124 protein-coding genes, 1 tRNA gene and 4 pseudogenes are annotated in these 179,692 nt (G+C 67.1%); 64 read left to right on the top strand and 65 right to left on the bottom strand.

The features are described 5' to 3' along the window. From KO481_RS29915 to KO481_RS29905, 3 genes are all read right to left on the bottom strand, one after another. Nucleotides 1–31,673: T3SS effector HopA1 family protein (locus tag KO481_RS29915; protein ID WP_215921721.1), on the bottom strand; the 31,673-nt coding region annotated here is incomplete at its 3' end. Then, nucleotides 31,670–33,250, bottom strand: coding sequence for a WXG100 family type VII secretion target (locus KO481_RS29910; RefSeq protein ID WP_215921719.1), 1,581 nt, complete (start codon nt 33,248–33,250; stop codon nt 31,670–31,672). The genes KO481_RS29910 and KO481_RS29915, both read right to left, overlap by 4 nt. Next, nucleotides 33,247–33,666, bottom strand: coding sequence for a YbaB/EbfC family nucleoid-associated protein (locus tag KO481_RS29905; protein WP_215921717.1), 420 nt, complete (start codon nt 33,664–33,666; stop codon nt 33,247–33,249). The genes KO481_RS29910 and KO481_RS29905 overlap by 4 nt, the downstream gene beginning before the upstream one ends. A 202-nt stretch (nt 33,667–33,868) precedes the next feature. Between KO481_RS29905 and KO481_RS29900 the strand changes: the two genes are divergently transcribed. Continuing rightward, nucleotides 33,869–34,408, top strand: a complete 540-nt coding sequence (locus tag KO481_RS29900; RefSeq protein WP_215921707.1) for a hypothetical protein — start codon at nt 33,869–33,871, stop codon at nt 34,406–34,408. A 112-nt stretch (nt 34,409–34,520) separates the two neighbouring features. Here the strand turns inward: KO481_RS29900 and eda are convergent, their stop codons facing one another. The 3 genes from eda to edd form a co-directional block, all read right to left on the bottom strand. Further along, on the bottom strand, nt 34,521–35,138 hold the full coding sequence (gene eda / locus KO481_RS29895; protein ID WP_215921706.1) for a bifunctional 4-hydroxy-2-oxoglutarate aldolase/2-dehydro-3-deoxy-phosphogluconate aldolase: 618 nt from the start codon (nt 35,136–35,138) through the stop codon (nt 34,521–34,523). 51 nt (nt 35,139–35,189) lie between these two features. Then, complete coding sequence (glk, locus tag KO481_RS29890) at nt 35,190–36,188, bottom strand: glucokinase (protein WP_215921704.1); 999 nt, start codon at nt 36,186–36,188, stop codon at nt 35,190–35,192. A gap of 121 nt (nt 36,189–36,309) precedes the next feature. After that, the gene (gene edd, locus KO481_RS29885) at nt 36,310–38,139 is read right to left on the bottom strand and encodes a phosphogluconate dehydratase (RefSeq protein ID WP_215921732.1); all 1,830 of its coding nucleotides are present in this window, start codon (nt 38,137–38,139) and stop codon (nt 36,310–36,312) included. A gap of 250 nt (nt 38,140–38,389) precedes the next feature. Between edd and KO481_RS29880 the strand changes: the two genes are divergently transcribed. Together KO481_RS29880 and KO481_RS29875 are read left to right on the top strand one after the other, a co-directional pair. Beyond that, complete coding sequence (locus KO481_RS29880) at nt 38,390–39,667, top strand: ROK family transcriptional regulator (RefSeq protein WP_308166812.1); 1,278 nt, start codon at nt 38,390–38,392, stop codon at nt 39,665–39,667. Between the two features lie 70 nt (nt 39,668–39,737). Beyond that, nucleotides 39,738–40,400, top strand: coding sequence for a hypothetical protein (locus KO481_RS29875; protein ID WP_215921702.1), 663 nt, complete (start codon nt 39,738–39,740; stop codon nt 40,398–40,400). Between the two features lie 6 nt (nt 40,401–40,406). Here the strand turns inward: KO481_RS29875 and KO481_RS29870 are convergent, their stop codons facing one another. The 4 genes from KO481_RS29870 to KO481_RS29855 all read right to left on the bottom strand — a co-directional run bounded on the left by KO481_RS29870 (nt 40,407) and on the right by KO481_RS29855 (nt 43,290). Next, entirely contained in the window at nt 40,407–40,616 is a 210-nt protein-coding gene (locus KO481_RS29870; RefSeq protein ID WP_215921700.1) for a hypothetical protein, read from the bottom strand. Then, nucleotides 40,580–40,801: a hypothetical protein gene (locus KO481_RS29865; protein ID WP_215921698.1), complete on the bottom strand. Its 222-nt coding sequence runs from the start codon at nt 40,799–40,801 to the stop codon at nt 40,580–40,582. Before KO481_RS29865 ends, KO481_RS29870 begins: the two co-directional genes overlap by 37 nt. A gap of 46 nt (nt 40,802–40,847) precedes the next feature. After that, nucleotides 40,848–42,371, bottom strand: a complete 1,524-nt coding sequence (gene arfA / locus KO481_RS29860) for an arabinosylfuranosidase ArfA (protein ID WP_215921697.1) — start codon at nt 42,369–42,371, stop codon at nt 40,848–40,850. Nucleotides 42,372–42,486: 115 nt separating this feature from the next. Continuing rightward, on the bottom strand, nt 42,487–43,290 hold the full coding sequence (locus KO481_RS29855) for a class III extradiol ring-cleavage dioxygenase family protein (RefSeq protein ID WP_215921696.1): 804 nt from the start codon (nt 43,288–43,290) through the stop codon (nt 42,487–42,489). A 222-nt stretch (nt 43,291–43,512) separates the two neighbouring features. On the opposite strand from KO481_RS29855, the gene KO481_RS29850 reads away from it, so the two are divergent. Next, entirely contained in the window at nt 43,513–44,214 is a 702-nt protein-coding gene (locus KO481_RS29850) for a GNAT family N-acetyltransferase (protein WP_215921728.1), read from the top strand. 126 nt (nt 44,215–44,340) lie between these two features. Next, a complete protein-coding gene (locus KO481_RS29845; RefSeq protein ID WP_215921692.1) occupies nt 44,341–44,685 on the top strand; it encodes a hypothetical protein in 345 nt (114 codons plus the stop codon). 75 nt (nt 44,686–44,760) lie between these two features. Here KO481_RS29845 and sthA read toward each other — a convergent pair whose 3' ends face one another. The 4 genes from sthA to sigJ all read right to left on the bottom strand — a co-directional run bounded on the left by sthA (nt 44,761) and on the right by sigJ (nt 48,334). After that, nucleotides 44,761–46,161: a Si-specific NAD(P)(+) transhydrogenase gene (sthA, locus tag KO481_RS29840; protein WP_215921690.1), complete on the bottom strand. Its 1,401-nt coding sequence runs from the start codon at nt 46,159–46,161 to the stop codon at nt 44,761–44,763. A 13-nt stretch (nt 46,162–46,174) separates the two neighbouring features. Beyond that, nucleotides 46,175–46,675 (bottom strand): hypothetical protein, encoded by a 501-nt coding sequence (locus tag KO481_RS29835; protein ID WP_215921688.1) that lies wholly within the window; start codon nt 46,673–46,675, stop codon nt 46,175–46,177. Between the two features lie 185 nt (nt 46,676–46,860). Next, nucleotides 46,861–47,286 (bottom strand): GlcG/HbpS family heme-binding protein, encoded by a 426-nt coding sequence (locus KO481_RS29830; RefSeq protein WP_215921686.1) that lies wholly within the window; start codon nt 47,284–47,286, stop codon nt 46,861–46,863. Between the two features lie 103 nt (nt 47,287–47,389). Further along, nucleotides 47,390–48,334, bottom strand: coding sequence for an RNA polymerase sigma factor SigJ (gene sigJ, locus KO481_RS29825; protein WP_215921684.1), 945 nt, complete (start codon nt 48,332–48,334; stop codon nt 47,390–47,392). A gap of 153 nt (nt 48,335–48,487) precedes the next feature. Here sigJ and KO481_RS29820 point away from each other — a divergent pair, with 153 nt between their 5' ends. From KO481_RS29820 to KO481_RS29810, 3 genes are read left to right on the top strand one after another with little or no spacing between them, the layout of a single operon-like run. Then, complete coding sequence (locus tag KO481_RS29820; RefSeq protein WP_215921683.1) at nt 48,488–49,117, top strand: LUD domain-containing protein; 630 nt, start codon at nt 48,488–48,490, stop codon at nt 49,115–49,117. Nucleotides 49,118–49,169: 52 nt separating this feature from the next. After that, nucleotides 49,170–51,419, top strand: a complete 2,250-nt coding sequence (locus KO481_RS29815) for a molybdopterin-dependent oxidoreductase (protein WP_215921681.1) — start codon at nt 49,170–49,172, stop codon at nt 51,417–51,419. After that, nucleotides 51,416–51,916: a winged helix-turn-helix transcriptional regulator gene (locus tag KO481_RS29810; RefSeq protein WP_215921679.1), complete on the top strand. Its 501-nt coding sequence runs from the start codon at nt 51,416–51,418 to the stop codon at nt 51,914–51,916. Before KO481_RS29815 ends, KO481_RS29810 begins: the two co-directional genes overlap by 4 nt. A 151-nt stretch (nt 51,917–52,067) precedes the next feature. Here KO481_RS29810 and KO481_RS29805 read toward each other — a convergent pair whose 3' ends face one another. Beyond that, nucleotides 52,068–52,691 carry an antibiotic biosynthesis monooxygenase gene (locus KO481_RS29805; protein ID WP_215921677.1) on the bottom strand — a complete coding sequence of 208 codons (624 nt, stop codon included), beginning with the start codon at nt 52,689–52,691 and terminating at the stop codon, nt 52,068–52,070. A gap of 203 nt (nt 52,692–52,894) precedes the next feature. Here KO481_RS29805 and KO481_RS29800 point away from each other — a divergent pair, with 203 nt between their 5' ends. Beyond that, nucleotides 52,895–53,290: a hypothetical protein gene (locus KO481_RS29800; protein WP_215921675.1), complete on the top strand. Its 396-nt coding sequence runs from the start codon at nt 52,895–52,897 to the stop codon at nt 53,288–53,290. A gap of 274 nt (nt 53,291–53,564) precedes the next feature. On the opposite strand, the gene KO481_RS29795 is transcribed toward KO481_RS29800, so the two are convergent. Beyond that, nucleotides 53,565–54,845: a hypothetical protein gene (locus KO481_RS29795; RefSeq protein WP_215921673.1), complete on the bottom strand. Its 1,281-nt coding sequence runs from the start codon at nt 54,843–54,845 to the stop codon at nt 53,565–53,567. A gap of 66 nt (nt 54,846–54,911) precedes the next feature. Here KO481_RS29795 and KO481_RS29790 point away from each other — a divergent pair, with 66 nt between their 5' ends. Beyond that, nucleotides 54,912–55,166, top strand: a complete 255-nt coding sequence (locus KO481_RS29790) for an acyl carrier protein (protein ID WP_215921671.1) — start codon at nt 54,912–54,914, stop codon at nt 55,164–55,166. On the opposite strand, the gene KO481_RS29785 is transcribed toward KO481_RS29790, so the two are convergent. Further along, complete coding sequence (locus KO481_RS29785; protein ID WP_215921669.1) at nt 55,163–56,629, bottom strand: class I adenylate-forming enzyme family protein; 1,467 nt, start codon at nt 56,627–56,629, stop codon at nt 55,163–55,165. The two genes, KO481_RS29790 and KO481_RS29785, sit on opposite strands and share 4 nt — an antisense overlap. A 1,036-nt stretch (nt 56,630–57,665) precedes the next feature. On the opposite strand from KO481_RS29785, the gene KO481_RS29780 reads away from it, so the two are divergent. The 6 genes from KO481_RS29780 to KO481_RS29755 all read left to right on the top strand — a co-directional run bounded on the left by KO481_RS29780 (nt 57,666) and on the right by KO481_RS29755 (nt 65,899). Continuing rightward, nucleotides 57,666–58,415 carry a hypothetical protein gene (locus KO481_RS29780; protein WP_215921667.1) on the top strand — a complete coding sequence of 250 codons (750 nt, stop codon included), beginning with the start codon at nt 57,666–57,668 and terminating at the stop codon, nt 58,413–58,415. Beyond that, entirely contained in the window at nt 58,412–59,086 is a 675-nt protein-coding gene (locus KO481_RS29775) for a DUF6875 domain-containing protein (RefSeq protein WP_215921665.1), read from the top strand. Before KO481_RS29780 ends, KO481_RS29775 begins: the two co-directional genes overlap by 4 nt. A gap of 489 nt (nt 59,087–59,575) precedes the next feature. Then, nucleotides 59,576–60,706: a class I SAM-dependent methyltransferase gene (locus tag KO481_RS44475; protein ID WP_308166811.1), complete on the top strand. Its 1,131-nt coding sequence runs from the start codon at nt 59,576–59,578 to the stop codon at nt 60,704–60,706. An 87-nt stretch (nt 60,707–60,793) separates the two neighbouring features. Beyond that, complete coding sequence (locus tag KO481_RS29765; RefSeq protein WP_245401675.1) at nt 60,794–61,714, top strand: SAM-dependent methyltransferase; 921 nt, start codon at nt 60,794–60,796, stop codon at nt 61,712–61,714. 216 nt (nt 61,715–61,930) lie between these two features. After that, a complete protein-coding gene (locus KO481_RS29760) occupies nt 61,931–62,545 on the top strand; it encodes a cytochrome P450 family protein (protein WP_215921663.1) in 615 nt (204 codons plus the stop codon). 63 nt (nt 62,546–62,608) lie between these two features. Next, complete coding sequence (locus KO481_RS29755; protein WP_215921662.1) at nt 62,609–65,899, top strand: protein kinase domain-containing protein; 3,291 nt, start codon at nt 62,609–62,611, stop codon at nt 65,897–65,899. 192 nt (nt 65,900–66,091) lie between these two features. Here KO481_RS29755 and KO481_RS29750 read toward each other — a convergent pair whose 3' ends face one another. Further along, the gene (locus KO481_RS29750; protein WP_215921661.1) at nt 66,092–67,375 is read right to left on the bottom strand and encodes a cytochrome P450; all 1,284 of its coding nucleotides are present in this window, start codon (nt 67,373–67,375) and stop codon (nt 66,092–66,094) included. A 314-nt stretch (nt 67,376–67,689) separates the two neighbouring features. Continuing rightward, entirely contained in the window at nt 67,690–84,870 is a 17,181-nt protein-coding gene (locus tag KO481_RS29745) for a non-ribosomal peptide synthetase (RefSeq protein ID WP_215921660.1), read from the bottom strand. Nucleotides 84,871–85,407: 537 nt separating this feature from the next. On the opposite strand from KO481_RS29745, the pseudogene KO481_RS29740 reads away from it, so the two are divergent. The 4 genes and pseudogenes from KO481_RS29740 to KO481_RS29725 all read left to right on the top strand — a co-directional run. After that, nucleotides 85,408–85,772: pseudogene (locus tag KO481_RS29740) on the top strand (IS3 family transposase); the annotation flags it as partial. A 51-nt stretch (nt 85,773–85,823) separates the two neighbouring features. Then, on the top strand, nt 85,824–86,531 hold the full coding sequence (locus tag KO481_RS29735; RefSeq protein ID WP_215917398.1) for a hypothetical protein: 708 nt from the start codon (nt 85,824–85,826) through the stop codon (nt 86,529–86,531). Nucleotides 86,532–86,711: 180 nt separating this feature from the next. After that, entirely contained in the window at nt 86,712–87,035 is a 324-nt protein-coding gene (locus KO481_RS29730) for a hypothetical protein (protein ID WP_215917399.1), read from the top strand. A gap of 12 nt (nt 87,036–87,047) precedes the next feature. Next, nucleotides 87,048–88,031, top strand: coding sequence for an alpha/beta fold hydrolase (locus KO481_RS29725; protein WP_215917400.1), 984 nt, complete (start codon nt 87,048–87,050; stop codon nt 88,029–88,031). A 255-nt stretch (nt 88,032–88,286) separates the two neighbouring features. On the opposite strand, the gene KO481_RS29720 is transcribed toward KO481_RS29725, so the two are convergent. Continuing rightward, nucleotides 88,287–89,753: an NAD-dependent succinate-semialdehyde dehydrogenase gene (locus KO481_RS29720; RefSeq protein ID WP_245400880.1), complete on the bottom strand. Its 1,467-nt coding sequence runs from the start codon at nt 89,751–89,753 to the stop codon at nt 88,287–88,289. A gap of 34 nt (nt 89,754–89,787) precedes the next feature. Next, nucleotides 89,788–90,066: a putative antibiotic biosynthesis monooxygenase gene (locus tag KO481_RS29715; RefSeq protein WP_215917401.1), complete on the bottom strand. Its 279-nt coding sequence runs from the start codon at nt 90,064–90,066 to the stop codon at nt 89,788–89,790. A 304-nt stretch (nt 90,067–90,370) separates the two neighbouring features. Between KO481_RS29715 and KO481_RS29710 the strand changes: the two genes are divergently transcribed. Beyond that, nucleotides 90,371–90,829 carry a UbiD family decarboxylase gene (locus KO481_RS29710; protein ID WP_215917402.1) on the top strand — a complete coding sequence of 153 codons (459 nt, stop codon included), beginning with the start codon at nt 90,371–90,373 and terminating at the stop codon, nt 90,827–90,829. Between the two features lie 190 nt (nt 90,830–91,019). Here KO481_RS29710 and KO481_RS29705 read toward each other — a convergent pair. Beyond that, nucleotides 91,020–91,103 (bottom strand) — tRNA-Leu (locus KO481_RS29705). Nucleotides 91,104–91,485: 382 nt separating this feature from the next. Between KO481_RS29705 and KO481_RS29700 the strand changes: the two genes are divergently transcribed. Both KO481_RS29700 and acpS read left to right on the top strand, forming a co-directional pair. Next, nucleotides 91,486–100,803 carry a type I polyketide synthase gene (locus KO481_RS29700; protein ID WP_215917403.1) on the top strand — a complete coding sequence of 3,106 codons (9,318 nt, stop codon included), beginning with the start codon at nt 91,486–91,488 and terminating at the stop codon, nt 100,801–100,803. Nucleotides 100,804–100,984: 181 nt separating this feature from the next. Then, nucleotides 100,985–101,404, top strand: coding sequence for a holo-ACP synthase AcpS (gene acpS, locus KO481_RS29695; RefSeq protein ID WP_215917404.1), 420 nt, complete (start codon nt 100,985–100,987; stop codon nt 101,402–101,404). Nucleotides 101,405–101,508: 104 nt separating this feature from the next. Here the strand turns inward: acpS and KO481_RS29690 are convergent, their stop codons facing one another. Together KO481_RS29690 and KO481_RS29685 are read right to left on the bottom strand one after the other, a co-directional pair. Continuing rightward, nucleotides 101,509–102,177, bottom strand: coding sequence for a Uma2 family endonuclease (locus tag KO481_RS29690; protein ID WP_215917405.1), 669 nt, complete (start codon nt 102,175–102,177; stop codon nt 101,509–101,511). Nucleotides 102,178–102,216: 39 nt separating this feature from the next. Further along, nucleotides 102,217–102,849 carry a TetR/AcrR family transcriptional regulator gene (locus KO481_RS29685; RefSeq protein WP_245400921.1) on the bottom strand — a complete coding sequence of 211 codons (633 nt, stop codon included), beginning with the start codon at nt 102,847–102,849 and terminating at the stop codon, nt 102,217–102,219. 246 nt (nt 102,850–103,095) lie between these two features. On the opposite strand from KO481_RS29685, the gene KO481_RS29680 reads away from it, so the two are divergent. After that, on the top strand, nt 103,096–104,352 hold the full coding sequence (locus tag KO481_RS29680; RefSeq protein WP_215917406.1) for a DUF7159 family protein: 1,257 nt from the start codon (nt 103,096–103,098) through the stop codon (nt 104,350–104,352). A gap of 74 nt (nt 104,353–104,426) precedes the next feature. Here the strand turns inward: KO481_RS29680 and bcp are convergent, their stop codons facing one another. Further along, nucleotides 104,427–104,900, bottom strand: coding sequence for a thioredoxin-dependent thiol peroxidase (bcp, locus tag KO481_RS29675; RefSeq protein ID WP_215917407.1), 474 nt, complete (start codon nt 104,898–104,900; stop codon nt 104,427–104,429). Between the two features lie 237 nt (nt 104,901–105,137). Here bcp and KO481_RS29670 point away from each other — a divergent pair, with 237 nt between their 5' ends. Then, the gene (locus KO481_RS29670) at nt 105,138–105,362 is read left to right on the top strand and encodes a DUF3618 domain-containing protein (RefSeq protein ID WP_215917408.1); all 225 of its coding nucleotides are present in this window, start codon (nt 105,138–105,140) and stop codon (nt 105,360–105,362) included. Nucleotides 105,363–105,476: 114 nt separating this feature from the next. On the opposite strand, the gene KO481_RS29665 is transcribed toward KO481_RS29670, so the two are convergent. Both KO481_RS29665 and KO481_RS29660 read right to left on the bottom strand, forming a co-directional pair. After that, nucleotides 105,477–105,788, bottom strand: a complete 312-nt coding sequence (locus KO481_RS29665; RefSeq protein WP_215917409.1) for an excalibur calcium-binding domain-containing protein — start codon at nt 105,786–105,788, stop codon at nt 105,477–105,479. 140 nt (nt 105,789–105,928) lie between these two features. After that, entirely contained in the window at nt 105,929–106,906 is a 978-nt protein-coding gene (locus tag KO481_RS29660) for a pirin family protein (RefSeq protein WP_215917410.1), read from the bottom strand. 60 nt (nt 106,907–106,966) lie between these two features. Here KO481_RS29660 and KO481_RS29655 point away from each other — a divergent pair, with 60 nt between their 5' ends. Then, nucleotides 106,967–107,434: a MarR family winged helix-turn-helix transcriptional regulator gene (locus tag KO481_RS29655; protein ID WP_215917411.1), complete on the top strand. Its 468-nt coding sequence runs from the start codon at nt 106,967–106,969 to the stop codon at nt 107,432–107,434. Nucleotides 107,435–107,540: 106 nt separating this feature from the next. Here KO481_RS29655 and KO481_RS29650 read toward each other — a convergent pair whose 3' ends face one another. The 3 genes from KO481_RS29650 to KO481_RS29640 are packed head-to-tail and all read right to left on the bottom strand — an operon-like array spanning nt 107,541 to nt 109,823. Further along, nucleotides 107,541–107,876: a hypothetical protein gene (locus KO481_RS29650; protein WP_215917412.1), complete on the bottom strand. Its 336-nt coding sequence runs from the start codon at nt 107,874–107,876 to the stop codon at nt 107,541–107,543. Nucleotides 107,877–107,889: 13 nt separating this feature from the next. Beyond that, a complete protein-coding gene (locus tag KO481_RS29645; protein ID WP_215917413.1) occupies nt 107,890–108,633 on the bottom strand; it encodes a response regulator transcription factor in 744 nt (247 codons plus the stop codon). Beyond that, on the bottom strand, nt 108,630–109,823 hold the full coding sequence (locus KO481_RS29640) for a sensor histidine kinase (protein ID WP_215917414.1): 1,194 nt from the start codon (nt 109,821–109,823) through the stop codon (nt 108,630–108,632). Before KO481_RS29640 ends, KO481_RS29645 begins: the two co-directional genes overlap by 4 nt. Nucleotides 109,824–110,162: 339 nt before the next feature. Here KO481_RS29640 and KO481_RS29635 point away from each other — a divergent pair, with 339 nt between their 5' ends. After that, on the top strand, nt 110,163–110,828 hold the full coding sequence (locus tag KO481_RS29635) for a VC0807 family protein (protein ID WP_215917415.1): 666 nt from the start codon (nt 110,163–110,165) through the stop codon (nt 110,826–110,828). 60 nt (nt 110,829–110,888) lie between these two features. Here KO481_RS29635 and KO481_RS29630 read toward each other — a convergent pair whose 3' ends face one another. After that, nucleotides 110,889–111,341 (bottom strand): MarR family winged helix-turn-helix transcriptional regulator, encoded by a 453-nt coding sequence (locus KO481_RS29630; RefSeq protein ID WP_215917416.1) that lies wholly within the window; start codon nt 111,339–111,341, stop codon nt 110,889–110,891. An 84-nt stretch (nt 111,342–111,425) separates the two neighbouring features. Between KO481_RS29630 and KO481_RS29625 the strand changes: the two genes are divergently transcribed. The 7 genes from KO481_RS29625 to KO481_RS29595 all read left to right on the top strand — a co-directional run bounded on the left by KO481_RS29625 (nt 111,426) and on the right by KO481_RS29595 (nt 116,710). Continuing rightward, entirely contained in the window at nt 111,426–111,800 is a 375-nt protein-coding gene (locus KO481_RS29625; RefSeq protein ID WP_215917417.1) for a cupin domain-containing protein, read from the top strand. Nucleotides 111,801–112,104: 304 nt separating this feature from the next. Then, a complete protein-coding gene (locus KO481_RS29620; RefSeq protein ID WP_215917418.1) occupies nt 112,105–112,950 on the top strand; it encodes a DUF8020 domain-containing protein in 846 nt (281 codons plus the stop codon). A gap of 200 nt (nt 112,951–113,150) precedes the next feature. Then, nucleotides 113,151–113,711: an RNA polymerase sigma factor gene (locus KO481_RS29615; protein ID WP_215917419.1), complete on the top strand. Its 561-nt coding sequence runs from the start codon at nt 113,151–113,153 to the stop codon at nt 113,709–113,711. After that, nucleotides 113,708–114,406: a Rieske (2Fe-2S) protein gene (locus KO481_RS29610; protein WP_215917420.1), complete on the top strand. Its 699-nt coding sequence runs from the start codon at nt 113,708–113,710 to the stop codon at nt 114,404–114,406. Before KO481_RS29615 ends, KO481_RS29610 begins: the two co-directional genes overlap by 4 nt. Nucleotides 114,407–114,528: 122 nt before the next feature. After that, nucleotides 114,529–115,026 (top strand): cupredoxin domain-containing protein, encoded by a 498-nt coding sequence (locus KO481_RS44470; RefSeq protein WP_215917421.1) that lies wholly within the window; start codon nt 114,529–114,531, stop codon nt 115,024–115,026. Between the two features lie 20 nt (nt 115,027–115,046). Continuing rightward, a complete protein-coding gene (locus KO481_RS29600) occupies nt 115,047–115,952 on the top strand; it encodes a metallophosphoesterase family protein (protein ID WP_215917422.1) in 906 nt (301 codons plus the stop codon). Nucleotides 115,953–116,221: 269 nt separating this feature from the next. After that, nucleotides 116,222–116,710 carry a MarR family winged helix-turn-helix transcriptional regulator gene (locus KO481_RS29595; RefSeq protein ID WP_215917423.1) on the top strand — a complete coding sequence of 163 codons (489 nt, stop codon included), beginning with the start codon at nt 116,222–116,224 and terminating at the stop codon, nt 116,708–116,710. 23 nt (nt 116,711–116,733) lie between these two features. Here the strand turns inward: KO481_RS29595 and KO481_RS29590 are convergent, their stop codons facing one another. From KO481_RS29590 to KO481_RS29580, 3 genes are all read right to left on the bottom strand, one after another. Then, nucleotides 116,734–116,931 (bottom strand): ferredoxin, encoded by a 198-nt coding sequence (locus KO481_RS29590; RefSeq protein WP_215917424.1) that lies wholly within the window; start codon nt 116,929–116,931, stop codon nt 116,734–116,736. An 11-nt stretch (nt 116,932–116,942) separates the two neighbouring features. Further along, nucleotides 116,943–118,142 (bottom strand): cytochrome P450, encoded by a 1,200-nt coding sequence (locus KO481_RS29585; protein ID WP_245400881.1) that lies wholly within the window; start codon nt 118,140–118,142, stop codon nt 116,943–116,945. A 115-nt stretch (nt 118,143–118,257) separates the two neighbouring features. Further along, nucleotides 118,258–118,860 carry a TetR/AcrR family transcriptional regulator gene (locus tag KO481_RS29580; RefSeq protein WP_215917425.1) on the bottom strand — a complete coding sequence of 201 codons (603 nt, stop codon included), beginning with the start codon at nt 118,858–118,860 and terminating at the stop codon, nt 118,258–118,260. Nucleotides 118,861–119,031: 171 nt separating this feature from the next. Here KO481_RS29580 and KO481_RS29575 point away from each other — a divergent pair, with 171 nt between their 5' ends. Both KO481_RS29575 and KO481_RS29570 read left to right on the top strand, forming a co-directional pair. After that, a complete protein-coding gene (locus KO481_RS29575; RefSeq protein ID WP_215917426.1) occupies nt 119,032–120,090 on the top strand; it encodes an alpha/beta hydrolase in 1,059 nt (352 codons plus the stop codon). 175 nt (nt 120,091–120,265) lie between these two features. Beyond that, nucleotides 120,266–120,967 (top strand): cyclase family protein, encoded by a 702-nt coding sequence (locus tag KO481_RS29570; protein WP_215917427.1) that lies wholly within the window; start codon nt 120,266–120,268, stop codon nt 120,965–120,967. 32 nt (nt 120,968–120,999) lie between these two features. Here KO481_RS29570 and KO481_RS29565 read toward each other — a convergent pair whose 3' ends face one another. Then, a complete protein-coding gene (locus KO481_RS29565) occupies nt 121,000–121,584 on the bottom strand; it encodes a TetR/AcrR family transcriptional regulator (protein WP_215917428.1) in 585 nt (194 codons plus the stop codon). 96 nt (nt 121,585–121,680) lie between these two features. Here KO481_RS29565 and KO481_RS29560 point away from each other — a divergent pair, with 96 nt between their 5' ends. Beyond that, complete coding sequence (locus KO481_RS29560; RefSeq protein WP_215917429.1) at nt 121,681–122,823, top strand: acyl-CoA dehydrogenase family protein; 1,143 nt, start codon at nt 121,681–121,683, stop codon at nt 122,821–122,823. Nucleotides 122,824–122,829: 6 nt separating this feature from the next. Here the strand turns inward: KO481_RS29560 and KO481_RS29555 are convergent, their stop codons facing one another. Then, nucleotides 122,830–122,994 carry a hypothetical protein gene (locus KO481_RS29555; protein WP_215917430.1) on the bottom strand — a complete coding sequence of 55 codons (165 nt, stop codon included), beginning with the start codon at nt 122,992–122,994 and terminating at the stop codon, nt 122,830–122,832. 481 nt (nt 122,995–123,475) lie between these two features. Between KO481_RS29555 and KO481_RS29550 the strand changes: the two genes are divergently transcribed. Then, a complete protein-coding gene (locus KO481_RS29550) occupies nt 123,476–124,423 on the top strand; it encodes an AraC family transcriptional regulator (RefSeq protein ID WP_215917431.1) in 948 nt (315 codons plus the stop codon). Between the two features lie 162 nt (nt 124,424–124,585). Here the strand turns inward: KO481_RS29550 and KO481_RS29545 are convergent, their stop codons facing one another. Beyond that, entirely contained in the window at nt 124,586–125,023 is a 438-nt protein-coding gene (locus KO481_RS29545; protein ID WP_215917432.1) for a MarR family winged helix-turn-helix transcriptional regulator, read from the bottom strand. 111 nt (nt 125,024–125,134) lie between these two features. On the opposite strand from KO481_RS29545, the gene KO481_RS29540 reads away from it, so the two are divergent. The 8 genes and pseudogenes from KO481_RS29540 (at nt 125,135) to KO481_RS29510 (ending at nt 133,505) form a co-directional block, all read left to right on the top strand. Then, nucleotides 125,135–126,532, top strand: a complete 1,398-nt coding sequence (locus tag KO481_RS29540) for an MFS transporter (RefSeq protein WP_215917433.1) — start codon at nt 125,135–125,137, stop codon at nt 126,530–126,532. A gap of 156 nt (nt 126,533–126,688) precedes the next feature. Then, nucleotides 126,689–127,249 carry an RNA polymerase sigma factor gene (locus KO481_RS29535; protein ID WP_308166583.1) on the top strand — a complete coding sequence of 187 codons (561 nt, stop codon included), beginning with the start codon at nt 126,689–126,691 and terminating at the stop codon, nt 127,247–127,249. A gap of 15 nt (nt 127,250–127,264) precedes the next feature. After that, nucleotides 127,265–127,759, top strand: a complete 495-nt coding sequence (locus KO481_RS29530; protein ID WP_215917434.1) for a redoxin domain-containing protein — start codon at nt 127,265–127,267, stop codon at nt 127,757–127,759. A gap of 89 nt (nt 127,760–127,848) precedes the next feature. Then, complete coding sequence (locus tag KO481_RS29525; protein WP_215917435.1) at nt 127,849–128,541, top strand: TetR/AcrR family transcriptional regulator; 693 nt, start codon at nt 127,849–127,851, stop codon at nt 128,539–128,541. 274 nt (nt 128,542–128,815) lie between these two features. Continuing rightward, nucleotides 128,816–129,682, top strand: a pseudogene (locus KO481_RS43430) (oxygenase MpaB family protein); the annotation flags it as partial. 21 nt (nt 129,683–129,703) lie between these two features. Next, the gene (locus KO481_RS29520; RefSeq protein WP_372452038.1) at nt 129,704–131,095 is read left to right on the top strand and encodes a cytochrome P450; all 1,392 of its coding nucleotides are present in this window, start codon (nt 129,704–129,706) and stop codon (nt 131,093–131,095) included. Between the two features lie 12 nt (nt 131,096–131,107). Then, entirely contained in the window at nt 131,108–132,664 is a 1,557-nt protein-coding gene (locus tag KO481_RS29515) for a succinic semialdehyde dehydrogenase (protein ID WP_308166584.1), read from the top strand. Between the two features lie 19 nt (nt 132,665–132,683). Then, nucleotides 132,684–133,505 carry an SDR family oxidoreductase gene (locus tag KO481_RS29510; RefSeq protein ID WP_245400883.1) on the top strand — a complete coding sequence of 274 codons (822 nt, stop codon included), beginning with the start codon at nt 132,684–132,686 and terminating at the stop codon, nt 133,503–133,505. Nucleotides 133,506–133,568: 63 nt separating this feature from the next. Here the strand turns inward: KO481_RS29510 and KO481_RS29505 are convergent, their stop codons facing one another. The 3 genes from KO481_RS29505 to KO481_RS29495 are packed head-to-tail and all read right to left on the bottom strand — an operon-like array spanning nt 133,569 to nt 136,740. Beyond that, a complete protein-coding gene (locus KO481_RS29505) occupies nt 133,569–134,378 on the bottom strand; it encodes an ABC transporter ATP-binding protein (protein WP_308166585.1) in 810 nt (269 codons plus the stop codon). Then, nucleotides 134,369–135,499: a FecCD family ABC transporter permease gene (locus KO481_RS29500; protein WP_245400884.1), complete on the bottom strand. Its 1,131-nt coding sequence runs from the start codon at nt 135,497–135,499 to the stop codon at nt 134,369–134,371. Before KO481_RS29500 ends, KO481_RS29505 begins: the two co-directional genes overlap by 10 nt. Then, complete coding sequence (locus tag KO481_RS29495) at nt 135,496–136,740, bottom strand: ABC transporter substrate-binding protein (protein ID WP_215917438.1); 1,245 nt, start codon at nt 136,738–136,740, stop codon at nt 135,496–135,498. Before KO481_RS29495 ends, KO481_RS29500 begins: the two co-directional genes overlap by 4 nt. Before the next feature lie 406 nt (nt 136,741–137,146). Here KO481_RS29495 and KO481_RS29490 point away from each other — a divergent pair, with 406 nt between their 5' ends. From KO481_RS29490 to KO481_RS29475, 4 genes are read left to right on the top strand one after another with little or no spacing between them, the layout of a single operon-like run. Next, nucleotides 137,147–138,112 (top strand): ornithine cyclodeaminase, encoded by a 966-nt coding sequence (locus KO481_RS29490; RefSeq protein WP_215917439.1) that lies wholly within the window; start codon nt 137,147–137,149, stop codon nt 138,110–138,112. After that, nucleotides 138,109–139,458, top strand: coding sequence for a type III PLP-dependent enzyme domain-containing protein (locus KO481_RS29485; protein ID WP_308166586.1), 1,350 nt, complete (start codon nt 138,109–138,111; stop codon nt 139,456–139,458). Before KO481_RS29490 ends, KO481_RS29485 begins: the two co-directional genes overlap by 4 nt. A 34-nt stretch (nt 139,459–139,492) precedes the next feature. Then, nucleotides 139,493–140,563: a PLP-dependent cysteine synthase family protein gene (locus KO481_RS29480; protein ID WP_215917440.1), complete on the top strand. Its 1,071-nt coding sequence runs from the start codon at nt 139,493–139,495 to the stop codon at nt 140,561–140,563. Beyond that, nucleotides 140,560–141,984, top strand: a complete 1,425-nt coding sequence (locus tag KO481_RS29475) for an MATE family efflux transporter (protein WP_215917441.1) — start codon at nt 140,560–140,562, stop codon at nt 141,982–141,984. Before KO481_RS29480 ends, KO481_RS29475 begins: the two co-directional genes overlap by 4 nt. A gap of 6 nt (nt 141,985–141,990) precedes the next feature. On the opposite strand, the gene KO481_RS29470 is transcribed toward KO481_RS29475, so the two are convergent. From KO481_RS29470 to KO481_RS29460, 3 genes are all read right to left on the bottom strand, one after another. Beyond that, nucleotides 141,991–142,710, bottom strand: coding sequence for a dienelactone hydrolase family protein (locus KO481_RS29470; RefSeq protein WP_215917442.1), 720 nt, complete (start codon nt 142,708–142,710; stop codon nt 141,991–141,993). Continuing rightward, nucleotides 142,707–143,573: an alpha/beta fold hydrolase gene (locus tag KO481_RS29465; RefSeq protein ID WP_215917443.1), complete on the bottom strand. Its 867-nt coding sequence runs from the start codon at nt 143,571–143,573 to the stop codon at nt 142,707–142,709. Before KO481_RS29465 ends, KO481_RS29470 begins: the two co-directional genes overlap by 4 nt. Before the next feature lie 139 nt (nt 143,574–143,712). Then, nucleotides 143,713–144,789, bottom strand: coding sequence for an alpha/beta hydrolase (locus KO481_RS29460; RefSeq protein WP_215917444.1), 1,077 nt, complete (start codon nt 144,787–144,789; stop codon nt 143,713–143,715). Nucleotides 144,790–145,035: 246 nt separating this feature from the next. Between KO481_RS29460 and KO481_RS29455 the strand changes: the two genes are divergently transcribed. Continuing rightward, entirely contained in the window at nt 145,036–146,454 is a 1,419-nt protein-coding gene (locus KO481_RS29455) for a serine/threonine-protein kinase (protein WP_215917445.1), read from the top strand. 1,179 nt (nt 146,455–147,633) lie between these two features. Here the strand turns inward: KO481_RS29455 and KO481_RS44095 are convergent. Further along, nucleotides 147,634–147,768, bottom strand: a complete 135-nt coding sequence (locus KO481_RS44095; RefSeq protein ID WP_281066083.1) for a hypothetical protein — start codon at nt 147,766–147,768, stop codon at nt 147,634–147,636. A gap of 115 nt (nt 147,769–147,883) precedes the next feature. On the opposite strand from KO481_RS44095, the gene KO481_RS29450 reads away from it, so the two are divergent. After that, a complete protein-coding gene (locus tag KO481_RS29450) occupies nt 147,884–148,759 on the top strand; it encodes an NAD-dependent epimerase/dehydratase family protein (RefSeq protein WP_215917446.1) in 876 nt (291 codons plus the stop codon). 194 nt (nt 148,760–148,953) lie between these two features. Here KO481_RS29450 and KO481_RS29445 read toward each other — a convergent pair whose 3' ends face one another. Together KO481_RS29445 and KO481_RS29440 are read right to left on the bottom strand one after the other, a co-directional pair. Then, a complete protein-coding gene (locus KO481_RS29445; protein WP_215917447.1) occupies nt 148,954–150,318 on the bottom strand; it encodes a carotenoid oxygenase family protein in 1,365 nt (454 codons plus the stop codon). 91 nt (nt 150,319–150,409) lie between these two features. Beyond that, nucleotides 150,410–150,967 (bottom strand): hypothetical protein, encoded by a 558-nt coding sequence (locus KO481_RS29440; RefSeq protein ID WP_215917448.1) that lies wholly within the window; start codon nt 150,965–150,967, stop codon nt 150,410–150,412. 284 nt (nt 150,968–151,251) lie between these two features. Between KO481_RS29440 and KO481_RS29435 the strand changes: the two genes are divergently transcribed. Continuing rightward, nucleotides 151,252–151,803: a PadR family transcriptional regulator gene (locus KO481_RS29435; protein WP_215917449.1), complete on the top strand. Its 552-nt coding sequence runs from the start codon at nt 151,252–151,254 to the stop codon at nt 151,801–151,803. 152 nt (nt 151,804–151,955) lie between these two features. Here the strand turns inward: KO481_RS29435 and KO481_RS29430 are convergent, their stop codons facing one another. Beyond that, nucleotides 151,956–152,216, bottom strand: coding sequence for a transglycosylase family protein (locus KO481_RS29430; protein ID WP_215917873.1), 261 nt, complete (start codon nt 152,214–152,216; stop codon nt 151,956–151,958). 327 nt (nt 152,217–152,543) lie between these two features. Here KO481_RS29430 and KO481_RS29425 point away from each other — a divergent pair, with 327 nt between their 5' ends. Then, nucleotides 152,544–152,900 (top strand): hypothetical protein, encoded by a 357-nt coding sequence (locus KO481_RS29425; RefSeq protein ID WP_215917450.1) that lies wholly within the window; start codon nt 152,544–152,546, stop codon nt 152,898–152,900. A gap of 42 nt (nt 152,901–152,942) precedes the next feature. Here the strand turns inward: KO481_RS29425 and KO481_RS29420 are convergent, their stop codons facing one another. The 12 genes from KO481_RS29420 to KO481_RS29365 all read right to left on the bottom strand — a co-directional run bounded on the left by KO481_RS29420 (nt 152,943) and on the right by KO481_RS29365 (nt 167,880). After that, nucleotides 152,943–154,505, bottom strand: a complete 1,563-nt coding sequence (locus KO481_RS29420; protein ID WP_215917451.1) for a sulfatase family protein — start codon at nt 154,503–154,505, stop codon at nt 152,943–152,945. Further along, nucleotides 154,502–156,718, bottom strand: coding sequence for a glycoside hydrolase family 3 N-terminal domain-containing protein (locus KO481_RS29415; protein WP_308166587.1), 2,217 nt, complete (start codon nt 156,716–156,718; stop codon nt 154,502–154,504). The genes KO481_RS29420 and KO481_RS29415 overlap by 4 nt, the downstream gene beginning before the upstream one ends. A 30-nt stretch (nt 156,719–156,748) precedes the next feature. Then, the gene (locus KO481_RS29410; protein WP_215917453.1) at nt 156,749–157,972 is read right to left on the bottom strand and encodes an MFS transporter; all 1,224 of its coding nucleotides are present in this window, start codon (nt 157,970–157,972) and stop codon (nt 156,749–156,751) included. Then, nucleotides 157,969–160,971, bottom strand: coding sequence for a glycoside hydrolase family 2 TIM barrel-domain containing protein (locus KO481_RS29405; RefSeq protein WP_215917454.1), 3,003 nt, complete (start codon nt 160,969–160,971; stop codon nt 157,969–157,971). The genes KO481_RS29410 and KO481_RS29405 overlap by 4 nt, the downstream gene beginning before the upstream one ends. Before the next feature lie 126 nt (nt 160,972–161,097). Then, complete coding sequence (locus KO481_RS29400; RefSeq protein ID WP_215917455.1) at nt 161,098–161,739, bottom strand: TetR/AcrR family transcriptional regulator; 642 nt, start codon at nt 161,737–161,739, stop codon at nt 161,098–161,100. A gap of 143 nt (nt 161,740–161,882) precedes the next feature. Further along, the gene (locus tag KO481_RS29395; protein WP_215917456.1) at nt 161,883–162,578 is read right to left on the bottom strand and encodes a DUF8020 domain-containing protein; all 696 of its coding nucleotides are present in this window, start codon (nt 162,576–162,578) and stop codon (nt 161,883–161,885) included. 196 nt (nt 162,579–162,774) lie between these two features. Next, a complete protein-coding gene (locus KO481_RS29390; RefSeq protein WP_215917457.1) occupies nt 162,775–162,954 on the bottom strand; it encodes a hypothetical protein in 180 nt (59 codons plus the stop codon). A gap of 88 nt (nt 162,955–163,042) precedes the next feature. Then, complete coding sequence (locus KO481_RS44465) at nt 163,043–163,504, bottom strand: family 20 glycosylhydrolase (protein WP_308166813.1); 462 nt, start codon at nt 163,502–163,504, stop codon at nt 163,043–163,045. A gap of 20 nt (nt 163,505–163,524) precedes the next feature. Further along, nucleotides 163,525–163,914 carry a hypothetical protein gene (locus tag KO481_RS44460; RefSeq protein WP_215917459.1) on the bottom strand — a complete coding sequence of 130 codons (390 nt, stop codon included), beginning with the start codon at nt 163,912–163,914 and terminating at the stop codon, nt 163,525–163,527. Nucleotides 163,915–163,971: 57 nt separating this feature from the next. Next, a complete protein-coding gene (locus KO481_RS29375; protein ID WP_215917460.1) occupies nt 163,972–165,606 on the bottom strand; it encodes a sulfatase family protein in 1,635 nt (544 codons plus the stop codon). A gap of 998 nt (nt 165,607–166,604) precedes the next feature. After that, nucleotides 166,605–167,624, bottom strand: a complete 1,020-nt coding sequence (locus KO481_RS29370; RefSeq protein ID WP_215917461.1) for an ArsR/SmtB family transcription factor — start codon at nt 167,622–167,624, stop codon at nt 166,605–166,607. 46 nt (nt 167,625–167,670) lie between these two features. Then, nucleotides 167,671–167,880 (bottom strand): hypothetical protein, encoded by a 210-nt coding sequence (locus tag KO481_RS29365; protein WP_215917462.1) that lies wholly within the window; start codon nt 167,878–167,880, stop codon nt 167,671–167,673. 410 nt (nt 167,881–168,290) lie between these two features. On the opposite strand from KO481_RS29365, the gene KO481_RS29360 reads away from it, so the two are divergent. Then, nucleotides 168,291–169,715 (top strand): cellulase family glycosylhydrolase, encoded by a 1,425-nt coding sequence (locus tag KO481_RS29360; RefSeq protein ID WP_215917463.1) that lies wholly within the window; start codon nt 168,291–168,293, stop codon nt 169,713–169,715. Nucleotides 169,716–169,728: 13 nt separating this feature from the next. Here KO481_RS29360 and KO481_RS29355 read toward each other — a convergent pair whose 3' ends face one another. Further along, nucleotides 169,729–169,923, bottom strand: coding sequence for an SDR family oxidoreductase (locus tag KO481_RS29355; protein WP_215917464.1), 195 nt, complete (start codon nt 169,921–169,923; stop codon nt 169,729–169,731). Between the two features lie 32 nt (nt 169,924–169,955). On the opposite strand from KO481_RS29355, the gene KO481_RS44885 reads away from it, so the two are divergent. Continuing rightward, nucleotides 169,956–170,048 carry a recombinase family protein gene (locus KO481_RS44885; RefSeq protein ID WP_372452148.1) on the top strand — a complete coding sequence of 31 codons (93 nt, stop codon included), beginning with the start codon at nt 169,956–169,958 and terminating at the stop codon, nt 170,046–170,048. 55 nt (nt 170,049–170,103) lie between these two features. Here the strand turns inward: KO481_RS44885 and KO481_RS29345 are convergent, their stop codons facing one another. Genes KO481_RS29345 through KO481_RS29335 form a run of 3 tightly spaced genes read right to left on the bottom strand, consistent with a single transcriptional unit; the run spans nt 170,104 to nt 171,933 of the window. After that, nucleotides 170,104–170,589 carry a hypothetical protein gene (locus KO481_RS29345; protein ID WP_308166588.1) on the bottom strand — a complete coding sequence of 162 codons (486 nt, stop codon included), beginning with the start codon at nt 170,587–170,589 and terminating at the stop codon, nt 170,104–170,106. Nucleotides 170,590–170,602: 13 nt separating this feature from the next. Further along, nucleotides 170,603–171,517 (bottom strand): hypothetical protein, encoded by a 915-nt coding sequence (locus tag KO481_RS29340; protein WP_215917465.1) that lies wholly within the window; start codon nt 171,515–171,517, stop codon nt 170,603–170,605. A gap of 14 nt (nt 171,518–171,531) precedes the next feature. Next, entirely contained in the window at nt 171,532–171,933 is a 402-nt protein-coding gene (locus KO481_RS29335; RefSeq protein ID WP_215917466.1) for a hypothetical protein, read from the bottom strand. Between the two features lie 317 nt (nt 171,934–172,250). Between KO481_RS29335 and KO481_RS29330 the strand changes: the two are divergent. From KO481_RS29330 to KO481_RS29310, 5 genes and pseudogenes are all read left to right on the top strand, one after another. After that, a pseudogene (locus KO481_RS29330) lies at nt 172,251–172,809 on the top strand (IS5 family transposase); the annotation flags it as partial. 1,081 nt (nt 172,810–173,890) lie between these two features. After that, entirely contained in the window at nt 173,891–174,385 is a 495-nt protein-coding gene (locus KO481_RS29325) for a hypothetical protein (RefSeq protein WP_245400887.1), read from the top strand. Nucleotides 174,386–174,995: 610 nt separating this feature from the next. After that, complete coding sequence (locus tag KO481_RS29320; RefSeq protein WP_215917468.1) at nt 174,996–175,397, top strand: hypothetical protein; 402 nt, start codon at nt 174,996–174,998, stop codon at nt 175,395–175,397. Nucleotides 175,398–175,493: 96 nt separating this feature from the next. Further along, nucleotides 175,494–175,733 (top strand): annotated as a pseudogene (locus KO481_RS29315) (IS982 family transposase); the annotation flags it as partial. 398 nt (nt 175,734–176,131) lie between these two features. Further along, nucleotides 176,132–176,302, top strand: a complete 171-nt coding sequence (locus KO481_RS29310) for a hypothetical protein (RefSeq protein WP_215917470.1) — start codon at nt 176,132–176,134, stop codon at nt 176,300–176,302. A 188-nt stretch (nt 176,303–176,490) separates the two neighbouring features. Here the strand turns inward: KO481_RS29310 and KO481_RS29305 are convergent, their stop codons facing one another. Both KO481_RS29305 and KO481_RS29300 read right to left on the bottom strand, forming a co-directional pair. Continuing rightward, a complete protein-coding gene (locus tag KO481_RS29305; RefSeq protein WP_215917471.1) occupies nt 176,491–177,267 on the bottom strand; it encodes an alpha/beta fold hydrolase in 777 nt (258 codons plus the stop codon). 14 nt (nt 177,268–177,281) lie between these two features. Next, nucleotides 177,282–177,530: a hypothetical protein gene (locus KO481_RS29300; protein WP_215917472.1), complete on the bottom strand. Its 249-nt coding sequence runs from the start codon at nt 177,528–177,530 to the stop codon at nt 177,282–177,284. Between the two features lie 72 nt (nt 177,531–177,602). On the opposite strand from KO481_RS29300, the gene KO481_RS29295 reads away from it, so the two are divergent. From KO481_RS29295 to KO481_RS44085, 3 genes are all read left to right on the top strand, one after another. Further along, on the top strand, nt 177,603–178,208 hold the full coding sequence (locus KO481_RS29295; protein ID WP_215917473.1) for a helix-turn-helix domain-containing protein: 606 nt from the start codon (nt 177,603–177,605) through the stop codon (nt 178,206–178,208). 304 nt (nt 178,209–178,512) lie between these two features. Beyond that, on the top strand, nt 178,513–178,851 hold the full coding sequence (locus KO481_RS29290; RefSeq protein WP_215917474.1) for a hypothetical protein: 339 nt from the start codon (nt 178,513–178,515) through the stop codon (nt 178,849–178,851). A gap of 191 nt (nt 178,852–179,042) precedes the next feature. Then, entirely contained in the window at nt 179,043–179,174 is a 132-nt protein-coding gene (locus KO481_RS44085) for a hypothetical protein (protein WP_281066085.1), read from the top strand. The last annotated feature ends 518 nt before the right edge of the window (nt 179,175–179,692 follow it).

The following is a 179,692-nucleotide window of genomic DNA, read 5'->3' as shown; positions in this document are numbered from 1 at the left end:
GAGGCTGCCGGTTCGGTCTCAGGGTCCTGTTCCGGGTCGAAGGCGTCGACGACACGGTTGATCAGAGCGACCCGATCCTGTTCCCCCTCGGCCGCAACGGTGCCGAGCTGCGCCTTCAGATAATCGGCGAACTTGGATTTCGCGTCGTCCGTGCCCAGCTGGTCGAAACGTACCCACACCGGGCGCTGCCAGTCCGGGACCTCTACGGCATCAATGGGCGCGCCGTGGGCGGCGAACAGCTTGTGAATCCGGTCGATGGACTTGCGATCCGTGTGCTGCGCAAACGAATTCAGCACCGTGAGCTGCGCCGGAGAGCATTTCTCGTACTCTCGGTTCACCCAGGCGAGATTCATCATGGTTGCCGCATGGGCCTGCTCGTCGAGTCGCCGGAGCGCCTCCGCGTCGAGCTGCCCATCCGTCCCCCGCTGCAGCGCCAACGCGCGGGCTCGGTCGTATGCGGCGCGGTACATGGCGACCTTTGTGGCGCTACCGACCTTCGGATCCCGATAGGCGGGGTCGCCGAGAATCGGGTTGACGCCATCGAGCTGCGGCGTTTGGAAAGTCTGATCGGTGCTGATGTTGCCCCACAGGTCGATCGTGATGCCCCGGGCGCTGGAGAGGATGCCGTTGAAGAGGTCTTCGATCGGGTGCATCGATTCGCGCGTTGCGAACGGCGTTTCCGGCGTGTCTCGGACAACGTCACCCGCCTCGACGACGACGTGGGTGGCGTAGCCCTTCTTGTCGGCGGCAAGAGGGTCGACGGGGGTCCCGTCAGGGAGGGTGCCGCCGTAGATGTTCGCGGAGAAGAAGAGGCTCTTGAATGTGGTGTTGGGGCGCATCGCCGCGAACATGTTGTGCAGGCTGCCGTGCTGTCCGATATCGACCAGTGCGACTGTCCTGCCCAAGCTGTCCGGCGGGAAGCCACAGCTATCCAGCTTCGCGTTCAGCATGGCCCAGGCCCCGTGCACCTCGGGACCTGGGGTCTTGGGGCGTTTGTAGGCAAAGGCGGACGGATCCACGAAGCGGTCGACCTTACCCTTGGCGTCGGTGACCCCGTCCGCGGCAAGCCGTCGGGAGACCGGAACCACGATGACGTGCTTTTTGCAGAACTCCGGATCCAACGCGTACCAGAGCGTGGCGTACATATAGCCGTCGCGGGCCAGGCACGCGATGACGGTACCCGGCTCCTCCTCGACAAGCTTTTTGCAGTCCTCGAGCATCTCGATCGCCACCTTGAGCAGAATCGCCGAGAAGTCTTCGGCCACGTCGTATCCCAGGCCGATCTTTGCCTGCTCGATCGGGTGGCTGATGCCGAACTGGTCGTACACGTCCTCGAGGGTCTGCTGTCGCAAAGCCGGTCGGGCGGACTTCGTCCACGGTGTCCTCCCGGTTGGTACGGGGCGTGGCGAGGCCATGACGTCCGGTTCGGCGCCGGGCGGGGTCGGGGGGCCGTGGGCGGAGTGGTCGTCGCCTGGGTCGTGGCCGTCGGGGTGGTGGTCGGCGCCGAAGCGGATGGTGTTCGGGGGTGTGTGGGGCGTGGCGCCGGTGAGGTGGAAGGGCTGGCCGACGGGCATGTCGGGCGTGCGGTGATAGGTGAGTGTCCAGAGGCGTCCGGTTTCGTTGTGGGTGCTGCCGGTGAGTTGGGGGAGGGTTTGGAGGTTCTTGCTGGTTTCGGTGGTGAATTGTTCTTGGCCATGGGTGTTGGTGCCGTGGTAGGTGATGGTGTGGCCGTTGAGGTCGAACTGGTGCCGACCGTGGTCGTCGGTGCCGAGGTGGGTGAGGGTGTAGGCGTGTCCGCCGATGTTGTGCGGGTCCGGGGTGGTGGTGTGCCGTTCCTCGAGCAGTAGGGCGGTGATGGTGGCATCGGGGTGTTGTTCGACGTGGGCGATGAGCCCCTGGATGAGTACGGCATGGGCGGTGAGCGAGGTGTGGTCGTCGGGATGTGTTCCGGGGTGGATCAGATCTGGTTGGGCGTGCGGGAAGCTCGGGGCCATCTCGTTCCAGGACCAGCCGCCGAGCCGGTGGGTGTCGGTTGTGATCGGAGTAGCCACGGTGCCCTGGTGGGCGTTGAGGTGGCCGACGGCGATGGGCACACAGTGATTGATCGGTTGTGCCGTTGCGGTGGAGGAGCTTTCGGGAGATTCCTGTGACTTCAGCGCATTGTCGATCAGCGCGCGTGCGGACTGCTGCCGTTCGAATTCCTGACGCGCCATATGGCGGAGCCACCCGGCGGGGTTCAGGCCTTGCGGGACTGCCCAACCGCTCGATTCGGCGCGCAGGAACACCGCGTTGTTGAGGGCCTGTGCCCGCTGCAGCACGCGTTCGGGGATCGGGGTGCGGGGCTGCACGCCCAGCATGGTGAGGATGTGGCCGAGCATCTCCCGGCCGTATTGCTTGCGCCGTTCCTGGAAGTCCGCGGGGATGTCTCGCTGCTTGCGGGCGTGGGCGGGCGAGCGATGTGAGAGTTGTTCTCGGCGAGCCGGTTCGGCTGTGGGAGTCGGTGGTGTGCGGTCGGAGCCGGTGCGCGGGCGCGGGCTCTCCGTGTGGGTGCGTTGCTGTTCATCGGGTTCCGATTTCGTTGGCGCGGGTGTGTGATCTGTTGCACCGGTGGTCCGATCCGGTTGATCGACGGCTTGGGGCGGGGCGTGGGTATCGTCTCTCGGCTGCGGCTGCGGCTGCGGCTGCGGCTGCGGCTGCGGCTGCGGCTGCGGCTGCGGCTGCGGCTCGGGTTCGGGATGTGGGTGCGGCGCCGGTTCGGGCTCCGGCTGTGGTTGTGGTTCTGGCTCTGGTTGTGGTTCCGGTCGCGGCGGCAATTCTGGCTGGGGCCGCGGCTGTGATTGTGGGGCGGGAGCATCGTGTGTGGTGGTGCCGGGCGCGGCGTTGTCCTGCGGGATGATCATCGCGGTGACGACCAGAGCGTCCTCGATCGTGAACCGTCCTCGCACGATCGTTGGCAGTCCGTCGAGGGCGGTCGGGTCGTCGGTCCGCACGTGGGCTTCGAAGGAGCCGGACTCGGGCAGGAAAGCAATGTCGATCTCGGCAGGGTGCAACCGTCGGCCGATCAGGGGCTCGTACGCGTTGATGGTGCTTTCGATGGCGGAGAACAGTGGGGCGGTCGCGGAGTTGTTCTTGACGTCGATACCAACCGATCGTGCCTGGCCGGCATCGACAACGATTGCCGCAGAGTAGGTTCCGGTTTCGACGGTGCTGCCGACCACCCCATCCGGCCAGCGCGGCCGGCCATCGGGCTCGATGTCGATCGACTGGTCGCTCAATCCGGCCGCGTGTAGTGCGCGGTCGACGCACAGCGCCGTGTTGTGACGTGGAAGACGCCCCGCGCCGCGTACCTCCGCGGTGTGGACGGTGGCCGGCACCACGGTGGCGATCGTGCCACCGTTCACGGTGGGTTCGGCTGCGGGGGCGGAAGCGGATGTCGTCGTCGGTCTCGCCGTGCGCGGGTCGATGGGACCTCGGACGCTCCACGGTTGTGCCGAGGACCCGTCCGATGCGGGTGTTCGAGCGGCGCCATGCCCCGGGGGGCGGCCCCGTAGTTGTTCCGGATGTCTGCGGTGCAGGAATTCGGGTAGTTGCAAGCGGGCGGGTTCGACGACGCCGCCGCGGTTGGTGAAGTAGGCGACGAAGGCCTTCTTGTAGTCGGTGTAGGAAGGGGTCCAAGCGTTCTTCCCCGCTTCGTCTCCCGCGTAGTTGCGTACGTGGATGGTGGGGGCGTCGCTGTCGGTGCCCTGGGCAAGGGCGTCGTTGTCGGTGTCTTCGATGAGGGTGTCGAAGACGAAGATCTCGTCCCCGACACCGACGACGTAGTGGATGTGCCCGTCGACGACGACGGCGGCTCGGTCGATGTCGTTGGTCTTGTCGAGGATGGTCTTGACGGCTTTGGCTACCGGGTCGGTGCCCTTGGTTCTCATGGGGCGGAGTTGGGCGCGCAGGGTTTCCTCGGTGATTTCCCAGTTGTCCTCGGCGTTCCAGCGTGGGTCGGCGGTATCGGGTTGGGGTGTGTGGTCGTCGCCGAGTGCCCAGTGCATGCGTGTGATGAAGCGGGCGCAGTTCTCGACGACCTCGCGGGTGGGCACTTCGGGCGCAGGTTCGTCGGATTCCGGCTGGTCGAGAATGGCCAGATTCTCCGGATCGGGCGAGGGCAGCGACTTGGTGAGGCGCCAGCGCAGTGCCAGCAGAGCACGGCCGAGTTTCGCGGTCAGGCCGCGTCCCAGTCTCAGCAGCGGTGGAAGCACACTCGCTGCGACGACCGCGCCGGCGCCGGCCAGCCCGGCCTGGGTGATTCCGTGTGCCGACAGCTCGGCGCCGTCCAGCAGCGGACCTACGGCCGACCCGACCAGCCCCGCCAAGCCCATCGCGGCGCTCGTGTGGTTGAACATCATCTTGTCGGGAAGAACGCTCTGCAGATAATTACTGAGTTTGACGTTCATGGCGACGCCCGCGAATCCGATGGCGGCGGCCGCGAATCCGGCGACGCCCGGATCGGTGGTGCCGCCTTGGAGCCCGGCAGCCACCGCGAAAGCGGCGAGGGTGTACGGGAACATGGTGGGCGCGTCGATACCGGCGCCCCATTTACGCACCGTGAGTCCGCCGGCAACGGCACCGGCAGCACTCACGCTGAGTATCGCGCCGGAAATCCACGGCGACCCGATGTGTTCGACCAGGGAGATATTGCGATGGTTGAGCATTGCGAAGCCGGTGTTGGCGAGCGCGATGATCCCGGTATAGCCGCGCAGGAACGGGTCCCGCCACACCACTTGCGTGCCCTTGCGGATATCGCTGATGAATGTCCGGATGCCGGGTTGCTCGTTCGAGTCGGGAGTCGGTACGTAGTTGCTGAACAGCGGCATTAGTACCAGCGCGCCACCGAATGTGGCGGCGTCCACGAAAAACGGCGAGGCGGCCGCCAGCAGGGCCAGGCTCACACCGGCGGCCTTGCCGCCGACACTCGCGGCATACCCGTCGACTGCATCCAGAGAGTTCATCGCCGTCCGTTGCTCGAGAGAGATCAGGCTCAAGGCGATATTCGTTTTGCTGGCTCGGTAATATTCGCCGGCGATGCCGCCGGCCAGGGTCGTCGAGGTCAGGACCTCGACCAGGTCGGGTCCCTTCAATAAGACCTCGATGCCGGCGGCGCTGGTTGCCGCCAGCCCGGCGATCAGCGAGTTACGCATCGTCTTCACGGGGTCGCGTTTGGCGGCGCCGGCCGCGAGAAATGGCACCACGCTTTTGGGCGCCATGAGGGCTGACGTCACCCACGCCGAATCCATCGGCGAACCGGTCAGGTATTGCACCGCCACCGGCCCGGCCGCGATCGCGGTGGCGCTGCCGAACGCGTTGAGAGCGCTGGGGACCATCAGGTACCGGAAGGGCCGGTTGACGCGGAGCAGTTGCGAGGGGGATACCTCCGGCTTCGATTCCTGCTGGCTCGGCTCGGCGGACTCCGGCGTCGATGTCTCGACCGATTCCTCGGGCGAGTCCGTGTTGTGTGTCTCGGGCTGTTCCGAATTCCGGTCGTCACCGGCCCGCGAGGGCGACGTCTCGGCTGGTTGGGCGGAAGGTTTTTGTTCGCCCGAGTCCGGGGTCCGAGGCTTTTTCGGCTTGCCACACGGCGCGGCCCCCAAACGCAATTCGTCCGGGGGCGGAGTGGTTTGGTCGCCGAGGCCGTGCACGATCTGGCCGCGGACGGCGCCGGGATCACGGCGGTAGAGGACCGCCCACACGGCGTCGGTCTCCCCTCGGGTGCTTCCCGCGAGCTGTGCCAGCGACTTCCGCTCGCCGGAGGACGTACGGAATTGTGCCTCGCCATCCTGAATCCCGACGTAGGTGACGGTCTGGTCGCCGAAGCGGAACTCGTGTTCTCCCACCTCGGTTTCGCGCAGATAGGTGAGGGTGTAGGCGTGTCCGCCGACGTTGTGCTCGTCGGGGGTCCGGCGTTGTTCGAGGACGAGCGCGCTGAACGTAGCCTCGGGCGCCCGGCGGGCCTGATCGATGAGGGTCAGGACGAGTTCGGCATGGCCGGTGAGCCCCTCGCTGCCGTGGAATTGCCCGGGTATCACGGTGTCGTCGTGGAGGTTGTTTCTGAGTTCGGCCCATGACACGCCGTCGACGCGGTCGAGGGAGATGGGGTTGCCGGAGAGGTCGATGAGGACGCCGTTGACGACGCTGCCCTGCGCCGCGGCGAGATCGCGGGCGGCGACGAACGCGCAATGGTTGATCGGACGCCCAGTGCTGCTGGGGTGCAGCACGTTCCGTGGCCCGTTGTCACGGCTGCCGTCGTCTGCGGCCGGGTCGACGGCGCGCGGAGTAGTGCCTGCGTGTCGTGGATCCTGCGATGCGGGAACTGCTTCGGAGGCAGGGCCGAAATTCTTCACCGCGGCCCGGGCGTCGACCAGCCGTTGCTGGGCCGCGGCCAGGTCGGCGAGGTGTTTCAGGATTCCGCCGCGGGGGATCAGCGGGCGGGACAAGACCTTGAGGTAATTGATTTCGGCTTGGCGAAGGGCCTGGTGGGCACTGTCATTCGGGCGGCCGTGCGCGGCGGCATCCGATTCGAGTAGCTTGCGTGCCCGGTCGGCCTGCTGCCAGATCGTCTCGAAGAGTCCAGGCAGTGTTGCGGAGAGGAATGCCAGGAGATGGCGGTCGTCAAGGCCCAGCTCCAGGCGCAGGTCCTGGGAGTGTTCCTGGCTGAGTAGGTCCCGGGCCATCGCGAAGTTCGGTCCGAGCCACGGCATTCCGGTGACGCCCATGATCTGTGAGTCCAGTAGGGGCGCCGCGGCGAGGAAGAGGGCCAGCTCGTCGAGCGTCGAGCCCGTGGGCTTGTGCTCAGGTGCTGTGTCGGTCGCCGGGAAGGTGATCGCGGCGTTGGGGTCCGGGCCGTCGCTCCACTTGGGTGGTGGTGCGTGTCGCTGCGCGAGCCGAACCAGATCGGCAAACCGTTGCGCAGTCGCCTCGCCGTCTCCGAAGAGCCGTCGCAGGTTCTCGGCGTAGGGCTGCTTCAGTTCTGCGCGGATTGAATCTGTCCAATCCACGGTCGGCTCGGTGGGTTCGGCGGTGTTCTGCGGTGTCTCGGGAGTGGTTGATGCGGAATCGTGTTGTGGCGCGGAGGCTGCCGGTTCGGTCTCAGGGTCCTGTTCCGGGTCGAAGGCGTCGACGACACGGTTGATCAGAGCGACCCGATCCTGTTCCCCCTCGGCCGCAACGGTGCCGAGCTGCGCCTTCAGATAATCGGCGAACTTGGATTTCGCGTCGTCCGTGCCCAGCTGGTCGAAACGTACCCACACCGGGCGCTGCCAGTCCGGGACCTCTACGGCATCAATGGGCGCGCCGTGGGCGGCGAACAGCTTGTGAATCCGGTCGATGGACTTGCGATCCGTGTGCTGCGCAAACGAATTCAGCACCGTGAGCTGCGCCGGAGAGCATTTCTCGTACTCTCGGTTCACCCAGGCGAGATTCATCATGGTTGCCGCATGGGCCTGCTCGTCGAGTCGCCGGAGCGCCTCCGCGTCGAGCTGCCCATCCGTCCCCCGCTGCAGCGCCAACGCGCGGGCTCGGTCGTATGCGGCGCGGTACATGGCGACCTTTGTGGCGCTACCGACCTTCGGATCCCGATAGGCGGGGTCGCCGAGAATCGGGTTGACGCCATCGAGCTGCGGCGTTTGGAAAGTCTGATCGGTGCTGATGTTGCCCCACAGGTCGATCGTGATGCCCCGGGCGCTGGAGAGGATGCCGTTGAAGAGGTCTTCGATCGGGTGCATCGATTCGCGCGTTGCGAACGGCGTTTCCGGCGTGTCTCGGACAACGTCACCCGCCTCGACGACGACGTGGGTGGCGTAGCCCTTCTTGTCGGCGGCAAGAGGGTCGACGGGGGTCCCGTCAGGGAGGGTGCCGCCGTAGATGTTCGCGGAGAAGAAGAGGCTCTTGAATGTGGTGTTGGGGCGCATCGCCGCGAACATGTTGTGCAGGCTGCCGTGCTGTCCGATATCGACCAGTGCGACTGTCCTGCCCAAGCTGTCCGGCGGGAAGCCACAGCTATCCAGCTTCGCGTTCAGCATGGCCCAGGCCCCGTGCACCTCGGGACCTGGGGTCTTGGGGCGTTTGTAGGCAAAGGCGGACGGATCCACGAAGCGGTCGACCTTACCCTTGGCGTCGGTGACCCCGTCCGCGGCAAGCCGTCGGGAGACCGGAACCACGATGACGTGCTTTTTGCAGAACTCCGGATCCAACGCGTACCAGAGCGTGGCGTACATATAGCCGTCGCGGGCCAGGCACGCGATGACGGTACCCGGCTCCTCCTCGACAAGCTTTTTGCAGTCCTCGAGCATCTCGATCGCCACCTTGAGCAGAATCGCCGAGAAGTCTTCGGCCACGTCGTATCCCAGGCCGATCTTTGCCTGCTCGATCGGGTGGCTGATGCCGAACTGGTCGTACACGTCCTCGAGGGTCTGCTGTCGCAAGGCCGCCGCGACTGAATCACTCGGTACGGCGGCCGGCGGGCCGGTGAGCGGCATTGAAGGAAGCGCGTGCGGGTCCGTCGGCGCCCGGGATTCGCCGTCGTCCATCGTGAACGGTGTGGTATCCGCCTGAGGCACAGTGACGGTGGAGGTGGGCGGCGCGGAGGCGCTGTCGGCCCCTCCGGAGGAGCTGTCCGGTGCGTCGATGTGCGCTTCGATGAGTGGACCGTCTGCCTGCACCCCGGGCTCGCCCTCGCCGTGATCCACGGGTGCGAAGTCGGCAAGAAGTACCTCATGGGATACGACCCGTGCCGTCTGATAGCGCTGTGTGCCGGGATCGTGGAACATGATTCGCAGTTCGCGGCCGACGGCGCCGTCGTTCCCTTCGGCGTGGACGTTCTCGGTCCGGATTCGATACGTGACCGGATGCCTGCCTGCCTCGGACGTGAGGAACGCCCCCGGGTAGACGGCGGCGAAGCTCTGGCATGCCGATTCGACGATGTCCTCGGGCCAGCCATCGGCGTACATCTGCCGTTCGAGCGCGGCCCGTTCGGGGGCGATCCGTTCGAGACTGCTGCCGCTGAAGAAGTCCAGCAGGGCGGCCTCGGTGAACTGCTCCGGGTCATCCTCGGGCGCGCCGATGTCGCGCGGGATTTCGTCGAAGTAGTGGACGGTAGCGGATCTGCTTCTGCCCGTAACGGTGTCGGTGATCTGTACGCGAACAGTGCGGTCGCCGACCGCGTTCGTCACGATCCGAGCGACGAGGTCGACCATGCCCTCGCGTTGCTCGATTTCCTCCCCGATCACGGCGACGATCTCGCGGATCCTGTTGGCGTCGAGCCAATCCTCATGCGCGAGCAGGGTGCCGAGTTCGGCAGCGGGATCGTCGTCGATCGAGGCAGGGCCGTCGTCCGCGGCGGCCGAACCGGTGGCGAGGGTGATGTGAGACCACGCGATAATGCCGCCGTTCGGCTGAGATTGCACTCCGTAGCGGTCGCCGGATTCGGGATCTACAGCCTCCGGACCCGGTTGCGGGAAGGCGGCTGGGGAGTCGCTTGCGACGTTGATCTCTACGCGGGTCTGGTCGGGATCGAGAAGTATCCAGTAGGTAGGTGTGCGCGAAGCCTCCGCGGCGAGTGCCGCGGAGTACAGTTCGGCGAAAGCTGTTGTTGCGCGGTTGATCACGTCATCGGTCAGCCCGGCCCAGGGGCGTGCTTCGGCGGCCCGGTGCAGTCTTTCGGACACCCGTGCCGCCTCGGCGCCCACCTCGACGGCCGGGGTGCGTTGCTCGGCCATTGCCGGCGGCTGCTCGTCCGAGAAGCGGTACGGTCCCGGCGATACCCCGGCGTCGAAGTACCGGACCGAGGTCAGGGTGTTGTCCTGAGCGGCGATCCCCGCGTGACCGACGATCTCCAGGCGAATGGCCCTGGTGCCGACGATTTCGACAGCGATCTCGATGCCGGTTCTGGTGCCGGCAGGGGCAGTATCGACGACGCTGGAAACGATCGTGGCCACGTGGATTCTCTGCGTGGGATCGGGCCATTGGCGAAGGAACGCCTCGACCTGCCGACTTGCCTGCTCACCGGTGAGGTCGTCGTCGACGACGATGACCAGCCGCCTCGGCCGCTCCGGATCCGCACCCGCGTCGTCGCCGGGCGGGGTGCCCGGACCACCGGAGCCGTCGTCGCTGGAATCGGCCGACGCACCGCCCTGACCGTCCGGCGCTCCCGTGCCGGGTGTATTTCGGGCGGCCGTCGGCGCATCGGAACCATCGGTGGCCTGCTCGGCGGACGAGTGGTCCGGATCCGGTCCGCCCTCGTGTGCGTCCGCCGTCTTCGGTTGCGGCAAGGCGTCGTGCGACGACCAGGGCGTGTGTCCCGGTGTTTCCGGCTCCGATGAATCGAGCGCCGAGGCGGTTTCGGTTCCAGGAGTCGTCTTGGAAGGTGTAGACGGCGCGGGATCCGGCAGGGGCGTGGGCTGGTTCCACGGCGTACCCGAATCCCCGCCCGACGCCGGACGCGCTGCCTTCGAAATTTTCTTCGCGGCGAGTCTGTCGGCGGCGCCCTTCCACGGCACCTTGGACTGCGCACGCGCCGAGGTGGTCTGATCGCTGCTCCACGGAGAACCCGTTGTCGTATCGGCTGTTTCGGGGAGCACATCCGTGGCGGGGGCGTCGATCACCGACCCAGGTGGTCCGGTGATCCTACCGCGCGGCTTGTCGGTGAGATCGGCTCCTTCGGGCTGCGTCTGGGCCTCGAGTTGCTGGTTTTCGTTGTAGGCGTACGTGATTGCCCAGGTCTTTTCGATGAACTTGTAGGGCTGCTTCGCTTTCCATTCGCTGTAGGGGACCGGGCCGTGGACGAGAGGATCGAAGACGTAGACGCCGTCATACGGGTCGTCGGGGTTCTCCTCGCCCTTCCGGATGGGGAGTTTGCTGATCCCAAGGATGTGTTGTCTGCCGTGCTGGCGGACGACGACGAAGGCTGTGTCCGTGGGGTTCTCGTCGTCGGCGATCCGTGCGGCGAGTTCGTCGATGTCCGTGCGGGCGAATTCGCCGCGCAGCATGTGTTCGATCTGCTGGTAGGGCTGGAGGGCGGGGTTGTCGACCGGCGCGGCAACGGGGATGCCCACGGATCTGGCGGTCGCGATCGTGTGAGGGACGCAGGGGCCGGCATTCAGGTCCACCGTGCCGAAATAGTCTTCCGGATGATGCTTGTCGTAGGGGCTGACGGCGAACCCCGCGAGCAGCCGTTGGATGCCGGACAATCGCTCCCCGTGACCGTTGCCCTCGAACACTGGACGCGTGGCCTCCAGCGCGCGCAGATAGACGGCTATGTGCTGCCTGGTCAGTCCGTACCGCGCCAGCCGCGCCGCCGGGCCGTCGGCCGCCGGGGCGTCGAACGGGCGCGGCCACGGATACTCGCCGACACCCTCGGGGCCGAAGGATTCGGCGTAGCCGGAAACGATGAGATTGCCGAGGCGGTCCACCTCGAGGGTGCTGCCGAGCAGCCGGATCAGTTCGTGCCCCACCGCGAGGGGGAGCAGGCGATCCACGAGCAGGGGCAGGTCCTGGCCGTTGTACTGGCTGGTCGACAGCCATTCGTTGTAGACGTCGTTTGTGCCCGGCGGCCGGTATATCCGCCGCACCTGGGCGCCCAGCGCCCAGAAGACGGCGGTGGCCTCCTCGACGTTGTCCCCTTGGTCGCGCCCGGGATACACGGTGCGGCCCAGGGTGTCGCCGTTGTTGTAGGTGACCTTGTATGAGACGGCGAGAAACGGCTCATCGGGCACGGACGAGCGGAAGCGGGCCTTGCGGCGGCGCGCGGGAAGGCGGGAGATTTCAATGCTGTGCTTGACACCCGAGGCCGCGGCGGCCTCGACCCGCTCCGCGAAGGACCCCGTATGCCGCGGCCTGCGCAGAGTTTCCATCAGATCGAGCAGGAGGGCATCGGATTCGATTGTCGTCGAGGACAAATCGACGGGGGCCCCGGTGGTGTACCGGCCTTCTCGATCGACCTCGACCCGCAGGTAGGTGATACGGATTCCGGCCTCCCGCGCCTGCTCCACCATGAACCGCGTGTCCTGGTCGACGACGGGCCGACCCGGGGTGAACAGTCCGGGCAGGTCCGGGGTGGGCGCGGCGAGAACGAATGTGCCCCTGCGCAGATCGATGCCGAGGAATGAGGAGAGCGGGTAGGCGCCGTGTTCGGTCAGCGCGCCACGGGCTGCCAGGATCGCCGCGGCGGAACGGGCGAGCTCCCCGTCCTCGCAGCGCTGGCGCAGCCGAAGAGCCGTCGTGGCGATGCGGGTGAAGAGTGCTGTGCGCCCTCGATCTCGCTCGGTGGCGGGCGCTCCGTCGGTGCGCGCCTGTCCGCGTGCCCAGTCGTGAATTCGCTGGGCCATCTCGACCGTCGGATAGCTCTCGTCGCCCAGGACCACGTCCAGCCCGGTGAGATCTGCTGGACCGCAGGCACTCTCGGACTGGATGAGCTCTCGTGCCCAGTCCGCGAAATTCCAGAGGAACTCGCCGAGATTGCGCTGCATCTCGGCCAGCCGGTATCGCACCGTGCCGGGCAGCCTACCTGCCGTCGCGGGCTCGTGCGGAAGGAGCGAGGTGTCCGGTTGCGCCGTGGCCGCGGATGATTCGGCCATCTCCTCGATGACATCGTCCGGAAACTCCACCAGGTTTTCGGTGAGGTTGGACAGGGACAGAATCTTGTCGCGGCGCTTGGCATGTGCGGTGGCCGCCGGTATCGGCGGAAACTTCGCGGTGGCCAACTCGATGATATTGCAGCCCATTTCGTCTGCCAGCTGCGCCCAGAGGCGCTGCACATAGTGCCGCTGCCGCGTCAGGGTGAGGTGGTGTACCAGGCCGCTGGACATGGGCAACCAGATCTTCGGTGCAGCGGGAGTGGTCGCCGCGAGCGCGTCCCGGAGCCGTTTCAGCAGTTCGGGCAATTGGGTCAGCGCGAACTCGCGGCGGTCCAGATCGTCGGGCAGCCCGCGAAGTAATGGCGGGGACTCCGGCCGTATCGTCGCGGCTTTCGAGGCTGCGATCCATAGCCCCCGGTGATATGCGATCGTGCGGCGCGCCCGCGTGATCTCCTGCTGCCACTGTGTGCCGTCGATGACGTCGTCGGCCAGCTCGTCCGGATCGATGCCCGCAACCACCGCGTACAACTGCACCTCGGACCACGTCCGCGCCAGGACGGCACGCCAATCCTGGCTCGTATCAGGTTGCGCGGTAGGATCTTTCGAGGTTTCCAGGCCGTCGTTGTCCGCCTCGCGGTCCGACGGCGACGACGGTGAGCCCGGGGCGGGCGGACCGAGCGCGGGCATTGCGGCGCCGCCGGATTCGCTTGTTTCCCGCTCCTGTCCCTGCCAGAGGATTCTCCGGAGGTGATACCTGATCTCGTCGAACCGATCCTCGAGGCCCAGCCCGCGGAATCTGGTTCTCGCCTGCTCGGCGGCTTCGTACAGCTCCTCGATGGCCTCCTTGGCTACTCCGTGGGAGAGATATTCGAACTCGACGTTGCCGTGGTCGCTCAGGTGCGACAGCGGCCTCAGAAAAAGCTCATGCCCCTCACCCGCGGCGTAGCCGGGGCGCAGGGCCAGCGGGTAGTTGGTGCCGATGAGCTGACCGTCGTAGCTCATGCGCAGGTCGCTGCCGTGCGGCCGGGTCACCGCGTTCATGACCAGATGTGGCAGGGCCTCGCGCGACGGTGCCAGCGGGCCGGCAAGCGGCAGCAGCGCAGTAGGTTCGACGAAGTAGGACCACAGCTCTCCCAGCTCCTGCGGCAGTTGCGTCGGCGGCCGGAGCTCCATCAGGACACCGGCGCCCATCGCGGACGCGAGAGCTGCCACGGCCCTGGCCGCTTTCGCATATTCCCCGCGCGCGTACGTTTTCAGGGGCAGTGTGTCGCCATTCCCGAACTCGATCCACCGCACCCGGTAGATCGCCGTTCCGTCCTCCTCGGAATACTCCTGCGCGTCCGACCAGGCGACGACGCCCGAACGCATCGCGGCGTCGATCCGCTGATGGAACGTCCGGCCGTCGCCGCGTCCGTTCATCCACTCCGCGATCCGGCCGATCTCGGCCGCGCCCTCGACCGCGGGTAGCCGATCTTGCAGGGTAGGGGCGGATTCACTGCCGGTGATGGTGCTGTTGCCGTCGGCGCCGGTATCGACCGTCCGGAAGGTGATGCCCGTGCCCGCGGTGTGAGCCTGGGCGACTATCCGGCTCGCGGCGGCGGTCAGAATCGGGTGCTGCTGCCATTGCGGTGCGGCGACAACGATGCCGCCGGTTTCGGGGTCGAACGCGACGCCGTTGGCCAGCGTCCGCATGCCCTTCTCCCCGAACCACCGCAGGGCGGCCAGCATTCCGGCGGCCGCGCGAAGACGCGGGAGCAGCCCGGTGAGCTGTGCTAGGCGTCCGGCCTCGAGGACGATCCGGTTCGCACGCGCGGTCTCGACGCTGTCGAGACCGCGCGTGAGGATCAGATTCGTTGCCCAGTCGGCGAGTTGGGCTCCGCTCAGATTCGACGGCGGTGTCTCGCCGAATATTTCTGAACTCCATTGCCGGATATCGGTGCGGCTGGATTCGATTCGGCCCTGTAGGTCGGCCAGCACCCGGCTGGCACCGTTGGACGGGGTTGCCCACGGGCCGGGCTCGACGGGAAACAGCAGCGGCGATGTGGCGGCCTCGAGTAGCGGCCTCCCGATCCGGTGTCGCAGCTCGTCCAATTCCCGTGCCAGCAGGTCGTTTTCCGTGTCGAACCGCTCCTCTGGGAGATCCAGCCTGCCGGCGAGAAGCTGTGCTGTCCCGTCGTCCACGGGATACAGAGCGTTGAAGCTGCTCAGGATCGCCTGTCGCAGTTGCTCGAATCGCTCCAGTCCTGGCAGGCCGGTCTGGAGAATCGCCGCGTCGGCAAGGTCGACGACGGTGCACCCCAGGATGTCCGCCAGCGCGCGCCAGTTCTGCTGGATGGCCTGCCGCCGTTCGTACTGGCGGAATTCGCCGAGAAGTTCCATTCGCGCCGCCCGTGTGCGCCGCGGGGCGAATCGGCAGGCATCGACCAGTCCGGGAAGTTGCCTCAGTGCCGCCTCGCGGCGCAGCAGGTCGTCGCGGAGGAAGGTCAGCAGTTGCCGGTAGGGAGTATCGCGAATCTCGGTGTGCGCCAGTTCTCCCGATGCGACGCCGAGTGCCGCGGCCCAGCCGGCCAGTTCATCGGTAACCTGTCGGTGCGCCGCCTCGATCGCCGCATGCCATGCGGCCCGGGCAGATTCCACATCCTCGGTGCTCTCGGAGATCTCGGTCGGGTCGATGCCCGCGGATGCGGCGAGGTTGTCCCGTTGCCGGGCAAGCTCTTCGGGATCCTCGCCCGGCTGCGGCGTGCCAGGCCGCCACGGATTGCCCGGGCCGGAGCCGCCACTCGACGCCGGGGGCGTGCGCGCGGGGAGTTCGGGAGCGGGGGCGGACGAGACGCTCTCGGATGTTGGCCGGGCGCTGCCATCGGACGGTGTGCCGGAGCCGCCGGTCGTCTGTCCGAGCGTGCGGAGTGCTGCCGGACGCGGTGTTTCCGGCGCGCTGCCGCCCGGGGCCGTGCCGCGCGCCCGGGCCGGGGATCCGAGGGCCCAGGCCGCGGGGAAATTCGGGCTGACAGCGTAGACGATGCTCGGATTTTTCCCGTAGTTCGCAGGAGTAGCGCTGCGATTCGGGTCGGCGGTATCGAACGGCACCGCATCCTCGCCGAGCACCCGGTGGTGTATACCGGGAGCGCCCCGGCTCGTGCCCGAACGTCCGCCGCGCGGAGCAGATTCGGGCGACCAGGGTGAGGAGTTGTCACCCTGGACCGACGCGGGTGGCGCGCCGGGTGTGGCTGACCACGGCGAGCCGGTAGGGGGAGAGGGCGCCCACGGTGTGGCGGAGCCGGACCCGCCCGGCTGTGCCGGATCCCCGGCGGAACTACCGTCACCGGGCGTCGGGGGTTGCCTTCGGACGGGGATCGCGCCCACGACGGTGATGTTGTCGGTCCCGTCCTTCTGCCAGGCGTAGCCGGTGAGCCCGGTTATGGCGTTGAGGAGGTTGCCCGGATCCCGGGCCCACTCCCGCAGGAAGATCCGGGCGAGGTCTTCGGCCGAAATCCCGGTGAGTGCAAGGTCTTCGGCCGTCTCCGCATCCATGGCCTGGACATTGCGCGTGGCCTTGGCTTTGGCGTTGAACGGCGCGTTCCAGAGGCCGTCGGTGCACCCGAGCAGCACCCCCGCACCCGCCAGATCGAAGGTCTCGGCGCGGATGGGCTTCCTGTTGCCCTCCTCTTCCCCTAGCCAATAATGCAGACCATGGGGGTTCGTATGCTGTAAACCTGCTTCGCGCAGCTTCGCGGGGTTCAGGGCGTCGACCTCCGACATCCCCGCGGCCACAGCCTCTCCTGCCGGAGTGTCGTCGGTGGTCAGGCATATCGGCTCGCCGCCGTCCAGTGGGAACCAATAGAACCTTGTATCACCGACCGAAACGATGGTGACCGTGGTATGACCGTTCGCCTCCTTGCTCGGCCTCATGATGGCCGAGGCGAAGGTGCCGGTCGGTGGATCTTCCGATCGGGCGTATCTCGGGGTCTTGGCAAGATCGGCCACCGCGTCGTGCGCGTCCGCCGTGGCCTGTTCGATCGACATCGTCGCATCGAAGGGGTTCTCGGGCCGATGCGCCTGCGCCGCCTCCAGCATGGTGGCGATCGCCCGTTCGGTGGCTACCCGCGCGGCGTGATCGCCCCGGTCGCTGCTCGACATTCCGTCCGAAATGGCAATGAATTGGACTGTCTCACCGTCGATTTCGGCGGTGGCGATAGCGAACGCATCCTCGTTGGGATGGCCGTGCAGCTGCCGTCGGCCGATATTGCTGAGGCCCGCGATCGCCGGTGTGCCGCGGTGGTCCAGCTGCTCCGCACGGTGTGGGGCCGGTTCCGGCTCGTCGTCGAAGGTTCGCAGTACGGCCTCGGCCGCGAGATAATCGGCGACCGTCGCCACGACATCGACCCGGCCCCTGGTGTCGTAAGTGGTTGCGGGGCCGTACGGTTCGAGCCACTGGTCCGCGCTGTGCAGGAGTTCGACGAGCAACTCGAACCGGTGCTGAGCGACGACCGGTGTGGCGGGGTTCTCCAGCGCCTGCAGCAGCTCGGTCAGCAGCTCCCTGATGGACCGTGCCGTCCGCGCTTGTATGAGATCCGGGTGGTTGAGGTTGCGTGGATCGGCACGGAGGGACACTCGGGCCACAACCCTGCGAACCTGTTCCGTGCTCGGTGCCGCCGCGCCAGCCATCTGCTCGAGCGAGACTGGTGCGCCCGCGGTGAGGTCGGCGAGCGTGGCGGCAACCTCGGCGGCTTTCGAGTAGGCAGGTTGGGTGGCCGCCGGGCCGGTCTCGGATGGCTGAGCCCAAAGTTGCTCATAACGCTCCCTGAGCTGCTCGGCGCGGGCTGTGAACGCTTCGAGAGCCGGTCCGGCGCCGTTCTGGGCGCCGAGCACTGCCGCCACCGCCTGGTAATGGCCGACCAGGAACTCGAGCTCTGCCTGCTGAGTGAGCTCTACCGGATTACCGGCGGTCACGATGGCAGCCAGCTGCCCGAGGTACTTGTCCCGGCTGGCCAGCCGGTCAAGACGCTCCCGATCCCGTTGCGAGCGAGTGTCTTTCGTCTTGGACGCTGCCTCTTTCGCCCGCTGGGCGTCCTGGTATTCCGCCGCGATCGTGCCCTGGACCGCCCTGAACTGCTCGATGTCCACCCGGGCCAGCAATTCGGCAACCGACATGCCGCTGTCGGTCGCGCGGATGGCGGGGATGCGAGTCGGGTCCGGGTCGTTCGCCAGCAGCCAGGGGTGGTCGGGGTCCACACCGAGTTCGCGCAGCGCGCGGTGAGTTTCGGCACGGAACATGTCGAAGTCGCCGGCCGCGTCGAGCGTGCATCGCAGCGCGAGAAACACCGCCGCCGAGCGGATCCCGCTGAAGCTGTTCCGGCCACCGGGGTCCTCGGCCCCGATGCTCACGCCCGGTACCGCCAAGGGGTACGAACCGGCCGGTAGAGACTTGGCGAACGTCACCGAGCGACCGGTGCAATAGTCCTGCAACCAGGCGCCGACGCGCTCACCGTCCGCGAGATCCTCGACGTAGATCACGATGCGATCGGCGACGTTTTCGAATGCCCCGGCGACCTTCGCGGTTGGCACGCCGGGGAACCGTTCCGGCTCGTAGAGCACCTCGTGCAGCAGAGCGGCCATCAGCGCCGGTGCATCATCGGGCTGGACATTCACGATGACGCGAAACCGCGCCGGTGCGGTGCGGCTGCCGCGGTAGAACTGGAAGTTCTGGACGATATCGGCCAGCCTGCTGATCGAATCGACGGACGCGGGGCTGATGTCGTGTTGACCGAGCGCCTCCGCACGCACCTTCGCCGGCGGACGTTCCGGCGGGAGCTGCCGAACCTGCTGCAGGATTTCGTCCGTATAGGACTGCGGATCGGTAGCCGCATTGGCATCGGGCGCGGCGCGAATCATTCGGTAGACATCGGCTTCGGACTGTATGTCCGCGCGGGCGTCCCATACCGACCGCTGGAAGACCGTGAAGCTTTGTGCCGATGGGTCGAGTGGCTGGTGGTTCTCCGGTGTGCCCGCGCCGATGCGTAGGTCCGGGGCTGGTAAGGGCAGGGGGGTACCGTGGGTGTCGGTATGGTCGCCGAAGCCGGGCAGGTGTTCTCCGTTGTGCCAGGCGATGGCCCAGGTGGCAGCGGTGGTTTCGGGAGTGCCGCCGGTGAGGACGGCCAGCGTTCGGCGGCGGCCGTCGAGGGTTTCCAGAATGTCGGTGTGCGGTGCGTCGCCGGTGGGGGCGCGGTATAGGACGGTCTGGCCGTCGATGGCGAAAGTGTGTGTGCCGTCGTTGTTGTCGCGGACATAGGTGAGGGCGTAGGCGTGTGCGCCGATGACGATGCCGGGGTCGCCCGGCACTCGCTTATTGTGTGTGCGCTGATCGATGACCAGCACGGTGCTGCCCGGGCCGGCGGCCAACGCCTTGCCGATGAGGTTCGCATGGGCCGACAGGTCGTCGGTGGATGCGATGCCCTCCACCTGTTTATCGCCTTGACCGTCGTTGAGGATGGATGAGAGGTCGGCGGCCAGGGTTCCGCCGAGGTCGGCGGGATTGTAGGCCGGTGGCTTTGTGACCTGCCGACCCGCGGCGGCGTTGACCCAGCGGGTCGCGGTCTGCATGCAGACGTTGACGCCCGGGACGACCGGGTTCTTCTCGTCGTCTAGGAACAGCACCCGGGTTCCGGCGGGGTAATCGGTGTCGTCGGCCGGGACCAGCTCACCGTTCGACGTGAGCCTGCGCACCGCATGGCCGGATTCGTCGATGACGTGTTGGAGCAGGTGGGATGGGTGGCCGTCCGCCATGATCATCGCCGTCGACCCGACCGGAAGGTCGATCAGACGGGCGCCAAGATCGTTGTCACCGGCGAGTTCGAGTACGAATTCGGCATGCCCCAGGTTCGCCCCGAGACGAATCAGCTCGAAACTCAGGTTGGTCGCGGCCTGGTGGTACGTCGGACTGGGGTAATCCGTCGGTTCGCTGCCGGGACGGACGGTGGTCCGGGGCCGCTCGTGCGGGGCTGTCGCGGGCAACACCGGGTTCAGGTGGTCGTCGAGGAACATCAGGCGGGTGCCAGCAGGGTAGTTTAGGTCGGCGTCGAGATCGCTGTTCTCCCTGCCGAGTTCGACGATCCTGCGGCCGAACGCGCCGTCGACAGCGACCAGGACGTGGGTCGGCACGCCGTTCCCGATGACCACGACCGTCGACCGATTGGGCAGTTGTGCCAGGTCGGAACTTAGTTGGTCGGGCCCGTCATAGAGGTGTACGAACCGTCTTCTCCCGGCGAGGAATTCGTCCTCGGAGGAGGGCAGAATGTCGTCCTCTGGGTCGTCCGGGAAGCGGGATCGCTTGATATTCACGAGCATTCGGGCGATTGCAGCCCATGGATCGATGTGCGACGGTTCGGAGGGATCGATCGGGCGCCCCCTGAGACGCGCCACGTCAGCCTGCAACAGGTTCCGTGTCGTGGCAATCTGTTGCCGAATCTGGTGCAGGTTGCCCTCGATCATCCCGTGTACATCGGCGTCCCTGCGCGACGAATCACGGTCCGCGTCGAGTTCGGATGCCAGGCCGGCGGCATACCGATGGCGGAGCCAGAGCTCCATGAGATCCGTTGCGCTGTCGTCGATCCGCGATTTCAAGGCATCGGCCGCCGCGATGTGCTCGGGCAATGCACGCGTATTCGAGCGCAGTGCCTGCAGATGCGCGTCGGCGGCCTGCTGGATCTCGACCAGGTCCGGCACCCAGCCGAGCGAGTCGAACGGCGGCTCGATGCCATGTAGAGCCGCGGCACGACCCTGGAAATCCAAGCGCAGCAGGCGGGTGCCAGGGGGATAGTCGCCACGCAGCGGCCGGGGCCGGTCGCTGCCGGGCGCGAACTCCAGGAAGAGGGATCGTGAGTGGTCGCCTTGCCCGGTGCCGCGGTCGCGGCGAATCACGACGCGAGGCGAGTCGCCGGGGATCAGGACCAGCAGGGCGTCGTGGGGGCTCAGGCGTTCCAGGGCCGCCAGCAGTGCCGGCCGCCCGGTGAAGCGTTGCGCGAGTGCGCCGCGACCTGCCAGGGTCGCGGCCCTGGGATCGGCGCCGTAACCGAAGTTGTTGCGGGTGAAGGAATTCTGCAGGTGATCGGCCAGCATCAACCAGATCGCCGCCCAGCGGTCGATCGGCGTGGCCGGATCGATATCCAGGCCGGTCCGGGCCAGCATCGTCCACAGGTGTGCACGGTGCTCGGCGATGTTCGCCGCCGCTTGCTGGTCGTGTTCTGTGGTCGCCGACGGCAGGGCCGAACCGAGGGCGACGGGGCCCGTCTCGGCGACCGATCGCTCGTACCGCAGGACGTCGGCATGCAGCGCCTGTGCCGTTCGCCCGATCGAGCCGCGGACGGACCCGATCAGGAGGTGCTGTACGGCATGTCGAACCAGGGCCGGGTTCTCGTCCAGGGCGCGTAGCGCATCGAGCGAGGTCGTTCCGTGCGGCGGGAGTAGCGCCCCCAGGTGGTCGAACTGCGCGGCGAGAAGCGAGCGAGCGGCGAACAACTCGGTTCGCCAGCCGATCGGCGGCGCGGTCACGGAGGCGATCCTGGCCAGCATTGCCTTCGACGGGGCCGTACCGAGTTGCGGGACCGCCGCACCCGATGCCGCGGCGACGAGCGTGCCGCTCGCCGTACTGTTCCGCCAGAGCTCGTCGCGGGAAAGGATGAGGTAGGTGTATGCCGCGACGAGCGCCGCCAGTGGAATGCCCTGCAGCTCAGCATGTGTGCCGGCGCGACGCTGCACCTCCACCAGGACCTCGTCGTACCGGAGGCCGAGGCCTTCGAGTACCGCGGGCAGCGCCGCATAGGCACGCAGGGTTTCCAGCGGGGTGGATAGGGCGAGCAAGACCGGAAGGTGGTCGAGCAGCGAGGGCGCCACCTGGCCGCGCACAGGCTCCTCGATATGCCCGGGCGTCGCGGTCAGCTCGTCACCGCTGAGCCAGGCTGTTCCGGGGCTGGGAGCGAATTCCGTTGGCGCATCAGCCATCATCAAGGTGACCGGCGCGCCGTCCGGTCCCTCGGTGACGTATGAGCCTGCCAGCGTGAGACCGGCGAGGTCCTCCTCCGAGAGCGACAGCTCTCGGCCGGCGATACGGGCCAGGGCCTGGGCGGGTGTCTCGTGGGTGCGCCGGATTCCGCCGGTCGGCCGCCACCCGGTTTCCTGCTCGCCGTTCCCGGATTCGACCAGCAGGTACCGGGATTCGCCGTCAGGCCCGACGGAGCGGATGACGAGCTGGGCCGTGGCTGGGGCGTCGGCCGGGGCGAACCGGCCCAGTTCGCCGGATCGCCTGAACGGGTGTAATACGTTGTGGGACTGGATGATGTGGTCCAATCCCGCCGGGACGTAGGGATTGCCCGTGGTGTCGAGGAACACCCCGCGCATCGCCCGCGGGTATCGCCGGGGCCGCGCTCGCTGCGCCGAATCGGATTCGGGGCCCACGGACAGGATGCGGCCGCGCTCGTTGACAAGCAGGCCGGGATCACCGCCCTCATTCCAGAGCAGGAGCGCGGCGCCCGGTCCCTTCGCCATCAGCAGGGCCACGAGATGGTCGTGATCGGGCAGGGGCCGGCCGAATTCGGCGATGGTGGATGTCAGCTCCGCGCGCACATCCTCGCCGGATAACACATCGGTGGCGTAGAGATCCCGCAGCATGTGCACCGCCGCGAGTGCGGGATCGAAGGGGTGCGACACCGCGGCGGCGGGATCGGGGAGCAAGACCGGATCGGTGGACGCGACCCTCAGTCGAGCGATGAGCGTGGCGGCGGCGTTTGCGCTCGCATCGCCGTGCCGCCAGTCCGCATCGGCGTGGCCTTCTTCGGTCGGTGATCCGTCGCGCGCCCGGGCACGAGTGGCGGCCGCCAACTTCCCGGCCAGCGCATCGAGCGTGTCGAGCGCTGTGGTGGCACGACCGAGTGCGTCCAGCGCCTCGAGTAGTGCGGTGCGTTCGGTGCTGTCCGCCGAGTACGCGCGCGCCACGTCGTCGGGGGTCGGCACGCCGAGTCCGAGGCCGGCGGAATGTGCTGCGCGCCGTACGGTCTCGCGGAGATGGTCCACCCGCTCCTGCGCGAGCTGACGTTCGTTCGTCAGCAGCCTGCCACGATGCCGCGTCTCGATCAGCCGGCGATGCAGCTCGCCCAGTGCATCGGCGGTCGCGGCGGGGTCCGAGCCCGGATCGATGATGGTCACCCGGAAGGTCGTGACGCCGTCCGACGTGTCCAGCAGGATGCTGGCGAGGCCGGGGCGGGTGGTGTCGTCGGCTGTGGAGTGCAGCGTCACCTCGATCCGGTCGTGGCCGGCTGTCGACCCGATGTAGCCGACCTCGATGTCGAAACCGTCGCCGCGCCTGGTGAACTCGTTCCGGAGGGCGATCTCCCGCGCGTCGTCCGATGGTGTGGCGGCGTCCGGCGGCCCGCCGTGCTCCTCGTCGTCCTCGAAACGGATCCCGGTGACATCCAGCCCGCGACGGGTCAGGTAGTGCCGGACCTTCCCGGACTGCTCCGCGCGTCGCTGCGGATCACCGATGGCGCCACCGTTCACATTCAGCACTGTGATCGACCGCAGCGCACCGCTTCTCGCGAAGTCGCAGCGGATCGCTATCAGGGTGCCGTCGGTCAGGGCCGAGCGCCGGCGGTCGTCGTCGGCGAGCTCGAGGCCCTCGAGCGGGGCGAGTATGTCGCCGTTCGCGGTGTTCACCACCAGGGTCTCGCGGTTCCCGGCGGGAACATACGGGTCACCCTCGCGATAACCCGGCTCTCCCGGGTACCGCAGCGATCCATCGGTACCGACCTCGAGCCGGGAGGCCCAGGAATCGGTCCAGGAGGGGGCGCGGCGCTGCCTCCCGCCGGATACGGCGCCCCGGGACGAGCGGGATACCCACGGCCGCAGTACCTTCCGATCGAATTCGCCGATTACCGCGGCGGTTCGCAGCGGATCGGGGCCGAAATCGGCATCGGTCAGGCGGGCCTGGTCTCCACTCAGGATCAGGGTCGCCTCGCCCGGCTCGCCGCGAACGGGGTTGAACCGCAGGCGAATTGCCAGCTCGCCGGCATGATCCTCCTCGACGGCGAGCACATCGACCCAGTAGTGGTCGCCGTGGCGGGACAGCATTGCCTCGGCTCCCGCGCCTCGGTCGGCGATCACCTCGGCGATCGTGGGCGCATCGGCGGGGTTCCGCCCCACGCGGTCGTGCTGGTCGTCCACCACCCGACCCGGATCCATGCCCGCCCTGCTCAGGTCGTAGCATAACGTCGCCACGGCCCGAAGGTGCTGTGTCCGAGTCGATTCCGTGGTGCCGGTCGGCTGCGGCGCCGGGATTTCCCCATCGCCTCCGGCGGACATCGGCACCGGCGTCACCGAGACGAGGTTCCCCTCGTCATCGGTGACCATCCGTGCGAGCGCCGCCGGACCCCCGGCAGGGCCGGTAAAGCTTGCGGGCAGTTGTGCCTCGTCCCGGGGATTCAGTGCTGTGCGGTAGTCGCCCGGGTGTACGCCGAGGGCGACCAGGAACCCGGCCGCGGGCGTGGTGAAGGGGGTGCCGTCGGGCAGGGTGACGCCCGAGGATGTGATGCCGAGCCTGGTCGTCCGGATCGCCGGTGGACTTCCCGTGCTGCCGGGGGTGTGCGTCTCGTAGGTGGGTCGGCTCGGCGCGATCCACGGGGTGGGGTCGGTCATACCGATGGGGGTGTCGGCGTCGAGCAGTTCGAGGTCGGGGTCGCCGATGTCGCGGCGTTCCCCGTTACACCAGGCTGCCGCCTGAGTGGTGATGGTGGCTTCGGGTGCGCCGTCGGTGAGTGCGAGGAGGGTCGTGACAAGGCCGTCCGGGGTCGTCAGGTCGCCGGTACCGGGATTGAATGTGAACGGCTTCCCATCAACGGTCAATGCGTGTGTGCCGTCGTGGTTCTTGTGTAGGTAGTTGATCTCGCTGGCATGCGCGCCGATGCGGCGGTAAACGCGGATGTGCCCGGAAGGGACCTGGACATCATCGGGGTCGGTGACGAGGGTGGCGCCCGCGTGTCCGCCCGCTTCGAGGATCGGTCGCTCGGGGTTTTCCGGATCGCCGGCGCGGCGTCGGCGGTCGAACAGGGCGATGCGGTCGTCCACGACCACAGCGCTGACGCGCGGGGCGGCCTCGCTCGAGTCCGATGCAGCCTCGCGGGCCTGTCGGGCCGCGTCGACGATCGTCCGCAACACGTGGGTGTGGCGGGCCCGGGAATCGTGGCCGGGGATACCGGTCATGTTGCTGCCCAGCAGATGCGGAAGTGCACCGGCGAGGATTCCCTCGGGGTCGTACTCCGGGACGGCCATGACCTGCCTGCCCTGGTCGGCATTGAGCCGGTTGGCCGCGTTGATCAGGCAGGAGTTGACGGCGGTCCGAGGCGTGAATGCCCCGTCCGCCGCATTGCCCGAGGTGGGGGCGTGGGTGGATACCGGTTGTTGCCCAACGGAGTCCTGCTGAACCGAGTCGAGTTCGACCTGATTTAGCTCCGTTTGTGCGATCGCGGATTCGGGTGCGGTCGTGTGCTGTCCGGTACCGTCGCTGGGGTATTGATCGCCCGCAAGCTTGTCGGCGCTGTCCGGTGTGGTGGTCGGCAGTGGCAAGCGGGTCCCGTTGCCCGGCTGCAGTTTCGAGGTATTCCGAGCAGTAGTCGATGCCGCAGCGGAGGTACCTGGCTTCGCTGACCCGGTTTCGGGGGTGATGATTTTCAGAGCGAGGGGTGCGCTGGCGGTTCCGAATACCGGCGTGTTTTGCCCAGTGCCGTTGCCGCGATGCTGGTCGCCTGCATGCTCTTCGGTGCCCGCATCGGCTGGATAATTGTCCAGCGCAGCAGTATTCGCCGGTCCGGCGGCCGCCGACCGCCGCGGTTCCGGCCGGATTCCCCTGCGGCCGTGCGGGACCGCGCGACCGGGGGCGGGCGTCGGGCTCGTGGGTTGTTGCCGGAACGGGGAGACCGGTCGGCGGGTCGGCGAGGTTTGCTGGGGGGCCGGGGAGACCAGGCGGGTCGGCCAGGCCCCTCCGGGGTCCGGGGGGCCCCAGCCGGGATTGCCGGATCCGTCCCTCACCCGGCGGGCCGGTCGGCCGGTGATAACGCGCGCCCTCGGGCCGCCGGGTGTTTCCGGGGCCTCACGTGTCCGCGCCGAACCGTCGGAGGTGCCCGGTGGCCTGCGTTCCGGGCGTGTCGGCTGGGTGGAGCTGGGGCCGGGCGGTTCGGAGGTGTTGCCGGTGACGCCGTCGCTGGCGAACTCCAGGACGATCGGGTCCTTGTGGTCGTGAGTGCTGAGGTGGGCGGTGAGGGTGCGTCTGCCGGTGCGGTCGCGGCGCAGGTCGATGGTCACGCGGATCGGCCCGGAGCCGATGGTGCGGACGAAGGCGCCACCGAGCAGTGCGGCGGCGTTGGCTGCCCATCGTTGTTTCTCGGTGAGTTCGTCGACGAGCGCCGCTAGTGCGGTACCGCGGTCCGAGTGCCGGGCGTCGGCGATGGGGTCGGCATGTTCGCCGGGCGGGGCGTCGATCGTCGCGGAGATGTGGAGGTGGAGTTCGGGATCGGTGTCGTCGGTGGTGCGGACCTCGAATGTCGCAGACTCGCCGTCGGGGTCGCCGAGGGTTATCTGGAGGTTGTGGACCCCGTGGTCGGGGAGGTTGTGCACCGGCGGTCCGGCGGAGGCTTGGGTGGGGGAGTTGCGGGGGGTGGCCGGGATGTGCTGCGTGGCTGTGGGATCGGGTGAGGAGCTGGTCGGCGCGAAGAGGGGCTGGGTGGGATTTGCAGGTGAATGCGTTTGTCGGGCAAATGTTTGGGGTGAGTTCGATTGGTCGGCAGACGAAATCGCTGTCGGTCCGGTCGATGTCGCCGGGGCGGTGTTGACGACGGGGGTGTTGACGACGGGGGTGTGGGAGATGTTGCCGCCGTGCAGGAAGCGGGCGAGGTGGGTGGCGGTGTCGACGACCGTGGTGCGTGTGTCGGGATGCCAGGAGGAGGTGGCGGGCGCGGCGGCCGTGGTCATCGTGGCGTGCCAGCTGGGCAGAGTGGTGTTGGTGGAGGGTGTCCAGTGTTTCAGGGCAGGGCTGAGTTGGCTGACGTCGATCTGTGGTGGGGCGGCCTGTCCGGCGCCGGCTAGAGCGCCGACCGCGGCGTTGCGCAGGGCCATCTGCTGTTGGGCGCGTAGCAGGGCGGCTTGTTGCATGGGTAGGACGTGGGCGCGTAGCTCGTCCTCTGCCTGGGTGAGTGCGGTGCGGGTCTCCTCGGTGGGGGCGGCGCGATGGGCTGCGGCGGCGCTTTCGAAGCGGATGATCGAGGCCTTGACCTCTGGATGGTTGCTGGCGGCCGAGGCCAGGTCCTGTGGTGTCAGGTAGTACTGGACGCTGCCGCGTTTGCCGCCGCGCGCGGCGCGGTTTTCGAGCTGGATATCGATGGCCCGTGACAGGGTGGAGTGCCCGGTGGCCATGACGTGCAGGCCGCCGAGATTCTCTGCGGCATCGTTGATTTCCTGATCCCAGCCGCGGGAACCCTGCAGGTTCATGATGACGACCTTGGGACCGGTGCCCTCGCCGAGTTTGCCGGCATTGTCGGCGATTTCCTGGAGCGCCTCCTGCAGCCGTGGTCCCTGCTGCAGGCACCATTTGGCGTCGACCGTGATGTGTTCGGTCTCGGTGAGCGCGGACAGGGGGGCGACGAGGTCGTTGCGGTGGCACAGCACCAGGATCGGGCGGCCCGATTCGTTGGTGAGCAGGTCGATGTCCGAGGCGATCGCCTTCAGTTTTTCGATCTCGGACTCGTGGACGTCGTCCTGTCCGTGAATCAGCCGGGACGGGGCGAAGCGATCGATCTTGGCGACATTTTCGAAGTGACCCTCGGCGGTGCCCGAGGCGCCACACCAGGCGTCGTAGTGCTCCTGGCCCATCATCTCCCGGGCGGTGATACTTGTGCTGGTATCGGTGTCGTGGCGGATGTCCAGGTTGTGTTTCGCTTCGATCGCCTGCGCCAGCCCGTCGTTCCAGCGGGAGCCCCCGGCGGGCTTTTCCCCTGGACCGTCGGCGGTTTCGCCCTCCGGGTCGGTCATGGTCTCGTGGTTGGACTGGTCGATGATGACGACCTGGCCGTCGTGGATCTCGTACTGCGCCGACTCGTGATATTCCCAGCGGGCCAGCGCGGCGTTGCGGAGCCGGTGGAGCTGCTCGTCGGATACCGGCTCACCGGTCAGGCGCTGAATCTTCGCCCTCAGTGCGGCGGTGTCGGCCCCATCGTGCCCCCCGAAGCCGAAATCGGCCTGGGTGAGGTAATTCTCGTCCCGCGGGATGGCGGCGATCATTTCCGCCGCCGCGGCGCGTGCGTACTGCCAGGTCAGTTCGGCATCGCGACGGAGTTCGTGCCGCTGCCTGCCGGTCAGTTTCTCGGCGGCGGCCATGTCCTGGGTGTGCCGGATCCGGGCGGCCGTCAGCAACTGGTCGGCCCGTTTCTCCTTGGCACTCAGGTTTTCAGCGAGCGCGGTATGCCATTTCTCTACCTCGGCCTTGATCGCGGGATCGGCGAGGCGGCCGGCGCCATTGGAAATGATGAAGGTGGGATTGGCGTAGAACAGGACGTGATCGATCTCGTCGATCGCGGCGAACCGTCCGGGAACCGCGTTGCCCTTGAGATAGGCGAACGCCCGATCCTGCAGGGTGCCCACGAAGATCGTCGGTCTCCCCGAGGTGATCGTGTTCGGGTGGTCCGGGTCGATCCGCTTGATGTCGACGCCGAGCTTCTCGGTGATATCGACCAGTTGGACTGCCGCGCGGCCCGCGAGATACTTCTGCGACAGCAGCAAATGCGCTGCGCCGCGCTCGTGCACCGCCTTGATCATCAGGGCCGCGAATGTGAGCGATTTCCCCTCGGCAGCATCCATATTGATCTTGCCCTCGCGGGCAAAGGGGTCCAACTTCTCGAGCTCGAGGCGATCGAGCCTCTCGGCCTCCCGAGAGTCGTGCGCCGAGATTGCGTTGGTGCTGCCGGTATCGAGGGCCTCCTTCATCGCCAGATAGCCAGCCACCTGGGTCCAGCGCAGGGTCTTGTTCTCGGACCGGCGGATCAACTCGATCAGCGCGGCGGTGGAATCCTCCTCGGTGCCGTGCATGATCATGTGACGCAGCACGTCCTCACCGACGTTGCCGATCCGCAATTCCTCTGGGATCTGGTCGCTGTTCAACGCCTCGTGATGGGCCACCTGATCCTCGGCCCGCTTCCTCAATTCCGGCGACATCGTCGATTTCGGCTCGTCCGTCGTCGAATGCGCCTGGGGGCCTTCACCATCGGCAGGGTGGGCGCCATCCCCCGGCTCGCCGCCATGATCGGCGGCAGGCTGGGCGCCCTGCCCGGAGGCGTCCGCACCGTCTCCGGGATGCGTGTCGCCGGACTCGGGAGACTCGCCGGTGCTGTCAGCTGTTGCCGAGGGACGATCCGGGGGCTGCTCGCCATCGGCCGGGTGCTGGCTTACCGGTTCGGGTGGGTGGTCGGTCGCCTCGGGCGCGGTGACCCGGGGCCGGGAGCCGTTGCGGGATACGGGAAGTCCGCGGTCGACCTCGCTGGTGAAGGTGGTGGGATCGGCCGGATGGCCCGGTTCCCGGACGGGCGGCGGGGCTTGGGGGGCCTGATCACCCGAACCGCCGGTGCCGAGTTGTCGCGGGCCGACGCCCGGCTCTGCCTCTTCGGCGGTCATCCGTGTGGTGCTGGTATTCGATTTTGCTGCGGCACTGGTCGATTGGTCGCTCCCGGCGCCGGTCCTGTCGGCAGTGAGTTCCTCGGGGATGGTGCCCGCGCCGGAAGGGGCCGTCTCGAGTGTGGCGCCGTGCGGTGCTGGCGGCTCCTCGGATGCGGTATCGGCCGGTGGTTCCGACGCGACAACCGGGGGCGGACCGTCCGGGGCGGCGGTGGCGAGGTCGCCCGGGTGTGCGGTAGATGAGTCTTCCGGCGCGTCGACGTCGGGCGTACCGGGCTTGTTTGTGCCAGTGGGGCTTTCGTCGAGGGAGGTTCGAGGGGGGAGAGTGTCGGGTGCTGTGGGCGAACCAGCCGCCGGGTTTGCCGACGTCTCTGCTGTGTTGGGAGTGGTTGTGACGGTGGAGTTCTCGGCGGTGGGCTCCCCCTCTCCGGTCTCCGCGGCCGGAGTTGGCCGCCCTGTGCCGGTGTAAGTATTCGCTGGCGGGGTGGTATCTGGACCGCGGGTAGATCCGGTAGAGCGAGCATTGTCGGCCGCGGGTGCTGGTGTGTGTCGTCCGATGGCGCCCGCCGCAGGTTGGTCCGAGGGCCTGGGCGGGTTGAGGATCGTGCCCTGTTCATGAAATTCGGCCCACACATGGCCGGGTTCGATGGTCGATCCGGTCGCGTGGGCGAGCAACGGGGTGACATCACCGGGCCCAGCCGGGGTGCCTGCGGCGGGTTGTGGGTGTTCGGTATCGATCGACACCTGCAGCGTGCGGTCGGTCTGGGTTACCGACATACGCAGCGTCAGACGCACTCTCGGCGCTTGCTCGGCCGTTGTACCGGGCTTCTGGGGGTTGGATCCGGTCGAATCCGCGCTCGGTTGCCCGGATCCGGTGGCGGATTGGTCGGTCGCGGATTGCCCGGACGCCTTCGTGGGTTGGCTGCTGGTTGTGGGTTGGCTGCTGCTGGGTGTGGGTTGGTTGGCGCCCGTTGTGGGCTGGCTGCTGCCGGTTGTGGGTTGGTTGGCGCCCGTTGTGGGCTGGCCGCTGCCGGTTGTGGATTGCCCAGCGCCCGTTGTGGGCCCGGATCCGGCCGGCGGTTGCCCTGTGCCGGGTGTCGGTTGTGCGTTGCTGGTGGTGGATTGCCCGGTCCCGGTGGGCTCGGTGGCCGGAGCGGGGGTGTGGGTATGTGGTACGGCGTTGAGGCCGGCTTGGCGGATGAGTTCGGGTATGGCGGCGAGTTGTTCGGGGTTGGTCCAGCCGTTGCTCTGCAGCATCTGCTGCACGGCGTCGGCGGTGGAGTGAACGAAACCCGGGTCGTCGGGGGTGAAGTACACGACCACGCTGGGGTTGGCGGGCATCGCGGCGATCGCGGACAGCATCGTTTCCGCCGAGCCGGGCGGCACGACCACCTGTTCGGGGTCTGCGGTCGGATTCTCCGGGTTGCCCAGGCTGTCGAGGCTCGGCATTGGCGAAGGCTCGTTGCGAAGCGCGTGGGAGGCCGAGCCGAACAGCCCGCCGACGATGCCGCTGCCGATGGCGGATTCCATGTCGGACAGGGAGAACTTCCCATGCGAGAGCGGCAGATCTGCGGCGTACCCGGCGACAGCGCCCGCCGCGCCACCCAACCCGCCCACGACAAACTTGCCGATAACTCCTTTCGCGCGAGACGCACCGATAACGCCGACCGCCGCCCCGGCCGCGCCGCCCGCGGCGCCGGCGACCGCCGCTCCCCCGACGGTCGCCCAATCGATCGAGTTCTGGTCGTGCGCGGCCACCAGGGCGGCCTCGCCGAGCAGACTGCCGCCGCCGCCCTGGACCACGCCGATCACGGTGCCCTTCCCGATGATCTTGGGGATGGCCAACCGGATCGCGGAACGCTCGGTCTCGCTCTCGATGCCCTGTTCGACGACGTCGGTGACGAGTTTCTGCGCCGTCTCGTCGATGGCGGCCAGGGCGGCCTCCTCCTCGACGATGGACTCGGCCACCCCGACCGGTCCGGTCAGCGCCGAGTAGGTCTCCAAGGCGACAATGGTCGCGAGCGTGCTGAGGACGACGACCTTCGTGTACAGGGCGTTCTTCAGCATCGAACGCACCTGGCCGGAGAGGCTGGTGGCGTACTGCTGTTGTGCGCGTGCGTCTTTCGCGGATTGGGTGATGTTCTCGATCACTCCGGCCACGGCCGCCCCGGCGGCGGCGAGGGCCACCGCGGGCACGAGCGCGTCCAGCGCCGCGGCAAGTTCCCCCAGCTCGAGTGCGGAGGCGTCCAAACCGTCGGCAAGCAGCCCGAGCTTGTCCTCATCCGCCTCGGGGAAGTGCCCGGCGACAAAATCCAACAGCCGCGGTGGCACCCAGGACGGGAGCGTCAGACTCATGGCTCAGGGGGTGTGGTGGCCTCGGGCGCCGTCGCCACCAGCATCCGATGCAGGCAAGCCGCCTGCTCCCCGGCCTGCTCGCCGTGCAGTTCGGTCTCCAGGAACGCCTCGGCCACCGCGCTCCCGGCATCGAATTGCCCACCCGGGAAGCAACATCCGCATAGCTGCCCGCGCCAATCCCGGTATCCGGCCGTGATGCGCCCCAGCGAATATCGCTGATATTCGGGCGCGACGACCCGCAGATACTGGGTGACGAGCGTCTTCTGAGCGGCGCTGCGGGCACGCAGGCCGGTTGCCACATCGAGCACCCGTCCGAATTCCCGCACGATGGTCGAGTACACCGGCCGCTGTTCGGATCCGCGTACCAGAAAGCCGGATTCTGTGGCGGCGAAGATATTTCGGGCGTAGCCCTCCGGATCGAGCGCGGCCGCCAGCGCCAGCAGAATGAAGGCCCCCTCGTCCACTTCCGTTTGAGCCGCCGCCCCACCGAGATCGGCGATGCCCACGCCGCGCAGCCCGCTCGCGGGATACTTGGCCAGCATGTCGTCGACCGCCGCGGCGAATTCGCGGACCGTCTCCTCATCGACACCGGGCAGCGTGAATCCCTGGACCGCGATGCCGTGACGCTCGGCGAGCTCACGGGCGATGCGGGCATTCGGCGATTCGTCCGAGCGCACGGAGGCGCTGGACCTGCGCTTCTTCTCCGCTCCGGGGCGGCCCGGCGGCCGGCGCGGGGGGGATTCGTCATCCTCGGGTGGTGACACCCGCGGCGGTCTGGCGCTGGACCCACCGGGCCTCCCGGACCCACCGTCCGACCAGGGCGTTCCGGCGGAATTCTTCGATCCGTCGGATTTCGACCAGGGAGACGCGCCTGCGGCATCGCTACCGGGCGGCGCCGCGCGATTGGCCTCGGAAGGTGTTGCGGGGGTTCTCGTCCCCGGGGTGTTCGGCGGCCGGTCTGTTCCTCCTCGACTGGATGACGCCTGCTGTGGGGCCGAGGACGGCTGTTGTGAGGATGGCTGTTGTGACAATGGTTGCGGTGGCGAGACGGGCTGCTGCGGTGGTGTCGCCGACCGCACGGGCTCGGCCGGCTGCTGGACCGATGCGGGCCGTCCGGAGACAAGCGAGCCGGGCGAATTCTGCTGTGCAGCAGCCCTGTTCGCAGTAGATCCGATCGACGGCGCGGCGACTGCGGCGGGTGGTACGGCGGTCGTGCCGGGCGCGGTGGTCATCCGTGCGGCGAACTCCGGGACAGCACGGGCCATTTCGGTGGTGCTGACCGCATCCTGCTGTTCGTAGGTATCGACCAGATTCACCGTGCCCTCGCCCAGTTGATTCAGATTCGAGGCAAGGGTCCGCAGCCCCTCCACGTCCTGATGGGCGCTCGGCTCGAAGGTTTTCGCAAACTGCTCTCCGGCCTGGTCGGTGCCCCAGCAATTGCCCTGCTGCGCCATCACTTCGGTGAGTCGGTCGAGAATCTGCTTGGCCTGAGACCCCAGCCCTTCCAGATGCGTACCCACCGATCGCAGGGCCTCGGGATCGACCGACAGTGAGTTGCCCGATGACCCGGAAGTCATTGCGTCGTGGGGGGATCGAGCGGGGCTGCCCGGAGCCTCGGCGTCCCCGGAATCAGTTCGGACCGGTCGGCCAGGGCGTTCGTGGCCGAACTGAGCGGCTCGAGGATGTCGCTGCACCGCACCCTGGCGTGCTGCGCCGCCGCCTGTGCCACTGCTGTGAGGGTCGCCGACAGCGATGCCGCGGTGGTGCGCATCGCCCCGGGCTGCAGGGTGATCTCGACGACTGCGCCGGACGAGTCCACCGTGACCCGGACCTCGCGATCGGATGATTCGGCGTGGGTGCGAAGCTCGGCCAGCTGCTGACGGGCGGTGGTCAGCGCGCTGTGGTGATCGTCGAACGCGTCCAGGACGTCGTTGAACCGTGACCGCAGTTGTTCGCTGCTCGATCCGGATTCATCCCATTCCTGGCGAATCATGGCGGTGATTATCGAGATCTCGTCGCTAGCACGTCCATCGGTCGTATTCCCGCTGATGGCAAGCCGGATTCCCAGCTCGAAGAAGTCGCTCGTTGATGTGCCGCTAAATAACGGTACATTGAGCCAGAGTGAAATGACCTCCGGCGATGATGGCGGGTTGTCTCGCCGGAGCTTCGAGCCCTGGAAAGAGCGCAGTGCAGTGATGAGCAGCAGAGTCGATGGATCGGCCAAGAGATACCGGACGGCGATGGGGGCGGTGATCCCGATGCTGGCGGCCGTGCTCATGGTCGCGGGCATTGCCGTCGGGGCGCCCGCGGCCCGGGCGGACGCCCCCGGGGTGCCCTGCCTGTGGGCGGGCAGCACGTACCGGCAGGGCCTGCGGGTGTATGCCGGTGGGTGGGCCTTCACCTGCCACAAGGATCTCTTCGGTGTCGCCTACTGGACCAAGGACGGCGCCACCAACCACCACAGCACGGTGCCCAATCCGGGCGCCACCGGAAACCCGGAGGGCAACTTCAGCGCGGGCGCGTGGCAGCCCGGCACCCAGTACAACGACTACTGCGTCGGCGATCAGCTGATCCAGGGCAGTGGGGACATCTTCACCGCGGTCACCGACTCGACCGGCCTGTTCCTATACTGGCGTTCGGTGGGACCGATCTCCCTGTGGGACTTCGATTCCGGCGTCCGGCCGGGCCCGAGCTGGCGCTCGTCCGGCATGTGCATGGACGGCGTGCTGAGCTGATCCGCGGGCGAGGCCGGGGATGCGGGGCGGCGCGGACGGGCGCCGCCCTTCCGCGTGGCCCGCGTCGGCCTGATCTGGATCGGCGTGGCCTGTGTCCCCGTGGCCCTGCCGGTCAGTCGATCCGCAGAGCCGCGGCGGCTCGGGCGAGATCGCTGATTCGGCCCCAATCTCCGGTGCGCACGGCCTCCGCGGGCGTCAGCCACGATCCGCCCACGCAGCCGACATTCGGCAGGGCGAGGTAGCCGGGCGCGGTGGCGGGGGTGATGCCGCCGGTGGGGCAGAAGCGGACCTGGGGCAGCGGCCCCCCGAATGCCTTCAAGGCCGATGCGCCGCCGGATGATTCGGCGGGGAAAAACTTCATCTCGGTGACGCCGCGCTCGAGCACGGTCAGGATTTCCGAGACCGTGGCAACACCGGGGAGGTAGGGCAGGCCGGTGTCGGCGAGGGCGTCGAGCAGGGTGGGGGTGGCGCCGGGGCTGACCAGGAAGCGCGCACCGGCCGCCACGGCGGCCTCGATCTGCACCGGCGTGACGAGTGTGCCTGCCCCGACCAGCATCTCGGGCACCTCGGCCGCGATCGCCTCGATGGCGGGCAGCGCGGCATCGGAGCGCAGGGTGACCTCGATGATTCCGATGCCACCGTCCAGCAGTGCTTCGGCCAGCGGGACCGCGGTGCTGGGATCGTCGAGCACGACGACCGGGATGACCGGTGCGATATCAAGGGGATTCATCGGGCCTCCAGAGAGTGTTGGTGTCGTCCAACGAGATTGGTGATGGGGCGGTCATACCGGCTCGGGGACCGGGACCCGCCGTTCCAGCACCGCGGCCGCGCCGCGCAGGGCCGGGGTCGCGGCAACGATGAGCTCGGTGGCTACCTGGTCGAGATAGCCGTGCACGGCCCGGTTTCCGATGAAGCGGTCGCGGAAATCACTGTCCGCGAGGAAGTCCACGATGCCGGGCAGGATTCCCCCGCCCAGCAGAACCCCGCCCCGGGCCCCGAGGGTGAGCGCAACGTTTCCGGCGAACGCGCCCAGCATGCCGCAGAACATCGACAGCGCCTCGCGGGCAACGGGATCCACGCCCCGCCGTCCGGCCGCGCACACCTGCTCGGGGCGCGCCACCTCCGGCGTGACGTCGTGCACCACGCACAGTGCCCGATACAACCGCGCCAGGCCGGGGCCGGACAGCGCCGTTTCGGCATCCACGACCGCATGCTGTTCGCGCAGCACCCGGGCCACCTGCGCCTCGGCCTCGTTCTCCACCGGCAGTCCCGCGTGGCCGCCCTCGCCCGGAATCGGCACCCACCGCTGCTGCACCCGCATCAGCCCACCCACGCCCAGGCCCGTGCCCGGCCCGATCACCGCCATCGGCTCCGCCGCCCACCGCACGCCCGGGCCGATCCGCACGAACGCCGAGCTCGGCAGCTCCGGCACGGCCAGCGCCAGCGCGGTGAAATCGTTGATCAGCTCCAGATGCCCCAGCCCCAGCCGCATCCGGCTCTCGGAGATCGAGAAGTCCCAATGCGCGTTGGTGAGCCGGAACCGATCCCCGCGCACCGGCCCGGCCACGGCCACACACGCCGCCACCGGCCGCACGGTCGCCGGAATCCGCCCGAGGTAATCCTCCACGGCCCCAACCAGATCCGGGTAGTCGGCACAGCGCAGGATCCGCACGTCGGTGGGTTCGGCGCCGAGCTGTGATATCAGGCCGAACCTGGCATGTGTACCGCCGATATCGGCTACGAGCCAAGGTGCGTCGGCGGTGGGCATAGACGTGGTCATCGGTGATTCGTTTCGGTTGTCGGGGTGTTCCTGTGCGGGCTCATTGCCGGGAATCGGCCGCCGCATCGGTATGCCTGCGGCCGGAGTTTCCTGGCCCCGAGCGGTGGGTACGGTAGTCCCATCAGGCCGCGCCGAAGACGGTTGCGCCCCGATCGGCCGGGCCGACAGATCCGCGCAAGGCCGCGAACAGCTCCCGGCCGGTGCCGCTGGCCGCTGTATCGCATGTTGCGGGTATACGGGCGGCGAACTCCTCCGGGGCGACAAGGATATCCAATTCCCCTGTCTCGGCGTCCAATTCGATGAGATCGCCGTCCTGGATCCGCGCGATCGGGCCGTCCGCCGCGGCCTCGGGGGTGAGATGGATGGCGGTGGGCACCTTGCCCGATGCGCCGGACATGCGGCCGTCGGTGACGAGGGCGATCGCATGGCCCCGATCCTGCAGCACTCCCAATGCTGGTGTCAGTTTGTGCAGTTCGGGCATTCCGTTGGCCCGCGGTCCTTGGAACCGCACCACCGCCACCGTGTCTCGGTCCAGCTCGCCGTCCCGAAACGCGGTCAGAAAGCCCTCCTGATCGTCGAAAACCCGCGCGGGGGCCCGGACCACCCGATGTTCCGGCGCCACCGCGGACACCTTGATCACCGCGCGGCCGAGGGCGCCGTCGAGCATGCGCAGGCCGCCGTCGGGGGCGAACGGGTCGGCCGCCGAGCGCAGCACCGTCTTGTCGCCGCTGTCGGATGGACCCTTACCCCAGGCGATTTCGCCGTCGGCCTCGAGCGCGGGGGCCGAGCGATAGTGCACGCTGAGGCCGTGGCCCGCGACGGTGGTGACATCGTCGTGGAGCAGCCCGGCCGAGAGCAGCTCGCCGATCAGCAGGGGCATGCCCCCGGCGGTCTGGAACGCGTTGATGTCCGCGGCGCCGTTGGGGTAGATCTTGGTCAGGGTGGGCACGACCGCCGACAGTTCGGCGAAATCGTCCCAGCGCAGGTCGATTCCGGCCGCGGCTGCCATCGCCACCAGGTGCATCGTGTGGTTGGTGGAGCCGCCGGTGGCCAGCAGCGCGACGACGCCGTTGACGATGGCGTGCTCGTCGATCACCTCTCCGATCGGGGCCGCGCCGCCGCGCAGCGAGGTCAGCTCGACGATGCGGCGCCCCGCGGCCGCGGTCAGCGCCTCGCGCAGCGGGGTGTTCGGCGCGACGAAGCTGGCGCCGGGCAGGTGCAGGCCCATCACCTCCATCAGCAGCTGATTGGAGTTCGCGGTGCCATAGAAGGTGCAGGTGCCCGGGCCGTGATAACTCGCGGACTCGGCCGCGAGCAGTTCGGCGCGCGTCGCCTTGCCTTCGGCATGAAGTTGGCGCACCCGGCTCTTGTCCTTGTTGGGCAGGCCCGAGGGCATCGGCCCGGCGGGCACCAGCAGCACCGGCAGATGCCCGAACGACAGCGCCCCGATCACCAGGCCTGGCACGATCTTGTCACACACGCCCAGCAGCAGCGCCCCGTCGAACATGTCGTGGGACAGCGCGATCGCGGTCGACATCGCGATCACATCCCGGCTGAACAGCGACAGTTCCATGCCCGCGCGGCCCTGGGTGATGCCGTCGCACATGGCCGGCACTCCACCGGCGAACTGCGCCACCCCGCGCGCGCCGGAGATGGCGTCGCGCAGCACCCGCGGATAGTCCCAGTACGGCTGATGTGCCGAGAGCATGTCGTTGTAGGCGGAGACGATGGCGATATTGGGCCGCGTCTCCCCGCGCAGCGCCAGCTTGTCGGCCGGGCTGCAGGCGGCAAAGCCATGCGCGATATTGCTGCACGCCAGTGACATTCGGGCGGGGCCGCGCGAACCGGCGGCCCGAATGCGGTCGAGATAGGCGCGGCGACCGTCAGCGCTGCGCTCGGCGATGCGTGCGGTGACGGCGGTGACGACGGGATGCGTATCCACGGAATTCATCTCCCCGGCGGTGGATTCGAGGCGCCCGGCATCGCGGGCTCCTCGCTTGTGATCGAACACACAGAACGCTAGGGGACCTTAGGATTATTTGCAAGCAAACTTTGGTTTTAGAAAGACTTAATAGCCGGTGATGGGCCCTGATCTGGGCGGATGCTCGAATCGCGGCGAGGTGGGGCCATGGCCGGCCGCTGGCAGCGGGTAACCTGCCGACACAAGGAGGCGGCGTGGACGAGCGAAGGGAGGCGCGGCGGTGACCGGTCGGCCCATGGCGACGCCCGGAGTGTCCGCGGGGGACGTGCTGGGTTTGATCCGCGGCCACGCGGTGGTCACCCGCGCGGATATCCGGCGGTTGACCGGCCTGTCTCGCACGGCGGTCACGCTGCGGGTCGAGCAGCTGCTCGACCGGGGCCTGGTCGCCGAGCGCGCCGATGGGGGTTCCACCGGCGGCCGCCCGCCGACCCGCCTGGTGTTCAATCCGGAATCCGGTGTGGTGCTCGCCGCCTCGATCGGCGCCAGCCGCGCTCAGGTCGCCGTCTGCGACCTCGCTGGCCGGGTGCTCGCCGAGTCGGAGTTTGCGGTGCCGCCGGGGGGAGTGACGCAGGCGGTGCTGATCCAGGCCGCGGAGCAGATGGACCGGTTGCTGACAGGGGAAGTGGACGAGACGCACCCATCTGGCGTGCGGGCGTCGAACGACGCGGTGGTTCGTCATGGGGGGTCACGGGGCGACGGCGACGACGGGCCGATGACGGATGTCCGGCGCACGCCCGGGCGGGTCGTGCACGGCATAGGTATCTGCGTGCCCAGTGCCGTCGACGTCGCCACCGGGCACAGCATGGGCGCGGGGCCCGGACTCGGGGATGTGTCCGTGGCCGAATACTTTTCGGAGCGTTTCGGCGTTCCGGTACGGGTCGACAGCGACGTGAACGCGCTGGCCCTCGCCGAGCACGCCCGGCATCCGCAGGTCGGGGATCTGTTGTTGCTCAAGGCTTCCACGGGGATCGGCGCCGGAATCGTCGCGGGCGGGCGGCTGCTGCGCGGCGCGTGGGGCGGGGCCGGGGAGATCGGGCACATCAAGGTCGCCGACGCCCCGGATCGCCCGTGCCGCTGCGGGGACATGCACTGCCTGGAAACCGTTGCGGGCGGTTGGGCGCTGCTGGAACAGCTTGCCGCGCAGGGGAAATCGATTTCCGGCCTGCCCGAACTGGTCGACCTGGCGCGCGCCGGGGAGCCCGAGGCGACCCGGGTGATCCGCGAGGCGGGCCGCCGCATCGGCGAGGTCGTCGCCGGTGCGGTGAACCTGCTCAACCCCGCCCTCATCATCGTGCGAGGCGATCTGTCCCATGCCTTCGAGCCCCTCGCGGCGGGCATGCGAGAGGTGATCTACCAGCGCTCCTCGGCCCTGGCCACCCGCTCGCTGCGCGTGGAACCCGGCGCCGCGGATGCCCCCAGTGGCGTCGCGGCCTGTGCGGCCATGATCCTGGACCAGGTCCTGGCCCCCGCCGCGGTCAACGCCCTGCTCGATGCCTGAGTAAAAGAGAAACGCCGGACTGTAGTTGATATCAGTGTGAGATGTGCATCACAGTCCTACGATCGTGGCTATGCCTGCCCGACGGAATGGTTCGACGATGCTCGAGGGGCGGGTGGTGTGCGACGCGCCCGGTGGAGTGACGATGGTGTTCCGGGACGGGCCGGGGGAGCCGCTCGCGGTGGCCGCCCGCGGTGAGGGGCGGGGTGCGCGTTGGGCGATTCTGCTGGGGCACAAGAACAGTCGATACCGGATCGGCTACCTCGACGGGGGCGTCCTGCTCGCGGAACCGGCGGACGAGACGACCCTGGCCCTACGGCGCGGCGATGGCAGCGCCGTGGGCACCATCGTGCGGGGCGAGACCACCACGGCGGTCGCGGCCACCGGCGGCACCCTGTTCCACTTCGTGCCCGACCCCGGCGAGGCGGCCACTCGCGACCTGTTCCGGCTGGTCGTACTGGATCGGATGGGGGCGGAATTCGGCCGGATCGACCTCATTCGCGAGGCCTCGGGCTGGGCCTCGCATCGCCTCGCCGACAGCATGGGCGACACCTATCTCTGGTGGGACCGCACCGGCGGGCCGGAGCCCGTCCCGATCCTCGGCGCCCGCGTCGTTGCCGAACATCCCCTGGACCGCGTCGAATGCGATGTGCTGCTGACGGCCTGCACCGATATGGCACTGGGCCTGCGGCCGTACATCGCGCAGATGCGGTCGGGCTGCACCGTCGGACCGTAAGCGCCCTCAGCGCAGTGCGAGCCAGGGTTCCGGCCACGGCAGGACCTGGAACGGTGAGTCTTCCCCGAACTTGAAGAGCCGGCGGGATCCCTGGTCGTCGCCGTCCGCGATGCCGTACCGCCTGTTGGTCGCGGAGAACAGCGCCCACGGCACGGTGCAGGGGTCCTCGCGCTTTTCGTTCAGGGCGACGATGAGGCTGTTGCGCTCGGGTGCCACGACGAGCCGCCGTCCGTCTCGAGGTCGTCGACGCCGAAACAACTGGCGTCCAGAACCGCTTCCTGGAACGCCGAATACTCCTCGGGGGAGAAGTAGCCACACCACCCGGGCACCTGCTCGTCCTCGGCCATGGGCTCCGTCACCGCCCCACCCTTCTCCACATCGTCCGGACGTGTCGACATCATCGAACGGCTCGATAAATTCGATCCTGTCACCGCTGGGAACTGCGTGTCAGGCTGCCGAAACGATTACCGCGGACCATGATTCGGCGGGCAGCGTGAGAGTGATCGTGGATCCCTCCAGTCGAGTGCCCGGCAGGCGTTGGCGCACATGGCGAGCCGCGGCCGCATCCAGGGGACCCTTGTCGTCGGCGATGATCACCGATGTGGATTGGATTGTGGTCCAAGTAATTTCGCCACGCATGCTGATGACCGCATCGACCGGGCGCTCGGCCCGGTTGGTCACGAATATCGACGACGTGCGTCCCGGCGCGTCATAGGTGGCCGCGGCCGCGACCGCCGGAACGTCGCCGTACTGGTTCGTCTCGATCTCGGGTGTGCGGATGCGGGCGACCAGGCCCACGCCGCGCGCGGACCCCGCGACGGCGGCGAACGGCGCGAAAATCGCCTGCCGCCAAGCATTTCCGTTCGGCTCGGTCATGATCGGCGCGATTACGTTCACCAGCTGCGCCAGACAGGCGACGGCGACTCGATCGGCATGATTGAGCAGGGTGATGAGCAGATCGCCGACGACCACCGCGTCCAGCGTCCCATAGACGTCCTCGATGCGCGGCCCGCTGGTATCGATCTCGAGGTTCTCGGTGCCCGGAAAGCGCGCCTGGTACCACACATTCCATTCGTCGAAGGAGATCCTGGGCCGGGTCCGGCTGTGTTTGCGGGCGGCCACGGCGTCGATTGTGGCCGCGACGTCGTCGATGAATTCGCTCATCTCGAACCCGGAGGCCAGGAAACTGCGCCGATCGCCGTCCAGCTCTTCGTAATAGGCGTGCATTGAGACGTAATCGACGACATCCCAAGCTATTTCGAGCGAGGCCGACTCCCAGTACCCGAAGGTGGGCATCCGGTGGTGCGAGCTGCCGCAGGCGACGAGTTCGATGCCCGGGTCGACGAGCTTCATCGCCTGTCCGGCCTGTGCGGCCAGGGCGCCGTACTCCGCGGCGGTCTTGTGCCCGATCTGCCACGGCCCGTCCATCTCGTTGCCCAGGCACCACAGCTTCACCCCGTAGGGATCGGCGGATCCGTTGCTGCGCCGCAGATCCGACCACCGCGTGCCGCCCGGGACGTTGCAGTACTCGACCAGGTCGGCCGCGGCCTGGATGCCGCGGGTGCCGAGATTGACCGCGAGCATCGGCTCCACGCGCCGGCGCGCGGCCCAGCGCAGGAATTCGTCCGTGCCGACCTGATTGGTCTCGATCGAGCGCCACGCCGGATCCAGCCGGTGGGGCCGCAGATCGCGCGGGCCGATCCCGTCCTCCCATCGGTATCCGGAAACGAAATTGCCTCCCGGGTACCGGATTACGGTAATGCCCAACTCGTCGATCAGCTCGGCCACGTCGCCGCGGAACCCCTCATGGTCCGCGGTGGGGTGGCCGGGCTCGTAGATGCCGGTGTAGACGCACCGGCCCATGTGCTCGACGAACGATCCGAACAGCCGCCCATCGATCGGCCCGCGATCGTGCTCGAGATCGAGGACGATTTCGACCGCGGCCCCGGGTATTTCGTGGTCATCGGCCATGGGACCTCCCGGCGGTGGGCGGAGCGATGTTAGCGATCACATGTGTGCTGCGTGTCACACGTTAAGGGTTCCCCGGGGCGCTGGTCAAGCGCTCGAGTCCGGCCCCGGCTACCGGTCATCGAATCATGGTGTCGCGCAGCCATTTCACCACGAAGTACCCCACCTCGCCGGATCCGGGGCGGTGCAGCATTTCGCTGCGGAACCGCTGCCCGCCGGCCGCGCCGGCGAGTACCTGCCATGCCGCCCGGCCGGTCGCGTTCACCGGCCGCGACGCCTGCGGCCGCAACCCGGCCAGCCATTCAGTGTTCGCCTCGCTCAACGCCCGCGCCACCTCCCGGTCGTGATATCCCGCTCGCGACTCCGGATGTGGGCGAGTGGTCACGCCACGTATCGCCGATCCCTCACCGAGTACCAGCATGGCGACCCGATCCGCCCGCCCGGCCAGCTCCCGGCCGAGATCGGCGCACTCCTGCGGAGACGCGTCGAACGCCACGGACTGTAAAACAACATCCTTCGTCACGATGATTCCCGCGGGCTTGGCGGTGCACAGCAGCCAATAGCCGATCGACAACGTCGGTGGCATCGGCTCGGGAGGGCCACTGCCCTCCCACCCGTACTCCCAATCCATACCTGCCGCCCGGAGGCTGGCATACGCACCGGAGGGGTCATAGGAGCGTGTCACCTCGGCACCACCGACGATCACTACCACCTCGGGTGTCGTGGCGGCCTTCAGACGCTCCTCGAAGAATTTCTCGCGGCCTTCCCGGTACGTTTCCGGTCCCCACACCGGGATATCCAGCCCGCGAACAGCATCCATACATGCCCGCCGCACCCGGTCCCAGTCACCGGCGGCGTCACCGGCGACCGCCGGAACCAGCCCCGGCGGATGCGGGCACACCACCGCCGAAATCAACGCCATGCCAACACTCCTCACCAACTCGCTTCACACCACCATGCCACCGGCAGCGACCATCCGAAATGCAATCGCCTTCGAACATCGACAAGAATTGCGATGATCGCAACCGGTGCCAATGCCCGGACTCCTCGTTAACGTCCTGGTGGTCGGACATTGTCGCGCCAGGAGTATGCCTTGACCGCTGAGTCGTTCGTTGCCGCCGAGCCCTCGGCTCGAATCCCGTCGATCGCCGATCCGGTACCGGGCGGCGCCGCGCCACATCCGCTCGACGACCCGGTACGAGCCTCGCTGCGCGGCGAGCACCGCCGGTTCGCGAGCTGGATGGGCCGGATCGGCCGCTATGACCCGCAGGTCGCGCGTTTCGTGGGTCATCCGCCGGAACTGGATCACCAGGACTGGGCCGACCTGGCCACGGTGCTCGGACCGGGCGGCACGACCGGCCTGCGAGGCGGCCATGTGCCGCCCCCGGAGTGGACGGTGCTCGACGAAATCGGCTCCGTCCAGATGGACGGCACCGCGCTGCGCGTGGCCCCCGATCCCGGTCTCGACACGCTCACCGCGGCGGATGTCCCGGACATTCTCGAGCTGATCGCCCGCACCGAACCCGGCCCCTATGCGCCGCGCACCATCGAGATGGGCAGGTATCTCGGTCTGCGCGTGGACGGCAGGCTGGTGGCGATGGCGGGGGAGCGGATGCATCCGCCCGGCTGGACCGAGATCAGCGCGGTGTGCACCGACGCGGAATTCCGTGGCCGCGGCATCGCGACCCGCCTGATCCGCGCGGTCGGCGCGGGCATCCGTGCGCGCGGCGAGATCCCGTTCCTGCACGCGCTCGCCTCGAATACGAACGCGATAAGCCTGTACGAGACTCTGGGTTTCAGCCTGCGTAAGCGCTCGGTGCTCACCATCGTGCAAGCACCGGGTTAGACGTACCTCCGCATTCGCTCCGGCCATGCGCGGTCTATCGACGGCTTCGCCGACGGCGCCCATTAGGCAGTGCTGTCTCGGCGGACGCGCTGCCGGAACGGGCGGACATGGCTATCGTGTGCCACCATGAGTCATCGTGTTGTTCGCTGTGTGGGCCGTGCCGTGCTGATCGGGGCGGTGCCGCTGGCCGTCGCGCTGCAGAGTAGTGGGATCGCCGCCGCCTCGTCCTCGTCTCAGGGCGTTCCGTTGGAGGTGGCGACGAATCCCGATGCCCTCGACCATGATCCGGTGCACAACGGCATCGTCGGCGGTGCGATTGTGGGCGCCACCGGGTCCGGGGTGCTCGGCGCCGCGCTGGGTTCCGGCGTCGGGGCAATCCCCGGGGCCCTGCTCGGGGCGGTGGTGGGCGGCGTCACCGGCGGGCTGCAGGGTTACTACAACCCGCGCTCGGTGCCGCAGGCGCTGCCCTGACCCTACGGTGTCGCAGTGACTTCCGGGCGTGGTCCGGGGAGGGCGGGCCGAGGTCGCCGAGCACCGGCAGCTCGGTCAGTCCATGTGATCGATCTGGCGGATCTTGTTCATCGCGTCCAGTGCGGCGACCTTGTACGACTCCGCGAGGGTGGGGTAGTTGAAGACCGCGTCCACGAGGTAGTCCACCGTGCCGCCGCAGCCCATCACGGCCTGTCCGATGTGCACCAATTCGGTTGCCCCGGTGCCGAATACGTGCACACCCAGCAGCTCGCGGCTGTCCGGGCACACCAGCAGCTTGAGTACGCCGTAGGAGTCGCCGATGATCTGGCCGCGGGCCAGCTCCCGGTAGCGGGACACGCCGACCTCGAAAGGCTTACGCGCCGCGGTCAATTCGTCCTCGGTGCGGCCGATGAAGCTGATCTCCGGGATGGTGTAGATCCCGATCGGCTGGAGTGCGGACAGGGTGTGCATCGGTTCGCCGCACGCGTGGTGCGCGGCCAGGCGCCCCTGCTCCATCGAGGTCGCGGCCAGCGCCGGGAAGCCGATCACGTCGCCCACCGCGTAGATGTGCGGGACCTCGGTGCGGAAGTGGTCGTCCACCGAGACGCGACCGCGCTTGTCCGCGCTCAGCCCGGCCTTCTCGAGTCGCAGGCTCTCGGTCATGCCCTGGCGGCCCGCGGAGTACATGACCACCTCGGCCGGAATCTTCTTGCCGCTCTCCATGATCGCGATGGCCCCGCGGGGATGCCGCTCCACCGCGGCGACCGTCTCGCCGAACCGGAAGGTCACCGCGAGATCGCGCAGGTGGTACTTGAGCGCCTCGACCACCTCGATATCGCAGAAGTCCAGCATTCGCTCCCGCGACTCCACCACCGTCACCTTGGTGCCCAGCGCGGCGAACATGGAGGCGTACTCGATGCCGATGACGCCCGCGCCGATCACGATCATCGACTGTGGCACCCGCTCGAGTTGCAGGATGCCGTCGGAATCGATGATCGTCTTGCCGTCGAAATCGACGGTGCTCGGCCGGGCGGGCGCCGTGCCGGTCGCGATCACGATGTTCTCGGCGGTCACCTTCCGGCCCTCGGCGCTGCCGTCCATCACCTCGACGGTGTGCTCGTCCAGGAACGAGCCCATGCCCGGCAGCAGCGTCACGTGATTGCGGGAGAGCTGGTTGCGGATCACGTCGACCTCGCGGCCGATCACGTGCTGGGCGCGCGAGAGCAGGTCGGTGACGGTGATGTCCTCCTTGACCCGGTAGCTCTGCCCGTACATCTCGCGCTGGCTCAGGCCCGTCAGATAGAGCACCGCCTCGCGCAGGGTCTTGGACGGAATGGTGCCGGTGTTGATGCACACCCCGCCGATCATGTCCCGCCGCTCGATCACGGCGGCCCGTTTACCCAGCTTTGCCGTGGCGATGGCGGCCTTCTGACCGCCGGGACCCGAACCGAGGACGAGCACGTCGTAGTCGTACATGCGCCTCAGTCTTTCAGATCTGATGCCACCACGCGACGAAGAGAACAACACCCGCCGCGGCGAGCGCGACGGCCGCGGGCACCGGCCACCATGCCCCGCCGCGGGCGAGCAGCCGATCCGCCAAGCGCAGTTGCAGCACACCGACATCCGCGAGCAGCACCGCAGCCACCGGCTGCAGGAGCACCGCGAGCGCGGTGTGCACAGCCCAGGCCCCCATGAGAGTTGGCCCGCCCCAGGAGTTTTCGAGGCCGCTGTCGCCCACCAGCGGGTACGCCAGACCGCGCACGAGGGCTAGGACCGCCAGGAAGATCAGGAAGCAGGCGAGCAGCCCCAGCGCCGCTCCCAGTACGGTGTGCGCGGCAACGTATCCCCGTCCCGGCGTGCGGGATTCGAACGACGTCTCGCGCGCCCACCGCGCCGCCCGCTCCCGGATATCGATAGGGCACAACGACACCGGCAGCGCCAGCACCGCATAGGCGATCCGACGCCAGGATCGGTGAATCGTGAGCCGCATGCTGCGACCTTACCGAGGCAACCGGTTGCACGTCGTCCCCGCACGTCCGATCATTTCGTGTAGCGCGATCATCGCGAAAAGGCAACCCACACAATAGAGTTCGTGTGGTTGGCGGCGCTCAACATCTCTCGGGCGCGAAGCGGCGCGGCGCGCAGGTGTGCGCCCTGGCGTGTCGCGGCTGGGCGTCAGCGCTCCTCGCGCCAGCGGTCCACCGCGGTCTGCACCGCCTCCTCGTCCTCGATCGCGTGCGCGCCGGAGGCGCCGGCCGCGCCGAGAATCACGCCGTCGACGGTGACCAGCACGCCACCGGCATACGGAATGAAATCGCCGCCGTTGAGATGCTGGATGCTGTCGGTGATCGGGCCCGGCAGCGTGATCTGGCCCGAGGGCCGCAGCGTCAGCAATGCGGTGCGCGCCTTGGCCACCGCGATCCGGCTGGTCATCGGCATGCCGCCGTCGGCCCGCCGCAGGGCGATCACCTCGCCGCTGACATCCAGGACGGCCACCGCCAGCGGCGGGAAGCCGCGCTCGGCGCCGACCCCCAGCGCGGAGGCCACCAGCCGATCGGCATCGGCCAGGGTCAGTCCGGGAAGGTGAGGAGTTTGCGTCATGATCAGAACCTAGCCGTATCCGGAGAACTTCTCCGTCCCGGTGGAACTCGGCCTTATCGCCCGAAGGTGAATGCGCCGAGCGCATCTCGTTCGTGAGGCGAGCTCAGCCTGTGGTCCAGCGACGGAGCTTGTCCGGATTGCGGATCACCCAGATACGCCGGATCCGGTCGCCCGCGACGTCGAAGGCGAAGACGGTCACCGTGACGCCGCCTTGCTGCGCCACCAGCCCGGGCCTGCCGTTCACGGTCCGCTCCAGGAAGGTCAGGTCGCTGGGTATCCGTTCGGCGAGCTCCATCCAGGCGTGCGCGATCCGTTCGCCGCCCTCGATGGGGTCCAGGAAGCTGATCACGCGACCGCCGCTGTCGGCGGTCGCCGTGGCATCGGGGTCGAGCAGTCCGACGATGGCGCCGATGTCCTTGGCCTGCCATGCCGCCTTGAAGGCCCTGACGACCTCGGTCTGCCGGCCCGCCGGGGTCGCGGTCGGTTGCGCGGCGCGGACGCGGCGGCGGGCCGAGGAGGCCAGCTGGCGGGACGCGGCCGGGGTGCGGCCGGTGATCTCGGCGACCTCGGCGAAGGGATAGCGGAAGACGTCGTGCAGGACGAACGCGACTCGCTCCGCCGGCGTCATCGCATCGAGCACCACGAGAAAGGCCATGCTGATCGACTCGTCGAGGGTGACCCGCTCGGCCGGGTCGACGGCGCCGGCCGGGCGGACGCGGTCCCATTCGGCGGGGTCGGGCAGTGGCTCAGGGATCCAGTCGCCCACGTACGTCTCCCGGCGGGCGCGCGCCGAGCCCAGCAGGTTGAGGCAGATGCGGGTGGCGACAGTGGTGAGCCAGGCGCCCGGGGATTCGATGGCGTCCCGCTGCGGCGCGGTCAGGGCATACCAGCGGACATAGGTCTCCTGGACGGCGTCCTGCGCCTCGTCCAGCGAGCCCAGCAGCCGGTACGTGAGGTTGATCAGCTGACGCCGCTCGCTCATGACCGCGTCCAGGTCCGGATCGGACGGGCGTGGATCGGTGGCGTCCGGCCCGGGTCGAGTGGTCATGTCGGCTCCCTTCGTCTTTCTCCCTAGCACTACGACCGGGCAGCGCGCCGGAATGTGAGGTCCGGCCTGACATTCGGGAGGGCTGCGTTGTCGTCAACGGTGAACCCGGTCGCGTTCCGGTCCGGGCGAACCCTCAACTCTGGAGAAACTCCGATGACCATCCAGATTCCCGCGCCCTCGTTCACCGACCCGGCCTCCGCGCATTGCCTGGAGCGGGCCGCCGCGGCGTTGACGGCACACAATTTCGCCGTCGAAATCCTCGCGGACGTCGCCGCCGCGCGCGCCCGCGTCGCGGACCTGATCCCAGCGGGCGCCAGTGTCTTCACCGGCGCCAGCGAGACGCTGCGCCTGTCCGGCATCGAGGCGGACATCAACGACAGCGGGCGCTACGACGCCCTGCGCCCGCGCGGCCTGGCCATGGACCGCGCCACCCAGGCCGACGAGATGCGGCGGATGTTCGCCGCTCCCGACGTCATCGTGGGCAGCGTGCACGCCGTCACCGAGAACGGCTCGCTGGTGATCGCCTCGGGCAGCGGCAGCCAGCTGCCCGGCTACGCCGGCGGCTCGGCCCGCGCGATCTGGGTCGTCGGCGCGCAGAAGGTGGTTCCCGACCTGGACGCCGCGCTGCGACGCGTCGAGGAACACTGCCTGCCGTTGGAAAGCGAACGCGCCCAGCGGGTTTACGGAAGGCCCAGCGCCGTCAGCCGACTCCTCGTGCTCAACCTGGAGCCCGTCCCGGGTCGTGGCACCGTCCTGTTGCTGCGCGAGGCGATCGGATTCTGAAGAATCTTCCGTAGTGGGTAGCGCTAGTGAACTAACCGAGTATGCTGCCGATATGAACGAATGGCGACCTACGGCGTGCATCCTGTGCGAGTGCAATTGCGGCATTCAGGTGCTGCTCGGGCCCGATGGCCGTTCGTTCGAGAAGATCCGTGGTGACAAGCTCCATCCCGCCTCGGCGGGATACACCTGCAACAAAGCGCTGCAGCTGGACCGGTACCAGAACGGGCACACGGGCCGGTTGACCGCGCCGCTGCGCCGCCGCAAGGACGGCAGCTTCGAGGAGATCGATTGGGACACCGCGATTGCGGAGATTTCGGCGCGAATGCTGGAGCTCGGGCAGCACTTCGGCGGGGAATCGATCTTCTACTACGGCGGCGGCGGTCAGGGTAATCACCTGGGTGGCGCGTACGCCCCGGCGACCATGGCGGCCTACGGGATGAAGTATCGCTCCAGCGCCCTGGCACAGGAGAAGACCGGCGACTTCTGGGTGGGCGCGCGGATGGCCGGCCACCCGATGCGCGCCGATGTCGAGCACGCCGAGGTGGCCTTCTTCATCGGCAAGAACCCCTATCAGTCGCACGGCTTTCCGCGGGCGCGCACCGTCCTGAAGGAGATCGCCAAGGATTCGGCGCGGTCCATGATCGTGCTCGATCCGGTGCGGACCGAGACCGCCGAGCTCGCCGATTTCCACCTGCAGCTGCGTCCGGGCACCGACGTCTACCTGCTCTCGGCCATGGCCGCGATCCTGGTGCGCGACAACCTGATCGATGGCGACTGGCTTGCCGTGCACGCCACCGGCCTCGAAGCCGTGCTGCCGGTCCTGAACGCGGTGCCGATCGACAAGTACTGCGCCATCGCCGATGTCGACCTCGACCTGGTCACCGCCGCGACGCACCGTCTGGCGCGCGCGCATTCGGTGGCGGCGCTGGAGGATCTGGGCGTGCAGATGAACCGGTACTCGACCGTGGTCAGCTACGTCGAGAAGCTGGTCTGGATTCTCACCGGCAATGTCGGAAAGCCGGGCACGCAGTATGCCTTCACCGGCCTGTCCAATCTCGGTCACGACCGCGGACATCCTGCGGGCGAGGGGCCCCGCAGCCCCGTGGCCGGCGCGCAGATCGTCAGCGGCCTGGTGCCGTGCAACGTGATCAGCGAGGAGATTCTCACCGATCATCCCGCGCGCTACCGGGCGATGTTCATCGAGAGCTCGAACCCTGCCCACTCCCTTGCGGATTCGGCGCGCATGCGCGAGGCCCTGGAGGCGCTGGAGCTGGTGGTGGTGATCGATGTCGCCATGACCGAGACCGCCCGCCTGGCCGATTACGTGCTGCCCGCGCCCACCCAGTTCGAGAAGTACGAGGCCACGTTCTTCAATTTCGACTTCCCACGCAACATCTTCCACCTGCGCCACCCGGTGCTGCCCGCGCCCGAGGGCGTGCTGCCCGAGCCCGAGATTCATGCCCGGCTTGTGGAGGCCGCGGGCGTGCTGGGCGAGGCCGACTATGCGCCGCTGCGGGCCGCGCTGGCGCAGGGCCGCGAGGCATTCGCCATGGCATTCCTGGGCGTGCTCGGCGATCCGGCCCGGTCGAAACTGGCGCCCGTGCTGCTGTATCGCACACTGGGACAGACACTCCCGGACGGTGCGGCGTCGGCGGCCCTGCTCTGGGCCGCGGCATACAACATGGTCCGGCGATTCCCGGCCAGCGTCGAACGAGCGGGGTACGGAACGGGTATGGAGGCCGGGGAGCGCCTGTTCGAGGCCATTCTCGCGGGCGAGCACGGCGTCGTCATCTCCGAGGACGATTATGCCGAGACGTGGAACCGGGTGCGGGACGGGGTGATTCGGCTCGACATTCCCGAACTGCTCGAGGTCGTCGCCGCGCTGCCCGACGCGCCCGGCGACAGCGCCGACTGGCCGTTCATTCTGTCCGCGGGCGAGCGCCGCGCGTTCACCGCGAACACCATTTTCCGGGATCCGACCTGGCGTAAGCGCGATGCCGCCGGCACGCTGCGCATCAGCACCACCGACGCCGGGCGACTCGGCCTGACCGCGGGCGATCTGGTCCAGGTGACCACCCGCCGCGGCACCGCGCGGGTGCCGGTCGAGCCCACCGACCGCATGCGCCCCGGACATCTCTCGCTGCCCAACGGTTTCGGCCTCTCGGTCGAGGATCCCGAGGGCGCACCGGTCACCACCGGGACCGCCCCCAACGAGCTGACGTCCTTCGAGGCGCGCGACGAATGGGTCGGAACCCCCTGGCACAAGTACGTTCCCGCGCGCCTGGATACGGTGAGCTCATGAAGCGGACGAGTTTCGCCAACTGGCCGTGCACCGTGGCCCGCACGGTCGACCTCCTGGGCGACTGGTGGACTCCCCTGATCCTGCGCGAAGCCTATTACGGCGCAACCCGTTTCGACGATTTCGAATCCACCCTCGGCCTGAGCCGCAATATCCTGGCCCAGCGCCTGACCCGCCTGGTCGAGACCGGCCTGCTGATCAAGGTCCCCTATCAGGAGCGACCGGTGCGTCACGAATACCGACTCACGGACCAGGGCCGCGACTTCTTCCCGGTCCTGGCCGCCATGATGGCCTGGGGCGACCGCTATCTCGCCCCGGAGGCGGGCGAACCCGTTGTCCTGCACCACACGACCTGCGACCACGACACCCATGCCGAGGTCGTCTGCGCCCAGTGCCGCGAGCCCCTGCGCCACGAGCACACCACCGCTCGACTGGGGCCGGGATTTCCGGCGCGCTTCCGCGAATCCGCCTTGGCGACAGGAAGATTCCCCATCGACTGAGCGGGCGAGGTCACACCGGCCGACACCCGGTGAGAGGCGCCGCGGGCTGCCGACTGCAGCGCGCACCGCCTCACCGACCCGGAACATGCCGTGCAGTCCGCCATGTACGGCAGTTGGGGTAGGGGAGTCGATTCGTAGTCAGCCGCGCTACCTACGCCATTTCGGGAACGCGCAGGTGCGCCAGCGCCAGTTCGAACTCAGCGCCCTCGAGCACCTCGGCGCCGGAGCGCCGACTGGCGTCGGCCCGCAGTGAGGCGGCCTGGTCGCGGGTGCGGCGCATCGCCTCGGCGCTGTCGTAGGTGGCGCAGGAGACCGCGCGACCGGATGTCCGGTTGATCATGAGGCTCGCGCTGCAGAATCCCTCGAGCGTTTCCATCTCGGACAGGAACTGGGATCGGTATGCCTCGACGGCCCCTTCCAGCCGGTCGGGATCTGTCTTGAGCCAGACGGCGCGGGCGCAGGCGCCTTCGAGTGTTCTGTGTTCGCGATGCAGAACGGCGATCTCCCATTCCTCGACCTGGGCGCTGCCGCCGCCGAACGAACCGGCGGCGCCCTCGCGGATCGGGAGGACCCGGGTCGCGCTGTCGTGCATGGCAGCTGCCGTTTCCCACGCGGTGGTGGCGATACACCGGCCGGACTTCCGGTCGACCAGCAGGGACAGCCCCACGCAACCGGGGATTTCCTGCAGGGCCGGCATCACATGATCGCGGACGTGCGCAATCCCGGCGTCGATAGCGGAGGGTCGCGCCTGAATCGTGGTGGAGCGTGCGTACACGACCCCACCTCCTCTCGGCTCGGAGGCGACGCCCGGTGGCGCCACCGGTGTCTTCGAGCCTGCTCCTCGAGGACCCGCGAGGCAAGGGAGCCGGCCACGGGTAAGAACACGTATAGAAGTAGGTAGTTCTACGGTCGCGTATCGAACGCGGGAAAAGGATGGTGGAAAGCAACGGACCTGGCACTACCGCTCGAGGATGCGCAATGGACTACTCACAGAATCGACAGCGAGGTCGTGCCGGTGCACCGTGGCGCCGTGCGTCGCAGCAGTCGGAGCCGCATGCCGGCTACGACTCGTCGTGGGTTCGCTCGTCCTCGAGCCAGCTGCACTTCCTTCATTCGAAGCGATCGATTGATACCGAACTGGCGCCCGTGATCGACTACGCCATCCGCTGGGCGCCGTTCGGTGGCGCCAGTGCCGGCGAACTGCTGGTCCAGTTCGGTGTCGAGCGTCGGCGCTTCCTGGAGATGGTGCAGGCCGGTCTACGGCTTCGTCGTACCGACAGTCAGGAAGTGCGGTGGCTCAAGCGCGGGCTTGTGGATGCCTTGGCCTTGGCATGGCGCGTAGACAAGGTCGCCGGCGGGGGGACAGCGTGTTGATGAGACATGCCGGAGGTTCGGAGCTTTCGGAGGCCGAGGATGTTCACCTGCGGATCTGGCTGAATGGCACCGCTTTGGACTATCGAGCGACAGTCGCCGCGGCATACCAACTCATGCGTGATTGGCGGCAAAGACGCTGCTGTGCAATCGAACTCATCGTCAACACGGTGGAAGAGTGCATGCCGAGGACCAGGCTACCGAACGAACGGCTGTTTCTGGGTCCGTGATCGGGGGGAAATCCCTCGATCGGGTGTACATCGTGACGCGGCCTACCTCATCCAGCGCTTTCGAGCCGGGCCACGGCGTTGTCGGTGAGCCAGCCTGCCTCCTGCTCGCTTATCGCGCTTGGCGTGTACCCAACGCTGAGGTCGAGGCCACCGAGTTGCTCGTTGGCGATCACAAACAGAAACGGCCCGAACATGTCGAGCGAAACGGCCCTGGTGATGCCCTCGAGCTCGTAGGCGCCGTAGCTGGTCTGGAGGCCGGACCCGTCTGCCGTGGTAACGGCGAGTCCGTCGAGGCGCCGCCTGTTCCGGATCGTCGGGCCGGCTTCGTGCCGATACACCTCCCAAGTGGGAAACTTCATGATCGAGGCGGACTCCCGGTCCTTGGCCAGCGCGGCGATCAATCCGAACGAGGCATCGCGGGCGGTTACCCAGAAGTCGTCGGTTATCCGGTGCTTGGTACGCAGGATGTCGACGTAGCAGGCGTAGGTATCGCGCGGTAGCGCGAGTGTACTGAGGCGCCGGAGGTCGATCGGGCTCAGCACGGTCATGGCGTCGAGCCCGTACCGTTCGCGCATGGCAAGCAGGAAGGCAGCCGTTATCGCACCGTGAAGCGTCGTTCTGTTGGCCCTGATGGCGTCGGTGAGCGTTACCGTCGGGGTGGGCCCGAGGTAGCGTGCCAGTACTCGCGTTCCTTTCTTCCGATCGCGTACCGTCTGCTTGGGTAGCCGAATGGCCGGCGTATAGGTGGTCTTCTTGCCATTGCCGGATTTCTTGGTCAGGCCCTCCTCGATCGGCGGGGGCAGGGCGGTGCTGATCGGCGATTTCAGCTGCGCCATGGCCGGATCGGCAAGGAATTCCAGAAGCTGGCGAGCGAACATATTGGCGGACCGGGCATCGAGCGTCGCGTGATCGGCGCAGATGACGAGATGGTTGAGGTCCGCGTCGGGCGACTGTCGCACCAGCGTGATCCGCAGCCGGGGATGGCTGCCCTTCTGGATCGGTGTGCGGATGTCATCGGCAAAGACCTTGCGCCAAGCGTCCGGGTCGGTGTCGTCGAGCACCGTCAACGGGATCTCCGTTGTGCCCTCGGTGTCGAACCAGCGCCGGCGAGAGACGAAGGGCGGCCGGGGTCGCCAGACGATCTTGCCGTAACGTATATGAGCGCGAAGCATAGGATGCTGGGTCTGGAGCCAGGCGAGCGACCGCTGCACCAGCGCCGGATCGAGGTGGCCTCGCACGTGCAGCACCTGCATGGCGATCAGCTCGCCACGGATGTGCAGTTCACTGAGCAGTTGCTCCCGTTCGCCCAGTGGGCGCATTTCGCCCACGCCGTCCTCCATATTTTCGTTGCGATGAAATTGGCCGATATGCTGAGTATATAAGGGGTTGGAGTGATGAACGATATCGAACGTCCGATAATCGAGTATATTTCCGCCATGGCGGCTGAAATCGGTGCGGCGCCGGTTGATCGCGAGACCCGTCTGCTCGAGATCGGCCTGCTGGACTCGATCAGTCTGGTAAAACTCGTACATTTTCTCGAGGAGCGATTCGAGATCAGCCTCCCTGACACGGAGATACGGGCGGACCTGTTCGAATCCCCCGCGCATCTGGCAGCCTACGTTTCACAGCGGATGACGCGCCCCGCCTAGAGCTCGCGTAACCGCGCACGGAGCACCTTGCCGGCCGAACTCCTCGGCAGTGCGTCGATGAATGCGATCTCGGCCGGAACCTTCTGAACCGACAGCCTTTCGCGGGTGTAGCGGATCAACTCATCGGCCGACACATCCGCCCCTTTGACGACAAACGCGATCAAGCGATTGCCGTTGCGCGCATCCGGATCCGGGAGACCAGCCACCGCGGCCTCGGCGACGGCAGGCGAACTCATGAGTGTCTCCTCCACCTCGATGGGGTCGACCTTGTAGCCGGACACCTCGATCAGCAGCTTGCTCCGGCCACGAATGAAGATGCGACCTTCCTCATCGAGCGAGGCGAGGTCGCCGGTCCTGAACCAGCCCTCATCGAATGCCTCAGCATTAGCCGCGGCATCGCCGAGATAACCCCGCGTGAGCGACGACGATTTCAGTTCCATTTCACCAACGGATGGGCCGAATTCGGTCTCCGACGGAACGATGCGGACCCGGCCGTCGCCCGCCGGCTTGCCCACCGAGGCCCAGCTCGCGTCGGGATCGGCGGAATTATTGTGCGAGAACATGCTCGCCTCGGTCGAGCCGTAATCCTGGCGAAGTGTGACACCGAGGCGCTCGCGTACCGCTTCGAAGACCGGCCGCTTCAGTGCGACGCCGCCGGAGAAGGCCAGGCGCAGTCTCAGATCGAAACCGCCGCTCTGACCGGTGAGGATGTCGTACATTGCCGGAACAGCACCCATAACGGTGACGCGCTCGCGGACCATTGTGTCGAGCAGCTTCCGGCGCGATAGCGCCAGGGGCAGGGGATCGCTCCAGTACAGCGTCGTTGCGCCGCGGGCGACGGCTTGCGTAGCGCCCAGCAGGAAGCCCATCGAGAAGTTGCCCGGCAGAAAGTCGAGGACGATGTCGTCGGGCTGAATGTCCCACGCCGTGCTGGACCGTTCACTATCGGCGACGAGCTCGGCATGGGTGTGCGGCACCACCTTCGGCGACCCGGTCGAGCCGGACGAGAAGAGGTAGAGCGCCGCGGTGTCGCCGGGCAGTGCCGGCGGCTGGACGGTTGCACGTCCTTCGGGCAGGGCGCTCGTCAGGAACAAGGGAATGCCGGGGGCTGCATCTTCAATCAGCATCTCGGCAGCGGCGGCGAGGCCGGGAGCTGCGATGACGGCCCTGGGGCCGACCTTGTGCGCGAGCATGGCGAGTTCGGCTCGCGGGGCCGTCTCGGCCAGTGGCATCGCGATCGCGCCGATGGCGAAGAGCGCGTGGGCGGTGACGAAAAGATCGGGTGAGTTCGGAATCAGCAGAGCAACAGGATCGCCGTTCTCGATGCCACATTCGATGAAGCCCGTGGCGAGTCGGCCGATGCGCTCGACCAGAGCGGCGTAGGGCGTAAATGCTTCGCCCTGCCGCAATCCGCTGGTGATCGGCGCTCGCGCGGTGACCGCGAGCAGATTGTCGTAGATCATCTCTACTCCTGGTCGGCAACTAGCGTGGCGGGCATGGAGCGGTAGGCGTGCAGGTTTCGCAGGGGATGAGGGACAGGGGGGCCGTCCAGACGCAGATTCGGGTACCTGTCGAAGAGGGCTCGTAGCGCGATGGCGCCTTCCGCTCGGGCAAGAGGTTTACCTCGATGCGCCGCAACCCGCAGATAGGTCCGCGCGATGCCATGCGTGAGCACCCACCGAACCCAAGCGCGAGTCAACATTGCCACCTCTCAATCCTGACCTGCTCCTATGATACTGTGCGTCATTTCGGTATCAACTGTCACAGGACATGTGGAACATTCACGATTCTCCTTTGCCGGAAGGCATTTGGTCATCGAATCGAAGGGCGAAGGTCCTCTGTCGTTTTCGTTCGGCCGTATTGGCGTCGATGGTGAGAGTTCTGTCGAGAATCCGCAGAGCGCGGTCGATAGTCCCTGGTGGGTATAAGAATGATCTTGGTGCTGACTATTTGCGCGGACGTGTTGTTCGGCTTATACTTGGCCAGGTCGGGGTTAAGAACGAAATAGTGACCGATCCGTGACCTGAAATCGACCTGACCGAGGGTCGATTGAAAGTTTGAACCGGACGCGTCAGTCGAACAGTTGATACCGCTGCCTGTAGGACAGCGCGGGTTGCGGCTGGTGCGGAAATTAGGTCCGGATATGCCGATATCCGAGGGGTCGGCCGGCGCAAATGTGGAACCGGGAGGGTATTTAGTCGCCGAGTCGAAAGGCTAAAGTCCTCTGTCGTTTTCATCTAGCGTAACGGTGTCCTTGGTGAGTTCCACCGAGAATCCGCACCGCACGGCCGATCCTCCCTGGTGGATATAGAAAAGAGCTCGGTGCTCGGCGGTTTGCGAGGTCGGTGTGAGAAGGCTGAGATGACCGTTTCGCGACCCGAACTCGACCCCGGCCGAGGATCGAGCGACAATTCAGAGCGGGACCCGTCAGTCGAACAACCGATAGCGCTGTCTGCCGGACAGCAGGGGTTGTGGCTGGCGCAGAAATTGAGCCCGGATGTGCCGATATCCGAGGCGCAGTATATCGAGTGCCGTGGTGACCTCGATATCGATCTGCTGCGCACGATGGGGATCCGAGCGGGCCGTGAGTTGCGCCGGGAATACACCGCGCCGTTGGACATGACACGGGACCTGCTGGTCACAACCGCGATCGTGCGGCTCGGGGATCGGCATTATCTGCTGTACTGCAGGAGCCACCATGTCGCGATGTATGGCTACGGCGCGATGATGATCGTGAATCGGATTGCGGCGCTGTACACCGCGGCGGTGCAGGGCCGCGTCGCGGAGCCCAACCGAGCGGCAGACATTCGCGCTCTCTACGAGGCCGATCTTTCGGCCAAAGCACTGGGCGCGAGCCCGGCCGCGGTGGTAATCGCCGCATTCGGCTGCTACCTGGCCCGCCGCACCGGCCGGGACGAGGTGCTTGTCAACATTCCTGTGTCGGGTCGCACGACCGCCGTGCTGCGGCGGTCGGCGGACCCCGGCAGCGCCGCGGAGGGCGCCGAGATCCGCCGCCGCCGCGAGAACCTGGAGTTCTGGCGGGCTGCGCTTGCGGACCTTCCCGAGGAGCTTTGTTTGCCGTTGGACAGGCCGCGGCCGGCGGTGTTGTCGAATCGGGGTGCGACTTCGAGTTTCGTGTTGGATGCGGGGTTGGTCGGGGGGTTGGAGGATGTCGCGCGGCGGCATGGTTGTTCGTTGTTCATCCGGTCTCACCTCGGTAGCACCACAGTACAGAGGACTCGATCATGAAAGCGTTAGATGAACGCATCGGCACGCGCTCCGGCGTGAAACCGATCAACCTGTTCGCCACCGACGCGACAGCCCAGCCGCACGAGCACCCCTGCGCCGAGGAATTGCGGAGGTGGACTGTGGAATACCTGTGCCGACCCCATCCCGACCTCGGCCGGCCCGGCCCGGTCTGCCCGTATACGGGGCGTGCGGTGGTAAACCGATACCTCTGGGCGGCATTCATCGAAGGTGACGAGATCAGCCAGGAGTACTTCACAGCGGTCGTCGACGACATGAACGATCTGTTTCCCGTGCTGCCTCCCGGCCGCGGACCCGGCTCCAAGCTCAAGGCCGTCCTAGCGGTCTTTCCCGACCTCACCGAATACGAGAACCTGGAGGCCGTCCAGCGCAACCTGAAGACGAAGTTCGTCGAACAGGGATTGATGCTCGGGCAGTTCTATCCGGGCTGCACCGTCGCCGGACTGCACAACCCGGACTTCCCAGCGCTCGATTCCCCGTTGCCCCTGCTCGCCGTGCGCCAGATGGCCCCGACCGACTTCGCATTCCTGAAGACCCGATACGACTGGATCGATACCTATCTCAGGATCTTCGCACCTGGCATCCCCAGTTTCCTGAGCCATTCCCTGGCCGAGAAGCTGGTCGAGCGCCAGGAACCACCGCGCGCGAATTGATCTCGCGCTGTCACAGCAAAGATTTGACCCATCCCCAATCGGTCAGCATGGTCGATATCAAAGACGCTCGGCATGTCATACCGTCAGCCAATTCCTCCGGGCCGTCAAGAAATTCCTCCGGGACTGTCTGAGATCTCTCTCAGACAGTCCCGGGCTCTCGAGAAACCCCCCGGCGTGTCGGGATGAGGTTGTGCTGAGATGTGTCGGGGGTATCGACCTTCTATTTCAGATGCACCACACAAAGCTGCCCAGGGGGAAACAGATGTGGAGTGAGCCACCGCCACCGATCGGGGTTGCCTGGTGCGATGTCACAGCCACGGGCGAGGTCGCCATAGCCGGGGCCGCTGTCGCGGGAGCTGCGAGCGCACCCAGGGACAACGCCAACGCGGTCACTGCCAGAATCTTGAGCTTTCCTGTAGTCATTTTTCGACCTTCGATAGGCTTCGATGGGGTCTGCTGTACAGAAAGGTGACATCTTGTCAGCTCATCGTGCAGCAGACCCATGCGGACTATGACGGCCTGACACAACCGCCATCTCGACTGTTCACCTGGTGGCGCGCCGACGACGGCTCGGTAATTGCCACGCTGCAGGGGCCGTCGTCCTCACCACGAGTCTCGCTATCGTTTTATGCTCAGGCAATAATCGCTCGCCCCCGGATAACCATCGACGGACCTGTTCGTCAGCCCGTCGGCTATATGGCATTTGTCCGAGTTGGGCGCCCCGACGCCGCTCGAAGCGGACAAGACGCCTGGGTTCGATGGAAAGACCCGGAAATTATATTACTCCCGCATGATGCGGAATGCACCAGCCTGGACGCAGCGTGCGCCGCGCATCACCGACACCGCACCGTTCCGGCGACCATTCGTCCCATACCGCAACTAGATTGCCGATGGGTTGCCAGTGACCGTTTGGTGAGGGATCGTGGTGTGATGACCGATTCAGCGGCTGAACGGCCCACCGAACTCGACTTCGATGCCATATACCGCGGCGTAGGTCCATTTCGTGCCCCGTGGGACATCGGTGCCCCGCAACCGGCCTACGTTGCCGTCGAACAGGCCGGTGGGATCACCGGCACGGTGCTCGACGCCGGTTGCGGAACCGGGGAAAACGCGTTGTACCTCGCAGACCAGGATTACTCGGTCATCGGATTGGACCTGTCGCTCACCGCTGTCGAGCTGGCCCGGGGCAAGGCCGCCGAGCGTGGTTTGGCGGCGACCTTCGAGGTGGCGGATGCGCTGGACCTCGACGCCTATACCGGACGTTTCGACACCGTCGTCGACTCCGGTCTGGCGCATCTGTTCGACGAAGACGCCCTACGCCGCTACGCGGCTGCACTGCACCGTGCCTGTCGTCCGAACGCTGTGGTGTACCTGCTGGCCCTCAGTGGCCCGGGTCTGGAGACAATAGCCGCGCAATTGCGCGAGCTGTCGGCCGACGAGGAACACCGCCTACCGCCGAATCTGATGCCGCCGAGCAAAAGTCCCGACGACCTGCGCGCCGGCTTCGCCGACGGTTGGCAGGTAGAGGCCATCGATGAGTCCACTCTGCGGGCAGTCCTGCCGTCGAGTAACGAACCAATCAGCATCAGCGGTTGGCTCGCCCGCTTCCGTCGCGTGTGAGACGAACCTCGCTGCCGAGCAACTCATCGATCGAAAAATAACCGATAGATTGCTGTACGCCTCGATGGCCGCGTAACTTGGGTAGACATGACAAGTGCGAACGAGTCCACGGGAGGCATGTCGGCCCGATGGGACATCGTCACCGGCGTCGGGCTGACAGCGCTCGCAGTCGCGGCGGGCCGGGCAATGGAGACACACCGCGACGGCGGGTTGGTCTCGGACCCCTATGCGGAAGCATTCGTGCACGCGGCCGACCCGCCGGTCGAAGTGCCGACTCGGCTGGACGCGGCCGAGCGCGATTCCGATATTCCCTGGGCGTCGATGGCCCGCTATATGGGAGTACGGTCGCGGTACTTCGACGACTACTTCACCGGGGCGTCGGCGGCTGGGGTGTCCCAGGTGGTTCTGCTCGCTGCCGGCCTGGACGCCCGCGCATTCCGGCTGGGCTGGCCGGAGGGAACCGTAATCTATGAGCTGGATGCGCCGAAAGTGCTGGAGTTCAAGGACCGCGTCCTTGTCGAGCAGGGTGCGCGTCCCCGGGCGCAGCGGCGGGTGGTTGCGGTGGATTTGCGGGAGGAATGGACACGCCCGTTGCTACAGGCGGGTTTCGATCCCTCTCGCCCATCGGCCTGGCTTGCCGAGGGGCTATTGCCTTTTCTGCCGAATGCGGCGAAGGAACGGCTGCTGTCCGCAGTCGATGGACTCGCTGTCCCGGGCAGCAGCATCGAATTGGAGTACGTCGACGATTTGGCAAGCCTGCGCCGCGATCCGGAGTTCCAGGAGCGGTGGACCCGCATGGCCGGCCGGATGGGCCTGGATATCGCGCAGTTGTGGCCAGACGAGGAGGACTATCCCGTTGATGCCTGGTTGAGCGAGCACGGGTGGACGGTGACGGCCGAGCGCGCCATCGACGTAGCCGAGCGATACGGCACGCAGTTCCCAGAGCCGACGATGCTTCCGACTCGCGCGGGTCGGTTCATCACGGCCCGACGATCCGACAGGGCGTAAGGCTTGCTGAGCCAGCAATCATCTTCAACCACCACCGTCCAACAGAAAATGGCAGGTCAGTCCCATACACCGTGTCCTGCCGGGGGCGCCATGAACATGGGAACGACCGACTGACCCGTCGGAGCAACCACCGCCACCGAACTGGCTCCGGTGTCCGGTTAGTGCATAAGTTGCGCTCGCTCGTCTGGTCGTGGCAGCGAGACGATCATCATGGCCATGTTCGAGGGCAACGATGCCGCGGGCGGTAACGCGATGCTGATCGAAGCGCTCACCGAGCTGGTTACCCTCGAGCACGCCGAATCCGGCGACGACATCACCGCCCGATTGGTCCAGCACCCGGCCGAACTCGACGATCGGGAGATCATCGAGCAACTCGTGCCCCTCTACGGCGCCGGCGTCGAACCGGTGCTGAACCTCATCGCCAATACGCTGCTGCTGATCCTGACCAACGACCGAGTCGGCGGCAGTCTTCTCGCCAGCAGTCTCTCCACCCGGGACGCGCTCGACAAGGTGCTGTTCGAGGATCCGCCGATGGCGAATTTCTGCATGACCTATCCGCGGCAGCCCGGTGGTCATCAGCATCGCCGCCTGCAACAACGATCCGACCATCAGCGGTGGAGACCGGACCGGCAACCGATCCCGCCTGGCCTGGGGTGCCGGGCCGCACGCCTGTCCCGCCGGTCAGTCCGCGTATCTGATCGCCCAGGATGGTGTGGATCAGCTCCTCGATGCCCTGCCCGATATCCGCCTCGCTGCCGCGAACTCATCAGTGACAGCACCTCACCGGCCGCTGACACAGGCACGAAGGGCGAACATCGCCAACTGGGTTAGTGGGCGTACTCGCACTGATCCGTGCGTTACCATGTGGCTACGTCACGAACTAGGGCGATGCGTATGGGCGAGATCGACCCGTTGAAGACTCAGCGCGACGTGATCCCCACGGTCAGCGCAGCGGAACTGGCGGAAGCTGGATTCACCTATGCCGAGGAGATCGGGCGTGGGGGTTTCGGCGTGGTGTATCGGTGCACCCAGGCGGCCCTGGACCGGACTGTGGCGGTGAAGGTGCTCACCGCATCCCCGGACAAGGGGAACCAGGAGCGGTTCGTCCGGGAACAGCGGGCGATGGGCCGGCTGACCGGGCACCCGAACATCGTAGGTATGTTGCAGGTGGGCGTTACCACGTCCGGGCTGCCCTATCTGGTGATGCCCTACTACCCGCAAGATTCCCTGGATGCCCGGATTCGCCGTCACGGTCCGCTGCCGGCGGAGGAGGTGGTGCGGCTGGGGGTGAAGTTGGCCGGGGCCCTCGCCACCGCCCACCGGCTGGGCATCCTGCATCGCGACATCAAACCCGGCAACGTCCTGATCACCGACTACGGTGAGCCGGCATTGAGCGATTTCGGTATTGCGCACATCCCCGACGGGTTCCACACCGCTACCGGCACGGTCACCGGTTCACCGGCGTTCATCGCGCCGGAGGTCCTGGCGGGTGAGGCACCCACCTCCGCCGCCGACGTCTACGGATTCGGCGCCACCTTGTTCGCCGCGCTGACCGGGCACGTGGTATTCGAGCGGCACACCAGCCAGGGGGTGGTCGCCCAGTTCCTGCGGTTCACCACCCAGCCGACGCCGGATCTACGCGAGCACGGCATCGACGAGGACCTCTCGACGGTGATCGAACTGGCCATGGACCGTGCTCCCCAGCGGCGGCCCTCCGCGGCGGCGATGGGCGAGCAACTGCAGCAGGTGCAGGCCGGGCGCGGGTGGCCGATCGACGTGATGGCAGTCGGCGCGGACCAACAAGCAGCCACCCCGGTTCCTCTGCTTCCGCTCTCCGCCGGTCGCTCGTCGGCTCGCCAGACCCCGGGGGCGGCCGGTGGGACCGGGTCTCTTCCCCTCGAGCTGACCAGTTTCGTCGGCCGCCGCACCGAATTGACCGAGGCCAAGAGCCTGCTGGCCAACTCCCGGCTGGTGACATTGACCGGGATCGGTGGGGTAGGCAAGACTCGAATGGCGTTGCAGCTGGCGACCGGTGCGCAACGGGGCTTCGCCGACGGGGTGTGGCTGGTCCAACTCGCCGAGCTGCACGACGGTGCCCTGCTGCCGGGGGTGATCGCCGCCGCTTTAGGGTTGCGACCACACAGAAAGCCCATGCTCGAGGCGCTGATCGACTACCTGGCGTCGCGAGAGCTGCTGCTGGTGCTCGACAATTGCGAACAGATCGTGGACGCGGCCGCGAAGGTTGTCGAGACTCTGCTGCGGGCGTGCCCAACGCTGCGGGTTCTCGCCACCAGCCGCGAGGCTCTGGGCATCGGCGGGGAGACGGTGCTGCGGGTGCGGCCGCTGACGGTTCCGGATCCGGATCGGCAGCCGCCGTTGCGGGGTGCGGCCCGCTACGACGCGATCAGGCTGTTCGTCGAACGGGCCACCGCGGCTGTGCCCGGCTTCGCGCTCACCGAGGACAACGTGGCCGCGGTGGCCGAGATCTGCCGCCGCCTCGATGGACTGCCGTTGGCGATCGAGCTGGCGGTAGCCCGGCTGCGGGCGCTGGCACCGGAGCAGATCTTGCGGCGGCTCACGGACCGGTATGCGTTGCTGACCGGCGGCAGCCGCAGCGCACCCAGCCGCCAGCAGACCCTGCGGTGGTGTATCGACTGGAGTTACTCGTTGTGCACCCAGGCCGAACAACAGGTGTGGGCACAGCTGTCCGTGTTCGCCGGCAGCTTCGAACTCGACGCCGCCGAACAGGTGTGCTCGGGCGATCTCGGATCGCAGGATCTCCTCGACGTGCTCACTGCCCTGGTCGACAAGTCCATCCTGATCCGGCAGGAGTCGGACTCGGCGGTGCGGTTCCGGCTACTCGAGACAATACGCGACTACGGCCGCGACAAACTCGAACAAGCCGACACGTCCATGGAATTGCGGCGCCGGCACCGGGACTGGTATCGGCAGCTCGCCGAAAACGCCGACGCCGACTGGATCAGCCCCCGCCAGTTCGACTGGATGGCCCGCCTCGGGCGCGAGCAACCGAACCTGCGTGAGGCATTGGATTTCTGCCTGACCGATACCGAGGCGGAACCCGATGATGCCGCGTTGTCGTTCACCGCGGCCCTGCAACCGTTCTGGTACGGTCGCGGCCAGCTCGGTGAGGCGCGGTACTGGCTCGACCGCGCCCTCGCCGACGCGCCCGCGAACGCCACCCCGGTCCACGCCAAAGCACTGTGGCGCGCCAGCATGGTGGCTCAAGCTCAGGACGATCACCGAGCAGTGTCCGCACTGGTCATGCAGGCGGAGGCTCTCGCCGAACAGACCGCACAACCGATCGTGCACGCCTTTGTGGGTCTCACCCAAGCGATGCATGCTGTTCGCCCGGTCGACCTTCCGCGCAGACGCGCCTACCTGGAGGCTGCTGTCGAGTCGTTCGCCGCGCAAGGCGAGGTCTCCGGACAGATCTATGCCCTGCTCGGGCTCGGATTGGCACACGCCTTGTGGGAGGAAAACGCAGCAGCCCTTTCGTACAACGAGCAGGCCCTCGCGATCGCCGAATCCCACGGCGATTCCGTACTTCGGGCATATGCCTTGTGGGCGGCAGCGGTCGCCGAATGGCGCCAGGGCGACTACGACCGGGCGCTACGGCTGCTGCGGCAGGAGATCCAGCTCATCAAGCCGCAGAAAGACCCGTTCGATGTCGCGATAGCCCTGGAAACGCTGGCCTGGATTGTGGGAGCCCAGGGCAACGCACTGCGCGCCGCCGTGTTGCTGGGCGCTGCGAAGGCACTGTCTCAGGCGATGGGTGGCTCCTCGGTGTTCTTCCCGGAGATGGCGGTCGTCCATGAGGCCTGCGAACGAGCCGCCCGTCACACACTGGGCCAGCGCCCCTTCGAGACCGCCTACCGCGAAGGCGCCGCGCTGGATCTCGACGCGGCGACCGACTACGCCCTCGGAGCACAATCCACGACCACAGCTCCCGGTCCGGGTCCCTCGACGGAGCTGACCCGCCGTGAGCAGGAGGTCGCCGCCCTCGTCGCCAACGGCCTGACCAATAGGGCCATCGCCGCCAGGCTGCACATTTCCCAGCGCACCGCTGAGGCACACGTCGAACACATCCGGACCAAACTCGGATTCACCTCGCGCGCCCAGATCGCAGCCTGGGTCGGCGAGCAGAACCGACCGGCGCACAGGTGAAGGTACAGTTTGCGAACTCACGCTCGGGCGATCGGGCGGGTCTATCTCGCCCACTGCTCCGGCTCACTTCCTGTGCCCCTGGCGAATCGGCGACATCCTCGCTGCCCTCCTTTGTCCCGCTGCATATCGAACACCGCCAGACCGCATGAACTTGCACACCGGCTACGAGAAAGGCTCAGTGGCGGCAGGACACTAGTCGGCAGTGAGTTTGGCGGGCATGGTGCGGTAGGCGTGCAGGTTCATCAGGCCACGTGGGGTCGGGGGGCCGTCCAAGCGCAGATTCGGATATCGCTCGAAGAGGGTTCGCAACGCGATGACGCCTTCCATGCGGGCCAGCCGGTATCCCAGGCAGCCGTGCACGCCGCTGCTGAACGCGAGGTGATCCGCGGCGTTGGCCCTGGTCACATCGAATCGTTCGGGATCGGGGAAGACGCCGGGGTCGTAGTTTGCCCCGGCCAGCGATAGAAGGACCAGGGAACCGCGCTTGATGTGCTGATCGGCGATGTCGACGTCACAGTTGGTCATCCGGCCTGTCATCCGCACGGGACAGTCGTAGCGCAGGATTTCCTCGATCGCGCCCGGCCACAGCTCGGGCTGCGCCATCAGCAGTTTCAGCTGGTCCGGATGGCTGGTCAGCAGGGCGATTCCATTGCCGAGCAGATTCACCGTTGTCAAGAACCCGGCGTCCAGCAGCAGGGCCCCGTTGGCCATCTGCTCGCGGCGGGTGAGCTCACCACTCGTGACCAGCACGGTGAGCAGGTCATTGCCTGGTTCGGCGGTGAGCTTGTCGATGCGCTGGTCGAAGTACTGCTTGACCTCGGTCAGCTCTTCGGTGGCCTGGCGATACATGGTCCAGGTCAGGCCGCGGTCGACCAGCGGCGCACTGTTGTACCCCCACTTCAGCAGGGTCGAATGCATGTCGGCGGGAAACCCGAGAATCTCGGCGATGATCGCGACGGGCACTTGTGCGGCGAAGTCCTCGATCAGATCCGGTCGCGGTTTCGACTCCAGGTCTTCGAGCAGGCCATCGGTCACTTCCACAGCCCGCTTCTCTAATTTGGCGATCGCCTTCGGGCTGAATGCCTGTCCGACCAGGCGCCGGTACCGAGTGTGTTCCGGTGGATCGGCCACCAGCATGGAGGGCGGTTCGGTCAGGTTGGGAAGTTCCTGATCCGTCTTGGCCATCACCCAGCGGATGGGCTTCGGGATGACTGGATGATCGGGTGTGACCACGCCGAAGCGATTGTCTCGCAGGATACGACGGCACAGTTCGTAGTCCGTGGTGACGTACATCCCCGACAGCTTGGGCAGACGGCCCCGCTGCCGGATCTCCTCGATGAACGGCGACGTGCCGAGCGAGCGATCTTGGCCGAAGGCGATCTGTGCGAGGGGATCGCCCCGACGCGCCGACCACCGCAGATAGGACCGCATTAGGCCGTGTATGAGCAGCCACCGAACCCAGGTGCGAGTCAGCATTGTCGCCTCCCACTCCGCTCTTCCTTATGATAGGCATCTACTACGACAGAGTGCTATTGCCGGGCCGTAACAAATGTGAGTAAAACGCTGGTAGACGGCCTGTTCTGGCGCGTTTCGCCTGGCGCATGTCGCGCTCGGGCGGGCTCGATTGCGCCACCGATCAGTTCCAGCGCCGCACCTGGCCAGCACTTTCTTTGGGTCGGCAAATATCCACAGAAAACCATTCCGTCGCCGCCCAGGGCGACGGAACTGCTCGGCAGTCACAATTGGTCGAAAGCCGTATCGGTTTATTATTGCTGGTGTAGGAGTTTCAGCTAGGTGGTCGGGGTCGAGCGGAGGTGCTCGGTGAGGACGAGTCCGATTGCGCGAAGCGGGGGAGGTTCGGTCATCCGTTCGTGGCGGGCAGGAATGTCGTGTTCGGTGATACAGCCGGTGATGTAGTCGTTCCACGCGAGCGCCGGATAGGGGTCGTCGTCCGTGTGGTCGGCGGCGTTGAAATAGATCAGGTCGCCATCGAAGAGCCCCGGCCGGTGGTTCCAGGTCAGGTCGACGAGGCGGGCGTAGTCGTCGCGCAGGATCACGAGATGTTCGGGGGTCACGGCTGTGAAGAGTCCGCCTTGCTGGTGCAGTAACTCGGTGGCGGCCTCGACGGTCAGGTCGGCGTCGCCGTCCGGAGAGGCGAAACCGCCGAACTCGGCGAGCATCTCCGCGATGGTGGGTGTGGGAGCGCGAGCGGTGCGGGCGGTGACGACGCGGGTGTCCATCATGGCCAGGGTGGCCACGGAGTCGCCGTCGCGGCGGAGTTGGACGGCAATCGCGTGGGCAATGGTGCCGCCGAGGGAGTAGCCGAGCAGATGGTAGGGGCCGTGCGGTTGGACGGACCGGATCTCCTGCACATAGCGGGCGGCGAGTTGGTCGAGGGTGTCGAACCGCACGGTGGGATCGGTGAACGCCGGGGATTGCAGCCCTCGGACGGGACGGTCGGGGTCGAGGTGCTGCACGAGCCCGCTGAAACACCAAGCCAATCCGACGGCAGGGTGAACGCAGAACAGCGGCGGCGCGGTACCGGCCGCGCGCAGGGGGAGCATGACCGAGATCGCGTCGCTGGGGTCTTGTTCGTCGATGCCGCGGAGGCGGGTATCGATGCGGCGGGCCAGTGATTGCGGTGTCGGATCGGTGAAGATCCACTGCACCGGCACGTCGACACCGGTCGACTCCGCCAGCCGCACCATCAGTTGGGCGGCGGCCAGCGAGTTGCCGCCGAGGGTGAAGAAATCGTCGTCGACGCCGGCCTGTTCGATGTCGAGGGTCTGGGTGAAGGCGTCGCAGACGGTGGCCTCGAGTGGGGTGGACGGCGACCGGAACCGCGTGTGTCGCAGATCGGGTGCGGGCAGAGCTTTGTAGTCAACTTTGCCGGTGGAGGTAAGGGGTATCCGGCCGAGGGTAAGGATGGTCGTCGGGATCATGTAGGTGGGTAGCCGGGTTGCGAGGTAGGTTCGCAGCGCAGTGGTGTCGGGTGTGGTGTCGGGAGTGGGTACGACGTAGCCGGTGAGTCGGTCCGTACCGTTCGGCTGGGTGTGGACCGCGACAGCGGCATGGACGATGTCGGGATGGCTGCGGAGCGCGGTTTCGATGTCGCCGGGTTCGATGCGGTGGCCGCGGATCTTGATTTGCGTGTCGTTCCGGCCTTTGAATTGCAGTGTTCGGTCGGTGGTCCAGGTGACCAGGTCGCCGGTGCGATACATGCGGGTCCCGGCCGGCCCGTACGGGTCGGGAATGAATCGTGCTGCCGTGAGTGCGGGTTGCCCGTGGTAGCCGCGGGCGAGGCCCGGTCCGGACAGATACAGCTCGCCCACCACTCCGGGCGGGACCGGGCACAATCCGCGGTCGAGCACTACGGCGGAGAACCCACGGGCCGGGCCGCCGATCGGCGGCGGACTGTCGGCGGTCGTGGTCAGGAAGACGTCGGTGCAGCTCTGGATGGTGGTCTCGGTAGGCCCGTAAGCGTTGATCAGCGTGCGGCCGGGGGCCCATCGTGTTGCCAGGTCTGCTGGGCATGTCTCGCCACCGAGGATCAGAGTGTGCACGGTGTCGAGTTCGTCGGGGTGCAGCGATGCGAGCACTGTTGGGGTGAGAGCGGCGTGGGTGACATGTTCGGCGTTGATCAACTCGTCCAGTTCGGCGCCGGCGACCACGCGCGCGGGTGCGAGGACCAAGGTGGCTCCGGTGACGGCGGCGCTGAGCCATTCGAGGATCGAGACATCGAAGGTCGGCGAGGCGACAGCCAGCATTCGTGAGATTGGGGAGAGCCCGAACCGTTCCCGTATTTCGGCGGCCAGGTTCGCGATTCCGGCGTGGGTAACCATGACCCCCTTGGGGGTCCCGGTGGAGCCCGAGGTGTAGATCAGGTAGGCCGGATGCTGTGGCCGCAGTGTGGTTGTGCGTTCAGGATCGGTGATCGCCTCGGAGCGCGCCGACGCCGCCGTCGCAGCGAAGGAAGGGGTGTCGAGGACGAGCCATCTGATGGCGTCCGGTAGCTGATCCCGGTGGGTCTGCAGTGTCACGCCGACGGCGGCACCGGAATCGACGAGAATGCGTGTGATCCGGTCTTCGGGCTGGGTGGGGTCGATCGGAACGAACGCCCCGCCGGTTTTGGCGACCGCCCATACGGCGATCACGCCATCAATGGAGCGTGGTAGCGCCACGGCTACCAACGATTCCGGTCCTGCTCCGGCGTCGATCAGTACCCGCGCCCACCGGTTGGAGGTTTCGTCGAGTTCGCGGTAGGACAGCCGCTTGCCGTCGCAGACCACCGCTTCGGTGTCCGGCCTCGCCGTGGCCGTCAAAACCTGTGGCAGCACCGACATCACCTCGCCGGGGCAACCGCGAACGGGTACCAACGCGGCGCGCTCGACCGGCGATAGCAGCTCCAGCTGGGTGAGGGGGAGATCGATGTGCGCAGCGATGGCCTCGAGCACTCGCAGCACCCGCTCGGCGATGGTCTCGATCTGGTGTTGTGTGAACAGTTCGGGCTGGTATTTGAAGGTCAGGTGCAGCCGGGTGTCGTGGTGGACCATGAGGCCGAGTGGATAGTGCGCGGCGTCTCGTCCGTGGGCGTCGAGGACATGCATTCCGGCAATGTCGGTGTCTTCGGACAAGCCGGTGGTGTCGACCGGGTAGGACTCGAAGACGGTCGCGGTGTCGAACATCGCGCCGGGCCCGGCCGCCTGTTGGATTCGGGTGAGTCCGAGGTGGTGATGGTCGAGCAGCGCAGCTTGTTCGGTGTGGATTCGCCGGAGTAGCTGGGCGAGGGTTTCGCGGTAGTCGAGCCGGACCCGGACGGGCACGGTGTTGATGAACAGTCCGATCATCGATTCGATGCCGGGGATCTGTGGGGGGCGCCCGGAGACGGTGGTGCCGAAGACGACGTCGTCGCGCGCGGTCGCGCTTGCGAGCACGATCGCCCAGGCGGCTTGCACGACGGTGTTGAGGGTGGTCTCCTGCCGGTTGGCCACAGTGGCCAGGGTCGCGCTGCGGTCTTCGCTCAGCGGCACCTGGACTTCGCGCGCGGCAGCGGACTGCTGGTGGCCGCGGGCTTCGGGCGCCAGCAGAGTCGGCTCCGTGACGCCCTCGAGTGCCCGCGCCCACGCGGTTTCCGCCGCGTCCTGGTCCTGGGTTTTCAGCCACGCCAGGTAGTCGCGGTAGGGATGCACCGGTGCCAGTGCACCGGGGTCGCTGTCGCCGGCGTAGAGGATCAGCAGTTCCCGGGTCAGCAGTGGCATGGACCAGCCGTCGATCAAGATGTGATGGATGCTCAGCACCAGCCGGTACCTCTGGGGGGCGGTGCCGATCAGCGTCAGTCGCAGCAGCGGCGCCACGGTCATGTCGAAGTGGCGGTCGGTGTCCATGACGTGTTCGAGCGCGGCCTCGGTGTCGTCGTGCCCGGCCAAGTCGACCTGGGTGAACGGCACCTCGATTTGCCGATGCACCACCTGCACCGGGTCGCCGGCGCCGTCGCGCGCGAATGCGGTCCGCAGGTTCGGGTGACGTCCGACGAGGGTCTGCGCTGCGCGGCGTAACCGGTCCGGGTCGACGCGCCCACCGAGTTCGATACAGAGTTGCACGATGTAGGCATCGAGGCTGCCCTCGGCGAGCTGGGCGTGGAACAGCAGCCCCGCCTGCAGCGGTGTGAGCGGCCAGATATCGTCCAGCGCGGGATATCGGGTCTCGAGGCGGTCGATCGCGGTCTGGTCGAGGTCGACGAGGCCGACGTCGGAGGGGGTCAGCCCGCCGGCACCGGGCCGGGACGCGTGATCGGCCAGAGCCGTCACCGCGTCGCGCCACAGTTCCGCAAGGTCGGTGACCTCGGCGGCGGTGAGCAGGCCGGCCGGATAGTCCCAGGCGGCGGTCAGGGCGGGTCCGTCCGGTGTGTCCATGGTGAACGCGTTGATGCCCAGCAGGGCTGCCACGGATGCGTCGGGGTTCTGGGCGCCGCCGCCGTCGGCGTCGCTACCGGCGGGCATCCACCCGCTCTCGCGCAACGCGTCGGGAATGGTGTCGAACCGGCCGAGATAGTTGAAGCTCACCTGGGGGTCGGGCAGCGCGCCCAGGACGGGGGCGGTATCGGTGTTGAGGTAGCGCAGCAGCCCGTAGCCGATCCCGTGGCCGGGGACCTGGCGGAGTTGTTCCTTGACCGATTTGACGATCGCCCCTGCGGTAGCGCCGGCGGCGAACGCGTCGTCGATGTCGATGCCGGACAGGTCGAGCCGCACCGGGTAGGTGGTGGTGAACCACCCGACAGTGCGGGTGAGGTCGGCACCGCGGAGGACCGTGTCGTGGCGGCCGTGGCTTTCGAGAGTAAGCAGCGTCTCGGTGATGTTGTCGCCGTGGCGGTGCCGCCACCGGGTCAGCGCCAGTGCGAGCCCGGCGATGAGGGCATCATCCACATTGCCGCGGAACGCCTCCGGCAGGGTAGTGAGTACAGCGCGGGTCACCGCGGTAGGCAGCGTCACCTTGACCGTGGCGACGGTGGCCTGCACGTCCACGACCGGGTCGAGAGGGCGGGTCCCGATCGGCGGATCAGCGGCGGCGAGCGTGGCACGCCACCAATCGAGTTCATCGAGGCTCCCCGCGGCGGTGTCCAGACCGTGCGCCCAGCGGCGCATCGACGTACCGACAGGCGCGAGCTCCGGCCGTTGCCCGGCACTCACCTGGGCCCAGGCGGCGGCGAGGTCGGGTACGAGGATCCGCCACGACACTCCGTCTATCACCAGGTGGTGTGCGACGACCAGGAGTCGGCCCGGCTGCCCGGCGCAGTCGAACCAGACCAACTGCAGCATGATTCCCGCGGCGGGGTCGAGGCGCTCGGCGGCCGCGCGGGCCTCCGTGTCGGCGATCGCGGCGAACGCGCTGCTGTCCGGCGCCGCGTCCACCGGCACGTGCCGGATCAGTCCCGCGGCGGATATCCCGGCCGGCTGCACCTGCAATGCCCACCCCGATGGGTGTGCCGGTTCGGGCCGTAGCCGGGCCCGCAGCATGTCGTGGTGATCGATCACCGCTTGTAGGGTCGCCGCGATCCCGGTGCTGTCGATGCCGTCCGGCAGCGTGAGCATCACCCATTGGCAAAGTCGGTCGAATCCGCCACGCTCGAACATCCAGCACATGATCGGCGTCAGCGGCATCGACCCCACACCCCCGCCGGGCAGTTCTGCCGGAAGAGGGGCCGCCGCGGCGCTCTCGCGGTCGGCGATCCGAGCCAGCCCGGCGACCGTTCTATGCTCGAACACCTCGCGCACGGAGAACACCAGGCCCGCCGTCTTGGCGCCGGTCACCAACTGGATCGACATGATGCTGTCTCCGCCCAGGGCGAAGAACGAATCATCGAGACCGACCCTGTCGAGACCCAGTACCTCGGCGAACAGTCCCGCCAACGTGGTCTCCACATCGGTGACCGGCGCCCGGAATTCGGTTCGGCCCGTGCTGAAGTCGGGCTCGGGCAGCGCGGTGCGGTCGAGTTTGCCGTTCTCCGTCATCGGCAGCGCGTCCACTATCACCACGGTCGCGGGCACCATATGCGGGGCCAGCCGCTGCCCGGCCGACGCGAGGACCGCAGCCGGCTCGAGGTGGGCGCCGGGCTCGGGCACCACGTACCCGACCAACCGATCGCCGGTGGCGGAGCTCCGGTGCACGGTCGCTACCGCGCGGGCCACCCCCGCGCAGGCCAGCAGACCCGATTCGACCTCGCCGAGCTCGATGCGGAAACCACGTATCTTGACCTGGAAATCCGTCCGGCCGACATAGTCGAGGGTCAGGCCCCCTTCCGGTTGCCGCCGCCAGCGCACCAGGTCCCCGGTCCGGTACATGCGTTGTCCCGGGCGTGCGAACGGATCGGCGACGAATCGTGACGCCGTCAGATCCATCCGGTTGTGGTAACCGCGAGCCAGACCCGGACCCGCGAGATACAACTCCCCCTCAACCCCGACCGGTACCGGCCGCAACCACGCGTCGAGCACAACCTGCCCGACCCCACGGATCGGCCCGCCGATCGTCACCGCCGCCGACGGATCCAGCGCCGCACTGATATTCGTCATGATCGTGGTCTCGGTCGGACCATATCCGTTGTGGAACGCTCGGCCCGGCGCCCACCGTCCGACCAATCCCTGCGGGCAGGCTTCGCCACCGGCGACGAGCACCCGCAGGCCATCCAAACCTGTCCGGTCGATCGACGCCAGCGCTGACGGGGTGATGAAAGCATGCGACACCGACTGCTCGATCAACAAGTGCCGCAGCTCTTCTCCGCCATACAGGGTTGTCGGTGCGATCACCAGTGTCGCTGTGGCCTCGATCGCCATCAACTGTTCGAGCACGGCCGCGTCGAAGCTCGGCGACGCGAAGTGCAGGATCCGCGCCGAGGGCACCACCGCGTACCGGTCACGTTGCTCGGCAGCGAAGTTCGCCAGTCCGGCATGGGTGACGATCACACCCTTGGGGCGCCCGGTGGAGCCGGAGGTGTACATGACGTACACCGGGTGAGCCACGTGTAGCGGTACCTTCCGTTCAGCCGGCGTGATGGCGGCCACGGAGGTGGCGCTGAGATCGGCTCGTAGCTCGGGGGCGTCGAGTACGAGCCAGTCGATCGTGCCGGGCAGCTCTGCCGCTACCGTCGACGCCGTGATACCGACCCGCGCACCGGAATCGGTCAGCATGAACGTGATCCGGTCGGCGGGGTAGGTGGGATCGATCGGTACGGACGCTGCCCCCGACTTGGCCACCGCCCATACCGCCAGCACCGACTCGACCGACCGCGGCAACCCCACCGCAACGGTCGCCTCCGGCCCCACACCCCGACGGATCAACAGTCGCGCCAACCGATTCGACTCGGCATCCAGCTCGCCGTACGTCCACCGCCGATCCCCGTACACCACCGCGGCCGCCCCCGGATTCCTCTCCACCGCCGCCGCCAACAGCTCCGGAAACACTCGCCCTGGCACAGCCGGATCGCCCGACACCGACGTCAACTCCCGATATTCGGCCGGGGAGAGCAGATTCAGCCGGGCCAGCGGCAGATCAGGGTCGGTGGTCACGACGCCGATCACGTGCAGGACCCGCCGCAGGGTCGCCTCCATCGTGTCGTGGTCGAAGAGTTCGGGCAGGTACTTGATTTTCAGGTGCAGTCGCGTGTCGACATGCGCGACCACTCCCAGCGGATAGTGCGCTGCGTCGGTGCCGTACACGTCGACCAGCCGCACGCCGGCGATATCGGTGTCCGCCGTCAGCCCGAAGCGATCGACCGGATAGGACTCGAACACCGTCATCGTGTCGAACACGCCCCCCGGCCCGGCCACCCGCTGGATATCGGTCAGACCCACGAACTGGTGATCGAGCAGCGTGACCTGCTCCGCCTGGATTCGGTCGAGCAGTTGCCCCAGGCTCTCGGTGGTGTCGAGACGGACGCGCACCGGCAGCGTGTTGATGAATAACCCGATCATCGATTCGACGCCCGCGAGCTGCGGGAACCGTCCGGAGACTGTGCTACCGAACGTCACGTCCGCTCGGGACGTCAACCCGCCCAACACGATCGCCCACGCCGTCTGGAGCACGGTGTTGAGGGTGACTCCACGGGACCGCGCGAGACCGGTCAGCGCCGCGGTCTGCGCCTCGGTCAGTTCGCCGACCACCTCACGTGATTCGGTGTATCGACGGCGAGGATCGTCCGCAGCCACCAGGGTCGGCTCGTCGGCGCCGTCGAACACGCGGGCCCAGGTGTCCAGCGCCGCGGCTGGGTCCTGCCCGGCGATCCACGCCAGGAAGTCCCGATAGGGGCGCACTCGAGGCAACATCGCGGCGTCGCCGTCGGTGGCGTAGAGCACCAGCAGCTCCTGCAGCAGCAGCGGCGTCGACCAGCCGTCGAGCAGCAGGTGATGATTGGTCAGCACCAGCCGGTGGTGCTCCGGCCCCGTCGTGACCAGCATCCAGCGCATCAGCGGGGCACGAGCCGGGTCGAATCGGGTCGCGCGGTCCGCGGCCATGAGTTGCTCCCACTCGCGATGCCGTGCATTGTTGTCCAGCCCGGACAGGTCGAGCTCCGACCATGGAGCCTCGACATGTTCGTGGACCACCTGCACCGGTGCGGCGCCGATGTCGGTGACGAACGCGGTGCGCAGATTCGCATGCCGGTCGAGCAGCACCTGCCCGGCTCGGCGCAGCCGCCGCGGATCGACGTGCCCGCGCAACTCGAGGACCAGCTGCATCACGTAGGCGTCGACCGACTCCTCGGAGACCAGCGCATGGAACAGCAACCCCTCCTGCAACGGAGTCAGTGGCCAGACGTCGCTCAACGCCGGATACCTGTCCTCGAGTCGCTCGATCTCGGACTGCCCGAGCCTGACCAGATCCAGATCCGAGGGCGTCCGTCCCCCGCTCCCGGAGTGGCGGGTATGGGTCGCCAGCGCAGTCAATGCCCGGCACCACGACTCCGCCACTTCGCGGACCTCGTCGGCCGTGAGCACCCCGGCGGGATACGACCAGATCGCTCGTAGTCGCGGCCGGCCCGCGTCGTCGAGGGTGAGGGCATTGATATCGAGCACCGCAGACACCGGCATATCCGGATTCCGTGCACCGGCAAGTTCGGCACCGCCGAGGTCACCGCCGCCGTCCACCGGCATCCATCCGACCGCCGCCATTCCTTCGGGAATCCCCGAGGAGACGCGGCCGAGGTAGTTGAACCCGATCTGCGGCGTCGGCAGAGGCCGCAGTATCGGGCCGGTGTCCTCGTTGAGATACCGCAACAAGCCGTAGCCGATCCCGTGGTCGGGGACGGCGAGGAGCTGTTCCTTGACGGACTTGACCGCTGCCCCCATAGCGGGCCCACCCGCGTACGCGTCGTCGAGATCGATGCCCGACAGATCCACCCGGATCGGAAAACTTGTGGAGAACCAGCCGACCGTCCGGGTCAGATCCGAACCTGGGACAACGTCCTCCTCGCGGCCGTGCCCTTCCAGGTCGATCACCATGTCTGCGAGCGGGTGGTCTGTGGCCTCCGTCGCGTGCTCGCGCCGCCACTTCGTCACCGCCACCGCCAGCGCGGCCAACAGCCCGTCGCCCACACTGCCCCGGAATTTCGAGGGGACGTCGGTCAGCAGCGCCTCGGTCACCTCGGGAGACACTCCGACCTCGATCGTGCGGGCAGTGGCGGCGACATCGATCGCGGGGTCGAGGGGCCGCGAGCCGATCACCGGATCGTCACCGATGGCCATCGCTTGCCACAACTCGAGTTCGGCGGCACGCTCCGGGCGCTGGGCTGCCTCGACCAGACCATGCGCCCACCTGCGCATCGAGGTTCCGACCGGGGCAAGGTCGGGTGGTTGTCCGGATTCGAGCCGCGCCCACGCGATCGCGAGATCCGGCACCAGCACCCGCCAGGAAACCCCGTCGATCGCCGAATGATGCACCAGCACCAGTACCCTGCCCGGTTCCGCCGCGTCCGCTGGGTCGAACCAGACCGCCTGCACCACGATCCCCGCGCCCGGATCGAGCCGGTCCGCGGCGGCATCCAGCTCCGCCGCCGCCAACGCACGGAGCTCGACGCTTCCCAGCCCGCCCGCGTTCGCCACCCGGTGGATGACGTCGTCGGCGCGAACCGTTCCGACCGGCAGCACCTCCCAACTCCACTGCCCATCGGCGTCCGGCCGCAGCCGTGCGCGCAGCATGTCGTGCCGATCGAGTATCGCCTGCACCGTGTCCGCCAGCCGCTGCCCGTCGATCTCCGCCGGCAGACCCAGCATCATTGCCTGCGAGAAGCGGCCGAACCCCGACTCCGCCCGCTCGAGCAGCCAACGCATGATCGGCGTCAGCGGTATCGGCCCTACACCTCCGCCGGGCAGTTCGGCCGCAAGGGCGGTCGCCGCGGCGGTATCGCGGATCGCGACCTGTGCCAGCCCGGCGACCGTTCTACACTCGAACACATCGCGCGGGGAGAACAGGACACCTGCTGCTCTGGCTCGAGTCACCAACTGGATCGACATGATGCTGTCTCCGCCGAGGGCGAAGAACGAGTCGTCGAGACCGATCGTATCGATACCCAGCACATCGGTGAATACTCGAGTGATCGTGTGTTCTGTCGGTGTCTCGGGCGCTCGGAACGGCTTGTGGTCGGTGTGTACCGGTTTTGGTAGTGCTTTGCGGTCGAGTTTGCCTACCGGTGTCAAGGGGATGTGGTCCAGCACCATGATCGAGGACGGAACCATATAGGACGGTAATCGGTGGGTGAGGTGTTCGGTCAGGGTTGCGGTATCGATCGAGTGATCCTGTGCGGCAACGACATACGAAGCCAACGAGTCGGTGCCGGAATCGCTGCGGTGGCCGATTGTGATAGCGAAACCGACGCTCTCATGGGCGGCGAGGGTCGTGTCGATCTCACCGAGTTCGATGCGTTGGCCGCGGATTTTGACTTGGAAGTCGGAACGGCCGAGGTGCTGGACGGCTCCGTTGGGCGTCCACCGAACCATATCGCCCGTACGGTACATCCGGTCACCGGGTTTCCAGGGACATGCCACGAAACGCTCGGCTGTCACAGCTGTCCGGCGATGGTATCCGCGGGCCAGTGCAGCACCCGCGATATACAACTCACCCGCCATACCGACCGGCACCGGTTGCAGCCGTTGATCCAACACCCATTCCCGGACACCGCGAATCGGGCCGCCGACCGTAATCGACTTGCCCGCCACCAACGGAGTGCCATGGTTCGTCATGATCGTGGCCTCGGTCGGACCGTAAGCATCGAACATGTTGCGACTGCCGCCCCAGCGCTGGACCAACTCGGTGCCGGAGTCCTCGCCGCCGACTACCAGATGTCCCAAATCTGGTAGCGGCCAATGGGTGTGGTCGATGGTGGACAACGCGGAAGGTGTGATGTAGGCGTGGCTGACATGCTCGCGGTCGAGCAGTTCGCCGAGTTCGTCGCCACCATATGCGTCGCTGGGCGCGATGACCATAGTCGCGCCCGCGCACAGCGCCAAAAGCAATTCCTGCACCGACACATCGAAGCTTGGCGAAGCCAAATGCAAAGTACGAGAATTTGATTCAACATCCATGGCATCCCGGTCCTCGGTGGCACAGTTGCCCAGTCCCTGGTGGGTGACCGTGACGCCTTTGGGCAACCCGGTCGATCCGGAGGTGTAGATGACGTAGGCGACATTATCGACACGCAGCGGACGTACCCGGTCGCTGTCGGTGATGGGACGGTTATCGGTCTTGTCGAGGTTGTCGGGTGTCAGCCAGTCGATGCTGTCGGGGAGTTGTGCTCGCACGGATGGCACGGTCAGGCCGATGGCTGCTTTGGAATCGGTCGTCATGTGGGTGATGCGTTCGGTGGGGTAGGTCGGGTCGATCGGCAGGAAGGCGGCTCCCGACTTGGCGACTGCCCATATTGCGAGTACGGACTCGGGAGAGCGTGGAATGCCGATCGCGACAATGTCTTCCGGGCCGATGCCTCGTCGGATGAGTTGCCGCGCCAATCGGTTCGAACGCTCATCCAACTCCCGGTAGCTCAGCCGCTGCCCGCCGAACACGATCGCCGTGGCGTCGGGATCCCGCCCGGCCGCCGTGGCCAACAGCTCGGCCAGGGTGGTGGGCGCCACGGTGGGTGCACCGGAGCGTGTCAGCAGATCGGCTCGTTCGGCGGGTTCGAGCACCTCGATCGTTCCGACCGAAACCAAGGGATCGGCGGCAACCGACTCCAACACCCGGATCCATCGGTGCACGAGAGAATCGATGGTCGTCGTGTCGAACAGATCCGTGGCATAGGTGACCGACACCGTCATACCGTCGCTGTCACCGCTGTCCGACAACACGAATGCCAAGTCGAAGCGAGACATCTCGGCGGGTAGGTCGACCACCGACACCACCAGGCCGGGCAGTTCGAGCTCCACTCGTTGCAGATTCTGGAACGCCAGCAGCACCTGGAACAACGGGTGCCGGGACTGGGATCGCTGCACATCGAGTTGATCCACCAATTGCTCGAACGGAACATCGGCGTGTTCGAAGGCGTCCAGGTCGACCTGCCTGACCCGGCTGAGCAGGTCGGTGAACGATTCGTCGAGGTCGATGTCGGTCCGCAGCACCAGGGTGTTGACGAACATGCCGATCACCTCGTCGAGTGCGGCGGCGCCGCGCCCGGCGATCGGTGTGCCGATCGGAACATCGGTGCTACCGCTCAACCGGGCGAGCAGGACCGCCAGCGCACCGTGGATCACCATGAACAGCGATGAACTCTGCTGCCGCGCAAACCTTTCCAGCGCCTGAATCAACTCGGCGTTCACCGTGTAGCTGGTAGTGGCACCTCGGTGAGACATCACCACCGGCCGCGGCCTATCGAACGGCAGAGAAAGCTCCTCGGGAACTCCGTCCAGAGTTTCGGTCCAGTATCGGATCTGCCGGGCGCACAACGATTCCGGGTCGTCGGGCGAGCCGAGGGTAGCTCGTTGCCATAGTGCGTAGTCCGCGTACTGGACGGCCAGTGGTGTCCACGACGGGACTTCACCGCGAATCCGTGCGGTGTACGCAGTTGTCACGTCGCGGGCCAGGGGTGTCATGGAGAAGCCGTCCGCGGCGATGTGATGCACCACGACAGCCAGCACATATTCCGATTCCTCGCTGCCGACCACGCGGAACAATCGGGCACGCACCGGCACCTGGGTGCTCACGTCGAAACCCTCGCTGATGAATTCGGTTACCGTTGCGATCAATTGGCTCGACAGAACCGGCACCGGAGTCAGTTCCTGGTCGATGTCGTCGACGGATTCGATCAGCTGGATCAGTATTCCGTCATGGTCCGGGTACCGCGTTCGCAAAGACTCGTGTCGGCGTAGCACGTCGACCATGGCCAGTCCCAGGGCATCGACATTCACCTCGCCGCGCAGCCGAATGGCGATCGGCATGTTGTATGCCCCCGAGCCGGGTTCGTACTGATTGAGGAACCACATCCGTTGTTGGGCCGGTGCCAACGGCACGAGCTCGGGACGCGGTCCCGCGATCAATGGTGGGCGTTGTCGCCCCTGACCGGCATGCTGCTCTACATAGGCTGCGAGCGCCGCCACCGTGGGCGCCTCGAACAACAGCCGCACCGGAACCTCGGTGTCCAGCGCGGCCCCGAGTCGCGTCGCAACCCGGGTCGCGACCAAACTGTCTCCGCCGAGGGCGAAGAACGAATCATCGAGACCGATCGTGTCGATACCCAGCACATCGGTGAACACTCGAGCGATCGTGTGTTCTGTCGGTGTCTCGGGCGCTCGGAACGGCTTGTGGTCGGTGTGTACTGGTTTCGGTAGTGCTTTGCGGTCGAGTTTGCCTGCCGGTGTCAATGGGATGTGGTCCAGCACCATGATCGAGGAGGGGACCATGTAGGACGGTAGCCGGTGGGTGAGGTGTTCGGTCAGGGTTGCGGTATCGATCGAGTGATCCGGTGCGGCAACGACATACGAAACCAGTGACTCGGTGCCGGAATCGTTGCGGTGGCTGATGGTGGTGGCGAAACCGACGGTCTCGTGGGCGGCGAGGGTCGCATCGACTTCACCGAGTTCGATGCGTAGGCCGCGGATTTTGACTTGGAAGTCGAGACGGCCGAGATGCTGGACTGCCCTGTCGGGCGTCCACCGAACCATATCTCCCGTACGGTACATCCGGTCACCCGGTCTCCAGGGACACGCCACGAAACTCCCGGCCGTCACAGCTGCCCGGCGATGATATCCGCGGGCCAGTGCAGCACCCGCGATATACAACTCACCCGCTACACCGGCCGGTACGGGTTGCAGCCGCTGATCCAACACCCATTCTGAGAAGCCGCGAATCGGGCCGCCGATCGTTACCAACTCACCCGCCACCAACGGAGCGCTGTGGTTCGTCATGATCGTGGCCTCGGTCGGACCGTAAGCATTGAAGAACTCACGACCGTCGCCCACCCAGCGTCGCACCAGCTCCGGCGGGCAAGCATCACCGGCAGAAACGACGACCCGCAGGTTGTCGAGCCCGTCCGGATCCACCGAAGTCAACGCTGCCGGCGTGATCACGGCGTGGGTCACCCGCTCGCGGCGCAGCAGCTCAGCCAGCTCCGCGCCGCCGTAGATGCCGGGCGCGACGATCACCATCGTGGCGCCGGAACCCACCGCAAGCAGCAACTCCCAGACCGAGGCATCGAAGCTCGGCGACGCGAAATACAGGGTCCGCGAAACCGCGGTCACCGCATAGCGTTCCCGCTGTTCGGAACCGAGCGCGGCTACCCCGGCATGCGTCACGGTCACGGCCTTCGGCACACCCGTGGAGCCCGAGGTGTAGATCAGGTAGGCCGGATGCTGCGGCCGGAGCGGGGTTGTGCGCTCGAGATCGGAGATCGCCTGGGCACCGAAGTCCTTGTCGAGGTTGTCGGGTGTCAGCCAGTCGATGCTGTCGGGGAGTTGTGCTCGCACGGATGGCACGGTCAGGCCGATGGCTGCTTTGGAATCGGTCGTCATGTGGGTGATGCGTTCGGTGGGGTAGGTCGGGTCGATCGGCAGGAAGGCGGCTCCCGACTTGGCGACTGCCCAAATTGCGAGTACGGACTCGGGGGAGCGTGGAATGCCGATCGCGACAATGTCTTCCGGGCCGATACCTCGCTGGATGAGTAGTCGGGCCAGTCGGTTCGAACGCTCATCGAGTTCTCGGTAGCTCAGCTGTTGCCCGTCGGAGACGATTGCTGTGGCGTCGGGATTCTGTACGGCTGCGTTAGTCAGTAGGTCGGCCAGGGTGGTTGGCGCTGCCGTGGGCGCGCCGGAGCGTGTCAGCAGATCGATTCGTTCGGTGGGTTCGAGTACCTCGATCGCGCCGACCGCGACGGTGGGATCGGTGGCGACCGATTCGAGTATCCGGAACCACCGGTGCACGAGAGAATCGATGGTCGTCGCGTCGAACAGATCCGTGGCATAGGTGACCGATACCGTCACATCGCCGCTGTCACGGTCGTCCGACAGTATGAACTGCAGATCGAAGTGAGACATCTCGGTGGGCAGGTCGACGACTGACACCGCCAAACCGGGCAGTTCGAGCTCCACTCGTTGCAGATTCTGGAACGCCAGCAGCACTTGGAACAGCGGGTGCCGGGACTGGGATCGTTGCACATCGAGTTGATCCACCAATTGCTCGAACGGAACATCGGCGTGTTCGAAGGCGTCCAGGTCGACTTGCCTGATCCGGTCGAGCAGGTTGGTGAACGATTCGTCGAGGTCGATGCCGGTCCGCAGCACCAGGGTGTTGACGAACATGCCGATCACGTCGTCGAGTGCGGCTGCGCCGCGCCCGGCGATCGGTGTGCCGATCGGGATGTCGGTGCTACCGCTCAACCGGGCGAGCAGGACCGCCAGTGCACCGTGAATCACCATGAACAGCGATGAACTCTGTTGCTGCGCAAACCTTTCCAGCGCCTGAATCAACTCGGCGTTCACCGTGTAGCTGGTAGTGGCACCTCGGTGAGACATGACCACCGGCCGCGGCCTGTCGAACGGCAGACGAAGCTCCTCGGGAAGGTCCGCGAGCGTGGCTCGCCAGAACGCGAGGTTCTCGCGGCGGTGCCGGACCCGCGCGCCGTGGCGGGCGCTGCCGGGGTGGACCTGCCCGAGATCAGTGCCCGGTGCGGCGGCAGTGAACGCATCGAGGAACTCCACAAATCCGGTGCAATGTGCCGACAATTCGGGGCTGTTATAGAGGTTTGGATTGGCTAAGAAGTAGAGGATCGTCCGCGGCGGGTCACCGGTCTGATACAGGTCGATCAGCAAATCCTCGACCGGCCCCGAACTCAGGATATGGAATTCCCCGGTCACCGATCCGAGCTGGATCTTCTGGGGAAAATACATGACATTTACCAACGGTCCCGCGAAACGCCATTGCCCGCTTTGTCCGGTATATCCGGTGGCCGCGCGAATATCGGTGAGGCCGCACCGCTGATGCCGCAGGGTGCCTACCAGATCGGACTGCACCCGCCGCACCAGCGTCGCGACCGTGTCCTCCGGACCGACCACGATCGGAAGCGGTGTGACGTTGACAAACATCCCCCCGGACCGCCGCAGCACGGCAGTTGTGCGACCCGACATGGGGATATTGACCAGGACGTCGTCGCGGCCGGTCATCCGGGCCAGATAACATCCGAATGCGGCGATCACCAGCGCGGCCGGACTCGCATCCAATGCTTGCGCACAGTGATCGATCCGCCCCACCGCCGCCGTTGACAGTTCGGCGGTTGCGGTCACACTGTCCGCGCGCGCAGGTGCGTGCCCAGCCGCCAGGCTGGACTCTTCCCCGACGCCGGCCAGTTTGCGCACCCAATATGCCTGGTCGTCGATGAACCGCTTCGACTCCCGATAGCTGCGGTCGGCCTCGTAAAGAGTACGCAGGTCGGCGGCCCGGTTCGGCTCTGCCGGCCGGTCCTGCACCGCCGCCGTGTACAGCGCCGCCATCCGGTTCACGATCATCATCGCGGCATAGCCGTCCAGCGCTACATGGTGGATCTTGCTGTACAACAGATAATGCCGATCCCCGACCTGCACAATCGCCGATGTGACCAACCGGTCCCGGTTCATATCCAACGGCGTGGTGCACTCGCGATGCATCCACTGCAAGCCTGCCGCGACCGGATCCCGTTCACCACGCATGTCGATGACCGGCCCCGCCGACTCCAGCGACGGGTCGTACAACTGGTACGGCTCGCCGTCGATCTCCAGCAGTCGCACATACCCCGACTGGAACTCCTGGCCAGCTTGAATCGTCGTCGCACGCAACAGATCGACGTCCAAATCCCCACGGAACTCGATATACAGCGCCTCGCATACCGGCACGTCCGGACTCAGTTGCTGCGCCAGCCACAGCCCTCGCTGCCCGGCACACAGCGGCACTGTCTGCATCGCTGACATGTCCGGCTCGGCATCTGTGCTCAATCCCCGGTCGGGATGAGGTTGCTGTCGTTGAACGGTCATATCTACCCCTGCCCAAACCCAATTGAAGCACAGCGGTTCGTTTGCGTACACCCCGAGCCAATAATCGTGCCCAAAGTTGAATGGGCAATGGGTTTTTAGACTTTCAACGGCTGTTGACGGCGTGCTATTCGCCCTTTGCGATACCGCAACGCAAGCCAGGCTTGTGGTTTATCGATAGCTATCGTGCGGCCGGCCAACGCCGCGTACCGATGTGCGCTGTCGCAGCGCCAGTGGCTTCGGCCAGTTCGGTCCTGCCCGGGCCTGCAATGTCGACATCGACCGCAGCCACGACTGCCGGAGGGGGATCTGGGGTCCTGTGCTTCCCCTTCGGCAGCGTGACCTTGTGCATCTGAGACCGCCTCAGCTGTGCTGAGTGCAAGCGAACCCGCCAGCCAGGCCCCTGCCTCCTCGATCCGGCGCCGTTGTGCTCAGCGCGCGGGCGAGGGGGCGCACGGCGGTGCTGGCGGGGTCGCGGGACTGCCTCGGCTCGGTTGACCGATCTAAAGAGACTGGTCGGTCTTCTCTGTGGGAGTGTGCGTCACCGTGCATCGCACCGCCGACGAGGGCAAGCTCTATCTATAAGTGTGTGCTGTGAAGGATCTGTGGTTCAGATCTGTGGTTCAACCGCATCGTCGGCTACAGCATCGACGAGCGGATGACCTCGTCGCCGGCGTGCTCGTCGCTGCGCAACGTGATCGCCCTGCGCGATCGGGCCGGAGCGATTGTGCATTCCGGCCGCGGCAGCCAGCCGGTTCCGGTCGCGGAACTCCTGTAAACTGTTGTCACACAACGGGCTACGCGGCTCGATGGGCCGCGTCGGGGCGTGTGGCGACAACGCCGCGATGGAGTCCTGGTTCGCACTGTTGCAACGTAACGTGCTCGACCGGAAACGTTGGGCGACGTCGTGAACCCCACCAGTCTGTACGCGACTCTTGGACGAGGCGGCCGGGCTGGTGTCCTCTTGGGTCGGCGCAAACGAGGTGGTCGCGGTGCACACCTGGATCGGGCAGTTGCGAGCCTGGACCGGCGATGTCACCGAGGCGTGCACGCATGTCACAGAGGCGCTCGGGCGCATAGATTCGACGGTCCGGGCGGGCACCGTGTGCTGGCTTCGTGTGGTGGAAGCCGACATCGCGCGGCACACAGGCGACCGCGAGGCGGCCCTGTCGCGGTACCGGCAGTCGATCAACGAACTCACGGCCTTGCGACTGGCGGGGCAGCCGTACAGTCACACTGCCAATGGTGCGGAGGTCTGGGGCCGCGCCGGGTACGCGATCACGCTCGCCGAAGCCAGTGAATACACAACAGCCGGTGCCGAGTCCGCCACGGCGAGAGCACTTTTGGATGGCCCCGGCTACCTAGAGCAGCACGCTCACCTCGGGACCGCTCACGCCGCCATCGCGCTTGCGAGCGGGCATCCTCGCCTCGCACTGACCATCATCGGCGGATGTGACACCCTGCACCCGGGACAGCCGAACCAATACCGGGTACCCGACGCACAGCGCATCGTCGACGCAGCACAAGCCACCCTGAGCTCGGACTCGGTTCACCGGGCCATCACCGCCGGACACGGCCTTACTCCGGCCCGGCTCGCCACCCTGCAGGGCTGTGCCGAACATCCGGATCCAGCCGATGACCCGCGAAGCCGAATCGCGTCGTAACTCGATCACTCGGATCGCGCCGCAGGCGAGTGCGTTCCACCGTGCGCCCGCGACCCGGGAATCCATACCAGGCCGAAGGCCGCCTGCCGCACTGGCAGTGCTTTGCCAGCGTATTGCCAGTACGGGCGAGCATTCTTGACTGCGCAGGATATGAATTCGTCTCTGGAAGGACCCTCTATCATGGCTGTTCTCTGCACTCTCGATGTACACGGCATCACCACCGAGCAGTACAACGCGGTTGTCGAGCGCATGGGTGTCGAAGGGCACGCGCTGGGCAGCATTTACCTACACCTGGCCGCGGTAACCGAGGACGGGCTGCGGATCATCGAAATCTGGGACGAGAAGCAGGAATTCGAAACGTTCCTCGAAGAGATCCTATTTCCGACCATGAAGGTGCTCGGGATCGAGCAGACCCAGACTGTCACCGTTTCCCCGCTCCACAACGTGTTCACGCCTCGTCTCGAAGAGCTCCCGGGTCTCAGCCGCATGACCCAGGTCCCCTGATAGGTGCTCAGTATGCGTCTCACGCTATTTTCCAAGCGCGCCTGCCTTCTGGTGGCCGCGCTGACTGCTGCCACGTCCCTCGCTACATCTTGCTCCGAATCCGCGCCCTCCACCTCCACCTCCACCGTATCGGCAGCTGCTGAGCCGTTGCCCGGTTTCCACGATGGAACAATCGATCACGACGGGATCGCGGTCCACTACATCTCTGGTGGCCATGGCCCGGCGATCGTGCTGCTGCACGGCTGGCCCGAAAACTGGCGAGCCTGGTCGAAGATCGCCCCCGGCCTCGCCCGGGATCACACCGTCTACGCGATCGACCTACGCGGCTACGGCGATTCCGGGTTGGCGAAATCCGATGAGGGTTACCAGGCGCTCGCGGTGACCACCGATATACACGCACTGGCGCAGCAGCTGAACCTGGGTCGCTTCGACCTCGTTGGTCATGATTGGGGCGGCGCGATCGCGCTGGCCTACGCGACCCAATACCGATCCGACATTGCCCATCTGGCCGTTCTCGAAGCACCCCCCAGCAGTGACTATCTCCATCTCGTGCAGACCAAACCCGATGTGTTCTGGTGGGATTGGCTGGCCAAAGGCCCCAAGGGCGAATTGCCCGAGGACCTGATCGCCGGCAAGGAAGCTCTGTTCTACGGCCACTTCTACGATGAAGCCGACGGTACGATAGACAGCAGCGAGCGCAATCAACTGATAGCTGCGCTGAGCAAGCCCGGCCGAACCCACGCGGCGCTCGAATACTTCCGACAGCAGGACGTCGGAGAAAGACAGGTCGACGACCTTATCGCTCGCGACGGCAAACTCACCATCCCGGTGCTGGGCGTCGGTGGCGAACACAGTTTGGGTTCGGCCATCGGCAATCTACTCAACCGCGTCGCCGACCACGTCACCACCGACGTCGTGCCCGGGGCCAACCACTGGGTGTTGGAGGAAAACCCCGACTACGTTTCTGCCAGCCTGCGCACATTCTTCACCAGCTGAAAACCTCGGATTCCCGGACCAGCGTGTGGCTGCCGATGCTCGGGTCGGATTCGAGTCCGCAGCGCCAGAGTTGTAGGGAGTCCATCAGGCCCGGGTTCACTGCTCGAGCCACCTCGGCTTCCGCGGTTACCCGCCCTCCCAGCGTGCTGGGAGGGCGGGTAACCAACGCGGACGTACGCCGGCGAGATCCGGTCGTCCCGCCCCGCGGCGACATCTGCGGTGAACAACCCGATTCGATCTCAGCGATGATGTCGCTCAGATACCGCCGAGGGCCAGGTACTTCATCTCGAGAAACTCCTCGATGCCATGGTGTGAGCCTTCCCTTCCCATACCGGACTGCTTCACGCCGCCGAAGGGCACGCTCTCCACCGAGATGAATCCGGTGTTGACGCCGATCATTCCAGCCTCGATGGCCTCGCCCACGCGCCATGCGCGACTGTTGTCTCGGGTGTAGAAGTAGCTGGCCAGGCCGTACTCGGTGTTGTTGACCGCATCGATCACCTCCGCCTCGGTGCCGAACCGGAAAAGCCCGGCGACCGGGCCGAAGGTCTCCTCATGGGAGATCAGCATGTCGATCGTGACGTCGGCCAGCACCGTGGCCTCGTGGAAGGTGCCCTCCAGGGCGTGGCCGCCGGCCAGCAGCCGGGCTCCGTGCGCGAGGGCGTCGGCCACATGCGCCCGCACCTTCTCGAAACCCTGGGTATCGATAAGCGGGCCCAGGTTCGAGTCCGGATCGGTGTACGGGGCTACCCGCAGTGCGGCTGCGCGTTCGGCGAAGCGGTGGGCGAAGTCCTCGTACACGGCGTCGTGGACGAAAAATCGATTGGCGCCCACGCACGACTGGCCACCATGACGGAACTTGGCGGTGATCGCCCCCTCGACCGCGGCGTCGAGATCAGCGTCCTCGAACACCACAAACGCGGCATTGCCACCCAATTCGAGTGTCATGCGCTTCACCGTTGGCGCGCACTGTGCCGCCAGAATCCGCCCTACCTCGGTCGAGCCGGTGAAGGTCAGCTGCCGCACCACCGGATTCGCACACAGTTCACCACCGATGGTCGGAGCTGCCGCGTCGTCACCGGTGACGATATTCAGCACGCCCGCCGGGACACCGGCCTCAACGGCCAGTTCGGCAATGGCCAAGGCGCACAAAGGCGTCTGTTCCGCAGGCTTGAGCACCACAGCGCAGCCCGCCGCGATGGCTGGCGCAGACTTCCGGGTGACCATGGCCGCGGGGAAGTTCCAAGGCGTGATCGCGCCGACCACGCCGACGGGCTGCTTCAACACCAGGATCCGAGTGTCGGTGCGGTGCGCCGGAATGGTCTCGCCGTACACCCGGCGCGCCTCGGCGGCGAAGAAATCGACAAACCCGATGGCATAGGCGACTTCGGCGCGAGAATCGCTGAGCGGCTTGCCGTTCTCGGCCGACAGTAGGACCGCCAACTCTTCGCTCTTCTCGGTGAGCAGCGCCGCCCAGCGATCGAGAATCTTCGAGCGATCCCTGGCCGTCCGCTCCGCCCAGGCGGGTTGCGCTGCTTGGGCTGCCTCGATCGCCCGCCGGGTCTCGGCTTCCCCCATCTGGGGGACCTCGGCCAGCACCCGGCCCGTTGCCGGATCGGTCACGGGAAATGTTGCCCCGGAATCGGATCCGACGAACTTGCCGTCGATGAGCGCCCGATCCTGCGGCACTACAACAGTGGAGGTCATTTCCACACTTGACATTCGTAACTCAACCTTCTGGGCATGGTGCCCGGACTCATTTCGAACGACGGATGAATCGGTGATGGGCCGCCAGCATTCGTGGGACCACGAGGTACACAGCCAGCGGTACGACCACGGCCGTCAGGGCGAGTGCGCGCAGCACTAACGGCCAATGACCGACAAACGGAGCCATAACGACCATGCCGATAGCCACCATCGGGAAGATGGCGAGCCAGGTGATCACGGCCCGGATGTGCACCGAAGGCGCCGGGGTGGGTGGGGTTTCCATGGATGTCACGGTCTTTCGAGACGACTGAGTGATCGTCAAAATCATGAACGGTCGTGCTGGCAAAGTACTGGTACATGTTTGCCAGCGGCGTCTGTCGCCTGGCCCGCCGAAGCGCTCGCCTCCAGGGCCGTAGCAGACTGGGTTCCCCACACCGTTCATCCACGGCAACGACGGCGGCCGCTATATCCAGACTTTCGGCGCCAATATCGTGCGCACACCGGATGGCTCCTAGACCAACTGGTCCATCAACCGAATGATGGTGCACGACAAGAACAATCTGGCCTGCCTGCTGCTACGAACCCAGCAGATCGGGATCGTCCGGGCGCAGTGGACCGCTGCGGGCTAGCCCATGCCGATCGCGGTGGTGCTCGGTGTCGAACCGGGACTGGCCGTAGTCGGCGGCATGCCGCTACCCGAGGGATTGGACGAAAGCCGCTATCTCGGAGCAGTATTCGGCGAGGGCATCGAGGTGGTGCCTGCCGAGACGGTGGACCTCTTGGTCCCGGCGACTGCGGAAATCGTGATCGAGGGCCACGTCTCGATCGAAGAAACCGTACCCGAGGGCTCGTTCAACAAATATCCCGGCTACAACGCCACCGAGCAATCGGCCAAGGCGGTGCTGCACGTCAGCGCGATCACATACCGCGACAACGCGATCCTGCCGGTGCTGGCCGCAGGCCCGCCGGTCGAGGCGGACGACACGGAGACGGGCACCGCATCCGCCGCCGAGATTCTGCACCTGCTACACGCGGCCGACCTGCCGATCTCGTCGGCCTGGTACAACCCCGAGGCAGCCCTGCACTGCTAACGCTGGCGGTGCGCCGCGACTGGCACGAGACCACCTGCCCCGATCGTGCCCCGTGTCCTCATCGCTGGTCGATCCTGGCGGATCTGTCAGAAGTTGTCGCAGTTGGGTGCGCATTTCCCAGGTCACCTCCGTGTGTTCGAGTGCGCTCGAACACACGGCACGCAAACCCGGCAAATCTGCCGGGAATCTGTGCGCGAGAGGGGACTTGAACCCCTACGTCCGTTAAGACACTGGAACCTAAATCCAGCGCGTCTGCCTATTTCGCCACTCGCGCGTGCTTGGTACGACCGTCCAAACTCTACCGGGCGCGATCGCCAGAGCGAAGCTCTGGATGGGTGTTTCGTACTCATGGGTAACCCCACCAGGTATTATAACGATTTGGTTACGGACAATGTGAGGAACCCTCGAGTTCTCGCCTGGAAGCAACCGGCCGGACCAGCGCGTTCAAACGTGAGGGAGGGTCATGTTCGGGGCCGTTCTTGTACGTACGTACGGAAATACTCGCGGGTAGCGGGAGGGCGCGGAGGAAACGTGAGGATTTCCTCATGATTTTGTGCCATCCTCGGCAGAGATCAGTCCTCAGGGCCGAGGAGTGCCTGTGCACGCCTGGTGGCCCTCTCGCGAGGCGAGCCACCACGAGTAGGAAGTCGAACGTCTTGACGATCAACGAGAGCACCGGAACCGGAGCCAGGGCCAACATTGTTGGGGGAGTTTCGGATACGGGAATCAAGTCGTCGCTGGTGGACCGTCTGCAGGCCGGGCAGCCCTACGTGCTGGCCTTCGGTGGACAGGGGGCGCAGTGGCTGGGTGAACTCGAGGAGATCGGGCGTGACAGCGCCCTCGAGCCCGAGCTCACCGCTCTGGTGAACGAGGCCGCCGCGCTGCTGGCGCCGATTGCCTCGCAGTTGCTGGTGGTCCGGCCGATGGGCTTCGACCCGATCGCGTGGATGCTGGAGGACGAGCTCGCCGATACCGACGCCGGCGAGGTGTCCGCCGCCCCGGCCCCCCAGGTGCTGCGCTCGGCCGCCATCTCCATGCCCGGGGTGTTCCTGAGCCAGGTCGCCGCGCTGCGCGCGCTGCGGCTGCAGGGGCTGGATCCGGCCGAGCACGCGCCGGCCGCGGTGATCGGTCACTCCCAGGGCCTGCTGGCCGCGCGCGCCGCGCAGGCGAACGGCGCCCGCGACGCGGAGCTGCTGGGGCTGGCCCAGTTGATCGGCGCCGCAGCGACGCTGGTGGCCCGGCGGCGCGGCCTGATCCCGGTCGGCGAGAAGTCGCCGATGGTGGCCGTCTCGCACGTGGATCCCGAGCAGCTGAAGGCGATCGTCGCCGAGGTCTCCCGGGACGTCGATCCCGCCGCTGCCGCCGTGGTGTCCATCCGCAACGGCCGTCGCCGCGCGGTGCTCTCGGGCACCGTCGCCCAGCTGGACCGGGTTCGTCAGCGCTGCGCGGAGATCCATGACGAGCAGACCCGCGACCGCGAGGCCAAGAAGCGCGGCGGCGCGGTGTTCGCGCCCGTCTTCGAGGATGTCGAGGTCGAGGTCGGCTTCCATCACCCCGCGCTGGCCGAGACCGTCGACATGGTGGTCGGCTGGGCCAAGCAGTGCGGCATCGAGGAGCAGCTCGCCGCCGACCTCACCCGGGCCATCCTGGTGGATCCGGTGGACTGGGTCGCGATCGTGGACGAGGCGATTTCCGATGGCGCGCAGTGGATGCTGGACCTGGGTCCCGGCGACCTGCTGAGCCGGCTGACCCAGGGCTCGCTGCGCGGCACCGGGGTCGGGATCGTGGCGGCCTCGACCCGCACTGGCCAGCGCGCCCTGTTCACCCCCGGCGCGGCGCCGGAGGTGTCCCCGGCGTGGGAGGCCTTCGCCCCCAAGCCGATTCGGCTGCCGAACGGGCGCGTGGTCGTCGAGACCGCGTTCACCCGGCTCACCGGCCGCTCCCCGATCCTGCTGGCGGGCATGACCCCCACCACGGTGGATGCGAAAATCGTTGCGGCCGCGGCGAATGCGGGCCACTGGGCCGAGCTGGCCGGCGGCGGGCAGGTCACCGAGCAGATCTTCGCCGATCGCGTCGCCGAGCTGAAGACGCTGCTGCACCCGGGCCGCGAGGTGCAGTTCAACTCGCTGTTCCTGGACCCTTACCTGTGGAAGCTGCAGCTGGGCGGCAAGCGCCTGGTGCAGAAGGCCCGCGCGGCCGGTGCGCCGTTCGACGGCGTGATCGTCACCGCGGGCATCCCCGAGCTCGACGAGGCCGTCGCGCTGATCGAGGAGCTGACCGAGGTCGGTATCTCGCATGTCGCGTTCAAGCCGGGCACGGTGGCGCAGATCCGCGCCGTGCTGCGCATCGCGGACGCGGTGCCGGACTACCCGGTCATCATGCACATCGAGGGCGGCCGCGCGGGTGGTCACCACTCGTGGGAGGACCTGGACGACCTGCTGCTGGACACCTACGCCGAGCTGCGCAACCGCGCCAACGTGGTGGTCTGCGTCGGCGGCGGCATCGGTACCCCCGAGCGCGCCACGGAGTACCTGACCGGCGAATGGGCTGCCGCGCACGGCTATCCGGTGATGCCGCTGGACGGCGTGCTGGTCGGCACCGCCGCGATGGCGACCCTCGAGGCGACCACCGCACCCGAGGTCAAGCAGCTGCTGGTGGACACCCCCGGACATCCCGAGTGGGTCGGCGCGGGCACCGCCGTGGGCGGAATGGCCTCGGGCCGTAGCCAGCTGGGCGCGGACATTCACGAGATCGACAACGCCGCCTCCCGCACCGGCCGCCTGCTGGACGAGGTCGCGGGCAATGCCGACGCCGTCGCCGAGCGGCGCGAGGAGATCATCGCCGCGCTGAACGTCACGGCCAAGCCGTATTTCGGCGATGTCGCGGCCATGAGCTACCTGGAGTGGCTCGAGCGCTACGTCGAGCTCGCGGTGGGTCTGGATCGCCGCACCGACTTCGACTGCGGCGCGGACTTCTCCGAGGCCATCGCGGATGCCACCCGCTCGGTGTGGCTGGACATCACCTGGCGCGACCGCTTCGCGGAGATGGTGCGCCGCACCGAATCCCGCCTCAACCCGGCCGACCGCGGCGAGATCGCAACGCTTTTCACCGACGACGCCGCGTTCGAGGCGCCCGTGCAGGCGATCTGCACGCTGAAGGAGCAGTACCCGGCCGCCGCGGACACCGTGCTGCACCCGGCCGACGTGCCGTTCTTCGTCGCGCTGTGCAAGACCCCGGGCAAGCCCGTCAACTTCGTACCCGTCGTCGACGGCGACGTGCGCCGCTGGTGGCGCTCGGATTCGCTGTGGCAGGCCCACGATCCGCGCTACGGCGCCGATCAGGTCTGCATCATCCCCGGCACCGTGGCCGTCGCGGGCATCACCCGGGTGGACGAGCCGGTCGGCGAGCTGCTGGACCGCTTCGAGCAGGACACCGCCCACACCCTCATCCGCGGCGGGGTGACGCCGCTGGCCGTGGACGGACGCCGCCGCGCCGAGGTCACCGCGGGCGTCATCGATCTCGTGCTGGCCGCCCCCGATGTGCAGTGGGCGGGGCGCACCACGCTGAACCCGGTACACCGGCTGGGCGATCTGGCCGAGTGGGCCGTGGACGGCCAGGGTGCGCACCACCCGCCGACCGGCGCCACCCTGGTGTCGATCGAGGGTCCGGACACTGACAACGCCTACGTCGAGCTCACCGTTCCGCTGCTGGGCGACAACGCCGTTCGCATCCGGATCACCGTGCCGGCCTCCGCGTACAACGGCGGCGCGCCGGTCATCGCGCAGGACGACGCCGAGGCCGCCATGTCGGCGCTGCTGGCGGTCGCCGCGGGCAAGTCGCTGCCGGAGGTCAAATCCGGTGTCGCGCACGTGAATGTGGCCTGGAGCCCGGACCTGATCGCCGACCACGCCGGTGTCACCGGTTCGGGTCTGCCCGCGACGCTGAGCACCATCGGCCGCACCGTGCCGGATGTGCTCGTGGGCGCATGCTGGCCCGCGGTGTTCGCGGTGCTGGGCGCGACCCGCACCGAGGCCGGGCAGCACGTCATCGAGGGCATGCTGGACCTGGTCCACCTGGACCACCGGATCGAGCTGACCGGCGAATTGCCCGCCGAGCACGCGATTCTCGCCGTGCGCGCGGAGTCGGGCGAGGTCGTCGACACCGATATGGGCCGCGTCGCCGAGGTGCGCGTCACCGTCGGCGTGATGCGCGATCACGGCCTGGACACCCCGACGGTGGCGACGCTGACCGAGCGCTTCGCGATTCGCGGCCGCAACGGCGCCGGCGAGCTGTCCGACCCGCCGCGCGCGGCCGGGACGGTCTCCGAGGAGGCCACCGACACTCCGCGCCGTCGTCGTCGCGACGTGACCGTCACCGCGCCCCGCGCGATGGCCGCGTTTGCCGCGGTGTCCGGCGATCACAACCCGATTCACACCTCCGCCAACGCCGCCAAGCTGGCCGGGCTGGGCAGCCCGATCGTGCACGGCATGTGGCTCTCGGCCGCCGCGCAGCACGCGGTGTCGGCCGTGGACCCCGAATCCTCGCTGCCCGCACGGACTCTCACCGCCTGGACCACCAGGTTCCTGGGCATGGTCCGCCCGGGCGCGGAGATCGACGTGCGCGTCGAGCGCGTCGCGGTGGACGCCGGTAGCGAGATCGTCGAGGTGTCCTGCCGGATCGAGGGCGATCTGGTGATGACGGGCACGGGTCGGCTGGCCGCGCCGAAGACCGTGTACGCCTTCCCGGGCCAGGGCATTCAGACCAAGGGGATGGGTCTGGACGCCCGGGCGCGGTCCAAGGCGGCCAAACAGATCTGGGAGCGCGCGGACAAGCACACCCGCGAGGCGCTGGGCTTCTCGATCCTGGCTGTGGTGCGGGACAACCCGACCTACCTCAAGGCCCGCGGCGTGGAGTACCGCCACCCGCAGGGGGTGCTGCACCTGACCCAGTTCACCCAGGTCGCGATGGCGACCCTGGGCGTGGCTCAGGTGGCCGAGCTGCGCGAGGCCGGCGCGTTCGTCGAGGGCGCGATGCTGGCCGGGCACTCGGTCGGCGAGTACAACGCCCTGGCCGCGGTCGCCGGGGTGCTGCCGCTCGAGGCGGTGCTCGAGGTGGTGTTCCAGCGCGGCTCGGCCATGCACGAGCTGGTGCCCCGGGATGCCAAGGGCCAGAGCGACTATCGGATGGCCGCGATCCGCCCCTCGCAGATCGGGCTGCCCGACGCCGAGGTCACCGACTGGGTCAAGACAATCGGCGATCGGGTCGGCGAATTCCTCGAGGTCGTGAACCTGAACCTGCGCGGCGCGCAGTACGCGATCGCGGGCACGGTCAAGGGTCTCGAGGAGCTCGAGGCCGAGATCGAGCGCCGCCGTGCGGAATTCGGTGGCAAGCGGGCGTTCATCCTGGTGCCCGGCATCGACGTGCCGTTCCACTCGACCGTGCTGCGCAAGGGCGTGCCCGAGTTCCGCGGCAAGCTCGAGGAACTGCTGCCGGAGAACCTGCAGCCGGAGGTGCTGACCGGCCGCTACATTCCGAACCTGGTGCCCAAGCCCTTCTCGCTGGACCGGGATTTCATTCAGGAGATCGCCGATCTGGTTCCCTCCGAACCGCTGTCGAAGGTGCTGGCCGACTTCGAGAACTGGGCGCAGCGCCCGTCCGAGCTGTGCCGCGTGGTGCTGATCGAGCTGCTGGCCTGGCAGTTCGCCAGCCCGGTGCGCTGGATCGAGACCCAGGACCTGCTGTTCGGCGATTCCGCCCGGGGCGGGCTCGGGGTCGAGCGGTTCGTCGAAATCGGTTTGGCCGCAACGCCGACCGTGGCGAACCTGGCCTCCAACACCCTCAAGCTGCCGCAGTTCGCCACCGCCAAGGTGGAGGTGCTGAACATCGAGCGCGAGGCCGGCGTGGTGTACTCCACCGACACCGATCCCGCGCCGGTGGACGAGCCGGAGGAGACTCCGGCCGAGACCGCCACCGCCGCAGCGACTCCCGCTGCCGCGGCCCCCGTGGCGGCCCCGGCGGCCCCGTCCGGCGGCCCCCGCCCGGACGACATCTCCTTCACCGCGGCCGATGCCACCCGCGTGCTGATCGCGCTGTGGACCAAGCTGCGGATGGATCAGATCGGACCGGTCGACACCATCGAGGGCCTGTGCGACGGTGTCTCATCGCGCCGCAACCAGCTGCTGGTCGACCTCGGCTCGGAGCTGTCCCTCGGCGCGATCGACGGCGCGGCCGATGCCGACATGGGCGCGCTCTCGGCGACGGTCGAGCGGCTGGCCCGCACCTACAAGCCGTTCGGTTCGGTGCTGTCGGACGCCATCGGCGACCACCTGCGCAAGGTGTTCGGCCCGTCGGGCAAGCGCCCGGCCGCGATCGCCGAGCGCGTCAAGAAGGTCTGGGAGCTCGGCGACGGCTGGGCGCACCACGTCACCGCCGAGGTCTCCCTCGGCACCCGCGAGGGCGCCAGCATTCGCGGCGGCGACCTGGGCGGGCTGGTATCCGGCGCGCCGGGCGACGGCGCGGCGGTGGACGCCGCGATCGACGCCGCGGTGCAGGCCGTGGCCGCGCGCCGGGGCGTGGCGGTCTCCCTGCCGGCCGCCGGTGGTGGCGGCGGCGCGACCGTGGACGCGGCCGCGCTGGGCGAGTTCACCGAGCAGATCACCGGCCGCGACGGCGTGCTGGCCACCGCGGCGCGGGTCGTGCTCGAGCAGCTGGGCCTGGCCGAGCAGGTGTCCGCGCCCGAGGCCACGCCCGACACCCTGGTTGATCTCGTTGCCGCCGAGCTGGGTTCGGACTGGCCGCGGCTGGTCGCCCCCGCGTTCGACGCCCGCAAGGCTCTGCTGATCGACGACCGCTGGGCCACCGCCCGCGAGGATCTGGCCCGGCTCTGGCTCGCCGACGACTCCGCTGCGGAGCAGGACTCGGTCCAGGGCTTCCTCGGCGCGGGCAAGGCCGTTGCCGCACAGGCGAACTGGTGGCGCCAGCGCGCGATGAGCGAGGCCCGCTCGGTGCTGGCCGGACGGTACGAGCGCATCGCCGAGGCCGCGCTGAGCACCGATAAGGCCGGCGAGTGGTCCAGCGACATCGCCGTGATCACCGGCGCCAGCAAGGGTTCCATCGCCGCCTCGGCCGCCGCGCGGCTGCTCGGCGGCGGCGCGACGGTCATCGTCACCACCTCCACGCTGAACGACGCCCGCCTGGGCTTCTACAAGCAGCTCTACCGCGACAACGCCCGCCGCGGCGCCGCCCTGTGGGTGGTGCCCGCGAACATGGCCTCCTACGCCGATGTGGACGCGCTCATCGAGTGGGTAGGCACCGAGCAGGTCGACAATGCCGGTGGCGCAAAGGTTCTGCTCAAGGAGGCGATGACCCCGACGCTGCTGTTCCCGTTCGCCGCGCCGCGCGTGGCCGGTGACCTCTCCGATGCCGGCGCCCGCGCCGAAATGGAGATGCGGGTGCTGCTCTGGTCGGTGGAGCGGCTCATCGGCGGCCTGTCCGCGATCGGCGCGGACCACGACGTCGACGCGAAACTGCATGTGGTGCTGCCGGGTTCGCCCAACCGCGGCATGTTCGGCGGCGACGGCGCCTACGGCGAGTCCAAGGCCGCCCTGGACGCGGTGGTCGGCAAGTGGCGAGCGGAGAAGTCCTGGGCCGCGCGGGTCACGCTGGTACACGCGCTGATCGGCTGGGTGCGCGGCACCGGCCTGATGGGCGGCAACGACCCGCTGGTCGAGGCCGTGGAGAAGGCCGGGGTGCGCACGTGGTCTACCGACGAGATGGCCGATGAGCTGCTGAAATCGTGCACCGGCACCGCCCGCGTGGACGCCGCGGCCGCACCGCGGCAGCTCGACCTGACCGGCGGTCTGGCCGGTGCCGAGCTGGATCTGCCCGAGCTGGCCAAGCAGGCGCGTGAGCAGGCCTCGGCCTCCGACGACGCGCAAGACGTTGCGGCGCAGACCATTGCGGCGCTGCCTGCCCCGCCGACGCTGAGCTCGAAGCTGCCGACCCCCGAATGGGGTTCGGTAACCGCGGATCTCGCCGACATGGTCGTGATCGTCGGCGCGGGCGAGCTGGGCCCCTGGGGTTCGGCACGCACCCGCTTCGAGTTCGAGGTCGAGGACAAGCTGTCGGCCGCGGGTGTGCTGGAGCTGGCGTGGACCACCGGCCTGGTCGCCTGGGAGAACGATCCCAAGCCGGGCTGGTACGACGTCGAATCCGGTGAGTACGTCGAGGAATCCGAAGTCGCCGAGCGCTACCACGACACCGTCGTGGAGCGGTGCGGTGTGCGCCGCTACGGCGACGACGGCGCCATGATCGACAACGCCGCGCCGCTGCTCACCTCGGTATTCCTGGACAAGGACCTGACCTTCGTGGTCAGCGACGAGGCGCAGGCCCGCGCGTTCCACGCCGCGAACCCGGAGCAGACCGTCATCGCGCCGGTCGAGGGCTCGGGCGACTGGCAGGTGACGCGCAAGGCGGGCACCGAGATTCGCGTGCCGCGCAAGGCCAAGCTCTCGCGCACGGTCGGCGGTCAGATCCCCACCGGCTGGGATCCCACCAAGTGGGGCATCTCCGCCGACATGGCCGCCTCGATCGACCGGGTGGCGCTGTGGAACATCGTGTGCACGGTGGACGCGTTCCTGTCCTCGGGCTTCAGCCCGGCCGAGCTGATGAGCTGGGTGCACCCCTCGCTGGTGGCCAACACCCAGGGCACCGGCATGGGCGGCATGAGCTCGATGCGCTCGCTGTACATCGACAACCTGCTCGGTGAGCCGCGCGCCAACGACATCCTGCAGGAGGCCCTGCCCAACGTCGCCCTGGCGCACGTGGTGCAGTCCTACGTCGGCAGCTACGGCGGAATGATCCATCCGGTCGCGGCGTGCGCGACCGCGGCGGTCTCGGTCGAGGAGGGCGTGGACAAGATCCGCCTCGGCAAGGCCGATGTCGTGGTGGCCGGTGGCTACGACGATCTGGGCATCGAGGGCATCGTCGGCTTCGGTGACATGTCCGCCACCGCGGACTCGGCGGCCATGAGCGCCAAGGGAATCAGCGATCGCTACTTCTCCCGCGCCAACGACCGTCGCCGCGGCGGATTCGTCGAATCCCAGGGCGGTGGCACGGTGCTGCTGGCCCGCGGCGACGTCGCGGCCGAGATGGGCCTGCCGGTGCTGGGCGTGATCGCCTTCGCGCAGTCGTTCGCCGACGGCGTGCACACCTCGATCCCGGCCCCCGGGCTGGGCGCGCTGGGTGCGGGCCGCGGCGGCCGGGACTCCAAGCTGGCCGCGGCGCTGCGCAAGCTGGGCGTCACCGCGGATGACATCGCGGTGATCTCCAAGCACGACACCTCCACGGGCGCAAACGATCCCAACGAGTCCGAGCTGCACGAGCGGCTCGCCACGGCCATCGGACGCTCCGAGGGCGCGCCGCTGTTCGTGGTGTCGCAGAAGTCGCTCACCGGCCACGCCAAGGGCGGCGCGGCGGCCTTCCAGATGATCGGCCTGTGCCAGGTGCTGGAGCAGGGCGTCATCCCGCCGAACCGCAGCCTGGACTGTGTCGACGAGAAGATGGCCGAGTACCCGCATCTGGTGTGGGCGCGCGAGCCGCTGCGCTTCGGAGACCGGTTCGCGCTCAAGGCCGGCCTGGTCACCTCGCTCGGCTTCGGCCACGTGTCGGGCCTGCTGGCGATCGTGCACCCGCAGGCGTTCCTGGCCGCGCTCGACCCCGAGCGGCGCGAGGACTACCAGCGCCGGGCCCAGCAGCGTCAGCTCGACGGGCGTCAGCGGTTCACCGAGGCCATGTGCGGCGGCGCCCCGCTGTACGAGCGCCCGGCGGATCGTCGTCTCGGCGGCGAGGGGACCCCGGCCAAGCAGGCCCGTCAGTTGGAGGCCGACGTGCTGCTCTCGGAGCAGGCGCGCCTGGGCTCGGATGGGCTGTACCTGGCCCAGGGCTCCTGCGGCACAGGCGAACTCGCGCAGTAGATGAACACCCGGCGACGCCGCTCACCAGACAGTGGGCGGCGTCGTCGCGCATTCGCACCGCGGCCCGGCGCCGATCCCGTAGGGTCGGTGACGGGCCGCGGCCGGAACCGACCCGCAAACCATGTGTTGCTGCACCACCCCCGCATAACACATCCGTACCAAGACAAGGAGCTTGTACGCCTTGACGATCCTCGGTATCGGCCTGGATTTGGTCACCATCTCCGAATTCGCCGAACAGCTCGATCGCGCCGGAACCACCATGCTGCGCGAGAGTTTCACCGCCGGTGAGCGCCGCTACTGTCAGAGCAAGGGCACCGATCCGGCGCGCAGCTACGCCGCGCGCTGGGCGGCCAAGGAGGCGGTGCTGAAGGCGTGGGCCACCTCCCGCTTCGCCCGCAGCCCGCAGATCGGCGACAACCCCTATCCGTTGATCGAGGTCGTCAACGACGCCTGGGGCCGGCCCAGCATCAAGCTGCACGGCCTGGCAGCGGACTTCCTCCCGCGCGTTCGCGTCCATCTGTCCCTCACCCATGACGGCGATACCGCCGCCGCCATGGTGGTCCTGGAGGATCCGGGCGAGCTGGCCGACCTGATCCCCTGAGATGCTGTGACGATGGTTCCGCTCCGTCGGGCCCAGGCTCGGGGCGGGGCTAACGCGGTCTGCGTCGCGTTAGTTCCTGTCTCGCGCTTTTACCGGGGACCGGCTCAGTATGCCAGGTCGGCCCAAGGAATTTTTATCGGGAACGGGTGCATTGTTTCGATTCCCTCGTCGTCATCGAATGTCCACTCTTCGGCAAGGGCATAGTGCGCAGAACGCAACGATGTAACGCCTTCGGGAAGGGCGAGGCTGTTCGGGAACAAGCCGAAGGCGCGCACGCTGCTGATATGTCGAGGATTACGGCCGAGCTCGACCTCCCAATACCAAGGAATCTTTCCTGCTGCGTATCGAGCCTTCTTCTCGTCGATCTGTCGCGGTGTATTCGCTGGTGAGAGAACCTCGCCCACCAGGACGACATCGTCTGCGTAAATCCAGTCGAATTCATGCTCGAGGCAGCGAAACACCATGAAATCCGGTGTTACAAAGCTCGACCTGTCGAGAGTGAGAAACACGTTGGTCTCGCCCTCGGCATCCCAACAAGGGCCCAGCGATCGGCGTGTGGCTTCCCGTGCCGTTGCTTCGAGCGCAGTGTTGAAACGTCGTGAATACCGCTGGTGCTCGGAAGGACCATGTTTGGCAAGGACCTCCTCGGCGATCCATACCGGCCGCCCATCACGCAGCTCGATGTACTGCGCGATCTCCTGAGGAAGCACCTTGAGCTCTTCCCAGGTCATCGTCTCGGGAAGGTCCGGAGACGCGAGATGCGGGATCGACATGGTCCCATGCTAACCAGCCGGACCGACACCTTCCGCGTGTCAGCCCTGCGGCTCGCGCTGCCCGCCCGACCGGGATTCCTTCTCCGCGACCAGCAGATAAGCCACCATCAACCGCTTGAGTTCCCCCACCGCGTCCTCGTGCCGCAGCCCGTCCTGCACGGAGAAATTCAGCATCGAATACACCACGTGCACCAGCACCTGCGCCATCATCGAGCGGCGGCCGCGGGGGGTGCGGGGCATCAGGGGGCGCAGCATCCCCTGGACGACCTCGGCGAATTCCTTCTCGTGGATGGTGCCGGTGGCCCGGGTGGACGGGGTGGACTGCATCGCCAGCCACACCTCGCGCCGGGACGGGTCGGTCATCCACAGGTCGGCCATGTGGTCGACGAATCGGTTCATGTGCCGCAGCCAGTCCATGGACGGGATTTCGCCGTGGAAGTCCGACAGCTCCCTGGTCACCGCGACCAGATCCTGGCGGTTCAGCTCACACACGATCACGTATTTGTTGGCGAAGAACTGGTAGAGCGTGCCGATCGGTACCTCGGCGCGGGCGGCGACCTCCTCGCAGGTGAACGACTCGAATCCGACCTCTACCAACAATTCTCGCGACGCCTGGAGCAACGCGTCGAACTTGCGCTTGCTGCGTTCCTGGGTGGGGCGGCGCCGGGGCATGAGTTCCTGCGGATCGTCCTGTAACTCCAACGCGGGGTCCGGACGTCGGTTCGACCTCGTTGCCGCTCGCGCTTCCACCACGCCTATCAGGCTAGCGGTAGCGACACGCTGATGACACGCGGCTGCGCCGTCGGATACCGGTTTTGTTGCACCCGGGTACCCATCCGGACCGCAAACCGCGACGAAGACATACCGAGTAGGCGTACCTCTGCGCACATTTCACCAGCACATCGAAAGGCGTGATCTGTGGTTGCTCGATCCGTGGTGTCCTTCGGTGTTTCCACCGAACGCGGCACCGTCCACGCGGTGGCACTATCCGACGACGAGGCCAAGCTGCCGGACCGGCTGGTCATCCAGCGCACATTCCGATTCGGCGGGGGCCGGGCCAACCTACCGCGGGCGGTCGAGGCGGCCCTGGAGGCCCTGGCCGACGAGATCGGCCCGGACCGCGAGATCGCCGGGGCGGCAGTGACATACCGCGATGCGGCCGAGCGCCGCACGATCGTCACGGGCCTGGCCGAGGGCCCGTGGCGCACGGCCTCGCTGGTGTCGGCGAAGTCGTCCCATCTGGCGCTGGCCCGGGCGATGCCGTGGACGGCCGAATTCGATCATCTGCTGATGTGCGAGGCGGTGCCGGGCTATCAGTGCTTCACGCTGATCTCGCCCGAACGCGATCGGGTGGTGACGGCGATCACGGGGACCGGCTCGATGGTCAGCGAGGAGACGATGCGTCCGGCGGTCACGGCGGCCCTGGATCAGTTCGCCGCGGCCGGCGTGGAGCCCGAGGCCGTGGTGATGATCGGTTCGGCGGCAAGCGATCCGGTGGTTACGGCCGCGCTGATGTCGGGGTTCGGCGTGCCGATCATCCCGAGCAAGGTGGCCGCGGCCGCGGCGGCGGTCGGTGCCGCGCTGATCGTGCAGCCGGCGTCGGTGGATCTGTTCGAGCAGGAGCGCTCGCGGATGTCGCGGGGCGTCGGGGCCCTGGTCACGGCGGCGAGCGTGCTGGTCGGCGGCGCGGTCGCGGGCGGCATCTACGAGGCGACGGCGGGCTCGCATCCGGCCACCGCCCCGGTTGCCGACGCCCGGGCCGCGGCGCAGTCCGACCAGGTGGCGCCGGTGGAGCAGCCCGCGCCGGAGTCCGAATCCGAGGCCGACCAGGGCACACGGGTGCGGTCTCCGGCGGCGAGGGCACCGGGTCGGCGGGCGAAGGTCCCAGGCACCAGCGAACCGACCACCGTGGCGTGGGGGCCGAACGGCAGGCATTCGCACGGGCTCGAGCTGGGCAACGCGGCGTCGGACCAGGCCGCGGGCACGCGGACCTCGGGTGCATCCGGTTTGGTGGTTCCCGATCCGATGAACCCGGTGGGGCCGCTGAATCGGTCGCTGCTGTTCAAGGGCGAGTCCGCGCCGCCGCAGCTCGGCTCGCCGCAGTTCGCCGGGTGGTGGGACAACCACTGGCGGATGATGGTGCTGTGGGCCGCGGAGATGATGCCGCGCGCCTGAGCGGGAGGTGGCCCGGCCCCGTCGAAGGGGCCGGGCCGCACTGCCTTTCGGCTCGGATTACACCGCTACCCCGGCTACACCGACAGGTCGCGGCGCAGCTTGGCGACGTGGCCGGTGGCGCGCACGTTGTATTGGGCGACCGCGATCTTGCCCTCCTCGTCGACGAGGAACGTGGAGCGGATCACGCCGGTGATCTTCTTGCCGTACATCATCTTCTCGCCGAAGGCGCCCCAGACAGTGAGCACCTCGCGGTCGGGATCGGACAGCAGCGGGAAGGTGAGCTGCTCGTTGTCCCGGAATTTGGCCAGCTTGGCCGGCTTGTCCGGGGAGATGCCGACGACGTCGATGCCGGCGCCGTCCAGCTCGGCCAGGTTGTCGCGGAAGTCGCACGCCTCCTTCGTGCAGCCGGGGGTGCTGGCCGCGGGGTAGAAGTAGACGATCACCTTGCGGCCGCGGTAGTCGGCCAGGGACACCGGCTTGCCGTCGGCATCGGGGAGGGTGAAGGCGGGCGCGGTATCGCCCGGACTGAGTCGAGGGTTCTCGGTCATGCCCAGCACGGTAGCTCACCGCGCCGACATGATCGGTCAGGGTGCGCCTCGCACCGGCGGGCCCGGAGGAGGCAGCGAAGTGTAACCACGCAGGGCCCTCGGAAGCGGCGCCATCGGACACCGCGGAGGCAGCGGAGCGTAACCACGTAGGCCCCCGATCATGTCGGCATGGGTACGGCCACGGATAGACTCGTCGCCAGCCAAGGCACGCCCTACCGGACGAATTCAGGAGATAACGTGGCGAAGGATACCGAGAGCATCGAGCGGGAGATCGAAGCCGCGCGTAACCGGCTCGCGAACACACTCGACGAGCTCGCGGTTCGGGCCGACCCCCAGCGGATCGCCGACAAGACCAAGCATGCCGTGCTCGCAAAGCTCAACGAGCCCAAGGTGAAGTACAGCCTCATCGGCGCGGGGGCCGTGGTCGTCGGATTGACGCTGTACCGGATCTTCCGCCGCTGACACGGCGCGATGCCGCCTAGCGGAAAACAACGGCCCCGAAAACAGCGGCCCGAAAACACAACACCCGGTGTGGCGCAATATCGCCACACCGGGTGTTGTTTGTTCAGGGCCGGATTACCGCGTCGGGCAGGCCATTCCGGTGTTGTTGGGGTCGAGGTACGGCGCGTAGCCGGGCTCGCCCTTGAACAGCGGCGCCTTACCGGCCCTGCGGACCTCGTCGCAGTTCTTGTAGACCGGTCCGCCGACGGATCCGGTCTGAGTCAGGCTCGACGAGCCGAAGGAGCCGATGAGGTCGTCGATGCTCGACGATCCGGTACCGGCCGAACCCGAGGGGATATTGGGTGAGGCGGCGAGTGCGGAGGGGGCGAGCGGGGCGGCGATGGCCATCCCCGCGCCCACGGTCACGATGAGCCTGCGTACGTTCATGTATTCCTCGTTGTATTTTTTGTATTTGCTGCGGTTGACGGGGCGGACCAACCGGCACTCCCCACGGTGCTCGGGCCGGAACCGCCGAGTCTACTGTTCTGATGGCGTGCCCTGTTGTCAACCGCAGCCTACCGGGGCGGCTATTCTCCCAGTCTTTTCCCAGACAGGTGCACCGCCGGGATCGTGCCCATGCGCCCGGCGTTGAAATCCTCGATGGCCTCGACGATTTCGCTGCGCGTGTTCATCACGAACGGGCCGTACTGGACGACGGGTTCACGGATCGGTTGCCCGCCGAGCAACAGTGTCTCGAATGCGCCGGACGGGGTGTCCTGCCGCTCGTCGGCGGTCACGGTGATCGACTCGCCGGGTCCGAAGACCGCGAGCTGCCCCTCCCGGATCGGCACACCCTCCGCGCCCGCGGTCCCGCTGCCGGACAGCACGTAGACCATCGCCGAATACGGTTGCGGCCAAGGTGTTTCCAGCCGCCCGCCGGGCGTGATCGAGGCGTGCGCGTACACGATCGGGGTGTGGGTCGAGCCGGGCCCGTCGTGGCCGCCGAGCTCACCGGCGATGATCCGCACCAGCGCGCCGCCGTCGTGCGAGCTGACCAGCGTCAGTTCGCTCGCCCGCAGATCCTGGTAGCGCGGCGCCGACATCTTCTGTGCGCGAGGCAGATTCACCCACAGCTGGATGCCGTGGAATTCCCCGCCCGCGATGACGAGGTCCTCGGCGGGCAATTCGTCGTGCAAGATGCCGGACCCGGCGGTCATCCACTGGGTGTCGCCGGGGCCGATGGTCCCGCCGCCGTCGTTGGAGTCGTGGTGGACCATGGTGCCGTCGAGCATGTAGGTGACCGTCTCGAAGCCGCGGTGCGGATGCCACGGCGCGCCCTTGGCCTCGTAGGGCTCGTAGGCGACCGGGCCCATCTGGTCGAGCAGGATGAAGGGATCGGCCGAGCGCAGATCGACGCTCGGGAACGGGCGGCGTACCTCGAAGCCCGCGCCCTCGCGCTGGCGGTGGGCGGTGGTGACGGTGCGTACGGGGCGCTGCCGCGCGGGCTCGGCGGGGCGCGGCAGCCGGGGGAGTACCAGGATATTGTCGACGGTGATGGCTGGCATGGCGCCCTCCTCGGTGCAGTTAGTGTCCATGTCAACCAATTGCTCGCTAGGATAATTCCCATGGTGCGGTGGCTCGACGACGACGAACAGACGACCTGGCAGGCGTACATCCGGCTGCGGCAGCGGATGGACTCCGCGCTCGCGGCCGGACTGGCGGGCGACGGGGTATCGGCGCCGGACTACGAGGTGTTGGTGGCGCTGTCCCAGGCACCGGACGATCGCCTGCGCGCAAGGGATCTGGGCGCGGAGATCTGCTGGGACAAGAGCAGGCTGTCCAAGCACCTGGCCCGGATGGCCGCGCGGGGGCTGGTCGAGCGCACCCCCGCCGCCGACGACGCGCGCGGGGTCCTCGTGTGCCTGACCGCGCACGGCCGCGAGGTGCTGCAGCGCGCGGCACCCAACCATGTCGAGCTGGTGCGGCGGCTGTTCATCGATGAGATGAGCGATGAGGAGGTCAAGGCGCTGCGTTCACTGGCGGACCGGGTGAGCGCGGCCGCCGAGGAGAGGTCCGAGGTCGACCTCGGATGAATGTCGTACCCGTGCGCCCGATACCGGCCTCGGCGCGGCGCGTGGATTGCCCGGGATCGCCGGTGGGCGCGTGTCCAACGCCCGGGATCGCCGGTGGCGCTGAGTGTTACCTCCGCGCCGGGCCGTCGTCGGTCCAGGGTTTGATCGGCGGCTTCACCCACAGGATCTTCTCGTCGGTGCGATCGCGTTGCGCCGCGGGATGATTCGGATTGCGGGCGGCCCAGGCATCCTTCTCGTCCAGCAATTGCGCGGCCGCGGACCAGGTTTCGCCGGTGCTCGGGGGATTGGTGTCCGCGGCCCGGGCCAGCTTGCGCCGGGCCGGGTCCGGCATGGCCAGCAGCTCGGCCCCGGTGACGCCGCGCTGCCAGATGTAGGCCGCCAGGCGCCGCGCCTTCTCGGCGCGGCCCTTGGCCGCGAAGTCGGAATGCGCGTAATCGGGCATCTGGGGCCGTATTTCAGGGTTGTGCCAGGCCATGGCGGTAGGCGTAGCGGACGGCGTCGGCACGGTTGCGCGCGCCGATCTTGGCGAAGACGTTGTTGATGTGCGTCTTGACGGTCGTCTCCGAAATGTAGAGTGCCCCGGCGATTTCGGCGTTGGACAGGCCCTGTCCGATCAGGCCGATCACCTCCGCCTCCCGCGCGGTCAGCCCGTCCGGCCTGGGTGTCCGGGGCTTCGGCGTTGCGGGCGAGGGGTTTTCGCCCGCGGATTCGCCGTCGGAGCGGGGACCGTGAGCCGACGGAGCTTGCGGAGTCGGTGGGGTGGGTGGGCTCAGCGCGGCCACCAGCCGCTGCAGGACGGTCGCGTCGAAACTGGACTGCCCGGCGGCCGCGGCCCGGATGGCCGCGGCGATCTCGGTGCGCCCGGCATCCTTGGTGAGATATCCGCGTGCCCCCGCCCGCAGCGCGCCCGCGATGGACGCGTCGTCGGAATAGGTGGTCAGCACGATCACCCCGGTGCCCGGATGCTCGGTGGTGATCCGGCGGGTGGCCGCCACCCCGTCCAGCACCGGCATGCGCAGATCCATGAGTACGACCTCGGGGGTCAGCTCGGCCACCGCGCGCACGGCCTCCTCGCCGTTCCCGACCGCGCCGACGACCCGCACGCCGTCGACCAGACCCAGCAGCGCGACCAGGCCCTCGCGCATGACCTGCTGGTCGTCGGCGACGAGCACCCGGATCTCGGTGCCGGGCTCAGTCATTCGGGTACCTCCGCGGTCACCTGCCAATCGCGGCCGTCGCGTCCGAGTCCGGCGGACAGGGTGCCGCCGACCAACGCGATTCGCTCGCGCATTCCGGTCAGACCGTACCCGCCGCCGCCGTTCGCCGCGCGGATTGCCCCCGCGCTACTCGCACCGTCCACGATCGGGTTGCGCACCGACAGGCGCACCTTGTCCGGTGTGAAGGTCAGCGCGACCGTCACCGGCGCGCCGGGCGCATGCTTGCCCGCATTGGTCAGCGCCTCGCGCGCGGCCCGCAGCAGCGACACCACCGCCGCGGAGGGCAGCGCCCGCGCCTCGCCGTCGACCAGGCACTCCACGGTCAGCCGGTGGTCGCGGCGGTAGCTCTCGACCAGCCCGCGCACCGCCTCGGGCAGCGGCGGCACATCCTCGCGCAGGGCGGCCACCGCGCCGCGGGCCTCGATCAGGCCGTCCAGTGCCAGGCGGTGCGAGCGGCGCACGTGGGTCAGGGCGGCGGCCACATCGCCCTTCTCGCTGAGCAGGCCCTCGGCGACCTCGAGCTGCACGGTCAGCGCGCCCAGCGAATGCGCCAGCACGTCGTGCATTTCGCGGGCGATGCGGGCGCGCTCGTCCAGTGCGGCGGCGCGCGCGTGTTCCTGCTGGGCCAGGCGGGTCTGCTCGAGCAGGAGCTCGGTCTGGTACGCCCGCAGCCGGTACTGACGGCGGTAGAGCCCGGCCAGCAAGCCGATGGCCCCGGCCCCGACGGCGGTCAGGATGTGGCTCGCCGTCAGCCCGGCGAGCAGGCAGCTGACGATCAGGACCCCGGCGGTCGCGGCTGCGATCGACAGCACCACCTTGGTGCGCACCACGATCTGCTGGGCGAGCAGGCTGACGGCCACCCACAGCTGGATCACCGGGGCGCTGACGTTCGCGGGGTCGGGCCACCTGCCCGTCGAGACGGCCGAGAGCAGCGCGCAGCCGATCAGGGCGCCCGCCGCCAGCCGATGCCAGTTGCCCTCGCACAGCGCGTACAGCAGCCAGCAGGCGAACGCGGCGCCGAAGGTGATCCACAGCCACAGCGGTACCGGGTCACGGTGGTTGTACATCAGGTTGAACGCGAGCAGTACCGTCCCGATCATCCGCAGCAGCGGGCTCGTCTCCGGATCGCTGCCGAGTAGCAGCCGTGCGTTGCGCCGTAGCGTGTGCGTCATCGCGCTCCTCGTGGATGGGTGCGCCCCGTATTCTCGCCGCCAGCGCCGGGATCGCAGGCATGGAAGGTGGTCGAGCGGCCGGGACGGTGAGCCGATGGAGTTTGCGGAGTCGGTGGGCGGGGGCAGCGCTGGGGCCGGGGCAGGATCGGGTGGACCCGTCGACCCTATGCCGCGCGCGCGAGGGCGTGGAACCAACCGGCGATGGAAGTCCCGAGGTGGACATCGGGTGTCTGGACCCCCGGGTGGAGATCGGCGATTCCATCCTCGCGCCGACGCCGCGCGAGCTCGACGGAAATAGCGTTCACGGCATACCTACTTCAGCGTTCAGGGGAGCATCCGATGTCCGAAATCGCAGGCGCCGCAGCAATTCCGGTGGTGTCGCGCACCGCCCGATTTCGGTCAGCGGCGCCCATGGCAGCCAATGTCGCACTGCCGGTGGGGATTTACTACGTGCTCGTCGGGATCGGGTTCAGCAGCTTCGCCGGGTTGCTGTGGTCGACGGTGGTCTCGGCGCTGTGGGTGATCGTGCCCGCCGTGCTGCGCCGCCGGTTCGACGGCCTGTCCGCATTCGTCTTCGCGGTCAACGCCCTCGGGCTGGGGCTGGCGCTGCTGAGCGGCAGTGCGCGCGTGATGCTGGCCAAGGATCCGATCATCGATGTCGTTATCAGCGCGCTGCTGCTGGCCAGCTGCGTGTTCGGGCGACCGGCGATGTTCGGCATCTCGCGGCGCCTGCACGCGCCCGGGCCGGATTCCGCACACAGCTGGGATGCATTGTGGCGCAACAATGCCCATGTGCGCCGCGTGTTCATGATTTCGACGCTGGTGTGGACCACGGCCTTCGCGCTGGTGGCGGTGCTGCGTTTCCTGGTGATCTTCACCCTGCCGGTCTCGGTGGCGGTCGCGCTGACGAATCCGGTGGAGTACGCGGTGATCGGGGTCGTATTCGTCTGGAGCATGCGAAATCGCAAGCGGATGAACATCAATGGGCTGCTCGCGAGTCAGTGATCGCCGCATTCCGGGGCCGGGCCGCATGGTCCGGCCCTGCTCGGGTGCTCATTCCGGTATTCACCACGCCGCGGGGCGAACCCTCCCCGGGGTGACGACATGGGCCAGGGCGTTGCGCAGCGCGGTAACGGTTTCCGGGCCGAGCGCCGCGGTCCAGCGTTCCGCGAACGCGGCCAGCGCGGCGTCGGAGGCGCGGGTCGCGGCCCAGCCGCGCTCGGTGAGGGTGATCATCCGGGCGCGCGCGTCGTGCGGATGCGGATTACGTTGTGCGTAGCCCTTTTTCACCAGTTCCTCGACCAGCTGGCTGGCGGCCTGCTTGGTGACGGCGAGGTGTTCGGCGATCTCGCCGACCGTGGCGCCGTCGGGGGCCATCCGCACGAAGGCGAAACCGTGCGCTGGGCGCAGATCGGTGAAACCGGCCGCATGTACGCCGGCGTTGGCGGCGTCGGTGACCTCTGCGGCGGCCGCCAGGAGCAGCAGTGGCAGGTCCGGGGCGAGCGGGTAGGCGGGCATGGGGTGAATCTTGGCACTTGACAGATTAGTCAACAAGCTTGACTATTATGGTCAAGTAGATTGACCAATTGAAGGAGAGTTTCGATGCCCGTCATTCGTGCCGCCGAGGCCGAGGTCCATCAGATGCACAACGCCCGATTCACCTCCTACGCTCGCCCCGGCACCGGCAGTGCCGAGCTGTGCGTGTGGCGGCTGGACATTGATCCGGAGTCGCAGGGGCAGCCGCATCGCGTGCTGCGCGAGGAGGTGTTCGTACTCCTCGAGGGTGAGGTGGTGCTGACGATCGACGGTGTGGCGAATTCGCTGGGTGCGGGGGATGCCGCCATCGCGCCCGCCGGAGCGGTGATCCGTGTGGACAACCCGGGTGCGGGGCGTGCGGGAGTCCTGGTGACCGTGCCGGTCGGGTTCTGGGGTGAACTCCCGGACGGCACCCGCATCGCACCGCGCTGGGTGAGCTGAGTTCGTCCGGCGGCGGTGCGCCCCGCCGGCGCATCCGTGCGAATATTTCTTTCATTGAAACCCCTCGGGATCATCGTTCTATTTCTTTGAATAATCTCGGTGTTTCAATGAAAGAAATGCGCGATGCAATCAAAGAAATTCGGTCCCCATTGTTGGGAAAGGTTAAACTTTTCGGACACGAATCACTATTCAAATTTCACTGTTCTGAAATATTTGTGCGGCCGAATGAATCGGCAACAATCGGTGCCGCCGTGCCTTGGTATCGGGGCACCGTGGGTCAACGAAAGGTTCTAGGTCGTACCTGATGAGGAAATTTACCGCGTGCGCGGTGCTGGCGGTTGCCGCCGTCGGCATCGCCTCCGCGCCCGCATATGCCGCACCGCCCGCACCGGCGACGCCGGCCGCCCCGGCCCCGTTCTTCAAGAATATTCCGGCGTCTCAGACTGTTGTCGTCAATGGCGTGCACTATGAGCTCGACCGTGCCGCTGGTTCGGCGGTTCTGAAGGCGGCCGACGGCACCTTCGCGCGCCAGGGTGACAGCCTGACGATCGCCGATGCCAAGGGGCAGGTCGTGGACTCCGTTCCCCTGGTGTACCGCAAGGACAACACCCAATTCCCGATCAACGCGGACATCTCCGCCCATGCGGTGCGTCTGACTCCGCAGACCACGGGCGGCACTCCGGTGGCTCAGCCGATCTCGGCGGATACGCTTGCCCACCTGAGGCCGGTGTCGCAGGTCGAGCCGAAGGACCTCGACGCGAAGGCCGTCGACGAATCCTTCAGCCCGCGTGACCAGCAGGAGCTTTCGGCGTTCGGTAGCCGCGCGACGATCTCCAGCCTGGTCGGCGCCGTCGTCGGCGCACTGATCGGTGTGACGGTCGGCTGTATCGCCGGCGCCGTCGCTGTCGGCACCATCTCGGCCGCGGTCTCAGCGCTGCTGGCGGGTCTGCCGGGTGCGATTATCGGTTGCATCGCGGGTGTCGCCACTGTGGGCAGCGCCGGCGCGCTACTCGGCACCATCCTGGTCGGGGGCCCGATGATGCTGTGGTCGGCGTACCAGTACTTCAGCACCATCAACTCGCCGTGCACCACCCCGGGTGGGTTCTGCACGAACCCGCAGTTTCCGCCGGCTCCCGCTCCGAAGCGCTGATGCCGCTGTGGTGACGCCGTAACCGGTTGCGGTGATATCGATGGGCGGGCTCCCGGAAGGGGGCCCGCCCATCGCGGTATCCGAGGCCGGACCGCCGGGCTCGCCCGATGAGGTCACTGAAACCGCCACCTGTAACCCCTCTCGCTATCTACTGTTAGGCGTGGTCATGCGCTGGAGGTGGATGCGGAAGGCGGCGGCAGATGGCCGGACGGCCGGAATCCGGCGAGGATCCGCGGACCCGGGAGCTGCGCCTGGTGGCTGGTGAGACCTACCGGGACTGGGAGTCGATCTACCGTGACAACGCGACCTGGGTGTACGCGTTGATGGTGGGCAAGGTCGGCAACCGCCCGGATGCCGAGGATCTCACCGCGGAGGTGTTCACCGCGGCGCTACGGCCGCTGCGGGTGCAGGCCAGCGTGCCCGAGGTGCGGGCGTATCTGCGCGCGACCGCTCGGACCGTGCTGGCGGAGTACTGGCGGACCCGGATGGGCCGCGAAATCACCACGATAGACCCCGATTTCGCGCCGGAGCCGCCGCCCGAACCAGCGGAGCAGGAGGGTGTTCGGGCCGCGGCCCGGGCCCGCGCGCTGCTGGACGGGCTGCCCGAGCGCTATCGGCGCATCCTGGAATTACGCTTCCTGCAGGGACTTTCGGTCCGCGATTCGGCGGACGAACTGGGTGTGAGCGTCGCCAACGCCAAGGTGCTGCAGCATCGGGCCCTGCAGATGGCGGCGCAGGAGAGTGCGGGAGGTGCACGGTGACCGGTCGAGACATCCGGCGATACGTGGAGGATCTGCTGTCCGGGCGCCGTCCGCGCGGCTTCACGCCCGGCGACGAGGAGGCCGAGCAGATGCGGGTGGCGATCGCCCTGCGTGCGGCCCGGTTCGGCGCGGATGCCCCGAGCGAGGAGTTCCTGGCCGGACTGCGGCAGCGGCTGGCCGGTGAGTTCGGCGAATCCTCCCGTCCCCCTGAGGCCTCCACGCCGCCTCCGCGACGCCGGCAGGTGCTGATCGGCGGTTCGATCGCGGCCGCGGCAGCCACCGTCGGCGGCGTCGTCGACCATGCCCTGACGTCCGGGGGGCACGGGCCCGCGACCCCGTCGCAGGCGCAGCAGACGCTGGTGCCCAGGAACGGGGCGTGGCGGCCGGTGGCCGCCGCCGCGGACGTGCCCGAGGGTGCCACCATCGCCTTCGATGCGGGCACCGTCAGCGGATTCGTGCACCGCCGCGACGGAATCCCCTACGCGCTCTCGGGCATCTGTACCCATCAGGGCTGCAAGCTGTGGCTGGACGGTCCGGCCGACCGCCTGCGGTGCCCCTGTCACTCCACCTCCTTCGGTATCGACGGCGCGGTGCGCACGCATCAGCTCCCCATCGCCCCCGCGCCGCTGCCGCGGTTGGAGATACGTGAAATCAACGGCACGATAGAGGTTTTCGTGCCCGCGGAATCGGCCTGAGTCGCCCTGTGTAACCCGGGCCCGTATCTCCTAGTGACAGCGTTTCGCGACGAGGCGGACGCTCACCGTCGACCGGTGCCCGCAGCGGTGCGGGTGTCTTCGTCCCACGATGGAGAACTCGGATGAGACAATTCGCGAACAACCGGCGGGTCCTGGTGGCCGGCCTCGGCGCGATCGCGCTGGTGGCCGCCCTGGGCGCCTGCGGATCGAGTGCCACCGGCCCTGCCGCGGAATCCACACTGGCCTTCCCCGCGGGCACGGCGACACCGGGCTTCGTGCCGAACGGCAATGCCGCGCCGCTGCTTCCGGCCTCGGGCATGCCCAGCATGCCGGGAGCGCCCACCGCGACAACGGCTTCCGCGCCCGTCACGGGTACCGCGGTGGCGATCCAAAGCTTCGCCTTCGCGCCCGCCACCTTGTCGGTGAAGGTGGGCACGACGGTCACCTGGACCAATCGCGACGAGGAGCCGCATACCGTCAGCGCGCAGAACGGTAGCTTCCACTCGCCCGGAATGGGCACGGGCGCAACCTATTCCTTCACCTTCACCCGCGCGGGCAGCGTCGACTACGTGTGCACGATTCATCCGTTCATGCACGGCACCGTGGTGGTGACGCCGTGAACGAGAAGGATCCCCAGACGATGACACGACGCCAATTGATCAGGCATTCGGCCTGGTTCGGCGCGGCGGTGGGCCTGGCCGTGGTCGGCGGCGAGGTCGTGTCCCAGGTCGCCGGTGCGCCGGAGGCGATTGCCGCCCCGCGCCCGGATCTGCGGTTCGCCCAGATCAGCGACAGCCATATCGGTTTCCAGGGCACGGCCAACGCGGACGTTGCCGCCACCTTCACCGAGGCTATCGGGCAGGTCAACGCCCTGGGCTACCAACCCGATTTCGTCATCCACACCGGCGATCTCACGCATCTGGCCACGCCCGCGCAGTTCGACCAGGTGTATCAGATGCTGAACGGGCTGCACACTCCACACGTGTTCACCGTTCCGGGAGAACACGATTCGACCGATGACGGCGGGCAGAGGTATCGCTCGGTCTTCGGCAAGGGCACTCGCGGCGACGGCTGGTACAGCTTCGACATCGCCGGGGTCCATCTGATCGCCCTGGTGAACACGCTGAATCTGCGGAACCTCGGGCATCTCGGCCCGGACCAGCTGGATTTCGTCCGCAAGGATGTGGCCGGCCTGTCCCCGGACACGCCGATCGTGGTATTCAGCCACATCCCGCTGTTCGCCATGTATCCGCAATGGGGCTGGGGCACCGACGATGCCGCGCAGGTGCTGAGCTATCTGCGCCGGTTCTCCTCGGTCACGTGCCTCAACGGTCATGTGCACCAGCTGTTCACCAAGACCGACGGCAACATCACCTTCTACAGCGGCACCACCACGGCCTATCCGCTGCCGAATCCCGGCGCCGGACCCGCACCCAAACCGGTGACGCTCCCGTCCGGGAAACTTCATGCGGCCCTGGGGATTCGGGAGGTGACGTTCCAGCGGGGGCAGCATGCCCTGGCGGTCAAGGACGAGCGCCTGGCCTGAGCCTTCCCGCCGCCGGTCCATCACCCGGGAACCCGCAAACCGCGGAGGGGGTTACGACCGTAGCGTGCCGCAACGTCCTGGGCTGAGAAGGACAGGCACGAGGGGGCTGGACCGGCATCCGCATGCCCGAGTGAGTCTGGAGGCCGGGTGGCGATGCGACCCTGTCGGATCGAGGTGCGGATTCGGAGCGGGCGGCCAGCCGGGTGCGATGCCGCCCGCCGCGAACAGGCAGGATGGTGGTGCCCGGTATCGGCGACGAAGGGTTTGCTATGCAACACAGCGGCGGGGTGGCGGTCGAATCCGCCGACGAGATCACCGATGCCCTGCTGACGGCCTCGCGGCTGCTGGTGGCGCTGTCGGCGCGCTCGCTGGCCCAGGTCGACGAGTCGATCACCATCGCCCAGTTCCGGACGATGATGATCCTGTCCTCCCGCGGCCCGGTCAAGGTCGCCGAGCTGGCCGCGATCCTGAATGTGCAGCCCTCTACCGCGACCCGGATGGTCGACCGCCTGGTGGCCGCCGAGCTGATCGACCGCCGGCCCAACCCGAATTCCCGCCGCGAACTGATCCTCGAGCTGACCGCGCGCGGCCGCGAGATCGTCGACGCGGTCACTGCCCGCCGCCGTGAGGAGATCGCCGCCGTGGTCGCGAAGATGCCCGAGGCCGACCGCCACGGGCTGGTGCATGCCTTGACCGCGTTCACCGCGGCCGGCGGGGAGTTGCCCACCGCTCTCGAGGCCGAGGGATATCAGGTCTAGCGCGGCCCGGGAGCGTCGAGGGGCTACTTCTCGTCCAACTCGATGGCCAGCGCCGGGCACACCCGGGCGGCCTCGCGCACGGAATCATGGAGTGCGACAGGCGGTTCGGCCTGTAGCAGCAGTACGATTCCGTCCTCGTCCCGCTGGTCGAAGATGTCCGGAGCGAGCATGACGCACTGCCCGGATCCGATGCATTTGTCCTGATCCACAACAACTTTCATGGCCGAGCTCCTTACCAGGTGACGGGAAGCGAGTGGACGCCGTACACGACCATCTCGTGTTTGAACGACACGTCTTCGAACGGAATCGCCAGCGCCAGTTCGGGTATCCGCCGGTACAGCGTGCCGTAGACGACGTGCAGTTCCATCCGAGCCAAGGGCTGGCCGAGGCACTGATGCACGCCGTACCCGAAGGCCACATGATGGCGAGCCCGGCGGTGGATGTCGAGGCGGTCCGGATCCGGAAACGCGGTGGCGTCGCGGTTTCCGGCGTCGTTGGCCAGGATGATGCCCTCGCCAGCCCGGATCGTGTGCCCACCGACCTCGACATCTTCGGTGGCTACCCGGCGCCGGCCGGTGTGCACGATGGTGAGATACCGCAGCAGTTCCTCGACCGCGTTGGTGATCAGCGCCGGGTCGTCGGTCTCGCGCAGCTCCGCGAGCTGATCCGGGTGCTGGAGCAGCGCCAGGGTGCCCAGCCCGATCATGTTCGCGGTCGTCTCGTGCCCTGCGACCAGCATCAGCAGCGACATGTCCGCGACCTCGGCGGCGGTCAGCTCGCCGGCCGCGAGTTGCTCGGAGACCAGGTGGCCCATCATGTCGTCGGTCGGCGACTGCTGTTTGGCCGCAACGAGATCCGACAGGTACGAGCGCAGTTGATCGGTGGCCTCGATCGCCTCCTCGACGGGGGTGGTGGTGTCGATGAGCTTGCGGCTGCACGACTGGAAGAATTCGTGGTCGGCGTACGGCACGCCGAGCAGTTCGCAGATCACCAGCGAGGGCACGGGTAGAGCGAATGCGGTGACGAGGTCGGTCGGCCTGGGCCCGGCGAGCATGTCGTCGATCAGTCCGTCGACGATCTGCTGCACTCGCGGGCGCATCGCGGTGATCCGCTTGACCATGAAATTCCGGGTGAGCATCATGCGCAGCCGGGCGTGCTCGGGATCGTCCATCGCGATGAACGAGCGAAAGCTGCGGCGCCGCTGGGCGATCGAGGCGGACTGGAGCGGATATCCCGGCGTGAGCGCGTCGGCGCTGAATCGCGGGTCGGCCAGCACGGCCCGCTGTTCCTCGTAGCCGGTGACCAGCCAGGGCGTGTCGCCGTTCCAGATCCGCACCCGGTCGACCCGGTCGCGTTCGCGCAGCGGCGGGGGTGGATCGAACGGGCACTTCGCGGCCCGGGACATGGGGAAGGTGGATAGGGATTCGGTCATCGGGGACCCCCAAAAGTTACCAAACGAATGTTTACTAACTTGGTCAGGATAATCAATCCGGTTCTGTTGAGCAATGATTCGTGACGCGTGCACGATCCCTGGCGGGCCGGACCGGTCAGTCGACGACCAGGGAGACGAGCTCGTCCACGAACGCCATGATCTGCTCGTCCTGGTCCTCGCCGCCGCTGGTGTGCTGCAAGGCGACTCGTCCGTGCACGCCGACGAAGACGATCACCGCGGCCCGGCTCGGTGGTACCCGCATCCGGATCCCCTCTCGTTCACCGCGTTCCAGCAGATCGATGATGCTCCGCACGATGTCCGCCAGCGGGCCCGTGGGCCGGGACGGAGTGGGACGGAGCTTGATGATGAGCCGGTAGTGGCCCGGATTCTCCAGTGCGAAAAGGCAGTACGCCTTCATTCGCGCCCGGACCCGATCCAGGATCGCCTCGGGCGGATACTGCGCGTCGGCCTCGGCCATCGCAGCGGCCAGCTGCGCGTAGATATGGGCGATGAGGCCTTGTACCAGCGCGGATTTGTCGCTGAAATGCTGATAGATGCTGGCGGGGGAGATGCCCGCGGCCCGGGCCACCCCGCGGATCGTCAGGCCCTGCTCGCCGTCCAGCTCGGACAGCAGCCGCGCGGCGGCGCGCAGAATCTCCGCTCGCAACCGCTCGCCCTGACCCCAGGGATTGCGTACGCGCGGTGAGGTTTCAGCCACGCGTTGCAGCGTAGCCGCCGGTGAACTGGCCCCGCCCCATACCGGCGTGGGGGGGCCGCCGACGGTGATGGCGCCCACGTCCGCCGCGTCGATCTAGAACGTGTTCCTTCCCATGGGTGAAGAACGCGCCACTCATCGATTTCACTGTGAGGCATGCAAGATGGGTCCGACATGTCCGCACGGCACAGACCGGCATGGCGGGTCGTCGGCGAGATTGCCGCGGTGGCAGGGGCGTTGATGCTGGTGGCGGGGGTGTCCGCGGCGGCGCCGCCGACCTCCGGCCCGGATTTGAGCTCGAACGGGTATCAGGCTCCCGCCGACAACGGCGCCGGCCTGACCGCGCGGCCGGTCATCACGAAAATCGAGTCGATCACCGATCGATGGCTGCGGGTGTTCGTGGCCTCGCCGTCGATGAAGCGGGTGGTGCAGGTCCAGGTGCTGCTGCCCGCGCACCGCGATCGCCCGCGGCCGACGCTGTACATGCTCGACGGGCGTGGCGCCCCGGAGAACGAGAGCAGCTGGACCGAACACGGGCATGTTGTGCAGTTCTTCGCCGACAAGAACGTCAACGTCGTGCTGACCACGGGCGGGCCCGCCAACCTGTACACCGACTGGCAACGCCGCGATCCGGTGCTGGGCACCAACAAATGGGAGACCTTCCTCACGCGCGAGTTACCGCCGCTGATCGATGCCCGTTTCGAGGGCAACGGCCGCGACGCCATCGAGGGGGTGTCGATGGGCGGTGAGGCCACGATGATGCTCGCGGTCCGTAACCCGGGCCGGTATCGGGCGGTCGCCGCGCACAGCGGGTGCTACAGCGTCGCCCCCGGCCCCGGTCAAGATCAGGCCCGCGCGATTGTGGAGACCTACCACGGCAACCCCGACAACATGTTCGGCAAGCCCGGCGACCCCGACTGGCTCGCCCACGACGTCATGACCCATGCCGCCGCGCTGCGGGGCACCGCGGTCTACCTGTCCGCGGGCAGCGGGATCCCCGGCGAGCACGACGTGCCGGGACAGGCCAACCTGCCCGACGACATCACAGTCGGTGGCCCCCTGGAGGCCGGCGCCTATGCCTGCGCCGCGGCCCTGGGTCATCGGCTCGAGCGACTGGGGATCCCGGCGACGGTGCACCTGCGCTCCACCGGCACCCACTCCTGGCCGTACTGGGCCGAGGAGCTGGCTCGTTCCTGGCCGTTGATCGCCCACGCACTCGACACCGGCAACTGAATGAACAGCGCCAGCCCGCCGGAGTCGCTTTCGGGTGCGGCTGGCGTTCGGTGTTCCTGATCAATGTGCCCGTGCCGACCCCGGTGGCGGGTGCGGCATGGCGGTCACTGCCGTCCGTGCGAGCGCTGCCACGCCTACATTTGTGCACAGGACTCACAGGGGAGGTTGGCCAGGCATGACATTCTCGTCGGTGCGCATCCTGTCGCACCCGCTTTCGGTGCACCGGGTCTCGGTATTTCCCGGCGATCCGCGCCCGTCCGTCGAGACCGTGTGCACACTCGATGAGCACGGCTTCTATCTGCAGGCCGTCGAGGTCGGAGAACACACCGGCACCCATTGGGGAGCCCCCGCACACTTCAACGCCGGGGAGGCCGCGGCCGATGAACTTGACGGCGCGGACTTCATCCTTCCCGGCGTGCGGATCGACATCGCGCACGATGCGGCCCGCGACCCCGATTACGCGGTGACCGTGCGAGACCTGCGGGACTGGCAGGATCGCCACGGGCCGCTGCCCGCGCAAGCCGCGGTGCTGCTGCACACCGGCTGGGACAAGTACTGGGGCACAGACGATTTCGTCAATGCAGACGACCATGGAACGCCGCATCACCCGGGCTTCTCGCCCGAATCGGTGCGATGGTTGCTCGACCACGGTGTCCTGGGCCGCCGCGGCGCCCTGGGCACCGACGCCTTCAGCCCCGACGTCGGGCTGGACGAGACATTCGCCGTCTCGAAAATGCTCTACCGCGAGCACCGCCTGAGCCTGGAAATCCTGGCGAATCTCGGCGAGCTGCCCGCCCGGGATTTCACCGTGGTCGTGGGCGGATTCATCACCGAAAACGGTTCGGGCTCACCGGCATCGATCTATGCCATCACCTGACTCGGGGCCTGCGTGTCTTCGACTCGGCGGCGCTAGGCACTGATTCCCGCCGTGAGGATGGCCGCGAGTTCCCGGTAGGCGTCGGCGTCGTCCAGACCCGTGTGGGTGCGTACGGTGCCGCGCTGGATGCGAACCATCATCGCGGCGGCCAGGTCCGCGGTGAACGCGGCGTGGACGTCGCGGAATTCGCCGGCCTCGACGCCCTCGTGGATGAGTTCCTGCACGCGTTCGGCCGCGATGCTGGTGTTCCGCTCGTAGATCTCGCGGGCGGGGGCGAACGCGTGCAGGTCGAACATGAACCGGTCGGAGGCGGGGGACAGCGCGGCCCCGACCGCAGAGAGGTAGGCGGCCACGCGCTCCCGGGCGCCGGTGACCGGCGTGATGGCGGCCTCGACATCCTCGGTCGCGCCGCGGAAGAAGTGCACGGTCGCCGCGCGGACCAGCTGTTCCTTACTGCCGGCGAGGGTGTAGAGCGTGGACTTGGAGCAGTGCAGCCGGGCGGCGATCTCGTCGAGGGTCAGCTGCGCGAACCCCTCGGTGAGAAACAGCGCTACCAGGGCGTCGAAGAGTTCGGTGCGTCGGCGGGTGGTGAAGCCGGCGCGGGCGGGCTGGTCCATGCCATCGCATAGTACTGAAGTACCCCTTGCAGTACTATCGGCCTGACAGTACTCTGCAAGGTAATTCAGTACTCTTACTAGTAGTCGAGGTGACGCGTGGCCGTCGAACGCCTGCTGCCCAGTGACGAGGCGCACGACCTGATCCAGCTCACCCGCGAGATCGCCGACAAGGTGCTCGCGGGTCCGGTGGCCGACGAGCACGAGCGTGCGGAGACCTACCCCGAGGGTGTGTTCGCCACGCTGGGCGCGGCGGGGCTGCTGAGCCTGCCGTATCCGGAGCAGTGGGGCGGCGGCGGTCAGCCGTACGAGGTGTATCTGCAGGTGCTCGAGGAGATCGCCGCGCGGTGGGCCGCGGTGGCCGTCGCGGTGAGCGTGCACAGCCTCTCGTGTCATCCGCTGCTGGCATTCGGCACCGAGGAACAGAAGCAGCGGTGGCTGCCGGACATGTTGGGCGGCAGTCAGATCGGCGCCTACAGCCTGTCCGAGGCGCAGGCCGGGTCCGACGCCGCCGCGGTCGCCTGCGCGGCGACCCCGGTCGAGGACGGCTACCGGATCAACGGCACCAAGGCGTGGATCACGCACGGGGGCCGGGCCGATTTCTACAATCTGTTTGCGCGCACCGGCGAAGGGACGCGCGGCATTTCGTGCTTCCTCGTGCCGAAGGACACCGAGGGGCTGAGCTTCGGCAAGCCCGAGCGGAAGATGGGGCTGGCCGCGATCCCGACCACGACCGCCCACTACGACGACGCGTTCCTACCGAGTGAGCGCCGGATCGGCGCGGAGGGCCAGGGCCTGCACATCGCCCTGAGCGCACTGGATTCCGGGCGCCTCGGCATCGCCGCGGTCGCGACCGGTCTCGCGCAGGCGGCCCTGGACGAGGCCGTGGCCTACGCGAAGGAGCGCACGGCGTTCGGCAAGCCGATCGTCGAACACCAGGGCCTGGGATTCCTGCTCGCGGACATGGCGGCGGCGGTCGACTCGGCGCGCGCGACCTACGTGGATGCCGCGCGTCGCCGCGATGCGGGGCTGGAGTATTCACGGCAGGCCAGCGTGGCCAAGCTCGTCGCCACCGATGCCGCGATGCGGGTGACCACCGATGCGGTCCAGGTGTTCGGCGGCTACGGATACACCCGCGATTTCCGGGTCGAGCGCTATATGCGCGAGGCCAAGATCACCCAGATCTTCGAGGGCACCAACCAGATTCAGCGCCTGGTCATCGCTCGTTCGCTGGCACGGTGAGGCCGCCTACGCCGAATGCTGAGTGAGCGAGGCGAATTCGGCGATCCGTTCCCCGGCATCGGCGGCCGCGGAGACCGTGTCTGCGCCGCCTGCGATTCCGGCCCGCAGGATCCGATCGGGCACGGCAGCCGGGTCGTCGTCAATCGCAGCGTGCCGGCGGGGAACACTCACCGTGCGACCAGAGGAAATCGCACCCGGACGGGGCGACTGCACAGCCCCCGTGCCGGCGCGTTGCAAAGATTGATTTATCGCGTCGCAGATTCCCTTCTTCTATCGGATGTTTCTCGGTCTTCCCCTCCTACTTTCAGACCGAGAAATCTATTTTCAATAATTCCAGCAGAGGGTCCATCCCTTACTTGTCTCAAGCTGGAAGCTTGTCTCGCACAATAGGCGCCGCCGCCGCCGGGTCTCTACCGTTTTCCTGCCCACTCGCGGTCACTTTCTGCCCGCCACGAACGCCGCACCCGCAACCGGCAGCCCGGCCTGGATCTTTCGTGCGCCTGGTGCAGCTGCAGTGGCGGTCGGGACGGGTCACCGTGGAGTGATCGACCACACTGCCGAGTTGCCCGTCGTCACGACTCGGCGCCTGCCGCTTCCCTTGTAAGCTTGTAGTCGGTTTGTACCTTGTGGCGGTGCGCGAAAGGGTGTCGGTGTGACCGATGCGGAATACCGGAAAGAAGCCTTCTCGACCGACGATGAGGACCCGGCGGCGTCGTGGGATGAATACCTCCGTCACCGGCAGGGAACGGTAGGGCTGAGGTTCCGCGCCGACGAGTTCAGCTCCACAGCGTTTGCCCAGAACGTCGGCCAATTCCAGATCGTCGAGTTCACCACTGCCACGCTCGACTACCGGCGCTCGCAACGCAATGTGCGAGCCGACGGCGATAACAGCTATCGCCTCTTCGTCCCGCTGCAAGGGCATTTCAAGCTCGAACAAGGCGATTCCAGGGAAATCTTCCACCCTGGCAAAGTCGGCTTTTTCCATTGGGGCCGCCCGGTGTGGATGACGCACGACGAGACTATCAGCGCGTTGATCATGACCGTCCCCGAAAGGTCGATCGATCCCGCACGCGCTGCGGCTGCCCCGCTCGCGCTGGATGAGAAGCGTCCCCTGGTACACGCGCTGGAGACGCAGGTTCGATTGCTTGCCGAGGCCGAGGGCTGGACGGCAGCAGATTTCAGCGTCGCATTTTCCAGCGCGCTCACGCTGCTCGATGGGGCACTCAACCTCTCCCCAGCTATCAAATCCGGCAAGCGCGCGACAGACGCTGAACGCGCACGGCTTCTGATCAAAATTCACGCGAACGATCCCCGGGTGAATCCGGAGACCATCGCCACGATGTTGGGCATCGGCGAGCGAACACTGTACAAAGTGCTGAAGAGTGCCGGGTACCCGTCGCCGGGTGCGATGCTGCGCACGATCCGCATCGAGCGCGCACATCGGCGATTGTCCACTGCGCTGCCGGTCGACATGGACAGGATCGCTTTCGAGGAAGGATTTCCCAGCACACGCAGGTTCCGAGAAGCCTATCGAGAGCACTACGGGCAGACCCCGGCCCGGATGCGCGAACAGCTATTCGGCGCACGCACCGCGGGATAGCCCGGCACGCCCTGCTGCCACCGTCAGGTGGTTACCGCCTCGGGCAGGTAGGACATGGCCTTGTTGCACGCGTCGACAAGGGTGCCGGTCTGGTGTCCCTGTAGCCACCAGGTCACCGCGATCCGCAGACGACGGTGGGCGGCGGCCGCCCGGACGCGAATGTCAGTGGCTGCGGGCGGTTTTGAGCTCCTCGGCGAGTGCCTCCATCGCGGGCAGTGCCCGCAGCAGCTGCTCGGCAGTCTGTCGGGGGAGGTGTTCGACGCATTCGGACACCGTTCGGGTGCGCAGCGTGCGGATGTGTTCGTTCACCGTGGTGCCGTCGGGGGTGATCTCGACCCGGGCCGCCCGCAGATCGCTCGGGTCGGGGAGCCGGCGAATCAGGCCGTCCTCGTCCAGCTTTCGGACCACGCGCGACACCATGGTTGGATGGAGGCCCTCCAATTCGGCCAGTTCGGCCAGTCCGAGCGGCCCGCGGTGGGCGATCAGGCCGAGCACCGAGGCCTGGGTCGGCGTCAGTCCCTCTCCCGTCGCGGTCGCGTTGAACTGCCGGGCCAGCCGGATGATCACCACGCGAAGTCGCGCCATGTCCTCGGAGTCCACTGCTCCCACCTTCGTCGTCCTCGCACGTTCGGGTAATTGTGACGCAGGAGCCCTCGGGCGTTGAGAACCCGGGTATTGATTGCCTGCCAGCAAGCAATTAACTTGGTAACAATGGGTTCGCTCGATATCACCGCTTCGGATTCCGTTCTCGCTCGTCCGCTTCCGCGCCGCGGCCTGGTCTTCGGCATCGTGTCGATGGCCCTGCTGATGGCCTCGGTGGATGCGAACATCGTGGCTACGGCGCTGCCGGCCCTCCAGCACGACCTGCGCGCGCCGGTGAACTGGGCCGGGTGGACGATCACCATCTACGCGCTGGGGCAGGCGCTGATCATGCCGATCGCCGGGCGGATCAGCGACCAGTTCGGCCGCAAGAAGGTGTTCGTCGGTGCGGCCGTTCTGTTTACGGTGGCATCGCTGGCCTGCGGTTTCGTCGACAATATCGCGCTGCTGGTGGCGCTGCGGGCGATCCAGTCGGTCGGCGGCGGTGCCTTCATGCCCTCGGCGACCGGGATTGTCGCGGACAACTTCGGCCGCGGGCGGGACCGCGCGCTCGGCATGTTCACCAGCATCCTGCCGATCGGCGGGATCATCGGGCCCATGTTCGGCGGATTTTTCGTCACGTACTGGTCCTGGCGCGGCATCTTCCTGGTCAACGTGCCGATCGGGATCGTGCTGATCGTGCTGGCGGTCGTCTTCCTCCCCGCCGGGGCGCCGCGCTCGGCCGAGCGGATCGACGTGCGCGGGGTGGCGCTGCTGGGCGCGATGGTGCTGTCGGGCATGTTCGCGATCGCCTACCTGGGCAGCGGGGAGGTGCCGGTCTACAGCCCGGTCTTCCTGCTCGGCGCGGCGATCGCGGTCGTCGCGGGGGTGGCGTTCGTGCGGCACGCCAAGCACGGCGACAACCCGTTCATCCCGATCGAGCTGCTGCGCGGGCGCGGCTTCGGCGTGATGAACCTGATCAACCTGTGTTTCGGGGCCGCCGCGATCGGTTTCGGCGCCCTGGTCCCGCTCTATGCCGAACAGCGGTTCGGCATCTCGTCACTGCACGCCGGCACCCTGCTCACCGCGCGTGCGGTCGGCTCGATCGGCGTGGCCGCGCTGGCAGTGCTCGCGCTGCGGCGCACCGGGCACCGATTGCCCATGGCGGTCGGATTCACCGTCACCGCGGTGGGTCTCGCGGCGATGTACGCCACCCTGGGCGGTGTGTCCCCGTATGTCTGGATGTCGATCGCGGCCGGCGTCACCGGCGTCGGCATGGGCATGACCGTGCCCGCCACGAACAACGCGAGCCTGCAACTCGCGCCCGACCGCGCGGCGTCGATCGCCGGCCTGCGCGGCATGTTCCGTCAGGGCGGCGCGATCACCGCCATCTCGGTCACCACCGCCATCCTGGCCCGCAGCCACGACGCCGGTGCCGTCCAGGCCGACATCTTCCTGGCCTTCGCGATCCTGCTGATCCTGGTGCTACCGCTGCTGCTATTGGTCCCCGACCACCACGGAAGCTGGTAGTCGCTGCGGCTCAATCGGTTTCACCGCGGGGCAGCTGTGCCCAGAGTCGCGTGGCGGTGAATCCTTTTCGGGGTCGAGACGCTCTTATGGTGGTGACTATCCAATCGAGACTTCAGGACGGCAGTCGCCCGGTCTTGTACACAGCGCGGCGGGGCGGTGATCGCAGTGCAGAAAGGCTGGGCCGGTGAGCAACTCGTCGAGGCCGCGCAGCGCGGGGACCCCGAGGCGATCGCCGCCATCGTGGACGGCGCCCATCCGCACGTGCAGCGATTCGCGCATCACCTGTGCGCGTCGTCCGCGGATGCCGAGGACGCCGCGCAGGAAGCGTTGATCACCCTCTACCGCAAGATCGGGACGCTGCGGACGGCAACGGCCATCGCCTCGTGGATGTTCCGCATCGTCCGCAACGAATGCCTGCGACGTGCACGGCATTCGCTGCATCACATTCCCCGGATCGACTGTGCGGGGGAGGATTTCGTCGCCTCGGCCGAGGACGAGGTGCTGCACAGGTGGGAGAGCGACCAGCTCACCCGGGCGATCGCCGCGCTGCCCGAGCTGCAGCGCCGAGTCCTGATCATGCGCGATGTACTCGGCTATCCGGGGCGCACCACGGCCGAGACGCTCGGTCTGAGCACCGCGGCGATGAAATCCCAGCTGCACCGCGCTCGCGGCGCCGTCCGCCACACCCTCGACGCCGCCCTCTCGGCCGGCGCCTGAACCACCACACCACCCGTGTCGAAGGGACATATCGCCATGCTCACCACCGGATCCGCCGCGCCGGATATGCAACTCGAGGACACCGCCGGGAACACCTGGCGTCTGTCCGATCAGCTCGGCACGCACGGCGCCCTGCTGTTCTTCGTGCGCTCGACCTCCTGCCCGATCTGCAACCGGCACGTGCGTGACCTGCTCGCGCAGCGTGGCGGGTTCGAGGCCGACGACGTCCGCCTGTACCTCGCGATCCCCGAGGCCCACGACGCGGGCCGCGCATGGCGGACCCAGCACCGGATCACGGTTCCCGTCCTCGTCGGATCCGCGGGATCCCCTCATCAATCGGTCGGACTGACTCGCAGGCTCTTCGGCTCCATGCAGCAGTCCGGCTCGGTCCTGGTCGACCCCGGCGGCATCGTCCGGCACGCCCACGGCGCCACCATGCCCGTGAACAGCTACGACAAGAAGGGGATCCAGGCCGCCATCCGTGCCATGCGCGGGCCCGCGGGCACATGAGGCCGACCGCTAGTATCGGGTATTGCAGGCTGATCCATCACCTATCCGTGCGGTCGTTGTGGGTCGATGCGGAGGACGAGGGAGTGCGCGTGGCCGACGGTCGAACGGAGCGGTGGGTAGCTCACCGGGCGGAAGTCCGCAGCAAGCTGGTCGATTCCGCCATGCGTGCGATCGATGTGCTGGGTCCGCAGGTCAGCATGCGCGAGATCGCCGCCGAGGCGAAGATCCCGAAGGCGACGTTGTACCGCTTCTTCACCGACAAGTCGGAATTGGCCGCGGCCATCGCGGATCGCGTGCGCGACATGGTCGCCGAGCGCATCACCGTGGGGCCCACCGAAGCGGGCGCGACGCTCGGTGGGTTCCTGCGATCGGGTGTCAGCCGCTTTCTCGAACTGGCCGATGGCCACCCGAACATCTTTCAGTTCGTCATGGTCACGTATTCGGAGACGCCCGAGGAGCCCAGCGCCGATCTGGACCGGGTGTCGGCGCCGTCCCGGGATCTGGCCGCCGTGCTACGCCAGGTCATGCTGGGCTGCGGAGGCACCGGCACCGATCTGGAGCTGACCGCGTACATGGTGATCGGCAGCATTCTGCATGCCGGTAAATGGTGGCTGGTCCGGGGGCATGAGGACGAGAAGACCCTGGTCGAGGTCATCGACAACGTCGACAGCAGCATCCGGGCGCTGGTGCAGACCGCGGCGCACGCCAACGGCGTTCATCTCGACTTCGATGCCCCGATGGCGAACTACTTCGGCAAGACAGGGCTTGTCCGGGCCATGTAGCCCGCCTGACCGCTGGTATCGGATATCACCGCGTCAACTGCGGTCGCAGTGCGACTCTTGACGCCACGACCGGTTGGGTGCACGATATTGACCATCGGTATCTGAGACCGATGGTCCAGGCGTGGAAGACTCGGCCCGCCCCGTTGCCTCACCGGAGGTGCAGCACATGCCGAAGCATGACACTCCCGTGCCCGCCCCGCACGAGACCGTCCCCTGCGCTGGAAAGGATGCCGGGACAACGGGATTCGATGCCGGCATCCGGGAGGCGGTGCCGATGCCACTGGCGGAGGAACCGCCGGCTCGGCTCGGCCCGGACTCGCTGACCTGGAAGTATTTCGGCGACGTCCGGATGCTGCTGGGTGTGCAGCGGCTGGCCGGGACCGAGAATTGCATCGAGCAGCTGGCCAAGGGCGTCCAGGACCACTCGGTGTTCTTCGAGGACACCCTCGCGCGCGGCCGGCGCACCGGTCCGCCGATCGCCAAGACGCTGTATTCGGCAGATCCGTTCTACTGGGGGCGGACCGTCCGGGACTTCCACAAGCCCATCAAGGGGACCATCGACAGCGACGGATCGCGTTATCACGCACTGAATCCCGAGCTGTACTACTGGGCGCACGCCACCTTCGTCGACCAAACCATCTACACCACGGACACGTTCATTCGCCGGCTGTCCTACGCGGAGAAGGCGCAAATCTTCGAGGAGTCGAAGATCTGGTACCGCCTCTACGGGGTCAGCGACCGCAGCCAGCCGCAGACCTATGAGGAGTTTCTGGCGTACTGGGACTCCATGCTGGAACGCTTTGTGCCGACGCCGATCATCCGATACGCGACCGGCTACATCCGCAAGGGCGTGCCGCAGCCGAAGAGATTGCGGCGCTTGCCCGCACCGGCGTGGAGGCTGCTGTCCGCGCCGCTGAACGGCTTCATCCGGACCGTGATCGTCGGAACACTGCCGCAGCAGATGCGCGAGGTGTGCGACCTGGAATGGGATGCGCAGCGGGAGCGGCGATTCCAGCGTTTCGCTGCGGCAATGCGCGCACTCAACCCGCTGCTCAACCGGCTTCCGGTGGATAAGCTCTACACCCCGTGGGCCGCCGAGGCTTGGGAGCGGGAGGGTGTCGATCCGCGAAAGATACTGAACGGCAAGCACCCCGACCGTGCGATCGCGCCGGCCGCGGTAACCCCGCCCGCACCGAAGCCCAAGCACGTCCGCACGCGCGCCCTCGCGGATCCCCCGGCCGGGAGCGGCCTGAAACCGGTCCACGGCCTCGGCCGGCTGTCGGTGCCGGATCTGCTGCTGTACCGCACGGATCCGCAGAAGTTCGTTGCGCAGCAGCGGGCCACCTTCGGCGACATCAGTTTCATGATCGCCCCGACCGGCAAGATGGTCACCCCGCTGACCGCCTCGGGATGTGAGACCGTCGCGCTGAACCGGGACAAATCCTTTGCCGCCGAACCGGCCTGGGGATTCATGATCGGCAGGTTCTTCCGGCGAGGCCTGCTGCTGATGGACTTCGAGGAGCATCGCTACCACCGGCTGGTGCTGCAGCAGGCCTTCACCACCGCGCATCTGAAGGACTATCTGCGGCAGATGCAGCCGATGATTCGCGAACGCGTGGCCGCGTTCCCCACCGGGGACGGGGTCCGGATGCTGCACGAGCTGAAGAAGCTGACTCTCGATGTGGCACTGGAGATCTTCCTGGGCTTGCAGCTCTCGCCCGCGGAGGCCGATCGGATCAACAAGGCGTTCATCGACTGTGTAGACGCGGGCCTGGCGTGGGTGCGCTACGACGTGCCGGGCACGAAGTGGTCGCGCGCCGTCGCGGGCCGCACGGTGCTCGAGGAGTTCATGTACCGGCACCTGCCCGCCAAGCGCGCCACCAGGACCCCGGACCTGTTCTCCACGCTGTGCCACATCAGCACCGACGAGGGCCACCGCTTCACCGACGAGGACGTCGTCGATCACATGATCTTCCTGCTGATGGCCGCGCACGACACCTCGACCATCACGATGACGACGATGGCCTACTACCTGGCAAGGAACACCGAGTGGCAGACCAGGGCGCGGGCCCAATCCCGGGAACTGCCGGCCGAAATCGATTACGACACACTGCCGAAGTTCACGGTGCTCGACGCGATCATGAAGGAATCCCTGCGCCTGAACGCCCCGGTGCCGGGCCTGCTGCGGCAATCGGTGCGGGACACCGAGATCGACGGCCATTTCATCCCCCGGGGCACGCGGGTGGCCGTCAGCGCCATCGTCCCCCACTACGACCCCGAATTATGGACGGACCCTTACCGATTCGATCCGGACCGCTTCGCTCCGGAACGTGCCGAGGACAAATCGCACAAGTTCGCGTGGATGCCCTTCGGCGGCGGCGTGCACAAGTGCATCGGGCTCTACTTCGGACAGCTGGAGATCAAGACGGTCATGCACAATCTGCTGCTCACTCACGACTGGACAGTGCCGCAGGGGTACCGGTGGAAGCTCGACTACTCCACGCTGCCGGTGCCGAAGGACGGTTTGCCGGTCCGGCTGAAGAAGCTCGGCTGAGTGGGGCCCGCCGTGACCGAATCGAGTCTGCCGCCCCGGATCGATCGACTGCTGATCGAGCAGTTGCGCGATCAACTGCCCAAGTCCGCCGAAACACGCTCCGCTGCCTCGCCTTTCACCGGTTCCGAGCTGCCGTGGGTACCGCAATCGGACGGCGCCGCGATCGACACCGCCGCGCAGGCCGGTCGAAACGCACAGCGGGACTGGGCGGCCCGTCCGATCCGGGAGCGCGAGCGAATTGTCCTGCGGTACGCCCGATTGCTGCTCGACCACCACGATCAACTGTGCGACCTGATGCAGTGGGAGACGGGAAAGGCCCGGATCCACGCCGCGATCGAGGTGCAGGGCGTGGTGTCGGTGGCTCAGCATTACGGGGCCACATCGCGCCGCTATCTGGCCGAGCGGAAGGTGCGCAGCCTGGGCTGGCCGGTCCGGGCGGAGGTCGGGTACCGCCCCAAGGGGCTGGTCGGGGTGATCGCACCGTGGAACTACCCGCTGTTTCTTGCTGTCGGCGACGTGATTCCAGCGCTGATCGCCGGTAATGCCGTGCTGTCCAAGGCCGATTCGCAGACCCCCTGGACCCTGTTGCTGGCTCGCTATCTCGCGGTCCGGGCGGGAATTCCCGAGGCCGTCTGGCAGGTGGTGGCCGGACCCGGCAGGCGCATCGGGCAGGCGGTGGTCGACGCGGTGGACTACCTGTGCTTCACCGGTTCCACCGAGACCGGCCGAACCATTGCACGGCAGTGTGCGGACCGATTGATCGGGGTGTCACTGGAACTCGGCGGCAAGAATCCGATGATCGTGCGTGCCGACGCGGATCTCGACGCCGCGGCCACCGGGGCCGTGCAGGCGTGCTTCTCGAGCGCGGGCCAGATGTGCATCGGCATCGAGCGAATCTATGTGCACCACAGTGTGTATCAGCGCTTTCTGGATGCACTCGCCGATAAGGTCGCGAAGCTCCGGCTCGGCGCGGAATACGACCTCGCGGTCGACATGGGCTCGCTGACCTCGCAGCGCCAGCTCGTCGCGACCAGCCGTCATATCGTCGACGCCGTCGAGAAGGGGGCGAAGGTCGTCACCGGCGGCAATGCCCGCCCCGACCTCGGGCCGCTGTTCTTCGAGCCGACGGTGCTCACCGGCGTCACACCCGCCATGTCGGTTCACGGCGAGGAAACCTTCGGACCGGTGGTTTCGGTGTATCCGGTGGTCTCCGACGACGAGGCCGTGCGCCTGGCCAACGAGGGCAGCTATGGACTGTCGGCCAGCGTGTGGACCCGAGATCTGGGTCGCGGCAGGGCCATTGCGGCACAGATCGTCGCCGGCGCGGTGATGGTGAACGACGGGTATCTCTCGGCGATCGCGTCGCTGCACGCCCCGATGGGCGGAATGCGGCAGAGCGGACTCGGGCGGCGCCACGGCCGCGACGGGATCGTGCGTTACACCGAACCGCAGACCATCACCGCGCAACGCTTTCCCACCCCGTATCCCGATCGCATGCGCGGGCTCGCGCTCACCGCGCTGCGGCGAGTCACCGAACTGCGCCTGCGAATCTCCCAGCGAATCCGATAGGAATTTTCCAGTGAAGGGCATGGATCTGACGGGGCGCGTCGCCGTAGTCACCGGCGGCGCCCGGGGTATCGGCCGCGCGACGGCGGCCGCGTTGCGCGATGCGGGTGCCAGGGTCGCCATCGGGGACATCGATGCCGACGAACTCGCCACGACCGCAGGGCAACTCGGTGTACTGGGCGGATATCTCGATGTCACCGACCCGTATTCGATCGCCGGTTTCCGAGCCCTCGTCGAGGAGCAGATCGGGCCGATCGACGTGTGGGTCAACAACGCCGGCATCATGCCGGTGGGTTCGCTGCTCGAACAGGACCCGCGGGTGATCCGGCGTTCGGTCGAGATCAATCTGCTCGGGGTCATCGAGTGCTCCCGAATTATCGCGCGTGGCATGGTGACTCGCGGTGGCGGGCGCATCGTCAACATCGCCTCGGTGGCGGGCCGCATCCCCGCCGCCGGGATGGCCGTGTACAGCGGCACCAAGTTCGGCGTCGTCGGATTCGGGGAAGCGCTCGACGCCGAACTCTGTGACAGTGACGTGCGGGTGTCGACCGTCCTGCCGTCCTTCGCCGCGACCGAGCTGATCGACGGGCTGCAACCGGGCCGGGGGATGGATCCCGTTCCACCGCAGCGGATTGCGGACACCGTGGTCAAGGTGCTGCGTAAGGGCAAGCGATCCGCGGTGGTGCCCAGGCGGCTGTCGGGCGCGTCAGCGGCCTGGATGCATCTGCCCCGGCCGCTGGCTCGATGGCTGAGCCGGCAGGTGGGCCTGGACCGGGTATTCCTCACCAGCAATGCCGGTCGTGCCGCCTACGACCGCCGGATCGCGAAGGGTCGCACCTCATGAAAGTTGCTGTCGACCACGACAAATGCGCCGGTCATGGGATCTGTGAGGCGCTGGCGCCCGGCGTCAGATGCTGCTCCTGGCAGCCACATTCAGCGCTCCGTCCGGCATCGGATGCACGGTGGCCTCGACCTGATAAACCTCCCGCAGCATCGCTTCGGTGATCGTCTCCGCCGGCGGGCCCGCCGAGTGGACGGCGCCCTTGTGCAGTACGACGATCTGATCGGCGAAGCGCGCGGCCAGGGCGAGGTCGTGCACGGTGATGATGACCGCGGCGGGTTGCGACCGCGCCAGGTGCCGGATGAGCGTGAGAATCTGCAGTTGGTTGCGCAGGTCGAGATTGCTGGTCGGTTCGTCGAGCAGTAGCACCGTGGGCTGCCGGACCACCGCTTGGGCCAGACTGACCAATTGCCGTTGTCCGCCCGACAGATCCGAGATCGGTCTGGTGGACAGTTCGTCGAGGTCGAGCTGGGTGAGAACCTGCCCGATCCGATCGAGGACCGCGGCGTCGGCGCGAGGTTTCAGCCGGCCTCGACGGGCCAGCAGCACGGCCTCGAACACCGTGATCGAGCTGGCCGGCGGGGTTTCCTGCGGGGTGTACAGAATCTGGTCGTGCGCAGTCCCCGACCGGGCGAGCCGGCGCAGCATCCGTCCGGCGGGGCGCGTATCGACCGCGCGGTCACCGTCGACGCGGATACTTCCGGTCGCGCGGTGCAGACCGGCGATGCACCGCAGCAGAGTCGACTTGCCCGTGGCATTCGGGCCGACCAGCGCGGTCACCGTCCCGGAGCGCACGACGGGCAGTGTGATCTCCCGCAGGATCGGGGTGTCGCCGTATCCGAAGGTGAGTCCCTCGACCGCCAGCTCTACGTCCACAGCTGCCGCCTCTTGGCGAGGATGAGCAGCAGGAAGACCGGTACACCGACGATCGAGGTGATGATGCCCACCGGGACGATCACACCGGGTACCAGGAGTTTGCTGGCGATCGAGGCGCCGCACAGGAGGATCGCGCCGCACAGCGCGGACGCGGGCAGCAGGTGCCGCTGGTTCTCACCGACCAGCATGCGGGCGGCGTGCGGCCCGACCAGTCCCACGAACCCGATCGAGCCGGCGATGGCGACCGCGGTCGCGGCCAGCACCGACACCCCGAGCAGCACCCACATTCTGGTGCGTTCGACGGACACGCCGAGTGCCCGCGCCCGGTCGTCACCGAGCCGCAACGCGGTCAGTGTCCAGGCCGAGCGGCGAAACAGGGGGGTGATCGCGCAGCAGACCACCGCGAGCAGCGCGACCTGCGGCCAGTCGGCCCGGCCGAGACTGCCCATGGTCCAGAACACCACCTGCTGCAGTTGCGCGTCCGAGGCCACGTACTGCATCAGCGACAGCAGGGCGGTGAACAGGAAGACCATCGCGATTCCCAGCAGGATCATGGTCTCGGTGCTCGCGCCGCGGACTAGGCTGAAACCCAGGATCACCGCGCAGGCGATCATCGCGAAGATCCAGGCCGTGCCGGCCATACTCAGCATCGGCCCGACCAGCGGGATCACCGTGACCCCGAGGACCACGTTCAACGCGGCGCCGAACCCGGCCGCCGCCGAGATCCCCAAGGTGTAGGGCTCGGCGAGCGGATTGTTCAGGATCGTCTGCATCTGCACGCCCGCGACCGCGAGCGCGGCGCCGACCAGCAGCCCCGCGACGGACATCGGCATCCGGATGTTCCACACGATCTGGCGCACGATCTCGGGCGCGCTCCACGGCGTGAACACCCCCCGCAGCAGCTCGGGCAGGCGCAGCCCGCTCCCGCCGACCCCCACATCCGCGACGAACAACACCACCGTCAGCAGCAGCAGGCTCGCCACCAGCAGCCCCCGCCGACGAACGACCCCTCGATACTCCCGTGTGGTCCGCGCAGCCCGCAGCGCCGGTGAGACTGTGAGATGCGGTCCCTGCGACGCGGCGGCATCCGTCGACGTCATCGGCACGTCCCTGGTGGTCATGACAGCTCCGCCCAGAACGCCCCGCCGACCGGGACCGGAAGGAACTTCTCGTGCAGTGCCCGCAAACCCGCATCGGGATCCACGTCGGCGAACAGGTCGGGATGCATCCACTTCGCGAACCACTGGATGGCCAGGAAGTTGTACGGCGAGTCGTAGAAGTGGTGCCAGACCGCGTAGGTGCGGTGCTGCTGCACCGCTCCCAACTGGGAAAAACCCGCCTGCCGATCGATGATCGCCCGCAGTTGAGCCTGTGCCCGCGCCGGTGACTGGTCATAGCCCAGCGGAACGAACGAACCCGGTTTGGCCGGAGTGTTCGGTGCCCAGTTGGCGCCCGTGGCGATGACGACCTGCGGATTGCGCGACAGGACCGTCTCGGGTGAGATGCTGCCCTGCTGGCCCGGCAGCAGGTCGTCCGCCAGATTCTCCCCGCCGGCATAGTTCACGATCGCGGCCAGGTTGGAACGGGCGAACGAGGAACAGCAATCGAAGTAGCCCGGAGCGCGCCACAGGAATGTCGCGGTGGCCGGTTGCTTCGCGGCGTCCAGACGTGACCGGACACCGTCCACGGCCGATCGGTAGTACGCGATGAAGTTCGCGGCCTCGGCCTTGCGGTCCAGCAACGCGCCCATGAGCTCGACGCTGGGCACGGTGTTCTTGATCGGGTCGACGAAGTAATCGATGAATACCGTTGGAATGCCGACCTTTCCGAGGCGGTCGATGACCCCGGCATCCTGGGCCGTCTTGAACGCGGAGGCACTGGCTACGAACACATCCGGGCGGAGCGCGATCGCCTGCTCCACCGAGAACGACCCGTCGTAGAGCTCGCCGATAGTGGGTATGCCGGCGAGCTGTGGAAACTGCCGCAGATACGTCTGGTAGGTACCGGGGTCGTTGTCCAGCAGGTCTTTCGGCCAGCCGACGATCCGCCGGACCGGATTCTGCTTGTCCAGCAGCGAGGTCGTGTAGAGCAGGCGCGAACCGTCGACCAGAATGCGGGCCGACGGCGCCTTCACGGTGACGTGCCGACCCAGGACATCGGTGATCTCGACGGCAGGTCCGCTCCGTTCGCCCGGCGAGCCGGGCTCCGAGGCGCCGGTACAACCGGCCGCGACCGCGACCAGGCTCAGCACCATCAGGAGGATCACCCGCGAGAAATGGCGTGTGCGCCGGAGCGAAGGGCGGCGCCGCACCGCTGGCCCCGATCCGCGGCCACGCCGATCGTGCTGGTCAGAACTGATCATGAAGCCCTCATTCAGTGCTCGAAACGCCATGCTCGCTCGGAGCATGGCAGGTACCAACAACTTAGGTGACCCTTGCCTAATAAGATGCTCATACTTCTTCGCAAGAATCAACCCGAGGCCGGGGATCTCTGGAAGTGGGCGGCTCGTGACGGCGATGGCTTGCCCGGGTATCGAGGCCGCGATGATGTTGTGGCGCAGGTTCTTCGACGATGGTGAGCGCTGGACTCGACCGCCGGATTGATTGTCGGGAGTGGTACGCGCGGGTCCGGAATGCTCGGCGGGTCGACATTCCAGCTCGGTGAGGCTGGATCGGCTGAGGGGGTGTTGCGAAATAGTTTAGGTAAGGCTAACTTCACCTCTTGCGTTTCTGTCTCGCCCTCGGAGCACCAAGATCGGACCGGAATTCATGCACATCCTCACCCGCAGCGACCTCGCCGACCTGCGCATACCGCCCAGCGATGTAATCAGCGCCGTCGAGGACGGCTATCTGGCCCTGGCCGGAGGCCAGTCTCGATGCCCCACCAAGTTGATGATGCCGCTGCCCGACGAGGCCCGGGACTCGGTGTCGTACGCGATGCTCGGCTATGACGGAGTCCTCGAGCATCTCGGCTTCAAGACCTCGTATCGTCAGGGCAGCCAGACCAACGAGAAGTACTACACCACAATCAGTTTGTACGACGATTCGACCGGCCGGCCCTTCGCGCTGATGGATTGCCAGCGCGTCGGAGCGTCCCGGACCCCGGCGACGACGGCGTTGATCGCCCGCGCTTGCGCGAAACCGGGTGCGAAATCCGCGCTCATGATCGGCACCGGCGTGCAGGGCGTGAACACCCTCCCGTACCTGCTCACCGCGCTGCCCGAGCTGGAGCGGCTGCGGCTGTTCGGTACCCATCCGGATGGTATCGCCCTGTCGTGCAAGACTTTCGATGAACACTTCCCGGATCGCGAGATCGAGCTGGTCGAGGATGTGCCCGCGGCCGTGGCCGCCTCCGACATCGTGGTGGTGGCCTCGGGCCGGGCCGCGCATCCGCCCGTGCAGACCGGCTGGCTGCCGCCCGGCGGCCTGCTGATCTCGGTGGCCAGCAAGGGCGTGGCCGCCGGGGCCCTGCGCGATGCCGACTACACCGTGACCACCAGCGTCGGCCAATTGGGCGTCACCGGAACGCGATTGGCCGGAGAAGACGGCCCCGCGCACATCGACGCCGTGGTTCCCGACATCCTGGCCGGTCGGGCGCCGGGCCGGCGTACCTCGGACGATCGGGTATTCGCCTTCTCCAGCGGCATGATCATCACCGACATCCCCGTAGCGCACGCGCTCGCCACCCGCGCCATCGCGGCCGGGCGCGGACAGCGAGTGGAGCTGTGGCAGTGACTGTTACCACCGCGGCGATGCCTTCGGCACCCACCGCATCGAGCGTCGGTCCCGCACTCCCGGCCCTGCAAGCGGATTGGGCGCTGCGGGCCCAGGCCGACCCGGTGCTGCTGGGCGACATCGCCCGGGCGGTGCGCGGGCCGTTCCACGTGATCAACCCGGACCGGTTCGGAACGAATCTGGAAGCGTTCCAGGCCGTCCTGCGCTCCGCCGGGGTGGATGGGCAGATCTATTTCGGCAAGAAGGCAAACAAGGCCGGCGGCTGGCTGCACGAATGTGCCGCTCGCGACGGCGGCGTCGACGTGGCCAGTGCGCCCGAACTCGTTCATGCTCTGGCGCACGGCATTCGGGGCTGCGACATCGTTGTCACCGGGGCGGCGAAGGCCGATGAGCTGCTGTGGCTGGCCGCCAGGCACGGCTGTCTGATCGCCGTCGACCACCTCGACGAACTCGATCGGCTGATCGAGCTGGACTGCTCGGCGCGAATCCTGTTGCGGGTCTTGCCAGAAGTGAATCCCGACAGTCGATTCGGGCTCGACGCAACGCAATTGAGCCGGGCGCTCGACCGTTGCGTGCAGGCCGTGGCGGCGATCACGATGGAGGGCTTCTCGTTCCATCTCGACGGCTACCAGGTGGAGCCCCGTGCCGAGCTCGCCGATCGGCTCGTCGACGCCTGCCTGGCGGCTCGTGCCCGCGGACTCGCGGCCACATCGGTCTCCATCGGCGGCGGATTCGCCTGCAGCTATGTCGATTCCGCCGACTGGCAGCGATTCCAGGAGGGCTACCGAGACGAATGGTTCCACGGTCGTAAGAAATTCGCGAAGTTCTATCCGTATCACCAGGCGCCGACCGGCGCGGACATGCTCGGCGCCATTGTGCAGCGGGTCGGGCGCCGATTCGCGGAGACCGGCACGCGGCTCTACTGCGAACCCGGCCGGGCGCTGCTCGACCAGGGCGGATTCTCGGTCTTCCCGGTGCAGGGCTACAAGGAACGCGGCGACCACGGCGTGGTAGCGGTCGGTGGCGTGAGCATGAGCGTCTCGGAGCAATGGAAGGGTAGTGAGTTCCTCCCCGAACCCATTCTGTGGCAGGCGGATTCGGCGGAGTCCACCGGTCCGGTCGAGGCGTTCATCGGCGGCGCCAGCTGTATGGAGTACGACGTGCTCACCTGGCGCAAGATCAGCCTCCCGCGCCGCCCGCGCTACGGCGACCTGATCATCTACCCCAATACCGCCGGCTACCAGATGGACAAGAACGAGAGCGAGTTCCACCAGCTCCCGCTGCCGCCCAAGATCCGCATCGAACACCGCGACGGGCGACACACCTGGGCCTACGACGCATCGTGACCAGATTCCCACTACCCGAAGGACTTTCGCCCCAATGCTGACCACTCTCAACCGGCCGGCCGCGGTAGTGCCCGATCGGGCCTCCGACCTGATCGGCAACACGCCCCTGCTCGAACTCGCCCGCACCGGAACCGGTACCCGGCTGGTGCTCAAGCTCGAGCAGTTCAATCCCACCGGGTCCGGCAAGGTCCGGATAGCTCGCCGGATGATCGAGGATGCCGAGCGATCCGGCGCCCTGCGGCCGGGTGGCCACATCGTCGAACCCACCTCGGGCAATACCGGTCTCGGTCTGGCGCTGATCGCGCTGGAACGTGGCTACCGGTTCACCGCCGTGGTCGACGGCCATGCCAGCAAGGACAAACTCCGGGCCATGGCCGCCACCGGGGCCGAGCTGGTGTTCGTCGATTCGTCCGGCGCGGGCGGGCCCAGCACCGTCGAGCGCCGCCGGGTGGCGGACGAGATCGCCAGGCGCACCGGGGCTTTCCGTCCCGATCAGCACAACAATCCTGGGAACTGCGCCGGCTATGCCGAGCTGGCGCGGGAATTGTTCGATGCCCTGCCGAGCATCGACCATCTCATCGGTGCGGTCGGCACCGGGGGCTCGCTGTGCGGGACGACCAGGGAACTGCGTCGCCTCGGTGCGTCGGTCACCACGATCGGGGTCGAGCCCGCGGGTTCGATTATTTTCGGCGGTCCCGGCGGCCCGTACTGGCAGACCGGGGCCGGTAGTCCGCCGGGCTTCACCATCGGCGCCAATGTCGACTACACCTGCATCGATGAGGGGTTGCAGGTCAGCGATATCGACGCCTTCACCAGCGCGCGGGTCGTGGCCCGCCGCACCGGGCTGCTGGTCGGCGGCACCGCCGGGGCCGCGGTGCATGTAGCGCTGCGCCGCCTCGCCGTGCTGCCGGCCGGCAGCACCGTCGTCGTGCTCGTGTGCGACGCCGGGGAGAAGTATCTGGACACCATCTACGACGACGAGTGGCTGCGCGCGCGCCAACTCCTCAACGAGGCTGCACACCAACGCCTTTACCGGTTACTCAACGCCTACGCCGATTCGGTCCGGATCGCCGCCGGCGATCGGCGGCAACGGGCGAGCGCATGAGGAGCAGTCTCGGCACGGTGGTACGCGACTACCGGCCGGTGATCGCCCTGTCCCTGCCGATCGCCGGCATCCAGCTCGCCCAGGTCGCGCTGACCACGGTCGATCTGGCGATGATGGGCCTGATCGGCGTGCTGGCGGTCGCGGCGGGCGGGCTGGCCGTGCTGCTGTACAACCAATTGCGCACCATGTGCGTGGGCATGGTCACCGGCGTCGGCAACCAGGTCGCCGCGGCCGTCGGCCGGGCGGAGAGACGAACCGGCAGTGCGGAATTGGACGATCGGGCGCACGCCGAGATCCGGGAGCTGGTGCGGTCGGCGTTCCTGGTCGCGACCGGTGTCGCGATCGCCGGGGCGGCCGTCCTGATCGGACTCGGTTTCGCGCTGCCGTGGTTCGGGCAGCGGCACGACATCGTGGACCGGGCCCGGCCGATGATGATCGCGCTGGCGCCCGGGCTGCTGCCGATGCTGTGGCTGAATGTGTTGCGGCAGTTCACCGTCGGCATGCGTCGCCCCGGCTCGCTGCTGCGGGTGACGATCGTGTCGATCGGAGTCAACGCGCTGCTCGATGCCGTGTTCATCTACGGCTGGCTGGGCGTGCCCGCCCTGGGCCTGACCGGTATCGGCCTGTCCACCAGCTGCGTTCAGGTCTTCACGCTCGCGGTGTTCTACCGGCGGGTGCGCCGGGACACCGAACTCACCGGCCTGCTCGCCCTGGACTGGTGGCGCTTCGATCCCGCGGTGGCGCGCCGGATCGTGAGGATGGGGACGCCGATCGCGTTCACCTACGGTTCGGAGGCCGCGATCACCTCGGTCGCCACGGTGCTGATGGGCGCCTTCGGGCCGGCGATGCTGGCGGCCAGTAACGTCGTCAATCAGCTCGCCTACATCGTGTATCAGCTGAATATCGGCCTCTCCCACGGCTCGTCGATTCTGGTGAGCCGGGAGGTGGCGCGGGGCGAGCGATCCGCGGCGCGCACGATCGCCCGCCGCGCGCTCACCGTCAGCGTGGTCGCCATGACCGTCTTCGGGGTGATCTACATCGCCGCCCCCACCGTGATCCTCGCCCCCTTCCTGCGCGCCGGCGATGGACCGGAAATCGTGGCGACCGCGAGCACGCTCCTCTGGTTCGCCATCGCCCACCAGTACTGCAAGGGCGCCCAGAACGTCTGCGTCGGCCTGCTGCGCGGGCTCGGCAACACCAAGGCCGGATTACGCAGCACCCTGATCGGCTACTGGGCCATCGGCATTCCGGCGATGGCACTGTTCGCCTACGGCCTGCACTGGCGCGGTTACGGCGTGTGGCTGGGCCTGTGCATCGGATTCGGCGCAACCGCGATCCTTGTGCTGCGACAGTTCCGGCTGTCTCTGGCGGGGACCTCCAAGCGCGAATTGCCCTCTTCGGCAAGGACTACCGCACAGTAGTGTCCATCACATCGGCTGCGCGGTGAGGTGTTGCGTCACGAAATCGGCCGCCGACAGCACCGGTTGGCACGACTTCAGCTCGGGCACAGTGGCATCGAAGCCGTGGCCCGCCTCGGGAACATCGATCACCTCGACGGCCGAGCCGACCTGCTCGGCGTGGGCGAGGAAGCGGTCCACGGTCGCCTGGATTTCGGGGCGCTCCCGGCCGACTCGGGTGAGCACGATCGGACGGCCCGGGCGGACCAGATCGCTCGGGGCGGGGGCGGTCGAATCCGGAGTTTGATCGCCCAGCACCGGGTAGGTCAGGGCCAGGCATTGCAGCCACGTGGGCGACTCGGCCAGCCAGGAACCGGTGAGCATGCCGCCACCGGAGAATGCCCAGATCGCTATCCGGTCGGAATCGATGCCCGGCTGCTGGCGGATCCGATCCACCACTGCCGCCAGCCATTTCGCGGTGCCGCTCCAGTCGACGCGCGGCGGCCACATCGTGTTCGGCGGCCAGTCGTCGAGGCCCTGATACCGCACGTCCGGGACCACCGCGGCCAGGCCTCGTCCGGCCAGCAGCCTGCCGTAGCCCGCGAAGAACGGCGATTCGCGCGGTCGCCTGCCGGCGGGGGCGGGTCCGTGCACGAACATCACCGCGGGCAGCGAACCTTCGCGGTCCGCCGGTCGATAGATGTCGAAGTCGTCCTGTCGCTCGACCTTGATGTCATCCGATTCGCTCATACTCCACACTCTGCTCTACTCCGGTGCATCCCCGTCAAAGGGAGAGTCTTCCAAGGGATTTCAACGCTGTGCCGGCTACCCGCGCGATTCACCAGTCCGTTCCCGCGTTTCCCGCCGATTCTACGAAGCCGGGACTCCGCATTCGGGAACAGCCCCACCGCGACCCGGCTGGTGGGATCGATCGGGATCGACTGATCGGCGTGGCCGTGCAGCAGCAGCACCGGAATCGTGATATCCGGAAGCTTGGAGCGCATATCACTGGCGAAGACCGCCTCCTGGATCCGGATGGCGGCGAACTGGGTGGCCGACAGGCAGCGCCGGATCTCCTGCTCGATCCGCGCCGCGGACACGTTGTTGCCCAGATGCGTGGCGAAGTAGCCGTGGCCCCGGTCGACCATCCATTTCGCGCGGTCGGCGCGCAGTTCCGCGATGGACCGATCCAGCGCCGCGGCCGGCACACCCATCGGATAGTCCTCGGCCCAGCGCAGGCGCGGCGTCGCCGCCGCCAGCAGCACCAGCCCGCGCGCCCGCCGCTGCCCGTGCCGGGCCAGATAGTGGACCGCCTCGGCGCCGCCGGTGGAATGCCCGATCAGCGTGACGTCGGTCAGATCCAGATGTTCCAGCAGCGCCGCGACATCATCGGCGCGGGTGTCGGCGTCGTATCCGGTGGCCGGGCGATCGGACCGGCCGTGACCGCGCCGGTCCATCAGCACACAGCGATACCCGCGGTCGGCGAAGTACGGGAGCTGGTTCTCCCACATCTCGGTGTGCAGCGTCCATCCCGCCAGGAAGACCAGCGTCGGGCCGGTCCCGTACTCCTCGTAGGCGAGCATCGTTCCGTCAGCGGCGGGAAAATGAGGCATGATCACCGATTCCTTCGTATAACGCTGCGCTCCAGCGCTTTTCGAGATGCACAACCTGCGTTCGGCCGCGCACGTGATCATGATCGCAGCCGGTGCGCCCTCGGGTCTTCACCCATTCGGGGGAGATGGCCGGGGCCGCCTAGTCTCGAGGGCGGGGTGCGAGACCCGCCGCCAGTGCGCGCGCGGTGTCCAGGGCGGCCTGCTGTACCGCGCCGAGGCACAGGAAGTTCAGGTATCCGTGCGGCAGGCTCGAGTGGCGGCGCCGGGTGACCGTGACTCCGGCCGCCGCCAGCTTGTCGGCATAGCCTTCGCCCTCATCGCGCAGCGGGTCGAAACCCGCGGTGGCGATGTGTGCGGGAGCGACGCCGGTGACGTCGCCTCGCAGGGGTGAGAGCCGAGGATTCGCGGGGTCGGCGCCGGCGGGTATGTATGTCCGTCGCCCCCATTGGAGGTCCTCCGCGGTCAGGAGGAAGCCCGTGGCGAACAGGCTCCGTGATGCGTTATCCGCCTCGAAATCCGTTGCGGGATAGATGAGTAGCTGGAATGCCGGTGCTGGTCCGCCCGCGTGCGCCGTGTGCTGCGCGACGACGGCCGCGAGGTTGCCCCCGGCGCTGTCGCCGCCGACGGCGATTCGGTCGGGGTCGGCGCCCAGCTCGGCCGCGTGGGCGTGCGCATAACCGAAGGCTGTCACCGCATCGTCGACGGCGGCCGGGAACGGATTCTCCGGTGCGAGACGATATTCGATAGACAGCACCCGGACGTCGGCGTGCGCGGCGAGGAAGCGCGCGATCGGCTCATGGCTGCGGCGCGACCCGACGCTCCAGCCGCCGCCGTGATAGAACACGAGCAGACCCGAGCCGACCGACACACCTGATGGGCAGTACAGGGTCGCCGGAATGTCGTGATCGCCCGCCGGGATCGTGATATCCCTGATGGCCATACCGGGCCCGGCCGGACGGCCGCCGACGAGGCTCGAGCCCTCAACGGTGTCGATCCGCGCCCGGTCGATCGGATCGGAGAACAACTTCATGCCCGCGAGGCGCATGAGGCGAACGAGAAGCTGGGCGTCGAGATCCTGCTCCTGACCGTCGACATGCGCGGCCGGTCTCGCGATCGCCCGCCGGATCGGGCGTGGGAGGCTCAGAACCGTCTGCAGCGCAGCTCTTTTCAGCGATAGGGGAATACTGTCGAGAAATGCCTGCTCGAAATTGGACACTCGTGCCTCCCATGGGGTTGCGTGGGGACTCTGCATGTTCGGGCCCGCCCAGTCTGCCCGATCTTCGTCGTGCCCCGGATCAAGAAGGACACCACCCGCGCCGCCGACCCGACGGCATCGGACCGTAACGACGTTGCCCACTCTGTACGCGTCGTCACGGCTGTGGCCCTCGGGTCGTAGCCGGTCGATACGGGGTACGGTTGACTGGTTCCGAAGTTGCTGTGGCACAAAACTGCTGGGGGCCCTATGTCGGCGCTGGGACGACCGGGCTGGATGCTCTCCGGCCGCTACCGGTTGATCGAAAAGCTGGGCAGTGGTGGGTTCGGGACCGTGTGGAGAGCGCGCGACGAGCAGGCGCAGGTCGAGGTCGCGGTGAAGGAAGTGCTGCTCCCGCAGGCCGAATCGAGCACGGAGCACGCCGAGCGAGTCGCGCGCGCCGAACGGGAGGCCCGCAATGCCGCTCGGCTGAGCGATCATCCGAATATCGTCGGCGTCGTCGATGTCGTCACCGACGGCGTGACGCCCTGGATCGTCATGCCCCTGGTGTCCGGCCGATCGCTGAAGCAGCGACTCGACGGCGACGGGCGGATGGCCGTCGCGGAAGTCACCACCGTCGCCGCCGCCATGTTGCGGGCCCTGCGGGCCGCGCACGATGCCGGCGTGGTCCACCGCGATGTCAAGCCGGGCAATATCCTGCTCGCCACCGGTGGCGAGGTGCTGCTCACGGATTTCGGGACCGCCCGCCACCATTCCGATCACACGCTGACCGCCAAGGAGACGCTTATCGGTTCGTTCGAGTACATGGCCCCCGAACGCATCGACGGGGAAGGCACACTGGCTGGTGACCTGTACTCCCTCGGTGTCACGCTTTACCACGCGGTGGAAGGGGTCTCCCCGTTTCGCCGCGACACCATTCACGGAACGATGAAAGCGGTGATGTTCGGTACGGCTGACCCGCCCGCGCGTGCCGGACGACTCCTGCCGCTCATCACGCGGCTGATGGACAAACAGCCGGAGCTACGCCCCTCCATCCCCCAGGCGTTGACACTGCTCGAGTCCCGGACGCCTCCGGATCTCCCACCGAAACAGGAAATCCCCAAGAGAAATTCACGATCATCGGGAGCCCGCCGTAGGCGTGGCGAGGTCGGCCAGCTGCTGGCCCGTGCCCGCGATCATCAGAAGCGCGGCGATATAGGTGAAGCCGAACGGCTGCTCCGCCAGGCCGCGGCGATGAACGACGCCGTCGCCATATCCTTCCTGGCTCGACTCCTCGAAAAGCGAGGCGCCCGAGCCGAAGCCGAACGCTGGCACCGGCAGGCCGCCGAGAGCGGCGAAACGCTCTCGATGCTCACCCTGGGCCACATGTGCATGAAGGCGGGTGATCTCAGCCAGGCCGCCTACTGGTACCGACGCTACGTCGACCACGGCCACATCCTCGGAAAGGTCCATCTGGCAACGGTTCACGAGGCGCGGGGCGAGGACGACCGCGCTGAGCACCTCTACCGCGAGGTGGAACAGGACGGCGACATGGTCGCCCTGAAAGCCCTGGGCGACCAATGGAAATCCCTGGGGCGCACGGACGCCGCCGAACGCGTGTACCGCAAATCCGCTCGAGCCGGCTACGCCCCCGCGCAGGCGGCCCTGGAAAGCCTGCCCCGGCGCTAGCCCACCCGGCCCTCGTGATCGCTGCGTTGTTGCTGTCTGGATCATCCCTTTCTGTTATGGCACGCCGGACGACTCGCCAGCGGGTTAGCGGAATTGGGTGGACGATGGGTAGCGTGGCGTTCACCGTCGCGAGATCGGGTGGAAGACATACGAGTTGGCCCGCGACGGTGGCGGCCTCGTCCGAGTCGCTCCCTCAGCACGCAACCGCTGAGGCGACCGGCGGGGCCGCCGGACGGGCGGGGCGCGGTCCACACGAGAGCAATTCGGATTGCCAGGTAAACGAAAGGATCCTGATGGCGCGGGACGCGGCGGCGTCGTTGCTGGTGGCAACGATCCAGGCTCGGTACGGCTCACTGGATGCGTTCTGCGCGCGCCTACGAGGCAGCGTCGCGAATCCGACCGACGAATTACGACGTTTTACCGGGGACTGGAGCCGGGCAGGGGCGGCCGGGGACGGCGGCAGACATCGAAGGCAGCCACGATCGGATGATCTTGCACCTGTGACGTTGCTGCGCGCGGATACCCGCTAGGCCTCCGGCCACGGCGCCGACCAGCATCTCGGTGAGAAGGACGGGAGCGTGCAGCGCACTCGGTTGCCCGTTTCACCACAGTTGCCCGTTTCACCACAGTCGGATCGAGGTGAGTGGGATGCTGAGCAGTAGTTATACCCAGGCCGGTCATTCGGTTCGACATCCCGTTCGTGAGACAACTCGCAGGAAGGGTGAGGGCAATGAAGGATGAAGGTCAGGGACGCGGTGAAGCCGCGAGGATCAACCCTCTTTCCAGGCGCACCTACGGTCGATACATGGGGGATCGCAACCGACGTGCCGGTAGCTTCATAGTCGCCGATTTCATGCCGGATTCAGCGTCATACGGCCATGCGAAACTATTGGTGCTGCCGCGGGTCGTTTCCCTCACGCCTGTCGTCTCCCCCGGCGATGCTCCGGCCCGGATCTTGGCGTACGTACCAGCGAACTTCAACAAGCCGCTGCGCGTAGGGGATTTGGTCATGACCCGCGCCTCCAAACACGGCGCACACAAGGGGCTGCCAGGAGTCGGACTTCGTGTCGCGAAAAGGGCGCGGCGGCCGAAGCCTAGGTAATGCGGCCGGGCCGCCGGGCGCTGATTTCAGGCCTCCGCGGCGCTCTGTTCAGGCCGAGCCGGCTGCACACCGGCCGCCTAGTTGTGATTGTGCAAGGCGCGGTAGGCGAGGAAGTACACGCACGGTTGGGTTCCCCAGGTGGCCAGTGCCTGCTCGACCACGGACACCGGGCTGTCAGTCGCTGACAGTGCCGTCTCAGCGGGTGCGGCCATCCTTGATCCCGCCCATCCGGATGGAAGCCACGAGTCTCGAGCGGCAGCCCGTGTCCGGGACGCCATCGCTCCGGCCACGTCCGATCGTCCGTTCGCTACTAAGGGTGCGAGAATCATGCGTGTATTGATCGCCGGGGCTACCGGCTATCTGGGTTCCGTTGTCGCGGAACGACTGTCGAATGCGGGGCACGACGTCGTGGCTCTGGTGCGGCCCGGCCGCGCGGCGCCGGCCCACGGCTACGAACAGCGGACCGGCGATCTCACCGACCCGGACTCCCTCGCCACAGCGGTGACACCCGACATCGGCGCGGTGATCCACGCGGGTGTGCCGACCGGGGATGCCGCCGTGGATGCCGCGGCCGTCGACGCTTTGAGTGAGCCGCTGCACGGAACCGGACGGCCCTTCGTCTACACCAGCGGCGTCTGGGTATTGGGTGCCACGGGGCACGAGACTGCGGACGAACACTTCCCGGTCAACCCGATCCCGATCGTGGGCTACCGGCCCGGGATCGAGCAACGAGTGCTCGACCTCGCCGCGGCGGGCGTGCGCTCGACGGTGATCCGGCCCGGCATCATCCACGGCCGGGGCGGGGGAATCCCCGCGCTGCTGATCGACCTGGCCCGCAAACACGGTGCTCCGCTGATGATCGGGGACGCGACCGTGAGGTGGCCGATGGTCCACATCGAGGATCTCGGGGATCTGTTCCGCGAGGTTGTCGAGCATGCACCGGCCCGAACGATGTGGCACGGTGTCACCCAGTCCGCGGTTCCCGTCCGGGAATTGACCGCAGCGGCGGGCGCAGCGGCGGGCGTGCTGACCGCGCCGACGGTCTGGCCGTTGAGCGAGGCCAGGGCCGAACTGGGCGGGGCGTTCGCGGACGCGCTGGCCCTGGACCAATCGGTCAGCGGCGAGGCGGCGCGTGAGCGATTCGGCTGGCGGCCCCACGGCCTCGACGCCATTACCGATCTGCGCAGCGGCTCCTACCGCTGACACGTCCATGCCTCACCAGCAAGTGCCCCCTGCGCGGATCGGTCGACGGCCCGCCGGTCCGTGACGGATCAAACCGTTGGGGCGGCGGGTACAGCGGCGTCGCACAGCGGTCGGAGCCACCATGGCCAAGTCGAACGATCGGCTTGCGGGCCGGGTGGCCGCAAGCCGATCACTGTCGGTGAGTGTCGCCGCAGCTAGGCGGCGTGGCCGCCGGAGATCAGTGCGGGGTTGTCGGGGAGCCAGTTGCCGTGGAATCCGGCGGGCACGCGCCGCGGCAGGTGGATCTCGGCGACCGGACCCGCCGCGATGTCGTCGGCGTCCAGGATGACCAGGTCGCTGCGGTCGGTTGCCGCGTCGTACACATAGGTGAGCAGCCAGCCGGGTCCGCCGGGGTTGTCGTCGGCGGGGGCGAAGGCGGCCTCTCCTGGGTTCCGCCCCTGCGGGAACACGTAACTGGTCGCGGTGTCCGAGTGCAGGTCGTAGCGGTGCAGGGCGCCCGCCCTGGCGTGTTCGCCGGACACCGCTCCGGTGGTGGTGTGTCCGTGCCGGGCGGGCAGGCCGGCGAGCCGGTCGTCGATGCGGGGGAATTCGGTGGGGCGGTCGTCGATTTGGTGTTCGGTGACCGTGCCGGCGGCGAGATCGATGGTCCAGCGCCATAGTTCGCCTCGCCCGCCCAGGGCGACGCCGTCGCCGAGGTGGTCGTAGCGCACCACGTGCAGGGTCAGGATCTGCCCGGTGGGGTCTTCGTGTGCGTTGAGGCTGTGGAATACGTAGCAGGGTTCGATGTCGAACCACCGCACCGGGGTTTCGGGGTGCGCGCGGTCCAGGACGCCGAGGCGTGCGCCGTAGTCGGGGTTCCAGCTGAACGGCATTCCCGGTGATTGCGCCCGCACCGGGTCGAACACCATCGGAAGGTCCATGAAGACGACGTGCCGGGAGGTGAGGTGGAAGTCGTGCATCATCGTCGGGGCGGTGACCTCGATTGGCCTGCTGTACACGAGATTGCCGGTGGCGTCGGCGCGGTGGTAGGTCAGGTAGGGGCGTTGGTGTGCACCGTATCCGAAGAAGTGCAGCTCGCCGGTGCGAGGGCAGATCTTGGGGTGGGCCGTCATCGCGGTCTGCAAGCGGCCGTCGAAGTCGTAGGCGCCGAGGGTGTCGAGTTCACGGCCGGCCCGCATATCGAGTTCGTACGGTAGCGCCGCTTCCACGAGTGCGAAGGTGTGTCCGGCGTGCCGCACGACGTGGGTGTTGGCGACCCCGGCGGTCAGGTCGGGGGAGTCGATGCCGTTGTCGCCCAGTATTTCTCCGGTGAATCTGGTGGTCCGGACCCACCGGTTGCGGTAGGCCACGGCGCGGCCGGCTTCGAGCCGGACGCCGTGGACCATGCCGTCGCCGACGAACCAGTGTGCCGAGCTTCCGGTGCGCGGGTTGGGGCCGTTGCGCAGGTACCAGCCGGTCAATTCGGGTGGGATGGCGCCGGTGACCGGCAGTTCGGTCGCGCTGATCTCGGTGGGAACGGGGGCGAAGTTGCCGAGTAGATGGGGAACCAGGCTGTTCATGACGGGCACATCCTTGATCTGAGTGTGTATGCGGCGCAGCGCAATTCGGGTTGGATGGTGCGGCCGGCGCGGGCGGTGCGAACGGCCGGGCCTAGGCGGCGGACGGGTTCGTGCGCCGCGCCACGGCCTGCATGTGCGCGCTGTAGCGGACGGTGAAGGTGGCCGGGATCGCGAACGCGGCGACCTGGACCGCGATCCGTGGCCCGTCGGAGTGCGCCAGCACCGCCAGCGCGATGCACCCGATGGTGAAGCTGGCGGTCCACACGGCGGTGATGAGGTAGTTGGCGCGGAGGAATCCCGGGTTCGACCACAGCTCCGGCGGCGTCGACTGCTTGGCGATCGGCAGGGTGAACGGCATGCGCAGGGCCATCGAGGTCCCCGCGACCAGCATCAGGACACCGCTGGAGATCGCCGGCGAGTACGGATGCAGCGGCGTGTTCGGGTCCGCGAACCCAACGATCGTCAGCGCGATGAAGAACACGCCCGTGCCCAGGTCGATGACCATTCCGGTGATACCCCGGCCGGCCCGGACCAGACGGGTGATCTCGATCAGCGACAGGCACATGCCGATCAGTGCGGCCCACTTCCAGTAGTGGTCCGGCACGACCGCGTACACGATCCAGGGGGCGAAGGTGCGCAGGTAGGACATGACGAGCTGACTCCTAGATATTCCAACATGGACATGTTGTTCACGGATATTCCGGTACCGGAATATGAGTTCATCATGATACTTCGGCTACGACATGTCAACACCGCAATGTAGGGTGATGGCCATGAACGGAGCGCAGCGGAGCGGGCCATCGACACAGCGCGCCAGGCGCACGACGGAGCCGAGCGCCAGCGGGGTGGAGTCGTGAACGGAGCGAAGCGGAGCGAACCATCAACACAGCGCGCCAGGCGCACGACGGAGCCGAGCGCCAGCGAGGTGGAGTCGTGAGCCTCAGGCATGCCCTGCTGGGCCTGCTGGCCGACCAACCGGCCAGCGGCTACGACCTGCTGCAGCGGTTCGCCCGCTCGCTCGACAACGTGTGGTCGGCCTCGCAGACCCAGGTGTACACGGAGCTGACGAAGCTGGCCGGGGAAGGTTTGATCACCGCGTCCGAGGAGGGGCCGCGCCGCCGCAAGGAATACGCACTCACCCCGGCGGGCGACGCCGAGCTCAGAAACTGGCTCGGCACAACCGAATCGAAAACACCCACGCGGAACGAGATGCTGCTGCGGATCTTCTTCCTCGGCATCCTTCCCCAGCAACAGGCCCTGGACCACATGGCCACCGTCCAAGAACGCTCACGCGCCGGAGGGCAAGCGCTTGCCGCACTGGAGCAAACCACCGAATGGGACGACGACGACTTCTCCGAATACGGACATATCGCCCTCGAATGGGGCAAACGGTACTGCGCGATGACCGAGGAGTGGGCCCAGTGGGCCCAGGAGCAGATCATCGCACGCCGACCGAGAGAATCCGGGAGAGAAACAACGGGCTGAAACGGTCGCTGCTTGCCCCGTGACAATCACGGCGCTCATGCCGCCAGGGCTACGCCGATCCCTCGGCATTCCCGGCGGCCCATACCGTCGACGGAATATCGGTGATTACCGGGGCTGCGAACGGCAATAGCCCTTGCGGATTACGATAGGCGTCACAGGTATGCCCCGCACGCCGGCCACGCACCGCGGCCGTGGGTGGCCAGGACATTCTCGGCGATACGGATTTGTTCGGCGCGGCTGGCTTGTGCGGGTGACCCGCTGCCGCCGGCGGCTGCCCAAGTGCCTTGGGTGAACTGCAGGCCACCGTAGTAGCCGTTGCCGGTGTCAGCGCTCCAGTTCCCGCCGCTTTCGCACGCGGCGACCGCGTCCCAATCGTGGCCATCGGGCTGGGCATGAGCAGCAGGCCCGCTCATCACCGAGATAGCGGTGATCGCGGCGGTGGCACTGAGAAAACGGATGTTCACAATGCGCGGGTGATACACGGAAATCTCCTTCCATGATCTGCCGACCCCGACCGATGAAATGCCCGCTGCAATAAGCGGGTATCGCCGGGGATTTCGCGAACCGTGGCATGGAAATGTCGGGAAATATCAAATGCGCGCACGCGACGTATCAGCACGCAGGGGGGCGGATACCTGACGCGCTGTCGAGGCAACTTCGGTCACAATCGCACAGCATGCACCAGTCGACGGTGTCTGATTGCAGAGGCAGAACCGAGTCTTTCGACTGCATCGAGATCAATGGATCCGGGCAGGAGCAGGAACGAGGGAACCTCTCGCCCCTTTATTCACCGCGATCAGACGATACGCTGGAGCCGGCATATGCGCGGGATAATTTATTCAATCGAAACCATTCGATTCGACTACCTCATCCAGACGAAAGGTCTCCGCCCGAACCCCTTCGCGGGACCGGAAGCGCCCGGGATACCTCGGCCGGAAGAAGGGCGCTACCTGGCGTCGGGGTTTTTCTGCTGCTGGCCGCTGCAGCACTGGTCGATCGAGCAGCACGCCCGGGTGCGGGAACCCGGCACCTTCGCGGTGTGCGTCGGCTCGATCGTGAACGATCTCGGGCAATCCGTGGTCTTCGACGTCAGATGAGCAAATGCGTTGCGGGTGAGTAGTGCTCACCCGCAACGCATTTCAGTGGCTCGGCGCACTCACGTCGGTCATGGCGGACCATTTCCGGACCAGCTGCGCGGTGCGGGATTCGTGCGGGGCGTGCCAAGGGACCGGAACGTTCACGGCGGACAGGTTGGCTTCCATGTGCTCCGCCAGATGAGCCCGGCCGGTGTCGCGCAGGTGCTGCGCGTAGCGGTCGGGCTGGCTGTACAGGGTGGGCCCGACCTGGAGGGTCGATTGCATCGGATCGGGCAGGCAGCCGGGACGCCCCGCGACCTCGTCCCACCACTGCATCAGGTACGAGCGCAGGTGCGCGGCGAGTTCGGGCTCACGATCGATGAGATTGTCGGTCAGATACGGGTCGTCGGCGACGTGGAAGAGCTGTTCCCATTCGGTGCGGAAGGTGCCCGGGTGGTAGGTCCGGATGTAGAGATGGTCCGGTGTGCGCACTGCTCGCTGGTAGGTCATCGCGCCGTGCCCCAGCACCAGGTAGGGCCGTGACTCCAGATCTTCGCCGCGCAGGGCGGCGGCGAACGATTCTCCTTGCCAGCCAGCGGGTTTCGGAAGATCCAGCATCTCGCAGAGCGTCGGGGCGAGGTCGATGTTGTAGAGCAGCGCGTCATTGCGGCGCGAGTCCGCGGGGAGCCGGTCGGTGACGCCGGGCCAGTAGACGACCAGCGGCAGCCGGTGGACGGGTTCGCTGGCCATCCCGTGTTCGGCGTACATGCCCAGTTCGCCGAGGGATTCGCCGTGGTCGGCGCTGACGATGATCGCGGTGTCCTCGGCGATGCCGAGTTCTTCCAGGGTCGCCAGCAGCTGCCCGAAGTGGTGGTCCCAATAGGAGATCGCACCGTCGAAGCCGTTGATCAGGTGTTCGAAGTCGGCCCGGTCGGTGATGGCGTCGGGCATATTGTGCGGGACCGGGGACGTGCGGGCGCCCCACATCGAGTAGTTGAGGTCCAATGCGCTGCGCGGGCCGTAGATTTCGGCGTGGGCGGCGATGGTCTCGGCGTCGGGCCAGGCCTGAACGGGGCCGGATTCGGCCATCTTCTCGGTCCACTCGACCGGCTGGGTGTAGTTGGTGTGCGGTTCCCAGTACGTCAGGTGCAGGTACCAGTTGTCCTGGCTGGCGTGACGGTGCAGCCAATCGAAGGCCGCGCGGTTGATATCCGAGGCGTCCTCGTCGCCCCAGTTCGGGGTGGCCCTGATGGATTCGCGGAAGTTGCCGTGGAAGTAGTAGGCGCGGTGGCGTTCGGCGAATACCGAGATGGCGGTGGTGTGGTAGCCGCCGAACTGCAGGAGCTGACCCAGCAGGGGGCGGTCGGGTTCGGGACCGTGTCCGGCGTCGAGCCGGAATTGGGCGGCTGAGCCGAAGTGCCCGATCACCCCGTTGGTGATGCCGAACTGCCCGCTGGTCAAGGCCGTTCGTGACGGCATGCAGGGGGAGTCGGAACAGTAGTAGCGGTCGAAAACGACCGATTTGTCCGCCAGCCGTTGCAAATTCGGCGTGGTCGGGCGGTGATAGCCGTAGGGGGTGGTGTGATCGGCGCGCAGGGTGTCGACGTCGACGTAGATGATTCTCATGCGTTTCCTTCGTGTGCGGAGTTGACGATTTCGGCGAGCGCGGCGGCGTCGAACCCGACGTCGTGGATACGCCCGAGCCGGTTCAACGGCATGGCCAGCAGCGTCTCGTAGCGGCCACGGTCGAGGTCGGGATTGTCGAGCAGCACCCCGGCCCGCCCGCCCGCGCCCCGTGCCAGCACCGCCCGAATGCGCGGGCCCACATAGGGATCGGCGAGCCAGGCCGCGGTGGGCGCGGTGGCGTCGAGGGGACGGCGCAGCGGTTCGCCCGAGAGCCGGATGCGCTGCGCCAGCCGGATATCGGCACTGGACGCGGCGACCTGAATGACGAACTCGCCGCCTTCGACATGCCAATCGCTTTTGCCCGGATGCCAATAGGCGAAGGCTCGGCGATCCAGTTCCACCGTGACAGAACGGGATTCGCCGGGTTCGAGCGTAATCCGGGCGAATCCCTTCAGTTCATGCACCGGCCGCATCAACTCCGATTCCGGATCTGCGACAAAGACCTGGGCGATCTCGGCGGCGGTGACGTCGCCGGAATTTGTGATCGTGAAAGACACCGTGGCGGTCGTCTCGGCGGGGTCGACCGCCACCACCAGATCGGAATAGTCGAAACGGGTGTAGGTCAGGCCGTGCCCGAACGGGAAAGCGACTGGCAGACCACGGGTTTCGTACCAGCGGTACCCGATCAGAATCCCCTCGCGGTAGTCCACTGTGTGGCCGTCGCCGGGGAACGCGCCGTACGCAGGCTCGTGGCGCGGGTCGATCGGGAGCGTTTCGGCCAGCTTCCCGGAGGGTGAATGCCCGCCGCTCAGCAACTCTGCCAACGCGGAACCGCAGGCCTGTCCGCTCAGCCCGGTGAACAGGATCGCGTCCGCATGATCGGCGAAGGGCAGCGTCACCGCCGAACCTGCTTGCACCACAACGGTCAGCCGACCGGCCCGCCGGCGCGCCTCATCCAGAAACCGCGTCTGCTCAGCGGGCAGGTCGAGGGTCGTACGGTCGAAACCCTCCGATTCGGCGCTCTCGGGCAGCCCGGCGAAGACGATTGCCTCGGTCGCACCACTGACGGCGGACAAGGCCTCGGCGTCGTAGGCGGGGTAGTAGAGGATGCGCCGATTGGTGAAGGTCGCACACAACGCCTCCAGCGGTGTGTCCAACCTGGTGGGAACCACCCGGGAGCTACCCGCACCCTGATAGCGCGGTGACTCGGCGAAGGGCCCGACCACCACGAGCGGACCACCGGTCCCCGCCAACGGCAGCGCGCCCGAATTCTTCAGCAGCACAGCGGATTCACGCGCGGCCTCCCGCGCGAGCGCGTGATGGGCTTCGGGATCCACGACACTCGGGCCGGTCGCCGCATGTGCCCGATCCAGCAATGCGAGTACATGTGACGCCGCACGGTCCAGATCCGCGCGGTCCAACTCGCCGGAGCTCAGGGCCGCCAGCACCCGTGCGGGCCCGTCGGGACTGTGCGGCATCTCGAGGTCCAACCCCGCCGCGACACCGGCGGCCCGATCGTTGACGGCGAGCCAATCGGAGATGACCAGGCCCTCGAAATCCCATTCGTGCCGCAGCAGCTCGGTCAGCAACCAGTGATTCTCCGAGCAGTAGGTGTCGTTGATCCGGTTGTAGGAGCACATCACCGTCCACGGTGCCGCCTCGCGGATCACGGTTTCGAAGGCGGGAAAATAGATTTCGCGCAGGGTGCGCTCGTCCGCCTGCACCGACACCGTCATCCGGTGGTCTTCCTGGTTGTTGGCGGCGAAGTGTTTCACCGACGCGCCGACCCCACCCGACTGCAGGCCGCGAACATAGGCCGCGCCGAGTGCGCCGGCCACGTACGGATCTTCGGAGAAGTACTCGAAATTTCGGCCGCACAACGGACTTCGCTTCATGTTGATGCCCGGTCCCAGCAGCACCGATACGCCTTCGGCGCGTGCTTCCGCGGCCAGCGCCGCACCGACGCGTTCCATCAGTCCGGTGTCGAAACTCGACGCCAGCGCGGCTGCGGTAGGAAGGCAGGTCGCCGGTCTGGAGTCGGCGATGCCGAGATGATCCACCGCGCCGTCCTGCATCCGCAGGCCGTGCGGTCCGTCGGCGACGGTGATGCCTTCGATTCCCAGCCGGGGTACGCCGGCCAGTGTCCAGTACGACGCGCCGGTACACAGCGCGGCCTTCTCGGCATCGGTCAGTTCGCTGATTTTGGGATGCACGGTCGGGGATCTCCTTCTGGTGGAGGGCATTTACCGAACGGAACGCAGCGGCAGCAGGCACAGGGCGCCGACCAGGGCGAGCGCGCCGGCGAGCGGGAAGAACACCGCGTATCCGCCGGCGAACGCGATCGTGACACCGGCGATCGCCGGTGCCGCCGCATTGGCGAGGTGAGTGGACAGGTGCGCGATGCCGATGTACTGACCGGCGGAGTCCGTCGCGGGCAGCACGAGTGTGATCAGCGCTTCGTCGATGGCGCGAAAGGTGCCGTAGCCCAACGCGATCACCACGATGCAGACGACCACGGCCGGGATGGAGGTCGCGAATTCCGTCACGGTCAGGCCGACCGCCATCAACACCGCCGACCAGAAGACGAACGGCTTGCGCCTGCCCACCCGGTCCGACCACACGCCCGCGATCGCCAAGGCGATCACCACCGTCACCACACTGACCATCGAGACCAGCGGCAGCCGATGCAGGGCGCGGTCTCGGCCCAGGCCCAGATGGTCGGCGAGAATGTAGAGCAGGTAGCCGTTGACCATGAAAAAGCCGGTCAGCACGAACATTCTGCTGAGGAAGACCCACGCGAAGTCGGGGTGCTCGACCGGATTCACCCAGAGCGAGCGCAGGCTGAATTTCGGCCGGGGTGACGGCTCGGCGGGCGGTTCCGGATTCAGCCAGACGAATAGCCCGGCCGATCCGGCGACGATAATGGCGGCCACCGCATAGGGGAGCAGATAGCCGCCACCCACGAGCTTGGCAAATAGAATCTGGCCGCCGAGCGCACCGAGTGTCCCGCCGAGCCCGGCCGCCGCCGCGAACACACCGCGCGCGGACACGGGCACCCGATCGGGGAGCGCCGCCATGAGCGTGGCCTGGACCGCGGTCAAGGCCACCGTCGTCGCACACCAAGCGATCAGCAGACCGGTGTAGGTGTCGCTCGCCGACAAGGCCAGCAGCCCCGCGGCGGTCATGAGTGCGCCGCCCAGCACAAAGGGTGTCCGGCGGCCGAAGCGGCTGCGGGATCGATCCGACAGCACGCCCCACAGCGGCTGTGCGACGGCAACGAGCAGCGCCGCCACCGCCGTCGCGACGCCCAGCCGAATCTCCTTGTGCGCCGGGTCCATATCCTGGATCTGCAAGGCCATCAGCACGTGCGGCACCGAATTCACGACCAGCTGCAAACCGAAATTGGCGCCGCCGAGGGTGACCCCGAATCGGGCGCCCGGCCGGACGGGATCGGTGAGGGCGGTCATGACAGCGCTTCCTGGCCCAGTGCGAGATGCCATCTCCACGCGAAAATGCCTGGGCCTACTCGGAATTCGGGAAGCACATCGGGGCCGACGGAGGCCGAGCCGAGCCCGCGGTGCGCGATATCGCAATGCACGACCGTCGTTTCGCGGTGCGGGAGCTCCCATACATGCCGATGCGACCGCAGGTCCTCGATGGTGTTGCGGCCGACCGAGATCTGCATCGGTTGGTCGAAGGCGAGTGCCACCTGGTGCGCTCCCCGCAAACACAGCCAGCTGACCGAGCCACGACCGCCGTTCTCCTGCGGGCGCAGATAGGGGACCGGCATCTCGTCGACGGCAGCGTCCCACCGGCCGAGCAGTGCGGCGGCGCGGCGATCCGGATAGTTCTCGTGCGGCCCGTCGCCGAACCAGATGACCCGCTCGAATCCGGGCGTGAGCTGCAATTCGATTCCTACCCTGGGGAGTTCGGCGATCTTTTCGGGCACGGTGACGAGTTCGTCGAAGCGCAGCACGCCGTCGTCGAGCAGTGTGATCCGCTGGGTGTGGCCGATTTCGGCGCCGCCCGCGGTGAGGTATCTGGCGGCGATGGTCGCCGTCGTGTCGGTGCGCGCCACCTGGTCGCAGGTCCGGGTGACGGTGTCCAGTCCGGTGCGCAGCAATCGTCCTCGCACGAACCGGGACAGGTCGTTGTCGGTCGGCGCCCGCCACACGCACAGTTTCGGAGGGGTGGTCAGCAGTGGATGCCGCAGCAGGCCGACATCGTCGAGATCCAGCACCGGATTGGCGGAAGGTGCTGCGGGATAGGACGTTTGCTGCGGACGCACGACTACTTGGCGGACGTCGAGTTCGGTACCCGCGGCCGCCCAGACGGTGTCGGTGGCGGTGCGGACGTACAGATGCAGTGCGACCGTTCCGGCACCGATCAGATCGGCCGAGGTCGCGGTCGGCAGCTCGACGACTCCCTTCTCGCCCGGTGCCAGCGCCGGCATCGCAACGGTCCGCTCCGGGCCGGTTCCGGCTTCGGTCGCCACGGCGACGGTGACCGCGAGATCGCCGAGGTCGGCGAACGTGCGCTCGTTGCGGAGGGTGAGCCGCCCATCGAGCAGATCGGTGGTATCGGTGACGGACAGCGGACCGAAGATATGCCGAACCTCACGCATGGCGGGATGCGGTGTGCCATCGGGAAACAACAACCCGTCGATGCAGAACTCGCCGTCGTGCACGGCCTCACCGAAATCACCGCCGTAGCGATACCGGCCGTCCCCGTCCGGATCGAGACCGTGATCCCACAGCTCCCAGATGAAGCCGCCCTGGAGATAGGGTTCGCTGCGGATGGCCTCCCAGTAGGCGTCCAGCGAGCCGTTCGAATTGCCCATGGCGTGCTGGTATTCGCTCATGATGAGGGGTCGCCTCGTGTGCGGGTGCCGGGCGTAGATCCTCAATGCCTCGGGCGTCGGATACATCGGGCACACAATGTCTGTGGCCGAATGCCCCGCATGCCAGTCCCGCGCGATGGCGCCCTCGTAGTGCAGCGGACGCGTGGGGTCGGCGCTGCGGATCCACCCCGCGGCGGCATCGTGATTGGGGCCGTACCCCGATTCGTTGCCGAGGGACCAGGCGATCACGCTGGGATGGTTCTTGTCCCGCAACACCATTCGCGCCGCGCGATCGACGAAGGCGGGCAGGTAGCGCGCGTCGCCGCATAGGGTCGCGGCGTAGTCGTGGCATTCGATGTCGGCCTCGTCGAAGACGTAGAAGCCGTATTCGTCGGTCAGGTCCAGGAATTCCGGCTGTGGGGGATAGTGTGCGGTGCGGATGGCATTGATGTTGTGCCGCTTCAGCACTGCGAGTTCGCGTTCGAGATCGGCGCGAGTCAGCGTGCGGCCGGTGCGTGGGTGGAACTCGTGCCGGTTGACCCCGTGGATCCAGATGCGCTGCCCGTTGACCAGCAGGTTCCCGTCGCTGATCGCCACCCGCCGGAAGCCGACCCGCTGCGTGACCGTCTCGATGATCGTGTCGTCGGGTCCCCGCAAATTCACCACGACCTCGTACCGGACCGGGGTTTCGGCCGTCCACGGCCGCACATCCGGGAGCTCGGCTCGTACGGTGACGAGTCCGGCCGGACCCGGGAACAGCCGTGCGAGCAGCGCATCGGCCAGCGGTCGCAGTCCGGGCGCCATCGGCTGTCCCGCGATGGTGGCGCTATGCAGTCCGAACAGATCGACATCGTCCAGCTCCGGCGGCAGGCCCGCCGCGGAGGGGAGTTCGCGCGCCTGCCGCACCGGCACCTCCGCCCCCACCGTGGTCCCGGCGACGCGGACCTCGATCCGGTGCCCGGGGTCCAGGCGCCCATCGACCTGAACGGTCAGTTCGAGCGACCCGCCGGCGGTGTCGGCGTCGTAGTCGGCGACCGCGGTCAGATCGGCGATGTACGTGTCGCCGGTCGCGTAGAGATAGACATCGCGGGTGATCCCACCGTGCCACCACTGATCCTGATCTTCGAGATAACTTGCCGCGGACCATTTCACGACGGTGAGGATCAATTCGTTGGGTCCGGGCCGCAGCGCGCCGGTGAGGTCGAACTCGGCGGCCAGGCGGCTACCGGAGCTGGTCCCGATCCGGTGACCGTTCACCGACACCAGCAGCGTGCTCTCGGCGGCGCCGACGTTCAGCACGACACGATGGCTCGCCCATTGGGCAGGGAGTTCGAAGCTCCGGCGGTAGACGCCGGTGGGATTCGCCGGAGGCACGCGCGGCGGCGGTCCGTCGAACGGCATTGTGACATTGGTGTAGATCGGTGTGTCGCCGATGCCCTGCATGGTCCATGCGCCGGGGACGGTGAGGGTGGTCCACTCCGCCCCGATCGGAGACTCTGGGGTGGGTAGCAGCTGAAAGTCCCAGCGGCCGTTGAGATTCAGCCGATCGTCGTGGTCGACGGCATGAGCGCGCAACCGCCCGGTTCCGACGTGTTCGGGAATGAGCCAAGGGGATGCAACGGTCACAGATCGACCTTTCGAACGCGAGAGGGTGGCTTACTTAATGGTTAGTAGGTCAGTGGAGGTATGCGTCGCCCATGTGCTCCGTGCGGAGGGGGCGGTGCCGGATCTGCGCCGCCGGGCGCTGCGGTGCTAGTGCGGCGTCGTGGATTTATCCGATTCGGCTGGGCCGAGACCGAGTTCAGTCGCGAGGAGACGGGTGAAGGTCCGCATCCCAGTCACCATGTCGAATTCGGGATCTAGCAGCCATTGCTGCTCGAGTCCGAGGAAGGTTGCGATGACCAGCGACGCCAGTCCATCGATGTCCGCGTCCTCGGAAATGGAACCGTCTTCGCGGGCCCGGACGCCCAACTCGATGATGTCCGACCGCATGCGGGCCAGGCGAGCGCGCGACCACTCGGCGGCCGCCTCGGCGTCCGCGCCCGCCGTCAGGCCGCTGACGTGTGAGAGCCGGATGGCGTCGCGTTTATCGAGGTTGTGCTCGACGGTGTCGACCATGAAGTCCAGAGCCTGTCGAATGGTCAGGCCCTCGTAGCGGTTGCCGGTCCGCCCGTCGGCGTCTACACGGTCGCGTTCCTCGAGTACTGCGATGAGCAAGGACCGCTTGTCGGAGAAGTGGTGCAGCACACCGGGTTGTGACAACCCGACACGCTTGGCGATCAGGGCGATGGAAGTCCCGGCATAGCCCCGCTCCGCGAAGAGTTCCAAGGCGGCCTGCAGGATTCGTTGCCGAGTGAGGCGGCCGGTGTGATCGGCCACGAGCGTCCGCGCCACGGCGCACCTCTTTCCGGTTGGACAGGGTTCCGACTTTATCAACTTCGCACCATCCTTCCAACGCCTCCTGAGTATTCGGTAAGCCAGCGCGCCCGTGCTTCGGCCGAGGCACGGGCGCTGCTGTCCGAGGGCTTTCCGGTCGACTATCGCGCCGGAGTGGGGGCGGGCTGGTTGATGGTGGTGAAGTACTGCGCCGCCGCCATCAGCGCAATGGGTGTGGCGACGAACAGGGTGCCGGCGATGGCTCCGAGCGCGCTCAGCGCCATCATGCCGCCGAGGCAGCCGATCGCGGCCGCGGGCAGGAATGCGCCGAACAGGCCGATGATCGCCGCCGCGGCTACCGTCGCGCCCGCGATGCCGCCGAGCACGCAGCCGACGGCGGCGCCACCCACCGTTCCGGCGGCGGTGCCGATGCTCGCGCCCATCTGCAAGGTGGTGGCCAGGCGGTTCCAGGCTGTCTGCTCGCGCTCGTACTCGGACTTCCAGGGCGCCTGGTTCTCGAAAGGCAGTGCTACCGGCTGATATTGGGCGTGCTGCCGATCGAACAGCGGTGTCAGTCGCGCGGTGCGGCCGGTGATATCGGCCGTGATCGGGAAGACGAAATCGTCCACCCGGAAGGTGAGGTCGGTACCCGCGAGCACGGTGCCATCGGGTGCCTTGATCGTGAATCTGCCGCCGTCGGACGCCAGGGATCCGGCGTCGGTGGTGATCGTGGTAGCGGTTTCGCTCACCGTCGCGTGGTAGCCGACCTCGCCCGCGCCGGGTTCGGCGTGCGCGGTGGCGATGGTCGCGGTTGCCGTGGCGACCGCCGCCACCGTGAGAGTGATCGATTTCCTCATCGTTGTTTCCCTTGTTACTCGAATCCGCCGCAACGGACAGATGGATCGCGCGCTCTGCGGTCATGGCCGATTCGGTGTGCCGGGCGTCGCATATCCCGTTCACCGTGGCGCGCGTCACAAGCTTACTTAATGAACGGTAAGTACGCCAAGGGGTAACCGATGGGAAATCTTTCGAAGCCCTCGATGGGTCAGTGGTTCACCACTCCGCCAGCGATCCGTCGTCGGGCCGCCAGATCGGATTGCGCCAGCGCGGCGCCGACGCCGCCGCTCGCTCGACGGCGACCGGATCGATATCGATGCCGAGTCCCGGCGCGGTCGGCAGGCCCACATGGCCGTCTCGATAGCCGAACACCGAGGGGTCGGCGAGGTAGTCCATTAGACCGGAGCCGGTGTTGTAGTGGATGCCGAGACTCTGGGTGGCAGTCGGTCACTCACGGACCGTGGTGGCCCGCATGTGATGGCGATCAGGTCCAGGGAACCAGCGATGAGTCGAAGTACTGCCATCCCCGGTGCCGCCACCACCGGGAGTGACCGGCGAGGGCGGCGCGATAGTTCTCCCAGGAGACGGCCGAGTCGAGGGACCAGGCTCGGTCGGCGACTCCGGGCAGGCGCGGGAGCAGCAGGCGGCCGAGGTCGGCGAAGTCGGTGATCGTTTCCGCCCAGACCGCAGCCTCCACACCCGCGATATCGATGGCGTGCCCGGCGGCGATCGCGGCCGGATCCCATTCCCAGGACTGGCGAATCGTGCGCGCCTCCTGGCCAGGGTGGCCCAATCGCGACCACACCGCACTGGTCGTCCGTGGCTGTTCGGCGTATCGGCGATCCAGGTAGGCGAACGAGCTCGGCGAGAGAATGATCGAGGCGGCCTCACCGTTGGCCATCCGGGCGAGATCGTGCTCGGCGCGTTCGAACTCCCCAACGAGCAGGTCCAGGACCTCGGAGTCCTTCAGTGCCGCCGCGATTGCGGCCAGCGGGGGTTCGGATCCACCGAATCCAGCGCCTCGGCGAGGTTCGACTGCCTCGCCGTACTGCCGGAGCGATCGTTCCCCTCGGCGTGTGGCATGGCGGACGGCGGCCGGGATTCGAGATGGAACTCCACCACGTTGTCCGGCGCCGTGGCGCCCGGTGCGAGCAGGTCGAGCGCTAATCCCGTATCGGAAAAGTACTCGGCTACAAAGCTTTCGGCGATCCGACGGGCCTGCTGCGAGGTGGCGAGCACACCGACTCCGGGGCCGAGGACGAGCGGGGAGCCGGGGAGAGGTTGAACCGACCATGGAGTCGGAATTACGCCCGACACGCTGTTGCTGCCCGCGACCGGGAATGCTGTCGAGTTCACGAGGATCTTTCGCTTTTCCGGTTTTACAGGATTTCCGGTGCGACCCGTTGCCTGGCCTCACATGACCTCGACGGTGATTTCCGGGCTCGGCTCGTAGCCGATGCGCCATGCTCGGACGAACACCGACCGGCCCGGCAGTACTCGGAACGGGTCGGTGTATACGTGCCAGTCGCGACCGTCATCGAGGACGTCGAGGTGCTCGGCGGCCGGGTCGGGAGCCGCGGCGGATGCCGGATCGACGGTGGTCCAGCCGATCGACGCGCCCGGGGTCGGACACGTCAGGTGTATGTGTCCGTCCCGCACGGCCGCGGTCGGCGTACTGGTCGTGCGTGAGCCGCCGTTCGGATGCCATTCGTCGAGCAGCCGGTCTTCCTCGATCAGGCCGAGGTCGCCAACTTCGTTCTGCCAGTTGGTCAGTGCTGCGTCCAGTCGGTCGACCACCCCGGTGTATCGCGGGTCCTCGGCCAGATTGGTCAGTTCGTGTGGATCGACGTCGAGGTCATAGAGCTCTCGCTCGGGTTTGCGGGGTGCGATCAGGGCGCGTTGCGGCCCGGTCAGCATGCTGCGTCGCCGGCCGCGGGCGAGTTGCTGCGCCTCCTTGGATGCCAGGCCGCGCATCTCACGCCAGGTGTCGAGATGGTCGGGATAGTCGCAGTGCTGCATGGGGGAGCGGTCGGGGTGGTAGTTGCGGATGTAGCGAAACCTGTTGTCGCGGACCGTGCGAGCCGTGTCCTCCTGCTCGTCCATGCGGTCACGTCCGCCGAACACGTGGGTGCGTGGCCGTGTGGGCGCGGAGCCGTCGGCCGTCAGGATGGGCTCCCCGTGCATATGTGGCGGAGTCGGCAGCTCACAGGCGGTGAGCATGGTCGGCGCCAGATCCATCAGGCTCACCAGATCGGTGCGCACGGTGCCCGGTGCGATCACGCCCGGCCACCGAATGATCAGCGGCTCATGCAGTCCGGCCTCGGAGGCCCAGCGTTTGCCGCCGGGCATGCCCGCGCCGTGGTCGCTCCAGAACACCACGATCGTCGACTCGGACAGGCCGTCCTCGTCGAGTTCGCGGAGCAGTTCGCCGACCGTGTAATCCATTTCGGTGATCAAATCGGCGTAGCGCGCCCACGAGCGGCGGAAGACCGGGGTGTCGGGGTGGTAGGGCGGCACCGGCGCCCGGTCGGGGTCGTGCCGCTGCTCCGGCGTGACGCGGGAGGTGGTCCGCGCGAATTGCTCTTCGCTCGTATAGATCTGCGATTCGTGGGTCGTCAATCCGTGGAAGGCCGCGAAGAACGGGGTGTCGTCGCCAGGCCGGTTGCGCCAGTGCGCGCTGGGGCCGCAGTGGTCGAAGACGGTTGGCGGCGTGACCATTTGGAAGTCGGTGAAGAAGTTGTTCGTGGTGTAGTAACCTGCTGCCCGGAAATACTCGGGCAGCAGGCGCACCTCCGGTGGCGGTATCGCCCGGCTGCGGTGATGCATGGTGCCGATGGCCGTCGGATAGCAGCCGGTGATGATCGATGATCGCGACGGCGCACACACCGGTGCGGTGGCGAATGCGTTGTCGAACCGAGCGCCCTCGGCGGCCAGCCGGTCGAGGTTCGGCGTCTGTGCGTATTCGGCTCCGGGCCACACCCCGGCATAACAGCCCAGGTGTGGATTGATGTCGTGAGTCGAAATCCACAGCACGTTCGGTTGCTTCACAGGCGCTTGACCTCTCTTCTTCCCCCCGCCTGACCATTGACTTCCGGAGCTGGGTGCGGTGATCACCAAGACTAGCTTACCTATTACTAAGTAGGCTCAAGCTCCGGGTCAGCAATGCTCACCGTTCGTGGAGCGAGTTGATGGCGATCTTCAAAGATGCGCAGCCACGAGGGCATCGGCGCCTGGGCGCGCATGTGGTTGGCCGGTACGTGGCTTTCTGGTGTGAGCCCCGTGAGCAAGGCGAACCGGGAGGGCGCGCATACCGGTGCGACGCTGAAGGCCGCGTCGAACACCGGATCGCTGACTCCTCGAACCGTCGACCTTCCGAAGGGATCTGACCCGCTGTCCGGAGATCAGTGCGGTCGAAGCGCCGTCGGGCGCAGCGTCGCCGCCAAGCAGCTGGCGCACTCTCGTGAGGGAATCACCGAGCGGCATGACATACCGTCCCGGACTCATCGGCGGTGCTGAAGTTGGGTTTTGGCGCGGCGACCAGCTGGCGAACGTTGTGGTGCTGAATTTTTGGTGTTTTTTTGGAAATGGTCCGATCCAGCGGATGGAACGAAGGAAGCCCTTGACCGGCTTTACCTGGTCAAGGGCTTACTTGTGGTGCGCCATCAGGGACTCGAACCCCGAACCCGCTGTTGTGGGTTCAGGGTTTTTCCCGTGTTCACGACCAATCACGGGAGGTCATGCACAGTGGATCTACCTGCGGCTATGTTGGCTTGTAATGCATGTTCGTTCACCGAGAATCACACGTAGTCACTGTGAAGTGCGCCGTCTCGCTGAAGATCTGCGCGATCAGTGCAACCCGGGCGGGTCCGGACGAGGTAAAGCAAACGTTGGTGTGTTTCGGTCGGCATGTGTGCCGATGCGTCGCAGGTTGGTGCCTCCGGCGGGGCACTGCGAGCATGGGGCCGGGTCTGACCTGTGGTTTTCAGTAGGGCAGTTGGTGATTGAGGCCGACTACCAGCTATAAACCGACCACATCGGGGCTGAAGCTAGGCGATGCGCACACCACTGTCGAGATCGCCGTCGAGCAGTGCGATGCCCAATGTCGTCGCCTGATGCCGCATCGTATTGCGGTGCCGCCAGCTCTCGACGAGCCCGGCCTCGCGCAGTATCGATGCGTGTTCACTGGCCGTCGCGGGTGAAACATTCAGTCGGCGTGCCAGTTCGGTCGTGGTGCAGCCCGCGGCGATCTCCTGCAGTGCGGCGGCGCGCGTGCGGCCGACCAGTGCGGTCAGCGCCCCGTTGGTCGCGCGCGGACCCCATGCCGCGGCGAAATCGGCGATATCGCGCAGCACCGGAACCACCAGCATCCTCGGCGCGTCTTTATCGACGGCGGATTTCAGCAGTTGCGGTCCGGGCCAGATGAACAGCGACGGAATGATGATCAGGCCACGCCCGTCGAGGTGTTCCGCGTGGGATCCGATCGGGGAGAACACTTCCAGCACGGGCGCCCGCCACCGCGCGAAGGGCGCTAGCCCAGCGAAGAGTCGTTCGATCCCCTCGGTGGCAATCGTGCGGGCCATCCGTTCTGCCGCCACCTCGAGATACGACTGCATATGCGCCCACCGACCGGCGAACGCTACCGCGTGGAATGCCTCGACGGCGAGCGCGACATCGCGGCGAGCGGCGCTGTCGCGATCGGACAGGTCCTGCGTCCAGGCGGGGAGCGGGTGGTCGGTCAGTGCGCGCCGCTGAGCGGTGTGCTCCACCTCGCGGCGGAGTTCGTCGCGGGAGGCCAGCTGCAATGCCTCGATCCCGGCCGACATCGACCGCGCACCGCGGGTCGGAGTGATCAGGTCGACGAAGTGACACCTGCCTGGAAAGACATCCGCGAGCACGCCGAAATTATCCGGCAGTGCACGCCGCACCTGCCCGCGCCAACCGTCGTACAGCGGTGCGTCGGTGCGCTGCACCACCCGGGTGGCCAGCATTGTTTCGGCCATCGCGCCGAGCGGCGCCCCGATCCGGATGCGTGTCAGATCCTCGGGTGTGCAGTAGATCCGCTTCATACACCACCCCGCATCGTCGTACCGAGACATCTCACGGTACCCGCGATCACCGCGGACCTCGCATCATCACCGCGAGAACCGGATCCAAGCGCAGGATCTCATCCGTGGCCGACTGCGTGGCCGACCAGCGAAACCAACTCGGCCACCGCCGTTTCCCCCGCTTGGCCACCACCGCGCCAACGCTCAGCCGTCCCAGCACCAGCCCGACAGGCCGCGCCACTACCTCGTTCACCATCGTCGACTCCTGAATACGCATTGTTCAGCAGCCTAGGAATCAGTGAGCCTGACCTCACCATCTTTCGGTCGTGGCCTAAACACCGTCGATGGCATCGCCTTACCTGCAGCGAGATCCGCGCCGGCCACGCGGCTGCCTTGTCTATGCGGCTATCGCTTATCTCCGCACGAACCTCTCCACCGCCGCCACTACCGACACGCGGTATTGCGGCTGCACGACAGGCTGGTGCCCCAGCGGTCGGCCGGGAGGACACGTCGTCATATGTGGGTGTGGCGGTGATTTGCCGTTAGGGTTTCATGCATGTGCGACATAGTTGCTGGCCTGGATGGTCGGGTGAACGTCAGTACTTCCGGTTTTCGTGGCAGCACGGTGGGCGGCTACCCCGAACCCACGCGCGGCCGAGGCCGCGGACTCGGTGAACGGTTCTCGCGATGAGCATCACCTCCCTGACGGCGCGGTGTCTCGGGGTGGCTGCGGTGTTGCTGGCGTCGGTGACACCCGCCACGGCGACGCCCGTCGCGGCGGGGCCGAGCGCGTCGCCGTTGGGACACGTGGGCCGCTGGCTCACCGACGACGACGGGCGGGTGATCACCCTGCACGGCGTCAACCTCGTGTACAAGAACCCGCCCTACTTCCCCGCGGCCGGGGGCTTCGGTGACAGCGACGCCCGATTCCTCGCAGAGCACGGATTCAACGCGGTGCGACTGGGATTCACGTGGAGGTCGGTGGAGCCGCGGCCCGGCGTCTACGACGAGGGATACGTCGCGCAGATCGAACAGACCCAACAGGTGCTTGCCCGGCACCACATCTACGCCCTCGTCGATTCCCATCAGGATGCGTTCAACAAGCTGGTCGGCGGGACCTGGAACGGATTCCCCGACTGGGCGGCATTCCCCGACGGACTGCCGGTACAGCCGAATCCGGGCCTGTTCGGAGCCTATGCGCTCAGCCCGGCACAGAACCGGACGTGGGCCAACTTCTGGCGTGATCACCGGGCATCCGATGGCGTCGGCGTGCAGGAGCACTATGCGGCGATGTGGTCGCATGTCGCGCAACGCTTTGCCGGCGAGCGCTACGTGCTGGGCTATGACCTCATCAACGAGCCGTGGCCGGGTAATACGCACCCGACGTGCCTGGTGGACGGTTGTCCCGAGTTCTCGCGCGACGTGCTCGCGGCCTTCCAGGGCAAGGCGATGCGGGGTATCCGGCAGGTCGACCCCGAGCACCTGCTGTTCTACGAACCGTTCGTCACCACCGATTTCGGCGCGCCGGTGCACATGCCGAACCCGACCGGCGATACGCGCGCCGGAATGAGCTTCCACGACTACTGCCTCGGGCCGATCCAGACATGCCCGGAGAACGGCTTCAAGAGCACTCGCGCCGCCGATACCGTCGGGCTGGTAACCGAATTCGGCGCGACGGAGAATCTGGCGTATTTGGCCCGCGTCACCGGCAGGCTCGACGACAACATGGCTTCCTGGATGCTGTGGTCCGATACGCAGAATCAGCTGCCGAGTCATCCCCAGCAGCCCCCGACCGGCCCCAATCTGATCAGCCCCGCCACCGGCGTCGAGCGTCCGTATCCACAGGCCGTCGCAGGCACCCCGCAGGCATGGCATTACGACTCCGACACCGCAACGTTCACTCTCCGATACGACACGACCCGCGCCGAGGGAGGCCGACCGTTCGCCGGTGACTCCCGCACCGAGGTATACCTGCCCAGGAGCGACTATCCCAGCGGCTACCGGGTCGAGGTCCAGGGTGCCGACGTCGTGTCGGCCCCCGATGCCGACCTGCTGGAGCTCAGAACCATTCCCGGCCAGGGCGCCGTGCAACTGACGGTGACCCGGCGCTGATGCATCACTGCGATCAGCGGGCGGTGAAGCCGCCGTCGATCTCCAGGGCCGCGCCGGTGACGAAGCCGGCTTCGTCGCTGAGGAGGTAGGCGCAGAAGGAGGCGATCTCTTCTGGGTTGGCGATGCGACCGATGGGGTGCGGGGCGGCGACGGCGGCCTCGCCCTCCGGGGTCGCGCCCATCGAATTACGGAAGGCCGGGGTGTCCACCGCGCCGGAAGCGAGGGCGTTGGTTCTTCCAGATCCTCGGTGCCATAGCCGAATTCGAGCACGCCCTGATGTCCGAACGTACCCGTGACGGGCTGGCCGCAGCCCGCGCCCGCGGCCCGCGGTGACCGTCGGCGACGTAGACGGATTTGGACGGGGCATGTGCCTGTGTGGGCGGGCCGTTCAGTCGTAGTACCGCCGCTTGAGCGCGCCGACCTTGGTCTGGTAGACGTGGATCACGTTCCCGGCCGCCTCGGAGACGCCCGCACAGAACTCGATTTCGGTCAGCTCACGCACAGTGCCGGGCTCGATGCGAACCGCGAATTTCCTCATGCCCAGCGTGCCGATCGTGATCCGTCCGTCGCTCGATTCGCCGACGGCTCTGGTGGCGTCCCGGTCGGCGAGGAAGGCCAGATCCGTCGCATCCTCGGCATCGATGCTCAGGTTCGTATACTCGAGCGCGCGTCGATACTGCCGCTGCCACCCGACCCACAGCAGCCGGGCGATACTGGTCAGCGCCCGCTCCAGCATCGGTTCATCGACGAATGCGTAATCGCTGCCCTTGAAGTACAGCGCGATGTGGGTACGGCGGGACAACTCCGCCTCGATGTCGGTGCCGGGTGCGGTCACGCGTACGCGGATATTGTCGAGTCGAGTAGCCAGATCCACGACGGCCCCACTCCTACCCCACGCCCGGAGGCAGGCCCATGCCGTCGCTGCCGCCGAGATCTTTCGGGCTCATCCCGGCCAGGGCCGGACGGACGGCGACAAGCTTGTCCTCGTATTGGGCGAATGCGGCGCTCAGAGCCGTGACGCGATCCGCGATCTGGCTCTGTTCGACATCCTGAATGTGCTGGCGCAGGTCGGCAACGGCCTGTTGCATCGAGCTGATGATAGTTTCGGCGGTGGCTCCCCCGATCTTCGAATTATGACCGGACACAACGGTATTGCCGACGGCGGCGCTCGCCGCGACCGGCACGATCGGTGCCGTCGCCCCGCCCGTGCTGATGGTGATGACCGCCGAGGCGACCGTGGCAACCGCGGAAAGCACCGTGAACACGAATCCGGCCCTGGACGGACTGCAGCCGCCGGTGTTGTCCAGCGCATCCAAGGTGGCTTCCGCGATCTTGTCGATATTGTCGCGCGCCGCTGCCCACATCGCCTGATGTGCCTGCAGGACGCCCTTCATGGTCGACAGCGCCGTGAACTGATTTCCGGCGACCAGGTTGAAGGTGTCCAGGAAGTTCTCCTTGAACGCCATCGCGGCCGTTCCGGTCCAACCCTGGAGATAACCACCGTCGGTGTTCGTAATCTTGGCCAGGTCCAGGTTCGAGAACGACACATCGCTGGTGAGTTGTGTCGAGGGGACGGAACCGGTGTCCACCTGCCCCATGGCCTCCTTCAGATCCTCGATCAATGGGTCGTAATTCGCCGGATCGGGCATCATCGAGAACGGCTCGAACAGTGGCACGATGAAGGCGAATTGCTGCTTGAAGTACTCGACGGGATGAGAATCGGTGTACTCCTCCCCTTTTTGCATTTCGGCGGCCTTCTGGGTGATGTCCTGTGCGTGTTGCATGAGCTGCGCGAAAGTCATTGTCCATCACTCGATCATTCGGGCATGGGGCGGTGGTGCGGCTGATAAGGGGGCGGCGTGAGCTGCGGATCGTCGTGTATCCGGCGGTTCATCTCGTCGCTGGCCGCTCGATCGGTGCCGGCAAAATAATGCGCCGCGGCGTCCAGGGCTGTCGCGGTGTCGTCCAGATTGCTCTTGGTACTCGTCAGGTAGCTCACCACCGTCTCGTGCAGGGTGAGGTAGGCGCGAAATACCGGGCCTTCCGCGTCACCGCCGAAGTATGTTGGTCGCTGCATCGCCTTCGCCACCCCATCGTGAACGGCGTTGCAGTTGCTGATCGCAATACCGTAGTCGGTCGAGACCAGCGGAAAATCCGCCTTCGCGGCCTTCTCCAATTCATACAGGTCCACGCCGAACCGAATATCCGAATCTCCCATGGGCGCACACGCATTTCTATCCGAGCCCCCGCCGATACGGTGATGCCGCGCGAAAGATACGGACGGCGACCGCATCCGGGGCTGCATCGACGCCCGTAGACGACGAATTTGATTCCCTCGTAAGATATTACATCCGCTCGCACGAACCGGGGTGCCCCTAGAAGCCGGGGCACTCCCATTGCGCAGAACTCCCGCCCAGGCCGCTCACGCGACACCGCCACCATGCAGGACGGCAAGATCGCCTGAGACCGTGTCTTACGTGGCTGTGATTTGGTTGTGCTGCGTCGAATCTGGTTGTGCTGCATGATGTTCGGCTTGTGGTTGATGAGTTGTCCAAACGCCTTGTCCCGAACGAGTTGTGGGTTTTGGTCGAGCCGCTGTTACCGGAGTTCACCCCATGTCCGCAGGGTGGTGGCACCGCGCCGGTCGACGAGCGTGCGGTGTTCACCGCGGTGGTGTTCGTGCTGACCAGCGGCTGCGCGTGGCGGATGCTGCCACCGTCGTTCGGTGTCACCGTCCCGACCGCGCACCGCCGGTTCAGTGTGTGGACCGAAGCCGGGCTCTGGCGGCGATTACACCGGGCTGTGCCGGATGAGCTGGGTGGCAAAGGCTTGATCGACTGGTCGCGAGCGGTAATCGACGCGGCGTCGGTGCGGGCGAAAAAAGGGATCTCTGACCGGGCCGAGCCCGATCGACCGCGGCAATTCCGGTTCGAAGATTCACGTCCTGTCCGATCGCGCGGGAATCCCTCTGTCCGTGGGTATTTCGGCGGCCAACACCAATGACGCACAAGCGCTGCGCCCGTTGGTCAAAGCGATCCCCGAAGTCCGATCCCGGCGTGGCCCTCGTCGGCGCAGACCGGCCAAGCTGCACGCCGCGGCCACGCATTTTCTCGGCTTCCTCACACTCGCCGCGACACGGACCTGCTACAAGAAACTGGCGAAATCAACGACATGAGACACGGTCTTAGATGCCCGAACTGCGATATCGCAGCGCCGGGACTGACAGGTTCCCTACGCCGCGCATAGCGCGAGCGCAACATGTTTGGGCTCGACGATGTGATCGTCTCGCTGATCGATCAGGGCCCATCCGAGCACTAGTGCAGGATCTCCTCGCGCGGTGGCTCACGGTGGGCCGACGGTCCCAGGTGGGTAGGTCGCGGATCGCGACCGACTGCGGCGTTCTTCCTGGAGCAGGCAGGGTGGGTACGCAGGAGTTGACGGACCATCCTGTCGGGCAGATACCCTGACCTCGAGTAAGGGCCAGTCGAGGTAGATGATTCGTGGATATCCCTGTGCCTCAGTGTATTTGGGTGGTTAAGTGATTAAGCTGGCCAAGGCCATGGCTGGCATGGTGTGCGGGGGTCGTTGCGATGTAGCGTGGCGATCCATCCGTCCGAGGTGCCGTCTGGGTGGACGCACAGCTTGCGAACGCGGCCCTCGAGTCGGAAGCCGTTCCGCCAGGCCGTCTTTGCCGAGGCCCAGTTGCCGACTACGGCAACTGGTGGAGGGGAGATATTCGAATCTTGCAGTATTCCCCTCAGATTCGGGCTGGGGCTCGGGCTCAGAAGGGAGTGTCTGGCTCGTCGGTTTCGCCGGAGGGAGGCCGGGACGGAAAGGCTCTCGTGGCATATCGCGGAGCGTATGTCCGAGTCTCCCGCAGTGGCAGCCCAGCTCCGTTCTACAGGCGATGCGTCTGCAACCGCTGTCCCGCGCCTGTCGACCGGATCCCCTACAGCGGCTCCGTATCTCACTCGCTCCGGCAACGCCGCCGATGCTGCTGTTCGACACCCCGGATCCTCGGCATCGCAGGCGAAGGTCTCGATTGCGGGGCCGGGAGTTCGCATGTGGTGTCGCACCGCCGCCAAGGCCTCACCTTGCGCCGGGCGTTGGCCAGCCCCTGAGATTGGGGGCTCGGGAAGCCATAACGCCATCCGTACGCAGGACGACAGACTGGCATGAGCCTTAAAAACGTTTCCTTACAACAGTTCACGTTTCGTGCGGGTGTGGTCGCGGTGGCGATGGTGGCCGCGTGGAGCGGGTTCGCCGGGACTGCCGGTGCCAACTCTACCGATCCGGTTGCCCGGTTCACCCCCACCCTCACACGGGTTCCGGGTCCCAACTGTGCCGCGATCATCAATGCCGAGACCGTGCCGCAGCCTCGGTCCGGTGTGTTCGGTGTTCGGGTGAAGATCACGCAGACCGGGGACTCCTGCGGGGCCTATTACGTCACCGTACATTGGCGGAACGTCAACACCGGCCTGACCAGCGGACAGTCACAACGCATCGAAGGCACCACGGTGGTCGGCATGCCGGACAACGTGATCACCGGCATGGGCATGGCGCCGGGCGCAGGGAAGGTGGAGGCGTCTATCGACACGTACTCCCAGGTCTATCCGCAGAATGTGGATCTGGAGCACATCGCGGGCCACGCGACGTTCACGCTGGGCTGAGCGCGCGGCGGTTCGACCGAGATCGTGTGCGGGACGGCAGAAGAGGTGCGGCCTGCCTGGTCGCGCTGGGGCACGGGTGGTGGGGATCCGGTCTGTTCGGGTGAACCACTCGTGTGAAGATCACCGGCCTGGATACGGCGATGCCGTCTCCGCACTCGTCTCGTGTATTACACCGGCGGCAAGATCGATTGCACCCTGCTTCCGGATGCGCCGAGTGCAAGCGCGCCCATCGGCTACTTAATACTGGCGGTAGGGCTCGTTCCCGGCCAGGATCGGGTCCAGGTACCCGGCGAGGTCGCTCTCACATCGGCTGCCCACCAGTGGGTTTGGTGTGGCTCTCTCATGGCGTGCGTCCCGCCGGGTCACCTCGGCCTGTCTCGATTCCACTGGGCCCGAGCAGTTTACGCGGACCTGCCCTACACCGACATCCTCTGGCTCGACCCCAGGCTTTGGGCTGCCCTTGCTCGAGTCCGGGTCCCCCGGGTCGTCGTGACGTTGGACCCGGCAACTCATGTGCGGAGCGTACTGGCGGCTCTCGGGATCATCGAGTTGGCGACGATCTTTGCGATGGCTGATGATGCGAGATTCCCGGGGGTCTTACGGTGTCACTGTGAAGAACGACCGCCGTCTGCGCTGCTTGGTCGTGGGTGAGGCGAGGTGGCACTGGACGGTCCGGCAGCGGGTAAAGCCCGCCTATGAGGCGTGCAGTACCACGCTTTCCTTCCACCCCGAGGGCGCTCGAGGCTGTCTGGCGCTGGTCTTCCGTCCGGGGCTGGACAGAATCATCTCGAATTCATACTTCGATTCCGGAGCCTTGATCCGCCTTCCGGACCGCGTCTACCTCAACCTGTACGAGCCCGGCACGGTCCGTCGCCTCCTGGACGCCGCCGCATCGGATCTTCCCCTCTGTGCCGGTAGGACGGTCGAGGTGGACGGCTGGCCGTACTTCGATGCGGTCGCAGATTCGGCCGGGACTGCCGCAGGATCGGGTTGCAAAGAGGCAGGAGCCTGAAGGTGAGCGCACACCTGGCACGGGGAATATCCTTGCCCGGCAAACTGATTCTCCGGTATGTGGTCCCGCGCGGGCGAGGGTGTGTAGATCGCAGTTGTGGACAACGAAATAAACACCCTCGTCACTGCACTGTATGTCACCACCGACGACCTGTTGAAGGCCCGACCAGACCTGGCGCCGCAGCGCCCCGCGGTCGGGTTCGCGCCGCGCCTGACCGGCGCCGAGCTGGTCACGTTGGCGGTGATGCTGGCGCTGCTCGGTTTTACTTCCTAGGCCCGCTGGCTGCGCTACGCCCATGCCCACCTGCGGAACCTGTTCCGGTACCTGCCCAAACAGTCGGCCGTATCCACACCGGTGAAAACGCTGTGTTGATGGTCGACACGGTCGACTACCACGACTTCAATTCCTCTGCTCGCTAATATCGAAAACCAGCGTCGCAGGATCCCGAGGCCCGGCATGTCGCCTATCCGTGCCCGCACCGCGAGTGAGGTGCTGACCGTCTATCAGGACGGGGCGAGGCGAGCTGACCGTGACAATGGCATTGTGTGAGCCTCCCGGGGGAATGGTCTCCGTGTTCGGGGTCGTACGTCGTCGCGTTTATCTGAATACTCCAGGTGAGGGTGCGTCGGCGGATCATCAGGGTAGTCTGGGGCGCGAGCTTGGTCGTCGGCTGCTGTGCCTGACGACCAAGGCGGGCATCGAATCTGCTACGAAGATGGGTCGAAGGAGTGGCAATGGGTGCATTAAGCGATGATCGAATGCAACTTGAACGGCTCGAGCTTACCGCTGAGGAAATTACACAGAATAGGCGAGACGCCGAGAAGGTCCTCGGTATGAAGCTCGAAGTTAGCGAGGTTGAAAAAGCGGCATATGCGAAAGAAGGTAAGGAGCCGCCGACCTTCTAGGGTGCATCGCGACCCGAGTGCGTAGTTTCCCATCAGGTGCGTGATGGAAATCGACACTGTCGGATGTGAGTGAAGGGTCGGATACTCTAGTGAAGGCAGCTACAACCCGAGTTCGCGAGTGCTATCGAGCGAGGTTGGCTGTGCCAGCGTAGCGATGTTGGCGTGCTATTGCTTCGGTCAATTGCTTGTCAGGCTGCTGGTGCGAAGGCCGTGATTGCGTCGACGAGGTCGGCCGGGGCTTCCAGCGGAATCAGGTGACCCGTGTTCGGAATTACCGCGAGGTCGGCTCCGGAGAGGTAGGGCATCAGGTTGTCGACGAGCACGTCGACGGGCTCGACACGGTCGTTCTGTCCGGCGATGACGAGGACGGCGACGTTGATCATGCGGGTGTGCTCGCGGACGTCCTGCGCGATGCCGCGCAGCGGCCACTCTGTGCGGGCGGCGTTGGTGCTGGCCCGCGAGTCGGTCGCGATCTGCGACTTGATCGGTTCGGGCAGCTCGGTTGCGGTGAGGATGTGATCCCGTGCGCCAGCGACGGACTCGTCGGAGTCGTAGGCATGGGAAAGGGCTTCCCGGTACTCGGAAGTGATCCCTGCGGCGGGCTTGGCCGGAGCGGGACCAACCAGGACGATCCCACGGAGGCCGACGGGCCGGGTCGCCGCTATGAGCTGTGCGACCTTGCCACCCATGGAATGTCCGACGAGGACGTAGTCGGTGACACCCGCGTCGGCGATTACGGCGAGCGTGTCGTCGGCGAGTTGGCCAAGGGTGTAGGGGCCGGCCAGGTTGCTCGAGCGGCTCCACCCGCGGAAGTCGACAGTGAGCATGTCGCGTCCGGCGAGGCCGTCGACGACGAGGTCCCAGGTGCGGGCGGATCCACCCCAGTAGTGCAAGAACACCAGGGTCGGTCCGGTCCCGGGCCGGTGGTCATAAGCGGGCAGTAGTGGCTGCTGCGTCGTGTTCATCGCGACTCTCTCGATCAGTGTTCCGGGGGCTGTTGTTCTGTGTGTTCATCGAATCTCATCCGCCGCGTCGGGGCATCGGCATGACTGGTCGTCTGATGGTGGAAACTGGACAGGTGGCCGTGATCCGGCAGATGACTTACCAACCCGTCGGGCGCGGTGCCGCCGCTGTCGAAACCATGACGTTCGACCGTCTTCGCGAGCTGAACGACGGCGGGACGCAGCGTGCCGACTTCCACGTCCTCGCCGTCGTCGATGCCGGGCACGGATCGGTCACCGTGGACTTTCTCCGACACCCGCTTCGGGAGCGTTCCGCGGTGTGGGTCGCTCCCGGAGCTGTGCACCGATGGGATGACATCGCCGGGGTGGCTGGGCACGTCGTGCTGTTCGTGCCGACCGCGCCGGTCACCCACGCCACCCGGGAGCTCGTCGCGTACCCGGACCTGGTCGCACACTGGAACATTCCCGACGCCGACTGGTCGTATGTCGACGCCGCGCGCAACCATCTCCTGCTCGAAGCATCCGCCCCACCCAGGGATATCCCGACGGAGCTGCCCGAGATCCTGCTCTCCGCGCTCATCGCCCGGCTCCGCCCGCCCCACGCCGAAGCACGGTCGATCAATCCGGTGTTCCACCTGTTCCGGTCCAGCGTCGAAGCGCACTTCCGGGAACATCACGACACCGGCTACTACGCCCGGACACTGGGATACGCGCCCCGCACCCTCTCGAGAGCGGTGCAGCAGGTCACCGGCCGCACCGCGAAGGCGTACATCGTCGATCGGATCGTCCTGGAAGCCAAACGGCTCCTCACGCACGACCGCCTCACCGCAGCCGCCTGCGCCAACACGCTCGGCTTCCTTGACCCGTCCAACTTCTCGGTCTTCTTCCGGAAGGCGACAGGCATACGCCCGGGCGCGTGGCAGGCGACGGCGGCCGTCGAGTGAGGCCATTCTTGCTCGTCACGGAGAAGGTGCACCGGCACAAGGGAGCAAGTTCCACGTCATTGAAACTAATGGAGAAACCAAGATTGCGGTTTGGACTACTCCGGATGATCAAGTCGCGAGCATGTTCCCGGTGAAATAAATGATGAAGTTTAACTTTATTCGCGAAAATAGTGAAATGTCCGCAGGTTGGGAGCATCGTCACGACCCGGGCTCGTCCACACGAACTGAACTGCTATGGTACTTCTTTCCGGGCGACATTGAGATAATTTCTGAGGGCATTCTGTGGCGCAGCAATTTCGAGTGAGTGCCCTTGTTGAACATTGGCAACGAGTTGCTGCATATCTGCAACGAGTTGGAAATCAAGGAACACGTTTCATATGCCTTTACTGAAACCGTATCCGAAATCGGTTTCGACATCGTCGGAAATTCCGTGGTGATAACCCCGTCAGAAGCTTCAGCGTTGCCCTCATGTTCACATTCTGAACTGTGCCTGGCGGTAGACGATTTCGTGGTCGAGCATATCGCCAACCTTGAACGAATCTACCCAGCTCTTGACAGGTCGGAATTGATACTATCAATGTCAACATCCGCCAATCGGCTGATTCATCGTTATCGTCCTGATCCTCCAACGGAATCAAGTTGATCAACATCGGCCTTTCCGCCCCCGGATGCGCTGGCCTGCGCCCATATGCCCCGACGATTTCTGAGCGGTGAGCGGCATCCTTGCCCGCCCGTCGTTCCGGCGGCAGCTGCCCCAGACGAATAGGTCCTGCCTCGGTCCTAGTGGGTCGCTTCTGAAATAGTTGGACAGTGTGGCCGTCTGGTTGAATCTCTGTGTGCGAGCTGCCCCGTCTGGTGTTGCGCGATGGTGATCGGGAGATCCTGCAGGGTTGGATCCGGTCGAGGTCGATGAAGTCCGGGCTGGTCCTGCGGGCTCAGATCGTCATGCTGGCCGCCGATGGGTGACACATCCCGAGATCGCGAGAAGACGGTCCCCGGTCGCTGCAAGGGCAAGGCCCATCGCCGGGAGACTCTGGGCCTGCACTCGCAAGGACGGTCGTGTAGAGCTGAAGCTGTTCGTGGAAACCTCCGACGGCAAGCGCAAGCGGGTCAGCGTGTACGGCCGCACATGGGACGAGGCGGACGCGGAGCGTACCCGACTGAAGGAGTTGCAGCGCAAGGGAATTCCTGTCGATGTCGCGACGATGACGGTCGGCCATTACCTCGGATCGACGGCCGAACGATCTTCCTGCGGCCGAAAACGGAATCCTCGGAAAGCTGGGTACCGCTCACTCCGGAGATGGTTCGCATCCTTCGGCAACGACAGCGCGAGCAGCGAGCCGACCCGACAGAGACCAAGGCCAACAAGTATGGCTTGGTGTTCGCGACGAACAACGGCACGCCGCTCTCACCTCGGAACGTGAACCGTGCCTTCGAGCGGTTGTGCCGGCGGGCCGGTGTTCGGCAAATCCGTTCGAAACGGG

It is taken from the genome of Nocardia albiluteola, assembly GCF_018860155.1.
GTDB lineage: Bacteria > Actinomycetota > Actinomycetes > Mycobacteriales > Mycobacteriaceae > Nocardia > Nocardia albiluteola.
This window is presented reverse-complemented; position numbering and strand designations above follow the sequence as displayed.

Bases quoted from the DNA above. Each gene is read 5' to 3' on its own strand.
- KO481_RS29650 (WP_215917412.1), bottom strand. From the start codon at position 107,876: ATGCCCGATTACGCGCATTCCGACTTCGCGGCCAAGGGCCGCGCCGAG.
- KO481_RS29455 (WP_215917445.1), top strand. From the start codon at position 145,036: ATGTCGGCGCTGGGACGACCGGGCTGGATGCTCTCCGGCCGCTACCGG.
- KO481_RS29340 (WP_215917465.1), bottom strand. From the start codon at position 171,517: ATGACTTTCGCGCAGCTCATGCAACACGCACAGGACATCACCCAGAAG.
- KO481_RS29325 (WP_245400887.1), top strand. From the start codon at position 173,891: ATGAGCCTTAAAAACGTTTCCTTACAACAGTTCACGTTTCGTGCGGGT.
- arfA (WP_215921697.1), bottom strand. From the start codon at position 42,371: ATGGCCGATGACCACGAAATACCCGGGGCCGCGGTCGAAATCGTCCTC.
- KO481_RS29335 (WP_215917466.1), bottom strand. From the start codon at position 171,933: ATGGGAGATTCGGATATTCGGTTCGGCGTGGACCTGTATGAATTGGAG.
- KO481_RS29625 (WP_215917417.1), top strand. From the start codon at position 111,426: ATGCCCGTCATTCGTGCCGCCGAGGCCGAGGTCCATCAGATGCACAAC.
- KO481_RS29615 (WP_215917419.1), top strand. From the start codon at position 113,151: ATGGCCGGACGGCCGGAATCCGGCGAGGATCCGCGGACCCGGGAGCTG.
- KO481_RS29910 (WP_215921719.1), bottom strand. From the start codon at position 33,250: ATGACTTCCGGGTCATCGGGCAACTCACTGTCGGTCGATCCCGAGGCC.
- KO481_RS29900 (WP_215921707.1), top strand. From the start codon at position 33,869: ATGAGCAGCAGAGTCGATGGATCGGCCAAGAGATACCGGACGGCGATG.
- KO481_RS29875 (WP_215921702.1), top strand. From the start codon at position 39,738: ATGCCTGCCCGACGGAATGGTTCGACGATGCTCGAGGGGCGGGTGGTG.
- KO481_RS29590 (WP_215917424.1), bottom strand. From the start codon at position 116,931: ATGAAAGTTGTTGTGGATCAGGACAAATGCATCGGATCCGGGCAGTGC.
- KO481_RS29775 (WP_215921665.1), top strand. From the start codon at position 58,412: ATGAAAGCGTTAGATGAACGCATCGGCACGCGCTCCGGCGTGAAACCG.
- KO481_RS29510 (WP_245400883.1), top strand. From the start codon at position 132,684: ATGGATCTGACGGGGCGCGTCGCCGTAGTCACCGGCGGCGCCCGGGGT.
- KO481_RS29305 (WP_215917471.1), bottom strand. From the start codon at position 177,267: ATGAACACGACGCAGCAGCCACTACTGCCCGCTTATGACCACCGGCCC.
- KO481_RS29430 (WP_215917873.1), bottom strand. From the start codon at position 152,216: ATGAGCGGGCCTGCTGCTCATGCCCAGCCCGATGGCCACGATTGGGAC.
- KO481_RS29365 (WP_215917462.1), bottom strand. From the start codon at position 167,880: ATGCGTATTCAGGAGTCGACGATGGTGAACGAGGTAGTGGCGCGGCCT.
- KO481_RS29620 (WP_215917418.1), top strand. From the start codon at position 112,105: ATGAGGAAATTTACCGCGTGCGCGGTGCTGGCGGTTGCCGCCGTCGGC.
- KO481_RS29845 (WP_215921692.1), top strand. From the start codon at position 44,341: ATGAGTCATCGTGTTGTTCGCTGTGTGGGCCGTGCCGTGCTGATCGGG.
- bcp (WP_215917407.1), bottom strand. From the start codon at position 104,900: ATGACCGAGAACCCTCGACTCAGTCCGGGCGATACCGCGCCCGCCTTC.
- KO481_RS29420 (WP_215917451.1), bottom strand. From the start codon at position 154,505: ATGAGAATCATCTACGTCGACGTCGACACCCTGCGCGCCGATCACACC.
- KO481_RS29635 (WP_215917415.1), top strand. From the start codon at position 110,163: ATGTCCGAAATCGCAGGCGCCGCAGCAATTCCGGTGGTGTCGCGCACC.
- KO481_RS29465 (WP_215917443.1), bottom strand. From the start codon at position 143,573: ATGCCTCATTTTCCCGCCGCTGACGGAACGATGCTCGCCTACGAGGAG.
- KO481_RS29660 (WP_215917410.1), bottom strand. From the start codon at position 106,906: ATGCCAGCCATCACCGTCGACAATATCCTGGTACTCCCCCGGCTGCCG.
- KO481_RS29585 (WP_245400881.1), bottom strand. From the start codon at position 118,142: ATGACCGAATCCCTATCCACCTTCCCCATGTCCCGGGCCGCGAAGTGC.
- KO481_RS29685 (WP_245400921.1), bottom strand. From the start codon at position 102,849: ATGCCCCGGCGCCGCCCCACCCAGGAACGCAGCAAGCGCAAGTTCGAC.
- KO481_RS29745 (WP_215921660.1), bottom strand. From the start codon at position 84,870: ATGACCGTTCAACGACAGCAACCTCATCCCGACCGGGGATTGAGCACA.
- KO481_RS29835 (WP_215921688.1), bottom strand. From the start codon at position 46,675: ATGCGGCTCACGATTCACCGATCCTGGCGTCGGATCGCCTATGCGGTG.
- KO481_RS29715 (WP_215917401.1), bottom strand. From the start codon at position 90,066: ATGATTTTGACGATCACTCAGTCGTCTCGAAAGACCGTGACATCCATG.
- KO481_RS29810 (WP_215921679.1), top strand. From the start codon at position 51,416: ATGAAGCGGACGAGTTTCGCCAACTGGCCGTGCACCGTGGCCCGCACG.
- KO481_RS29470 (WP_215917442.1), bottom strand. From the start codon at position 142,710: ATGAGCGAATCGGATGACATCAAGGTCGAGCGACAGGACGACTTCGAC.
- KO481_RS29720 (WP_245400880.1), bottom strand. From the start codon at position 89,753: ATGTCAAGTGTGGAAATGACCTCCACTGTTGTAGTGCCGCAGGATCGG.
- KO481_RS29905 (WP_215921717.1), bottom strand. From the start codon at position 33,666: ATGATTCGCCAGGAATGGGATGAATCCGGATCGAGCAGCGAACAACTG.
- KO481_RS29710 (WP_215917402.1), top strand. From the start codon at position 90,371: ATGCCGATCGCGGTGGTGCTCGGTGTCGAACCGGGACTGGCCGTAGTC.
- sthA (WP_215921690.1), bottom strand. From the start codon at position 46,161: ATGTACGACTACGACGTGCTCGTCCTCGGTTCGGGTCCCGGCGGTCAG.
- KO481_RS29815 (WP_215921681.1), top strand. From the start codon at position 49,170: ATGAACGAATGGCGACCTACGGCGTGCATCCTGTGCGAGTGCAATTGC.
- KO481_RS29640 (WP_215917414.1), bottom strand. From the start codon at position 109,823: ATGACGCACACGCTACGGCGCAACGCACGGCTGCTACTCGGCAGCGAT.
- KO481_RS29830 (WP_215921686.1), bottom strand. From the start codon at position 47,286: ATGACGCAAACTCCTCACCTTCCCGGACTGACCCTGGCCGATGCCGAT.
- KO481_RS29865 (WP_215921698.1), bottom strand. From the start codon at position 40,801: ATGATGTCGACACGTCCGGACGATGTGGAGAAGGGTGGGGCGGTGACG.
- KO481_RS29760 (WP_215921663.1), top strand. From the start codon at position 61,931: ATGTTCGAGGGCAACGATGCCGCGGGCGGTAACGCGATGCTGATCGAA.
- KO481_RS29785 (WP_215921669.1), bottom strand. From the start codon at position 56,629: ATGATCTACGACAATCTGCTCGCGGTCACCGCGCGAGCGCCGATCACC.
- edd (WP_215921732.1), bottom strand. From the start codon at position 38,139: ATGAATTCCGTGGATACGCATCCCGTCGTCACCGCCGTCACCGCACGC.
- KO481_RS29800 (WP_215921675.1), top strand. From the start codon at position 52,895: ATGGACTACTCACAGAATCGACAGCGAGGTCGTGCCGGTGCACCGTGG.
- KO481_RS29390 (WP_215917457.1), bottom strand. From the start codon at position 162,954: ATGGACTACCTCGCCGACCCCTCGGTGTTCGGCTATCGAGACGGCCAT.
- KO481_RS44095 (WP_281066083.1), bottom strand. From the start codon at position 147,768: ATGGCCGCACCCGCTGAGACGGCACTGTCAGCGACTGACAGCCCGGTG.
- KO481_RS29820 (WP_215921683.1), top strand. From the start codon at position 48,488: ATGACCATCCAGATTCCCGCGCCCTCGTTCACCGACCCGGCCTCCGCG.
- KO481_RS29630 (WP_215917416.1), bottom strand. From the start codon at position 111,341: ATGCCCGCCTACCCGCTCGCCCCGGACCTGCCACTGCTGCTCCTGGCG.
- KO481_RS29730 (WP_215917399.1), top strand. From the start codon at position 86,712: ATGGCTGTTCTCTGCACTCTCGATGTACACGGCATCACCACCGAGCAG.
- KO481_RS29425 (WP_215917450.1), top strand. From the start codon at position 152,544: ATGGATCCGGGCAGGAGCAGGAACGAGGGAACCTCTCGCCCCTTTATT.
- KO481_RS29495 (WP_215917438.1), bottom strand. From the start codon at position 136,740: ATGATCAGTTCTGACCAGCACGATCGGCGTGGCCGCGGATCGGGGCCA.
- KO481_RS29500 (WP_245400884.1), bottom strand. From the start codon at position 135,499: ATGACCACCAGGGACGTGCCGATGACGTCGACGGATGCCGCCGCGTCG.
- sigJ (WP_215921684.1), bottom strand. From the start codon at position 48,334: ATGACCACTCGACCCGGGCCGGACGCCACCGATCCACGCCCGTCCGAT.
- KO481_RS29370 (WP_215917461.1), bottom strand. From the start codon at position 167,624: ATGAAGCGGATCTACTGCACACCCGAGGATCTGACACGCATCCGGATC.
- KO481_RS29490 (WP_215917439.1), top strand. From the start codon at position 137,147: ATGCACATCCTCACCCGCAGCGACCTCGCCGACCTGCGCATACCGCCC.
- eda (WP_215921706.1), bottom strand. From the start codon at position 35,138: ATGAATCCCCTTGATATCGCACCGGTCATCCCGGTCGTCGTGCTCGAC.
- KO481_RS29475 (WP_215917441.1), top strand. From the start codon at position 140,560: ATGAGGAGCAGTCTCGGCACGGTGGTACGCGACTACCGGCCGGTGATC.
- KO481_RS29575 (WP_215917426.1), top strand. From the start codon at position 119,032: ATGTCCGCACGGCACAGACCGGCATGGCGGGTCGTCGGCGAGATTGCC.
- KO481_RS29360 (WP_215917463.1), top strand. From the start codon at position 168,291: ATGAGCATCACCTCCCTGACGGCGCGGTGTCTCGGGGTGGCTGCGGTG.
- KO481_RS29600 (WP_215917422.1), top strand. From the start codon at position 115,047: ATGACACGACGCCAATTGATCAGGCATTCGGCCTGGTTCGGCGCGGCG.
- KO481_RS29445 (WP_215917447.1), bottom strand. From the start codon at position 150,318: ATGAACAGCCTGGTTCCCCATCTACTCGGCAACTTCGCCCCCGTTCCC.
- KO481_RS29725 (WP_215917400.1), top strand. From the start codon at position 87,048: ATGCGTCTCACGCTATTTTCCAAGCGCGCCTGCCTTCTGGTGGCCGCG.
- KO481_RS29410 (WP_215917453.1), bottom strand. From the start codon at position 157,972: ATGACCGCCCTCACCGATCCCGTCCGGCCGGGCGCCCGATTCGGGGTC.
- KO481_RS29755 (WP_215921662.1), top strand. From the start codon at position 62,609: ATGGGCGAGATCGACCCGTTGAAGACTCAGCGCGACGTGATCCCCACG.
- glk (WP_215921704.1), bottom strand. From the start codon at position 36,188: ATGACCACGTCTATGCCCACCGCCGACGCACCTTGGCTCGTAGCCGAT.
- KO481_RS29540 (WP_215917433.1), top strand. From the start codon at position 125,135: ATGGGTTCGCTCGATATCACCGCTTCGGATTCCGTTCTCGCTCGTCCG.
- KO481_RS29480 (WP_215917440.1), top strand. From the start codon at position 139,493: ATGCTGACCACTCTCAACCGGCCGGCCGCGGTAGTGCCCGATCGGGCC.
- KO481_RS29855 (WP_215921696.1), bottom strand. From the start codon at position 43,290: ATGGCGTTGATTTCGGCGGTGGTGTGCCCGCATCCGCCGGGGCTGGTT.
- KO481_RS29655 (WP_215917411.1), top strand. From the start codon at position 106,967: ATGGTGCGGTGGCTCGACGACGACGAACAGACGACCTGGCAGGCGTAC.
- KO481_RS29750 (WP_215921661.1), bottom strand. From the start codon at position 67,375: ATGCTGACTCGCACCTGGGTTCGGTGGCTGCTCATACACGGCCTAATG.
- KO481_RS29595 (WP_215917423.1), top strand. From the start codon at position 116,222: ATGCAACACAGCGGCGGGGTGGCGGTCGAATCCGCCGACGAGATCACC.
- KO481_RS29665 (WP_215917409.1), bottom strand. From the start codon at position 105,788: ATGAACGTACGCAGGCTCATCGTGACCGTGGGCGCGGGGATGGCCATC.
- KO481_RS29565 (WP_215917428.1), bottom strand. From the start codon at position 121,584: ATGGACCAGCCCGCCCGCGCCGGCTTCACCACCCGCCGACGCACCGAA.
- KO481_RS29450 (WP_215917446.1), top strand. From the start codon at position 147,884: ATGCGTGTATTGATCGCCGGGGCTACCGGCTATCTGGGTTCCGTTGTC.
- KO481_RS29790 (WP_215921671.1), top strand. From the start codon at position 54,912: ATGAACGATATCGAACGTCCGATAATCGAGTATATTTCCGCCATGGCG.
- KO481_RS29395 (WP_215917456.1), bottom strand. From the start codon at position 162,578: ATGAGGAAATCGATCACTCTCACGGTGGCGGCGGTCGCCACGGCAACC.
- KO481_RS44470 (WP_215917421.1), top strand. From the start codon at position 114,529: ATGAGACAATTCGCGAACAACCGGCGGGTCCTGGTGGCCGGCCTCGGC.
- KO481_RS29690 (WP_215917405.1), bottom strand. From the start codon at position 102,177: ATGTCGATCCCGCATCTCGCGTCTCCGGACCTTCCCGAGACGATGACC.
- KO481_RS29570 (WP_215917427.1), top strand. From the start codon at position 120,266: ATGACATTCTCGTCGGTGCGCATCCTGTCGCACCCGCTTTCGGTGCAC.
- KO481_RS29440 (WP_215917448.1), bottom strand. From the start codon at position 150,967: ATGTCCTACCTGCGCACCTTCGCCCCCTGGATCGTGTACGCGGTCGTG.
- KO481_RS29310 (WP_215917470.1), top strand. From the start codon at position 176,132: ATGGGTGCATTAAGCGATGATCGAATGCAACTTGAACGGCTCGAGCTT.
- KO481_RS29645 (WP_215917413.1), bottom strand. From the start codon at position 108,633: ATGACTGAGCCCGGCACCGAGATCCGGGTGCTCGTCGCCGACGACCAG.
- KO481_RS29765 (WP_245401675.1), top strand. From the start codon at position 60,794: ATGACAAGTGCGAACGAGTCCACGGGAGGCATGTCGGCCCGATGGGAC.